The organism is Hymenobacter canadensis, from assembly GCF_027359925.1.
Lineage (GTDB): Bacteria > Bacteroidota > Bacteroidia > Cytophagales > Hymenobacteraceae > Hymenobacter > Hymenobacter canadensis.
In genome coordinates this window covers 2,414,335-2,645,020 of the sequence record NZ_CP114767.1, presented here as the reverse complement: position 1 = coordinate 2,645,020, position 230,686 = coordinate 2,414,335, and the positions used below count along the sequence as shown (strand labels likewise).

Annotated in this window: 192 protein-coding genes and 3 tRNA genes (2 of these 195 running past the window's edge); 101 read left to right on the top strand and 94 right to left on the bottom strand. The window is 61.5% G+C overall.

The features are described from left to right. The 3 genes from O3303_RS11295 to O3303_RS11285 form a co-directional block, all read right to left on the bottom strand. Window positions 1-2,690, bottom strand: partial view of a DUF2723 domain-containing protein gene (locus O3303_RS11295; protein WP_269558523.1) — the 5' portion only. 310 nt of this gene lie to the left of the window's left edge; only the first 2,690 of its 3,000 coding nucleotides appear in the window; it begins with the start codon at window positions 2,688-2,690; its stop codon lies beyond the left edge, outside the window. 216 nt (window positions 2,691-2,906) lie between these two features. Continuing rightward, window positions 2,907-3,557: a T9SS type A sorting domain-containing protein gene (locus O3303_RS11290; protein WP_269558522.1), complete on the bottom strand. Its 651-nt coding sequence runs from the start codon at window positions 3,555-3,557 to the stop codon at window positions 2,907-2,909. 290 nt (window positions 3,558-3,847) lie between these two features. Then, window positions 3,848-4,612 carry a biotin--[acetyl-CoA-carboxylase] ligase gene (locus tag O3303_RS11285; RefSeq protein ID WP_269558521.1) on the bottom strand — a complete coding sequence of 255 codons (765 nt, stop codon included), beginning with the start codon at window positions 4,610-4,612 and terminating at the stop codon, window positions 3,848-3,850. Between the two features lie 42 nt (window positions 4,613-4,654). On the opposite strand from O3303_RS11285, the gene rsfS reads away from it, so the two are divergent. Together rsfS and ftsH are read left to right on the top strand one after the other, a co-directional pair. Then, window positions 4,655-5,044 carry a ribosome silencing factor gene (rsfS, locus tag O3303_RS11280; protein ID WP_269558520.1) on the top strand — a complete coding sequence of 130 codons (390 nt, stop codon included), beginning with the start codon at window positions 4,655-4,657 and terminating at the stop codon, window positions 5,042-5,044. A gap of 90 nt (window positions 5,045-5,134) precedes the next feature. After that, the gene (gene ftsH, locus O3303_RS11275; RefSeq protein WP_269558519.1) at window positions 5,135-7,255 is read left to right on the top strand and encodes an ATP-dependent zinc metalloprotease FtsH; all 2,121 of its coding nucleotides are present in this window, start codon (window positions 5,135-5,137) and stop codon (window positions 7,253-7,255) included. Window positions 7,256-7,556: 301 nt separating this feature from the next. Here the strand turns inward: ftsH and O3303_RS11270 are convergent, their stop codons facing one another. Continuing rightward, window positions 7,557-8,897, bottom strand: coding sequence for a tol-pal system protein YbgF (locus tag O3303_RS11270; protein ID WP_269558518.1), 1,341 nt, complete (start codon window positions 8,895-8,897; stop codon window positions 7,557-7,559). Window positions 8,898-9,306: 409 nt separating this feature from the next. Between O3303_RS11270 and O3303_RS11265 the strand changes: the two genes are divergently transcribed. The 5 genes from O3303_RS11265 to O3303_RS11245 all read left to right on the top strand — a co-directional run bounded on the left by O3303_RS11265 (window position 9,307) and on the right by O3303_RS11245 (window position 15,813). Beyond that, a complete protein-coding gene (locus O3303_RS11265) occupies window positions 9,307-9,972 on the top strand; it encodes a LutC/YkgG family protein (RefSeq protein WP_269558517.1) in 666 nt (221 codons plus the stop codon). Then, a complete protein-coding gene (locus O3303_RS11260; RefSeq protein WP_269558516.1) occupies window positions 9,938-10,729 on the top strand; it encodes a UDP-2,3-diacylglucosamine diphosphatase in 792 nt (263 codons plus the stop codon). Before O3303_RS11265 ends, O3303_RS11260 begins: the two co-directional genes overlap by 35 nt. Before the next feature lie 154 nt (window positions 10,730-10,883). Then, entirely contained in the window at window positions 10,884-11,702 is an 819-nt protein-coding gene (locus O3303_RS11255; RefSeq protein WP_269558515.1) for an NHL repeat-containing protein, read from the top strand. 133 nt (window positions 11,703-11,835) lie between these two features. Beyond that, window positions 11,836-12,999, top strand: coding sequence for a zinc-dependent alcohol dehydrogenase (locus O3303_RS11250; RefSeq protein ID WP_269558513.1), 1,164 nt, complete (start codon window positions 11,836-11,838; stop codon window positions 12,997-12,999). Window positions 13,000-13,230: 231 nt separating this feature from the next. Beyond that, complete coding sequence (locus O3303_RS11245; RefSeq protein ID WP_269558512.1) at window positions 13,231-15,813, top strand: S8 family serine peptidase; 2,583 nt, start codon at window positions 13,231-13,233, stop codon at window positions 15,811-15,813. 324 nt (window positions 15,814-16,137) lie between these two features. On the opposite strand, the gene O3303_RS11240 is transcribed toward O3303_RS11245, so the two are convergent. Next, window positions 16,138-16,944, bottom strand: a complete 807-nt coding sequence (locus O3303_RS11240) for a M57 family metalloprotease (protein ID WP_269558511.1) — start codon at window positions 16,942-16,944, stop codon at window positions 16,138-16,140. A gap of 333 nt (window positions 16,945-17,277) precedes the next feature. Here O3303_RS11240 and O3303_RS11235 point away from each other — a divergent pair, with 333 nt between their 5' ends. Together O3303_RS11235 and O3303_RS11230 are read left to right on the top strand one after the other, a co-directional pair. Next, window positions 17,278-18,996, top strand: coding sequence for a PSP1 domain-containing protein (locus tag O3303_RS11235; RefSeq protein ID WP_269558510.1), 1,719 nt, complete (start codon window positions 17,278-17,280; stop codon window positions 18,994-18,996). Between the two features lie 17 nt (window positions 18,997-19,013). Then, window positions 19,014-19,502: a gliding motility lipoprotein GldH gene (locus O3303_RS11230; protein WP_269558509.1), complete on the top strand. Its 489-nt coding sequence runs from the start codon at window positions 19,014-19,016 to the stop codon at window positions 19,500-19,502. Between the two features lie 151 nt (window positions 19,503-19,653). On the opposite strand, the gene O3303_RS11225 is transcribed toward O3303_RS11230, so the two are convergent. Continuing rightward, the gene (locus O3303_RS11225; RefSeq protein ID WP_269558508.1) at window positions 19,654-19,854 is read right to left on the bottom strand and encodes a cold-shock protein; all 201 of its coding nucleotides are present in this window, start codon (window positions 19,852-19,854) and stop codon (window positions 19,654-19,656) included. A gap of 249 nt (window positions 19,855-20,103) precedes the next feature. Here O3303_RS11225 and O3303_RS11220 point away from each other — a divergent pair, with 249 nt between their 5' ends. Next, the gene (locus O3303_RS11220) at window positions 20,104-21,000 is read left to right on the top strand and encodes a hypothetical protein (RefSeq protein WP_269558507.1); all 897 of its coding nucleotides are present in this window, start codon (window positions 20,104-20,106) and stop codon (window positions 20,998-21,000) included. A gap of 76 nt (window positions 21,001-21,076) precedes the next feature. Here the strand turns inward: O3303_RS11220 and O3303_RS11215 are convergent, their stop codons facing one another. The 3 genes from O3303_RS11215 to O3303_RS11205 form a co-directional block, all read right to left on the bottom strand. Continuing rightward, window positions 21,077-21,946, bottom strand: coding sequence for a hypothetical protein (locus O3303_RS11215; RefSeq protein WP_269558506.1), 870 nt, complete (start codon window positions 21,944-21,946; stop codon window positions 21,077-21,079). 84 nt (window positions 21,947-22,030) lie between these two features. Further along, complete coding sequence (locus O3303_RS11210) at window positions 22,031-23,110, bottom strand: ComEA family DNA-binding protein (protein WP_269558505.1); 1,080 nt, start codon at window positions 23,108-23,110, stop codon at window positions 22,031-22,033. 105 nt (window positions 23,111-23,215) lie between these two features. After that, window positions 23,216-24,175, bottom strand: coding sequence for a hypothetical protein (locus O3303_RS11205; RefSeq protein WP_269558504.1), 960 nt, complete (start codon window positions 24,173-24,175; stop codon window positions 23,216-23,218). 124 nt (window positions 24,176-24,299) lie between these two features. Here O3303_RS11205 and O3303_RS11200 point away from each other — a divergent pair, with 124 nt between their 5' ends. Further along, window positions 24,300-24,881 carry a DinB family protein gene (locus O3303_RS11200; RefSeq protein ID WP_269558503.1) on the top strand — a complete coding sequence of 194 codons (582 nt, stop codon included), beginning with the start codon at window positions 24,300-24,302 and terminating at the stop codon, window positions 24,879-24,881. Between the two features lie 89 nt (window positions 24,882-24,970). Here the strand turns inward: O3303_RS11200 and O3303_RS11195 are convergent, their stop codons facing one another. Beyond that, window positions 24,971-25,678 carry a porin family protein gene (locus O3303_RS11195; protein ID WP_269558502.1) on the bottom strand — a complete coding sequence of 236 codons (708 nt, stop codon included), beginning with the start codon at window positions 25,676-25,678 and terminating at the stop codon, window positions 24,971-24,973. Window positions 25,679-25,867: 189 nt separating this feature from the next. On the opposite strand from O3303_RS11195, the gene O3303_RS11190 reads away from it, so the two are divergent. Next, a complete protein-coding gene (locus tag O3303_RS11190) occupies window positions 25,868-32,146 on the top strand; it encodes an alpha-2-macroglobulin family protein (RefSeq protein ID WP_269558501.1) in 6,279 nt (2,092 codons plus the stop codon). 170 nt (window positions 32,147-32,316) lie between these two features. Then, window positions 32,317-32,751 (top strand): hypothetical protein, encoded by a 435-nt coding sequence (locus O3303_RS11185; protein ID WP_269558500.1) that lies wholly within the window; start codon window positions 32,317-32,319, stop codon window positions 32,749-32,751. 109 nt (window positions 32,752-32,860) lie between these two features. Here O3303_RS11185 and O3303_RS11180 read toward each other — a convergent pair whose 3' ends face one another. From O3303_RS11180 to O3303_RS11165, 4 genes are all read right to left on the bottom strand, one after another. Beyond that, the gene (locus tag O3303_RS11180) at window positions 32,861-33,727 is read right to left on the bottom strand and encodes a hypothetical protein (RefSeq protein WP_269558499.1); all 867 of its coding nucleotides are present in this window, start codon (window positions 33,725-33,727) and stop codon (window positions 32,861-32,863) included. Window positions 33,728-33,772: 45 nt separating this feature from the next. Next, on the bottom strand, window positions 33,773-34,099 hold the full coding sequence (locus tag O3303_RS11175; RefSeq protein ID WP_044016326.1) for a 2Fe-2S iron-sulfur cluster-binding protein: 327 nt from the start codon (window positions 34,097-34,099) through the stop codon (window positions 33,773-33,775). A gap of 106 nt (window positions 34,100-34,205) precedes the next feature. Beyond that, complete coding sequence (locus O3303_RS11170; protein WP_269558498.1) at window positions 34,206-35,219, bottom strand: NAD(P)/FAD-dependent oxidoreductase; 1,014 nt, start codon at window positions 35,217-35,219, stop codon at window positions 34,206-34,208. A 156-nt stretch (window positions 35,220-35,375) separates the two neighbouring features. Next, window positions 35,376-35,786, bottom strand: a complete 411-nt coding sequence (locus tag O3303_RS11165) for a hypothetical protein (RefSeq protein WP_269558497.1) — start codon at window positions 35,784-35,786, stop codon at window positions 35,376-35,378. 233 nt (window positions 35,787-36,019) lie between these two features. On the opposite strand from O3303_RS11165, the gene O3303_RS11160 reads away from it, so the two are divergent. Beyond that, window positions 36,020-36,457 carry a hypothetical protein gene (locus O3303_RS11160; protein ID WP_269558496.1) on the top strand — a complete coding sequence of 146 codons (438 nt, stop codon included), beginning with the start codon at window positions 36,020-36,022 and terminating at the stop codon, window positions 36,455-36,457. Window positions 36,458-36,495: 38 nt separating this feature from the next. Here O3303_RS11160 and O3303_RS11155 read toward each other — a convergent pair whose 3' ends face one another. From O3303_RS11155 to O3303_RS11140, 4 genes are all read right to left on the bottom strand, one after another. Then, window positions 36,496-36,894: a hypothetical protein gene (locus O3303_RS11155; protein WP_269558495.1), complete on the bottom strand. Its 399-nt coding sequence runs from the start codon at window positions 36,892-36,894 to the stop codon at window positions 36,496-36,498. A 273-nt stretch (window positions 36,895-37,167) separates the two neighbouring features. Next, window positions 37,168-37,241, bottom strand: a tRNA-Arg gene (locus O3303_RS11150). A gap of 142 nt (window positions 37,242-37,383) precedes the next feature. Then, window positions 37,384-38,094 (bottom strand): TVP38/TMEM64 family protein, encoded by a 711-nt coding sequence (locus tag O3303_RS11145; protein ID WP_269558494.1) that lies wholly within the window; start codon window positions 38,092-38,094, stop codon window positions 37,384-37,386. Between the two features lie 97 nt (window positions 38,095-38,191). Then, window positions 38,192-39,085, bottom strand: coding sequence for a DUF2167 domain-containing protein (locus tag O3303_RS11140; RefSeq protein WP_269558493.1), 894 nt, complete (start codon window positions 39,083-39,085; stop codon window positions 38,192-38,194). Window positions 39,086-39,285: 200 nt separating this feature from the next. On the opposite strand from O3303_RS11140, the gene O3303_RS11135 reads away from it, so the two are divergent. From O3303_RS11135 to O3303_RS11125, 3 genes are all read left to right on the top strand, one after another. Beyond that, complete coding sequence (locus O3303_RS11135; protein ID WP_269558492.1) at window positions 39,286-40,425, top strand: cystathionine gamma-synthase; 1,140 nt, start codon at window positions 39,286-39,288, stop codon at window positions 40,423-40,425. Window positions 40,426-40,590: 165 nt separating this feature from the next. Next, complete coding sequence (locus tag O3303_RS11130; protein WP_269558491.1) at window positions 40,591-41,301, top strand: SGNH/GDSL hydrolase family protein; 711 nt, start codon at window positions 40,591-40,593, stop codon at window positions 41,299-41,301. A 426-nt stretch (window positions 41,302-41,727) separates the two neighbouring features. Further along, the gene (locus tag O3303_RS11125) at window positions 41,728-44,508 is read left to right on the top strand and encodes a TonB-dependent receptor (RefSeq protein WP_269558490.1); all 2,781 of its coding nucleotides are present in this window, start codon (window positions 41,728-41,730) and stop codon (window positions 44,506-44,508) included. 66 nt (window positions 44,509-44,574) lie between these two features. Here O3303_RS11125 and O3303_RS11120 read toward each other — a convergent pair whose 3' ends face one another. The 5 genes from O3303_RS11120 to O3303_RS11100 form a co-directional block, all read right to left on the bottom strand. Then, window positions 44,575-46,803: an efflux RND transporter permease subunit gene (locus tag O3303_RS11120; RefSeq protein ID WP_269558489.1), complete on the bottom strand. Its 2,229-nt coding sequence runs from the start codon at window positions 46,801-46,803 to the stop codon at window positions 44,575-44,577. A gap of 127 nt (window positions 46,804-46,930) precedes the next feature. Next, window positions 46,931-47,998 carry a hypothetical protein gene (locus tag O3303_RS11115; RefSeq protein ID WP_269558488.1) on the bottom strand — a complete coding sequence of 356 codons (1,068 nt, stop codon included), beginning with the start codon at window positions 47,996-47,998 and terminating at the stop codon, window positions 46,931-46,933. A gap of 28 nt (window positions 47,999-48,026) precedes the next feature. Next, window positions 48,027-50,570 (bottom strand): PEP/pyruvate-binding domain-containing protein, encoded by a 2,544-nt coding sequence (locus O3303_RS11110; RefSeq protein WP_269558487.1) that lies wholly within the window; start codon window positions 50,568-50,570, stop codon window positions 48,027-48,029. 108 nt (window positions 50,571-50,678) lie between these two features. Further along, on the bottom strand, window positions 50,679-51,581 hold the full coding sequence (locus O3303_RS11105) for a UbiA prenyltransferase family protein (RefSeq protein WP_269558486.1): 903 nt from the start codon (window positions 51,579-51,581) through the stop codon (window positions 50,679-50,681). 48 nt (window positions 51,582-51,629) lie between these two features. Continuing rightward, window positions 51,630-51,947 (bottom strand): hypothetical protein, encoded by a 318-nt coding sequence (locus O3303_RS11100; protein WP_269558485.1) that lies wholly within the window; start codon window positions 51,945-51,947, stop codon window positions 51,630-51,632. 123 nt (window positions 51,948-52,070) lie between these two features. Between O3303_RS11100 and O3303_RS11095 the strand changes: the two genes are divergently transcribed. Further along, a complete protein-coding gene (locus tag O3303_RS11095) occupies window positions 52,071-52,877 on the top strand; it encodes an IS5 family transposase (protein ID WP_269558484.1) in 807 nt (268 codons plus the stop codon). Here the strand turns inward: O3303_RS11095 and O3303_RS11090 are convergent. The 5 genes from O3303_RS11090 to O3303_RS11070 form a co-directional block, all read right to left on the bottom strand. Beyond that, window positions 52,867-53,685, bottom strand: coding sequence for an aminoglycoside phosphotransferase family protein (locus O3303_RS11090; protein WP_269558483.1), 819 nt, complete (start codon window positions 53,683-53,685; stop codon window positions 52,867-52,869). The two genes, O3303_RS11095 and O3303_RS11090, sit on opposite strands and share 11 nt — an antisense overlap. Beyond that, window positions 53,678-54,823: a DUF3419 family protein gene (locus tag O3303_RS11085; RefSeq protein WP_269558482.1), complete on the bottom strand. Its 1,146-nt coding sequence runs from the start codon at window positions 54,821-54,823 to the stop codon at window positions 53,678-53,680. Before O3303_RS11085 ends, O3303_RS11090 begins: the two co-directional genes overlap by 8 nt. Before the next feature lie 2 nt (window positions 54,824-54,825). Beyond that, a complete protein-coding gene (locus O3303_RS11080; RefSeq protein ID WP_269558481.1) occupies window positions 54,826-56,361 on the bottom strand; it encodes a class I adenylate-forming enzyme family protein in 1,536 nt (511 codons plus the stop codon). A 393-nt stretch (window positions 56,362-56,754) separates the two neighbouring features. Then, window positions 56,755-58,296 (bottom strand): hypothetical protein, encoded by a 1,542-nt coding sequence (locus tag O3303_RS11075; RefSeq protein ID WP_269558480.1) that lies wholly within the window; start codon window positions 58,294-58,296, stop codon window positions 56,755-56,757. 104 nt (window positions 58,297-58,400) lie between these two features. Then, window positions 58,401-59,420 (bottom strand): OmpA family protein, encoded by a 1,020-nt coding sequence (locus O3303_RS11070; RefSeq protein ID WP_269558479.1) that lies wholly within the window; start codon window positions 59,418-59,420, stop codon window positions 58,401-58,403. Between the two features lie 170 nt (window positions 59,421-59,590). Between O3303_RS11070 and O3303_RS11065 the strand changes: the two genes are divergently transcribed. From O3303_RS11065 to O3303_RS11055, 3 genes are all read left to right on the top strand, one after another. Beyond that, a complete protein-coding gene (locus tag O3303_RS11065; protein ID WP_269558478.1) occupies window positions 59,591-60,643 on the top strand; it encodes a class I fructose-bisphosphate aldolase in 1,053 nt (350 codons plus the stop codon). A gap of 144 nt (window positions 60,644-60,787) precedes the next feature. Further along, the gene (gene accD, locus O3303_RS11060) at window positions 60,788-61,681 is read left to right on the top strand and encodes an acetyl-CoA carboxylase, carboxyltransferase subunit beta (protein WP_269558477.1); all 894 of its coding nucleotides are present in this window, start codon (window positions 60,788-60,790) and stop codon (window positions 61,679-61,681) included. A 241-nt stretch (window positions 61,682-61,922) separates the two neighbouring features. Further along, a complete protein-coding gene (locus tag O3303_RS11055) occupies window positions 61,923-62,624 on the top strand; it encodes a YiaD family glycine zipper/OmpA-like lipoprotein (RefSeq protein ID WP_491546671.1) in 702 nt (233 codons plus the stop codon). Window positions 62,625-62,741: 117 nt separating this feature from the next. Here the strand turns inward: O3303_RS11055 and O3303_RS11050 are convergent, their stop codons facing one another. Beyond that, window positions 62,742-62,915 (bottom strand): hypothetical protein, encoded by a 174-nt coding sequence (locus O3303_RS11050; protein ID WP_269558475.1) that lies wholly within the window; start codon window positions 62,913-62,915, stop codon window positions 62,742-62,744. A gap of 319 nt (window positions 62,916-63,234) precedes the next feature. On the opposite strand from O3303_RS11050, the gene O3303_RS11045 reads away from it, so the two are divergent. After that, window positions 63,235-63,546 carry a phosphoribosylpyrophosphate synthetase gene (locus tag O3303_RS11045; RefSeq protein WP_269558474.1) on the top strand — a complete coding sequence of 104 codons (312 nt, stop codon included), beginning with the start codon at window positions 63,235-63,237 and terminating at the stop codon, window positions 63,544-63,546. A gap of 44 nt (window positions 63,547-63,590) precedes the next feature. Continuing rightward, window positions 63,591-66,146 (top strand): cation-translocating P-type ATPase, encoded by a 2,556-nt coding sequence (locus O3303_RS11040; protein ID WP_269558473.1) that lies wholly within the window; start codon window positions 63,591-63,593, stop codon window positions 66,144-66,146. On the opposite strand, the gene O3303_RS11035 is transcribed toward O3303_RS11040, so the two are convergent. Further along, complete coding sequence (locus tag O3303_RS11035; protein ID WP_350356580.1) at window positions 66,103-66,327, bottom strand: DUF6920 family protein; 225 nt, start codon at window positions 66,325-66,327, stop codon at window positions 66,103-66,105. The two genes, O3303_RS11040 and O3303_RS11035, sit on opposite strands and share 44 nt — an antisense overlap. Before the next feature lie 206 nt (window positions 66,328-66,533). Between O3303_RS11035 and gpmA the strand changes: the two genes are divergently transcribed. Further along, window positions 66,534-67,223 carry a 2,3-diphosphoglycerate-dependent phosphoglycerate mutase gene (gene gpmA, locus O3303_RS11030; protein ID WP_269558471.1) on the top strand — a complete coding sequence of 230 codons (690 nt, stop codon included), beginning with the start codon at window positions 66,534-66,536 and terminating at the stop codon, window positions 67,221-67,223. A gap of 152 nt (window positions 67,224-67,375) precedes the next feature. Here the strand turns inward: gpmA and O3303_RS11025 are convergent, their stop codons facing one another. Next, on the bottom strand, window positions 67,376-68,293 hold the full coding sequence (locus O3303_RS11025) for a bestrophin family protein (RefSeq protein ID WP_269558470.1): 918 nt from the start codon (window positions 68,291-68,293) through the stop codon (window positions 67,376-67,378). A gap of 266 nt (window positions 68,294-68,559) precedes the next feature. Between O3303_RS11025 and O3303_RS11020 the strand changes: the two genes are divergently transcribed. The 5 genes from O3303_RS11020 to O3303_RS11000 all read left to right on the top strand — a co-directional run bounded on the left by O3303_RS11020 (window position 68,560) and on the right by O3303_RS11000 (window position 72,900). Next, window positions 68,560-68,865 carry a YtxH domain-containing protein gene (locus O3303_RS11020; protein WP_269558469.1) on the top strand — a complete coding sequence of 102 codons (306 nt, stop codon included), beginning with the start codon at window positions 68,560-68,562 and terminating at the stop codon, window positions 68,863-68,865. A gap of 664 nt (window positions 68,866-69,529) precedes the next feature. Next, window positions 69,530-70,243: a YiaD family glycine zipper/OmpA-like lipoprotein gene (locus O3303_RS11015; protein ID WP_269558468.1), complete on the top strand. Its 714-nt coding sequence runs from the start codon at window positions 69,530-69,532 to the stop codon at window positions 70,241-70,243. 158 nt (window positions 70,244-70,401) lie between these two features. Beyond that, window positions 70,402-71,169 carry an endonuclease III domain-containing protein gene (locus O3303_RS11010; RefSeq protein ID WP_269558467.1) on the top strand — a complete coding sequence of 256 codons (768 nt, stop codon included), beginning with the start codon at window positions 70,402-70,404 and terminating at the stop codon, window positions 71,167-71,169. 108 nt (window positions 71,170-71,277) lie between these two features. Then, window positions 71,278-72,258 carry a radical SAM protein gene (locus O3303_RS11005; protein ID WP_269558466.1) on the top strand — a complete coding sequence of 327 codons (981 nt, stop codon included), beginning with the start codon at window positions 71,278-71,280 and terminating at the stop codon, window positions 72,256-72,258. Between the two features lie 117 nt (window positions 72,259-72,375). Further along, entirely contained in the window at window positions 72,376-72,900 is a 525-nt protein-coding gene (locus O3303_RS11000) for a gamma carbonic anhydrase family protein (protein WP_269558465.1), read from the top strand. A 100-nt stretch (window positions 72,901-73,000) separates the two neighbouring features. Here the strand turns inward: O3303_RS11000 and O3303_RS10995 are convergent, their stop codons facing one another. Beyond that, on the bottom strand, window positions 73,001-74,299 hold the full coding sequence (locus O3303_RS10995) for a hemolysin family protein (protein WP_269558464.1): 1,299 nt from the start codon (window positions 74,297-74,299) through the stop codon (window positions 73,001-73,003). Window positions 74,300-74,535: 236 nt separating this feature from the next. Between O3303_RS10995 and O3303_RS10990 the strand changes: the two genes are divergently transcribed. The 3 genes from O3303_RS10990 to O3303_RS10980 all read left to right on the top strand — a co-directional run bounded on the left by O3303_RS10990 (window position 74,536) and on the right by O3303_RS10980 (window position 79,028). Further along, a complete protein-coding gene (locus O3303_RS10990; protein WP_269558463.1) occupies window positions 74,536-76,737 on the top strand; it encodes a protein-disulfide reductase DsbD family protein in 2,202 nt (733 codons plus the stop codon). Window positions 76,738-76,862: 125 nt separating this feature from the next. After that, window positions 76,863-78,017, top strand: a complete 1,155-nt coding sequence (locus O3303_RS10985) for an isoaspartyl peptidase/L-asparaginase family protein (RefSeq protein WP_269558462.1) — start codon at window positions 76,863-76,865, stop codon at window positions 78,015-78,017. Between the two features lie 546 nt (window positions 78,018-78,563). Further along, window positions 78,564-79,028, top strand: a complete 465-nt coding sequence (locus O3303_RS10980; RefSeq protein ID WP_044016376.1) for an Lrp/AsnC ligand binding domain-containing protein — start codon at window positions 78,564-78,566, stop codon at window positions 79,026-79,028. Window positions 79,029-79,103: 75 nt separating this feature from the next. On the opposite strand, the gene O3303_RS10975 is transcribed toward O3303_RS10980, so the two are convergent. Beyond that, a complete protein-coding gene (locus O3303_RS10975; protein WP_269558461.1) occupies window positions 79,104-79,427 on the bottom strand; it encodes a hypothetical protein in 324 nt (107 codons plus the stop codon). A gap of 152 nt (window positions 79,428-79,579) precedes the next feature. On the opposite strand from O3303_RS10975, the gene O3303_RS10970 reads away from it, so the two are divergent. Further along, complete coding sequence (locus O3303_RS10970) at window positions 79,580-80,545, top strand: energy transducer TonB (protein WP_269558460.1); 966 nt, start codon at window positions 79,580-79,582, stop codon at window positions 80,543-80,545. A gap of 72 nt (window positions 80,546-80,617) precedes the next feature. Continuing rightward, window positions 80,618-80,932, top strand: a complete 315-nt coding sequence (locus tag O3303_RS10965; RefSeq protein ID WP_269558459.1) for a hypothetical protein — start codon at window positions 80,618-80,620, stop codon at window positions 80,930-80,932. A gap of 93 nt (window positions 80,933-81,025) precedes the next feature. Here the strand turns inward: O3303_RS10965 and trxA are convergent, their stop codons facing one another. The 3 genes from trxA to O3303_RS10950 form a co-directional block, all read right to left on the bottom strand. Then, complete coding sequence (gene trxA, locus O3303_RS10960) at window positions 81,026-81,355, bottom strand: thioredoxin (protein WP_044016382.1); 330 nt, start codon at window positions 81,353-81,355, stop codon at window positions 81,026-81,028. 195 nt (window positions 81,356-81,550) lie between these two features. Further along, entirely contained in the window at window positions 81,551-81,940 is a 390-nt protein-coding gene (locus O3303_RS10955; RefSeq protein WP_269558458.1) for a hypothetical protein, read from the bottom strand. Between the two features lie 70 nt (window positions 81,941-82,010). Then, a complete protein-coding gene (locus O3303_RS10950) occupies window positions 82,011-82,931 on the bottom strand; it encodes a TIGR01777 family oxidoreductase (RefSeq protein ID WP_269558457.1) in 921 nt (306 codons plus the stop codon). Between the two features lie 52 nt (window positions 82,932-82,983). Here O3303_RS10950 and O3303_RS21960 point away from each other — a divergent pair, with 52 nt between their 5' ends. Continuing rightward, on the top strand, window positions 82,984-83,301 hold the full coding sequence (locus O3303_RS21960; RefSeq protein WP_350356579.1) for a transposase: 318 nt from the start codon (window positions 82,984-82,986) through the stop codon (window positions 83,299-83,301). Continuing rightward, a complete protein-coding gene (locus O3303_RS10945) occupies window positions 83,298-83,759 on the top strand; it encodes a transposase (RefSeq protein WP_269558456.1) in 462 nt (153 codons plus the stop codon). The genes O3303_RS21960 and O3303_RS10945 overlap by 4 nt, the downstream gene beginning before the upstream one ends. Before the next feature lie 120 nt (window positions 83,760-83,879). Here the strand turns inward: O3303_RS10945 and O3303_RS10940 are convergent, their stop codons facing one another. The 3 genes from O3303_RS10940 to dnaE all read right to left on the bottom strand — a co-directional run bounded on the left by O3303_RS10940 (window position 83,880) and on the right by dnaE (window position 88,884). Then, a complete protein-coding gene (locus O3303_RS10940) occupies window positions 83,880-84,395 on the bottom strand; it encodes a GbsR/MarR family transcriptional regulator (protein WP_269558455.1) in 516 nt (171 codons plus the stop codon). A gap of 54 nt (window positions 84,396-84,449) precedes the next feature. Continuing rightward, complete coding sequence (locus tag O3303_RS10935; RefSeq protein WP_269558454.1) at window positions 84,450-84,938, bottom strand: hypothetical protein; 489 nt, start codon at window positions 84,936-84,938, stop codon at window positions 84,450-84,452. 262 nt (window positions 84,939-85,200) lie between these two features. Then, complete coding sequence (dnaE, locus tag O3303_RS10930) at window positions 85,201-88,884, bottom strand: DNA polymerase III subunit alpha (protein ID WP_269558453.1); 3,684 nt, start codon at window positions 88,882-88,884, stop codon at window positions 85,201-85,203. 414 nt (window positions 88,885-89,298) lie between these two features. On the opposite strand from dnaE, the gene O3303_RS10925 reads away from it, so the two are divergent. Then, window positions 89,299-90,375: a fatty acid desaturase family protein gene (locus O3303_RS10925; RefSeq protein WP_269558452.1), complete on the top strand. Its 1,077-nt coding sequence runs from the start codon at window positions 89,299-89,301 to the stop codon at window positions 90,373-90,375. A gap of 98 nt (window positions 90,376-90,473) precedes the next feature. Here O3303_RS10925 and O3303_RS10920 read toward each other — a convergent pair whose 3' ends face one another. The 7 genes from O3303_RS10920 to O3303_RS10890 all read right to left on the bottom strand — a co-directional run bounded on the left by O3303_RS10920 (window position 90,474) and on the right by O3303_RS10890 (window position 100,986). Next, entirely contained in the window at window positions 90,474-91,319 is an 846-nt protein-coding gene (locus O3303_RS10920) for a LysM peptidoglycan-binding domain-containing protein (protein WP_269558451.1), read from the bottom strand. Between the two features lie 98 nt (window positions 91,320-91,417). Next, window positions 91,418-93,664: a LysM peptidoglycan-binding domain-containing protein gene (locus O3303_RS10915; protein WP_269558450.1), complete on the bottom strand. Its 2,247-nt coding sequence runs from the start codon at window positions 93,662-93,664 to the stop codon at window positions 91,418-91,420. Window positions 93,665-93,932: 268 nt separating this feature from the next. Beyond that, window positions 93,933-96,872, bottom strand: coding sequence for a TonB-dependent receptor (locus O3303_RS10910; RefSeq protein WP_269558449.1), 2,940 nt, complete (start codon window positions 96,870-96,872; stop codon window positions 93,933-93,935). A 94-nt stretch (window positions 96,873-96,966) separates the two neighbouring features. Beyond that, complete coding sequence (locus tag O3303_RS10905; RefSeq protein WP_269558448.1) at window positions 96,967-97,608, bottom strand: O-methyltransferase; 642 nt, start codon at window positions 97,606-97,608, stop codon at window positions 96,967-96,969. 7 nt (window positions 97,609-97,615) lie between these two features. Then, window positions 97,616-98,503, bottom strand: a complete 888-nt coding sequence (locus O3303_RS10900; RefSeq protein WP_269558447.1) for a YDG/SRA domain-containing protein — start codon at window positions 98,501-98,503, stop codon at window positions 97,616-97,618. A gap of 4 nt (window positions 98,504-98,507) precedes the next feature. Next, window positions 98,508-99,740 carry a M16 family metallopeptidase gene (locus O3303_RS10895; protein ID WP_269558446.1) on the bottom strand — a complete coding sequence of 411 codons (1,233 nt, stop codon included), beginning with the start codon at window positions 99,738-99,740 and terminating at the stop codon, window positions 98,508-98,510. A gap of 217 nt (window positions 99,741-99,957) precedes the next feature. Further along, complete coding sequence (locus O3303_RS10890; RefSeq protein ID WP_269558445.1) at window positions 99,958-100,986, bottom strand: glycosyltransferase family 9 protein; 1,029 nt, start codon at window positions 100,984-100,986, stop codon at window positions 99,958-99,960. Window positions 100,987-101,160: 174 nt separating this feature from the next. Here O3303_RS10890 and O3303_RS10885 point away from each other — a divergent pair, with 174 nt between their 5' ends. The 3 genes from O3303_RS10885 to O3303_RS10875 all read left to right on the top strand — a co-directional run bounded on the left by O3303_RS10885 (window position 101,161) and on the right by O3303_RS10875 (window position 106,112). After that, window positions 101,161-102,456 (top strand): aminopeptidase P N-terminal domain-containing protein, encoded by a 1,296-nt coding sequence (locus O3303_RS10885; protein WP_269558444.1) that lies wholly within the window; start codon window positions 101,161-101,163, stop codon window positions 102,454-102,456. Between the two features lie 324 nt (window positions 102,457-102,780). Next, the gene (locus tag O3303_RS10880; protein ID WP_269558443.1) at window positions 102,781-104,250 is read left to right on the top strand and encodes an OmpA family protein; all 1,470 of its coding nucleotides are present in this window, start codon (window positions 102,781-102,783) and stop codon (window positions 104,248-104,250) included. 275 nt (window positions 104,251-104,525) lie between these two features. Continuing rightward, a complete protein-coding gene (locus O3303_RS10875) occupies window positions 104,526-106,112 on the top strand; it encodes an OmpA family protein (RefSeq protein WP_269558442.1) in 1,587 nt (528 codons plus the stop codon). A 488-nt stretch (window positions 106,113-106,600) separates the two neighbouring features. Here O3303_RS10875 and O3303_RS10870 read toward each other — a convergent pair whose 3' ends face one another. The 5 genes from O3303_RS10870 to O3303_RS10850 all read right to left on the bottom strand — a co-directional run bounded on the left by O3303_RS10870 (window position 106,601) and on the right by O3303_RS10850 (window position 110,423). After that, a complete protein-coding gene (locus O3303_RS10870; protein ID WP_269558441.1) occupies window positions 106,601-107,146 on the bottom strand; it encodes a DUF4252 domain-containing protein in 546 nt (181 codons plus the stop codon). A 219-nt stretch (window positions 107,147-107,365) separates the two neighbouring features. After that, on the bottom strand, window positions 107,366-108,940 hold the full coding sequence (locus O3303_RS10865; RefSeq protein WP_269558440.1) for a hypothetical protein: 1,575 nt from the start codon (window positions 108,938-108,940) through the stop codon (window positions 107,366-107,368). A 104-nt stretch (window positions 108,941-109,044) separates the two neighbouring features. Continuing rightward, window positions 109,045-109,452 (bottom strand): EVE domain-containing protein, encoded by a 408-nt coding sequence (locus O3303_RS10860; protein WP_269558439.1) that lies wholly within the window; start codon window positions 109,450-109,452, stop codon window positions 109,045-109,047. Between the two features lie 115 nt (window positions 109,453-109,567). Beyond that, window positions 109,568-109,960, bottom strand: coding sequence for a hypothetical protein (locus O3303_RS10855; protein WP_269558438.1), 393 nt, complete (start codon window positions 109,958-109,960; stop codon window positions 109,568-109,570). A 67-nt stretch (window positions 109,961-110,027) separates the two neighbouring features. Next, complete coding sequence (locus tag O3303_RS10850) at window positions 110,028-110,423, bottom strand: hypothetical protein (RefSeq protein ID WP_269558437.1); 396 nt, start codon at window positions 110,421-110,423, stop codon at window positions 110,028-110,030. A gap of 149 nt (window positions 110,424-110,572) precedes the next feature. On the opposite strand from O3303_RS10850, the gene O3303_RS10845 reads away from it, so the two are divergent. The 3 genes from O3303_RS10845 (at window position 110,573) to O3303_RS10835 (ending at window position 114,064) form a co-directional block, all read left to right on the top strand. Then, the gene (locus tag O3303_RS10845) at window positions 110,573-112,327 is read left to right on the top strand and encodes a DNA polymerase/3'-5' exonuclease PolX (RefSeq protein WP_269558436.1); all 1,755 of its coding nucleotides are present in this window, start codon (window positions 110,573-110,575) and stop codon (window positions 112,325-112,327) included. 165 nt (window positions 112,328-112,492) lie between these two features. Then, on the top strand, window positions 112,493-113,560 hold the full coding sequence (locus tag O3303_RS10840; protein WP_269558435.1) for a glycosyltransferase family 9 protein: 1,068 nt from the start codon (window positions 112,493-112,495) through the stop codon (window positions 113,558-113,560). A gap of 54 nt (window positions 113,561-113,614) precedes the next feature. After that, window positions 113,615-114,064: an OsmC family protein gene (locus O3303_RS10835; RefSeq protein WP_269558434.1), complete on the top strand. Its 450-nt coding sequence runs from the start codon at window positions 113,615-113,617 to the stop codon at window positions 114,062-114,064. Window positions 114,065-114,173: 109 nt separating this feature from the next. Here O3303_RS10835 and serS read toward each other — a convergent pair whose 3' ends face one another. Next, window positions 114,174-115,448: a serine--tRNA ligase gene (gene serS, locus O3303_RS10830; protein WP_269558433.1), complete on the bottom strand. Its 1,275-nt coding sequence runs from the start codon at window positions 115,446-115,448 to the stop codon at window positions 114,174-114,176. Window positions 115,449-115,941: 493 nt separating this feature from the next. On the opposite strand from serS, the gene rho reads away from it, so the two are divergent. Together rho and O3303_RS10820 are read left to right on the top strand one after the other, a co-directional pair. Beyond that, a complete protein-coding gene (gene rho / locus O3303_RS10825; protein WP_269558432.1) occupies window positions 115,942-118,113 on the top strand; it encodes a transcription termination factor Rho in 2,172 nt (723 codons plus the stop codon). Window positions 118,114-118,281: 168 nt separating this feature from the next. Further along, complete coding sequence (locus tag O3303_RS10820; RefSeq protein WP_269558431.1) at window positions 118,282-118,941, top strand: DsbA family protein; 660 nt, start codon at window positions 118,282-118,284, stop codon at window positions 118,939-118,941. A gap of 83 nt (window positions 118,942-119,024) precedes the next feature. Here O3303_RS10820 and O3303_RS10815 read toward each other — a convergent pair whose 3' ends face one another. From O3303_RS10815 to O3303_RS10795, 5 genes are all read right to left on the bottom strand, one after another. Next, a complete protein-coding gene (locus O3303_RS10815; RefSeq protein WP_269558430.1) occupies window positions 119,025-119,627 on the bottom strand; it encodes a hypothetical protein in 603 nt (200 codons plus the stop codon). Between the two features lie 83 nt (window positions 119,628-119,710). Beyond that, window positions 119,711-120,583, bottom strand: coding sequence for a UbiA family prenyltransferase (locus O3303_RS10810; protein WP_269558429.1), 873 nt, complete (start codon window positions 120,581-120,583; stop codon window positions 119,711-119,713). Between the two features lie 128 nt (window positions 120,584-120,711). After that, a complete protein-coding gene (locus O3303_RS10805) occupies window positions 120,712-121,500 on the bottom strand; it encodes a class I SAM-dependent methyltransferase (protein WP_269558428.1) in 789 nt (262 codons plus the stop codon). Beyond that, window positions 121,475-121,975, bottom strand: a complete 501-nt coding sequence (locus tag O3303_RS10800) for a hypothetical protein (RefSeq protein WP_269558427.1) — start codon at window positions 121,973-121,975, stop codon at window positions 121,475-121,477. Before O3303_RS10800 ends, O3303_RS10805 begins: the two co-directional genes overlap by 26 nt. Window positions 121,976-122,127: 152 nt before the next feature. Further along, on the bottom strand, window positions 122,128-122,640 hold the full coding sequence (locus O3303_RS10795) for a hypothetical protein (RefSeq protein WP_269558426.1): 513 nt from the start codon (window positions 122,638-122,640) through the stop codon (window positions 122,128-122,130). Window positions 122,641-122,714: 74 nt separating this feature from the next. Here O3303_RS10795 and O3303_RS10790 point away from each other — a divergent pair, with 74 nt between their 5' ends. The 7 genes from O3303_RS10790 to O3303_RS10760 all read left to right on the top strand — a co-directional run bounded on the left by O3303_RS10790 (window position 122,715) and on the right by O3303_RS10760 (window position 129,427). Then, complete coding sequence (locus O3303_RS10790; RefSeq protein WP_269558425.1) at window positions 122,715-123,353, top strand: hypothetical protein; 639 nt, start codon at window positions 122,715-122,717, stop codon at window positions 123,351-123,353. Window positions 123,354-123,446: 93 nt separating this feature from the next. Then, entirely contained in the window at window positions 123,447-123,740 is a 294-nt protein-coding gene (locus O3303_RS10785; RefSeq protein ID WP_269558424.1) for a winged helix-turn-helix domain-containing protein, read from the top strand. A gap of 130 nt (window positions 123,741-123,870) precedes the next feature. Further along, window positions 123,871-125,481 (top strand): DUF4153 domain-containing protein, encoded by a 1,611-nt coding sequence (locus O3303_RS10780; protein WP_269558423.1) that lies wholly within the window; start codon window positions 123,871-123,873, stop codon window positions 125,479-125,481. A 37-nt stretch (window positions 125,482-125,518) separates the two neighbouring features. Then, entirely contained in the window at window positions 125,519-125,758 is a 240-nt protein-coding gene (locus O3303_RS10775) for a hypothetical protein (RefSeq protein ID WP_269558422.1), read from the top strand. A gap of 24 nt (window positions 125,759-125,782) precedes the next feature. After that, window positions 125,783-126,184 carry a hypothetical protein gene (locus O3303_RS10770; RefSeq protein WP_269558421.1) on the top strand — a complete coding sequence of 134 codons (402 nt, stop codon included), beginning with the start codon at window positions 125,783-125,785 and terminating at the stop codon, window positions 126,182-126,184. A 372-nt stretch (window positions 126,185-126,556) separates the two neighbouring features. Beyond that, the gene (locus O3303_RS10765) at window positions 126,557-126,889 is read left to right on the top strand and encodes a hypothetical protein (protein WP_269558420.1); all 333 of its coding nucleotides are present in this window, start codon (window positions 126,557-126,559) and stop codon (window positions 126,887-126,889) included. Between the two features lie 153 nt (window positions 126,890-127,042). Then, window positions 127,043-129,427 carry a transglycosylase domain-containing protein gene (locus O3303_RS10760; protein ID WP_269558419.1) on the top strand — a complete coding sequence of 795 codons (2,385 nt, stop codon included), beginning with the start codon at window positions 127,043-127,045 and terminating at the stop codon, window positions 129,425-129,427. A gap of 435 nt (window positions 129,428-129,862) precedes the next feature. Here O3303_RS10760 and O3303_RS10755 read toward each other — a convergent pair whose 3' ends face one another. The 3 genes from O3303_RS10755 to O3303_RS10745 form a co-directional block, all read right to left on the bottom strand. Beyond that, window positions 129,863-130,777: a TIGR01777 family oxidoreductase gene (locus O3303_RS10755; RefSeq protein ID WP_269558418.1), complete on the bottom strand. Its 915-nt coding sequence runs from the start codon at window positions 130,775-130,777 to the stop codon at window positions 129,863-129,865. A gap of 134 nt (window positions 130,778-130,911) precedes the next feature. Further along, a complete protein-coding gene (folE, locus tag O3303_RS10750) occupies window positions 130,912-131,586 on the bottom strand; it encodes a GTP cyclohydrolase I FolE (RefSeq protein ID WP_269558417.1) in 675 nt (224 codons plus the stop codon). Beyond that, window positions 131,579-131,986, bottom strand: a complete 408-nt coding sequence (locus tag O3303_RS10745) for a 6-pyruvoyl trahydropterin synthase family protein (RefSeq protein WP_269558416.1) — start codon at window positions 131,984-131,986, stop codon at window positions 131,579-131,581. Before O3303_RS10745 ends, folE begins: the two co-directional genes overlap by 8 nt. A gap of 257 nt (window positions 131,987-132,243) precedes the next feature. Here O3303_RS10745 and O3303_RS10740 point away from each other — a divergent pair, with 257 nt between their 5' ends. Then, window positions 132,244-132,951: a hypothetical protein gene (locus O3303_RS10740; protein ID WP_269558415.1), complete on the top strand. Its 708-nt coding sequence runs from the start codon at window positions 132,244-132,246 to the stop codon at window positions 132,949-132,951. A gap of 244 nt (window positions 132,952-133,195) precedes the next feature. Here O3303_RS10740 and O3303_RS10735 read toward each other — a convergent pair whose 3' ends face one another. Then, window positions 133,196-133,789: an inorganic diphosphatase gene (locus tag O3303_RS10735; protein ID WP_269558414.1), complete on the bottom strand. Its 594-nt coding sequence runs from the start codon at window positions 133,787-133,789 to the stop codon at window positions 133,196-133,198. 10 nt (window positions 133,790-133,799) lie between these two features. Continuing rightward, window positions 133,800-136,802, bottom strand: a complete 3,003-nt coding sequence (locus O3303_RS10730; RefSeq protein ID WP_269558413.1) for a M1 family metallopeptidase — start codon at window positions 136,800-136,802, stop codon at window positions 133,800-133,802. A gap of 158 nt (window positions 136,803-136,960) precedes the next feature. Here O3303_RS10730 and O3303_RS10725 point away from each other — a divergent pair, with 158 nt between their 5' ends. Continuing rightward, window positions 136,961-137,347, top strand: coding sequence for a hypothetical protein (locus tag O3303_RS10725; protein WP_269558412.1), 387 nt, complete (start codon window positions 136,961-136,963; stop codon window positions 137,345-137,347). A 151-nt stretch (window positions 137,348-137,498) separates the two neighbouring features. On the opposite strand, the gene rplS is transcribed toward O3303_RS10725, so the two are convergent. The 8 genes from rplS to O3303_RS10685 form a co-directional block, all read right to left on the bottom strand. Beyond that, on the bottom strand, window positions 137,499-137,873 hold the full coding sequence (rplS, locus tag O3303_RS10720) for a 50S ribosomal protein L19 (protein ID WP_269558411.1): 375 nt from the start codon (window positions 137,871-137,873) through the stop codon (window positions 137,499-137,501). Between the two features lie 172 nt (window positions 137,874-138,045). Next, window positions 138,046-138,723, bottom strand: coding sequence for a tRNA (guanosine(37)-N1)-methyltransferase TrmD (trmD, locus tag O3303_RS10715; RefSeq protein ID WP_269558410.1), 678 nt, complete (start codon window positions 138,721-138,723; stop codon window positions 138,046-138,048). A gap of 11 nt (window positions 138,724-138,734) precedes the next feature. Then, complete coding sequence (gene rimM, locus O3303_RS10710) at window positions 138,735-139,316, bottom strand: ribosome maturation factor RimM (RefSeq protein ID WP_269558409.1); 582 nt, start codon at window positions 139,314-139,316, stop codon at window positions 138,735-138,737. 112 nt (window positions 139,317-139,428) lie between these two features. Beyond that, a complete protein-coding gene (locus O3303_RS10705; RefSeq protein ID WP_187313830.1) occupies window positions 139,429-139,971 on the bottom strand; it encodes a 30S ribosomal protein S16 in 543 nt (180 codons plus the stop codon). A gap of 193 nt (window positions 139,972-140,164) precedes the next feature. Beyond that, a complete protein-coding gene (locus O3303_RS10700) occupies window positions 140,165-140,920 on the bottom strand; it encodes an acyl-CoA desaturase (RefSeq protein ID WP_269558408.1) in 756 nt (251 codons plus the stop codon). 268 nt (window positions 140,921-141,188) lie between these two features. Continuing rightward, the gene (locus tag O3303_RS10695; protein ID WP_269558407.1) at window positions 141,189-141,896 is read right to left on the bottom strand and encodes an RluA family pseudouridine synthase; all 708 of its coding nucleotides are present in this window, start codon (window positions 141,894-141,896) and stop codon (window positions 141,189-141,191) included. 117 nt (window positions 141,897-142,013) lie between these two features. Next, the gene (panB, locus tag O3303_RS10690) at window positions 142,014-142,829 is read right to left on the bottom strand and encodes a 3-methyl-2-oxobutanoate hydroxymethyltransferase (protein WP_044016464.1); all 816 of its coding nucleotides are present in this window, start codon (window positions 142,827-142,829) and stop codon (window positions 142,014-142,016) included. Window positions 142,830-143,101: 272 nt separating this feature from the next. Beyond that, a complete protein-coding gene (locus O3303_RS10685; RefSeq protein ID WP_269558406.1) occupies window positions 143,102-145,927 on the bottom strand; it encodes a putative LPS assembly protein LptD in 2,826 nt (941 codons plus the stop codon). A gap of 256 nt (window positions 145,928-146,183) precedes the next feature. Here O3303_RS10685 and O3303_RS10680 point away from each other — a divergent pair, with 256 nt between their 5' ends. The 10 genes from O3303_RS10680 (at window position 146,184) to O3303_RS10635 (ending at window position 156,402) form a co-directional block, all read left to right on the top strand. After that, window positions 146,184-146,909: an N-acetylmuramoyl-L-alanine amidase family protein gene (locus O3303_RS10680; protein ID WP_269558405.1), complete on the top strand. Its 726-nt coding sequence runs from the start codon at window positions 146,184-146,186 to the stop codon at window positions 146,907-146,909. Between the two features lie 58 nt (window positions 146,910-146,967). Further along, on the top strand, window positions 146,968-147,972 hold the full coding sequence (locus tag O3303_RS10675; RefSeq protein WP_269558404.1) for an MlaD family protein: 1,005 nt from the start codon (window positions 146,968-146,970) through the stop codon (window positions 147,970-147,972). A 202-nt stretch (window positions 147,973-148,174) separates the two neighbouring features. Beyond that, entirely contained in the window at window positions 148,175-149,803 is a 1,629-nt protein-coding gene (locus tag O3303_RS10670) for an acyl-CoA carboxylase subunit beta (protein WP_269558403.1), read from the top strand. Between the two features lie 35 nt (window positions 149,804-149,838). Further along, window positions 149,839-150,375, top strand: a complete 537-nt coding sequence (locus tag O3303_RS10665) for a hypothetical protein (RefSeq protein ID WP_269558402.1) — start codon at window positions 149,839-149,841, stop codon at window positions 150,373-150,375. Between the two features lie 190 nt (window positions 150,376-150,565). After that, the gene (locus O3303_RS10660) at window positions 150,566-151,066 is read left to right on the top strand and encodes a hypothetical protein (RefSeq protein WP_269558401.1); all 501 of its coding nucleotides are present in this window, start codon (window positions 150,566-150,568) and stop codon (window positions 151,064-151,066) included. Window positions 151,067-151,253: 187 nt separating this feature from the next. After that, the gene (locus O3303_RS10655; protein ID WP_269558400.1) at window positions 151,254-151,817 is read left to right on the top strand and encodes a hypothetical protein; all 564 of its coding nucleotides are present in this window, start codon (window positions 151,254-151,256) and stop codon (window positions 151,815-151,817) included. A gap of 138 nt (window positions 151,818-151,955) precedes the next feature. Further along, window positions 151,956-152,816: a DUF5694 domain-containing protein gene (locus O3303_RS10650; protein ID WP_269558399.1), complete on the top strand. Its 861-nt coding sequence runs from the start codon at window positions 151,956-151,958 to the stop codon at window positions 152,814-152,816. 56 nt (window positions 152,817-152,872) lie between these two features. Continuing rightward, on the top strand, window positions 152,873-153,445 hold the full coding sequence (locus O3303_RS10645) for a DUF1572 domain-containing protein (protein WP_269558398.1): 573 nt from the start codon (window positions 152,873-152,875) through the stop codon (window positions 153,443-153,445). 88 nt (window positions 153,446-153,533) lie between these two features. Beyond that, window positions 153,534-155,261, top strand: a complete 1,728-nt coding sequence (gene poxB, locus O3303_RS10640) for a ubiquinone-dependent pyruvate dehydrogenase (RefSeq protein ID WP_269558397.1) — start codon at window positions 153,534-153,536, stop codon at window positions 155,259-155,261. 268 nt (window positions 155,262-155,529) lie between these two features. Continuing rightward, window positions 155,530-156,402: a transglutaminase-like domain-containing protein gene (locus O3303_RS10635; RefSeq protein ID WP_269561900.1), complete on the top strand. Its 873-nt coding sequence runs from the start codon at window positions 155,530-155,532 to the stop codon at window positions 156,400-156,402. Window positions 156,403-156,573: 171 nt separating this feature from the next. Here O3303_RS10635 and O3303_RS10630 read toward each other — a convergent pair whose 3' ends face one another. Both O3303_RS10630 and O3303_RS10625 read right to left on the bottom strand, forming a co-directional pair. Continuing rightward, window positions 156,574-157,182, bottom strand: a complete 609-nt coding sequence (locus O3303_RS10630; RefSeq protein ID WP_269558396.1) for a redoxin domain-containing protein — start codon at window positions 157,180-157,182, stop codon at window positions 156,574-156,576. A 102-nt stretch (window positions 157,183-157,284) separates the two neighbouring features. Further along, the gene (locus O3303_RS10625; protein WP_269558395.1) at window positions 157,285-157,929 is read right to left on the bottom strand and encodes a 4'-phosphopantetheinyl transferase superfamily protein; all 645 of its coding nucleotides are present in this window, start codon (window positions 157,927-157,929) and stop codon (window positions 157,285-157,287) included. Window positions 157,930-158,097: 168 nt separating this feature from the next. Between O3303_RS10625 and O3303_RS10620 the strand changes: the two genes are divergently transcribed. From O3303_RS10620 to O3303_RS10590, 7 genes are all read left to right on the top strand, one after another. Next, complete coding sequence (locus O3303_RS10620; protein ID WP_269558394.1) at window positions 158,098-159,036, top strand: WD40 repeat domain-containing protein; 939 nt, start codon at window positions 158,098-158,100, stop codon at window positions 159,034-159,036. A 146-nt stretch (window positions 159,037-159,182) separates the two neighbouring features. After that, the gene (locus O3303_RS10615; RefSeq protein ID WP_269558393.1) at window positions 159,183-160,181 is read left to right on the top strand and encodes a DivIVA domain-containing protein; all 999 of its coding nucleotides are present in this window, start codon (window positions 159,183-159,185) and stop codon (window positions 160,179-160,181) included. 209 nt (window positions 160,182-160,390) lie between these two features. Further along, window positions 160,391-160,765: a dihydroneopterin aldolase gene (gene folB / locus O3303_RS10610; RefSeq protein WP_269558392.1), complete on the top strand. Its 375-nt coding sequence runs from the start codon at window positions 160,391-160,393 to the stop codon at window positions 160,763-160,765. Window positions 160,766-160,950: 185 nt separating this feature from the next. Beyond that, window positions 160,951-161,373, top strand: coding sequence for a BlaI/MecI/CopY family transcriptional regulator (locus tag O3303_RS10605; RefSeq protein ID WP_269558391.1), 423 nt, complete (start codon window positions 160,951-160,953; stop codon window positions 161,371-161,373). Further along, a complete protein-coding gene (locus tag O3303_RS10600) occupies window positions 161,360-163,954 on the top strand; it encodes a M56 family metallopeptidase (RefSeq protein ID WP_269558390.1) in 2,595 nt (864 codons plus the stop codon). Before O3303_RS10605 ends, O3303_RS10600 begins: the two co-directional genes overlap by 14 nt. A gap of 268 nt (window positions 163,955-164,222) precedes the next feature. Then, entirely contained in the window at window positions 164,223-166,853 is a 2,631-nt protein-coding gene (locus O3303_RS10595) for a DUF5916 domain-containing protein (RefSeq protein WP_269558389.1), read from the top strand. A gap of 189 nt (window positions 166,854-167,042) precedes the next feature. Continuing rightward, window positions 167,043-168,500 carry an alpha/beta hydrolase-fold protein gene (locus O3303_RS10590; protein WP_269558388.1) on the top strand — a complete coding sequence of 486 codons (1,458 nt, stop codon included), beginning with the start codon at window positions 167,043-167,045 and terminating at the stop codon, window positions 168,498-168,500. 184 nt (window positions 168,501-168,684) lie between these two features. Here O3303_RS10590 and meaB read toward each other — a convergent pair whose 3' ends face one another. Continuing rightward, entirely contained in the window at window positions 168,685-169,662 is a 978-nt protein-coding gene (gene meaB / locus O3303_RS10585) for a methylmalonyl Co-A mutase-associated GTPase MeaB (protein WP_269558387.1), read from the bottom strand. Window positions 169,663-169,776: 114 nt separating this feature from the next. Here meaB and O3303_RS10580 point away from each other — a divergent pair, with 114 nt between their 5' ends. After that, window positions 169,777-171,174, top strand: coding sequence for a DUF5723 family protein (locus O3303_RS10580; RefSeq protein WP_269558386.1), 1,398 nt, complete (start codon window positions 169,777-169,779; stop codon window positions 171,172-171,174). Between the two features lie 110 nt (window positions 171,175-171,284). On the opposite strand, the gene O3303_RS10575 is transcribed toward O3303_RS10580, so the two are convergent. The 4 genes from O3303_RS10575 to O3303_RS10560 form a co-directional block, all read right to left on the bottom strand. Beyond that, window positions 171,285-172,382 (bottom strand): TolB family protein, encoded by a 1,098-nt coding sequence (locus tag O3303_RS10575; RefSeq protein ID WP_269558385.1) that lies wholly within the window; start codon window positions 172,380-172,382, stop codon window positions 171,285-171,287. A 291-nt stretch (window positions 172,383-172,673) separates the two neighbouring features. Next, window positions 172,674-173,216, bottom strand: coding sequence for an NUDIX hydrolase (locus O3303_RS10570; protein ID WP_269558384.1), 543 nt, complete (start codon window positions 173,214-173,216; stop codon window positions 172,674-172,676). Between the two features lie 91 nt (window positions 173,217-173,307). After that, entirely contained in the window at window positions 173,308-174,099 is a 792-nt protein-coding gene (locus O3303_RS10565; RefSeq protein ID WP_269558383.1) for a M57 family metalloprotease, read from the bottom strand. Between the two features lie 120 nt (window positions 174,100-174,219). After that, entirely contained in the window at window positions 174,220-174,969 is a 750-nt protein-coding gene (locus tag O3303_RS10560) for a L,D-transpeptidase family protein (protein WP_269558382.1), read from the bottom strand. Window positions 174,970-175,118: 149 nt separating this feature from the next. On the opposite strand from O3303_RS10560, the gene O3303_RS10555 reads away from it, so the two are divergent. From O3303_RS10555 to O3303_RS10540, 4 genes are all read left to right on the top strand, one after another. Further along, the gene (locus O3303_RS10555) at window positions 175,119-176,084 is read left to right on the top strand and encodes an alpha/beta hydrolase (RefSeq protein WP_269558381.1); all 966 of its coding nucleotides are present in this window, start codon (window positions 175,119-175,121) and stop codon (window positions 176,082-176,084) included. A 198-nt stretch (window positions 176,085-176,282) separates the two neighbouring features. After that, complete coding sequence (locus tag O3303_RS10550) at window positions 176,283-176,729, top strand: DUF4174 domain-containing protein (RefSeq protein ID WP_269558380.1); 447 nt, start codon at window positions 176,283-176,285, stop codon at window positions 176,727-176,729. A gap of 152 nt (window positions 176,730-176,881) precedes the next feature. Continuing rightward, on the top strand, window positions 176,882-177,541 hold the full coding sequence (locus tag O3303_RS10545; RefSeq protein WP_269558379.1) for a DUF2461 domain-containing protein: 660 nt from the start codon (window positions 176,882-176,884) through the stop codon (window positions 177,539-177,541). Window positions 177,542-177,617: 76 nt separating this feature from the next. After that, the gene (locus O3303_RS10540) at window positions 177,618-178,784 is read left to right on the top strand and encodes an NAD(P)/FAD-dependent oxidoreductase (protein ID WP_269558378.1); all 1,167 of its coding nucleotides are present in this window, start codon (window positions 177,618-177,620) and stop codon (window positions 178,782-178,784) included. 163 nt (window positions 178,785-178,947) lie between these two features. On the opposite strand, the gene O3303_RS10535 is transcribed toward O3303_RS10540, so the two are convergent. Further along, window positions 178,948-179,715, bottom strand: a complete 768-nt coding sequence (locus O3303_RS10535; protein ID WP_269558377.1) for a DUF2490 domain-containing protein — start codon at window positions 179,713-179,715, stop codon at window positions 178,948-178,950. A gap of 139 nt (window positions 179,716-179,854) precedes the next feature. Between O3303_RS10535 and O3303_RS10530 the strand changes: the two genes are divergently transcribed. The 3 genes from O3303_RS10530 to O3303_RS10520 all read left to right on the top strand — a co-directional run bounded on the left by O3303_RS10530 (window position 179,855) and on the right by O3303_RS10520 (window position 181,780). Beyond that, window positions 179,855-180,595 (top strand): J domain-containing protein, encoded by a 741-nt coding sequence (locus tag O3303_RS10530; protein ID WP_269558376.1) that lies wholly within the window; start codon window positions 179,855-179,857, stop codon window positions 180,593-180,595. A gap of 126 nt (window positions 180,596-180,721) precedes the next feature. Further along, a complete protein-coding gene (locus O3303_RS10525; RefSeq protein ID WP_269558375.1) occupies window positions 180,722-181,210 on the top strand; it encodes an ankyrin repeat domain-containing protein in 489 nt (162 codons plus the stop codon). Window positions 181,211-181,381: 171 nt separating this feature from the next. Further along, a complete protein-coding gene (locus O3303_RS10520; protein ID WP_269558374.1) occupies window positions 181,382-181,780 on the top strand; it encodes a DoxX family protein in 399 nt (132 codons plus the stop codon). A gap of 145 nt (window positions 181,781-181,925) precedes the next feature. Here O3303_RS10520 and O3303_RS10515 read toward each other — a convergent pair whose 3' ends face one another. The 4 genes from O3303_RS10515 to O3303_RS10500 form a co-directional block, all read right to left on the bottom strand. Next, entirely contained in the window at window positions 181,926-182,363 is a 438-nt protein-coding gene (locus O3303_RS10515) for a hypothetical protein (protein ID WP_269558373.1), read from the bottom strand. A gap of 29 nt (window positions 182,364-182,392) precedes the next feature. Next, the gene (locus tag O3303_RS10510; protein ID WP_269558372.1) at window positions 182,393-183,673 is read right to left on the bottom strand and encodes a hypothetical protein; all 1,281 of its coding nucleotides are present in this window, start codon (window positions 183,671-183,673) and stop codon (window positions 182,393-182,395) included. Window positions 183,674-183,722: 49 nt separating this feature from the next. Continuing rightward, window positions 183,723-185,843 (bottom strand): methylmalonyl-CoA mutase, encoded by a 2,121-nt coding sequence (scpA, locus tag O3303_RS10505; protein ID WP_269558371.1) that lies wholly within the window; start codon window positions 185,841-185,843, stop codon window positions 183,723-183,725. A 148-nt stretch (window positions 185,844-185,991) separates the two neighbouring features. Further along, window positions 185,992-187,773: a methylmalonyl-CoA mutase family protein gene (locus O3303_RS10500; RefSeq protein ID WP_269558370.1), complete on the bottom strand. Its 1,782-nt coding sequence runs from the start codon at window positions 187,771-187,773 to the stop codon at window positions 185,992-185,994. Window positions 187,774-187,955: 182 nt separating this feature from the next. Between O3303_RS10500 and O3303_RS10495 the strand changes: the two genes are divergently transcribed. From O3303_RS10495 to dnaA, 3 genes are all read left to right on the top strand, one after another. Further along, complete coding sequence (locus O3303_RS10495; RefSeq protein WP_269558369.1) at window positions 187,956-188,723, top strand: 5'-nucleotidase C-terminal domain-containing protein; 768 nt, start codon at window positions 187,956-187,958, stop codon at window positions 188,721-188,723. A gap of 117 nt (window positions 188,724-188,840) precedes the next feature. Next, window positions 188,841-189,770, top strand: a complete 930-nt coding sequence (locus O3303_RS10490) for a bifunctional metallophosphatase/5'-nucleotidase (RefSeq protein ID WP_269558368.1) — start codon at window positions 188,841-188,843, stop codon at window positions 189,768-189,770. Window positions 189,771-189,924: 154 nt separating this feature from the next. After that, entirely contained in the window at window positions 189,925-191,421 is a 1,497-nt protein-coding gene (dnaA, locus tag O3303_RS10485; protein WP_269558367.1) for a chromosomal replication initiator protein DnaA, read from the top strand. Window positions 191,422-191,490: 69 nt separating this feature from the next. Here the strand turns inward: dnaA and O3303_RS10480 are convergent, their stop codons facing one another. Both O3303_RS10480 and O3303_RS10475 read right to left on the bottom strand, forming a co-directional pair. Further along, on the bottom strand, window positions 191,491-191,979 hold the full coding sequence (locus O3303_RS10480; protein WP_269558366.1) for a hypothetical protein: 489 nt from the start codon (window positions 191,977-191,979) through the stop codon (window positions 191,491-191,493). A 141-nt stretch (window positions 191,980-192,120) separates the two neighbouring features. Further along, a complete protein-coding gene (locus O3303_RS10475; protein WP_269558365.1) occupies window positions 192,121-192,549 on the bottom strand; it encodes an OsmC family peroxiredoxin in 429 nt (142 codons plus the stop codon). Window positions 192,550-192,659: 110 nt separating this feature from the next. On the opposite strand from O3303_RS10475, the gene O3303_RS10470 reads away from it, so the two are divergent. From O3303_RS10470 to O3303_RS10430, 9 genes are all read left to right on the top strand, one after another. Next, window positions 192,660-193,202: a hypothetical protein gene (locus O3303_RS10470; protein ID WP_269558364.1), complete on the top strand. Its 543-nt coding sequence runs from the start codon at window positions 192,660-192,662 to the stop codon at window positions 193,200-193,202. Between the two features lie 39 nt (window positions 193,203-193,241). Then, window positions 193,242-194,738, top strand: coding sequence for a GH3 auxin-responsive promoter family protein (locus O3303_RS10465; RefSeq protein ID WP_269558363.1), 1,497 nt, complete (start codon window positions 193,242-193,244; stop codon window positions 194,736-194,738). Window positions 194,739-194,767: 29 nt separating this feature from the next. After that, complete coding sequence (locus tag O3303_RS10460; RefSeq protein ID WP_269558362.1) at window positions 194,768-195,214, top strand: hypothetical protein; 447 nt, start codon at window positions 194,768-194,770, stop codon at window positions 195,212-195,214. 18 nt (window positions 195,215-195,232) lie between these two features. Then, window positions 195,233-195,712 carry a DUF7684 family protein gene (locus O3303_RS10455; protein ID WP_269558361.1) on the top strand — a complete coding sequence of 160 codons (480 nt, stop codon included), beginning with the start codon at window positions 195,233-195,235 and terminating at the stop codon, window positions 195,710-195,712. 188 nt (window positions 195,713-195,900) lie between these two features. Continuing rightward, window positions 195,901-196,140, top strand: a complete 240-nt coding sequence (locus O3303_RS10450; protein WP_269558360.1) for a hypothetical protein — start codon at window positions 195,901-195,903, stop codon at window positions 196,138-196,140. 45 nt (window positions 196,141-196,185) lie between these two features. Further along, window positions 196,186-196,638, top strand: a complete 453-nt coding sequence (locus tag O3303_RS10445; protein WP_269558359.1) for a 3-oxoacyl-ACP synthase — start codon at window positions 196,186-196,188, stop codon at window positions 196,636-196,638. Between the two features lie 51 nt (window positions 196,639-196,689). Beyond that, window positions 196,690-198,048, top strand: a complete 1,359-nt coding sequence (locus O3303_RS10440) for a hypothetical protein (protein ID WP_269558358.1) — start codon at window positions 196,690-196,692, stop codon at window positions 198,046-198,048. A 30-nt stretch (window positions 198,049-198,078) separates the two neighbouring features. Then, window positions 198,079-198,149 (top strand) — tRNA-OTHER (locus O3303_RS10435). Between the two features lie 9 nt (window positions 198,150-198,158). After that, a tRNA-Glu gene (locus O3303_RS10430) sits at window positions 198,159-198,234 on the top strand. Between the two features lie 25 nt (window positions 198,235-198,259). On the opposite strand, the gene O3303_RS10425 is transcribed toward O3303_RS10430, so the two are convergent. Beyond that, window positions 198,260-198,739 carry a hypothetical protein gene (locus O3303_RS10425; protein WP_269558357.1) on the bottom strand — a complete coding sequence of 160 codons (480 nt, stop codon included), beginning with the start codon at window positions 198,737-198,739 and terminating at the stop codon, window positions 198,260-198,262. 174 nt (window positions 198,740-198,913) lie between these two features. Here O3303_RS10425 and O3303_RS10420 point away from each other — a divergent pair, with 174 nt between their 5' ends. The 3 genes from O3303_RS10420 (at window position 198,914) to O3303_RS10410 (ending at window position 202,250) form a co-directional block, all read left to right on the top strand. After that, window positions 198,914-200,086: a 1-deoxy-D-xylulose-5-phosphate reductoisomerase gene (locus tag O3303_RS10420; protein ID WP_269558356.1), complete on the top strand. Its 1,173-nt coding sequence runs from the start codon at window positions 198,914-198,916 to the stop codon at window positions 200,084-200,086. Between the two features lie 131 nt (window positions 200,087-200,217). Then, complete coding sequence (gene rseP, locus O3303_RS10415) at window positions 200,218-201,564, top strand: RIP metalloprotease RseP (protein ID WP_269558355.1); 1,347 nt, start codon at window positions 200,218-200,220, stop codon at window positions 201,562-201,564. A 179-nt stretch (window positions 201,565-201,743) separates the two neighbouring features. Continuing rightward, the gene (locus O3303_RS10410) at window positions 201,744-202,250 is read left to right on the top strand and encodes a cupin domain-containing protein (RefSeq protein ID WP_269561899.1); all 507 of its coding nucleotides are present in this window, start codon (window positions 201,744-201,746) and stop codon (window positions 202,248-202,250) included. A gap of 142 nt (window positions 202,251-202,392) precedes the next feature. Here O3303_RS10410 and O3303_RS10405 read toward each other — a convergent pair whose 3' ends face one another. Continuing rightward, complete coding sequence (locus O3303_RS10405; protein ID WP_269558354.1) at window positions 202,393-204,129, bottom strand: phosphoglucose isomerase-related protein; 1,737 nt, start codon at window positions 204,127-204,129, stop codon at window positions 202,393-202,395. A 232-nt stretch (window positions 204,130-204,361) separates the two neighbouring features. Between O3303_RS10405 and O3303_RS10400 the strand changes: the two genes are divergently transcribed. Then, complete coding sequence (locus O3303_RS10400; protein ID WP_269558353.1) at window positions 204,362-204,862, top strand: DUF6702 family protein; 501 nt, start codon at window positions 204,362-204,364, stop codon at window positions 204,860-204,862. Window positions 204,863-205,115: 253 nt separating this feature from the next. On the opposite strand, the gene O3303_RS10395 is transcribed toward O3303_RS10400, so the two are convergent. Beyond that, on the bottom strand, window positions 205,116-207,107 hold the full coding sequence (locus tag O3303_RS10395) for an OmpA family protein (protein WP_269558352.1): 1,992 nt from the start codon (window positions 207,105-207,107) through the stop codon (window positions 205,116-205,118). A gap of 262 nt (window positions 207,108-207,369) precedes the next feature. On the opposite strand from O3303_RS10395, the gene lon reads away from it, so the two are divergent. The 4 genes from lon (at window position 207,370) to O3303_RS10375 (ending at window position 213,539) form a co-directional block, all read left to right on the top strand. Continuing rightward, entirely contained in the window at window positions 207,370-209,871 is a 2,502-nt protein-coding gene (gene lon, locus O3303_RS10390) for an endopeptidase La (protein ID WP_269558351.1), read from the top strand. Between the two features lie 211 nt (window positions 209,872-210,082). Next, the gene (gene porQ, locus O3303_RS10385; RefSeq protein ID WP_269558350.1) at window positions 210,083-211,120 is read left to right on the top strand and encodes a type IX secretion system protein PorQ; all 1,038 of its coding nucleotides are present in this window, start codon (window positions 210,083-210,085) and stop codon (window positions 211,118-211,120) included. A 109-nt stretch (window positions 211,121-211,229) separates the two neighbouring features. Further along, on the top strand, window positions 211,230-212,639 hold the full coding sequence (gene hslU / locus O3303_RS10380; RefSeq protein ID WP_269558349.1) for an ATP-dependent protease ATPase subunit HslU: 1,410 nt from the start codon (window positions 211,230-211,232) through the stop codon (window positions 212,637-212,639). A 165-nt stretch (window positions 212,640-212,804) separates the two neighbouring features. Further along, on the top strand, window positions 212,805-213,539 hold the full coding sequence (locus O3303_RS10375; RefSeq protein ID WP_269558348.1) for an SDR family NAD(P)-dependent oxidoreductase: 735 nt from the start codon (window positions 212,805-212,807) through the stop codon (window positions 213,537-213,539). A 65-nt stretch (window positions 213,540-213,604) separates the two neighbouring features. Here the strand turns inward: O3303_RS10375 and O3303_RS10370 are convergent, their stop codons facing one another. From O3303_RS10370 to O3303_RS10350, 5 genes are all read right to left on the bottom strand, one after another. After that, entirely contained in the window at window positions 213,605-214,228 is a 624-nt protein-coding gene (locus O3303_RS10370; RefSeq protein ID WP_269558347.1) for a hypothetical protein, read from the bottom strand. A 36-nt stretch (window positions 214,229-214,264) separates the two neighbouring features. After that, complete coding sequence (locus tag O3303_RS10365; protein ID WP_269558346.1) at window positions 214,265-215,800, bottom strand: SusD/RagB family nutrient-binding outer membrane lipoprotein; 1,536 nt, start codon at window positions 215,798-215,800, stop codon at window positions 214,265-214,267. 20 nt (window positions 215,801-215,820) lie between these two features. Then, window positions 215,821-218,997: a SusC/RagA family TonB-linked outer membrane protein gene (locus tag O3303_RS10360; protein ID WP_269558345.1), complete on the bottom strand. Its 3,177-nt coding sequence runs from the start codon at window positions 218,995-218,997 to the stop codon at window positions 215,821-215,823. A 404-nt stretch (window positions 218,998-219,401) separates the two neighbouring features. Next, a complete protein-coding gene (locus tag O3303_RS10355) occupies window positions 219,402-220,784 on the bottom strand; it encodes a SusD/RagB family nutrient-binding outer membrane lipoprotein (RefSeq protein WP_269558344.1) in 1,383 nt (460 codons plus the stop codon). 29 nt (window positions 220,785-220,813) lie between these two features. Further along, window positions 220,814-224,074 carry a SusC/RagA family TonB-linked outer membrane protein gene (locus tag O3303_RS10350; RefSeq protein WP_269558343.1) on the bottom strand — a complete coding sequence of 1,087 codons (3,261 nt, stop codon included), beginning with the start codon at window positions 224,072-224,074 and terminating at the stop codon, window positions 220,814-220,816. A gap of 329 nt (window positions 224,075-224,403) precedes the next feature. On the opposite strand from O3303_RS10350, the gene O3303_RS10345 reads away from it, so the two are divergent. After that, entirely contained in the window at window positions 224,404-227,391 is a 2,988-nt protein-coding gene (locus O3303_RS10345) for a SusC/RagA family TonB-linked outer membrane protein (protein WP_269558342.1), read from the top strand. Between the two features lie 47 nt (window positions 227,392-227,438). After that, window positions 227,439-228,869, top strand: coding sequence for a RagB/SusD family nutrient uptake outer membrane protein (locus O3303_RS10340; protein WP_269558341.1), 1,431 nt, complete (start codon window positions 227,439-227,441; stop codon window positions 228,867-228,869). 118 nt (window positions 228,870-228,987) lie between these two features. Here O3303_RS10340 and prfB read toward each other — a convergent pair. Both prfB and O3303_RS10330 read right to left on the bottom strand, forming a co-directional pair. Further along, window positions 228,988-230,065, bottom strand: a protein-coding gene (prfB, locus tag O3303_RS10335; protein WP_434086398.1) for a peptide chain release factor 2 whose coding sequence is annotated in 2 segments (ribosomal slippage) — window positions 228,988-230,013 and window positions 230,015-230,065 — 1,077 coding nt in all. Because the reading frame shifts where the segments join, the coding sequence is not laid out codon by codon here. Between the two features lie 116 nt (window positions 230,066-230,181). After that, window positions 230,182-230,686: the end of a branched-chain amino acid aminotransferase gene (locus tag O3303_RS10330; protein ID WP_269558339.1), read on the bottom strand. 560 nt of this gene lie beyond the right edge of the window; only the last 505 of its 1,065 coding nucleotides appear in the window; the start codon falls outside the window, past its right edge; its stop codon occupies window positions 230,182-230,184.

The window sequence follows — 230,686 nt, the reverse complement described above, 5'->3', positions numbered from 1 at the left end:
ACTTCCTTGGCTTTGGCCTTGTTGCCGTCGGCGAGGTAGGCATTGGCCAGGCGCGCGAACTTGTCGCGGTAGTTGGCTGGGAAGCGCAGGTGGTTTTCGTCGTAGAAAATGCCGGGCTTGTTGAGGTTGCGGAAGGCGAACTTCTTCATCATGTTCTCAAACATGAGGTCCTTCTGCACGTAGCCTTCGTCCTGGCTGCGGGGCTCGTAATTCGGGTCTTTCAGCGGCAGCACGCGGTAGGCCATGCCTTCGAGCTGGAAGTAGGGCTGCAGATTCATGAAATCGGAGCCGGCGACGGTGCTGGAGAAGTAGATGGGGCGCTTCCAGTTGTTGGTGGCCAGCATGTCCAGAATCACCAGGTTTTTCTTCTCGATGGCACCCTTGCCCATGTCCCACTCCATGCGGCTCACGAGCTGCTTGCGGCGGTCGGCCGGCACCAGGCCCAGCTTTTCCACCGCCGCCGTATCCACGTCGAGGTAGAATTTGCGGGTCGGGAACGACATCATGGACGGTGCACCTTCGCCGTAGGAAACCTTCAGCAAGTCACTGTTCTGCTTCACCAGATCCACGAACTGCTTGAGGTTCACTTCCTGCACGGCTGGGTTTTCGGCGTAGGGCAGGTAGTCGTTGGTGCCTTGCTTGTAGCGGTCGGCGGGCATGGAAATCGGCAGCGGCTGCGACTCGTAGGCGCGGCGGCGCATCTGCTCGATGTACCAGTCGGTGTTGAGGTAACTGAGCACGGCCACCCGTACGTCGGTGCGCACACCCTCCACTTCCTGGGCGTACCAGAGCGGGAAGGTGTCGTTGTCGCCGTTGGTGAATACAATGGCGTTCGGCTGCAACGAGTTGAGCAGGTTTTTGGCCGAGTCCACGGAGTTGTAGCGGTCCGAGCGGTCGTGGTCGTTCCAGCCCTGCGCCACCAGAATGGCCGGGGCCAGCAAGCCGATGGCGCTGGCGGCAATGGCGCGGGCGGTATCGGCCTGCAGCACTTTGCGCAGTAGCTCAGCAATGCCCAGCACGCTCAGGCCAATCCAGATGGCGAAGGCGTAGGTAGCGCCCGTGAAGGTGTAGTCCCGCTCGCGGGGCTCGATGGGCGGCTGGTTGAGGTACACCACAATGGCCAGGCCCGTAAACACGAACAGCAAGCCCACGATGAACGCGTTGCGCGAGTCGCGGCGCGCCTGGAAAAACAGGCCAATCAGGCCCAGAATCAGCGGAATGGCGAAGAAATTATTGCGGGCCGGGCTATCAGCCACGCGCTCCGGTAGGCCGGCTTTGCTGGCGTTCCAAGGCCACAGGCCGCCCGATTGCTGAATGTCGCTTTCGCGGCCCACGTAGTTCCACAGGAAGTAGCGCCAGAACTGGTGACCCATCTGGTAGCGGAACAGGAACGAGAGGTTCTGGCCCATGGTCGGCTTCACGCCTTCCCGCACATCCACCCATTTCTGGTAGTTGTAGAGGTGTTCAGGCTGCGGGCTGTAGATGCGCGGCAGCAGCATTTTGTCGGCATCATCATACACGATGTTCTGGCGCTTTTCCGCCACCACGTACTTGTCGCCTTCGCGCACGTAGCGCGGGGCGCCGTCCTCGTAGCGGATCGGGCGGGCATTGAACTGCGGGCCGTAGAGCAGCGGCCGGTCGCCGTACTGCTCGCGCTTGAGGTAGCTCACGAAGCTGAGCACTTCCTCGGGGTTGTTTTCGTTGATGGTAGGGTGGTAGCTGCTGCGGATCGGGATGATGAGGTAGCTGGTGTAGCCAATCAGGATGAACACCAGGCTCAGCATGGCCGTGTTGACGAGGCGGCTACGCTTGCTGAACGAGTAGCGGAAGCCAAACCACAGCAACCCGATGAACAGCACCAGAAAAATAACGATGCCTGAGTTGAAAGGCAGGCCTGCCGAATTCACGAAGAACACCTCGAAGCTGCCAGCCAGCGTGGGCAGACCCGGAATGATGCCGGCCAGAATCAGGCCCACAATCACGAGGCTCACGACCAGCGTAACCACGCCGCCTATGGTAGTAGGGTTGTCGGTGCGGCGGTAGTAGTAGATGAAAGCCAGTGCCGGCACGGCCAGCAGGTTCAGCAAGTGAACCCCGATGCTGAGGCCGATAACGTAGGCAATCAGAATCAGCCATTTGTCGGAATCGGCCTCGTGGGCGCGGTTTTCCCATTTCAGCATAATCCAGACCACCGCCGCCGTGCACAACGACGACATGGCGTACACCTCGCCTTCCACGGCATTAAACCAGAACGAGTCGGAGAAGGCAAAGCTCAGTGCACCTACCGCGCCGGCACCCAGAATCAGCAGCGTCTGGCCCGAAGTAGGCTCCGGCGTGCCAGGCACCGTGTGGCCTGCCACCGGACGGTGCAGCACCAGCTTCTTGGCCAGCATCGTGATGCTCCAAAACAGAAACAGCACCGTAAACGAGCTGCTCAGCGCCGACAGCGCATTCACCAGCACAGACACCTTCGTGACGTCGCCGAACGAAAACAGCGAGAAGATGCGGCCCAGCAGCAGGAACGTGGGCGCCCCGGGAGGGTGGGGCACCAGCAGCTTGTAGGAGCAGGCAATGAACTCGCCACAGTCCCAGAACGAGGCCGTGGGTTCGAGCGTGAGCAGATAGGTGAGGGTGGCAATGGCAAAAACCAGCCAGCCCACTACGTCATTCAGGCTTTTGTAGGAACGCATACGTCTTGGGGTAGGACGGGGCAAGCCCCGTCCGCCGGGCATGACCCGATGGGATTAAAGTGATGCAGAAAGTAGAGAATGCCAAAAGTAGAGAATTAATCCGGCCGCGCCGCACCCGCCCAAACGCCCGAAAGCGCGGCTGGCGTGCAAAGCGCACAAAAAAAAGCGGCCCGAACAGTGGGCCGCTTTCTTCGAAAAGAAACAAAAGGAATCAGGTTAGTTCTGCAGCACCAGCCGCTTGGTGGCCACCACTTTGTCGTGGAGCAGCAGGCTGTAGACGTACATGCCAGCGGGCAGATCGGACAGGTTCAGGGGCATGCCGTTGGTGGCCGCTTCGGGGCGCAGGGTAAACGTGCGCACTTCCCGCCCGATGATGTTGCTCAGGCGCAGCTTGTACTCGGCACCAGGTTTCTGGTTCACCGTCAGCATCACCATGCCCTTGCTGGGGTTGGGGTAGAGGCTGAGGCCAATGGCGGCTGCTTTCGAGTCGAGAGTAGCCAGCGGCGCATTACTCACCGTAATGCTGCCCACCATACCCTGCCAAGGCCCACCGGGTGTCGCCTGGAAGGCGTGCGGCTGGCAGTGGTAGGTGATGGTACCCAGCGCCGTGAACGGCCCGCGCGTGGCCGGAGCATTGGCCGATACATTGAAAGCAGCAAACGACACGCCGTCATCGGCCACCGAAGGATGGAAGCCCGATACCCACTCCCAGCGTACCTGGTCGCCGGGGCGGATGGTGACGTTCTGGGGCGAGAAGACGTTGGAGCCGTCGGCGCCGCCGACCTGCACCACCACCGTGGCCGCGTAGCCCGTGAGCGAGGCCAGCAGCAAGCCCACCATCCCAAAAAAACGCGTAGATATTTTCATGATTCGTGAAAGTCAGGGAACGGCACCCGAAAGCGGGCTATTCCAAATATAGGGTTTTTGCACTTAAAAGCGGCCGGGCTGCAGGAGGCCGGGGCCAGCGCTGCCGCCAGTAAATCAAGCACCATGCCTAATTGCCGGCCGCGCTCCAGAAGCACAGATGCCAATTGGAGGCAAACGGTTGCGTTGGGTTTAACGCCTGCCGAACTACTTGGGTAAATACGCGGATGGGCTGCCTGATGATCAATAAAATACGGGCATTTGCCGCTCCGCCGCCCTGGCCGGCTGAGCTGTCAGAGCAGATACCGGATTTCTTTCAGGTCGAAGTGCCGGAGCTGGTCCTGCACCTGCAGCGCTAGGCGGCCGGCATCGTCGACGCCCACAATCTCGCCAGTGATTTGCTGGCCGCCTACTTCAAAGGAATGCGGCTCCTGGTAGCGGTACAGCACGTGCAGGTAATCATAGCGGAGGGCGGCAATGCGGCCGGCGCGCAGCTGCAGGTAGCGCCGCTCCAGGCACTCCAGCAGCCGCGAGGCCAGCGGGGCCAGGGCATAGGCGCGCCCGGTCAGCAGCGCCAGCGACGTGGCCGTGGGCACCCCAAATTCCTGCTGGTTGACATTCAGCCCGATTCCTACCACACTATGCTGAATCATTGTGCCGTTGAGCGTGTTTTCAATCAGGATGCCGCCAAACTTCTGGTTGCCGTACAGCAGGTCGTTGGGCCATTTCACCCGCAACAAATTGCCAAACCCCAGTAGCGTGCATGCCCAGTCGTGCACGGCTAGGGCCACGGCCTGGCTGAGCAGGAATTGGTCCTGAGCGGCCAGAAAGGCAGGCCGCCACACTACCGAAAGCGTCAGGTTCTCGCCGGGCTTAGCCTCCCAGGTGTTGCCCCGCTGACCCTTTCCGGCAGTCTGTTTGTCGGTAATAACCACGCAGCCGTCGGTGGCGCGGTTTTCGCCAAGCAAATGCTGTGCTTCGCTGTTTGTGGAGGCACATTCGGGCAGCCAGTGCACCTGGCGGCCCGTGAAGAGAGTATGCGGGGAAAGAGGCTCCACTTGATTTTCGTACTTTGTGACGTTCAAACCTAACAATACCCCATGAAAAGTACCCTGGTTCGACAGGATTCGGACAAGTTGGCAGATGTAGTCGTGCGCGGCATGCAGGAGAAAAAGGCGCTTGACGTCGTTGTGCTCAATCTCAAAGAACTTAAAAACGCCGTAGCGGATTATTTTATCATCTGCTCGGCTTCCTCAGATACTCAAATCGAAGCCATTGCGCGCTCGGTGGAAGAAGAAGTGGAAAAACTCACTGGCCAGAATCCCTGGCAGACGGAAGGGCGCACCAACCGCGAGTGGGTGCTGCTCGACTACGTCGACGTGGTAGTGCACGTGTTCCTGCGCGACCGGCGCCAGTTCTACGCGCTGGAAGAGCTCTGGGGCGACGCCGAAATTCGGTACGTGGAGGAAGAAACGGTGCCGGCCCGGTAAGGTAAAAGCCGGCGGGCTGCGTCTGCTTCCGGGAACAAACGTTCGGGTGGGGTGTTCCGCCTTTGTTTTGTGCTTTAGCTAACCTTATTCATGTCTGATAACACGCCCAAAAAGAAAAAGCCCATGCTGCCCACGCCTGCTCCCAAACCCGGGATGCAGCTGTGGCTGCTGGCGGGGTTGGTGCTGTTTCTGTGCGCCTGGTTGTTTTTCAACCAAAGCGGCAGCACGGTAGAAATCAACCAGCAAAAATTCGAGCAGATGTACGCCGCCGGCGACGTGCGCGACGTGAAGCTGCTCACGGACCGCCGCATGGTGGAGGTGGCGCTGCGCAACGAAGCCATCAAGTCGGGCCGCTACAACCAGCTGCTCAGCCGCCGCGGCCCGCTCACCCTCGACACCAGCCCGCAGTTCGGGTTCCAGGTGGTCGACGGCAAAACCTTCAAGGAGGACTTCGAGAAGCTGCAGGCCAACGTGCCGCTGGAAAAGCGCATCGGCCTGAGCTTCGATACGCGCACCGGCTACGGCGACCTGATTACCACTTGGGGCTTCACCATTCTGCTGTTCGTGGGCTTCTGGTTCCTGATGCGCCGCATGAGCGGTGGGGCAGGGGCCGGCGGCCAGATCTTCAACATCGGCAAAAGCCGCGCTGCCCTCTTTGATGGCGGCGACAAGGTGAAAATCACGTTCAAGGACGTGGCCGGTCTGGAAGAAGCCAAAGAGGAAGTACAGGAGATTGTGGAGTTCCTCAAGAACCCCAGCAAGTTCACCGTCCTTGGTGGTAAGATTCCGAAAGGTGCCTTGCTGGTAGGTCCTCCCGGTACCGGCAAAACCCTGCTCGCCAAGGCCGTAGCCGGCGAAGCCGACGTGCCGTTCTTCTCACTGTCGGGATCCGACTTCGTGGAGATGTTCGTGGGCGTGGGCGCGGCCCGGGTTCGGGACCTGTTCAAGCAGGCCAAAGCCAAGGCGCCCTGCATCATCTTCATTGATGAGATTGACGCCATCGGCCGCAGCCGCAGCCGCGGCAACGTGCCCGGCGGCAACGACGAGCGCGAAAACACGCTCAACTCGCTGCTGGTGGAGATGGACGGCTTCGGTACCGACTCCGGGGTTATTATCCTGGCCGCTACCAACCGCCCTGATACGCTGGACTCGGCCCTGCTGCGTCCCGGTCGCTTCGACCGCCAGATCAGCATCGACAAGCCCGACATCAACGGTCGTACCGAGATTTTCCAAGTGCATTTGAAGCCGATTACGCTCGGCCCGGACGTGGAAGCCCGTAAGCTGGCGGCCATGACGCCCGGTTTCGCCGGTGCTGAAATTGCCAACGTCTGCAACGAAGCCGCCCTGATTGCCGCCCGCCGCGACAAGAAGATGGTAACCATGCAGGACTTCACCGATGCCGTGGACCGCGTAATCGGGGGCCTGGAGAAGAAAAACAAGATCATCAGCCCCGACGAGAAGCGCATTGTGGCTTACCACGAGGCCGGCCACGCCATTGCGGGCTGGTTCCTGGAGCACGCCGACCCGTTGGTAAAAGTGAGCATCGTGCCCCGAGGGGTGGCGGCGCTGGGCTACGCGCAGTATCTGCCGCGCGAGCAGTTCCTCTACAACACCGAGCAGCTCACTGACGAAATGTGCATGACCCTGGGTGGTCGGGCTGCCGAGGACATCGTGTTCGGTAAGATTTCGACCGGTGCTCTTTCCGACCTGGAGCGCATCACCAAGATGGCTTATTCCATCGTGACGATGTACGGCATGAACGCCAAGCTGGGCAACATTTCCTTCTACGACTCGAAAGGGCAGAATGAGTACGGTTTCTCGAAGCCCTACTCGGAAGCTACTTCGCAGATGATTGACGAGGAAGTGCGCACCATCATCGAAAACGCCTACATCCGGACCAAGGAGCTGCTCACCGAACGCCGGCACGAGCTGGAAGTGGTGGCCAAGGAGCTGCTGGAGAAGGAAGTGCTGTTGCAGGATGATCTGGAGCGCCTTGTGGGCAAACGCCCGCACGGTGTGCAAACCAACTACCAGGCCCACATGGCCGGCACCGACCGCTCGGAAACCCTGAGCGAGCGGAAGCAGGAGCACCCCGGCGTGCCCCTCAGCAACGACCTGCCCGACCTGAACCTGCCCGGCGTTGACGCCGACCGCCCCGGTTCCACTGGCGCCACCTCTGAGCCTAGCGGCTCGGCCGTAACGCCGATGTAAGGCGCCCTGCGCTAATCAAAACAAAGAAGCCAGCCCCAACGGGCTGGCTTCTTTGTTTTAGGTCGTGGCTGCACCGATGATGTTCGGCCATCGCCTGTGCTTTAGCAGAGCGGGGCATTAGCCGGTAGCGCAACTCTTTACTTCGGGTTTTGCCGCCAGGGCTAGGCCTGCTCAATTTCGCCGGAAGCCAACGATTCCCGTTCCGTTGTTGCCTCCAGCCTTATCCGACGAGGCACGGAGCAGATGCTTCGCGCTACTGGCAAACAGAAGGAGGCCAAGGAAGCCCAGACTGCCGCCGGAGTTACTGGCGGAACTTGCCTTTGCCTTCCTGCGACGCCTGCGGTTTAGCGTTGGCCTTAGGCTGACGCTCGAGACCCGCCGAATACTCTGTGCTCTGGCGCATGCCGGAGTTAGCTTTCAGGTTGCGGCGGGTCTTCAGGTACTCACGGGCTTCGGTATAGATGTCCGATTTGCGCTCGGCTTTTTCCATCACTACCTGATAGTAGCGGCGGGCAGCGGCCACGTTGTGCTCTTCATCGGCAATGCGTGCCAAGTTGTAGTTGGCGTGCACGTAGTAGCCGGGTCCCATCTGGTCGGTTACTTCCGAAAAAACGATGCAGCGCTGGAAATACTCCTTGGCCTTGGATTTGTTTTTGTACTTGGTAAAGTTCAGCCAGCCCAGGTAATAGGTGGCGTAGCGGCCGGCAAATCCCTCGTAGCCCGGCATGCCGCGGTTGAGCTTGTCCAGAATATCGAGGCTGACCTGCTCGCACTTGCGGAACTCGCCGTTGTTGAAGCTGAGCATGGCATAGCACCGCTCGAAGTAGCCGTTGTCGGGGTAAGCAGTGTTGAGCTGGCGCGCTACCTGCAGCGCTGCTGCTGGGTTGTTTTCTTTTTCGCTGCTTAAAATCTTGAGCAGAAAATACTTGGATTCCGGGCCGGTATAGAAGCCATTAGCCGCTACGTTGCGAATCTGCTGCAGCCCCAGCTGGCGGTTGCCTTTCGGAAACAGCAGCAGAATAGGCCGCAGCCACGGGTGCTCATCCGCAATCCAGGCGGCGTAGTAGTTGAACAAGCCCTGGCCCAGCAGAAACTCCGGGCTCAGGCCGTTGGCTTCCTTGCTGCGCTCCAGATAGTCGAGGGCGCGCTTGCTGCTGACGGTGGCTTTGCGCAGGTTGTGGCGCTCAGCGTTCAGGCGGGCATCGAAGCCGTAGGCGGCCGCCAGGAAAAAGCAGGCCTCGTAGTTTTTATTATCCAGCTCATATAGCCGCTCACCCTTGGTGATGGCCGTATCCATGTACGCGAAGAACAGCTTGTCGTGCAGCGGGTTGGTGGCGTTGCTGGGCATAATCTTCCACCACTGGCTCAGCCCCAGCAGGAAATAGGGCATGGGGTGCTGCGGGTAGCGGCGGCGCAGGGAGCGAAACTGCTTCTCGGCCTGGTCGTGCTTGGAGTTGTAGAGGTTCGTGACGGCACCATCCAGCTCGGTCTGAATGTCCTTGTCGAGCAGCAGCCAGCCTTTGGTATCAACAGCAGCCGGCGCCACGTCAATGTTTTCCAGCGAAATATTGCGCATGCCGTCTACCAGAGCGCTATCCGGCGTCTGGCCCGAGGCACGCAGCCCCAGTAGGATGAAAGCCATTAGCAGACCAACGCCCCGCCAAGAGCGAGCGAAGCCCGGTGTACTAGACAATACCTGTATAAAATAGTAATTTTTATCCATAGACCGAGATGGTGAAAGGCAAAATTAAGTCTATTTGGCTGGTTTTAGGTGTCCTAAGGGTTAAGAAATATAGGATATAATTCAGTGACAAGAAAATGGGACACTGCAGATAATAAGTACATTAAAGTGAAATGTCGCTGAAACCCTATCTGATACTATTCCAATACCTTGAAATTGTCGGTGAGTGCCGGATGAATTGATCTGAAGGCTGCCACGCGCTATTCGGCTGGTCCCAAAATGGTCCGCCAAATGAGTCCTCTTATTGGGCCATTTGGGCGAAAAATATTCACGAGGCCGCTGGTCCGGGCGGGCCTGTTATCTTTGGGCTATGCCCGAATCGTCCCGCGACATTGTTCTGCGCCGCATCCGTGAAGCGCTTCGGCAGCCCACGCCGCCCAAGCCCGCGCCCGACTTCACGGCCCCGCTGCACCCGGTGGCGGCCGACGACCTGGCCATTGCCTTTGCCGAGAGCTTCGTGCGCGTGGGCGGGCAGCTGTATTTCTGCGAGTCGGAAGAGCATTTCTACGACCAGCTTTTCGCCTACAAAAAGGAGAAAGAACTCGACAACCTCTACGTGTGGGAGCCGGAGCTGAAGAAGCTGCTGCACGCGGGCGGCCTCGTGTTCCGGCAGGACGAAACCGACTTCCTGGCTCACGCCGATGCGGGCCTGACCACCTGTGAGGCCCTGATTGCCCGCACGGGCAGCGTGCTGGTGAGTGCCGCCACCGGCAGCGGCCGCCGCCTCAGCATCTATCCCGATCAGCACCTAGTGTTTGCGCGCACCTCCCAGGTCGTGGCCGACATCGGCGACGCGCTGCAGCGCCTACAGGCCCACTACGGCCCCGACCATCTGCCGTCGATGATTTCGCTCACGACCGGCCCCAGCCGCACGGCTGATATTGAAAAGACCCTTGTGCTCGGTGCCCACGGCCCGCGCAGCCTCGCCCTGTTTTTGCTGGATGACGAACCCGACCCCGCCACCCCGCCTGCCTGATCTGCCGCTGCCGCCCGGCCGCCGCATCTATTTTGCTTCCGATTTCCATCTTGGTGCCCCCGATGCCGCCAGCTCGCTGGAGCGGGAGCGGCGAATTGTGCGCTGGCTGGATGAAGTGGCCAAAGACGCCGCTGCCATCTACCTGCTCGGCGACATCTTCGACTTCTGGTTTGAATACCGGCACGCCATTCCGCGGGGCTTTATCCGGCTGCAGGGCAAGCTGGCCGAGCTGACCGATGCCGGGCTGCCCATCATCTTCTTCACCGGCAACCACGATATGTGGATGTTCGACTACTTTACTAAGGAGTTGGGCATTCCGATTCTGCGGCATGCGGTGAGCCAGCAGATTGGTGGGCGCGAGTTCCACATCGGGCACGGCGACGGCCTGGGCCCCAAGGACTACACCTATAAGATGCTGAAGCGCGTGTTTGCTTCGCCGATGTCGCAGTGGCTGTTTGCGCGCCTGCACCCCAATCTGGGCATCGGTATTGCCAACCGCTGGAGTCGCCGCAGCCGCATTCAGAACGCCGCCGCCGATGCGCAGTATTTCGGCGAGGACGAGTGGCTGCTGGTGTATTGCCGGGAGCTGGAAAAGCGTTTCCACCACGACTATTACGTGTTCGGCCACCGCCACCTGCCGCTCGACGTACAGGTTGCACCCGGCAGCCGCTACCTCAACCTCGGCGAGTGGGTCAATTATTGCTCCTATGGCGTCTATGATGGTACGGACCTGGCATTGCAGCATTTCGAGAAGTAAGAAGCTAGAAGTGAGAAATGAGATGGGAGAAGTGAGAAGTGCAACGGCTAGGGCACAGCGTTGGCTTCGTATAGCCATTATCTTCTCAGTTCTTAGTTCTCAGTGCTCACTTCTAAGCCAAGCTCAGACCACGGCCCCCACGCCGGCCTCGGTGGTGCCGCCCGGCAAGCCGGCGCCAGCCGCTGCCGCCCCGGCCGCAACCCAGGCGCTTGCCGCCGGTACCGGCGCTTGGCAGCTGGTGCGCACCATTGCGCTGCCCCAGCCCGGCGTGGCGTCGCTGGACCGCCGCGGTAACCTATACGTGGCTGACTCGCGCGACAATATCCACCAGTACGGCCCCGACGGGCAGGCCCTGAACGTGTATTCGCCGCCCCAGCCTGGCCACGTGGCCCAGCTGGAAGCCTGGAATACCACCAAGATTCTGGTGTTCTACGACGACCGCCAACAGCTGCTGCTGCTGGATAGGTTCGCGGCGCCGCTGGGCGAATTCAACCTGCTGGACCTGCTCGACGGCACCGCCCGGGCCGCCACCCTGGCCCCCGACGACCGGCTCTGGCTGCTCAACGAGTCGGACCTGACGCTGCGGCAATTCGATGCCGCCACTCGGCGCTTCACCGTGTCCACGCCCCTCGACCTGCTGATTGGCCGCTCTCGGCCCGATTTCCGGTTTCTGCGCGAATACCAGAACAACCTCTACCTGGTAGACCGGGTGAATGGCATCTACGTGTTCGACAACCTGGGCAACTACCGTAAAAAGCTGCCTTTCCCGGGCCTCAGCACCGTGGGCTTCCGCGCCGATGAGCTGTATTTTCTGGCCGATGGCGCCGTGCAGCTGTTCCAGCTCTATACGCTGGCGCAGCGTACGGTGCCCCTGCCTGCCGGCGTGCCCGTGGCAGAAGTGCGCCAGGTGCTGCTGGGCGAGAACTATGCCTACCTGTTCACGCAGGCGGGCCTGCAGGTGTACAAGCTGTAGGGTAGGAGCGGCCGGAACCGTCTCGGCCGGCGAAGCCGAGCCATAACTCTAGCAGAGGTAGGCCGTTAGGAATAAAGTAGGGCCGCGCAGGCTGCGTGGCTCCTGTTTTTCTTCCTCCCATACTCCGCCGCTTATGAAAGCTCTCGTGTATCATGGAATGAAGGACGTCCGCGTAGACACCGTGGATGATCCGAAGATTGAAGACGCCCGCGACGCCATTATCCGGGTGACCAGCACGGCCATCTGCGGCTCCGACCTGCACATCTACAACGGGAGCATTCCGCAGCCTCGGCCCATGGTGCTGGGCCACGAGTTCATGGGCATCGTGGAGGAAGTTGGGAAGGGAGTCGGCGGCAAAATCAAGGTCGGCGACCGGGTGGTGGTGCCGTTTCCGATTGCCTGCGGCACCTGCTACTTCTGCAACCACGAGCTGCCCGGCCACTGCGAAAACTCCAACCCCGACCACTACGGCCCCGAAGGCGGCCTGCTGACCGAGAAAGGCGGCGCCCTGTTCGGCTACACCGACCTCTACGGCGGCTACAATGGCGGCCAGGCCGAGTACGTGCGCGTACCCTACGCCGACTACGGCCCCCGCGTCATCCCCGATTCGCTGACCGACGAGCAGGCCCTGTTCCTGACCGACATCTTCCCGACCGGCTACTCCGGCATCGACTGGGCCGACGTGAAGGGTGGCGAGTTTGTGGCCATTTTCGGGGCCGGGCCGGTGGGCATCATGGCCGCCAAGTCGGCGTGGCTGCGCGGGGCCGGCCGGGTCGTCATCGTCGATACCCAGCAGTACCGGCTGGATCTGGCGAAGAAATCGGCCCAGGCCGAAACCATTCTCTGGGACAACGCCAAAGACGTCATCGAGCAGATCCGGGCCATGAGCGAGGGCCGCGGCGCCGATGTGTGCGTGGAATGCGTGGGCTTCGAGCCCGACCGCGACCTGCTGGACCGCGCCAAGGCCGTGCTCAACCTGGAAAAAGGCTCGCCCAAAGTGCTGGAGGCCTGCATGAGCGCCGTGCGCCGGGGCGGCACCGTGACGGTGCTGGGCGTGTACGCCACGCCGTTCGACAATTTTCCCATTGGCCAGTTTTTCGACAAAGGCATCACCCTGCGCGGCGGTCAGGCGCCGGCCCAGAAGCACATCGACAAGCTGCTGCAGTATGTGATAGAGGGCAAAGTGGTGCTCGACGACATCATCTCGCACCGCCTGCCGCTGTCGGAGGCTGCCCACGGTTACGATATTTTCCGCAACAAAAAGGATAACTGCACCAAAGTGGTGCTCAAGCCCTAGACCTGGCCGCTTCTGCAAAAGAGCCTACCCGTTGGTAGGCTCTTTTTTTTGGGCTAACCGGCCGTTGAACCGACGGTTTCGGCGTGCTGTTACACCAGCCGGACTGGCAGATTTCTGCCTACATTTGGATAGAACGACGCTGGTTGTTCTTTACCGTCCTGTTTGCTCTGCCACAACCATTTCTCCGTTATGTCTGCTGCTCTTTTTCGCCGAATCAGGTTCCGTTTATTCATGGGAATACTGGCGGCCGGAGCAGGCCTGAGCACCGGGCAGGCCCAGCAGCAAAATCGGCCCGACGGCCGGCTGGCGCCCGGCCTCGCCGAAGCCCGCGCCCCGCGCCTGCTGCGCGTGAGCGTAACCGATGCTGCTGCGTTCCGGGAGTGGCTGGCGCGCACGTACCCGGCCGCCACCGTGCAGCCCGAGCCGCGCCAGCCCCGGCTGCTGCGCGTGCGCGGCGTGGCCGCCCCCGCGCTGGCCGCCTGCCCCTGGGTGAGCTTCGTGCAGGCCGCCGACCGGGAGGCCCGGCCCGAGCGGCTGGTCAACGGAACCGACTTCACGGCCAATAAGGTCACGGCCGTGCACGCCCGCTACCCCCAGCTTACCGGGCAGGGCCTCACGGTTTCGGTGAAGGAAGCCCCCCTCGACCTCAACGACCTCGACTTCCGGGGCCGCCTCGTAAACCCCGATCCGCAGGCCGCGCTGCTGAACTCGCACGCCACCACCATGGCCACCCTGATTGCGGGCGGCGGCAACTCCGGCCCCAACGGCAAAGGCGCCGCCTGGCAGGCCCGCATTGCCCAGTCCAGCTACGCCAACCTGCTGCCCGACGACGGCCCCGGCCTGGCAGCGCAGGGCGTGTCGGTGCAGAACCACTCCTATGGGGTGAGCGTGGAGAATTTCTACGGCCAGGAGGCCCGCGCCTACGACGAGCAGGCCGCGCAGTATCCCACGCTGCTGCACGTCTTCTCGGCCGGCAACTCCGGTAACCGGCCCGCGCCGGCCGGCCCCTACGCCGGGCTGGCGGCCACCGCCAACCTCACCGGGGAATTCAAAAACGCCAAAAACACCCTGAGCGTGGGCGCTACCGATGCCCTAGGCCAGGTGGCCCCGCTCAGCTCCCGCGGCCCCGCCGCCGACGGCCGCGTGAAGCCCGAACTGGTGGCCTTCGGCGAGGGCGGCAGCTCCGATGCGGCGGCGCTGGTGTCGGGCGTGAGCTTGCTGGCCCAGCACGCGCACCGGCAACGCAGCGGCGTGCTACCCTCGGCGGCGCTGCTGCGGGCCGTGCTGCTGAACACGGCCGATGATACCGGTCGGCCCAACGTCGATTTTGTGGCCGGTTACGGCCAAGTAGACGCCCTGGGCGCCGTGCAGACCATGCTCGACGGCCGGTTTCGGGGCGGCAGCGTGGCGGCCGGGCAGGAGCAGGTATTCACGCTGACGGTGCCGGCCGGCGTGCATCGGCTCAAGGCCACCCTGTGCTGGACCGACCCCGCCGCCGCCGCCAACGCCGCCACCCCGCTGCTCAACGACCTAGACCTGACCTTGGTGCGCCCCACCGACGGCCAGCGCTGGCTGCCCTGGACGCTCAGCGCCTATCCGCACCCCGATTCGCTGGCCCGCCCTGCCCGCCGCCGCCCCAATCACCGCGACAATGCCGAGCAAATCACCCTCGACCTGCCCGCCGCCGGCACCTATGAGCTGCGCGTGCGGGGCTACCAGCTAACGCAGGGCCCCCAGGCCTACAGCCTGGCCTTCGAGCTGGAATCGGGGTTGACGTGGGTGCACCCGACTTCGGCCCGCAACCTGCGGGCGGCAGAGACGGCGCTGCTGCGCTGGCAGTGGGCCGGGCCAGCCACTACCGCCCGGCTGGAGTTTCAGCCGGCGGGCCAGACCGCCTGGAGTTTGGTGAGTAACGCAGATCTGGCCCCGCAGACGCTGCGCTGGACCACCCCCACCACGCCCACGCTGGGCCGGCTGCGGCTGCAGTCGGGCTCAGAAACGGTGGAGTCGGACACGTTTTTTGTGGCCGCGCCTCCAACTCTGCAGGTGCTCTATAGCTGCCCCGAGGAAACCCGGCTGGCTTGGAGCCGCGTGCCCGGCGCCACCCAGTATCAGCTGTACCGCCTCGGCGCCACCCACCTCGAGCCCTACCGCCTGCTCACGGATACCACCCTGACGCTGCCGCCCGCCGAGGCCGCCGCCCGCTACTTCGCCGTGGCGCCCCGCGTTGGCGGCCGGCTGCGCGAGCAAAGCCTGACCGTGGATGCCGGGCCCACCAACAACGGCTGCTACATCCGCTCGTTTCTGCCGGTGCAGCCTGTGGCTGACACCGTGCGCTTCCGGCTGCTGCTGAGCAGCACCTACCAGCTGCGGCAGGTGGCCCTGGAGCGCCGCGCCCCCGATGGCAGCTTCGGCCCGGTGCAAACCATCAGCCCCGTGCCCGGCCTCACGCTGCTCCTGACCGACCCCCGCCCCGCGCCCGGGCGCGCCGAATACCGGGCCCGGCTGGAGCTCGACAACGGCCGCGTGTACTACAGCGCGGTGGAAGCCGCCTTCTTCCTGCGCGCCCCAGCCGATGTGCTGGTGTACCCGGTGCCGGTGACGGCCGGCGAGCCACTCACCATCGTCGGGCCCCGCGACCAGGCTCTGCGCATCCGGCTGTTCGACCTGACCGGCCGCCTGCGCCTCGACCTGACCACCGAAAACACCGCCCAGCAGACCCTCGATACCCGGGGCTTGGAGCCAGGTACGTTCCTGCTACGCATCGGCGCCCCGGGCGGCCGCGAGGTTACGCGCCGCATTGTGGTGCTGTAGCTGCCGCCCTTGGCACACGCCGGGGGCGGCACCGGTCTTGGTACGCGCCGGAGCAGGAGGGCCGCCTTGACAACGGGTGTGCCTGTGGGGGAGCTTGTTGGGTAGTAGGCAACAGGGGAGGAGAGAAATGGACGCCAGCCGGCATATCCGGCCAACACCTGCCGTGTCAATGCCCGCCCGTGAGGTGCAGCCGGGCACCACGCAGGCCTACGGGAGCCGTGGGCTGAGGCCGCGCCGCCTGGCAGAAGTCTGCGAACAGAAAAAGGCCCCGGCTCTTTGCAGAACCGGGGCCTTATCTGTCAGGCTATGCCTGAAGCGGGACGATTAGTACACGTAGTTGAGGGCGGTTACGTCGTTCGAGTTAAACGGACGGTTTACGCCGTTGCCTACGCAGGCCAGCATCCACGAGCTTGGATCGGCGCCCGAGGGCGTGCCGGGGATGAGGACAGCGCCCACGGTGCTGGCGCCTTCGTTGGCAGTGGAGCCGCCGCAGCTATACGCACGGTTGAAGTAGTCGGTGTGGCGGAAGCCGATAGCGTGCCCGATTTCGTGCGCCATGATGGTGGCGATGTAGTTCACGTTGGAGCTGTTGATAGCCGTAGGCGACAGTTTGAAGCCAGGCGCGGGGTTGCCGCCCGAAGGGAAGCCACCCGACTGGCCCAGTACGCCGGGGCCCAGGTTGGCCGACGTGATTGGCAGGTTGGCCGTGCCCGAGGTGATGCGCACGAAGCGCAGGCGCAGGTTCTGGGCGTTGTAGCGACGGATGGCTTCGTCAGCGGCCGACACATAAGCCGACGGGAAGGTACCCACCAGGCGCACGGTGAGGGTGCGGGGCAGGCCGGTCACCAGGTTGGTGGTGCGGTACTGCTCGTCTTCGCCTACGCGCATGAGCTGGCTCTGCGGGCCGCTGGCCAGCACTTCGTTGGTCAGCAGGATGTCGCCTTCCACTACCACGCCTTCTTCCACTTTGCGGGCATCCGAAGTACCAAAGCCGAGGGTCCGGATCTGGCCGATAGTTTCTTCGGAGAGTTCATTTTTGGCAAGTACCTCCTGCTTCTTTTCGCACGAAGAAAGCGACATGGCGGCGCCGAGCATCAGGGCCAGAGGAGTCAGTAAACGGGGTGCTTTCATGAAAATGGTTGGGTTGGTTGTGGGAGTGAAAGAACGAATTGCGCTGAAAACTTACGAACTTATTGCTGATATCACAAAATATGTTTGATATGATTGACAGAATTATACACATAGGGGCTTTTTATTATTCTTTCCGTGATGCCCAAAAAGCTGACTTTCCGTGCGTTGCTGAAGGAATGATGAAGATTGGGGCGGAATAGGTATTTTATCATTCTGGTTGCGCTGCAGGCCGTACCGTCTCATTGGTTTTGCCCTATCAATGTTAGGCCCGGCGGCGGCCGGCGTGGCGGGCCTCACAACGGGCACGGCCTTCCGTAGCCGATTTCTGTATCTTTGTCTGAAACCGACTTTCCGCAGCGCGGTGCGCTGCTTCACTATATAGATACCTCACCAGTGGCCTGTTCTACTTGCTCATCCGGCTCATCCGGTGGAGGCTGCTCTACCAATTCTGCCTCGGGCTGCGGCTCGAAAGGCAGCTGTAGCAGCGGCTGTACGCGTCTCAATGTCTTCGACTGGCTCCAGGATTTAGATACCCCCAGTGACTTCAAGGGCTTCGACCTAGTCGAAATCCGCTTTAAAGGCGGCCGAAAGGACTTCTACCGCAACGCCAGCCACCTGCCCCTCATCACCGGCGACGCCGTGGTGATTGAGGCCGGCGGCAGCGGCTGGCACCTGGGCCACGTCTCGCTCAAGGGCGAGCTGGTGCGCCTGCAGATGAAAAAGAAAAAGGTGCCCACCGACTCCAAGGACATCCGCAATATCCTGCGGGTGGCTACCGAGCAGGACGTGGAGCGCTGGGAGGCCGTGCGTGACCTGGAAACCGGCACTATGTTCCGGGCCCGTACCGTGGTGGACGAGCTGCGCCTGAAAATGAAGCTTTCCGACGTAGAGTATCAGGCCGACCGCACCCGCGCCACGTTCTTCTACTCGGCCGAGGACCGGGTGGATTTCCGCGACCTGATCAAGCGCCTCGCCGACGAGTTTCGGGTGCGCGTGGAGATGCGCCAGATTTCGCTGCGCCACGAGGCCGGCCGCCTGGGCGGCATCGGCGTGTGTGGCCGCGAGCTGTGCTGCTCCACCTGGCTCACCGACTTCAAAAGCGTGAGCACCACCGCGGCCCGCTACCAGAACCTGAGCCTCAACCCGGCCAAGCTTTCGGGCCAGTGTGGCCGCCTCAAGTGCTGCCTCAACTACGAGCTCGATACCTACCTCGACGCCCTCAAGGACATTCCGCAGGTGCAGCGCCCGCTCATCACCACCAAAGGCGAATACGTACTGCAGAAAACCGACATCTTCCGCCGCAAAATGTGGTTTGCCGTGCGCGGCGACAACAACTGGGTGGTGCTGACCACCGACCGGGTGCGTGAGGTGCAGGAGATGAATAAGCGGGGCGAAGTGGTAGATACGCTGCTGGTAGCCCTGCGCGAAGAAGAAAAAGAACCCGACGTTACGGCCATCGTGGAAGGCTCTTTGGAGCGCCTCGATGACAAGATAAAAGCCGGCAAGCGCCTGAAGCGCCCCAAGAAAAAGGGACGCGCCGATGCTCCTGCCGAGGAGCAGCGCCCGGCTGCCGCCATGCCACGCGCCGGTGGCCGCCCACGTCCTGCTGCCACGGCTACTCCCTCCACCCCCGATGCTGACGGCCTGGCCGCCACGCCGACGGCCGAGGGTGGTGCCGAGGAAACGCGCCGCCCACGCGGCGCCGCTGCCCGGCCCCTCAACCGCCGCAACAACCGCAACCGTTCCGGCAATAGCGCTGAAGGGGGCACCCGCGACGAAAGCGGCCGGGGCGAAGGCCGCCGTAACCCAACCGACGGCAGCGCCCCCGAGCCCCGCCAGGGCCGAAGCGGCAGTGAGCGGCGTGGTGGCCGCGGCAGCTCTGCCGCCGGCGAAGCCGGCACCCGCCCAACGCCGCCGGAAGGCAGTGCCGGCGGCGCTGAGCGACCCGCCCGTGAAGGCCGCGAGGGCCGCGAAGGAGGCCGGGGCCGCCGTGGTGGCCGCCGGGGCGAAAGCAGCGGCTCCGCGGCTCCCACTCCTCCCAGTGCTTCCTGAATCAGTAGTTGATGTCTATGCTCAAGCTATTTCGTTTGTTGCCGCTGCTGGGCCTGGCCACCGCACTGACCGCCTGCGACCAGAGTCAGCTCTATGAAAAGAATGTCGATTTTTCGGGCTACACCTGGTCGGTGAAGCAAAAGCCAGCCTTTACGTTCGATATTGCCGACACCACGCAGCGCTACGACGTGTACTTCAACGTGCGCAACGCCTCGGCCTACGGCTACTACAACCTGTACCTGAAGCACACGCTGACCGGGCCCGATGGCAAGCCCGTGTCGCAGCTGCTGCACCAGATGTTTCTGATGGATCCGCAAACCGGCGAGCCGCGCGGCCAGGGCACCGGCGACATCTACGACCACCAGTTTCTGGCGCTGCCCAACCAGCGGTTTCGGCAGACTGGCACCTACAAGTTGGTGTTGGAGCAGTACATGCGCCAGGATCAGCTGCCGGGCCTCATGGCTGTGGGCGTGCGTGTAGCCCAGGCTACCTCGCGCAAGCCCTAGCGGAAGTGCTGAAAAAGCAGCGCCGCCGCATCTGCTCGGAATGAGCGGATGCGGCGGCGCTTTTTTATGCGCGGTATGCGCCAGGGTTTAAGGCAAGAAGCTCCGGCCGTTGGGCCGGAGCTTCTTTAGAGTAGCCGAAGGAAGGCGCGTATTACACGGCTGCAATGCGCTCTACCCGTACGGCGTTCAGGCCTTTTTTGCCTTCAATTACCTCGAAGGAAACCCGGTCATTTTCCCGGATTTCGTGAATCAGACCTGTTTGATGCACGAAAATATCCTGCTCGTTTTCGTCCTGGATGATAAAACCGAAGCCCTTCGATTCGTTGAAGAACTTCACTTTGCCCGTTTTCATAGAAGAACCTGCTTGTAGTGGAAGTGTGGAAAAGACGCCGGTAAATCTAATAGCTATTTCCAATAATCAGGCATGCAAGGCCCACCGGCCTCTGCCAGGGCGGCTGCCAGGTGCGGGTTGTGGCGCCGCAAAACGCATTTGGCCGGAACAGCACCGCCGCCTGCCTGCCCGCACGAACAATGCGGGAAATGAGCCCGTATAGCCGGATAGCTGCCGCGCCTATTCCCGCCAAAAACGGTAGCCACTCCCATGGAAAACGACGAAAAAACACCGCATAACGCCACGCCGGATTCGGCCGCGCCCGCCGCTGCCGATAACAGCAATTCCGTGGTCGGGAGCGAAGCCAGCCGCGCCGACCTGAGCAGCACGCAGGCCAGCTTCCAGGACCCCGACCGGCTCGAAAACCAGCAGAGCAGCCCCGAGCGGGGCGAGTTTGGGCCCCACGGCCACCTCGGGCATACGCATGGCGGCTACGGCAACCAGGCGCGCAACCTTACGCCGGAGCCCGCCCGCGAAGCCGCCCCACCCTCCGACACCACCGCCCACCACGACGGCTACCAGGTGCCGCAAGGCAACGGCGACAACGGCCTGGGCATGGGCAGCCCCACCAGCCAGCAGAACGACAACGGCTCGGAGGTGAGCAACAGCGAAGGCTACAGCGCCGACTATGGCAACACCTCGGGTGGCAGCCCGCTGCCGGCTGAGCCTCAGGCGGCCGCTGGCACCACCCGCAACCAGCACGAAGACGACCATTCTTCGCGCGGCGGCTACGACAACCAGGGCCACTCCGACGACAGCAACTACCGCCAGCCGGCACCCGGGGCGGCCGCCGCTTCGGCGGGGGAGGCCAGCGCCGAGGACGAAGCCGGCCGGCCGGCTGCCATTCCTGAAGAAGCCAACGCTGGCGCCGGCAGCAGCTACAGCGGCAGCACCCAGGACGGCCACGGCTCGCGCGGCGGCTCCTACAACGACGAGTACGACGCCGCCAACGACAACAGCCAAACCGGCTCGCCCGCCCGCGGCGACTACGACAGCCAGGACCAGAGCCAAAACTACGGGCAGCAAAGTCGCCAGGAAAACCGCCCGGCTGGCGAAAAGGATACCGACCATGGCGCCACCCCCAAGCGTACCGGCACCCAGGAATAAGACGTAATCAGCTACCTCGACATCACGCAAAACGGCCCGCTACCTCAGGTAGTGGGCCGTTTTGCGTGATGTGGGGCTACCTGGCTTTGCGGGTGGCGCGGTAGAGTCGGCCTTTCTCGTTGCTGACCATGAAGTCGGTGTTGTTGATGAATGCCAGCGCTTCGGCCTGGCCGGTGGTGGGTAGCGCAAGGCAGGATTTGGGGCCATCGAAGAGGCGGTGGCCGGGCTGGCGTTCCAGCAGATACACGTGGCCGTAGCCGAGCAGCGCCACCGTGTGCCCATCGGGGCTGATGTCGGCGGCCGTAATCCAGGTGCTGATGCGCAGGCTGTCGAGCAGGGTGGCTACGTGGGAGCCGGGGCGGGCCGGAACCGAATACAGCTTCGTGTAGTGGCCTTTGCCGCGGTTTTTGGTGAACAGATAAAGGCTGTCCTGGTGATAGTAGAACGCCTCACAGTCGAAGTTGCGGGCAGTTTTGCGCGGTGGAAATTCCTGCTGGTCGGGGTAGCGGAACCCGATGGTGTCTATCTGGCTGAATTTGGGGCCGCTGAGGCGGTAGATGGCCAGGTTGCGGCGCTTGTTCTGGTTGTTGCCGAAGTCGCCGATGTAGAGGCGGCCAGCGTCGTCGCGGGCCAGATCCTCCCAGTCGATATTGGTGAGCGGGGCCAGGTTCAGGGTTTGCAGCACGTCGCCCTGGGGCGTAATGCGGAACAGCGACTGCGCGCTGCCGCCGTCGCCGTGGGTCCACAGATCTTCCTGCACACCGGCCAGCGCGAAGCCCGAGCTTTCCTTCACCAGCTGCTGGCGCAGGCGGCCCGTCTGCTCCACCTTGTAGAGCTTGTTGATCTTAACAAACTTCCCCCGCCCATCCTGCGAGCCGCAGCCGCATACCACCGACTGCAAAAAAACGAGAATAGGAAACAGCTTGTCGCGCAGCAGAAACAGCATGAAACAGAAGAAAGGTTAGCCTTTTAACTCCCGGCAGGTCCGGAGGGTTGGGCCCGCAAAGCTACTGCGCCGGCCGGGGCCGCCTCACTTAATCAGCAGATAAGGCAGCAGCCGGTCGTAAGTGGCCTCGTCGAGGATGCGGATCTGGCGCAGGTCGGCGGGCTGCCGGAACGGGCCGTGCTGCTGGCGGAAGGCCACCACCACCCGGGCCAGGCGCTTGCCCACGTAGGGGTGGCTTTGCAGCACTTCAAACGGCGCATTGTTGATATCCACACCTTCCGGCGCGAAGCCGGGCCGCACAAACGTGTACTTGCGCAGGCTGTCCACCAGGTCGGGTGCGTCGCGCAGGCTGTAGAGCTCCGCCAGCTGGCCGGCCTCGCGGAAGCCCCCCAGCCGCTGCCGGTACTCCACCACCCGCGCCGAAAGCCCCCGCCCGATGCCCCGGATCTGCATCAGCTGCGTGGTATCGGCCGTGTTCAGGTCGAAGGGCTGCAGGTTGCGGGGCTTGCGGGGGTAGGCACTGGCTGAGGCCGGGCCAGCGCTGTTCGCACCGAAGCGGCGGCCGGCCGGGTCGGTGGCCCGGTCGGGGTAGGGGCGGCTGGCGTAGGCGCGCGGCTCGCGCGGCGGCAGGGCCTCAGGCAGTTGAATGTAGGGCGCGAGGCGGGCGTAGGTGGTGTCAGACAGGCCGTAGGCGCGCCGGAGCTGCTCTTTGGCCCGAAAGCCACCCACGGCGTCGCGGTATTTCACCAGCCGCTCGCCCAGCCAGGCGGGCAGGCCCCGCGCCTGCCAGTCGAGGCTGGAAAACCGGTTGGGGTCAAAAGGAGCCAGAGCCACCTGCGGCACGCGCGGCCGGCGCGGATACGTGCGGCGTGGGTAGCGGCTGCCGTTGCCCGCATACGCCGGCCGGGGCTGGCGTTTGGCGGCCAGCTCGGCAGCCCATTGGTCAAGCTGGCGCTGGTCGGCGGCGGGGTCGTAGGCGGGCAGGTGCGGCCGTAGCAGCACGGGCGCCAGCAATAGCCCCAGCAACAGCGTCAGGAGCACCGCAAAGCCGGTGGTTTCGCGGCGCGAAAACCCAAAGTAGCGCCGCCGTGCCGCCCGAAACCGCGCCCGAAAACCGGAGCTGGGCGCCTGGGCTTTAGTGGGTGGGGGAGGAGGCAGCGGCATAAGTAGTCAGCATAGGATATCGGTAGCAAATGATAAGCGCCAAGCAATATAGGGCGTGCAGTATCTAACCTCCAAGCAATGCCGGCGGGCTCCACGAGCAGCCGCTTACTTCCTGATTTTTACGTCCACGTCGTAGCGGTAGCGCGGCGGCCCACCCAGCGGAATGGCGAAAAACGGCAGCGCCACGTCGTACTGATCGGTGACGTAGAATACCAGGTCGTTGCCTTCCTTGGTGAGCGAGGTCAGGCGCATGTCCAGCGAGAGGCCGTGCTCTTTGCTGCTGATGGGGTGCTGGCTGCGGGCCCAGATGTTGTCCTGGCTGACGCTGGCCGGGTGACCGTTTTTGGCCACGCTGAAGATCTTGATGCTCACGTCGCCGTCGAGGTCGAAGTTGCTTTGCGTGATGCTCACCACCCGGTCGTTGACGTAGGGATAGAGGTGCGTGATAGCGCGGCGCGTGGGCACCAGCCGGAAGGCATACTGGTAGGTGAAGGCGTTGCCGCCTTCCACGGCCACATTCTGGGTGGGGCTGGTGCTGAAAAAGTAGCGGTAGAGGTTGCCGTCGTCGCCGGCTTTGCCCTGCGCAATCACCTTGAACACGTAGCCATCAAACTCCGGCACGTACTCGCCCTCCAGCGGGTTGAGCGGCCCGAACGTGTACCACTTGCCGTCGTATTTCGCGTTGGCCCCGAATTTCACCTGCTTGAGCAGCGTGCCGGAGCGGAAGTTGCCGCCGGGTTTGGGCTTGCGGGCGTCGGGGGCGGAGTGGGTGCCGGGGCCGCCGTAGAGGCTGAACTCGGTGGTGGTGTTCCAGTTAAAGCGCTTTTCGTCGAGCTGGCCGCCGCAGTCGGGGTCGAAGACCCGGATGTACACCGGCTGGCGGTTTTGCTTGGGCACCAGGAAAAAGAAGGTCTGGGTGAAGTCGTCGTCGCCCCAGCTGGGGTCGGCCTGGGCCCCAAATGTGACGAGGGAAGCAATATTTTCGCCGGGGCTGGGCACTGCCTGAGCCCAGGCCGAAAACCCGGAGATAGTCAGGAAAAAGACGCTAAATAGAAAACGATACATGTAGACAAGGTATCAGAAAATGGTGTGAATCTTCTATAATGCAGGCTGCGTAATTGCCGATGCCACCCGCGGCCCGTATCATTACGCGCCGTTCTGCCGCTCCCTATCCTGTTTGCACCCCGTCATGAGTCAGACCACCACCCGCACCTCCGAATTCTTCGATGGCCTGACTGCCGAGCTGACCGCCCTGCGCGACGTGACGCAGCAGCGCTTCCGGCCCCTGACCAACGACCAGCTGAACCGCCGCCCCTCGCCCGACACCTGGAGCGTGGGCCAGTGCCTGGAGCATCTCAACATCATCGGGGGCTTCTATTTGCCCAGCATCACGCGCAAGCTCAAGCAGGCGCAGGAGCGCGGCAGCACCCCCGCCGAAACCGTGAAGCACGGCTACATTGGTCAGAAACTGACGGCGGCCATGAAGGTGTCTCCTAAGGATAAACCCCTGAAAACGCCCCAGCAATATGCGCCCAGCGGCTCGCGGCTGCCGCGTACGGTGGTGGAAGTGTTCGGCCGCCAGCTGGATGAATTGCTGAACCTGCTGGAGCAGGCGCGCCGCGTGAATGCCAACGCCGTGCGCATCCCCAACCCCATTATTCCGCTGCTCTGGCCCCGCCTCACCGACGTGCTGGAAATGCTGGTGGTCCACATCCGGCGCCACGTAGCGCAGGCCGAGCGGGTGCTGCAGGGCCAAGGCGTGGTGGCCTGAATGTCTCACAACCAAAGCGGGAAAGTATATCATAAAAGAAGAGCTGCTGGTGCACCCGGCAGCTTTTCTTTGTGGCTATGTAATGCCGGTTACTTCGCCCCAAAAAAATAGGTCAAACCAAGTTGTAGGTTGCGGTTGCGGATTTTGTTCTTGGGCTCGTCGTTGTTCTGGTCGTTGGGGACAATGTTGCTGATACCCATGGCGTAGCCGAGCTGCGCCTGCATTGGGCCAACCTTGTAGCCCACGCCAAATGTGGCGCCCAGGTCGAAGCGGCGGTAATAGGCTTTTGTATTACCGTTACCGGCTTGGTCAGCGAATTCTACGTCGTATTTACCTTCGAAAATATCGTTGAGGCCGCCAGTAGAGAACGTGCCTTTTTCTTTGCCCTTGCCACTCAGTGCCAGCCCCAAGTATGGTCCAGCAAATACTTGTAAGCCTGTGGCTCCGTTAGTGGTATACACCACATTCAGGGGTACTTCCAGATAGTTGAGGCGTAGTTCTTCCTGATGAGTCGAGAACCTGTTGGGGCTGGAATCTTCCAAATCAACCCGGTAGCCTTTTTGGCTGTAGAGCAACGCCGGCTGGAAGGCAAGATTGCCGAAGCCAATGTTGGCCGCTACGCCAGCCTGCGCGCCGAGGCGCATCTGCGAGTTGAGAACATACGACGACTGAGTGTGGTAGCTGAAATCGGCGAAATTAGCCCCGATGCGCGGGCCAAAGCTGATTTGTGCCTCAGCGGCGGGAGCCGCCAGTGCTACAGTTGCTAAACCCAGTATGGTAGTGAATAAGGCCTTCATAAGAGAGGGTAATAGGAGTAAGTGAACCTGTGCGGTTGGATTCGGCGCGAATATAGACTGATTTGCAAAACACCTTTATTCTGACGTTGGAGGTGGCATTCTACATCATTCTGCTAGGGTAGATATGGAATCGGGCCCGGGTCGGCATCTGGATTTTACCAACTTGCCTTTCCTCGTCGTTTCCATCCTATGCGTTCTTTCCTCTTTAGTTTGCTGGCCCTGCTGATGCTGCTCCCTGGCTCCTCCCAAAACCCGCCGGCGGGTGCCGGCCCCGGCACCCCCGCCGCCTGGAAAAAAATCGACCAGCTGCTGGCCAAAGACCAGACCGCCTCGGCCGACAAGCTGGTAGAGGTCATTTACCAGCAGGCCCGCCAGCGCCAGGACACGCCCGAGTACCTGCGCGCCCTGCTCTATAAGCTGCGCCTGCTGGAGCAAAAAGAGGAGGAAGCCGACGAAAAGGCCATTGCGCTGGTAGAGGCCGACCTGAAAACGGCGCGGTTTCCGGCCCGGCCCATCCTGCACAGCCTGCTGGCCCAGCTCTACTCCAACTATTACCAGGAGCACCGCTACCAGCTCTACGACCGGACCCGCGCCGCCGCGCCCGACCCCGCCGACCAGAGTGCCAACGATCTGCGCACCTGGGATGCCGCCCGCCTGGGCAGCGCCGTGCTGCAACACTACCGCGCCTCCCTGCTCGATGAGCCCCAGCGCCAGCAGCAGCTGAAGCTGGCGGCCCTGGGCTACGCCGTGACGGGTGGCGACGCCGAAAGCCGCGCCCTCACGCCCACGCTCTACGACCTGCTGGCCCGCCGCGCCATCGAGGGCCTCGGCAACGACGAGTTCTACGTGACCCGGCCCGCCGAGCAGTTCGAGCTGACCAATCCGGCCCTGTTCGGCTCCGCTGCCGAGTTTGCCCAGCTAAAGCTGACCGCGCCATTGGCCGACTCGCTGAACGGGCAGCTGCAGGTGCTGCGGGTGCTGCAGCAGCTCACCGCCTTCCGCCTCCGCGAGGCCGCCACCAACCCCGCCGCCCTGGCCGATGTGGACCTGGCCCGCCTGCGCTTCGTGCGCGAGCACGCCGCCCTGCCCGACGAAGACGCCCTGTACCGCGCCGCCCTGCTGCGCGCCATCGACACCTACAAGGCCTTGCCGATTGCCAGCCGGTTTATGTTCGAGCAAGCCAACAGCCTGCGCGAAACCGACCCCACCCAGGCGCGGACGCTGGCTCTGGCCGCCGAAAAAGCCTGGCCGAAGTCGCAGGGCGCCCAGCAGGCCCGCAACCTGCGGCTGGAAATCGAGGCCGTGGAGCTGCGCTTCACCACCGAAGAAGTCGTGCTGCCCGGCCAGCCCTGGCTGCTGAAGCTGAACGTGCGCAACGTGCCGAAGCTGTACGCCACAGCCTACCGCATCAGCGCGGCCCGGCAGCTGCGGGAGCTGGAAAAGCCCACCCGCTACGACGAAGACCGTTTTCAGAAGCGTTACGCCCGCGTGCTGGCCGGCAAGCCCGCCGCCGCCTGGGTACTGGAGCTGCCTGGCCCCGCCGACTACCACGACCATACCGTGCAGCACGCCGGCCCGGCGCTGCCGCTGGGCCACTACCTCATTGTGCTGAGCACCGCCGAGGATGCCCCCACCAAGGAAAAGGCCGGCGTGGCTACCGCCTACGCCGAGCTGAGCGTGAGCGAGCTGAGCGAGTTGCGCCGCAACGCCCCCGCCCAGGAAGGCCCCGAGGTGCTGGTGCTGCACCGCCAGACCGGTGCTCCCCAAGCCGGCGTGCAGGTGCTGCCCTTTTTTCAATATTATGACCAGAAGGCGGGCCAATACAAGCAGCGGCGCGGCTCCGCGCAGGCCACCACCGCCGAGGGCCTGACCCAAATTGTGCTGGGCACCGCCACCGGCCAGAACACCCAGCTCCGCGCCCTGCTGCTCACCCAAGGCCGCGACTCGCTGCTGACCACGCAAAACGGCTACTACGGTCCGCGCCGGGGCGCGCGGGAGCTGGAGCAGCCCCAGCGCCGCACCTTCCTCTACACCGACCGCGCCATCTACCGGCCCGGCCAGACGCTGTACTTCAAAGGTATCTTCACCGAAACCCGCGCCGGCAAGTCGCAGCTGCTGACCAAGCAGGCCGTGTCGGTGCGCCTCGTGGACGTGAACGGCCAGACCGTGCAGACGCTGCCCTTCACCACCTCCGAATTCGGCTCCTTCCACGGCTCCTTGATGCTGCCTACGGGCCTGCTCAACGGCGAAATGAGCTTGCAGACCGATGCCGGCAACGTCAGCTTTGCCGTCGAGGACTACAAGCGGCCCACGTTCCAGGTGACGTTTGAGCCGGTGGCGGGCACGCCCGTGCTGGGCCAATCCGTGACGGTGCGCGGTAAGGCCACCGCCTACGCCGGTCAGCCCATCGATGGCGCCACGGTGCAGTACCGGGTGGTGCGGCGCACGTTCTGGCCCTTCTTCGGCCGCGGCTTCTACGGCGGCGACCAGCCCGAGCTGGAAATCCTCAGCGGCACCACCCGGACCGACTCGGCCGGCGGCTTCGTCGTGACGTTTGTGGCGAAAGGGGAAGCCGCGGCCGGCTCCGGCAAGCGCGGCAACTGGGGGCCCGGCTACGCGTTTGAGGTGACGGCCGATGTGACCGACGCAGCCGGCGAAACCCGCACTGGCCAGCAAAGCGTGAGCCTAAGTACCAGCGCCCTCACGCTCCGCCTGGACGTGCCCGAGCAGCTCAACCGCGAGCAGCTGCCGCCGTTGCAGCTCCTGAGCACCAACGCGGCCGGCGAGCCGCGCCCGGCCCGGGGCACGTTGCGCCTGTTCCGCCTCGCGCCGCCCGCCCGCGCCCTGCGCCCCCGCGCCTGGGACCGGCCCGAGCGCGAAGCCCTAAGCCGCGAAGAGTTCCAGCGCCGCTTCCCGCTAGACGCCTATGCCCGCGAAGACAACGACAGCACCTGGGCCCGCACCCTCGTGCTCACCCAGGACTTCGACACCGACAAAACGCCCCTGCTGCCCAACCTGCGCGCCGCGCTGGCCACCCAGGAGCCCGGCCGCTACCTGCTGGAAGCCACCGCGCCAGCCGCCACCGAGCCGGAGGTGAAAGCCGAGCAGCGCTTCACGCTCTTTTCGGCCACCGCCGCCACGCTGCCCCTGCCCACCTTCGACTGGTTTGTGGCCCTGCAGGACAGCGTGCTGCCCGGCCAGCCGGCCCGCTTCCTGGTGGGCAGCAGCGTCGCCGGGGCGCGGGTGCTGCTGGAAGTGGAAGCCAAGGGCGAAACCCTGCGCCACGAGTGGCTCACGCTGACCGCCAACGAGCAGCGCGTGGTGGAAATCCCGACCACCGTCGCCCTCGACGGCGCGCAGCTGCACCTGCACCTCACGCAAATCCGCGACAACCGCCTCTACCACCACACGGCCACCGTGCAGGTAGCCACGCCGCACGCGCCGCTGGCCCTCAGCATTGCCACCTTCCGCGACAAGCTGCAGCCCGGCCAACAGGAAACCTGGCGCGTCACCATCCGCCAAGCCAACGGCCAGCCCGCCGCGGCCGAGATGCTGGCCTCGCTCTACGACAAGTCGCTGGACGTTTTCCGGCCGCACTCCTTCGCGGAGCCGGAGTTTGCCCGGCCATACTATCCCGCCGTGCTGGCCTGGAACGGCCGGTTTGGCACGGAAGAATCCACGGAGCTGTTTGATGGCAATCCCGTGGCCGGGCCGGTCTGGAGCCTCGTCTACCCGCACCTCAATATGTGGGGCTTTATGGGCGAGGATGTGGTTTCTGATAAAGCAATTCCTCTGAATGGTCGGGAAGGAGGAGTGGGCAATGCGCCTATGGAAGACCGTGTTGAAGCTGCTGCAATGGCGGCTCCATCAGCCTCTCGGATGATGAAGATGACGGTGCCAATACTTAAGAAGGATGGGGAAGCACGAGAGTACGCTGATACTGTAGCCGGTGCTTCAGGCAGTGCTTCTAAATCCACCGCCCAACCCGACCTCAGCAACGTGCAGGCCCGCACCGACTTCCGCGAAACGGCTTTGTGGGCGCCGGCCGTGCGCACCAACGCCCAGGGCGAAACCGTGCTGGAGTTCCAGATGCCCGAGGCCGTAACCCGCTGGCAGCTGCTCACCCTGGCCCACGACCAGCAGCTGCACTCGGGTATGCTGCAGCGCGAGCTGGTGACCCAGAAAAGCCTGCAGGTGACGCCCAACGCCCCGCGCTTCTTCCGCGAAGGCGACCAGCTCACCTTCTCCGCCAAGCTCAGCAACCTCACCGATGCGCCCATCAGCGGCAGCACCCAGCTGCTGCTGCTCGACGCGCGCACCCAGCAGCCCATTGAGGCGAACGTGCTGCAAAGCCCCGCCCAGCTAGCGTTCAATCTGCCCGCCCGCCAAAGCCAGGCCGTGAGCTGGAGCCTCACCATCCCCGAAACCGCCGAAGGCCAGCTGCCCATCGAAGCCATAACCTACAAGGTGGTGGCCAAAGGCGAGTTGTCAGTTGTCGGTTCTCAGTTGTCAGGAACAGATAAGAAAGCGCAGAAAAAGGCCCGCCGCCAGAACAAACAGACAACTGACAACCAACAACTAACAACCATCGAAGACGGCGAGCAGAACACGCTGCCGGTGCTGCCCAACCGTCTGCTGGTCACGGAAAGCCTGCCGCTGCCCATCGTGGGGCCGGCCACCCGGGAGTTTGAGCTGCAGAAGCTGACCAGCACCACCTCGGCCACCCGGCGCAACTACTCGCTCACGCTGGAAATGACTGAAAACCCGGCCTGGTACGCCGTGCAGGCGCTGCCTTACCTGATGGAGTACCCCTACGAGTGCTCCGAGCAGGTGTTCAGCCGCCTCTACGCCAACCTGCTGGCCACCAAAATCCTGCAAAGCAATCCGCGCTTCAAGGCTATGCTGGCCGAGTGGCAGCGCGCCGCCCAGAGCGGGGATAAAGCCGCCCTCACCAGTAAGCTCGACCAGAATCCGGAGCTGAAGGCCCTGCTGCTGCAGGAAACGCCCTGGGTGCGCGACGCGCAAAGCGAAACCGAGCGGATGCGCCGCCTCACGGAGCTGTTCGACGAGCCCCGCCTGCAGGCCGAAACTGCCCGTGCCCTCATCAAGTTGGCCGCCATGCAGCAGCCCAACGGGGCGTTTCCGTGGTTTGAGAAGATGCCCGCTGACCGCTACATCACCCAGCTCATCGTGGCTGGGTTCGGCAAGCTGCGCAAGCTCGGCGCCTTGGATGCCAGCCAGGACGAGCGCGCCGCCCCCATTCTGCGCCAGGCCCTGGCCTACCTCGATGGCGAGCTGCAGCGCGATTACGCCGACCTGCGCAAGCAGAAGGGCGTGAATCTGAAACAAGACCACCTTTCCGACCTGCAGATTCAGGCGCTATATGCCCGCAGCTTCTGGGCTGCGCCGGCCGTAGCCAAGGCCACGCAGCCTGCGCTGGCCTACTACCAGCAGCAGGCCGCCGCCTTCTGGCCCGCCCGCACCCGCTACCTGCAGGCCCAGATGGCCCTGGCCCTGCACCGCCAAAAGCAACCCGCTGCTCCCCGCGAAATCATGACGGCCCTCACCGAAAACGCCCTGCACTCGCCCGAGCTGGGCATGCACTGGAAGGAAGTGCGCGGTGGCTACTACTGGCGCGAGGCCCCCACCGAAACCCAGGCCACCCTCATCGAGGCCTTCGACGAAGTACAGAACGACCAGAAATTCGTGGATGAAATGAAGCTGTGGCTGCTCAAGCAGAAGCAGACCCAGAGCTGGCCCAGCACCCGCGCCACCGCCGATGCCTGCTACGCTCTGCTGCTGCGCGGCTCCGACTGGCTGCAGCCCACCCAGCCCCTGCGCGTGACGGTAGGAGGGAAGCCCGTGACGCCCCCCACCCAGCAGGCCGGCACTGGCTACTACAAAGTCAGCTGGTCCGCCGCCGAAATCAAGCCCGGGCAGGGCCGCGTATCGGTGCAGAAAACCGATGCCGGCGTGGCCTGGGGCGCGCTCTACTGGCAGTATTTCGAGCAGCTGGACAAGATAACGCCCGCCGCCACCGGCCTGCAGCTGGAGCGCCAGCTCTACCGCGAGCAGCGCACCGCCGGCGGCCCGGTGCTGGAGCGCCTCACCACCGCCAGCCCTCTGCGTGTGGGCGACGTGCTGGTGGTGCGCCTAGTGCTGCGCGCCGACCGTGACCTGGAATACGTGCATCTCAAGGACCAGCGCGCCGCCGGCCTGGAGCTCATCGGCCAGACCTCCGGCTACCGCTACCAGAGCGGCCTGGGCTACTACGAGAGCCCCCGCGACGCCGCCACCAACTTCTTCATCGGCTTCTTCCCCAAAGGCACCCACACCTTCGAATACCGGCTGCGGGCGGCGCAGGCCGGCAACTTCTCGGGTGGCCTGAGCCAGCTGCAGTGCCTCTACGCACCGGAGTTCACCACCCACTCGGCTGGCACGCGCGTGCAGATTGCGGGGCAGCCGTAGCGACCATAGCAGCCGGCCGCTATATAGTGACGGCCGGTAGCTTTTTTGCCGGTGAAAGTGCGACCCAGCCCGGCCAAAAGGGCTTTCTGCCAGGTTGGTACGATGGTGGCTTTGGATTTTATGGCCGGGGTGTGGTAATTTTGGGGTTCCGTTAAGCCCCTGTTGGAACAATGAAGCGACTGATTGTGATGGTAACCGGCCTGCTGCTCAGCAGCACCGCCGTAATGGCCCAAGGCGAAAAGAAAACCACTTCTGTAACTCCCACCGCGCTGCCTGGCGAAGAGAAACTGACTCCCCAGGAGCGGGCCGAGCGCGACTTCCTGATGCCCGCCCGCCGCAAGCAGGATGCCGTTCTGAAAGCCGCCGCCCGCGAAGAAGCCGCCGCCCAGCCAGCCATCGAGGTTTCGGCCTATCATGCTGAGGCCGCCCCGGAACTCAAAGCGCCGGAGGCAGCGCCCAAAGCCACTGCCCCGGCCGCCGCCCCCCGGCACGTAGCCTCGCGCAGCCGCCACCGCACTTCCAGCAGCAAGAAGAAAGTAGTGCATAAGTCGTCGGCCAGCGGCAAGCGCAAGACGGCCACCAAAAGCAGCCGCTCCCGCCGCTAGTTTTGCCAGATAGTAGTTCAATAAAGAAGGGCGTGCCCACCGAGGTGGTGGGCACGCCCTTTTTTTGTGCCGCTACAGGGCCACCAGATCCGACTTGGGCAAACCAGCCTCACTCGGTTTCCGGCGCGGTGTCCGGGTCGGTTTCGTCGGGGTCGAGGCTGTAGCGCGGGGTGGGGTTGCGGCGGGTGGCACCGGCCAGATACCCCAGGCGCAGGCCGTAGCCCAGCTGCACCGTAGCATAGGAGCCGCGGCTGACGATAGCCAGGCTGCCCTGCTGCACGATGCCGTTGTCATCAATATATTCCAGCTTGGTGGAGTTGATTTCTTCGAGCGGGCCCAGGCCCCGCTGGTAGGTTGCCGTGAGCAGTAGCATATGGCGCAACCCCAGCTCGTAGCGCAACAGCGCCTCCACGCCGGCCATGGCGGTTCCGCGCCGTTCGGTTTCGCGCACCAGCACCAGTGGAATGCCGGGTTGCGGCAGCTGAGTAGCGTCGATGTACCAGAGTGGGCCTTCATAGGAGGAGGAGCGCCATCCATCTAGCCACGCGTAGGAACCAGTTAGGGCCATATCCAGCCCGAAGCGCGGCCCCGGTCTCCATATATCATAGATGCGCAAGCTTAGCCCTGACTGATGCACCGTGTTATTCCCGCCGCCGGATCTGAAGCCGGTGCTGCGGGTGCCGTACCGCACACTTTGGGGCAGCCCTGTAACGCGCTGCTCAAAGCCCACCCCCAGCCGTGCATTCAGCGGCATTACCAAGCGCAGCGCGGCTCCGGTATTGAAGCGGCCTACCGTCCGGAACTGTCTGGTCAGGTTCTGCCGCTCCATGGCGGGGTGTGTCAGGGAAGCTCCCCCACTAATGTTCAGCTCTGTTTCGCGCTGCGCCAAGGCGCTGCCGCTGGAACTGAGCAATAAAAAACCGCAGCCCAGCAGGCCGCGGTACAGGATATCACGAGTAAAAGTAGTTGTAGCCATCAGCAGCCTAACGCCGCCGGCCGGCCGCAAATTGCGGCTGGCAGCCTAGGTATTCTGGGGCATCAGGCGCAGCACTAGGCCGTCGAGGCGCTCGGTGAGGCGGATCTGGCAGGAGAGGCGGCTGCCCTGGCTCATCACCGGCAGGCTTTCCAGCATGGCCAGCTCGTCGTCGGAGGGCTCGTCGAGGGCCGGGCCGGCCAGCACCTCAATGTGGCAGGTGCCGCACAGCGCCATGCCGCCGCAGGTAGCCTGAATGTCGTAGCCGCTGGCCTTGAGCAGCTCCATAAGGCTCAGGCCCATGTCGGTGGGGCCGCTTACTTCGGTGCGCTGGCCGGGCGCTTCCTCCACGTATACGCGTACGTCTTCGGTCATAGTATTATTAGAAGTGAGACTTTTAGAAGTGAGAAGTGAGACGATGTTCTGGTGCTCTTGCCGTTGAACATCGTCTCACTTCTCACTTCTAAAGGTCTTAGGTCTCTTACAAGGTAGGTACGCCGTTTACGGTAGTGTACTTGAGGGTGTATTTTTTATCGGGGAAGATGTGCTTGAACGCGCCCTGGCACATGAGGGCCGCTTCGTGGAAGCCGCACAGAATCAGCTTCAGCTTGCCCGGATACGTGTTGATGTCGCCGATGGCGAAGATGCCGGGCTCCGAGGTGGAGTAGTCCAGCGTGTTCACCTTCACGGCATTGTCTTCCAGGTCCAGGCCCCAGTCCTCAATCGGGCCGAGCTTGGGCGTGAGGCCGAACAGCGGAATGAACGAGTCGACGGGCAGTTCGGTGGCGGTGCCGTCGTTGGCCGTGATGGTCACGGAATGCAGCTGGCCGTTACCGTGTACGTGCGTCACGTTGCTGCTCAGCACCAGGTTCACCTTGCCAGCCTCGTGCAGGGCTTTCACTTTCTCGGCCGAGTCGGCTGCGCCGCGGAAGGTGGTGCCCCGGTGCACCAGCGTCACTTCCTTGGCTAGGTTAGCCAGGAAAATAGTCCAGTCGAGGGCCGAGTCACCACCGCCGGCAATGACGAGGCGCTGGTCGCGGAAGGTTTCGGGGTCGCGCACCATGTAGTACACGCCCTTGCCCTGCTCGAAGCTGTCGAGCTGCTCGATGGCGGGCTTGCGGGGCTCAAACGAGCCCAGGCCGCCGGCAATGGCAATGGCTTTGCAGTTGATTTCGGTGCCGTCGATGGTGGTCACCACAAACGAGCCGTCGTCCAGCTTGCGGTAGCCTTCCACCCGTTCGCCCAGCGTGAAGGTGGGGTGAAACGGCTCAATCTGGCGCATCAGGTTGTTGACCAGGTCGCCGGCCAGAATATCCGGGAAGCCCGGAATGTCGTAGATGGGCTTCTTGGGATAAATCTCGGACAGCTGCCCACCCACCTGGGGCAGGGCGTCTACTACATGGCAGCGCAGCTTCAGCAGCCCGGCCTCAAACACAGCAAACAGCCCCACCGGGCCGGCCCCGATGATGCAGATATCGGTGGAAATAGAATTCATCAGTGAAGGGTGAGTTCAAACAAATGGCCAACAGGGCCCTGGGCACAACAGCCAACCAGGCCAAAACGTTGGCGCGGCCTGACAATACCGCCGCAAAGATAGGCACCCGGCTCCAACCCGCGCTTTCGCCGCGGCACTTTCGCCCCGGGCCAGGCATCAGGACGTTGGCCGGGCCCAAAACTGCTGCAGAAAGGCCTCGGCTTCCTGTAGGTTGGTGAACAGCTGGGTGGGGATGGCCGCTGACTGTGCCCGCACCTGCTCCATAAACTTGGGCCCGCTGGGCGAGGCCGGGTGCACCTCTACCATCAGGCCCACGCCGTGGTCCCAGAGCAGCTGCCGCACCTGCCGGAACAGCGGCAGCAGCTGCGGGTTGGGCCCCAGGGTGCGCCGCAGGTCCGACAGCACCGTGAAACCGGGCTGCACCCGCTGAAGCGCCCGCCCGATATCGGCCAGGTAGTACGGCAGCTCCGTGGCCAGCGTCATTTCTTCCAGGCGCTCATAGTGGATGTGGTTGCCGGCCGCATGCAGGTAAATCCGGTACTGGGGGCGGTAAGCAATAAGGTCCATAAATGGCGTCTGAGCTACGGAATAACGACAATTGGCGGAGAAGATAGAGCCGGCGGGCGCCGTAAATATCGGGGTTGTCCCGGGCCCGCAACGGTAGGAACTGTTCTGCTATGGGCTGTGGCGGGTCTAAAATACACAAGCTCCGCAAACATTGTTTGCGGAGCTTGCAATGGAAGCAATAATGCTGGGCAGGCCGTATCTTAGGGCACTTGTTATCGGCAACCAGGCCCCGTATGCATTCAGACGCCCAACATCCTCAGCGGGCCACAGCCGCTGGCCCGGACAGCAAAAGAAAAGTGGCCTCGGCCATACTGCGCCGGCGTCGGCGGCGGCTGGAAGGCACCGTAGTGGCCACGGCCACCAAGCTGCTGCCGCTCTTGGAGCTGCTTGATGCCATCAAGCCGCATGCCGCCAGCGAGTCGGTGTTCCGGACGCGGCGTCGGAAAATCAATGCGCAGCTGGCCTTGGCCTACGCGCAGCTCCGGCAGGAGCGGCCCAAGCGGGAAACGCTGGTGCTGGCCTTCCAGACGATAGGCGAGCTGGTGCGCGAAGAAGCGCACGACATCAGCAAAGACGAGTTAAAGGAAGCGGCTCGGGAGTTCGTGCTGGCGACGCTCAAAAATGCGCCCGCCATCATCAATGCGGCCCATCAGGCCAAGCTGCTCTCGTAGGCGTGGCGCGGCAGGAGCCGCCGCGGGCAGCAGGGCAGCTACGCCTGCCGGGTACTGTACTCATGGAGCTGGCTGAACTCGTGAAAATTGGCGTTATTCTGCCAGTAGGCACGGCATTCCGTGCGCAGATCCTTCAGAAACCCTTCCTGGCGGCGCAGGTCGCGCCACTCGCCCAGGCCTAGGTGCTCGCAGAGCTTGTAAAAGGTGTCGCCCTGGCCTTTGTGGCCCGCTACGGTTACCAGGCAGCTCAGAATAGGCCGTCCAGCCGCGTATTCAGCCTCCGAAATTTCGGCCAGCACTTCTTTCAGGCGTTTTTTCTCGTGGGGGTTGTCGAGGTTGAAACCCAGATCGGCTTCCTGTACAAGGTTCAGGTAGCTGGTGGTGCCTACCTGCTGTCGGGCGAAGAGGATGAGGTGTTTTCTAATTCGATCCAGCATGTTGGTTGGTAAGGGTTCGGACAAAAATGTAAAAGGAGCGATGCTGCTTTTACAGGCAGTTAGTGCCGAAATTCCAAAACCTTGCCAATCTGGCCCGCTAAAATTTTAACTTCTGATAGTGAACTATTTACCGGGTTGCAAATCAAGAAATAACCCCTTTTAAGGTGCTGTAGGCTACTTGATAGGTGCTGTTGTTAGCCGAAAAGTGTCCACAGCTTCCGATAAAAAAAAGATAAAAAAAAGCCCCTCAGCAAATAGCTGAGGGGCTTTTCGTGGTCGTGTAAGGAGTCGAACCTTAAACCTTCTGATTCGTAGTCAGATGCTCTATCCAATTGAGCTACACAACCATTTTTACCGTTTGGCGGATCGTTTATCCGTTTTGGTTGTGCAAAGATAGCAGGGAAAATTCCGGCGGTGCAAGCCGGGGCCCGCATTTAGCCTGGTTTTTTTTGCGAAATACTGCAAGATGCTGAATTTCAGCGGAATTTTTTACTCGATTTTCGTGCCTTGCTGCAAAGCCCGCTGCATGGCGCGGTTGAAGAGGTAATACAGGCCAAACAGCGAAATGGCCACCAGCACCACCACCATTACTTTGCCGGTATTGCCGGTGCCCGGGTCGCGGAGCAGCAGCATAATATCCTGGGCCTTGGTGCCGAGCCAGTAGAAAAACAGGCTTCGCGGCAGCATCCCCACGATGGAAGCCAGCAGAAACCGGCGCCGGTCGACGCCCATCACGGCCAGAATGAACGTCATCAGGGCAAACGGCGTGACGGGGGAGATGCGCAGCAGAAACACCAGCTTCCAGCTGTCGGTCTTCATCTCGCGCATCACAGCGGCGGCTTTGGGAAAGCGCTGCAGAAACGCCAGCATCTTGCCGTGGTCGAGGCTGGAGGCTACCTGGTAGCCGGTGAGAGCCGCCAGCGTATAGGCGATGAGCATGCCGGGGAAGCCTGCCCAGCCGAAATAAAACCCGGTGATGAGCACCGCCAGCGTGGTGTGCAGTAGCGAAAACGCCATGGCCACCCCGATAACCACGAAGTAGAGCAGTGCCTGCAGCAGCGTGGGGTGCTGCAGTAGCTCCTGGTTGCGGTAGAGAATAAAGCCCAGCGACGAGCTGCCCACAAACGGCAGGCCCGCCAGCAGCACCATGGAAAGGAAAGTAGAGGCGTTTTTTTGAAAAAGCTCCCGGAGAAAAGCCATATGCTGCAGGTAAAAACAAACGGGCCGGCGTGAAGGCGCCGGCCCGAAGGTAGAACGTAAGAAAGCGGCAGAAGGCTACATGGCGCAGCCGGCCCGCCTACTCGTCGGCGGAACTGCCGCCCCCGAAGAACCGGCGGATGGTGGCCCAGCCGCCGGCCACCACCGCAATAATTACCTTCCAGAACTTGGCTACCAGGGCAAAGGCGCCCACTTTGGCCAGCACCTTGCCCGCCACCAGTCCGCCGATACCGTAGGCCGCCACTTCATCTATCTTGGGGTCGAAATCGGCGTATTGCTGGCCTTTGGCAAACTCCACGCTTTTGATTACCTGCGGGATGCTGCGGCGGATTTCCGGCAGCTGGCCCATGTCGCCGATGGCGTTGAGGTTGAGCACGCCTTTGCGGCCGAGCACGCGCACGTTGTAGTTGAGCGTGTTGTAGTCAGTGCCGGCAAAGCGCAGTTCCTTGGCCCAGTGCAGCACGTTGAGCTTGGCATCGTAGAATGGTTTGGAGGCCCAGCCCATGAGCATGATGCGGCCGAAGCCGGCTTCCTCACGCTCGGCGTTGCTTTCCTCGGTTGCCTCCTTCATGTCCTCGAGCAGGTCGTCGTAGTCGATTTCGACGGCGTCCTTATCTTCCACGTAGCCGGAGGGGTCGTACTCGACGGCGAAGGCCCAGTTGTTTTCATCGAGCGGGCCGCGGTCGGCCGGAAACAGCATGCCCAGCGACTCGCCGTTGGGGTTGCCCCAGAGCTTGGTCAGCACGTACTCGCTCTGCTTGGCATCGAGGTAGCGGAAGCCGGCGGGCACCGTAAGGGCGCCCAGGTCGTCGGGCAGCGTGATTCGGCCGGTCTGGTAGCGTAGCGTGGCCTGCACCGAGTCGATGTAGTGCTGCTCACTATCGATGGAGTCGGCGGCGGGTGGGGTGGGGGCGGCCAGAGCGGCAGCGGCGGGCAGGCCCAGCAGGGCCCATAGGAGTAGGAGTGTTTTCAAGCGGATAAAAAAAGTGTGAATAGAATTTTGCCAACAAGATAGAAACCCACCCGGAGGATTCAGCAGCAGGAGCAAGCAAAATTCTGATTTCCAGGGTTCGACTCTCAGCCAGCCGGCCGCGGGCGAACCGGCCAATGCTAGCGGCACATAGTTACCTTTGCAGCCCCAACCCCAGTTCCCCAGAACCCTAGTCCTACCAGATGAAATTCGGAACCAAAGCCATCCATGCCGGCGTGCACCCGGACCCCACCACCGGGGCCATCATGACGCCCATCTACCAGACCTCGACCTATGTGCAAAGCTCGCCCGGCGACCACAAAGGCTACGAGTACTCGCGCACGCACAATCCTACCCGCACCCAGCTCCAGGACGCGCTGGCGGCGCTGGAAAACGGCCAGCACGGCCTGGCCTTCGCCTCAGGCATGGCCGCCATCGACTGCATCATCAAACTGCTGCAGCCCGGCGACGAGGTTATCAGCACCAACGACCTGTACGGCGGCTCCTACCGCATTTTCACCAAGGTTTTCGCCAACTACGGCATCAAGTTCCACTTCGTGCCGATGCACGACATGGCGGCCGTGGAAGAGAAAGTGACGGCCAACACCAAGCTGATCTGGGTGGAAACGCCCACCAACCCGCTGCTCAATGTTATCGACATTGAAGCCGCCGCCGCTGTGGCGAAAAAGGCCGGCGCGCTGCTGGTAGTGGACAATACCTTCTCGACGCCTTATCTGCAGACGCCGCTGGATTTGGGCGCTGACATGGTGATGCACTCGCTGACCAAGTACATGGGCGGCCACTCCGACGTGGTGATGGGCGCCGTGATTGTGAAGGACGACGAGCTGCACGAGCGGCTGCGTTTCCTGCAGAACGCCTGCGGCGGCACGCCCGGCCCCCAGGACTGCTTCCTGGTGCTGCGCGGCCTCAAAACCTTGCACCTGCGCATGCAGCGCCACTGCGAAAACGGCCGCGCCGTGGCCGAATACCTCAAGAGCCACCCCAAAGTGGAAAAAGTGTTCTGGCCGGGCTTCGCGGAGCACCCCAACCACGCCGTGGCCGCTAAGCAGATGCGCGACTTCGGCGGCATGATTTCCTTCGTGCTCAAAGGCGACCGTAAGGAAGACGCCGTGGCCGTGCTGGAGAAGTTTGAGCTGTTTTCGCTGGCCGAAAGCCTGGGCGGCGTGGAAAGCCTCTCGGGCCACCCCGCCACCATGACGCACGCCAGTATCCCGGCCGAAGAGCGCCGCAAGGCCGGCCTTTCCGACTCGCTGATCCGCCTGAGCGTGGGCATCGAGGATGTGGAAGATTTGATTGCGGATCTGAAGCAGGCCATCGGCTAAAACGAGCGGCCGGTGACCGGCGCAACTCGGCCCCGGCCCCGATAATCCCAATGAAAGCGCCGCCCGATGGCTAATCGGGCGGCGCTTTTTTGTGCGTAGCGTCCGGGCGAAATCTGGCGGCGCGGTAGGGCCGTACGTTGGCCTCACTTATTCGCGCCGCTGCTTATGTTTCGTCTTTTTGCGCTGGTTTCGGTTTGGCTGCTCACGCTGGGCTGCGGGCCCGATGCCCCGGTACCGGTCCCGCTGCCGCCGGCTGCAACGCCCGCTCCGGCCCCGGTGGGCACCCGGCGCTTTCTGGCCCTCGGCGACTCCTATACCATCGGGCAGGGCGTGCCGGCCGCCGACCGCTGGGGCGTGCAACTGGCCTGGCTGGCTCAGGCCGAGGGCTTGCGCAAGCCCGACATCATTGCCCGCACCGGCTGGACCACCGAGCAGCTCCGCGAGGCCATTGTGGCCGCCAACCCGCCGGCGTCCTATGAGCTGGTGTCGCTAATGATTGGGGTGAACAACCAGTTTCAGGGGTTGCCGCTGGCGGAGTACCGCAACGACTTTCGGGAGCTGCTGCACATGGCCATCCGGCTGGCAGGCGGGCGGCCCGGGCGCGTGCTGGTGCTGTCCATTCCCGATTGGGGCCAGTCGCGGGTGGGCCGCAGCCATGCGCAGGCCAGCATCAGCCAGGAAATAAACCAGTTCAACGCTGCCGCCCGGCAGGAGTGCACGGCGGCCGGCGTGGCCTTCCTCGACATCACCGACCTGACGCGCACCACCGGCTACGACCCCGCCCAGTTCGCGCCCGACGGCCTGCACTATTCCGGCCTGCACATGCAGCAGTGGGCCATTCGGGCGTTGCCGGTAGTGCGTCGTCTGGTGCAGTAAGCCGTGGCCGGTTTCGGCCGGAATCGGGCGGGGTGCCCGAAAGGTTTTCTTGCCTTCCGCGAAACATTCCGCGCCGTATTCGGTACTGCAGGAGTTGCCTTGGCGCGCCGTTATGCGCCGGCACCCTGATTTTCTGTTTGCCTGCCTGATGTACTTGCTCAACCTGCCCGCTTTCTCCCCGATGCCGATTTGCTGGCCTGCTTCCGCAGGTGTGGTTGCGGGGTGCTGTTGCTGTTGTTGAGGCTGCGCCGGCCCGCGTCAACCGCCTGCGCGGTAGTGCGTACATAGAGCTGCGCTGATATTCTTTCTTTTTCCGGATTGTGCTGAACGGACCCCGCCGCGGGCGGTGCGTCGGATGTGTGAACGGTGCGGCCGCCCCGCAGGGCGCGGCCGGCCCCTGGCTTGTTTTCCTTTTTTCTTTCTGACATGAATAATCTATCCGCAACGCGGCTGGGCCTGGTCACGGCTTTGTCGGTGGCCAGTTACGCCGCCTTTGCTCAAACCGTGCCCGTGACGGGCCGCGTAACCAGCAGCACCGGCCAGGGCCAGCCCGGCGTGACCGTGCTGGAACAGGGCACCAGCAACGGCACCAGCACCGACGCCGACGGCCGCTACCGCCTGAGCGTGCCGCCCGGCGCCACGCTGGTTGTGTCGGCTATTGGCTCCGTCACGCAGCAGGTGGCCCTCAACGGCCGCACCTCCGTGGACGTGCGCCTCGCCGACAACCAGACCGCCCTCAACGAAGTGGTAGTAACCGGCTCGCGCGCCACCGAGGGTCGCTCTAATATCCTGACGACGGCCCCGGTGGACGTCATTTCGGCCCGCGAAATCAAGGCCTACGCCCAGACCGACGTCACGCAGATCCTGACGTATATCGCGCCTTCGTTCCAGAGCACGCGCCAGACCGTCACCGATGGCACCGACTTCGTGGACCCCGCCTCCCTGCGCGGCCTCGGGCCCGACCAGGTGCTGGTGCTTGTGAACGGCAAGCGGCGGCACAGCTCGGCGCTGGTGAACATCAACGGCACGCCCGGCCGCGGCTCGGTGGGCACCGATATGAACGTTATTCCGCCGGCCGCCATCAAGCGCATTGAGGTGCTGCGCGACGGCGCGGCGGCCCAGTACGGCTCCGACGCCATTGCTGGCGTCATCAACATCCAGCTCAAAGACGACACCACCGGCGTGAACGTGAGCAGCACCGCCGGCCAGACCACCGAGAGCGACGGGCAGCTGTTTCAGGCCGACGCCAACGCCGGTTTCGGGCTGAACAAGCGCGGTTTCGTGAACGTGAGCGGGCAGTTCAGCAACCGCAGCTACTTCGACCGCAGCGGCACCGACACGGCCCCGCTCATCTACCGCGGCACCAACACCGGCAACTACCCCGGCGGCCTCACCAACGACCAGAAGCTAGCCCTCAAAGCCCAGGACGATGCGCTGGTGGCCCAGAACGGCTTCAACCGCCGCAACATCCGGGTGGGCGCCTCCGACACGCGCACCTACGGCGGCTTCCTGAACGCGGCCTACACCTTGTTGCCGGCCCAGGAACTGGAAGCCTACGTGGCTGGCGGCCTCACGCGCCGCACCGGCCGCGGCGGTGCCCTCTACCGCCTGCCCACCCAAACCACCCAAATCGACCTGGGCCTCTACCCGAACGGCTACCTGCCGTTCATCAACAGCACCGTGGATGACGCCTCGCTGATTACGGGCGTGCGGGGCCGGGTGCTGGGTTTCCAGGCCGACCTGAGCAACACCTACGGCCGCAACAGCCTGCGCTACGACATCAGCAACACGCTCAACGCCTCGCTGCCGCTGGGTACCAGCCCCACCGAGTTTTACGCCGGCGAGCTGCTGTTTCAGCAGAACACCGTGAACCTGGGCTTCTCGCGCAAATTTCTGGATATGCCTGTGCTGAGCACCCTCAATGTGGCCTTCGGGGGCGAATTCCGGGTGGATAACTTCCAGATTGAGGCCGGCGAGCTGGGCTCGTATGCCAACGGCATCAACGAGCAGGGCCGCATCATCACGCCGGCCTCGGGCAACACGCCGGCTACCTACGCGGCGGCGGGCTCGCAGGGCTTTGCCGGCTACCGCCCGCAGGACGCCACCGACCGTTCGCGCACCAACGTGGCCGGCTACCTCGACCTGGAAAGCGACATCACCGAAAAGCTGCTGGTGAGCGTGGCCGGCCGCGCCGAGCGCTATTCCGATTTCGGGGGCAACGTGAGCGGCAAGCTGGCCGCCCGCTATAGCATCTTGCCCGACGTGGCGGTGCGCGGCGCCATCAGCAACGGCTTCCGGGCGCCTTCGCTGCAGCAGCGCTACTTCACCAACTCCAGCACCCAGTTCAACAGCGGCGAGCTGCGCGAAGTGCTGACCACCAACAACGACAGCCCGCTCACGCGTGCCTTCGGGATTGGCTCTTTGAAGCAGGAGAAATCCACGAACTACAGCCTGGGCCTGACGGCGCGGGTGCTGCGCACCATCACGCTCACCGTGGATGCCTACCAGATTGACATCCGGGACCGAATCGTGCTCAGCAGCCAGTACAACCGCGGCAACGCGGCCGTGGCCCAGATTCTGGGCACGTTGCCGGTGCAGGGCATCCAGTTCTTCGCCAACGCCGTGAACACCCGCACCCGCGGCCTCGACGTGGTAGCCAACGAGCGCCTGACCCTGGGCACCGAAAGCCGCCTGACCCTGACGGCGGCGGCCAACTTCAACGCCACCACGGTACGCAGCTTCAACAGCTCCAGCTTCATCGATGCCAACCCCACGCTGCAAAACACGCTCTTCGACCGGGCCCAGCGGGCACGCCTCGAAAACGGCCAGCCGCGCAGCAAAATCAACCTGAGTGCCGACTACGGCTACAAAATCTTCAGTGCCAACCTGCGCACTGTGCGCTTCGGTGAGGTGCAGACCAAGGACGCCAACCCCGACCGCGCCTTCATCGACCAGACGTTTTCGGCCAAATGGATTACCGATTTCGTGCTCAGCGCCCAGGTGTTGAAAAACGTGGGCCTGAGCGTGGGCGTCAACAACCTGTTCGACGTGTACCCCGACCGTCTCTACCAGGACCCCAACAACAACCCGCAAAGCCTGGCCTACTCCACCCTCGACGCCACCAACCGGGGCCGGTTCCTGTACAGCTCCAACCAGTTCGGCTACAGCGGCGCCTTCTACTTCGGCCGCCTCAACCTGACGCTCTAGCCGGCTGCCGGCAGGCCTGACAGGTTCTGCGCCTGAGTATCCCGCGACCCGGAAAAAGCCTCGTGCTTATTCCGGGTCGTATTTTTTCAGGACCAGCGGGAAGATGACCAGCTCGCCGTAGAAGGCGCCGGCCACGGCAATGGCCGTGAGCGAGCCAAACAGCTGCACGGTTTTCAGCGAGCCCAGCGTCATGACGGCGTAGCCCAGAAACAGCACCACGCTGGTCAGCACGATGGTGGGGCCGACGTGCGCAATGGTGGTGAGGCGGGCCTGGGCGGGCGTGAAGCCGTGGCGGCGGTGCTGCTGGTAGCTGTACACGAAATGAATGGTGTCATCGACGCACAGACTGAGCACGATGGAAGCAATGCTGGCCGTGGCCGTGTCGAGCGGGATGCCCAGCCAGCCCATGGCCCCCAGCAGCACCAGCACCGGAAACAGGTTGGGCACCACCGTGAGCAGCGCCAGCCGGAAGCTGCGGATAAACGCCCACGTCAGCCCAAACACTAGCAGAAACGACAGCAGCAGGCTGTTGGTCTGCGACTCGGTGACGTAGGCCACGATATTGGCATAGAGCGGCTGGTAACCGGCGGGCCGCACCGTGGCCACCAGCCCCAGCGTGGCCTGCGCAATCTGCAGCAGTGTATCCACCTTGGCTGTAAGCTGCCGCGCCGACAGCATCCGGCCCGAAATCGTGATGCGCCCGGTGCCGGAAGGCGTGTGCACGAACTGCGCCAGCAACGCCGGAAACTCCAGCGTTAGCTGCCGCTCCACGGCGTGCAAAGCGCCCTGGCTGGCCCGCAGGCGGCTAGCTTTGCTAACAGCCTGGGCTTCCAGGCCCGCCTGGTACAGCGTGTGAAACCCCGTTACCTGGCCCACGCCGGGCAGCTGGCGCACGGAGTCGGCGAAGGCGAAAGTGGCCTGCACCACGGCTACGTCCGACAGGGTGTAGCCGGGGCGGGGCTCCACCAGCAGTTCCAGCGGCATGTAGGGGCCCCAGCTGGCTTCAATGGCCTCGTGGTCCGTGACGACGCGGTGAGTGGCGGGCAGGTAGCCGAGCGTGTAGGTGTCGGAGCGGAGGCGGGGCAGTCCGGCGGCCAGCGCCAGCGTGAGCAGCACGGAAAGCGTGGCGAAAAAGCGCGGCCGGGCCAGCAGATACTGGTAGAACGCCACCATGCGGTTGGCGGCTGAGTGCGTGGCGGCGGCGGTGCGGGCCGGGGCTTTGGCCAGCGGCAGCAGCAGTACGCCCAGCACAAACGTGAACACCAGACACAGCGTAATGCCCAGCGCCGCAAACACCCCGAAGTTGCGCAGAATGGCCATCGGACACGACAGCAGTGCCAGAAACCCGGCCACGGTGGTGAGCATGGTGAAAAGGCAGGGCGCAAACACGTTGCGCAAAGCCTGCAGCGCATCGTGGCGGGCGGGGCTGGTATCTGTGCGCAGGCGGTTGCGCTCGTTGATGACGTGCATGGAATCCATGATGCCGAGCAGAATCAGCACGATGGGCAGCAGCACGGTCATTAGGTTCACGCGGTAGCCCAGCGCCCCGTACACCCCAAACGTGACGTAGGTGGCCAGCCCCACGATGCCCAGCGTGTATGCCAGCAGCAGCAGGTTGCGGTAGATGAGCAGCAGCACCCCAAACATCAGCAGATAGCCCAGCCCCAGAAACAGCCCGAAATCGTGCTGCGACAGCGCATTGAGGCCCGCGTACACGATGCCAACGCCGCCCAGGTGCGCCTGCTCCGGCCGGAAGTGCTGGTCTACCACCCGCTGCACTTGCGTCAGAATCTCGCCGCGCCGGTCATCGAAATCGGGCATTTGCCGCAGCCGGATGATAAAGCGCGCTGTGCGATAATCGTCGGAAAACAGGCTCTGGCGCAGCGTGGGCAGCGGCTGCAGCGCCTGCCGTACTTCGGCGGCCGTGGTGCCGGGCGCCTGCAGCGGCCGCGAGGAGCCGGCCAGGCCCCGGCCGGGCAGCCGGGTGTTGCCGGGCCCGTTCACGCCCGCCACGGCGGGCAGGGCTTCCAGCTCGCGGGTGAGGCCCCGGAAGGCGGCCAGATACGTGGGCGAAAGTACCGGCTGCGCATCTTGCACAGTCAGAATCACCACTTCGTCGTTGCCGAAGCGCCGCTGAAAGGCGTGGTATTCGCGCAAAGCCGGGTCGCCGGACAGAAACCAGGTCGAAAGGCTGTTGTCAACTACCATGGCGGCCTTCACGCCAGGCCACAGCGCCACGCAGGCTGCCACAATCAGCAGCAGGAGCAGGTAGCGGAGTTTGTATAGATACAGCATAGGGAAGGAATAGAGGATCTGTCATTCCGACGCAGGAGGAATCTCACCTGAGTGGTAATTCTGTTGCCCTATTCAGTCCCCTAGCGAGATTCCTCCTGCGTCGGACAGAACCGCGTTACGGGCAAGCTCACGTCAGCGGCAGCTCATACAGCGCGTAATGGGCGGTTTCGGCGGGTAGGCCGTCGGTGAAGTGCAGGGAGAAGTTGTCGGAGCGCATCAGGCAGAAGATGGCCTCGTCATACAGCTCGCGGAAGGCCAGCATACCGTAGGCGCCTAGGTAGCTCATCAGTTGCTGGTTGCGGAAATCGGGGTGCACGCCGATGGTTTTGGCCAGCAGGGTTTTGCGCGGCAGGCGCGGGTAGTCGCGCTGAAAATCGGGCGGCTCGGAACCCAGCTGCAAAGGAGCGTAGTTGGGGTGGCACAAACTGAGCGCCACCAGGCGGCCGTGCGCTTTTTCGCGCAGCAGCACCGACGTATGGGGGCACAGCCGGGCGGCATACCCGGCGTTGTAGAGCTGCCGGAACTGGCTTTCCGGAATGGGCTGGTAGGCCGGGTTGGCGCTGAATACCTGGTGCACCAGCTCAAACAGCGCGGCCTCGTGCTCCGGCCAGGTCTCCGGCGTGAGCGGCAGAAACTCGTAGGGCAGGCTCCGGACGGCTGCCAGCAGCGCGGCTTTGTCCTGGTACACGGCCGGCACCGTGGCGGGCGCAATCAGGCGGCTCTCGAAGGTGAGTACGGGCGCAAAGCCCAGTTGCTCCAGCAGGCCGGGATAGTAGGCGGGGTTGACCGGCTCCCGGTCGAACTGCTGCCAGGAAGGCGCGCTGCCCAGGCGCAGGCGGTAGGGGTGGTAGGTGCTGAAGTTGAGCGGGCCCTGCAGGTGGGTGTAGCCGCGCTGCCGCGCCGCCTGCTGCAGCTGCGCGAAGGCGGCCTCGTTCAGGGCCACGTCGTCCACGGTTTCCCAGAACCCGAAATAGGCGGTGCGGCCGCTTTCCGGGAAAATGCCCGCCAGCCGCAGCTGCGCGTGGTCGGTGAACAGCACGATGTCGTTGCGCTCCAGCTCCTGCCGGAACAGCTGCCGCACTGCTGCCGCGTCTTCCAGGGGCTGGTAGGGCAGCGCCACGTACAGCGGGTCGACAATCTGAAAGAACGAATCCGGCAAAGTGCCCTCAAAGGGTAGCTGGTGAATGGGGCTCATAGGAGGGGAATAGAGCGTAAAGTAGGCGTTAGGCCACCACCTCAATCCGGCCGGTTTCGCCGTTGAGGCGCACGTGCTGGCCGGTGCGGAGGCGCTGCGTAACGTGCGGCACGTTGATGATGGTGGGGATGCCCAGCTCGCGCAGTAGAATCACGGAGTGCGACAACGACGAGCCTTTCTCGATGATGACGCCCCGGCACATCGGGAACAGGGCCGCCCAGCCGGGGTCGGTGCGCAGGGCACACACGATTTTGCCGCTCACGTTCAGGTCGCCGCCGGGGTCGGTGATGACGATTACCTCGCCCTCGGCCACGCCGGGGTAGCAGCCGGTACCGGCTATAGCGCCTGCGGGCAGGGGCGGGGCGGCGGCGGGCCGGGCCGGCACCGTCACGCGGGCCGGCACGTCTTCCTGGGCATACTGCCGGAACTCGCGGCGGCGCTCGGCTACCAGCGGCAGCAGCGGCGCGGTGCTGTCGGCCAGGGCGGCCAGTAGCTCCGGCTCTGTCAGCCAGAACACGTCTTCCGGAGAAGCCAGCTGGCCGCGCTCCGTGAGCTGGGTGCCCATGGCGCGGTAGAGCGCCCGGTACATGCCAAACAGCCGGGTGCGCTCCAGCCGTAGCGCCTCGCGGTACCGGATGGCCTGCTGCAGCTGGTTGAGGCCGCGCTGCAGCCGCCACCGAAACCAGCGGCTGCGGCCTGCCATCTTACTGGCCAGCTCCTGCCGGGCCTGCTGCTGCAGGGGGCTGTTGGCCTCGGCTTCCGGGGCGGGAGGCGCCAGCAGGAAGTTGCGCAGATACTGGTAGAAAACGGCGGGCTCTACGCGCATAGTGGCCGTTTCCAGCTTCAGCTCGCCCACCGTCCGGTCGCCGTATTGCCCGATGAACTCCTCCACGGCCTGATGAAAATCCGGCGCCAGCCGGGCCATCTGGGCGTGCAGGTTGGGCGGGGCGGCCAGCACTAGCTCGCGTAATTCTACCTGGGGCCACGCGGCGCGGGCCAGGGCCTGCAGCCGGCGCGTGGGCTGGGTGCTGGCCACCTGCTGGTCGCCGGATAGGTAGCGGCTCAGAAACTCGTCGGGCTGCGCGATGCCGGCCCGCTGCAAACCCCGGTTCACGCGGCCGTTGGTGGTCATCACGAAGAAGTCGTTGATGATGGGCGTGGTCCAGTTCTGCAGCAGCTGCGCATCCAGCAGGTCTTTTTGCTGCCGCAGCTCCGTGCCGCTGAGCGTGGCCAGCGGCAGGGCGTAGAACCGCTGGTAGTGCGCCCGAAAGTGCGCGTGGAAGGCCGGCACCCGCTTCTTTAGCTGCCCAAAGGCTCGCAGCAGCCGCAGCAGGTTCAGGCCCAGGCCTGGCAGCAGCCGGAGCGTGGCGCCCAGCGTCTTGCGCTGGCTCACCACGAAATCCACGGGCTCTTCCAGGCCCATCATGCGCTCCATGTCGGCCTTGTTCTGGCGGAAGGAGGGCAGTAGTTGCAGGCCACGGTACCAGTTGTTGATGTTGTAGTAGATGCGCCCCTTCACCAGCCCCAGCAGCTGAGTGACGGTGCTTTCGTGGGCCTGAATGCGGGCCGGCGGCAGCCCCAGCACGTGCATGGTCTGGCGGTACACGGTGGCGTAGGCGCGCTGCGCAAAGCTGAACGTGAGCGGCGTGGTGACCCCGCAGTAGCTTTCCTGAATGTTGGAGTTATCGTAGACGACGACCTCCGGAATGGGCTGGGTGATGGGCCGCGCCTGCACCAGCCACGGCTGGCCGGCTTCCACCACAAACTCCAGATCCTGGGGCTGGCCGAACTGCTGCTCCAGCTGCGTGGCGGCAGCATATAGCGCCGCCAGCTGGGCATCGGTGAGGCAGGCGGCATGCTGCTGGCCGGCCGGCACGGCGGTTTGCCGGAGCCCATCAGCGCCGGCAGCGCACTGAAACTGGGTTTCCTTGGCGGCCAGCTGGGTGTGGCGCAAGGTGCCGGTAAGCTTGTCGAGGTAGAACTCGTCGGGCTGCAGCTGCCCGCCCACCAAACCCTCACCAAAGCCCCAGACGGCGTGCATGGCCATTTCCTGCGGATACTCCGGAAACGTGGAAAACACCACGCCGCTTACTTCGGCGGCCAGCTGCCGCTGAATAATGACGGCCGGCCGCGCCGCCAGCGGTAGCTGCTTCTGGCGGCGGTAGGCCAAAGCCCGCTCGGAGTAGGCGCTGGCCGCGCACTGCCCCACCGCCGCCCACACCGCCGCCTCCGACGTCAGGTTCAGAAACGAATCCATAAGCCCCGCAAACGAGGCTCCCGCGCCGTCCTCATCGGCCACCGAGGAGCGCACTACCACCGGTTGCGCCGGAAACCCCCAGCCGGCCAGCACCTGCCGGATGGCCTGCTGGTCGGCGGCGGGCAGCTGGAACGCCTGCAGCAGCTGCCGCTGCTGCGCCGCATCCGGCGCGGCCAGCAGCAGCGTATCAAAGGTTTCGGCGGGCAGCACCAGAAACTCCGGCACGCGCATGCCCGCTGCCTGCAGCCGGAACAGCCCGCGCGCCTTGTGGCCGATGGTGTGCTGAGCAGGCGGCGTGGAACCGTGAAGAATCATGGGGGTTGAGGGAAGGTGTAGAGACGCGTATTCGCGTCTTAGCGCGTGCTGATGTTGTTACAATGTGTGTTCCTGTCGGCTCGGACGACGAGACGCGAATACGCGTCTCTACAGCAGAACTATGCCGATGATGGCCAGGTAGCTGGTCAGCATAAACCCCGATACCAGCAGCTCGGCGGTGCGCAGCAGCTTCTCCCGGGGCCGAACTGCGGCTTGGCCGTAGACCAGCAGCGCCAACCCAAACAGCCCCGCCAGCAGCCCAAACGCCCAGCCGCCGGCCTGCAGCTGCCGCAGCAGCACGCCTTGCACCGCAGTGCCGCCCAGCAGCACCAGCAGCACCGCCGCAATGGCCCCGCGGTAGCCCAGCGTGCGCGAGTAGGAGTCAATGCCGGGACGCTCGGCGGCGGGAGCGTGGGTTTTGCGGGCCAGCTCGAACGCAAAGCCGCCCAGCAAACTCAGGGCCGCCAGCAGCCAGAACCGCGGCGGCGTGGCCCCATCGGGCTGAAACAGCTGGTACGCCTGCCACAGCCAGTACACGACGAGCGGCATAATCAGCATGTGGCTGAAGGCGTACAGCACCAGCCGGCGCTTCAGAAACTCACTTACGCCAAACTCGTAGCGCATCAGCACACTGTAGCCCAGCGCCAGCGCCCAGCCGCCCAGCGCCGCCCGCCCCATCTGCGCCGACCACGCCAGCTCGCCCGCCGCGCCCAGCCACGCCAGCCACTGCAGCTGCGGCAGCGTCACGAGGCCCCGCTGCAGCACGCGCTGCGGGTGGTTGATGGCGTCGGCGGCGTAGTCCTTGAGCTCATCGAACACCCGCAGGCGAAAGAAAAAGGAGATGGTAGCCAGCATTCCGCCCGCCTCCAGCCACCGGAACCGGCCCGGCCCCTGGCCTACCGCATCCAGCGTTGCCACGGCCCATACCGTCAGGAACAGAATGGCAAACAGGCCCATGTTGACGGGTGGAAACCGTTGATTCAGATACGCGGCCAGGTGGCGGATATTCATTGGAAGAGTGGAGCGGGAAGAAGGAGTGGGCGGCTCTTGTTGCGGCGCCTAAGCAGTGTGTGAGGCAATAGCGGCAGCTGCGGTATTTTTAGCGGGCACCGTCTGGGCCAGCGTATCGAAGAAGCTCTCGACCACGCGGGGCAGGAAGGGGTAGGGGCCCACGGAATGCGCCATCAGGTACATGCCCAGGCGGTGCAAACCGAAGTCGAGGGCGGCGTAGTGGGTTTCCCGGCGGAAGGCAGCCGGGTCGGGGTAGCGGCCGGTGAGGGCGTGCAGGATGTGGCGGTAGTGCTCCAGATAGGCGGGGCGCAGGTGGTAGCGGTCGGCCTCGAGCACGAAGCAGAGCAGCTCCACGGCATCGTACACCGGCACGTGGTAAGTGGCCAGCTCCCAGTCGTAGGCGCAGAGCTGCAGGCTGGCCCCGGCGCCCCGGAAGCAGGTGTTGCGCGGGTTTAGAGCCTGTTATGCACTGGTAGCGTAATTTGGGGTATGGCACAGCAAAGCGGATACCCCAGCGACGTATCGGATACAGAATGGATGTTTGTAGCACCCTATTTGGCCCTGGTGCGGGAAGAGGCGCCGCAACGCGAGCATGCGCTGCGCGATGTGTTCAACGCCCTGCGTTACCTGGTCAAAACTGGCTGCGGCTGGCGTTACCTGCCCCACGACTTGCCGCCCTGGGCCGCCGTGTATCAACAATGGGCCCGATGGCGGGATAACCGCTGTTTTGAGCACATGATGGCCGATTTGCGCGAACTGGCACGGGTGCTGGCCGGCCGCGAGGCCGAGCCCACGGCCGTGATTCTGGACTCGCGCACGGTGCAGAGCACACCCGAAAGCGGGGCCCGCGCCGGTTACGACGGGGCCAAGCGGCGCAAGGGCAGCAAGGTGCACGTGGCCGTCGACACGCTGGGCCACCTGCTGGCCGCCGTCGTCACGCCGGCCAACGAATCCGACCGCGGGCAGGTGGAGGCGCTCTGCCAGCGAGTGCAGCAGGTCACGGGCCAAAAGGTACAGGTGGCGTATGTGGATCAGGGCTACACGGGCGAGGCAGCCGAATACGCCGCTGCCGTGCACGATATTGACTTACGGGTTATTGCCAAGCCAGCCGGACAAACCGGCTTTGTGCTGTTGCCCCGCCGCTGGGTCGTCGAGCGCAGCTTCGGCTGGGCCGCTCGCTTCCGACGCTTGGCCCGCGACTACGAACGCCTGGCCCTGACCATGCAACAGTTTCATTTCCTGGCCTTCGCGACACTCTTGCTGGCAAAAGGCGTTTTTCGCGCCACTAGTCCATAACAGGCTCTAGGTCGTTGTGGATGAGCGTGCGCGGCCGCGCATCCAGCCAGGCCTTGCGCTGCGGAATCTGTTGGATGGCGGCCTGCAGCTGCGCCGTGCGCTGGGCCCCGAACAGCTTCGGAAAGCGGGGCGCGGCGTTGTGGAGCAGCGCTGTCCAGAGTGGGGCCAGTTCCTGCATGTAGGGGCCGGTGGGCACGTCGGGCCAGGCGGGCGCGGCGAAGCCGGGCGGCAGCAGGTGGCGGGCGTGCCAGGCGGCCACCTGCGTTAGCGCCGTCCGGATGTGGTGGTCGGTCCAGGCGGCGGGCGTCTGCACCGAGTTGAGCAGCGTCACGTCTTCCAGATACTCCATCAGCACGCAGTAGAGGCCGGTTTGCTCGTCGGCGTGCGTACCCCAGATGCGTGGCATCAGGCCGGGCGCGGCGTGCTCATACACGGCCAGCTCGCGCTGGTGGGTGTGCTGAAAGCCGGTGCGCTCGGCAAAGGTTGGGTACACCGCAGCCAACTCGCCGCCGCACAAGCCGGCCAGCCCGGCCAGCATGCCCGATATTTCGGCGCCGTGGGGCTTCACCTTGAGCACCAGATGATGCGTCTGCGGCCGGCCGGCTTCTTCCAGCGTCACGGCCAGCCCGAAGTGCCCGATGGGGCGGGCGCTCTGGCCCGCCGTGAGCGTCACCAGAATGCTGGCGGAGTTGTCGAGCGGCAGCGGCTCCACGGCCAGTACTTTGCAGGAGGAGTTCGGGGTGTGGGCGCGCAGCATTTCTTCCAGAAACGCCGGGCTCACCAGATCGAGGGTGGCAGAATCAGGCACAGTTGGCGAGGAAAGCAGGCGTGGAAGAAGCGGCGGCGCAGATCTGGCGCGAGTCAAGCACGCGTACATTGCGGAAGTAGAAGCAGGCTTCCTGCTGCGACAACCGCTCTGAAACCGCCGTGGCTACTGGCAGCGGCGCGGCGCCCGGGGCAATGTCGGCGCCCTGGTCGAGCAGGAGGTTCCAGTACACCACCCGCAGCGGCCGGCTGTCCGCAAACAGGGCCTGGGTGGTCCGCTGGAACTCGGCCGGACTGGTATACTCGAAGATGTTGGACAGGCTGGCTTTGGTGATGTGCCGGCCCGCCGCGCTGCGCAGGTAGTCCACGGCCTCGCCTGCCGCCAGCGTGAGCTTGGGCAGCTGCCGGCGCAGCAGCGCGTGGTGGCGGCGCTGGTAGCAGGGCGGCAGAATGGCGCAGGGCAGGTTCTCGGGCCCGAAGAAGAAGAACCGCAGAAAGAAATTGTCGCGCATCAGCTCGGTGCGCAGCGTGTCGCGCAGGCGGCTGTAAAAGGCCTCGCCACCCGACTCGGCCGCGTACCGAAACAGGCGCGGGTCGCGGCCCTTGCTCAGGTTGGCCTCATCGAAATACGCCATGAACTGCGCCGCAAACTCCGACCCCGCCAGCTCGGCCTCAAAATAAGCGGCCTGCTCGGCCACCGTATCAAACTCCAGCAGCTGCCGCAGGTGGGCCTGCAGAGTAGGAGTCAGCGTCGGCAGAAAGCCCGTGACGTAGCTCTCCAATCGCCCCGCCGTGAGAATACCGGCCGGCTGACTCTGGAAAAATGCTGCCCAATACGCCTGCTCGGCGGCTGGCAGCGTAGGCGCTACCGTTTGCCAGGCTGCCGCCACCGCCGCCGGTCCGGCCAGCCCCAGCAGACCGCGCAGCACGGCGTGCTCGTGGTACTGGATGATGTGCAGCTTCAGGCGCAGCAGCTGCAGCTGCACCGGGTTCAGGTCGATGGCCGTGACGTGGCGCGGGTTGCGGAGCAGGGCATTGAGCACGTTGCAGCCTGCCGAGGCTATTACCAGCACGTGGTCGGTGGGCTGAATGGTAAGGGCGCCGTAGAGCGTGCGGCTGTCTTCCCACACCAGCGAGTAGCGCAGGCGGTCCAGCGCCACATTGTAGAACTCGGATTCCATAACTAGCGAAGCTGAGAGTAGAGAATTTTGGAATGATGACGCGCGTCCACGGGCAGCATAGTCCGAAAATGGATGGCTAGCACCGGCACCCCTGGGAATTGTTCGGCCAGCAGCCGGGCTACGCTTGCGGGCGGCACTGTGCCCTGCACGAATACCGTGAAGCCGGCGGCATCGGCGCGGGCGGCGGCGCGCTCCACGCCGGGCAGGTGGTAGAGCAGGTGCTCCAATTGGTAGTGCTGCACGCCGTGGTGCAGTTGTTCGTTGCCCTGGCGGCCGGTGAGGTAAAGCTGGCCGTCGGCCACGTAGCCGTAGTCGCCGGTGCGCAGCCACTCGCCGGGCGTAGCGGCTACGTGCGCGCCCCGCACCCACAGCTCGCCCACTGGCTGGCCCGGCGTGGCGCGGCCCTGCAGCACGCCCAGCAACTCAAACCGCCATTCCAGCCCGCTCTGAATAGTACCCACGCAGTAGCCGGCCAGCGGGTTGGGCACGTCGTCGGTCACCTGCCGCACGGCAATGGGCTCGGCCTCTGATGAGCCGTAGATGACGTGCACCGCCGCCTGCCCGAACGCCTGCCGGAGCTGCTGCGCCAGCGGTTCCGGTACCGGCGAGCCGCCCACGCCCACGGCCACCACGTCGGGCAGCGCGACCGGCTGCCGTTGCAGGTGGGCCAGCAGGGCGGCAAAGTAGGCCACGTTGCCGGTCAGGGTCTGCACCCGCTCATCCTGAAGCTGGGCCACCAGCCGGGCCGGGCTGAGCTGACGGAGGTCGTGCCAGGGCACGGCGGGCAGCACGCTCACCACGCCCGCCGCCAGGTTGTGCAGCAGCACGTTCGGAAACAGCGGGAAGTCCCGCTGCCCCTGCCACGGCGGAAACGCAGCCTTGATGGCTGCGTGCTGTGCCTGCAGCACCGCGTGGCTGCGCCGGATGGCCTTGGGGCGCCCCGTAGAGCCGGAGCTATGCGACACCAGCGCCGGCTGCTGCGCCGGCACCGGGCAGGCTTCCCAGCCATCAATAGCAGCTCCCAGCGGCCCGGCCTCTGCCGCTATCAGCTGCACGCCGAGGAGCCCAGCAACCAGCCGGAGCAGCTGGCGGGGCGCAGTTGCAGTCAGCACTACCCCAATGCTCAGGCGGCGCGTCAGGTGCAGCAGCTGCCAGCCGGAGGCCCCGGCGGGTGGCAGCACCGGCACGGCCCCCAATGCCTGCACCGCCAGCAAACCCGCTATCAGCTCCACGCTCACGGGTACTGCCAGCAGCACGGGGTGGCCGGGCTGCACGCCCGCCGTCAGCAGCTGTTGCCGGTGGGCCGCAATGCGCTGCAGCAGGTCGTGGCCGGTGTGCCGGCTGGTGCTGCCATCGGGAGCGGGCCACACCAGGCACGGCTGGGCTGGATGGTGCCGCAGCTGCGCCAGAATGAGGCTGGCGTAGTTGGTGCCGGGGCTTGTCGGCGCCGGCACTGCCGGGCGGCGGTGGGTACTGGCGACTGGGCCGGCGGCAATGCCCAGCATGGAAGAAGCGGAAATGTAGGCGAGTGGCTGCATGAGGTTGGAAAGGTGCTGTGCTGCTCACACATTGCCTAACCAGCCTTTTTGTATTTTAGACTTTGTGATAAGTTGATATTGAGATGTCAATGTGTTGTTGTTCAGAATGATAAATATATTATTAATCGACTTTATACTGTGCGCTTATGACGATAAAAAACAGTGTTTTCCTGCTGAATAGCCTAGATCATAGCAGATTCACGAACGGGGTAGAGAGGCGTATTTGCGTCGTGTCGTTGAACATCCGGCCCCGCGCCATTCAGACAACGACGAGCCGCAGCTGGGCATATCTACCCCATTCATGAAACCACTGTAACCAGCCTCTTCTGGCAAAGAAAAAGGCAGCTCCAAGATGGAGCTGCCTTGCAGGAAAAGATTGACGCACCGGCCAAGCTACTGGCGCAGCAACCGGAACACCGCCTCGCCCGAAGCCGGCCGGGCAAAGTAGGCGCCGGCGGGCACATCGGCGGCCGGGCTCCAGGCCACGGTGCCGTCGGGGCGGCTGTGCAGCGTGGCCACCAGCCGGCCCAGACCATCAGTGATGTGGATGGCCTGCACGCCGGGCGTGGGCAGCCGGAACTGCACCTGGCTGCGGAACGGCATCGGGTATGCAGCCAGCACCTGCGCCCGGGCGCCGGCCGTGGCCAGGGCGCGCGCCGGCAGCACGAAATTGATGGTCCGCACTTCCGAGCCACTGGTCGGGCAGTTGTTGTCGGCCACCGACACCGTGAAGCTGTAGCGGCCTGCTGGCAGCGTGGCCGGCACTTGCCAGCTAAGCACGGCCTGGCTGGCGCCTTGCAGCTGGAAAGAAGCCCCGGGAATAACGGCGGCCACGTCGCTGCTGATCTGCACGGTCTGGCCCGCGTCGGGGTCGGTGGCTGTGAGCGTCAGCGCAATCTGCTGGCCGCGCTGCACCACAATCGGCTGGTCGATAGGCTGGCTGGTGCCGGCAATCTGCAGGCCCGTGAAGCCGGGGTTACGGTTGCCGTTCGCATCAAATACCGAGTACACCACGTCGCGCATGACGCCGCCGATGCGCGTCCAGGAACCGTTCAGGCGCCGGTACTCGTCCACCTGTACGGCCACGGTATTGAGGCCGCGCGCCGCTACGGGCGTGGTTAGTAGGTCGCCGTTGGCCGCGTTCAGCTCAAACTGCGGCACTGCCACTCCGTTAATAGACCGAAAGGAAAGCAACGGGAACCCTGCCGTGAACTGCCCGGCCGGGTACGTCGCCGTCTGTCCGTTGATAGGGTCCTGGAATTGCCCGCTGCTGTAGCTGGCGTAAGAAATGGCATTGCCACAACCCTGTTCTGTTATGGTGCTGGCCAGCGGCTGTACGGAGCGGTACACCAGCGAGTCGCCGTCGGGCTCGAAGGTGCTGAAGCTGTAGCGGTACGGCTGGCTGCCGCACACGTAGGGCATCGTAAACGATGTGAAGCGCGGCGAGTTGTTGGTCAGGCCGCTGGAGTTGTCCAGATAGGCCGTGATATAGAATCCTTGGTCACCAATGTTATTCAGGTTCAGCATACCGCCTGAACGTAGCTCCTCGATAACCTTGAGCGTCCATTGGCCCGGCGGCAGCGTTACCGTGGCTTCATACTGGCTGATGTTATAGCTGCGCCCATTGACCGCACACCCCAATGACCGGCGCGTGAGCTGCATGCGGGATACCTGGAGTTGGAAGTTGCTGGTTGAAGTGCTGGCGCAGCCGTTCTGAGTGCCGGATAAGGAAATGGTCCTGGGGTCCGGAAACAGAGTGCCCGCATCGGCCGGATTGCTGTACAGCCGCGCCGTGATGCGGTACTGCGAAGCCGAGCCGGGAATGTAGCTGTAGTCAAGGTCGCCGCCCAGCACATGGCTGGCGTGGGCGCCAAGCGCGCCTGCCAGCAGTAAGACGCTAAGCAGTAAAAAGCGGATGCGGAAACGTGTGCGCATAACGAAGAGGGGATAAGGATGAAAAACAATAAAGGACAGCCGCTGACGGCTGCCCTTTGAAAGTAGTTGATAGAGTGGGGAATATAAAACGGTTCCGGAAGTATTTATTTCCCGCCCGTCGTTGTGGTTGAGGAGTTGGAGTCCAGAATCTTGAACAGCTCGTTGAGCTTGGGCGTCAGGATGATTTCGGTTCGGCGGTTGAGGGCCTTGTTCTGGGGCGAGTCGTTGGCGGCCACGGGCACGTACTGGCTGCGGCCCGAGGCCGTGACGCGCTGCGGCGGCACGCCGCCCGCGGCCAGCAACCGCGCAATTTCGGTGGCCCGCAGTACGCTCAAATCCCAGTTGTCCTGCATGGCGCCGGCGGCGCGGCTGAACGGCACGTTGTCGGTGTGGCCTTCCACCACCACGTTCACGTCGGGCTGCTGCTGCAGCACGGCGGCCAGCTGCTTGAGCGCCTCCTGGCCCTTGGGGTCCACCTTCGTCGAGCCCGACTTAAACAGCAGCTGCTCCGACAACGACACGTACACTTTGCCGTCCTTCATCTGCACCTGCAGGTCGGTGCCCTGGAAGCCACGCAGCGCATTCGTGACGCTGGCGCGCAGGTCGTTCACGGCCTTGTCTTTTTCGGCCAGGGCCTTTTGCAGCTCCGCCAGGCGGGCCTCGCGGGTTTTCAGGTCGGCGTTGAGCTTGTCTATATCGGCGCGGCTGCGGCGCAGGCCGGCGTCCAGCTCGCCCAGCTCGGCCTCGCGGCGGGCCAGGTCCTGGGCCACCTTGTTGTAGTCCGACGACTTGTTGGCCAGCTCCCGGTCGGAGTTCTTCAGCAGCTTGTCGTAGCTGTCGGTGAGCTGGGTGTAGAGCTGGCGGGTGCGGCGCAGGGCGTTGCCGGTCTGGGTGGAGTCGTCCTGGAGGCGTTTGGTTTGCAGGCGCATTTCGGCCAGCTCGTCGGTGGCCTTGCGCAGCTCCGCCACGGCTGTGCGCTGCTGGCGTTCGGCTTCCGTTTTGCCTTGTTCCGTGGAAGCCTGACGGGCTTTCAGGTCGTCGTATTTTTTGGAGGCCACGCAGCCGGGTAGGGCCAGGGCCGCCACCAAGGCCAGCGCCGGGAGCAGAGAAACAGAGTTGTTCACGAAATACACAGGTTGAAAAGCCAGATTCGGGCGGCCGGCCCCGCGGCCCGCTCCATCCCGCGGCAAGGTACTCAGGGGCTGCTGCATGTTGCAATGCCGCCCCGCAATCAACCGATTTTCAACCTATATTTGACGGCTGATTTCAGCGGCCCTTTCTTTCCCCTTCTGCCATGGCATCTGCTACTGCTTCCCTGAGCGCCGAAACCGAGGCGCTGCTTCAGCACGAGTGCAAAACCATCCGCAAAGACCTACTGCATCAGCCCGGCCCCGACTTTCTCGACCGCTGCTTTGTGCCCGGCAACCGCACGCCGCAGGTGCTGCGCAGCCTGGGCCAGCTGTATAACCATGGGCGGCTGGGCGGCACCGGCTACCTCAGCATCCTGCCCGTCGACCAGGGCATCGAGCATACGGCCGGCTCCGCTTTCGGCCCCAACCCGATGTACTTCGACCCCGAAAACATCATCCGGCTGGCCGTGGAAGGGGGCTGCAATGCCGTAGCCACCACCTTTGGCACGTTCGGGACGGTGGCCCGCAAGTATGCCCACAAAATCCCGTTTCTGGTTAAAATCAACCACAACGAGCTGCTCACCTACCCCAATAAGTTCGACCAGATTATGTTCGGCTCGGTGAAGGAGGCCTGGAACCTGGGCGCCGCGGCGGTGGGAGCTACCATCTATTTTGGCTCTGAGGAGTCGGGCCGGCAGCTGCAGGAGGTGAGCCAGGCCTTTGAGCTGGCCCACGAGCTGGGCATGGCCACGGTGCTGTGGTGCTACACCCGCAACAACGCCTTCAAAACGGCTGATAAAGACTTCCACGTTTCGGCCGACCTCACGGGCCAGGCCAACCACCTCGGCGTGACCATTCAGGCCGACATCATCAAGCAGAAGCTGCCCGAAAACAACGGCGGCTTCAGCACTCTCAAGTTCGGCAAGACCTTCCCGGCCATGTACGACCAGCTGGCCTCCGACAACCCCATCGACCTGACCCGCTACCAGGTAGCCAACTGCTACATGGGCCGCATCGGCCTCATCAACTCCGGCGGCGAAAGCAAAGGCGCCACCGACCAGGCCGACGCCGTGCGCACGGCCATCATCAACAAGCGCGCCGGCGGGCAGGGCCTGATTTCGGGCCGCAAAGCCTTTCAGCGGCCTTTTGCCGAAGGCGTACAGCTCCTCAACGCCATCCAGGACGTATACCTGGACCCGGCCATCACGCTGGCGTAGATTTGAATTGAAAATTGAGAATTAAGAATTAAAAATTTCGTTCGTAATGTGCTTTTCAGTAGTTGGAAGACAGTTTGCGTTGGTTTTTTGATTGACTTAATTCCCAATTCTTAATTCTTAATTCTCAATTTTTAATTAAGTAAAATGTCTTGGTTTAAGCGCGTAGAAAAAGGCATCGTCACGCCGACGGAGCAGAAAAAGGAGACGCCGGACGGGCTGTGGTATAAGTGCCCCGAGTGCAAGACCGTGGCCACGATGGCCGAGCACAAGCGCCTGCTCTCCACCTGCGGCAACTGCAACCACCACGACCGGATTGATGCGGCCGAGTACTTCGATTTCCTCTTCGACGACGGGCAGTTTACGGAGCTGGATGCCGACATGCATTCCGGTGACCCGCTGCACTTCGTGGATACCAAAGCCTATCCGCAGCGCCTCGTAGCCACCGAAAAGGTGACCGGCCTGCGCGACGCCGTCCGGACGGCGCACGGCCTCTCCAACGGCCAGGGCCTGGTAGTGGCCGCCATGGACTTCCGCTTCATCGGCGGCTCCATGGGCTCGGTGGTAGGCGAGAAGATTGCCCGCGCCATCGACTATGCCCGCCAGCAGCGCCTGCCGTTCCTGATGATTTCGCGCTCCGGCGGGGCCCGCATGATGGAGGCCGGCTTCTCGCTGATGCAGATGGCCAAAACCTCGGCCAAGCTGGCGCTGCTTTCCGAAGCCGGCGTGCCCTACATCTCGCTGCTCACCGACCCAACTACCGGCGGCGTGACGGCCTCGTTCGCTATGCTCGGCGACTTTAATATTGCCGAGCCGGGCGCTCTCATCGGGTTTGCTGGGCCGCGCGTTATCAAGGAAACCATCGGCAAGGATCTGCCGAAAGGCTTCCAGAGCGCCGAATTTGTGCTGGAGCACGGCTTCCTCGACTTTATTGTTGACCGCAAGCAGCTGAAGCAGCAACTGTCTGATCTGCTGGGTATGCTGCGCCCCACGGAAGCCGCCGAACCGGTCAGTACCCGGCTGGGCCAGCGCGCCCGCTAACTTTCGGCACACTTGTTGGAAATGCCCGGCCGGTGCAGAGTAGCTGCGCCGGTCGGGCATTTTGCCGGATAGCTTTTTCAGCCTGAAGCACTGTACGATATAGATGAGAATCTATATTTAGCAAACATTTTGCCGGCAATTCCAGTAAAGCACGACCAACCTCACCTGATTTTTCTCACTCCCTACGTTCATTTCAATGAAAGCTCCTAATTCGCTGCTCTCGTTCTTCATGGCCCTGACTCTGCTGCTGGGCTCGTGCGCTGCCTCCCAAACCCGCAACCCCAACATTCCGGACGCACCTGATACCAACGGTACCGGGGTTCGCAAAACAGGCATGAGCAAAACCGCTAAAGGTGGCCTGCTGGGTGCCGGTGGTGGTGCCGTAGTAGGTGGCGTGCTCGGCCGCGTGATTGGCGGTAAAAACGGTACGGCTGCCGGTGCCATCATTGGCGCCGCAGTAGGTGGCACCGGTGGTGCTCTGATCGGCCGCAAAATGGACAAGCAGGCTGAAGACCTGCAGCGCGACATGCAGAACGCCAAAGTAGAGCGCGTGGGCGAAGGCATCAAAATCACCTTCGACTCGGGCATTCTCTTCGACACCAACAAGAGCGACCTGCGCGCTGCCTCAATGACCGAAATCCAGAAGATGGCCGCCATCCTGCAGAAATACCCCGACACCAACGTACTGGTAGAAGGCCACACCGATGCCTCGGGCTCGGATGCCATCAACCAGCCGCTGTCGGAGCGCCGGGCGCAGGCCGTAGCCAACTACACGGTTTCGCAGGGCGTTGATGCGGCCCGCGTAACCACCAAAGGCCTCGGCTCCTCGGACCCGCTTGCCGACAACACCACGGAAGCCGGCAAGCAGGCTAACCGTCGCGTAGAAATTGCCATCTATGCCAACGAAAAAATGAAGAAAGCCGCTGAGGCTGGCAAGCTGTAAGCAGTCAGGTTTAGTCAAAGAGAAAGGCCGCACGTATTGTGCGGCCTTTTTTTGTGCCTACTGAAGACGCTGGCCAGGTGTGTGGCGGCTGCACAACCCCGGAGGCAGCATGTGTGGTTAGCTGTTGCCCAGCGCCGGCAGCATCACCTTCAGCTCCACGGAGTAGAGGCGGCCGATGAGAGGCGCGGCGCGGCCCGACGCCGCAGTTGCCGGGCAGGCCCAATGCTGGGCCCTGCTGTTCGCCGGCTTCGTTCCGACACGCCCCGTAGTCGGCGACCTGACGGATATCATGCGTTGCGGGGATTCTCGTCATGGGGGAGGCGCCCGCGAACCGGGAGCTTTGTTGGAGACTGCCGCTAACCGGCTCCTGAAGCCATGAACGAGCATACCCGAAGCCCGCTGGCCGCCCTCAATGCCTGCGTGGCCGCCTGCCGCCGCTGCGCCTGACGGCGGATGACTTCTCCCGCCGCATCATTCATCCGAAAGCTCCCTGATTATGCCACACGCCCATCTGCTGACCCCGGCGCCTCCCGCCGAACCCATTGTCGACGCCGATATCACGGCCGCCGGCATTCACCGCTTCGGTTTGTTCACCTAAAATTCTCGCCTGATGCATACGCTAACGACCCTTTCTGAAACCTTGGAGCAGCTCAAAAAAGCCGGCTACACCGAGGATTTTAACCCGCACGGGCAGTACCTGGCCGGACAGCGCTCCGCCATTCAGCTCGCGCCCGATGAGTTTGTGGTTGATGCGCACTACCGCTTCGAAGGCCCCACCGACCCGGCCGACGAGGCCGTGCTCTACGCTATTTCCTCCGCCCGCTTCAACCTCAAAGGCACACTGGTGAACGGCTACGGCATGTACAGCGACGCCGCCACCGACACGATTCTGGCGGCCCTGCAAGCAAAAACGACCGGGTAGCGACCCGGCCGCCGCCTTTCCCGTCGTCCTTATTCTCCGCCCTCATGCCAACCAGTGCTTCTCTCAATCCCGGCCTGACCGATGATGCCGTAGCAGCTTCCCGCGCCGCGCACGGTGCCAACCAGCTCGCCGCCGTCCCTGGTTCGGGCTGGCTGGCCACGCTGAAGGAAGTGGTGCTGGAACCCATGTTTCTGCTGCTGCTGGCGGCCTGCACGGTGTATTTTGTCCTGGGCCGGGCCGAGGAAGCCATTACGCTGTTGGTGGCGCTGCTGGCCGTGGCGGGCATTTCGGTGTACCAGGCCATTCGCAGCAACCAGGCGCTGGGCGCCCTGCGCGAGTTGACCCAGCCCCGCGCCCAGGTGCGCCGCAACGGGGCGCTAGCCACCGTGCCCGTGGCCGAACTGGTGGTGGGCGACGCCGTGCTGGTGGCCGAAGGCAGCCGCCTGCCCGCCGACGGCACCGTGACCGAGTTGAACGACTTTTCGGTGGATGAGGCCATCCTGACCGGCGAGGCCGTGCCGGTGGCCAAGGCCGTGGGCGACGCCGTGGCCGGCGGCACCAGCGCCGTGGCGGGCAGCGCCTGGCTCACGCTCACGGCCGTGGGCGCACAAACCCGGCTGGGCCTCATCGGGAGTAGCATGGAGGGAATCGTTACCGAGAAAACCCCGCTGCAGGTGCAGGTGCGGCAGTTTGTGCTGCGCATGGCCTGGGTGGGGGCCGCCGCGTTTGCCCTGGTCTGGGGCGTGAACTACGCCAAGTCCGGCGACTGGGTGACGGCGCTGCTGTTCGGGCTCACGCTGGCCATGTCCATTCTGCCCGAGGAAATTCCGGTGGCTTTCAGCAGCTTCATGGCCCTGGGCGCGGCCCGCCTGAGCCGGCTGGGCGTGCTCACCAAACAGCCCCAGACCGTGGAAAGCCTGGGCTCGGCCACCGTCATCTGCACCGACAAAACCGGCACCCTCACCCAGGACGGTATGCGCGTACAGCAGCTCTACGACGAAGCCACCCAGACCCTGGTAGCGCTGCCCGGCCCGCTCGCCGCCACGGCCGCCGCCGTGCTGGCCTGCGCCCGCTACGCCAGCGAAACCGAACCCTTCGACCCCATGGAAAAGGCCATTGTGGAGGCCTTTGCCGCCGCCGATCCGGCCGGGGCCGCCGCGCCTGCCCCCATGCTGCACGAGTATCCGCTGGCCGGCACCCCGCCCATGATGACCCACGTGCGCCAGGTGCAGGGCGCGCCCCTGGTGGCCGGCAAGGGTGCGGTGGAGCACATTCTGGCCGTGTGCCACCTGGAACCGGCCGCCGCCGAGCGGGTGCGCCAGACCACCCACGAGCTGTCGGCGCAGGGCTGCCGGGTGCTGGGCGTGGCGCAGGGCGCGCCGGTGGCGGGCGGCTTTCCGGCAGCGCAGGACGACTTCCAGTGGACCTTTTTGGGGTTGATTGCGCTGGAAAATCCGCCCAAGGCCAACGCCGCCGAGGTGGTGCGCGCCTTCACCGAGGCCGGTATCCGGGTGAAGATGATTACCGGCGACTTTCCCGAAACGGCCCAGGCCATTGCCCGCCAGATTCAGCTGCCCGGGGCCGATACCTTGCTCACCGGCCAGCAGGTGATGGCGCTGGACGAGGCCGCCCTGCAAACCCAGGCCGCCGCCACGGCCGTTTTCGCCCGCATGTTTCCGGAGGCCAAGCTGAAGGTGGTGGAAGCCCTGAAGCGCGACGGCGAAGTGGTGGCCATGACCGGCGACGGCGTCAACGACGGCCCGGCCCTGAAGGCGGCCCACATCGGCGTGGCCATGGGCCGGCGCGGCACCGAGGTGGCCCGGCAGGCGGCTTCGCTGGTGCTCGTAAACGACGACCTGGCCGGCATGGTGACAGCCGTGGCCCAGGGCCGCCGCATCTACCAGAACTTCAAAAAGGCGGTGTTCTACATCGTTTCCATCCACATTCCCATTGTGCTCACGGTGGCCGTGCCGCTGCTGGCGGGCTGGAAATGGGAAAACCTGCTCACGCCCGTCCACATCATTTTCCTGGAGTTGGTGATGGGCCCGACCTGCTCCATTGCCTTCGAAAACGAGCCCGCCGAGGCCGGCCAGATGCAGCAGCCTCCGCGCCCGCTCAGCAGCACGTTTCTGGCCGGGGCCGAGTTGGGCCGCAGCCTGGTGCAGGGCCTGGGCATCACGGCGGCGGTGCTGGGCGTGTACTACGCGGCCTCGCGGCTGGGGCAGCCTGAAGCGGCCGTCCGCAGCCTGGTGTTCACTACGCTGGTGCTCAGTAACATCCTGCTCACGCTGGTCAACCGTTCCTTCACGCAGTCGGTGTGGCAGACGCTGCGCGTGCCCAACCGGGTGCTCTGGCTGATGCTGGGCCTTACGCTGGGGCTGCTGCTCATCACGCAGTTTGTGCCAGCGGCGCAGCGGCTGTTCGGCTTCGTGCCGGTGTCGGCGGCCGCGCTGGGCTGGTGCGCGCTGGCCGCGCTGGTGGGCGTGGGCTGGGTGGAAATCTACAAGGCCGTGCTGCGAAGCCGAATCGGCGGCCTTTCCCAGGGTGCGGCGGCCGTCAGAATGGCGGTAGCGGCGCGTAGTCCAGCTCCTGCACGCTGAAGCGGGCGTAGGGCTGCCGCTGCCCGTCTATCATCCAGCCTGCCTCTCCCACGGTAGGAATGAGCACGCCGTGCCGCGGCTGGTACTGCCGGAAGCGGCACACCCAGGGGCGTTGCGTGGTGGCAGTCATGGCGCGCAGAACCCCGCATTCTTCGATTTCATCCCGCTCGTTGAAGCGCACCAGCAGGCTAGCAGTCTGGCCAGCGTGCAGGTGATGCGGGCGGAGTGTGCGTCGAGGGTGGTCCAGGCAGCTCCCTGGCCGGCCGCGGTTTCGGTGCTGCTTTGGCGCTGCTGGCTGACCGGCGGGGCCGAGTCGGGCTTCGCGGCCGGAGCTCCGGGCCGGGCCCTCGCATATGCCACATACCTCAGACTTTTCCTCCCCATCGAATGCAAAAACTTGTGCTCTTACGCCACGGCCAGAGTGTATGGAATCAGGAAAACCGCTTCACCGGCTGGACCGACGTGGACCTCTCGGAGCAGGGCCGGCAGGAAGCAACCCACGCGGGCCAGCTGCTGCGCCAGCACGGCTACGGGTTCGATATCGGCTTTACGTCGGTGCTGAAGCGGGCCATCAAAACGCTGGATATTGCGCTGGAAGAAATGGACCTGCTCTGGATTCCGGTGCAGAAGTCGTGGCGGCTGAACGAGCGGTTCTACGGGGCGCTGCAGGGTCTCAACAAGGCGGAAACCAGCGCAAAATACGGCGCGGAGCAGGTGCTGCGCTGGCGGCGCGACCCGCACGAGCTGCCCCCCGCCCTCACCCGCGACGACCCGCGCTTCCCCGGCCACGAGGCCCGCTACCAGCACCTGACCGCCCGCGAGCTGCCCTTGACCGAAAACCTGCGCCAGACCATGGCCCGCGTGCTGCCCTTCTGGACCGAGCAGATTATGAGCGCCATCCGCAGCAACCAGCGGGTGCTGGTGTGCGCCCACGGCAACAGCCTGCGGGCCCTGGTGCAGTACATCGACCACCTCACCGACACCGAAGTGGCCGCCCTCAACATTCCGACCGGCGTGCCGCTAGTATACGAGCTCGACGATGACCTGAACCGCCTGCGCCACTACTACCTGGAGTGAGGTACAGGCCTGCGGTGCGGCTTGCTCCGTAGCCAGATCGTGCCGGTGGGCCAGCCGAACCAATACCAGCCCAAGCAGTGCCGGGAGCAGCGGATTGGGCCTGAAGCAGCGTATCGAAGCAGCTGAAAATGAGCAGGACGCGGGAAGCTTTATTACATCAGGTAAAAGGTCGTGGGGGGCGGCGGCACGGGCAGGGCGGGCTCATGCAGCAGTTGCCGCAGGTTGCTTTCGATGGTGCGGGCAATGGCCGTGACCGGCGTATCGGTGGGCTTGTTGCTGAACGGGTCCTGCAAGTAGCGTGCGGTGCGTTCCAGCAGAAAAAACGAGGACGCCGTGACCAGCAGCACCGGAATTTCCCACAGCCCGATGGCCTTCACAAGCCCCAGCGACAGGGTCATCAGAAACAGGTAGATGAAGTAGTACACCAGCAGGCGGTAGCTGACGGGAAACACCGTGGTTTTGATGCGCTCGGCCTGGCCCATGGCATCGGTCAGGCGCAGCAGGGTGGAGTCGAGCTGCACCTGCTGGTAGGCATTGAGGGCCCCCTCCTGGTACAGGTCGCGGAGCTGGGCGGCGTGCAGGGCCAGCAGGGCCAGCGGCTTGTGGGCCTCCGGCGTGAGCTGAGCCAGCTCCGGCGCGGCGAGGTAGGCCCGCAGGCCAGCGGCGGGATCCAGGCCGCGCAGGGCTTGGCCCAGGCTGTAGCACCAGGCCATCTGGCGGTAGGCCAAGGCCGTGAGCGGCGCGGGCAGCCCGGCCGGTGTCGGCTGCCGGTATGCCTCGGGCAGAAAGGTGCGCGCCTGCAGCACGAGCGTGCGCGAGTCGTTGACGATGCCGCCCCACAGCTTGCGCGCCTCCCACCACCGGTCGTACGACTGGGCGGTTTTGAAGGCCAGCAGCAGCGAAATCAGGCTGCCCAGGATGGTGGGCAGCTGCAGCGGAATCAGGGGCAGGTAGGCCCCCAGCACCAACTTCAGCAGGTGAAAGAAGATGGAAATGAGCAGCACCCGCAGCACATCGGCCTGAATATGCTTCAGGATATAGCGAACCGGAATGTGAGTGTCGAGCAGCATGGGCGGGAGAAGCAATAAATGGCCGACAGTTGGCAGGCGGCCGGCAGTGGGCCGGGGAAGCTGGCACCGGCAAGGCCGAATCCGGGGGGCGCCCCGGAAGCACCCGCCACGATGCAAAGGACCCGTCCGGCGGCGGCAGACGGTATGCGCAAAGTCAGGTGTCCGGCATGATTTTCATCACAGGGCCGGCCCAGCCTTCGCCGTAACCTTGTGTTGTTGCCGGTTTGCAGGCTTTGCGCCGGATCGTTGGTATTTCCCTTGTCATCATGGAAAACACACAAAGAACCCATCAGCCGCACCCTGTGCTGCTGGCTGCGCTGGTAGGCGCCGGGGCCGGAATGCTCGCCGGAGTGCTGCTGGCCCCTGGCTCCGGCACTGCGCTGCGCCAGAACGTGCAGAAGTCAGCCCATAAATACGCGCTGTTAGCCAGCGAGCAGGAGCAGGAAGTGCACCATCACCTCATGCAGCACGCCCACAAGCTGGAACGGGCCTATAAAAACCTGATAAGCAGCTGCCACGACCACCTACAGCTGTGGGGGCTACTGACACAGGACCCCCGCCGCCCCTACTAACCGCAGCAGGGTTCTGCTGCAACGCACGGCCGCAACAGCCGGCCACCCAGCGTGCCCGCTCCCGGAAAGCAGCTGACCCGCCCAGGCCGGTGCGGCCTTCCGGAGGCGGGCGCGCCGGATGGCCGGCCGTTGCGGCTGTAGCCGGTTTTTCGCACCCCTTCGAGGCCCGATACCTGGTGGCTAGTGGGAAACAGGGTGACGCACCGCCCCACCGTCTTGGCCGCCATCAGGAGTGGCATGTTGCGGGGGCTGGGGTAGCTCGGCCCCTGCTGACCCTGAAAAAGTGCGTCTGCTGACCGGGCGCAACTCCCGCAAACAGGCACACTATACTGCCGCCTTCAAAGGCTGAGGGCGTTTCGGCGGGTTTCGGAAAGCCGCAGTACCTGCGCTCCGCTGCCGGCAGCCGCCCTGCGCGGGTGTGGCTGTGGCTGCTGCATAAATTGGGGGTGGCTAAAGCCCAGGTGCTCAAGCGGGTTTGCCGTAATGCTAGTGGATGAAAAGTGCTTCTGATTGCTGGAAACGAAGTTTTTAGCAATTTTAACCGACATAGCGCGTTTTTGGCAAGGTGGTTGCAAATTGCCCGGCCAGAAGGCTGCTCGATGGCCGCTACGCTTTTTGTTCTTTCCTTCACCAACTCCGAAACCCCTTAACCTCTTTTTTACTCATGAAAAACCTTCGTTCACTTTTCGCTTTGATGATGGCCGTGCTGCTGTTTGGCACCAGCACGGTGCAGGCCCAGGACGCCGGCACAACTACCACCAAGAAGCCTTGGAGCAAAACTGCTAAAGGCGGCGTCATTGGCGGCCTGGGCGGCGCGGCCGGCGGTGCCATACTGGGCCGCGTAATCGGCGGTAAGTCGGGCACGGCCAAAGGCGCTATCATTGGCGCTGCCGTGGGCGGTGCCGGTGGCGTCCTGATCGGCCGCCGCATGGACAAGCAGGCTGCCGAGCTGAAAGCGGAAATGGCCGGCGCCAAAGTAGAGCGTGTGGGCGAAGGCATCAAAATCACCTTCGATTCGGGTTTGCTGTTCGCCAAAAACTCCTCGGCCCTGACCTCGGCTGCCCAGGCTAACATCCAGGACTTGGCCAAAACCCTCATCAAGTACGGCGACACCAACGTCATCGTGGAAGGCCACACCGACACCAGCGGTTCGGATGCCATCAACGACCCTTTGTCGCAGCGCCGGGCCCAGGCCGTGGCCAATTACACGCAGCAGCAGGGCGTAGATGCCTCGCGCTTCACGGTGTCGGGCTACGGCTCCAAGCAGCCCGTGGCTGACAACTCCACCGAAGCTGGCCGCATTGCCAACCGCCGCGTGGAAATTGCCATCTTCGCCAACGAGAAGCTGAAGAAGGCTGCCGAGAAAGGCACCATCTAAGCTGGCTGGATAGTCCGCTAAAGCAATAGTCTGAAAAACGGCAGCTTCCGCAAGGAGCTGCCGTTTTTTTGTGTCCGGCCGCCGGAGTTGCTGGCCATGAAGCAGGGGAGTTAGGCGTTGGGTGCAACCCCGGACTAAGCCGGCCGGTACAAGCAGGCATGCCCACCTCCGCCACTTACGCTTCGCCGGCCGCCGAAAAAACCTGGCAGGACCACCAGCTATTGAACGAGTTTTACCCGCCACTCTCGCTGGATACCCCACGCCGCGCGCCTATGCGGGAGCTGATTTCCACGGTGCTTTCGCACCGCACTACGCACGCCGATGAGGAGCTTGCCTACGACCGGATGCTGGCCGCCTTCGGCGACTGGGCCGGGGTGCTGGCGGCCCCCACCGCCGAGCTGGCCCACGCCATCCGCACCACCCGCTGGCCCGACACGCAGGCCCCCCGCATCCAGGAGATTCTGCGCCGGATCTGGGCGGAGCGGGGGGCGTTTGAGCTGGACTTCCTGGCCGACTGGCCCACGGAGAAAGGCATGGCGTGGCTGAACGATATGCCCGGCATCGGCCTGAAAACGGCTTCGCTGGTGCTGCTGTTCAACTTCGGCAAGCCCGTGCTGCCCGTGGATACGCACGTGCACCGCATTGCGCAGCGCGTGGGCATGATCGGGCCCAAAGCCTCCGCCGACAAAGCCCACCAGGTGCTGCTGGAGCAGCTGCCGAAGGATGCGCTGGTGCTGCTCAACTTCCATAAGCACAACTACTGGCATGGCCAGAAGGTCTGCTTCTTTACCCGGCCCGACTGCGCCCGTTGCCCGCTCAAAGGCTTCTGCAACTACTACCTGGAGCACCACGGCCCCGCCACACCGGAGGCCCTGGCCGCCACGCCCGCCCACTGGGACACCGCCTGGGGCGCGTTGCCGCACTAGGGCTTTGCGGTTTTCGGAGCTGGTTGTTCGTTCTTTGCAGGAAGTTTGCAACCGCAGCTGCCGCCCACCCAATCCTCCCACAAACTACCAACCCCGAAAAACGACGCTATGCGCTTAGTGAATCATCCGGTTCTGTGCAATTACTACGTCACGTACCGGTGCAATGCGCGCTGCTCGTTCTGCGACATCTGGGAGAAACCCTCGCCCTACATCACCCTGGACGACGTGGAGCGCAACCTGCGCGACCTGAAGCGCCTGGGCGTGTCGGTGGTGGATTTTACGGGCGGCGAGCCGCTACTGCACCGCCAGATTCACGAGTTTGTAGGCCTGGCCCACGACATGGGCTTCATCACCACGCTCACCACCAACTGCCTGCTCTACCCCAAATACGCCGAAAAGCTGCGCGGTAAAGTGGACATGCTGCACTTCTCGCTCGATTCGTCGGAGAAGGAAGTGCACGATAAAGGGCGCGGCGTGGCCTGCTATGACTTCGTGCTGGAAAGCATCCGCGTAGCCCGCGAGCTGGGCGAGCGGCCCGATATCCTGTTTACGGTGTTCCGCGAAAACCTGCACGAGCTGGAAGCTGTGTACCGCGACATTGCCCAGCCCAACGGCCTAGTGCTGATTCTGAACCCGGCCTTCGAGTACAACACCGTGGAAACCGGTGGGCAGCTGACGCCGGCCGAGCTGGACTACCTGTCGGCCTTTGGCCGGCGCAAGGGCGTGTACCTCAACGAAGCCTTTATTGCGCTCCGGCGCGACGGCGGCAACCACGTGGCCGCGCCCGTGTGCCGGGCGGCCAGCACCACGCTGGTTATTTCGCCCTCCAATGAGCTGGTGCTGCCCTGCTACCACCTCGGCGAGCAGAAATTTCCCATCAACGGCCAGCTCCACGACCTCTACCAATCACCTGAAGTGGGCCGCTTGGTGGCGCTGGAAGGCCGCCTGCCGCAGTGCGAGGGCTGCACCATCAACTGCTACATGCAGCCCAGCTTTGCCGTTGAAACCAGCAAGTATTTCTGGCAGGCGCTGCCCAGCACTCTGAAATACAACTGGACCAAAGGCACCTGGAAGCGGATGCTACAGTAACACCAAGCTCCAGCTTGGTGCGTCGTTGAACGATGTCGTTGCTGACTGCCACGCCGCCTCAACGACATCGTTCAACGATTCACCAGGCTGGAGCCTGGTGATACATGAGCTACCATTATGCCTGCCCTCATTCTGCCCGTCCAGGGCAAACACCCGCAAATTCCGGCCGACTGCTACGTGGCCGAAAATGCCACTATCGTCGGCGACGTGACGCTCGGCGCGCAATGCACGGTGTGGTTCAACGCCGTTATCCGCGGCGACGTCAACGCTATCCACATCGGCGATAAAACCAACGTGCAGGACGGCGCCGTGCTGCACTGCACCTACCAGAAAGCCGCTACCACCATCGGGGCGCGCGTGAGCATCGGGCACAAGGCCATCGTGCACGGCTGCACCGTGGAGGACGACGTGCTGATTGGCATGGGCGCCATTGTGATGGACCACGCCGTGGTAGGCGCGGGCTGCATTGTGGCCGCCGGGGCCGTAGTGCTGGAAAACACACAGTGCGAGCCGGGCTACCTCTACGCCGGCGTGCCCGCCCGCCGCATCAAGCCCGTAACCGAGGAGCAGCGCGCCAACATGCTCCGCACCGCCGACAACTATGTGCTGTACGCCAGCTGGTTTCAGCAGGAAAATTCCTGAGCCGGCCACAGAGTAAGCCGTTTCTGAACTCAAAAGGGCCTTCCGTTGGTAGCGGAAGGCCCTTTTTCAATTGTTACTTCAAGCAGATGCCGGACGCCGCCTACAGCGCCTGCAGCCCTTCGTCTTCCTGTTCTTCGCGCTCAGCTTCGGTGTTTACGCGCAATTGCACCAGCTCCACGGAGCGGCGGGAGCGTTTCAGCACCCGGAACTCGTAGTTGTCGAGCACGGCCACGTCGCCTACTTCCGGAATGTTGCCGTAGATGACGTTCAGCAGGCCGCCTACCGTTTCGTAGTCTTCGCCTTCGGGCAGCGGGAAGGGCAGGTACTCGTTGGCGTCGGAAATGGACGTGGAGGTGTTCACGCGGAATTCCACCGCCGATACGCGCTCCACAACCGGCACCTCGTTGTCGTATTCGTCCTGGATTTCGCCCACCAGCTCCTCCATGATGTCCTCAATGGTCACGATGCCCGACACGCCGCCGAACTCGTCTGACACGATGGCCATGTGCATGTGCTTGCGCTGGAACTGGCGCAGCAGGCGGTTAATTTTCTTGGTTTCGGGCACGAAGTAGGCCGGCCGCATGATCTTGGGCAGCTCCAGGGCCTCGTTGCGGCGGATGATTTGCAGCAGGTCCTTCACGTAAAGCACCCCTACGATGTTGTCTATATTGCCTTCGAACACCGGAATGCGCGAGTAGCCCTCGTTGTAGACCATTTCCAGGATGCCATCCTGGGGCGTGTTCACGTCGATGGCGGCCAGCTTGGTGCGGGGCACCATGATCTGCTTCACCATCCGGTCGTTGAACTCGAACACGTTTTCCAGCAGCTCATGCTCCGATTCCTGGATTTCCCCGCTCTGCTTGCTCTGGTCGAGCAGCAAACGCAGCTCTTCTGAGGTGTGCACTTCCGAGCCGTGGGTGGCATTGCCGCCAAACAAACCCGCCACCAGATTCGACAGCCGGTCGAGCACCCAGATCAGCGGGAACGTCATGAAGGCAAACGCCCGCAACGGAATGGCAATGGCCATGGACGTGGTTTCGGGCTTTTGGATAGCCAGCACCTTCGGCGCCTGCTCGCCCAGCACGATGTGCATGATGGTGATGAGCGTAAACGACGTGGCAATGGCAATCTGGTGGATCAGCGTGGGCGTGAGCGTCAGGCCCAACTGGTCGATGATGGCAACTACCACGGCGGCTACCACACTTTCGCCTACCCAACCCAGCGCCAGCGACGCCACCGTAATGCCCAGCTGCGTAGCCGAGAGGTAGTAGTTGAGGTCGTGGAGCATGCTCTGCACGAGCTTGGCCAGCCGGTTGCCGCTCTGCGCCTTGATGTCTATCTGAGAGGGGCGAACTTTAACGAAAGCGAATTCTGCCGCCACAAAAAATCCGTTCAGCAATACGAGCAGAACGGTAAGGAGTATGTTTAAGATCATAGATCCAGGGGTCGGGCTCACGCGGCCCAGCTCCTTTGGTATCACAAAAGTACGGGATTCCCGGCAAGCAGTTGGCTCGCGGGTAGGCTTTGTCTGGATTCATTGACACTTGCACGCTAAAAAACCCATAAACTCGCCCGGCTGTTAGGGTTTCTACCGACCTTTGCCGGTCTGCATTTCCGTTGTTTTTCATTCCGCTGATGTTCTTTCGAAATTATTTTCTGCTGCCGTTGCTGCTCGTGCTGAGCATGGCCGGCGGCGCTACTGCACAAATCCTGACGCCTACCAAGCTAAGCGTGGCCCTGAGCCAGCCCACGGCCAAAGTAGGGGAGGAGGTAGAACTCATCGTCAATGCCCGCATCGACGACAAGTGGCACCTCTACGCCACCGATTTCGACCCCGACCTGGGACCCACGGTGTTCACGTTCAGCTTCACCAAAAGCCCCGCCTACGAGCTGGTGGGCAAGCCAAAATCTATCAGCTCTAAAAAGAAGTACGACGACGTTTTCAAAGGCGACATCACCTACTTCGAGAAAACGGGCCAGATGCGCCAGCGCATCCGGCTGCTGCAGCCCGGCGCCCTCACGGTGCAGGCCAACGTGGAGTACCAGACCTGCACCGACATTGATGGCCGCTGCATTCCGGGCGAGGAAACCCTGAGCTTCGGCCCGCTGCCCGTCACGGGCGCGGCCATTGCCGCCACACCTGCTACGCCTGCGGCGGCCACTACGGCAGCCACCACCACGGCGGCAGCAACCACGCCAGCCGCCGGCGAGGCAGCTGCTGCCGAGGCTCCTGTGACTTCTGCCGATACCGCGGTTGTAGTAACAGACGCCGCCGCCACGCCTGCCACCTCTGACACCGCTACGGCCGCCGCCAGCGCGTCGGCCGTAGCCGCCGCCGCTACGCCCGCTGCCAATGCCGCCATTCCGGCCGATTCGGGGCTGCTTTCACTGGCTATTGTGGCGTTTCTGTCGGGGCTGAGCGGGCTGCTCACGCCGTGCGTGTTCCCGCTCATCCCCATGACAGTTTCCATCTTCACCAAAGGCTCGGCCAACCGGCGCCAGGGCATCCTGAAGGCGCTGTTCTACGGCTTCAGCATCATCTTCATCTACGTGGTGCTGGGGCTGCTGACCACCGTGCTGCTGGGGGCCGACGGCCTGAACCTGATCAGCACGCACTGGCTGCCCAACCTGATTTTCTTTGCCGTGTTCGTGGTCTTCGGCCTTTCCTTCCTGGGCTTGTTTGAAATCACCCTGCCCAACGGCATGGTCAATAAGATTGATGAGCAGGCCGACAAAGGCGGCTGGGCCGGGGTGTTCTTCATGGCCCTGACGCTGGTCGTGGTGTCGTTTAGCTGCACCGGACCCATCGTGGGTACTATCCTGGCCATGGCCGCCCACGGCGGCGGCATCCAGCCGGTAGTGGGCATGTTTGGCTTCTCGCTGGCCTTTGCGCTGCCATTTATGTTGTTTGCGCTGTTCCCGGCGTGGCTGAAAAGCCTGCCCAGCTCCGGCGGCTGGCTGAACACCGTGAAGGTGGTGCTGGGCTTCGTGGAGCTGATGCTGGCCCTCAAGTTCCTGAGCATGGCCGACCTGGCCTACCACTGGAACCTACTCCCCCGCGACCTGTATCTGGTACTCTGGATTACGCTCTCCGGCCTGCTGGGCCTGTATCTGCTGGGCCGCTTCAAACTCTCCCACGACTCCGACCTCTCGCACCTGAGCGTGGGGCGCCTGCTGATGGCGGTGCTGGCCTTTGGCTTTATGACATATCTGGTGCCGGGCCTGTTTGGGGCGCCGCTGCCGCTGCTGGCCGGCTACCTGCCCCCGCAGAGCCGCAACGACTTCTCCATAGCCTCTGGCGGCACTGCCGCTGCCACCTCGGCCACGCCCCTCAACGCCGCCTGCGAAGCCCCGCGCTACGAAGACTTCCTGGAGCTGCCCCACGGCCTGCGCGGCTACTTCGACTTGGCCCAGGCCCAGCGCTGCGCCAAGGCCCTGAACAAGCCGCTGTTCATCGACTTCACGGGCCATGCCTGCGTGAACTGCCGCAAGATGGAAGCCTCCGTCTGGAGCGACCCGCGGGTGCTCCAGCGCCTGCGCGACGATTTTGTGGTGGTGGCCCTCTACGTGGACGACAAGGCCGAGCTGCCCCAAAGCGAGTGGTACACCTCCACCTACGACAACAAGCAGAAAACCACGCTGGGTAAGAAAAACGCCGACCTGCAGCTGTCTGGCTTCAACGTAAACGCCCAGCCCTTCTACGTCCTCCTCGACCCCACCGCGCCCGCCGACCTAGCCCACACTCTGGCCGCCCCGGTGGCCTACGAGCCCAGCGCCGAGGCCTTCGTGAAGTTTCTGGATGCCGGCCTGGCCCGCTACCGCCAGCAGAATCCGTAGCGGCCTGCCCGGTTTAGGCCTGCCCCCCCGCCACCGATAAGCCCCGCCCCGACGAGAGTCCGGGGCGGGGCTTTATCTTACCGCCGCTTTTCGGTTTTATCGTCCCCTCCAACTTCCCTGTTGCTATGTCGCTTCGTACTCACCTGCTGGCCCTGTTGCTGGCCGCGCCCCTGATCCTGCCGCTGGCGGCACGGGCCCAATCTGCCGCCCCGATTGCGGCCCTCGCCCCCGATCCTTCGCGCATCACGCTCGTGATTCATGGCGGCGCTGGCACCATCACCCGCGCCAATATGACGTCGGAGAAGGAGCAGGCCTACAACGCCGCCCTCGACCAGGCCCTGCAGGCGGGCTACGCCGTGCTCAAGCGCGGCGGCACCTCAATGGATGCTGTGGAGGCCTCCGTGCGCGTGATGGAAGACTCGCCGTTGTTCAATGCCGGCAAAGGCGCCGTTTTCACCCACGAAGGCCGCAATGAGATGGACGCCGCCGTCATGAACGGCCAGAACCTGGCGGCCGGTGCCGTGGCGGGCGTCACGGTGCTGCGCAACCCCATCACGGCGGCCCGGGCCGTAATGGAGAAGTCGGAGCACGTGATGATGACCGGGCCGGGCGCCGAACAGTTCGCCCGCGAGAAGGGCCTGGCGATTGTCGATCCGTCTTACTTCTTCACCCAGGCCCGCTACGACCAGCTGCAGAAGGCGCTGGCCGAAGACCGCGCCGCCGGCACTCCCGACCAGCTCAACGCACCCACCAAGGCAGCGCCGGCCGCGGCGCCGGCCAAAGTGAAGATGAAAACCAAAGCCGGTAAGCCCACCAGCGCCGTCACGGATCCTGCCCAAGATGCCAGCCTGATTTTCACCGAAGGCAAAAAATATGGCACCGTAGGCGCCGTGGCCCTCGACCAATACGGCAACCTGGCCGCGGCCACCAGCACCGGCGGCATGACCAACAAGCGCTACGGCCGCGTCGGCGATGCGCCCATCATCGGCTGCGGCACCTACGCCGATAACCAGTCGTGCGCCGTATCGTGCACCGGTTGGGGCGAATACTTCATCCGGGCGACGGTGGCCCGGGATGTGGCCGCCCGCGTGGAATTCGGGCAGCAGCCCGTGGCCCAGGCCGCCCAGGCCACCATCGATAAAGTAGCCAAGCTCGGCGGCGACGGCGGTCTGATTGCGCTGGACCGCCAAGGCAATCTGGCCATGCCGTTCAATTCCGAGGGCATGTACCGTGGGTTTATCAAGGCTGACGGCAAAAGCCAGATCCAGATTTACAAGTAGCCAACCTTGTGCCGAAAGCCCGCAATAAATAAAAGGCCCGATTTGTGAGTTATAACACAAATCGGGCTTTTGTTTGGCAGCTTCGTGGTCTGGCCGCGCTTATTTTACGTTCTTTGCACCCGATTTGAACCAGTGTGGGTGAAAAGCTTCCGGAAATGGAATTGTAGTGAGGAGACAGGACAAAAAAAGGCGGCACCCACCCAGATGCCGCCTCTTGGAAAGGAACGCACCCACCCAGATACGTTCCATTTTTTCCTCCTCACATAATCCACCCAGTTGGCTGTAGAAGAAGGATTCGAACCTCCACGGTGTGGTTAGCCGGCCGCCGGACCAGTTTTTCCCGAATCACCACCCCCGAGAGAGGAGGGTATGTCTGCCAGTTTCATCATTCTACAATGGTCGTCTCACGCCGTTTGCGTAGGATTATGACAAATGTAGATGTTTGCCTTGAATTGTAAAATTTTTGTAGCGTTTTGACAAAAAATTTACAATATTTCTGAAAATCACCGTTTGCAATTTAAATATAGATAATCAAACACCTTCAAAATGGCTAAGAATTACGAACTTGACGACACCGACCGCAAGATTCTGGATTTGCTGATCCATGATGCGAAGATGCCCTATACCGAAATTGCCCGAAAGGTGCATGTTTCTGGTGGTACGGTACACGTGCGCATGGCCCGGCTGGAGGAGTTGGGCATTGTGAAAGGCGCCACTCTGGAGATTGACTACCAGAAACTGGGTTATGGTGTGGATGCCTTTCTGGGTATCTACCTCCTGAAAAGCTCAGTATATGCCAGCGTGGCAGCCCAGCTACGCGAAATTCCGGAAGTGGTCAGCATTCATTTCACCACCGGCGCGTATGGCATCTTCGCCCGCATCCGGTGCCGCGACACGCAGCACCTACGCGAAGTGCTACACGGGCAGATGCAGCTCATCGAAGGCATCGAACGCACCGAAACGCTGATTTCACTGGAAGAGTCGCTCAACCGTCCCATTCAGCTGCTGTAATACTTCGCCAGCACGCAAAAAGCCGTATTCTGCACCAGAGTACGGCTTTTTTGCGTGCTGGCTGGCTGGGCGGCTTCAGGGCCGGCCGGTGGTTTTAGTGGTAGTGGTTTTGTTGGCTTTGTAGCGCATATCGGCCGTGCCGTCTTTGCGGGTGGGGCCCGCCACGGTGGTGGTTTTGGCCATCTTATTTTCCTTGTACCGCATATCCGGCGAGCCATCGGTTTTGGTGCGGGCGGTGGTTGCTGTGCTGGCCTGGGTGGTGGTGCTGCGGGTAGCAGGCGTAGCCGGGCGGGCGGAGGTGGCTGGCGTGGCCTTTTGCGTGCGGGTGGCAGGGGCCTGGGCAAAGGCCGCCGGGGTCAGCAGACCCAGCAGCAGCAGGTAGGAAAGGAACCGGAACATAGGAAGAAAATAAGATGGAAAAGTAAGCCCCCGGACCATCCGTGGCGCCTGATAGGAATGTATGAATATTTTTGTGAACAATTCGTGAAGTACTTGGCTAACAGATTGCTGGATAGTATATTTCCTGAACTCACCTAGTTACTCTTGCTGCCATGAAAGCCTGCTTAACCATGTTGTGTGTGTGCTTGCTGGCCTGCGCGGGACCGGCCAAGGGGCAGAGTATGCCGGCCGTGTATCTTAACAGCCATGACGAGGCCACGGTGCCGGATAGCGCCACCCACTACCGGGTAATCGAACGCAAAAATGAGCTGCTGGGCACTTACGCCATGCGGGAATTCTCGCTGACGGGTACGCTGCTGTTGCGCGGCACGCTCAGCTCCATCGACCCGGTGGTGCGCACCGGTCTGCTGACCTGGTACCACCCCAACGGCGCCAAAGCCGCCCAGGTCCACTACCGCGCCGATGAGGCCGAGGGCGTGTATGTGGCGTGGTACGAGGATGGCCGGGTGCGCCAGCGCGGCGAGTACCTCAACGGCCAGCGTAGCGGCACTTGGATCAGCGTGCACCGCAATGGCCAGAAACGCTCCAAAGGCAGCTACGCCGCCGGCCGGGCTGTGGGCGAGTGGCGCCACTACTACGATACGGGCCAGCTGAGTGCGCTGGAGTTGCTCAGCCGCGACAAAGGGCCAGCGCTAGTGTTTTTCAACGAGGATGGCTCGCCGTACGTGGGCAAGCTGCAGAAGCGCGAGCTGCCGCGGTTTCCAGGCGGCGAAACGGCGCTGCTCAATTACGTGGCCCGCACCACCAACTACCCGCGCAATTCGCGGCGCAAAGGCATTACGGGCAAGGTCTACGTGAGCTACACCGTGGATGAGCAGGGCCGGGTGGGGCAGGTGCAGGTGGTGCAGGGCCTGTCGCCGGAAACCGACCAGGAGGCGCGGCGCGTGGTGGCCAGCCTGCCCGCGTTCCAGCCCGGCCGCGAGTACCACGTGCCCACCGCTATGACCTTCACGGTGCCCATTCACTTCTCGCCGAGCTTCTCGCTGTTCAACGGCTCGCGGCCGCCACAGGTGCCGCCCACGGAGGCGCGGGCCGCCCGCCCGGAGGAAATGTATTGAGCGGGCATTAAACCTGCTGCCGCCACGGCTTTCTAAAGGCGGTACGCACGTTTCACCCTCACTTTCCTGACCATGAAAATTTCCGCTTTCCTCTGTGGCGCTGCTCTGAGCCTGCTGGCTACCACCGCCTCCTTCGCCCAGACTGCCCGTCCGCGCACCAACGACCAAGCCCGCATCCGGCAGGGCGTGAAATCGGGGCAACTGACCCGTGCTGAGGCCGCCCGGGCCCAGGCTCAGCAGGCCGACGCCCGCCAGGCCCGCCAGGGTGCCCGCGCCGATGGCGTAGTAACACCCGACGAACGCCAGGGTATCCGCAAGGAAGAGCGCCAGGCCGACCGGGTGGTATATCGCCAGAAGAACGACGCCCAGACCCGGCCCCGCCGTTAAGGCGCCTCACGTTGGGCGTCTGGAACGCAAAAAGCCCGGACCTGCTGAGCAGATCCGGGCTTTTTGCGTTTGCCAAAAGACAAACAGGAACGCTTAGGCAGTTACCTGGGCGTCGAGTTTCTGGGCCAGTACGTGCTTTGGAACAGCACCTACCTGCTTGTCAACTACCTGGCCGTTCTTGAACACGAGCAGCGTAGGAATGCTGCGGATGCCAAACTTGGCCGACGTCTGCGGGTTGGCATCTACGTCAACTTTACCGATAATGACTTTGCCTTCATATTCGCCGGCCAGCTCTTCCACTACCGGGCCTACCATGCGGCAGGGGCCGCACCATTCGGCCCAGAAGTCCACCAGCACGGGCTTATCGGAGTTGATGATCTGATCGAAGTTAGCATCGGTAATTTCGATGGCTTTATGTCCCATGACGGAAGGGGGTTTGTGTGACGTTGAAAATTGCTTCTTACGATTCTTGGGTGCGCAAGGTAGCAGATTGCGTTTCAACAAGGCTGCGTCGGGAAAGTTCACTTCGGCTAATCGTGTGTATCGGCTGCCGAACATGGCATGGAGCCGGACAGCGGCGGCTGCGCAAAGCAAAGCGCCATCCGGCCCCGCCAGGGGCTATTTCTCGGGCTTATTCACCACGAAGTTCAGGGCGTTGCCATAATCCTGGGCGCGGCTGCGGAGCTTGTAGAATACATACAGATTGAAGAAGTGCATGCCGCCCAAAATCAAAATAATCGTCCCGATTTTGATGCTGAGCTCCTCCACGCTCTGCTGGTAGCTCCCGATTTCATCGGTGCTGCGCAGCGTGAGGGTGGCGTAGCCGATATTGATAAGGTAGAAGCCCGTGATGAGCAGCTTGTTCACGGAGTCGGCCAGGGGCTCGTTGCCGTGGAAGATATCGACCAGGAAAGTGCGGCCGTTGGTGAAGAGCGTGCGCGCTACCCACACCGTGAGCAGCACCGTGACGGGCAGATAAACTCCGTAAACCAGCAGATAATAGTTCATGACGTTGGGGGTTGGAAGGTGAAAAAATGAGGTGATGAGGTGAATGGTGATGGGGTGACAGGTCGAGCCGTTAGGGCAGTTGCGACAGCAGGTCGGTGAGGGCTTGTGCGCAGCTGCAATAGCGGAACCGGAAGCCGGCTTCCAGTAGCCGCTGGGGCACCACTTTGCGGCTTTTGAGGAGCAGCTCGGTTTCGGTGCGGAGCACGAAAGCGCCGATTTCGAGCAGCCAGCGGGGCTGCAGTAGGTGCCAGCGTGGGCGGTAGTGGGCCTCGAGCAGGGCCATGAGCGCCGCGTTGGGCAGCGGCTCCGGGGCGCACAGGTTGAAGGCGCCCGCCAGCGCCGGATGCGCTACCAGAAACTCCACGGCCCGGCAGAAGTCCTCGATGTGCAGCCAGCTTACCCACTGCTGCCCGTGGCCGTGCGGCGTGCTGAGGCCCCGGCGCGCCAGCCGGGCCAGCGTAGGCAGCGCCCCGCCGTCGGCACCCAGCACAATGGCCGTGCGCAGGGCCACGCGGCGAGTACGGGGCAAAGCGGCCAGGTTGAACTCGGCTTCCCACTGCTGAGCCACCATCTCCGAGAACCCGCGCCCGACCCGACCGCTGGCCTCCGTATTGGCCGGGGCTGGTCCGGCCGTGTCCTCGTAGATAGTGGCCGTAGAGGAATTCAGCCACAGGGCCGGTGGATTGCGGCAGGCCGCTATGGCTTCGCCCAGCACCCGGGTGCTGTCGGTGCGGCTGCGCACGATGGCGTAGCGGTTGACGGCGTGATAGCGGCAATCAACGGAGCGGCCGGCCAGGTTGAGCACTACCGCGGCACCTTCCAGGGCAGCAGCCCAGGGGCCGAGGGTGCGGCCGTCCCAGGCAAGGTCGTCGGGGTGGCGGGAGCGGCGGCTGAGCGCCCGGACCCGGTAGCCGGCCCGGGTGAAATAGTGCCGCAGGTGCTGGCCCAGAAAGCCCGTGCCGCCGGCCAGAATAAGAAGTGGGGGTTCCATAAAACACGCTTAGAAGCTGTTTAAGTTAATCAGCCGGGATTAGCTTTGCTTGATGCAGCAGAAGCGGTATAGTTCAGACTTGACAGAGCGTCAGTGGACGAAGCTAGCGCCCTTATTCGTGGTGCAGCGCACGAGTAAGTGGCCGCTGCGCGCGGTGGTGAATGGCATCTTTTACGTGCTCAAAAACGGTTGTGTGTGGCGCGACGTGCCGGCAGACTTCCCTCCCTGGCCTACAGTGTACTATTATTTCAGCAAGTGGACCGCCGATGGCACTTGGCAGCGAGTGAGTGGTTGTTTGACGCTTGAAGCCCGCGAGCGGGTAAAAAAAACGCCCAGCCCACGGCGGCTATCCTCGACAGTCAAAGCGTGAAGAACACGGCCACCAGCACCCGCCAAGTGGGCTACGACGCGGGCAAACGCATCAAGGGCCGCAAGCGCTTCTTTCTGGTCGACACACTGGGCAATCTGCTTACCTGCTGCGTAGTGGCAGCCCACTGCCACGATGGGGCCAGCGCCGCCCGCCTCTGGGACGCACTGGCGCTGGGCAGCGAGTTGCTTGACCGGCTGCAGACCGTGTTCGTGGACGGCGGCTTTGGCCGCCGCTTCCGCCAGCACTTGGCGGGCCGAGGCCTGCAGGCACAGGTGCCGATGGGCGTAGTGGCCGATAAAGGCCGCTTTTTTATCCACGCCAAGCGCTGGGTCGTGGAACGCAGCATTGCTTGGGCCGGTACCAACCGCCGTTTGGCCAAAGACTACGAACGAAAAACCCAGCACGCCAACGCCTGGCTATACTTAGCCAACATCCGACGACTCACCAAGCTAACTTAAACAGCTTCTTAGAAGGGAAGAAGAGAGAAACTTCGCCGGCAGATAAGTAATCGTGTATATCAAACTTTCAATAATTATTGAAATATAATAGCCAAAAAAAGGTTTATCGAAGTCCTACGGTCACGGCCGCATCAGCTTCATGAAGGTGCTCAGAAACCAGTTCTCATCGGCCTTGATGAGCGTGGAGGCGGCCCGGTCGGCGAAGCCGGCAAAGCCCTGAATGCTGCCAATCATGTGGGTGAAGGCCGCCACCTCTTCGGGCGTAGCGGTGGGGGAGGGCTCTACCTCGCTGATTTCGCCCAGCACGCGCATAATAGGCTGCAATTCACGCTTGCGGCGCTCCTGCAGAATCAGGGTGGCTACCCGGTGAATGTCCTTCTCGCCCGAGAAAAACTCGCGCCGCTCGCCGGGCCGCAGCTCCTTGCGCACGATGCCCCAGTCCATGAGGGCACGCACGTTCAGGTTCACGTTGCCCCGCGAAATCTGCAACTGCTCCATGATGTCCTCGGTGCTGAGCGCCCCCGCCGATATCAGCAGCAACGCGTGCACCTGCGCCATTGTGCGGCTCACGCCCCAGGCCGAGCCCAGAGTGCCCCAGCCTTCAATGAATCTGCGCTTGGCTTCGTCGAGTTGCATGGTTCAAATGTAGTGGAGTATTTCAAACTTTCAATAAAAATTGAAAGTTTATTTTCAACGGGCTATCCGGATGATATCCAGCACCGCACCAACTACACCTGCAAGGGCCACCACGAAGGCAAATAGCCCCAGTATTGTGCTCACCGGGAACAAGATCAGACCCAAGACTACGAATAAAGCGGCCCCAGCCAGCAGCAGTAGCAGATGGAACACGCCAAACACCACGCCGCCCTCCGCAGGCTGCCGCCGATGCTGCGCCTCAGCCCGCGGCGCCTGGTAGCGGCGGGATGAGTTGGCGCGGGCACTGGTAGCTTTTGCCCGTGGCATCACGGAGCGGGTGAGGGGCCGCAGCACCAGATCTGTGGCGGGGCGGGCGCGCAAACTGCGCTTGAACTCCGGAAGTGGAAGCGTGGATGAGGCCGGCCAAGCGGTGTCGGTGGTGACGGGCGTTTCAGCGGCCGCCTGATACTGGGTAGATGGCGGCAGTAACAGCCGCTGCTCTACGCGGCAACTGGCCAGGCTCCAACCCAAGCTAAAAAGCAATGTAATGGCTCGGGGAAAAAGTTGGGGCTTCATGTCCAGTGAAAAATTGTTAAGATCAGCCGGAATGCTACTTTGGCAACATCAGCACGCGAGATTCCTCGCGGTGCTTTGAATGACTTTCTGCTGCCTGGTCTGCGTAGCCGAGCACGCAGTAGCGCGAACTTTGTAGTTCGCGTCCCCGCGCCGTCAAAGTCATCTGAACGGCGCGGGGACGCGAACTACAAAGTTCGCGCTACAGTACTACAGCAACCCGCGAACTGCCCTAAATCAGCTGACAGGCGTCGATTTCCATTTCGCGCATTTTGCGGATGAACTCTTTGGGCTCGATGCGGTAGCGGCGGGAGTAGGTGTCCACGGCCAAGTGCTCGTGGGGTTCGGCGAACTTGATTTCGAGCTTTTTGGAGCCGGTGGCGCTTTCCACGGCTTCCATGAAGCGGTCCATGAAGGGCTCCGTGATGGTGCGCAAATCCAGTTGCACGCGCACGCCGTTGGCGAGCTTCTCGGCCACGTTGAACAGCGGCTCCATGGTCATGATCTTGAACTCGAACTGGTCGGAGTCGCGGAAGCGCTGGGCGTATTTGCCGCGGATGAACATGGGCGGCACCTGCTCCTTATCGTAGTTGCGGGGGTTGATGAGGGCCGAGAACTTGGAGTAGTCGTCGCGGAACAAAGCCAGGTTGAGGCTGCTCTCGTAGTCTTCCACGTTGAAGCTCACGAAGGGCTGGCCGGTCTTGGTAGTTTTGAACAGCACGTTGGAAATCAGGCCGGCCACGGTCACGTCGCGGTTTTTGTAGGTCTCAATCTTGTCGAGCCCGCAGGTGCAGTAGGAGTCGATTTCGAGCTTGAAGTCGTCCAGCGGGTGGCCGGAGAGGTAGAAACCCACGATTTCCTTTTCGCGGCGCAGCTTCTCGGTGGGGCTCCAGGGCTCCAGGTCCTGGATTTTGGGCATCGGGATGGCCATTTCGCCGCCCCCGCCGCCAAAAAGGCTCTGCTGGGCCGATTCCTTGGCGGCTTGGTGCTGCTGGCCCACCTTCATGGCCTTCTCGATGAGGTTCTGGTCGCCGGTGGGGGCTTCCAGGAACTGACGGCGGTGGTAGCGGTCAAACGAGTCGAAGGCGCCGGCCTGGGCCATGCTCTCGAAGGTTTTCTTGTTCACGGCCCGCAGGTTTATGCGGCGCGCAAAGTCAAAGATGTCGGCGTAGTGGCCGCCTTTCTCCCGCTCCTTCACGATTTCCTCCACGGCTGCCTCGCCCGAACCCTTCATGGCGGCCATGCCGAAGCGGATCTGACCCTGGGCGTTTACGTTGAACTTCAGGATGGATTCGTTGACATCGGGACCGAGCACGGCCACGCCCTGCTTGCGGGCTTCCTCAATGAAAAACGTCACCTTCTTGATGTCGCCCATGTTGTTGGTGAGTACGGCGGCCATGTACTCGGCGGGGTAGTGGGCCTTGAGGTAGCCGGTCTGGTAGGCCACTACCGAGTAGGCGGCGGAGTGGGAGCGGTTGAAGCCGTAGGCTGCAAATTTCTCCATCACGTCGAACACCTCGTTGGCCTTCTTGGCCTTGATGCCGTGCAGCTTCTCGGCGCCCTCGCAGAACTTCTCCCGCTCCAGGGCCATCTTCTTCATGTCCTTTTTCCCCATGGCCCGGCGCAGCAAATCGGCGCCGCCCAGGGAATAGCCGGCCAGAATCTGGGCCGTCTGCATGATCTGCTCCTGGTACACCATGATGCCCTGGGAGTAGTTCAGGATGGGCTCCAGCAGCTCGTGGGGGTAATCCACCTCCTCGCGGCCGTGCTTGCGGTTGATGAAGTTCGGGATGAACTGCATCGGGCCGGGCCGGTACAGGGCGTTCATGGCAATCAGGTCCTCGATGTTGGTGGGCTTGAGGTCTTTGAGGTACATGCGCATGCCCTCGCTCTCGAACTGGAACGTGCCGATGGTGTCGCCGCGCTGGTAGAGCTCGTAGGTCTTCTGGTCGTCAATCGGGATTTCGTCGATGTCGATTTTGACGCCGTGGTTGCGCTCAATCAGGTTGATGGCATCGACGATGATGGTCAGGGTTTTCAGGCCCAGAAAGTCCATCTTCAGCATCCCGGCACTCTCAATCACCTTGCCATCGAACTGCGTAATCAGCAGGTCCGAATCCTTGGAGGTGGAAACGGGAATGTACTTGGTGATGTCGTCGGGGGCGATGATGACGCCGGCGGCGTGGATGCCGGTATTGCGCACCGAGCCTTCCAGCTTGTGGGCCAGGCGCAGAATCTGGCCGCGCAGGTTGTCGGGGGCGTCGTCGCGGAGGATGTAATCCAGTTCGGGGTTTTCGGCGAAGGCCTTGGCTAAGGTTGTCCCAACTTGCTCGGGCACCATCTTCACCAGGTCGTTTGCAAGCTGCAACGGCAGCTCCATGGCCCGCGACACGTCTTTAATGGACGATTTGGCGGCCATCGTGCCGAAGGTGATGATCTGGGCCACCTGGGTTTTGCCGTACTTGTCCACCACATAGTCGATGACGCGCTGGCGGTTCACGTCGTCGAAGTCGATGTCGATATCGGGCATGGACACGCGCTCCGGGTTCAGGAACCGCTCGAACAGCAGGGAGTACTTAATCGGGTCGATGTTGGTGATGCCCACGCAGTAGGCCACCGCCGAGCCCGCCGCCGAGCCCCGGCCCGGCCCGATGGCTACGCCATTGTTGCGGCCGTGGTTGATGAAGTCCTGGGTGATGAGGAAGTAGCCGGCAAAGCCCATCGTCTCAATCACGCGCAGCTCGTAGTCGAGGCGCTCCTCGATTTCGGGGGTGCGGTCGGAGTAGCGGCGCTTCGGGCCTTCGAAAGCTCCCTTGTAGGTGAGGTGGCGCAAAAAGGCGTCGGCCGTCGGGTGCTCGGGGGGCAGGGGGAAGTTGGGGAGCAGAATGTCGCGCTGCAGCTTGGGCGGCGTGATTTTGTCCACGATTTCGTTGGTGTTGTCCACGCTCTCGGGCACGTCGGCGAACAGCGCGTTCATCTCGGCCTGGTTCTTAAAGTAGAACTGGTCGTTGGCGAAGCCGAAGCGGGCCCGGGGCTTGGGCGACTGCGCTTCCTCGTCGATGCGCTGGAGCTGGCGGCGGATGTGAGCATCCTGGCCGGCGAGGGGGCGCAGGTTGTCGAGGTGGTCGTAGTGAACTTTGTTGTCCTGGGAAATCAGGCGAAAATACTGCGTCTGGAAGTCGCCGACCGGGATGCTGTGCTCCTCGCCGGTGTTCACGCACAGCAGAATATCGTGGGGCGCGAAGTCAGTCTGCTCCACGTAGTGCGAGTCGTTGGTGCAGATAACCTTCACGTTGTACTTCTTCGCCAAACCCAGCAGCACCTGGTTCACGTCTTCCTGGCTTTTGCCGGTGCCGTCGAAGTTCATCAGCCCGTGGCGCTGAATCTCGATGTAGTAGTCGTCCTCGAACACGTCGAGCCACCACTTGAGCAGCTCCTCGGCCTTGGCCTCGCTCTGAAACAGGATGGCCTGCGGAATCTCGGCCCCGATGCAGCAGGAAGTGGCAATCAGGCCCTTGTGGTACTTGAGCAGCAGCTCCTTGTCAATGCGCGGGAATTTGCTGTACACGCCCTCGATGAAGCTCATCGAGCAGAGCTTGCTCAGGTTGTGGTAGCCGTCCTGGTCCTTGGCTAGCAGCAGCTGGTGGTAGCGCTTGTCCCGCTCGCCTTTCTCGCGGCTGAAGGCCTTTTTGTGGCGGTCTTCCACCATGTAGAACTCGCAGCCCACAATCGGCTTCACGTTGTACTTGTTGGCCTCGGCCACGAAGTTGAACGCCCCAAACATGTTGCCGTGGTCGGTGAGGGCCACGGCCGGCATGCCGTCGGCCTGGGCCTTCTTCATCAGGGCCGAAATGCTGGCCTGACCGTCGAGAAGCGAATATTGGGTGTGCGAGTGGAGGTGCGAGAAAACGGGCATGGCGGCGGAATTAAGAATTAGGAATTGAGAAGTAAGAATGTGCTGATCGGCAACATTCCTGCTTCGCAATTCGGCCTTCGGCAAGAGTAAAGTTACCCACGAATCAGCGGCCGGGAAAGGTTGCGCGGCAACGGATTTTGGCGTATCAACTGGGAAGGTAGAACGCCGGGCGGGCGGGTAGGCGGCGGGCCGGAGCTCATCTGTAGCAAACGCCTTATCTTGTGGGAGCGTGCGCAATTATTCTGCGGCGGTTGCGGTTAGGAGGCAGCCGGCTTCTTGCCGGCCCAATGAGGACCGGTGGCTAGCACCGGCCGGCCGTTAGCAGCCCGATATGCCGGATCGAAAAATCATAGAAGTACCCTGCTATTTATATTCCCTGTCTTCTGTGGCCGTGCATCCCGGCCAATATCACGCATGAAATATCTGACTCCTTCCACCGACCCGGCCTATGATCCGGCCGCTCCGGTTTCGCGCTCCGGTGCCTTTTTCCAGCAGTTTATTCAGGACAAGCGCGACCTGCCGTTTGTGTACCTGATTCTGGAAATCTCCCTCACAATTCTGCCGCTGATAGCGCTGCTCTATGTGCCGGGCCTCGACCGGGGCCTGTGGTGGGCGGTGTTTGCCGTGTTTCTGGGCCTGACCACGTTTTTCTTCAAGGGGCCTTTCGGGCTGATGCTGCACTGCACCAGCCACCGCATCCTGTTCAAAAAGAAGTATGGCTACCTCAATCACTACATTCCGTGGGTAATTGGGCCGTTTTTTGGGCAGACGCCGGAAACGTACTTCACCCACCACATGGGTATGCACCACCCCGAAAACAACCTGCCCGACGACGGCAGCTCTACCATGTATTACCAGCGCGACTCGCTGGCCAGCTTCGGCCGCTACCTCGCCGATTTCTTCGTGCTGGGCATTCCGAAGCTGGTGCAGTACCTGGGCCGCACCAACAAGCACACGTTCCGGACGCGGCTGCTGCGCGGCGAGGTGGTGTATCTGGTGGCCTGCGTGGTACTGGGCTTTGTGAACTTGCCCGCTACCATCGCCGTGCTGATTATGCCCGTGCTGGTCACGCGCACCATCATGATGCTGGGCAACTGGAGCCAGCACGCTTTCATTGATGCCGCCGACCCCGCCAACTGCTACACCAACAGCGTGACCTGCATCAACACCAAGTACAACCACAAGTGCTGGAATGACGGCTACCACATCAGCCACCACCTCAAGCCGGCGCTACACTGGAGCGAGCATCCGGCGCACTTCCGCAAAAACGTGGCCCACTACGCCCAGAACAAGGCCATCGTGTTCGATGGGATTCACTTCCTGCACATTTTTGCCTACCTCATGACGCGCCGCTACGATTTGCTGGCCAGGAACTTCGTGAACCTGGAAAACCAGTTCAGCTCCGAGGCTGAGGTGGTGGCTCTGCTCAGAAGTCGCACGCGGCGGATTGCGCGTGTGCCTCAGGCAGTGCCGGAGCTGGCAATGGCGTAGGCCATAGCCGCCCGCAAATCCCACGCGCAAAGCAAAAGGCCGCCCGATAAGGCGGCCTTTTGCTTTGTGTAGTAGTGCAGGAGGTGGTCTGGAGCTGCCTATTCGGGCGTCTGGATGGTAAGGACTTCCCCGATTTTCACGCTGTTATCAGGCTTGTCGTTCCAGCTCTGCAGCTGGGCCGGCTTCACGCCATACTGGCGGGCAATGGCGAAAAGGGTTTCGCCTTTGGTGACGGTGTGGTGCCGCACGCCTTTGGAGGCATCGGGTTTGGCAGGCGCCGGCTTTGCCAGGGTGATGGGAGCTGCCAGCGGCCTGGCAGGAGCCGCGGCCAGGGAGTTGCCGGGCATTGTGGCGGGCGCGGTTGCGGAAGCTGGTTTGCCAGTAATAGCCAGCGCTTTTGGCGCTGATGCCGCCACCATTGCCTTTTCGGGAGTAGTGGTGGCTGGTGCTTTGGCGACGCTGCCGGCCGTGGGTTTGGCCCCGGCTGGTCTGGTCCCCAGGAAGCCCGTGGCAGCCAGCCGGTCGGCGGCGGCTTTGAGGCCGGGGCTGCGGGCGGTACGGGTGTTGAAGTCCTTATACTGGGGACTGCGCAGCAGGGTCTGCAGCTCAATTTGCCAGGGCTGCTGGCGCAGGCGCTGGGCCAGTAGCTGCTGCTGCTCGCGGGGCAGGCTGGCCGTGTAGGTGCTCAGGCGCTGATTGTAGGCCGGAATCTGGAGCAGGGCGGTTTCCACGAGCTGAGTGGCGCGGGCATCGTCGGCCTCGTAGTAAATGGCGCGCAGCTGCCGCACGCTGGCCTGCACCAGCCCCGACATCACCCGCACCGAATCTTCGGACAAGGCCACGCCGGGAGCCGGGGCGGCCGGGGTAGTTTGCTGGACCTGCGCGGCCAACGAAATCGGCAGCAACAGGCTGCTGAAGGTTAAAATTCGGGAAAGAAAACGCATCAGGGGAAAGAGAATAAAGGAATTCAGAAAGGGAAATAAATGCAGTAGCGGTACACCTGGTCAGGCAGGTCAGACCGCGCGGCACACTAAACGGCCCACTACTTGGCCGGCTGCACCAGCAGCACTTCGCCGGGCTTCACGTTGAAATCGGCCTTGTTGTTCCACTCCATAATCTGCTTGATGGTAACGCCGTATTTGCGCGAAATGGCATACATCGACTCGCCACCGGCTACCGTGTGGCGTACCATAGCCACGGCCGGAGTGGCGGTAGTGGTCGGCGCGGCTATTGAGGTGGCCGGTGTGCCCGCCGTCACGCGCAGCACCTGGCCCAGCCGCAACGACGGGCTCTGGGGCAGGTTGTTCCAGACAATCAGGTCGGCGGGCCGCAGGCCGTAGCGGCGCGCCACGGAGTAGAGCGTTTCCTTGGGCTGCACCGTGTGCAGGCCGCTGGCGGGCACCGGCTCTACCGGACCGGCGGCAGCGGGCAGCGTGGGCGGCAGCGGCCGGGGAGTAGCGGCCGGCTTGGGGGGCGCCTGCATTGCTGCCGGCGCAGCGGTGGCGGCTGGTTTGGGGGCTGGCTTCGGCGCGGCTACTGGGGCGGCAGGCTCGTCATCGGTAGCGGGCTCGTCGCCGATGGGGGTGGAGGCGGGGAGGGGCTTGCGGGCCGGCGGCGTGGCCGCTACGGGACGCGGGGCGGCCGGAGCGGCCGGTGCTGGGGCTGGCGCTTGCACTGGCTTCGGGGTCGGGATTGAGGCCGGGGCTGCCACGGGAGCTGGTCTCGGGGCCGGAACGGGGGCCACAACAGGCGGCGCGGCGGGCATCGTACCCAGCTCGTTCAGGTTTTCGGTGGTGGCGTCGGTGGCGGAATCAGGTTGCGTGACTGCGCCGGAAGGAGTTGGAGTGTCGTCGCCTTCGGTGGCGTCTTCCAGCTCCCGCATAGTGCTGGCCGTGTTGCCGCGGTAAGGCTCTGTTTCGTCGATGCGGCGCTTCTTCACAGCCGGCTTTTCCGGCGCCGGAGCGGACGGAGCCTCCTTGGGCGCTGGGGCTACCGAAGGGCGTTCAAAGGCCGCCAGCGCCTTTTCGTTTTTGCTGTCGGCGTACTCGATGGCGACGTCTTTGGGCCGGGTATGCTTCAGCCACAGAATGCGGCCGGGGCGCAGCTCCTCATTACGCGGCATGCGGTTCTTCGCCCAGATGGCCTTGGCCCGGATGCCGTACTTCTGCGACACCGTGGCCACGCTCTCGCCGGGCTGCGCTACGTGGTATTCCACCTCGCTTTTGTCGCGCTTCTTCTGCACGAAGTAAGGCTGGCCCACCACAATGTTGTCGAAGGCAAACAGGTCGTTGAACTGCATGAATTTACGCACCTTAAGCCCGGCGCGCTTGGCCATGCTTTCCTTGGTTTCGCCGGGCAGCGCCACCAGCGCCCGGATGCCGTTCACGCGCACGTAGTCGGCGTTCTGCGGGTCGGGTTTGGGCTGATTGAGCAGCTGGCCGGCGGTGGCGCTTTTCTGCTGGGCGGCCAGGGCCGTTTGCTGAATCGGGTCGGTGATGGGCACCAGCATCGTGTAGATGCGGTCCGTGGGCACGGTGGGCGTCAGCAGCCAGCGGTTGTGGCGGGCGGTTTCGGCGGGGTCAGTTTGCAGGCTCTGGGCAATGCCGGCCATGGATAGGCCGGGTGGCGCCGGAAACTCCTGCAGCTGCAACTGCGGCTTGGGGTTGTGCCCCACGGCGGGCTCGTAGGCCAGCTTGTGAGCCAGCATCGTCAGCACGTAGGCGTGGGTTTGCTCGGAAATCGGCATTTCCGTGGCGTCGAAGTCGGTGGGAAGGGTGTAGGGCTTCACGCCGCCCGAGCCCAGGTTGTAGCTGAGCAGGGCGTTCAGCCAGTTGTGCAGGGCGTTGTTGTTGCGCTTGAGGTACTTGGCGGCGGCCTTGCTGGACGCCACAATGTGCTTGCGCTCATCCACCACGTCGTTCATCACCACGCCAAAGTCGGCGGCGGTTTCGCGCTTGAACTGCCAGTAGCCCACCGCATCGTGGATGCTCTGGGCATCACCCTGCAGGCCGCTTTCCTGGATAACCAGAAAGCGGAAATCCAGCGGAAGGGCTTCTTCCTGAAACACCCGCTCGATGAGAGGAAAGTAGGCATCAGCCAGGTTCACGCGGGCCTGAAACGAGGCTGGATGGCTGCGCAGGGCGTCGACCTTCTGCTGCACGGCGCGGCGGCCGCCCTCGGTGAGGCGCAGGTGCAGGCCGGCAAAATCGAAGGTGGCCGGAACGGATACGCTTTGGGCGGCCGCCAGCAGCGGCAGCCAGCAAAGCAGCACGAGTACAATTCTTTTCATGACAGGCAACAAGCGCAGCTCTGGCTTCGCGACTTGTGCTCACCAGACTCCGACGTGTACAAAGTAGAAGAAAAAAACGCGGGAATCGGCACAAATAGCCCTGCTATACTGCATTAAGCCCAAGTCGATCCGCAAACCTGCCGGCGCTTTTACCTCTGAAAAGATTGGGTTGCACGCTGCCCGGAATTCAATTCCGGCCCGCTCCGGCCCAAACTCCCGGAAATGCAAAAAGCGCCGGCTTGGCCGACGCTTTTTCTACTAAATCAGACTACATGCCGCCACCAGGAGGCGGGCCGCCGGGCTGCCCGAAGCCGCCTGGGCCGCGCCGTCCGCCGGGGGCGTCGCCGCCTGGTAGGGCATCGGCGGGGCCGGCGCCGGCAAAGCTGCGGATGTTGTAAGTGAACATCAACATGAGGTAGCGCTGCAGGATGTTGGTTTGCACGTCCTCGGTGTAAGCGGCCGTGTTGTTGACCTGGATGCTGTTGTTCTGGCCCAGCAAATCAAAGGCGTAGAGCTTGATTTCAGCCTGCTGCTTCTGGCCCAGCTTCTTGCCCACTGAGCCGTTCCAGAGCACAAAGTTCTGGTTGAAGCCCGCCGACAAGCCCTGGTTGAGCTGGTGCGTCACGTCGGACTGCACCGTCACGCCCTTCACGATAATCCAGGAAAAGCGCAGGCTGGTGTTCTGCCGGAAGTACTGCCGGTCTACCTGGCCGAGCAGCGAGTTGCGCACGTAGCTCTGGCTGGAGTTCGAGGACAGCGTGAAGTCCAGCTCGGGGCTGATGTTGCTGCTCAGCACCGCACCCAGCCCAAAGGAAGGCGTACGGCTGTAATTCAGCTCGCTGAACACCAAACCCGGAGTCTGCGAGTAGGTGGCGTTGGCGTTCAGGTTAAGGTTGGACTTCACGAAGCTCAGCGGCAGGCTGTAGTTCAGGAAGGAGCGGAGCGTGTACTGCTGATCGACGTTGACGGGCCGCGTGAGCTGGCCGCCTACCGGGATGACAATACCGCCCTCCGTCACGGGCGAGGTACCGGCGTAGATGGTGTTGTTGGTGATGTAGTTATTAGTGTAGGAACCGCCAATCAGCGCAAAAAACGAGGTGGACTTCTCTGGCACCGCAGAGGAATACCGCAGAAACAGGTTGTGGCGGTACTCCTGGCGCAGGTCGGGGTTGCCGGTGGTGAGCTGCAGTGGGTTGGCGTTGTTCACCACTTCCTGCAGCTGACTGATGCTGGGGGCATTGGTGTTGGTGCGGTAGTTGAGCCGCAGGTTTTGCTGCTTCGAGAAGTTGTAGCGCACCGAGGCGTTGGGCAGCACGTTCAGGAAGCTACGTTCCGTGAGAGCCACGCGCGGAAACTCCTGGTCGGAGCGCAGCTGGGCGTTCTGCACGGCCGTGCCCACGGTCCACTGGAAGTCCTTGTTCTGGTAGCGGTACGTCAGCTCGCCCGAGTTGGTGAGGTAGCGGCTCTGGAATACGCTGCTGAGCGTGTCGTTGAGCAGGGAAAAGGCCTGCTCGCCCGGCGAGAAATCAAAGGTGCGCTTGTCCGACTCGTTGGGCGTGTACGACACGCGGTACTCGGCCTGCAGCTGGCTGAACTGGCTGAGGGGCTCGGTGTAGTTGACGTTGCCGGTCCAGGCCCAGCCTTGCTGCGTCAGCTCCGAAAACTGGTTGAGCAGCGTGGTGCGCCCGCCCACCGCCGAGGTCGACGACAGCAGGTTGTTGTCGCCGGCCTTGTCGTTATACGTCGTGTTCAGCCCCACCGAAACCGTGCGGCCGCGCTTGGCAAAACGGTGCCGGTACTGCAGCTGGTTGGCCGCCGTGATGCCCGTCAGGGCCGAGCGGTAGGTGCTGGTGTTGGCGCCCTGCGTTTCGCCGGCCACGTCGCCGGTGCTCAGGAACGTGCGCCCGTCGAGGCCGCTGTTGCCGGTGTTGCGTTGCACCGAGAGGCTGGGCCGCCAGATCAGCGAGTTCACCGAATCGAACTTGTGCTCCAGCCGCAGGTTGAAGCGGTTGTTGATGTTGCGGCTCGTATTCTGAGACAGTTCGTTGTAGCGCAGATCGTCCTGGGAGCCCTGCGGGGCCACGTAGCGACGCAGCAGGTTGGTGCGGGCCGCGTTGTCGCTGAGGTTAAAGAAGTAGCTGCCCTGCACGTCGGTTTTGGTGCCCCAGGTATCGGAGTAGTTCAGGCCCAAGGCGTGCGTTTTGCTGATGCCGCCCTGCTGGTTCACCAAGAAGTCGCCGGAGTTATTGCCGCTGCCCTGGCCTCCGCCGCCGGGCCGCCCGCCCTGGCCACCCCCGCGGCCACCCCGCGCCCCGCCACCCCCGCCCGACGAGGTACCCACCACGCCCAGCAAGTCTTCGGTGCCGAAGTTCTGCTCGTTCACGTTGTTGCTCTGGGCCACCACGCTCAACCGCTGCTTGCCCTTGAACTGGTTGAGGTTGCCGCTGAGCCGGTACCGGTCATCCTGGGGGCCGTAGCCGGCCAGCACCCGCCCAAACTTGCCGTTGCGAAACTGCGGCTTGGTGATGATGTTGATGGTTTTCTGCTGATTGCCGTCGTCGAAGCCCGTGAACTGGCTCTGGTCGGAGGCGCGGTCATACACCTGAATCTTGTCGATGACCTCGGCCGGAATGTTCTTGAGCACGGCGTCGGGGTCGTTGCCGAAAAACTCCTTGCCATCCACCAGCACCCGCTGCACCTGCTCACCCTGCGCCTGCACCTTGCCGCTGGTCGGGTCCACGGTCACGCCGGGCATCTTGGTGATGAGGTCCTGGGCGCTGGCGTCGGGGTTGGTCTTGAACGAGCCGGCGTTGAACTGGGCGGTGTCGCCTTTCTGAATGGCGGCTGCCGCTTTGCCCACCACTTCCACGCCCTTCAGGGCCACGCCCCCGGTGGCCAGCGCCAGATTGCCGAGCGCCAGCGGCTGCCCGCTCAGCGTCAGCTGCCGCTGCAGCGTCTGGTAGCCCAGAAACGAAATCGTGAGCTGGTAGCGGCCGTTGGGCAGACCGGTTATCGTGAAGTTGCCGTCGGCATCAGCCGCTGCCCCATTCTTCACCGAGTCGGCCGACAGGCCCCGCACCAATACATTGGCCCCAATTAGTGGCGCCTGGTCGGTGCCATCTACAATACGGCCACTGAGTGAGGATTGGGCGTGTGCCGCCAGCGTGGCGGTCAGCAGTACTATAACGGCAAGAAAGTGTCTGAGCATTAGCGAAAAGTCGGCGGAGAGATACGTCACCAGGAGCAATAGACGCAAATGCGCCTGCCGCGTTTACTCTTCGCCGAAAAAAGCCCGCCGCCTGCTACCGTTTCCGCACGAGCAGCAGGCCGTCGCGCAGGGGCAGAAACACGTTTTCCACCCGCTCATCGGCCTGCACCTTGTCGTTGAAGGCCCGCACGGCGTGGGTGTCCTTGTCGGAGGGCTTCACCACGTAGGAGTCCACCACCTTGCCTCCCCACAGCACGTTGTCGATGAGCAGGAACCCGCCTGGCCGCACCTGCGGCAGCACCAGCTCGTAGTAAGCGTCGTTGTTGATTTTGTCGGCGTCGATGAACACCAAATCCCAGGTTTCGGCCAGCGTCGGCACCACGTCGGCGGCCCGCCCGATGTGCAGGTGCAGGCGCTCAGTAAGGCCGGCCTCGGCCACGTAGCGCCGGATGCGGCTTTCCAGCTCGGGGTTGAACTCCACGGTGTGCAGCGCGCCATCAGGCGCCAGCCCTTCGGCCAGGCACAGGGCCGCGTAGCCCGTGAAAGTACCCAGTTCCAGTACCCGCCGCGGCCGCACCATGTGGCTGATCATGCTCAGCAGCCGGCCCTGCGCGTGCCCACTCAGCATGCGCGGCATCAGCGTCTGCACGTGGGTTTCGCGGTTGAGGCGCGCCAAGAGCGGCGGCTCAGGTGTGGTGTGCTGGTCGGCGTAGCGGAAAAAGTCTTCGGAATTCATGCGGCAATCAGGCAAAAAGCGAAGCCGGCGGCAGGGGCTGATAGATGCGCCGCCGGTGGTAGAGCAAGTGCTCCGGATGAGGATGATGACTGGGTGCTACCGTCAGCTGCCCAGGCTGGCCTAGCAGGCGAAAATCGTCCTGAATGGCCCAGGCGCCCCGGTCGAAGGTGACATGGTGGTTGGGGCAAAGACAGAGCAGGTTGCTGACTTTGTCGGGGCCGTGGTGTGTCCCACCCAGCGGCCGGATGTGGGCGGCTTCGGAATAGGCGCCGCCGGGCACGGGCAGCCGCGTACTGCACACCTGGCACCGAAAATCATAGAGCTGCTTTATGGCGTGCATCACGCCTGTGTCACGCACAAGCTGCTGCACCAGTGTCTGGCGCCGCCGGGGCAGGGCATATGGGGCTTCCGGTTCCTGCACCTGGGTCGTGGCAGGGGCTGCTGGCTGCGGCAACTGCTCTAGCCGAAACCGCCAGATACGGTGCCCCGACCGGCCCACTTCCTGGCTGAACTGCGTGACATAATACAGCCCGGCGTATTGATAAAATGCTAGGCTGCCTTCCTGCACTTTGCGAATCACGCGCACCGGTGTTTGCTGCGCAAAGCTCAAGCTCAACGCCAGATTGCCGCCCGTCAACTGTTGGTCAGCCACTTGGCGTCCGTCCTGGTTGCCACCTTCGCCGGTATACAGAATCGCGCTGCCCAGGTCCAGATCATCCTCGTAGCCACCAGAGAGTACAATGGCTTCGGCAGGATGCCCTTTCAGCCGGGAAATTCCTTTGTACAAGTCCCGATGCAAACCCGCCGCTTTTACCTCGACCCGATTGAGAAACTCATGTCCTGCCGAAATTTCCGGCACGTTCCCAAGCCTGACCGGAGTTGGATGCTGCGCCATCTGCTTACTCCGGCACGTACTGCAGCACGCTCAGGTTTTCGTCGGTGAGCACCTCGTTGGCCATTTCCAGTAGCTCGGAAGCCGTGATGGCGCGCACCCGGTCGAAGATTTCGTTGATGGACTCCACGCGGCCCAGGTCGAGGGTGCTTTTGGCCAGCAGCTGCATCATACCGCCGTTGCTTTCCTCGGCCATGGCCATCTGACCCATCAGCTGCTCTTTGGTGGTGTGCAGCTGCGCCGTGCCCAGCGCCTGCTCGCGTAGCCGCTTCAACTCCTTCTGCACCAACGACACGGTGCGGTTCACCTGCTTCTTCTCGGTGCCGAAGTAGATGCCGAACAGGCCCGTATCGGTGTAGGGCGAGTAGGTGGAGTCGATGGTGTACACCAGGCCGTACTTTTCGCGCACCGCCAGGTTGAGGCGTGAGTTCATGCCGGGGCCGCCCAGCAGGTTGTTGAGCAGGAAAAACGGAATCCGGCGCGGGTCTTCGATGGCGTAGGCGGGCCCCCCGATCAGGCAGTGGGCCTGCGTGATGGGCTTGCGCTCCAGCTGGTTGACGCGCTGGTAGCCGCTGAACGGCGTGCGGGGCCGCGCGCCCAGCTGCGCCGGCAGCGGTGCCAGGTACTTATCGGCCAGGCGCTTCACTTCCGAGAAGGGCAGGTTGCTGACGGTGCTGAACACCAGCCGGTCGGTGCGCACGTTTTCCGTGAGAAACTGCCGGAAATCGGCCTGCTGGAAGCTGCTGACACTTTCGCGGGTGCCTAGGATATTGTGGCCCAACGCGTGCTTGGCGAATACCACGTCGTCGAAGTCGTCGATGATGGCGTCTTCGGGGGCGTCCTGGTACATGCTCATTTCCTCCAGAATCACGCCGCGCTCCTTCTCAATCTCCTTTTCTGGAAACACCGAGTTGAACGTCAGGTCGGTCAGCAGCTCGAAGGCCCGCTCGAAGTGCGTGCTGAGCAGGGAGGCGTAGAAGCAGATTTTCTCCTTGGTGGTGTAGGCGTTCAGCTCGCCGCCCACGGTTTCGAGGCGGTTGAGGATGTGGAAGCTTTTGCGCTTCTCGGTGCCTTTGAAGGCCATATGCTCCCAGAAGTGCGCCAGCCCTTGCTGGGCCGGCTTCTCGTCGCGGGAGCCAATGTCGAGCAGAAAGCCCAAGTGCGCTATTTTGGTGTGTACTACTTGCTTATGCAAAACCCGGATGCCATTCGGCAACTCGTAGAGGTCGTAATCAGACATTGCGTAGGGGCTTGGGGTAGGGGGCGCCGGATGCGGAATAGTGTGCCCCGGCCCCATATAACCACGCCGGGGCGTAGCTGGTTGCAAAGGTACGACGCCGCGCAGGCTGTACCGTCATGCCAAGGCGCCGGCGAAGCGTTTGGCGTGCTGCTGTCGGAATTACCACTCCGGCGTCAGCACGCGAGATGCTTCGGCTGCGCCTCTGCATGACGTTCTTTTACCCCATTACCGCCTGCTCCGCCTCGGCCAGAGCCGCCAGTAGCTGCCGGGTTTCGATGCCGTAGGCGCATTGGAAGTGGCCCAGCGGGCACTTGGCGTAGCCGTGCAGGCCGCAGGGGCGGCAGTCCAGGTCGCCCTCGATTTCCACCACCCGCGAAAACGGACTGAGCGGCCCAAACCCGAAAAACGGCACCGTAGAGCAATACACGGCGCAGGTAGGCGCGCCCACCGCCGAGCACAGGTGCATGGGAGCCGAGTCGTTGACGTAGTTGAGCACGGCCCCGCGCATAAGGGCCGCCGAGGCCAGCAAGCTCAGCTTGCCGGCCAGGTTCAGCGTTTTCTCGCGGCCGCTGGCTGCCAGCAGGGCCTCGCAGGCTGCCACGTCGGGCGGGCCGCCGAGCAGGTACACCGTGTAGTGGGCCGGCAGGGCCGCCAGCAGCTTCAGCCATTGCTCCTGTGGAAACTGCTTGGTAAACCACACCGACGTGGGCGCAATGCACAGGTAAGGGCCCGCGGCGGCATACGGCGCGGCGGCGGCTTCATCGGCGGCGGTGGGGTAGAGGCGCGGGGCCGGGATGGGGCCGTCGTAGGCGGGGTCGAGCAGGTGCAGGTTGCGCGACACCTCGTGCACCCCGGCCCCGATGATGTGCGGCACGGCCCGCGTGAAGCCCCGCGCCAGCGGGTTCTTGTCGAAGCCAATCCGCTCCGGCGCGCCGGAAAAAGCCGTCAGGAAACCGGTGGAGGCGAAGCGCTGCAGCGTGATGACGCGGCCGTAGCCCGCCGCCCGAATCTGCTGCTGCAGGCGCCACAGGCCGCGGTACTTGTCCTGCTTTTTGTCCCATACCAACACCTGCCGCACGTGCGGATGCTGCTGCACCAAGCCCTCGTTGCCTTTGCGCACCAGAAAATCGACGGGCGTAGCGGGCTCGGTGCGGTGCAGGTGCTCCAGCAGCGCCGTGGCCAGAATCACGTCGCCGATGAAGGCAGTTTGGATGAGCAGCAGGGGCCGGGAGGAAACTTCGGGCATCAGGGCAGCAGGCAGGCAAAGGAGAGAAGCGGGGTACAATAATACGTAACTGCGGGCCGCTCTGGATCAAAAAAGTCCTAACAGGCTGGCAAAACCAGCTCCCGGCATTCTCCTAACTTGCAGCCGGCGCGCCCCGGCCGCGTCCTTCTGTCTTCACCACCCAAGCCCCGCCCCATGCGCTACGGTTCCATTGCCCCCGAGCTGTTCACCGAAAACCGCCGCCGCTTCCGCGAGCTGCTGCCGCCGGCCTCGCTGGCCATTTTCCACTCCAACGACGTGCTGCCGACCAACGCCGACGGCACCATGGCTTTCCGCCAGAACAACGACCTGTTCTACCTCAGCGGCGTTGATCAGGAGGAAAGCATCCTCGTTATCTTCCCCGATGCGGTGCTGCCGCAATACCGCGAAATCCTGTTTCTGAAGGAAACCTCCGAGCATATTCTGGTGTGGGAAGGCTACAAGCTCACCAAGGAGCAGGCCCGCGCGCAAACCGGCGTGCGCACCATCATGTGGCTCGACTCCTTTAAGAGCGTGCTGCCGGCCCTCATGAACGAGGCCGAAAACGTGTACCTCAACTCCAATGAGCACATCCGGGCCACGGTGGACGTGCAAACCCGCGACGCCCGCTTCGGCAAGGAGCTGCGCGAGGCCTACCCGCTGCACCAGTACCGCCGCGCCGCCCGCCTGCTGCACCAGCTGCGCGCCATCAAGAGCCCCGAGGAAATCCGGCTGATGCAAAAGGCCGCCGACATCACCGGTGACGCCTTCCGCCGCCTGCTGGGCTTCGTGAAGCCCGGCGTGATGGAGTATGAGATTGAAGCCGAAATCTTCCACGAGTTTCTGCGCCAGGGCTCGCGCGGGCCGGCCTACGGCAGTATCATCGCCTCGGGCGCCAACGCCTGCATCCTGCACTACGTCAGCAACGACCGGGAATGCAAAGACGGCGACGTCATGCTGCTCGACTTCGGGGCCGAATACGCCAACTACGCCGCCGACCTCTCGCGCAGCATCCCCATCAACGGCCAGTTCACCAAGCGCCAGCGCGACGTGTACGAGGCCGTGCTGCGGGTGATGAAGTTTGCCACCAGCCGCCTGGTGCCCGGCGGTAATATTGAGGAGTACCACGCCGCCGTGGGCCAGTTTATGGAGCAGCAGCTGATCGAGCTGGACTTGTTGAACGCCGCCGACGTGAAGAACCAGGACCCCGCCGCGCCGCTCTACAAGAAGTATTTCATGCACGGCACCAGCCACTACCTCGGCCTCGACGTGCACGACGTGGGCTTCAAGTACCGCACCTTTGAGCCGGGCATGGTATACACCTGCGAGCCGGGCATCTACATTCGCGAGGAAGGCCTCGGTATCCGCCTCGAAAACGACATTCTCATCACCAAAACCGGCAACGACGACCTGATGAAGAATATCCCGCTGGAAGTGGCCGACATCGAGCGCCTGATGGCCGCCGCCCGGTAGCCATACTACCAAACCTGCTGTATCCCGAAAAGCCGCCTGCTGAAATCAGGCGGCTTTTTGTTGTACTATGACAGGAAGTTGGTACCCGCTGGCAAGGGCCCCGCCGGGGCAGGGCGGCGGCGCGGTTGGCCGTGAAAATCAGGCACTGAGGGCGCCGGTTTGCGTCCTCCCAACCCGGAATTGTGCCGGAGCCACCCCCGGCCAATCCGGCTCGGATAGCAACTTTCCGGGCCGGCTGTAGGTATAGCACTCTATTCCTGAGGGGTGCCGGGCGGTGAAGCCGGGCCTTTTTCGGGGCGATTCTGTTCACCAAAAGCTTTGGCTATGAGAAACCTACTAACTCCCTGCGTGGCGCTGGGACTTACCCTGCTGGCGGCCGCACCCCGCGCACAGGCCCAGACTGCCGACCGCAAAACGGCCATCAGCCTCTACGGTAGCGCCTACCAGTACAAGGGCAATTTCGGCTCCAACTTCTGGAAGTGGTCCGACAACAACTACGGCCCCGGCATCACCTTCAGCCGCTACCTCACGCCCGGCCTCGATCTGGGGTTGAGCGGTGCGTACGTGGAGCTGAAAAGCACGCCTGAGCAAAGCGCCACCCGCTTCAATTCCAACTTCAGCACCAACGTGGTGAACGTGAACCTGGCCCTCAAGCTGAAGCTGAATAACGGCTGGGCGCTGAAGGAAGACGCTTTCATCCAGCCCTACCTGCTGGCGGCGCCCGGCTGGGCCTTCACCAGCCGCGAGGGTACTTTCAACGGCCAGCGCACGGATGAGGACAAGAGCTACTTCGACCTGTTCGGGGCCGCTGGTATCAACTTCCGCCTTTCCGAAGCAGTAGGCCTGTTCGTGCAGACCGGCCAACACGTACCGCTGAAAGCCAACATTGATGGCGACCCGGTGCGCGACAACGATGCCTGGGATGACCGTTACCTGCAGCACACCGTGGGCCTTACCGTGGCCCTGGGCAAAGCCAAGGACGAGGATATGGACGGCGTGCCCGACCGCAAAGACAAATGCCCCTCTACGCCTTCGGGCGTGGCTGTAGATGCCAACGGCTGCCCGCTTGACGGCGACGGCGACGGTGTGGCTGATTACCAGGACAAGTGTCCCACTGAGAAAGGCACCGCCGCCCTCGAAGGCTGCCCCGACCGTGACAACGACGGCGTGCGTGACTCCGAAGACGACTGCCCAGACGAAGCTGGTACGGCTGCCCTCCGTGGTTGCCCGGATGCTGACGGCGACGGTGTAGCCGACAAAAACGACAAGTGCCCCGGCACCCCGGCTGGCACCCAGGTAGATGCCAACGGCTGCCCGCTGGTGCTTGACGCCGACAACGACGGCGTGAAAGACGACGTGGACAAGTGCCCTGACACCCCGGCCGGTTCGCGGGTAGATGCCAATGGCTGCCCCATGACCATCGACCCAGCTGTGAAGGCGCTGGAGAAGCCGGTTCGCTTCAACACCAATAGCACGGTTATCACTACGGCTTCGTACCCCACGCTGAACAAGATGGTGCAGGCCCTCAAGGACCACCCCGAGTACAGCCTGCGCGTAGTGGGCCACGCCGATAGCCGTGGTACCGACGAGTACAACCAGGGCCTCTCGGAGCGCCGCGCTGGTTCGGTGAAGCGCTACTTCACCGGCAAGCAGCTCGATCCTGCACGCATCGTGACGGAAGGCCGCGGTGAAAGCCAGCCATCGTCGCCCAACACGTCGTCGAAGAATATGAGCCAGAACCGCCGCGTAGAATTCAACTTCGAGTTCTTCGTGCCCGGCACGCCGCAGCCATAATACTGGCAGCGTACCAACAAGCCAAAGCGGCGGACCCGGTGGGTTCGCCGCTTTTGTGTGTAGAGGGCTATATAATTAAGGCGGATCTGAAACATAATAGAGAATGTATATATCAATAAAAGCCTGTAGGACAAGGGGTAAAACAGGTCAAGGCGAAATAGAATCTTGATTAAGCACAACCTTGGGCCGGCAGGAAAAGTATAGCACCCTAATTCGCGGCTAACTGGCAATGCACACTGCCGGTGACGTTGCGATACCACCACACTTTTCTCATCATGAAAAAACTTCTTACCACCAGCGTCGCACTGGGCATGTCGCTACTGGCGGCGGCGCCCAGCGTACTTGCTCAAACCGCAGACCAGCGAACGGCTATCAGCCTGTCGGCCAACACGCTTCAGTACAAAGGCAACTTCGGCTCGCAGTACTGGAACAACGAGAACAACTGGAAACTGGGCGGCGGCATCTCCTTCAGCCGTTACCTGACTTCCGGCCTCGATCTGGGTTTGCACCTCAACTATGGCAAGGTGAATTATGATGCCGTAGCTGGCGCGCCGCAGTTCGGCAGCTTCTTCGAGGCTAACATCGTAAACGCCAACCTGGGCCTCAAACTGAAGCTCAACAACGGCTGGGCGCTGAAGGAAAACGCCTTCATCCAGCCTTACCTGCTGATTGCGCCCGGTGCTGCTTTTGTTAGCTCCGACGGGGTTATCAACCGCAATGGTGTTTCGCGCGCTTTCGATGGCAGCGACACGTATTTTGACGTGCACGGTGCCGCCGGTATTACGTTCCGCCTGAGCGAGTCGGTTGGCTTGTTCGTGCAGACGGGCCAGCACATTCCGCTGAGCGCCAACATCGACCAGGACCCCGTGCGCGACGACAACAGCTTCGACGACCGGTACCTGCAGCACTCGGCCGGCCTCACCATTGCCCTCGGCAAAAAGGCTGACGAAGACAACGATGGCGTTTCGGACCGCAAAGACAAATGCCCCGGCACCCCCGCTGGTGTAGCAGTAGACGCCAACGGCTGCCCGCTTGACGGCGACGGCGACGGTGTTCCGGATTACCAGGATAAGTGCCCCACCGAAAAAGGCTTGGCGGCCCTCGAAGGTTGCCCCGACCGTGACGGTGACGGCGTGCGCGACGGCGACGACAAGTGCCCCGATACCCCCGGCAAAGCCGAGCTGCAGGGCTGCCCCGACGCTGACGGCGACGGTGTAACCGATGCCAGCGACAAGTGCCCCAACACCCCAGCCGGTGTGGCAGTAGACGCCACCGGTTGCCCACTCGACAAAGACGGCGACGGTGTTCCGGATTACCAGGACCGCTGCCCGAACCGTCCAGGTCCGGCTTCCAACAAAGGCTGCCCTGAGATGAAGGTAGAAGAGAAGAAGAAGCTGCAGGAAGCCACGAAGTTCATCCAGTTCGACTTCGACAAGGCTACGCTGAAGCCTATCTCTTTCCCAACGCTCAACGGCCTGGTGCAGATCCTCAACGACTACCCAGACTACAGCCTCGGTATCTCGGCTCACGCCGATAACAAAGGCGACGACAACTACAACCTGCGTCTGTCGGATGAGCGTGCTGCTTCGGCCCGTACGTATATGCTGAGCAAAGGCATTGCTGCTGACCGTATCGTATCGCACGGCTATGGCGAAACCAAGCCGATTGCCGACAACGCTACAGAAGCCGGTCGCGCCATGAACCGCCGCGTAGAGTTCGATGTGTACCTGCCCGGTGACCCGAACCCTGCTGAAACCAAGTACGGTATGGCCCCCGAGATTCCTGCTGCCGCTCCGAAGGCTGCGCCTAAGGCCCCGGTGAAAAAGGCTCCGGCCCGTAAGCCAGCCCCCCGCCGCAAGTAATCGAGCGACACGCAACCCAACCAACTGCCAAAAGCGGCCAGCTCCCTGAGCTGGCCGCTTTTTTTGTGCCTGTACTTTAGTGGCAGGGCGTTGCTTGTGGTAATCATGTTGCTACTCTACTCTATCAGACCGCAGGCAGGGAGCTAATGCGGTGCCAGCAGCGCCGGGATAGCACATGCCGTGAGCCGTATTTCTCCTGAATAAGGCCAGTGCAAAGGCCGTTGCAATCCGTAGCAAAGCTGCTTCGATCAGGCATGTGCTCCTCCCTAGTCGATGCACCAGAGCAGAGACACATAGGTGCGTTTCATAGCTTATTCAAGTTGCTGAGAAGCCGCGTGGCGGCGACAGGTTTACTGGTAAACCTGTCGCCGCCACGCGGCTTCTCAGCAATTCGCTTTGCCATAACTAGAGCATCGATATTCGCCTGTAAAACAAAAAGGCTGCCTCATAGGAGGCAGCCTTTTTCTATGAAGCGTAAGTCAGCGCCTTTACTTACTCATATCAGCCACGTTGGGCAGGATCTTGAGAAGCTGGTCGAGCTGCTCACGCGTGAAGTTGCCGCCGATGGACATCAGTAGGAACGAGTCGGGCGCGCCCGAAACGCTGCTGGTGGTTACTACTTCCGTCACCCGGTCGCCCTGCATGCGGGTAGAATAGCGCATGTTGCCGCCGGTGGTGGTCAGGGGCGTGTACCGCTCGTTGGCCAGCAAGCCGTTCACTTCCTGCACCAGGCCGTCGGCTACCAGTTTCTGGGCGCTATTGCTGGTGGGGGCGAAGGTGAGCACCTTGAAGCTGCGTACCGATGATAGAGCCTGCGTCAGGTCGGAGCCGCCGCCGAGGCTGCCCAGGCGGCCCAGCAGCAGCCGGGTGGTGAGGCCCGCCGACCAGTCGGTGGCCTTGAAGCCGGAGCGGGTTTCATACTTGTTGAAAAATTCGGCTACCGTGCGGGCCGGGCGTTCGGGGCCGGCGGCGCGGCAGCCGGCCAACAGCAACAAAGCCACCAGCGGCAGCCACAGAAATGCGCGTTTTGTCATAAAAGCGGAAAGGGAAAAGTGAGAGAAAATGGAATGCTGGCTGCACATTTTAACACGTACAGATGCCCGCGTACAAGTTTCAGAAAGCACGTGGCCTGAATGCCTGTACCGTTGTGCAGGTTGCGCCTTAAACGGTAATTCTGCCCGCAGGGCTGCCTGTTGCCGTACAATTCCGCTCCCAAGCTATGGGACAGCAGCCTGGCACTGCACTGGCGCAAGCTATTCGAAGCTGACCGTGTTCAGGAAAAATACGTCCCGGTCGGGGCCGCGCTCAGCCCGCACGTGCTGAAAGCCATAAGCCAGCAGGCGGTTGCCATACCAGGTCAGCAAGCCTTCCTGCGTGGTGTTGGTAGCTTTCTCCCGTGCCGAGGGCAGGGCTGAGGTCGTCAGGTTCACGCTCAGGTCGTTGGGGGAAGGCGCGGCCCGGTCAATTACCTTGTAATAGATCTTGTCGTTTTGCAGGTAAGAAGCGGCCAGGCGGCCATCGGGCAGCTTGCGCAGGCGCACGGTTTCGGTGAGGTCGCGCAGCTCCACGTTCTTCATCACCAGCGTGTTGTCCCAGAGTAGGTTGCCGCGCTTGTCGAAGCCGCAGATCAGGGCGTGCGTGACGCGGTAGCCGTCGAAGTTGCGGTTGCCGCTGGCCCAACTGGCCCGATCGTAGGCTGAGTAGTAATAAGGGTTGTAGACTAGGCTGGGGCTGTAGGAATTGTATCGGTAGTGCGGAAAGTAGATTTCCGCCACCATTACGTAGCCGTCCTCGAACGGCACCAAATCGTGCATGAGGGTGCGGTAGCGCAGGCGTAGTACCCGGTCGGCGGCGCGCATTTTCTCGCTCCGCTGCCGCAGCCGGCTGGCCCGGTTGGGGCTCATGAAATCGAAGAAGTGCTTGAGGTTGGCGAAATCATAGAACCGCAACGAGCGGCGCGAGCCCGACGGCGTAACACCCGCCGTGAGGTCGGCTGCAAACAGGCCCTGCGAGTATCGGGGGTCGCGCAGGGTATAGGTGCCGGCCAGCAGGCGCCCCTCCGCCGAGTCGGTAGCCGGGCTGATCTGGGCCGAAATCAGGCCCCGCTCGCTCTCGGCCTGCACAAACTCCGAGGTCAGCAGCGTGCCGCCTGCCGAGAGGTGCTTGAGCTGCAGCCGGTTTTTGAAGCCGTTGCTCTGGCTGAGCACAAACTCGGCCCGCTGCGCCGCCGAATCGGCCAGAAACGACAGCTGGGCCGGCAGAGGCTCGTACACCGACGGCAGAAACTGGTGCTTACCGGTAGCCAGATCCAGTAGCAGAATGGTCAGGTGATTGTCTACCAGCACCGTCACGAACAGGTTGCCGGCCAGCGCTTTCAGGTCGTAGATGTCGCGGGTGAGCTTGGTGTCGAACTGCACGGTGCGCACCCGGCCGGTGCTGCCATCCACGGCGGCCACCATCAAGCGGTGCTCCACATAGCTGGACTGAAACAGGGCGTAGGCGGTGGTGCCTTCGGCGCAGAAGCGCTGAAACTGGAACTCGCCCGCCAAATCCAGCTTGTTCTTCCAAACGGGCTGCAGGCGGTGGTTGTACTTTTGTAGCTGGTAGGTGTCGTTGCGAATGCCGGGCTCGTCCTGCTTCACCAGTAGCAGCACGCTGCTGTCCTGCAGGATGGGCTGCACTTCCACCTCGGCCGAGTATTCCTGCAATTCTAGCTCCAAGCGGCCGTTTTGGGCGGGAGTGTAGGGCGCGGGCGGGGCCGGCTGCGCCCCGACGGAGTTGGCGGCAAGCAGCCAGATACTGAGCAGAAGGGAGGAGAGGTGCTTCATGGCCGGGACCGGCTGCCTGGGAAAAGCCGGGGAGTAGGGAAGATACGCGACCGGCAGCGCAAAGTCACGCCTAGCCCGCAAAAATGCGGCCGCGTATCAGCATGCTAAGCGCCCAGCTCCAGAATCGTGTCGAATTCGGCGGCTTTGAGCGGCATCACCGACAGGCGCGACTGGCGTAGAAGCCCGATCTGGCTGAGGCGCTCATCCTGCTTGATGCGGACCAACGACACCGGCTGGGCCAGCGGCTGCTGCGGCTGCAGGTGCACGGCTACCCAGGGGCTGCCGGCTTCGGCCGTGGCATCGGGGGCGGCCGGGGTGGCTACCTGGGCCACGCCCACCACCTGCTTGTCGCTCACGCTGTGGTAGTACAGCACAAGGTCGCCGGGCTGCATCTGCTGCAGAAAGTTGCGGGCTTGGTAGTTGCGTACGCCCGTCCAGTCGGTGCCGCCGTCGCGCACAAACGTGTCCCAGGAGTAGGCTTCGGGTTCCGATTTTACGAGCCAGTAGTTCAAGACGCAGAAAAAATAAATGGTGAGGTTGCTGTTTCGGGCCGCAAGTTGGGCAGCCGCAACAGTAACCTCACCATTTTTTATCCGGTTGTTTTGCCGGGCCCGGTAGCCAGCGCGGCTAGTTTTCCCGGGCGCGCAGCGTTTCGGCGTCCAGCAGCTCCAGCGTGAGCAGGAAGGACGGCTGGCCATTGCGGAGGCTGACGCGGTACTTACCGGCGCCTTCGGCCTGCCAAGTGCCGGGAATGTCCAGCGGGCCATCGGCTGGGCCTTGGGTGTGGCGCACAAACGTGCCGTCGGTTTCCAGGCGGAAGCCGTCGATGCCCATGCCGGCTTTCGGCTCGAAGGTGCCCGGGAGCTTGTAGGTCAGCAGGCCTTTTTCTTCGGGCAGGTGGGCATAAAACCAGTCTTTACCCGCTATACCGGCCGGCACCCCGGCATCAGCGCGGTCCTGGCAGCCGCCCAGAACCAGCAGCAACAGCAAAACGAGCGGGGCAAACAACAAACAGCGCATAGAGAGAGGGAAAGTAGGAGAGTATGGTGCCTAAAAGCAGAGCAGCTGCCAGAATCGTGCCGGGCGCTTATTTTTCCAGGCGCCGCACTTTCAGCATCTCATTGTCGAGCGACACAATTTCCAGGCGGTAATCGGGGTCTTTCTTGTCGTCGAGGGAGATGAGCAAAGTCTGGTCGTTTTCGGCTTTCCAGGTGCCTTTGCGGCCTTCCAGCCCGTCGGTGGGGGCAATGTCGAACTGCGTGAACAGGCCGTTTTGCTCGAAAGCGAAGCCCGTGCGGCCGCGCGAGGGCGGAAACGCGTAGGTGTTGGGCCGGTACACGCGCACGTCGCCCTGGTCTTCCTCGTGGGCGTGCAGCCAGGTGTGCTCCAGCTTGCGGAGGGGCGAAGGAGCCTTGGTGCCGGGCTGGCAGGTGGCGGCCAGCAGCAGGACGCTCAGCGCGGCCAGAATTGTGAACAGACGCATAAGGGGCAGAGAGGGAGTGGAAGTGACTGGTTTGCAAGCCGGGGCGGGCACCGCTTTATACGTCGCCGCCCGGCAACGAATGTAAAGAAATCGGGCGGGCCCGGGTGCGCATACCGCAAACTACCCGGCACAAACTACCTTTGTTTGCTATGGATAACCGCGCCCTGATTCGTGCTTTTCGCCTGACCGCCCAGCTCATGGAGCTGCACGAGGAAAATCCGTTCAAGATCCGGGCCTACGAAGGCACGGCTAACGCCCTGGAGCAGCTGACGGTGCCCGTAGCCGACCTTGACCGCACAGGCTTGCCCGACCGCACCGGCCTGAGCAAAACCGCCGCTGCTAAAGTGGCCGAAATGCTCGATACCGGCTCGTTTGAGGAGCTGACCCGCCTGCTGGCCGCCACCCCGCCCGGCGTGGTGGAGCTGCTGAAGATTAAAGGCATCGGGCCCAAGAAAATCCGCACCCTGTGGAAGGAGCTGGGCATTGAAGGCGCCGAGCAGCTGCGCGAAGCCGCGCAGAACGACGAGGTCAGCAAGCTCAAGGGCTTCGGCCAGAAAACCCAGCAGGGCATCCTCGAAGCCCTCGACTTCACCGACCAGAGCCGCGGCAAGCTGCTCTATCCGCAGGCCGAAGAGCTGGCCCTCGACCTGCTGGCCCGCCTGCAGGCCACCGCCGACATAACCGAAGCCGCCGTGGCCGGCGAAGTGCGCCGCCGCCTCGAAACCGTGGAAACCGTGGGGCTGGTAGCGGCCACCGCTGATCCGGCCGCCGCCCACGCCACCCTTAATTCCCTCGATGGCCTCACGCCGGACCCGCGCCGCAGCGGCCCGTTTGCCTGGCGCGGCACGGCCACGGCCTCGGGCGTGAAGGTGGAAGTGTTGCTGGTGGCGCCGGCCGCCTTCACCAACCAGCTGCTGCTGAGCACCGCCGCCGAAAGTCATCTGAGCGAAGCGCTGAGCCCGGAGCTGCTGCCCGGCCAGCCGGCCACGCTACGCCAGTGGCTGAAGCGGGAACAGTTCGCCACCGAACCCGCCCTCTACGAACGCGCCGGCCTGCAATACGTGGAGCCCGAGCTGCGCGAAGGCCTCGGCGAGCTGGCCTTGGCCCGCGAAAACAGGCTGCCCACGCTGCTGGAAGACGCCGACCTGCGCGGCTCGCTGCACAACCACAGCACCTACTCCGACGGCAGCCACAGCCTGCGCGAAATGGCCACTTTCCTGCGCGACCAGGGCTACGAGTACCTTGGCATCTGCGACCATTCGCAGGCGGCGCACTACGCCAATGGCCTGCCGCCGGAGCGCGTGCGCCAGCAGCACCGCGAAATCGACGAATTGAATCAGGAGTTGGCGCCGTTCCGCATCTTCAAGGGCATCGAGTCGGATATTCTCTCCGATGGCTCTTTGGACTACCCACCCACGGTGCTGGAAACCTTTGATTTCATCGTGGCCTCGGTGCACTCCAACCTGAAGATGGACGAGCGCAAAGCAACCACGCGGGTGCTGCGGGCCATCGAAAACCCCTACACCACCATGCTGGGCCACCCCACGGGCCGGCTGCTGCTGCGCCGCGAAGGCTACCCGCTCGACCACAAAGCCGTCATCGACGCCTGCGCCAAGCACAACGTCATCATCGAAATCAACGCCAACCCCTACCGCCTCGACCTGGACTGGCGCTGGGTGCGCTACGCGCTGGACCAGGGCGTGCAGCTCAGCATCAACCCCGATGCGCACCACACCAACGGCTACGCCGATATGCGCTACGGCGTGTTCATGGGCCGCAAGGGCGGCCTGACCAAGGACATGACCTTCAACGCCAAGTCGGCCGCGGAAGCCGCCGAGTATTTTGCCAAGCGCAAAGCCGGCATCAAGCCCCCGCTGGAGTTCAAGGATTCGTTGTTTGGGTAGCCTCACCCCTAGCCCCCTCTCCTATGGGAGAGGGGGAACTAGCTGTAGAGAGTAGCTTCTAATTCATTTTATTATTTCCTCTGCACCAGTGCCTTCTAGTTTTCAAAATTAGAAGCTAGTTCCCCCTCTCCCATAGGAGAGGAGGCTAGGGGGTGAGGCCACCGTATGAAAATCCTGATTCTGCGCTTTTCTTCCATCGGCGACATTGTGCTGACCACGCCCGTTATCCGGGCGGTGAAGCAGCAGGTGCCGGGGGCCGTGGTGCACTTCTGCACCAAGCCCGGCTACCGCGGCCTCGTGGAAAGCAACCCTTATGTGGACAAGGTGCACTGCCTCACCGGCTCGCTCACGGAGCTGGTGGCGGAGCTGAAGGCCGAGCGGTTTGATTTCGTAGTAGACCTGCACCACAACCTGCGCACCACGCTGCTCAAGGCCCGGCTGGGCGTGCGCTCGGCCAGCTTCGATAAGCTGAACTGGCGCAAGTGGCTGCTCGTGAACCTGAAGCTGCACACCATGCCGCGCGTGCACATCGTGGACCGCTACCTGGCCGCCGCGGCCTCGCTCGGCGTGAAGAACGACGGCCGGGGGCTGGACTACTTCATCCCGGAAGCCGACGAAGTGGACATTGCCCAGGCGCTGCCGCCGGTGTTCGGGCGCGGCTACGTGGCGTTTGCCATCGGGGCGCAGCACGCCACCAAGCGGCTGCCCGTGGAGCGCATCATCGAACTGTGCGGCCTGCTGCGCCGCCCGGTAGTGCTACTGGGCGGCCCCGAAGACGAAACCACTGGCCACGTCGTGGAGCTGGCCTTCGACGCAGGCGCTGCTGTTTCGCCCGCGCCCACGCCGCTCATCCCCGACAGCCCGTACTACTTCCCCAGGCAGCCAGCCTACACCAATCCCCAGTCCACCGTTATCTACAACGCCTGCGGCAAGTTCAGCCTCAACCAGTCGGCCTCGCTGGTGCGGCAGGCCAGCCTGGTGGTCAGCCACGACACTGGCCTGATGCACATTGCAGCGGCTTTCCGGAAGGAGATTTTCAGCGTGTGGGGCAACACCGTGCCCGAGTTCGGCATGTATCCTTACCGCACCGAGTTCCGGGTGCTGGAAGTGCCCAATCTGAGCTGCCGGCCCTGCTCGAAAATCGGCTACGAAAAGTGCCCCCAGGGCCACTTCCGCTGCATGCGCGACATCCAGTTCAACCTGGAACTGCCTCCAGCTCAGGACGGGCGCTAAAGTCAAAGCCAGGCGAAATGCGTACTTTCTGCCTCCGCTAACCCATCCTGCCCCATGTCTGATACGCCCGATAAATCCGTGCTGGTAACCGTGGGGCCCGAGGCCCTGCTGGCCGATGTGCAGGCCGGCCGCCATACCTACTTCGTAGACGAGCCTGTGGCAGTCGGCGGCCAAGACCGCGGCCCCACGCCCTACGACCTGCTGCTGTCAGCGCTGGGTGCCTGCACGGCCATCACGCTGCGCCTCTACGCCACCCAGAAAAAGTGGCCACTCGAAGGCATCGAGGTGCGCCTGCGCCACCAGCGCGTGCACGCCGACGACTGCGAAAAGTGCGAGCAGCCCGGCGAAATGCTGGAACAGGTAGAAAAGGAGCTACGCCTGCTGGGCCCGCTCTCCGATGAGCAGCGCCAGCGCCTGCACGTCATCTCGCAGAAATGCCCAGTGCAGAAAAGCCTCATGCGCGGCCTGCATATCGTGACGGTGCTGGCCGAGCCTACGGCATAGCCAACGATGCCTGCCTGAGCCGGTCTGCCGCTATGTGGCAGCCTCGCCACGCAAAACGGCCCGGACAACGCAGGTTGTCCGGGCCGTTTTTATTGAAATTCAGCTTCTATTACCCGATTTTCTCGAAGCCGCAGTAGCTGTGCAGCACCTTGGGCAACAGGATGCCGTCTTCGGTCTGGTTGTTTTCGAGCAGGGCGGCCACGATGCGGGGCAGCGCCAGCGCCGAGCCATTGAGCGTGTGCAACAGCTGGGTTTTGTTGCCTTCGCCGCGGTAGCGCAGCCTGAGGCGGTTGGCTTGGTAGGTTTCAAAGTTCGAGGCCGAGCTGACCTCCAGCCAGCGGCCCTGCGCGGCGCTCCACACCTCCAGGTCGTAGGTGAGGGCCGAGGTGAAACCCATGTCGCCGCCGCAGAGGCGCAGGATGCGGTAGGGCAGCTCCAGCTTCTGCAGCAGCCCTTCGATGTGGGCTACCATGCCGTCGAGGGCGGCGTAGCTGTTCTCGGGCTGCGTGATCTGCACAATTTCCACCTTGTCGAACTGGTGCAGGCGGTTGAGGCCGCGCACGTCGGCGCCCCAGCTGCCGGCCTCGCGGCGGAAGCAGGGCGTGTAGCCGGTGTTGCGGATGGGTAGCTGCTCCACCGGCACAATCTCGTCGCGGTAGAGGTTGGTAATCGGCACCTCCGAGGTCGGAATCAGGTAGAGGTTGTCCTTGGCATCGTGGTACATCTGGCCCTCCTTGTCGGGGAGCTGGCCGGTGCCGTAGCCGCTGGCCTCGTTCACCAGAATCGGGGGCTGCACCTCGTCGTAGCCGGCGTCGCGGGCTTCATCCAGGAAAAAGTTGATGAGGGCCCGCTGCAAACGGGCGCCCTGGCGCTTGTACACCGGGAAGCCCGCGCCGGCAATCTTGTTGCCCAGCTCGAAGTCGATGATGTCGTACTTCTTGATCAAATCCCAGTGGGGGAGGGCATCGGCGGGCAGCTCGGGCTTCTGGCCGCCTTCGCGCACCACCTCGTTGTCCTGGGCGGCGCGGCCTTCGGGCACGCTGCTGTGGGGCAGGTTGGGGAGTTTATAGAGCGTCTGCTGGAGGGCGTCTTCCACCTGCGTCAGCTCGTCGTCGGCGGCTTTGGTATGCTGTTTCAGCTCAGCCGTGCGCGCCTTCAGGGTTTCGGCCCCGGCTTTATCGCCGGCTTTCATCAGCCCCCCGATCTGGCGGGCCAGCTCGTTGGCCTCGGCCTGCGCCGAGTCGCGGGTGGTCTGAAGCTCCTTGCGGCGCTGGTCCAGCGTCAGAATAGCCTGCACGTCGGCTTCGGCCGTTTTGTAGTGCTTTTTAGCCAGCCCGGCCAGTACGGCCTCGGTGTGCTCTCTCAGGACGGAAACTTGTAGCATAAGGGGCAGAAAACGCGGAAGAGGATGCTGCAAAAGTAGCCGAATGATTCCGCAGATTCTAGGTCCCGGCTATATTCGGTGGGCGCGGTCGGCCGGAGTTGGCTGAACCTAATGGGGCAAAGTGCCGTTCCAAGGCCAGCGCTAACCCCGTGTTTTGCCGGGCTAACCATGTAGGCTGCAGCTAAAAGCGTTGCTGCAAGCGGCTGGTGGCACGAATTCCGCAAAATATAGTCGAGGGTTTGGCAGTTCGGTGGGTTTGCGCTAACATTGCGTTAACAAGTCGGCTGCTGATGCCGGACCCGTCGTTGCTTTTTATAACGTCCGGTCCGTGGGTATTTTCCAGCGCCACCGCCTACTACCATCCCCCTCCGTTCCTTTTCGAACAACCCCCGTGCTGAATGCCGCGCCTGCGGCTCCCGGGCATTGCCTAAGTCTGAGGTAATGTCCCGCTGTTGGATGGGCCCCGCCAGAATTTTCTTCCCTCATTGCCTCTATGTATACTATTGAAGAGTTGAAAGACCGTCTTCTTTCCGAGTTGAAAGAAATTGCGGAAGAGCTCAACGTTGGCAACTTTAAGAAGCTCAGCAAGCAGGATCTGATTTATAAGATTCTCGATCAGCAGGCCATCCTGCCCGCCGACAAGCTGCCCGTAAAAGTGAAACCGGCCGCCAAAGCCCGCCCCGCTGCCCCGGAAGCCCCTGCGACTGCTGCCGCCGTAGCCGAAACGCCAGCTCCGGCCGCCACCGCGGCCGCCCGGCCCGCTGCTACCCGCAGCCGCGCCGCCAAAGCGCCGGCCGTTGCCGCTGCCAGCCCCGAAGCCGCTCCCGTGGCTCCTGAGCCCGCCGCCGCTGCGGCCGAAACTGCCGAAACGGCAGCCGCCGCGCCTGCGGCAGAGCCAGTAGCCGAGCGCCCCGTGAAAGCCTACCAGCGCCCTGAGCGCCGCTCCCGCGAATCGGCGGGCCGCAATGGCCAGGTTGTGGATGCCAGCCAATCGGATGTGGCCCCGGTGGCGGTGGCCCCAGCTGTTGCTGACGTTGCCTTCAGTGAAGTGGCTGCTGTACCGGTTGTAGCAGAAGCGCCGGCCGCTGTGGCGGTGGCCGAGGTTGCTCCGGACGTAGCCGTTGCCCCGGCCCCGCGCATCTTCCGCCCCGAGCGGGCCGATGGCGTGGCGCGCCCCCTGCGCGACCAGCCCCGCGAACGGGAGCAGATCCGCGACGGCCGCGAGCTGCGCAACGGCAGCAGCGACGTAGCCCGCATTGCCGACGCCCCCCGCGAATTCCGCAACGACGTAGCCGGCCGCCCCGACCGCGACCAGCGCGACCCGGGCCGCGCCCTACGCGACTCCAGCCGCGCCGACCGCCTGGACCGTGACGTGCAGCGCTCGGAGCGGGGCGACGCCGCCCGCAGCGACGGTGCCGGCCGCCCCGACCGGGAGCAGCGCCGCGAAGAGCGGTACGCCGCCCGGGAGCAGCAGCGCCAGCAGCGGCAGGAAGGCCGTCAGGAAGGTGCAGCCACCGCGCCGCAACAGCAGCGCCAGCGCAACGATTTTGATATTGTGGTGCCCGGTGAAGGTACCTTGGAAATGATGCCCGACGGCGGCTACGGCTTCCTGCGCAGCCCATTCTACAACTACCTTTCCTCGCCCGACGACATTTACGTGGCGCCGCAGCAGGTGAAACTGTTCAGCCTGAAAGCCGGCGACACGGTGAAATGCACCATCCGGCCGCCGCGCGAAGGCGAGAAGTACTACGCGCTGGTCGACGTGGAAACCATCAACGGCCGGGCCGTGGAAGATGCCCGTGACCGGGTGCCGTTCAGCAGCCTCACGCCGCTGTTTGCCGAGGAGCGCCTCAAGCTCTCCACCAAATCCACGCAGTACAGCACCCGCATTCTGGACCTGTTTGCCCCCATTGGCAAAGGCCAGCGGGGCCTGATCGTGGCCCAGCCCAAAACCGGTAAAACGGTGCTGCTGCAGGAAATCGCCAACGCCATCAGCGAAAACCACCCCGAGGTGTACCTGATGATCCTGCTCATCGACGAGCGGCCGGAAGAAGTAACGGACATGGCGCGCTCGGTGAAAGCCGAGGTGCTCAGCTCCACCTTCGACGAAACGGCCGACCGCCACGTGAAAATCGCCAGCATTGCCCTCGACAAAGCCAAGCGCCTCGTGGAGTGCGGCCATGACGTGGTGATTCTGCTCGACTCAATTACGCGTCTGGCCCGGGCCTACAACACGGTGCAGCCGGCTTCCGGCAAGATCCTGTCGGGTGGTGTGGATGCCAACGCCCTGCACAAGCCCAAGCGCTTCTTCGGTGCGGCCCGCAACGTGGAAAACGGTGGCTCGCTCACCATCATTGCCACGGCCCTCATTGAAACCGGCTCGAAGATGGATGAAGTAATCTTTGAGGAATTCAAAGGCACCGGTAACATGGAGTTGCAGCTGGACCGCAAGCTGGCCAACAAGCGCATCTTCCCGGCCATCGATGTGCCGGCTTCCGGCACCCGCCGCGAAGACCTGCTCATGAGCCGCGAGGAGCTGAGCCGCATCTGGGTGCTGCGCAAGTTCATGGCCGACATGACGCCCGCCGAGGCCATGGAATTCCTGAAGGACCGCATGAAAGGCACCAAGGACAACAGCGAATTCCTGCTGGCCATGAACGGCTAGAGAGGGTTTTCATGCAAGAAGAACGTCATGCTGAGCTTGCCGAAGCATCTCTACCGCAGTAGTAATCAACATTACTTTGGCGGTAGAGATGCTTCGGCAAGCTCAGCATGACGTTCTTTTTTGTTTGTTCTTGTTTTATCTGTTACACCAACTAAACTATCTACCCGCATGCCCCCCATTCAACCAACCCTTGAACTTCCCGAACTGCTCTACCTCTTCGACCCGCTGTGCGGCTGGTGCTACGGCATGAGCCCTGTGATTCAGCGGGTGCGGCAGGAGTTTGCGGGGCGTGTGGAGGTGTCGGTGCTGTGTGGCGGCATGGTGATGGGCGAGCAGGTAGGGCCCATCCGTGACGACTGGGACTACATCAGCGGGGCGCTGGCGCAGGTGGAGCGCGTGACGGGCGTGCAGTTCGGGGAGGCGTTTCGGGCCGTGGGCGCCGAGGGCAGCCGCGTGCAGGACTCGGCGCCTCCGAGTTGGGCCATCAGCGCCTTTCGCCATTTCAACCAGCCTGATACTGCCAACTTTGCCCATGATGTTCAGGTCGCCTACTTCCGCGACGGCGCTGACCTCAACGAGCCCAAAACCTACCTGCCCCTGGCCACTGCCTACGGCCTTGATGGCGCGGAGTTTCTGCGCCAGCTGGCTCTGCCCGAAACGGCGCAGGCCACCCAGCAGGAGTTTGCGGCCGTGGCCAAAATCGGGGTGCAGGGCTTCCCGACCACCATTCTGCGGGTCGGCAACCAAGGCTACGTGCTGGCCCGCGGCTACCAGCCCTACGAAACGTTTGCCGACGGCCTGACCCAGGCGCTGGAGCAGGCCGGATAAACTGTCATTCCGAGTGCAGCGAGGAATCTGAGTTATGCTTCCAAGGAGTGGGCTCAGATTCCTCGCTGCGCTCGGAATGACAGCTAACTACCGAGGCCGGGCAACTGCACTACCTGTTTGGTGCCGGGTGCATAGGCAATACGGCGGCGGTCTTCCTTGCCTACCAGGTACACAAAGCCCACGGCATCGGGGCGCTTCTGCAATTCGGTCCAGGTGGGACGGTCGGCGCCGCCGGACTGGTAGGCGTCTTTGGTAGTGAGAGCCGGCTGGCGGAAGTTTTTGTCGGCGAAAAATTCGTCCATGCGGCGGCGCACGTAGGCTTCACGCTCAGCCAGCGTAACGGTCGGCGTCTTCACCTCATACACCATACTGGCCTCCAGGTCGGCAGACGTGAGCATTTCGCGGAAGATAACCTGGCCGCTGGCGTCGGTGATGGTGAACGTAATCTGGCCGGTTAGCACGTCTTTGCCGCGCAACGTCAGCTTGAACTCGTCGGGGGAGGCCGGGGCGGAGAAAACGTGGCGGCGGCGCACCGTTTTGAGGGTGTCGGCCTGCGGATCGGCGGTGCTGGCCCGGGCCGTGTCCATGGGTTCTAGGCGGGCCGTGGGGTCGACGGCCGGGGAGGTGGTGGCCGACTGGCCGGCGTCGGGCGTGGAGCAGGCGGCCAGCAGACCGAGAACAGGCAAAAACAGCGCAATTCGCATAGCAGAAAGTCTGAGGTGAATCAGGGCTGCATACGCGGTTGGGGAGTGGTCCGTTCAGAAAACCGCTACCAGAGCAGCATCAGGATAAAGGCGGCACTCATGCACAGCGACGACACTTGGTTCATGCGCATGGTGTGCTCGAAGTCGGCGGCGGCGGGGTTTTGCCACACGGCCCGGGCCCAGCTGCCAAACAGCAGCACCACCGGCCCGGTGGCCACCAGAAATACCAACAGGTGGCGCGTTTCCTGCCGTACCCACAGTGCGTGGGCCAAGACGGCCGCCCCGGCCAGCAGCCCACCGGCCGCAAACACAAACGTGCCCCGGATGCCCAGCCGCAAGCTGAGCGTCCAGTCGCCGCGGCGGGCGTCTTCCTGGTGCTGGTACACCTGCGTGAGCGGGTAGGAGCCGCATAGAAACAGGCTGCTCACCAGCGCCAGCAGCAGGTTGGTAGGCTCGGTGAGCTGCGCATAGCCAGCGCCGGCGCCCACCTGCGTCATCAGAAAGGTGTAGGCCCCCTGGAACACCACCACCACGGCCGTGCTCAGCAGCGGGTACTTTTTCAGCCGGATGCCTTCGTAGCTGTAGGCCTTCGAAACCAGCAGATATACCACCACCAGCACCCCAAACCACGGGCTGAGCAGCACGCCGCCCAGCACCGCCAGCGCATCGAAGGCGTACACCAGGTGCAGCAGCTCTTCCGATACTTTGGGTGGACTCTTCAGGCCGCCGATGCTGCCTTCGTCCCGGTCGTAATAGGAGTTGTAGCCGTTGGAGGCAGGGTAGGCCAGCAGGTGCAGCACCACAAACACGCCCGCCGCTCGCCACACGCTGAACGGCTCCCGCAACGCGCTCAGCCCAAACCAGAACACCGGCATCAGGTACACCGAAAACGGAATCCGGAGCAGCGGCAGCGCTTTTTTGTAATTAGTAATTAGCAATTAGGAATGAGGAATTGGGGGATGAAGCCCGGTTTATGGGCAAAGCAGACCAAGCAACCGGTTGGAATTTGCTAACGCCCTGCCTCGTGCCAAAGAAGCTCCAATTACTCATTACTAATTATCAATTACTAATTCTCAGCCGGTACACCAATCAGATACGTGACCTGCGGGCCCCACCAGTGGCGCACTTTGCCGGCCGTCCACCGGAACCTGCCCTGCGGATCGGCGCGGTGGGCCAGGGCCAGCAACTGGGCGGGCGGGTACATGCGCAGGATGGACACGGTGCCGTCCCAGAGGGTGAACAGGGGGATAAGCGGCAGCCCATAGGTGAGCAACAGGCGGCTCAGCCGGAACGGCCGGATGAAGGGCGTAATCAGCAGCTGCGCCACGGGCAATACCGTCCAGGCCAGTAGAATTTCCAGCCAGTGCTTGCCGGCGCCTTCGAAGACGCCAACGCCGGCGCCCTGCCGGACGGCATCGGCCAGCAGCGCCTCGGCCAGCGGCGGCGGGAAATGGTGGAAGGCCGAAAATACGGTGCGAAACCCCGGCAGCCCGGGCGGCACGGCGGTGGCATCAACGGCGGCGGGGGCGTAGGAGAGGCCCGGGGTGCGGGCCGCCAGCAGCTGCCAGGCCGCCGGCTGCGGGTATAGGTCGGTGAGGGTGACCTGGGCCGTGGGCAGGCCGGTGGATTGCAGGGTGCGCAGCACGCCTTCGGTGCCGCCGCCGGCCCCGGCGCATAGCTCCAGCAGCTGGGTCTGGTGGGTGGCGCGCAGGGCGTCGCGCAGCAGCGGCACGATGGGCTGGTAGGTGCGCAGCGTGGAAATCATGAAGCGCAGGTAGTCCATCATGCCGGCCCGCACTACCCGCGGAAACCAGGGCAGGTCTTCGAACTCAAATAACTGAAGGCGTAATTTCACGCCGGAACATACGCAGAACCGCGTTAGCCTGGGCCCGCGCCCAGCGCAGCCACAGCTGGCGGCTGGTGCGGTGCTGGCCTTCGGGGCTGTAGAGCCAGAAAACGGTAGCCCACGCGGCCACCAGATACGGGGCCGTCATCTCCAGCAAGCTCCCCGACGACAGGAACGGCAGCAGCAGCACCAGCAGCTGGTGGGCCAGCACAAAGAACAGCGTGACGCCCAGCGCGGCAATGGAGCGGCGCGACCAGTTGGGCTGCAGCCGGCTCAGCAGCGCCAGAAATGGCACCGCCAGCGGCACCAGCGGCGCCGTGACGATAATGGCCAGCATACCCGCCAGCAGGGCAATGGAAGCATCTTCGAGGCGGCCGAAAGCCAGGATAGCACCCAGCAGCAGGGTGCCGCCCAGGTTGCTCATAAACCACAAAATCAAGGCACGATAAACGGTAGAGGAGATGAGGGAAGTAGAAGAGCTCATACAGGAAACGGTGAAGTGGTAGTCAATTGCCAGCGCCTATCTGGCCCGGATGCTGCATACCTACGCACTGTAAAAAGCCCCCAGATTCCCAGAAAACGGACTTGTTTGGGAAATCAGGAACCCAATTTGAGCTGCGTATTCCGGTCGATTCTCTATTTGGGCCGGCTGGCCGCTGCCGGCCGCGTCACCCACCAAGCCGCCGCCCCCGACGACAGCAGCCACGGCAAACTCAGGCCGAAGAAAGCCAGGATGGTAGCCCATAGATGATGAAGCGGCATGACCTGAAGCAGCTGTGGATCAATGACACTGATCAGCAGTTCCCATAGCACCCAGCATAACAGCACGAATCCTTCAAATACCTGCGCGGTGCGCAGCAATAAGCGTGTCGGGGAAGTGGTGCTGCTGAATACACGCCGCATAAACGGCCGCCGTACCAGCGCCCCCAGCAACGCCGGAACTCCCAGAAACAGTAGGGTGCCCAGCACGCCCAGGGTTAGGTTCCCGCCAACGTAACGCAGAATGGAAATCAGGCCCTCAGAAGCGGATATCTTTTTTTCGACCCATACCAGCAGCCACCCCACCACCCCGGCCCATACCAGCCCCATGCCCCACCACCACGAAAGCCACATATGGTGGCGCGCCAGCGCCCGAGAATCTGTCTGCATAAAAATAAGTTGGAGCGCTAAGTTGCAAAGAAGCCGGACTTTGCTGTGCTTTGCAATACAAAGTGCTTTTAGCTATGATGAAGCCCGCCGTAGATCCGTTAGCCCAACTCACCGAGATTCGCGCCATCATGGAGCGCTCGTCGCGCTTTATCTCACTTAGTGGCCTGAGTGGGGTGGGGGCCGGCGTGGTAGCCCTGGCCGGGGCCGGAGCGGGGCACTGGTTTCTGCGCCGCGAATACGGCGAAACCGGTTATCTGCGCCTGCTGGAAAGCACCACGGCCGAGCGGCTGCTGGTGCTGCCATACCTGGTGGGGCTGGCCGCCGCCATGATTGGGGCGGCGCTGCTGGTGGCCACGTTCTTTACCTTGCGCCGCGCCCGGCAGGCAGGATTGCCGCTGTGGAACTCGCTGGGGCGGCGGCTGGCCCTCAGCCTGGCTATTCCGTTGGTGGCGGGCGGGCTGTTTTGCCTGGCGCTGTTTGTGCGCGGCGCCGTGAGCCTAGTGGTGCCGGGGCTGCTGCTGTTCTACGGGCTGGCTTTGCTTAACGCCAGCAAGTACACGCTCGATGAAATTCGCTGGCTGGGACTCACGCAGATAGCGCTGGGGCTGCTGGCCGTGTTGCTGCCCGGAGCCGGATTGCTGTTCTTTGCCCTGGGTTTCGGCCTGGGCCACATCGGCTACGGCCTGCTCATGTACAACCGCTACGAACGGTAAATGAGTTGTCGGTTGTCAGTTGCTGGTTGTTAGTCGTAAGCAAGCCTGATAACCAACAACTGACAACTACCAACCAACAACTGACAACCATCCTTGAAACACGTCATCCACACGCTCAATAAAGCCTTTGACCACCGCGTGCGGCTGGGTGTGATGGCCGTGCTGATGGCCAACGACGTGGTAAGCTTCAACGACCTCAAGGAAACCCTGGAGCTGACCGACGGCAACCTGGCCAGCCACGTGGCGGCGCTGGAGAAGGCGGGCTACGTGCAGGTCAGCAAGCAGTTTGTGGGCAAGAAGCCCAATACCACCTACACCGCCTCCGCCGATGGCAAAACGGCCTTTCAGGAGCATCTGGCGGCGCTGGAAAAACTGTTGCGGGGGTAACGGCTCTTTTTTTGTCTTTAAACTTTGAAATACAAAGTTCTTTTAAATAATCAGGATGCGGCAGCAACTGCCCGCTAATCAGCCGCGGCTGCATCAACTGGCCTGCTTTTTCACTTCACCCACTTTTTCCATGAATTCCTCGCTGCCTGTTTCTGCCGCCGATTTTGCTGGCCTCGCGCCGGCTCCGCGCCTCACGCTCAGTACCCTGCAAAAAGTGGCGCTGCCGGTGGGTGCCATCCTCTTTGACCTGCTGTTCTGGCACGAGCGGGCCGGCCTGAATATGTTGCTCTACACGCTGCTGATGGTGGGCGTGACGGTGGCCGGCCTGCCCCGGCACGCACCGCAATGGCGCTCCGGCGGGTTTCGGCTGGCGCTGGCGGGCACGCTGCTGAGCGCGGCCATGGTGGCCTGGTACGGCTCGGGGGCGGCGCTACTGGCCTGCGTGGCGTCGTTGGCGGTGTGGCTGGGCTTCGTGAACCAGCCCCACCTGCGGCTGGTGGCCTACGCGCTGGCTACGGCGCTGGTCAGCGCCTGGCAGGTGGTGCCGCGGCTGCTGACGCTGCTGCGCCTGCCCGGCGACCTGGGCAGCCGCTTCGGCCGTAGCTGGTACTACGGGCGGCTGCTGGGCGTGCCGTTGCTGGCGCTGGGGGTGTTTCACGTGCTGTTCCTGATTGCCAATCCGCGCTACGAGGCGGTGGCCAGCCAGGTGCTCGACTGGGCAGGGGAGTGGCTGGCGGCGCTGTTCGCCAACTTTTCGGTGCCGCACCTGCTGTTTTTCGGGCTGGGTTTGCTGCTGACCGGGGCCGCGCTGGTGCTGGTGCCGGTGCATTACTTCGCCGATTCGGAGTCGCGCTTCGGCGAGTTTGTGAGGCGGCAGCGCAACCGGGTGGCTTCGTTCGGGGTGCGCCAGCCCGATTTCCGGGAGCAGCGTTTTCGCGCCCTCGACCTGCGCAAGGAATACCTGGTGGCGCTCAGTTTGCTGGTGCTCGTGAACGTGCTGCTGCTGGCCGTCAACGCCATCGACATCAATTGGCTGTGGTTTGGCTTCGAGCCGGCTCCCGGATTCGACCTCACGCAGTTTGTGCACGAAGGCACCTACGTGCTCATTCTGAGCATTCTGGTGGCCATGGGCATTGTGCTGTGGTTTTTCCGCCGCAACCTGAACTTCTACCGGCCCGGCCTGCGGGTGCTGCGCAGCCTGGCCACGGTGTGGGTGCTGCAGAATGCGGTGCTAGCCGTGTCGGTAGGCTTGCGCAACTACTACTACATCCTGCACACGGGCCTAGCCTACAAGCGCATCGGGGTGTACGGATTTCTGCTGCTGACCTTTTTCGGGCTGGCCACGGTGCTGCTCAAGATCTGGCAGCGGCGCTCGGCCTACTCGCTGGTGCGCCTCAATGCGCTGGCCGCCTATCTGCTGCTGCTAGGCTTTGCAGTCGGCAACTGGGAAATCTGGATTGCGCGCTACAACCTGCGCCCCCAGCTCCAGACCCTCGACTACGGCTTCCTGCTGGACATGCCCGACCGGGTGCTGCCCGAGCTGGCCGCCCATGAAGACGTGCTCACCCGCCGCCACCTCGTGCACGAAGCCTACAATGGCACCTGGGAGAAGCTGGAGCCGCTGGATGCCCAGCGCCGTCTACGCCAGCGGCTGCAGGAATTCCGCGCCCTGCAGGAAGCCCGCCACTGGCCCAGCTACACCGTTGCCGACTGGCAGGCCTACCAGACCATCAGCCAGTAAAACCCACGAATCCACCACCCCATAAACCCACCATACCATGTTGCTGCAATTCTCCCTTACCGTCGTCGCCCTGCTGATTTGTGTCGGTGCCGTAGCGGCGCTGGCCGGTCTGCTGGCCTGGCAGGAGCGCGCCGCCGACCCCGATTCGCGCCGCCTGCGCCTAGTGCGGGCCGTGCTGCCCGCCACCAGCGTGCTGCTGCTCCTGCTGCTGGGTGCGGTGTTTTCCCTGATGATGCTCTGGTCGCCGCAAGGGGCGGCGGCGCTGGCGGCGCTGTAGTTTTCACGTTTTGCTTTCGTTGATATGATGTCTCTTCGCTCTTCTTTTTCTGCGTCTGAAGCAAAGCCGTTAGGCCGGTGGCTCGCGCTGACCCAGCAGCTTAAGGATTTGCTGTCGATGGCGCTACTTGGCTTTGCACTGCTTTTTGGAGTACTGGTAGGCATTGCCATTCCGGGTCTGGTGCTGTTTTTCGTGCGCTGGCGGCTGTTGGGCACTACCACCAGCCACGCCACGCGCAACACTATCTGGCTGCTGACTCTGTTGCATGAGTTAGTATGGGCGGCTGTTTTCTTGTCTGAAAGCGGCGCATCGGAAATGGGCGATACTACCAGCCTGGGATACAGTTACGCGCTGGGTGTGGTAGTGAGCATATGCGGCCTAGCCGCCACCATTACCACCAAAACTGACGTTCCCGATGCAGCTTGACCGTCGCTACCAGCCGCCCGCTCCACCTTCCGCCGGCCGCGCCCTGAGCGTGCTGATTGCCGTGTGCGCCGTGCTGTGGGTATGGCTGATGCTACCGTGGTGGCTGGCCGGAACGGACGAATGGAACAAGCAGCAATGGCTGTGGGAAGCTCTGTATAGTCTGTGGTCGAGCGTGTTGCTGTCATTCATTAGCAGTCTCGCCGTTTTCTATTGGGCTATTAAACCACTTTGGCAGCCTGATATAAAGGGCACAGAAGGCGCTACGCGGCTCATTGTGCTATGGCTGTGTCTGTCATTTCAAGCCGTACTGCTTTTGATCTGGCTGTGCATTTTGGCTATAACTCTCGATAACTCTGTTTGGCCAAGTAGTGTATGAACTCCCTGCAACTCTTCGCCGCCCGCGCCTTGAGGCAGCTACCCACCACCCTATGGTGGGTAATGAGCCTGTTCGCAGGGGCCATCTTCAGCATCCAGCTGGAAAAAGAGCTTTTCCCGAATACTCCGGCCGCAGTGCGAGTGGCGTATGTAGTCTGGAAGATAGGTCTGGTGCTGGTTCCCTTCCTGACGATGCTGTGGCTATGGCGCATCACCCTGCTGATAGAGCATCCTGGCTGGCGGCTGGTGTGGTGTATTGGGTCCGGCGTAGCCACAGTGGTCATGGCAGGACTGGCCTTGATGTTGGTGGTGATACTGCTGCTGGCCTGAGCGGAAGGAGATTGGCCGCCGGCCGCACAGCCCGCTAAGCGCGGGGCAGCCATGATGTTTGGTGCTTTTCGCACGGCTGGGGCCGTACCTATCTGGTATATTTGTGGTTCCTTTGGCTGCTGCTCCGCCAGCCTGCCGCCCTAATTACCCCGCATGTCCGCTCCGCAAGCCCCGAAGACAAACTCCACTCCCCGGCCGCGCCGGCCCTGGTCGAACCGCCTGTCGCGGGCCGCTTGGGCCGTTTTTGTGGTGGGCGTGGGCTTTTTCCTGCTCTATCCCATCCTGGTTAGCATGAACTTCCTGTTCCTCTTCGGCAAGTCGCCGAGCCTGGAGGAACTGGAAGACCCCAAGGTGGAGCAGCCGTCCGAAATTTACACCGCCGACGGCGTGCTCATCGGCAAGTACTTCCGCGAAAACCGCGTGCCGGTGCCGCTGAGCAAGATGTCGCCGCTGCTGATAAAGGCCTTGGTAGCCACCGAAGACGTGCGTTACTACGAGCATTCCGGCATCGACCTGACGGCGCTGGCTCGCGCCGCGTCGGGCGTTGTGACGGGCAACAAGAGCGGCGGCGGCTCCACCATCACCCAGCAGCTGGCCAAAAATCTCTACAATACCCGCCGCGGCGAAACCCGGGGCGGTCTGGGCTACATTCCGGTGGTGAGCACGCTGGTCAGCAAAACCAAGGAGTGGCTGACGGCCGTGGAGCTGGAGCGGCGCTACACCAAGGAGGAAATTCTGCGGATGTACTTCAACACTGTGGAATACGGCTCCAAGGCCTACGGCATCAAGGTGGCTGCCAAAACCTTCTACAGCACTTCGCCCGACAGCCTCACCGCCGACCAGGCCGCCATGCTGGTGGGCATGCTCAACAACCCTACCGCCTACAATCCGCGCTTCCACCCCGAGGCGGCCCGCAAGCGCCGCAACCTGGTGCTTACGCGCATGGGCCAGGCCGGCATGCTGCCCGCCGCTGAAGTAGCCGCGCTGCAGCAGCAGCCCATCGCCCTGAAATATCAGGTGGAAAGGCACATCGACGGTCCGCCCACCTACTTCCGCGGCGCCGTGAGCCAGTTCGTGAATGAGTGGTGCGAGAAGAACGGCTACGACATGTACCGCGACGGCCTCAAGATCTACACCACCATCGACTCGCGCATGCAGCAGTACGCCGAGGAATCGGTGCAGGACCGCATGAAGCGGCTGCAGCAGCAGTTCGACCGGTTCTGGAAAAACCGCGACTCCAACCCCTGGGTGGACGAGGAAGGCAATGAGATTCCCGGCTTCATCGAAACCCAGATGAAGCGCACCGAGCAGTATAAGGAGCTGGCCGCCCGCTACAAAGGCCGCCCCGATCTGCTAGAACAGGCCCTCAACGCCAAGCACCCCACCAAAGTATTCACCTGGAAAGGCGACGGCGACACCACGCTGCTGCTCTCTCCCCTCGATTCGCTGGCCTACTACAAGCACTTCCTGCACGCCGGCATGATGAGCATGGACCCCTTCACCGGCCAGATCAAGGCCTGGGTGGGCGGCCTCGACTACGAATTTTTCCAGTACGACCACGTGAAGCAGGGCAAGCGCCAGGCCGGCTCCACCTTCAAGCCCTTCGTCTACCTCACGGCCCTCGACAATGGCTACGCGCCCTGCGACCGGATCCGCGACGAGCGGGTGACCATCAACTACGTAGAGAACGGGAAGGATATGGAGTGGAAGCCCGACAACGTGACCCGCGAGTACACCGGCATCAACATGACGTTGCGCCACGCCATGGCCCGTTCCGTCAATTCCATCACGGCGCAGCTCACGGAGCGCGTGGGCTGGGAAAACGTAGCCAAATACGCGCACAAAGTGGGTATCAAGAGCCCGCTGCTGTCAGTGCCCAGCATCGGCCTGGGCTCGGGCGGCGACGTGAGCGTGTATGAGATGGTGAATGCCTACAGCACCTTCGTCAACCAGGGCTTCCAGAGCGAGCCGATGATTGTGACTCGCATCGAGGACCGTAACGGCAACGTGATAAAGCAGTTCGACCCCCGGCAGAAGCGTGCCATTCCGTCGGAAACGGCGTGGCTGATGCTCTACATGCTACGCGGCGGCATGGACGAGCCCGGCGGCACCTCGCAGGCCCTGTGGGAGTACGAGCTGTGGAAGAAAGACAACCAGATTGGAGGTAAAACCGGTACCACCTCCAACTACTCCGACGGCTGGTACATGGGCGTCAGCAAAGACCTCGTGACCGGCGTATGGGTGGGCGGCGAAGACCGCAGCATCCACTTCCAGAACTCGCAGCAGGGCGAAGGTGGCCGCACGGCGCTGCCCATCTTCGGCAAGTACATGGAGAAAATCTACGAAGATGAGGACCTAGGCATCACCATGGGCCCCTTCCCGAAATACCAAGGCAAAATCTCCCGCAAGTACATCTGCGTGAGCGAATCGGAGCCGCGCCGCCGCCGTGAGGAAGCCGTGGACACCATTGTGGCCGACAACCTGCTGGAGCAGCTCAACAACGCTGAAACCCCGCTGGCTGTGCCGGACAGCCTGTAGCCTTCCGCTTTACATGGAACCAGGGTTGCCGCGCACCAAATCTCCCTGGTGGTTGTACACCAACACTTCCACCCATCCGAGTTTGCCGGCAGACGTTTCAATTGAGTCAAGCGTTGTGTTGGAAACAACAGACAAGCACTTCACCTGTAAATATCCAGGGTAACAAGGGACTTGCTGAACCTGCATCCGGTCCTTATACGTCTGGTTTAGACGCTCAACGTAGGTCTTATGTTTGCCCGATAGCTCACCGCATATCTCTTTTGTAAGAGCGTCACAAGCAGATAGCGAAGCTGCCAGGAGCAGAGCACCGATTATTCTCATGCCGGAAGAAAATCTGTCTGGCGCTTACATTTCGGCACATACCAGAGCTATAGGTTACCTGAGATATGCCTTGGCAGGCAACGACAAAAGCATATCACTGAGCTGTGAAACTGCTTAACCCTCGCCGTAAAACGATTCCAGCGCGGGCTTCAGGTTCGGATATTCAAACGTGAAGCCCTGGCGCAGCACCTTCTCGGCACTTACGCGCTGCGAGGCCAGCACGATTTCGCTCATCTCGCCCATCATCAGGTTCAGGGCAAACTCCGGCACTTTGGGCAGCACCAGCGGGCGGTGCAGCACGTCGGCCAGGGTTTTGGTAAACTCCTCGTTCGTGACCGGGTGCGGTGCCACGGCGTTGTAGGTGCCTTCCCACTTGGGCTCCTCCAGCATCTGGATAATCAGGCGGCAGAGGTCGTCGAGGTGAATCCAGGACATAAACTGCTTGCCCGAGCCCAGCGGCGCGCCGGCCATCAGCTTCACGGTGCGGGCCAGCGGCACCAGCGCGCCGCCCTCGGGGCTGAGCACGATGCCGATGCGGCTGATAACGGTCCGAATCCCTAGTTTCTCCACGTCCTGCGCGGCCAACTCCCACTGCCGCGACACGTCGGCCAGGAAGTCGTCGGCGGAAGCGGCGGGCGTTTCCTCGTTCACCACCCGGTCGGCGCTGTCGCCATAGATGCCGATAGCCGAAGCCGACACGAAGGCCCGGACGTGGTGGCCAGGCTTAGCCAGCTCGCGGGCCAGCAGCGCCGTGCCGCCCAGGCGGCTGGTCATGATGTCGCGCTTGCGCTCATCGGTCCACTTGCCGTCTGACACGCTAGAGCCGGCCAGGTTCACCACATAGTCGGCGTAGGGAATGGCGGCCTCGTCGATGGTGCCGGCGCGCGGGTCCCAGCGGAAGCTGCGGTAGTGGCTGTTGGCGGTCTGCCGGCTGAGCAGCGCTACTTCGTAGCCGGCATCAATGAGCATCTCGGCAAGGCGGGTACCGATCATGCCGGTACCGCCGCTGATGAGAACTTTTCGGGACATTTTCGGGAGTTTCTGGTGCGTATACCGTTTTTCTGGATATTGGCTGCGCTGCTGGCCAACGGGTTGCGGTGTCTGCTACCAGACGCCGCAACGAGTTCGTCAAAACTAGAGACAAGTAAGCAGAAACCCGGAACTCATTTACCGAGCAGGCGGAGAAATTCGGCCCGCAGCGTGGCATCTTCGGCAAACGCCCCGCTGTACTCGGCCGTGATGGTCGAGCTGCTGGTGTCGTTTACGCCGCGGCTCATCACGCACAGGTGGTCGGCCTCGATGAGCACGGCCACGTTGTCGGTGTGCAGGGTCTGCTTGAGCTCCTCGGCAATCTGGCGCGTGAGTCGCTCCTGCACCTGCGGGCGGCGGGCATAGTACTGCACCACCCGGTTGAGCTTGCTGAGGCCTACCACGTTGTCGCCGGGCAGGTACGCCACGTGCGCCTTGCCGATGATGGGCACGAAGTGATGCTCGCAGCACGAAAACAGCGTGATGTCGCGCTCCAGCAGCAGCTGCGAGTACTGGTAGCGGTTCTCAAACAGCCGCACCTCAGGGCGGTGCTCGGGGTTGAGGCCCCGGAACCACTCCTGCACGTACATTTTGGCCACCCGGCGCGGCGTGCCGGCCAGGCTGTCGTCGGTCAGGTCGAGGCCTAGCAGCAGCATGATTTCACGGAAGTGCTCCGTGATACCAGAAATCTTTTCGTCGTCGCTCAGCGCGAATGCATCGGGGCGGAGGGGGGTATGCAAATTGGTGGGCAGGTGCGCGTCGGTGGTGAGGCGGAGGTCGCCGTCCGGCGCGGGCACAGAATTAGCCATGGTATTCTACAAAGTTGCGTTCGGTCTCATACAGCGTGACCGAGAGGGAGAGCCGGGACTCAATGTGGGTCCGCAGCCGGTTCCAGATGACTACGGCCATGTTCTCGGCAGTAGGATTCAGGTGACGGAATTCTTCGGTGTCGAGGTTGAGGTTCCGGTGATCAAAGGTATCCAGAATCTCGCGCTTGATGAGGTCACTCAGGCGCTTCATATCGTACACGTAGCCCGTATCTGGGTCTATTTCGCCGGTCAGGCGCACAATCAGCTCGTAATTGTGGCCATGGTAGCTGGGGTTGTTGCATTTGCCGAACACCTGCTGGTTTTGCTCCGGGCTCCAAGCCGGATTGTGCAGACGGTGGGCAGCGTTGAAATGTTCTTTGCGGCAGACGGTTACGGACATAGTTGGGCAAACCGGGAAGAATTGCTTTTGTTCAGCATACGCATCAGCCAATATATCAGACGGGCAGCGAATAGCCTTAACAAATAGTATTTTTAGTAGTTAAACAGTATTCAATATAACCTATTTAATAAAAGTGTATTCCAGCCGAAAAAAAGCTTAGAGCCCATAGGCAGATGAAATAGCAGTGGTTAAATTTGGTGAGCCGGAATAGGAAAACCGGACATAATTGAGAATCCCCTCTTAACTACCTCATACACATGAAAAAAGGCGTACTCCTCTCTCTGCTGATGTTAGTGCTGTCGGTGACTGGCTACGCGCAGAAATCCCCCGTCGATGAGACGGATATGGCCATCAAAGGCATTCCGCGCAAAGGCCAACGGGTTACGATTCAGCTGGATAGCAAGCGGGTTGATGATTCCTGGAAAAAGCAGCTCGACACGCAGTTCGGCAGCAAAGTGAAAGCCGATAAGGGCGTTTACTCCATGGACGGTGTCGTGATTGAAGACGTCTCCAAAACCCCCATCCGCGTAATCAGCAAGGTGGATGCCACGCCAACCGGCACGTCGGTATGGTGGTCTATCGACCTGGGCAACGCCTACCTGGGCAAGGATGCCACGCCCGTGCAGTGGAAATCGGCCGAGAAATACCTCAAGGATTTCGCCCGCATGTTGTACCGCGAAGACTTGGCCGTACAGGTAGCCGAAGCCGAACGCTCGCTCGTGTCGTCGCAGAACAACCACATGGCGGTTATCCAGAAGTCGGATGCCATCAAGAAGGACATTGAAAAGAACAAGCTGCGCAAGTCGGAAATCCAGCAGCAGCTGGCCCAGAACGCCGCTGAATTGCTGCAGTACAACAACCTGATCGACCTGAACCTGAAAGAGCAGGAAGCTGCCCGCGCCGACATTGTGAACATGCGCGTAGCGCTGGAAGCCGTGAAGGAGCGCATGACCAAAATCGAGTAATCACTGATTCTCGCTGATGGAGGTGATTTCGCTGATTTTTTAGTTCGTGAAATCACCAACGAAAACAAAAAGCCGCCCCTGCAGGGCGGCTTTTTTTGTGGTGTGCTGCCTGGAGTTGTAGTGTGCTGCCTGGAGTTGCCTGAGTACTATCATCCGGTCAGGTTTCGAGCGTGGTAACAGCGCCACGCAGTTACCAGTCAAAAAAAATCAGCGAAATCACTTCCATCAGCGCAAATCAGCGATTCTAGTTCATGGCCTGGCGCACCTGCTGCTCGGCGGCTTTCTCATCTTTCCAGCTCACGATGCGCACTTCGCCCGGCCGGCCCTGGTGCTGAAACCACTGCCGCAGCACCTCCCGGGCCCCGGGGTAGCGCGAAGTCAGGTCCTGCCAGCTGACCACGGCCGGCAGAATCTGCTGGCTGGGCCGGGCCGGCACGGCCAGCACGATGGGGCGCATGAGGCCGTTGTCGTCGAGTGTGACGAGGCCGATGGGCAGCACCTCCAGCACGGTGCCGGCCGGCTGCGCTTCGCAGAGCACCAGCGCCGCCAGGGGCCGGGCCGAAGGTGCATTGGTGAACGTGCCCGGGATGAAGCCGCTGTTGCCGGGACAGGGCAGAAACTCCACCACGTGGTCGAGGCCGGCGCGGCGCTCGGGCACGAACTGGTGCTGGGTGGCGTCGTAGCGCTGGGCGCGGTTGGTGCCGGCGGGCATTTCCACCACCACCTGCAGCAGCTTGCGCTCCTGCGAGAAGGTCGGCAGGTCGTCGGGGCGGGTCTGGCAGCCGGTGAGCGGCGCGGCGGCCAGCGCGGTGAGGGTCAGCAAAGCGGAAAGGCGCATACGCTAGCGGTTACTGGGCCAGCTGCTCGTCCAGCAGCCGGAAGGGGCTGAGCTGGTCGAGGCGCAGCACAAAGCGGAGCTGGTTGGTGAGGGCGCGGCGGCTGCCGGGCAGGCCGTTTTCGTACTGCGAGCCGGCCAGCGGCAGGTAGAAGCTCAGCAGCTTGTTGAACAGCGGCAACGACAGGCCGGCATCGTAGTAGGCCCGCTGCGGGCTGCGGCCGGCGGCTACGCGGTTCTGCTCCTTGGTCATGCCGAAGTCAGCAAACACCCCGAACGGCGTCACGGGCAGATCGGCCTGAAGATTGAGGGTAGTAAGCCAGCGGCTGCTGCTGGCGGGCAGATAGGCCTTGAAAGCGCCGTCGCGGCCATCAAACTGGTGCTGTTGGGCGGCCAGGCTGGGCGAAATCTGCTGCCGGTCCAGGAAGACAGTCTGGCGGCGGTAGTCGGGGCTGCCGCTCAGCCCGATGACGAAAGGCGTGTCGTTGGCCTTGTTGAGGAAGGCCCCGCCGAACACGCGCACCGAAAAGGTCTTTTTGGGCGAGTAGTAACGCAGGTAGCTGGCCTCGGCCCGCAGCAGCGCCGCATCGGCGCGCACGTTGTCGTTGGCCAGGTCGGGGGTGAGGTAGTTGAACTCGGCGTGGGCATCCCAGCGGTAGAGGGCGTTGCCGGCCCGGAAACCGTACTCCAGCGACTGAATGCTGCTGGTGGTGCCGGCGTCCTGGTTTTCAATGGCCGTATTCGCCAGCTTCACGGTGTGCTGCGGCGCGTTGAAGGCCGAGTGCGGGAACGACAGCGTCAGGCTGGGTTCCACCTTCTGGTAGCGCTCAAAACGCTGAAACTGCACGCCCACTACGGCCCGGCGCGTAATGCGCTCCGGCAGAATATTGAGGTTCAGCATCCCGATGCCGTTCAGCTCCTTCTGGTTGAAGCTGTACATGGGCATGACCAGGTAGCTGAACTTCTTGACGTTGAGCAGACTGTTGTAGAAAGCCGCGCCCAGCATAAACTTATCCGACGTGTTGGCCCCCACCACCGGCAGCCAGTTGATGGCGGCCTGATCCCAGCGCTCGGGGCTGAGCAGGGGCCGCAGCCGGATGCGCTCCAGCGCCCGGAACGAGCCGGTGGTGCGCAGGTGGTCGTCGCGGCGGTTAAGCTGGGGCGTGAGGTAGTCGGGGTCGACCACTAGGCTGGCCACGTTTTCGTCGCGGAAGCGCAGCACAGCATCGTCCGACTCATCGGTGCGGGCGAAGGGCTTGGTCCACTGGGTTTCCAGCACCCGGCCGTTGGCGTCGAGGCTGGCTACCGGAAACGGAAACGGCGCCGGCGAGTCGTTGCGGATCAGCACCTTGCGCTGGCCCTTCTCCAGCTTCGACTTCGACAGCACGGCGTTGTAGCGGTTCTGGCCGTTGAGCATGTCATTGAAGAACCAGCCGAGCTTCTGGCCCGCCACTTCCTCGAACACGGCCTGCATATCCTCGGGGTAGGGGTGGCGGAACTGCCAGCGGGTGTAGTATGCCTGCATGGCCTCATCGAACTTCACCTGGCCCAGGTAGCCCGCCAGGTACTGCAGCAGCGAGGCCGTTTTGCCGTACACGATGATGCCGTAGTTGAGCTTGCCGTAGTCGGCGGAGGCGAAGTTGGTGACGGGCTGATCGAGGCTGCGGCTGGCTACGGCTTGGTACGGAATGTAGTTGAGGGCGGCTTCGGGCAGGCCGTCGAGAGTAAGGGCAGCGGCCCCGGCGCCTTTGGTGGGCAAACCCAGCAGGCCGCCGGCCTGCTCGCCGTTGCGGGACGCCACGCGGTTTTCCACGTAGGAGTTCACGCCCTCGTCCATCCAGGCAAAGTCCCGCTCGTTGGTGCCCAGGATGCCATAGAACCAGTTGTGGCCCACCTCGTGCACAATGGCCGAGGGTTGCGTGACGGTCACCATCGGGTACTCCATGCCCGAGCCGGCGCTTAGGGCGCCATCTACGGCTGTAGCGGCGCTATACGGGTACTCGCCCACCCAGCGCGAGTAGTACACCACCGCCGAATCCACGTCCTGCAGGCCTTTCACCCACTTCTCCGCCTCCTTGTTGGTGAACATCACCCACGTATCCACCACGCGGCCCGAGGGCAGCGTCACGGCGCTTTTCCGCACGTTGAAGCGCTTGTCGGCAAACCAGGCGAAGTCGTGGACCCTGTCCTGCACGTAGCGCAGGGTTTTGGTTTCGGCCACCGAAACCGGGAACGTCAGGTCGGGCTCGGCTTTCATGGACTGAGGAGGCGTGCTGGAATTTCCGTTTATAGGAAGCTCTACTGCTGCCAGCTGGCGCAGGCGCTGCTGCTCCTCGGGGTTCTGGAGTACGCCCGTGGCGCCTACTGTGTAGTTGGCCGGCAGCGTGATGCGCACGTCAAACGAGCCGAACTCCGAATAGAATTCGCCCTGGTCGAGGTAGGGCATGACGTGCCAGCCGCGCCGGTCGTACACGGCCGGCTTGGGGTACCATTGCGTAATCTGGTAGCTCTGCTCGACGTGGCCGAAGCGTGAGAAAGAATCGGGAATCTTCACCCGAAACGGCGTGCTGATGGTGGCGCTGGCCCCGGGCGCCAGCCGTTGCGGCAGCAGCAACTTGGCCATGTCGGGGTTCTCAGGGTCCAGCTCCAGCTTGGCCGGCTGGCCGTTCACCTGGAAGTCGAGCTGATCGATGTAGCCGCGCTGCTCTGGGGTGGCGAAGTGAAACTTGCGGCTGCCGTTGCGTAGCTGCTGCCGGGCGAAGGCCGTGTTGTCGTCGCGGTAGGCATTCGGCCACAGATGAAACCAGATGAAGGGCAGCGCGTCGGGCGAGTTGTTGGTGTACACCAGCTCCTCGCGGCCTGTCAGCTGGTGCTGCTTGTCATCGAGCGTGACGTCGATGGAGTAGCTGACCTGCTGCTGCCAGTAGGCGGCCGCGCTTCGGGCCGGTGCCGAGGGCTGCGCCGCAGCGCAAAGGGGCAGGAGCAACAGGCTACAGCCAACCAGAAATTTTTTCATACAAAGCAGCAACAGGCGAAACGACAAACAGGAAACGAAAGTAAGGGTCTGCTGCGTATTGCGGCCCGGCCGTGGCATAACCTTTCCTTAACCCCTTGCGTTTGTTGGCCCATATGTTTCACCCTGCCGCCTAGTGCCGGCAGCCAAATTTCTCCGACATGTCATTCCATAAGCAGCCCAAAGACGACACCCAGCACCAGAACCACCTCGACGGCGCCGTAAAAATCCTCGGCAGCGACCTGCAGGAAGAAGCGGATCGTTCCGGCATCGACAACCACTTCCAGCGCTGGATTGAAGATCTGAAGGATGTCAACAACCCTGAGCTGCACCAGATTGTAGTAGACCTGCAGGACCTGAAGGCCCACTTCAACGGTGGCGGCATCGACAAGGACCTGGTAGGCAAGCTGCTGGCCCGCCTCGGCACCAACACCACCAAATCGGCCGTATTCGCCGAAAACCCCAACACTGCCGAGCGCGTGACCAAGCTGGGCGACGCCCTGACCGCTGCTGCCAAGCAGATGTCGGGTGCGCAGTCGGCCGAGTAGGTTCAGGCTAAGCATAGATTAAAAAAGAGGCGCTTCCGCAGGGAAGCGCCTCTTTTTTTGTGGGCCAATGCAAATGGCTGGCCGCAAAAAGACAACGGCCGGCTTCCCGCGAGGAAAGCCGGCCGTTGCCGTATTGAGTAAGCTGTAAAGCTTAAGCAGCCGCAACCACCGTGCGACGCTTCTCTTTGATACGAGCTGCTTTGCCCGACAGGCCACGCAGGTAGAACAGACGGGCACGACGTACTTTACCGCGACGGATTACTTCCACTTTGTCGATGTTAGGCGACAGCAGTGGGAAGATACGCTCGGTACCAATCTGGTTGGAGATCTTACGAACGGTGAAGGTTTCGCCGTTGGAGTTGCTGTTTTTGCGCTGGATTACAACGCCCTGGAACTGCTGTACGCGCTCCTTGTTGCCTTCGCGAATCTTAACGTGAACGTTAACGGTGTCGCCGGCAGCAAAGGCGGGGAAGCTGGCGCGGCGCTCCTGGGATTCCTGCTGAATAAAATCGAGTAGTACGCTCATGGCTGAAAAAACTTTGAAGGACGGCCGCGCCGTCTGGGGTTTCGGGTAAAGAGGTGCAAATATAGCCCTCTGTTTTTAGGATTGCAAGCTGAAATATTGAATGGGTAAATAGCTGAATGCTTGGCCGTTCACGGGGCAGGCAACTGAGCAGCTAATTCACAATTCAATTCAGCTAGCCATTTAGTAAGTCCGGGCGGCGGAGCTGGGTTCTTTCCAGCGCCTGGTCGTGCCGCCAGACGTCAATTTTGGGGGTGTTGCCGGAGAGCAGGATTTCCGGAACCGGCAGCCCGCGCCATTCCGCCGGGCGGGTGTACACGGGCGGGGCCAGCAGGTTGTCCTGAAACGAGTCGCTGAGGGCTGATTCCTCGTTGCCCAGCACACCGGGCAATAGCCGAACCACCGCATCCACGAGCACCGCCGCCCCCATCTCACCCCCGCTCAGCACGTAGTCGCCGATGCTGATTTCGTGGGTGATATAGGCTTGCCGGATCCGTTCATCAACCCCTTTGTAGTGCCCGCACAGCAGCAGCAAGTTGCCCGCCAAGGAAAGGCGGTTGGCCAGAGGCTGCCGCAGGGTTTCCCCGTCGGGCGTCAAGTAGATGATGGCATCGTAGCTGCGTTCGGCCAGCAAAGCGTCGAAGCAGGCCGCAATGGGCTCTACCCGCAACACCATGCCGGCGCCACCGCCAAACACATAGTCGTCGATCTGGCCGTGCTTGTTGATGGCATAGCGGCGCAGATCATGCAGCTTAATTTCGACCAGCCCTTTATCCTGCGCGCGTTTCACGATGGAGTGCGCGAAGGGGCTGATCAGCAAATCCGGCTGACACGTGACGATGTCGATGCGCATGATGGCCGGAACTAGGCTTCTTCGGTTTCGTCGGGCTCGTCCTGCTCGCGCGAGGAAGGCTGCAGATACACGTCCAACAGCCCATCGGGCAGCGTTACGTGCAGCGTCTTGGTAGCTTGGTCGGCGTGCGACACCAACTCGTCCACCACCGGAATCAGCACTTCCTGGCCCTTATAGCGCATGGCCAGCACGTCCTGCTGAGGCAGTTCGTAGAAGGTTTCCACGGTGCCCAACTGCCCTAGTTTCTCGTCGAGCACCGTGTAGCCGATGACGTCGTGAAAGTAGAACTGGTCGGCGGCCAGCGCCGGCAGCTCTTGCAGAGAACGGTAGAGCTTGGCGTTGCGCAGGGGCTCGGCTTCCTCAATCCGGTCGATACCTTTGAGCTTGAGCAAGGCCCGCTCATTGGACTGCGGCTGCAGCTTTTCCACATCATACGACACCAGCTTGCCGGGTGCCGTGGGCATCTCCAGCAACACCGATTTCAGCTTGCGGTACTCCTGCGGGTCGTCTACGTCGAGAAAGGCCATCACAAACCCTTTCAGGCCGTGTGGCTTCCCGATGGAGCCAAGCTGATAATAGTCGTCAAGTGTCATAATCGGAGGATAAGGGCTGTAAGTGATTAGGTGATTACGTGATAAACTGCTCCGGCCGGATGGGCCACCGCACTTTGCCACATAATCACCTAACTACTTATTCACCAGAAAACTAAGCGCCGGCTTCGTCCGTGGTTTCGGCCGTAGCCTCTGCCTCGGTGGTTTCGCCTTCAGCAGCCGGAGCTTCCGTTGGGGCGGGCGTGTTTTTCTTGCGGATAGCCTCAGCGCGGGCTTCCTTCACCTTCGATTCGGCAGCCAGAGCGCTCTTGCGAGCTTCTTCCTTGGCCGTACCGATAGTGGTGCGCTTGCCTTCGATTTTAGCGTCTTTCTGCTCTTTCCAGTCGGCGTAGCGCTGGTCGGCTACGTCCTGCGCAATGGCGCCTTTGATAACACCCAGCTGCAGGTGCTTGCGGTACAGTACGCCGCGGTAAGAGAGCATAGCCCGTACCGTGTCGGTAGGCTGGGCACCTTTCATGATCCAGTCAAACGCCTTCTCGCCATCGAAGTTGATGGAAGCGGGGTTGGTGTTTGGATCGTAGGTACCGATTTTCTCGATGAAACGGCCATCACGCGGAGCGCGCGAATCGGCAACAACGATGTCGAACTGAGCGGCCTTTTTGCGGCCACGACGGGCGAGGCGGATTTTAACTGCCATAAACCGGGTTGGTTAAGCGACGCAACTCGTGCGTCTGGTTGAAAATGAGGTGCAAAGGTAGGTACATATTAGGCGGATTGAAAGCATTCCGCAGATTGGCTGTGTGCTGAAACCTTAATCAGGCGCCGAATAGCAAAAAAAAGGCTGTTGCCGGACAGCAACAGCCTTTTTGGGGCAAACAAAATATCGGTTATTAGGCGGCCACGGGCAGCGGCTGCTGCCATTTCCGCTTCACCTTCACGATGCGGGCCTTATCGAGCAGCCAGATAACGGAGTAGGTGGGGTCCAGCTCCCACTTCTTCACGCCGAAGTTCACGCGCATCGGCAGCTTGTGGTGGTTGTTCTGGAACAGCTCGCCAAAAGCCAGGAAGTCGAAGGGCAGCGTGTTGCGCGACTTGTCGTGGTTGTCGAAGTTCTGGTAGCCGTATTTGTGGCCGCCCCAGTTTACGATGGCACCGTGGATGGGACCCATCAGGAAGTGAACCGGCAGCAACAGATACTGCCACCAGGCCGTTGCGAAGTTGATATAGAATAGGACGTAAACCGTGCCCCAGCCCAGGCGGGAATACACGGTGCCCCCGAACTTGTCCAGCCATTTCCACTCCGGCGTGTCGCCTTCGAAGCGCTTGGCGGCGTCGTGGGTGTCCAGCACTACTTCGTTGTAAATCACCTTAGTCTTCCACATCATCGAAAAGGCATTCGAGGAGAAGTGCGGCGAGTGGGGGTCCATTTCGGTGTCGGAGTAGGCGTGGTGCATGCGGTGCAGCAGCGCGTACGCCCGTGGCGACAGGAATGATGAGCCCTGGCAGATGTAGGTGAACAGGAAGAAGAACTTCTCCCAGAACTTATTCATCGTAAACATCTTGTGCGCCGCATAGCGGTGCAGGTAGAATGTCTGCGTGAACAGCGACAAATAGTAGTGGGCAACAAAGAAAACGAGGATTGCCATGGGCTGAAATGGATTAGAAGCAGTGCATGAACGGCTGCGGGATCAGTGCGAAAAGCACGAATGGCGCTCAATAGTTCAGAAGCCGTTTTACAAAACTACGGCCACACTTGCCTCTAGCGCAATTTTGCTATATAAAAGGCCAAAATGTTGTTGGATTGATATTGATCAGAAGTAAGACTACAAGAAGTGAGAGGTGAGACTTTCGTTCCGTTAGCCCGCTTGGGTTACAGAACGAAAGTCTCACCTCTCACTTCTTACAATCTCACCTCTAATAATAAGCCTGCGCGGCTTCCCAGTGCGGCATGTCGGGCAGGGGCGCTACCAGCACCATGTTTTCCTTCGTGACGGGGTGCTGCAGTTCCAGCTGGCGGGCGTGCAGGGCGATGCTCACGTCGGGCAGCGGGGCAATGAAGCCGTACTTCACGTCGCCGACGATGGGGGTGCCCAGGCCGGAGCTTAGCTGCACCCGAATCTGGTGTGGGCGGCCCGTGATGGGGTTCACCTGCATCAGCCAGCGGTTGCCGGCCTGCCCCAGCACCTGGTAGTCCAGCTCCGATTTCAGGCCCTGGCCGTGGCGCTCGGGGTAGGCCTTGGTGGTGTTGCGGATGGGGTCCTTGACGAGCCAGTGCGTGAGGTGGCCGCTGAGCGGGTTGGGGCACATGCCGGTCAGGGCCCAGTAAGTCTTGCGCATCTTGTTGTCGCGGAACATTTCGTTCAGGCGACTCAGGGCTTTACTGGTTTTGGCCATCACCACAATGCCGCTCACGGGTCTGTCGATGCGGTGCGCCACGCCGATGAAAGCGGCGCCGGGCTTCTTGTACTTAAAGCGCAGGTATTCCTCGGCCTTAGCCGACAGGGGCTCGTCGCCGGTGGCGTCGCCCTGCACGAGCAGGCCGGCAGGCTTGTTGATGACGAGCAGATGGTTGTCTTCGAACAGAATTTCCTTCTGTTCCGACCACAGATTCGGACGATTCACTCTGAGGAAAAAGTAAGGCTGTCATTCCGAGCGGAGCGAGGAATCTGGCTCCTATAGTAGCAAACAGGCTACTTCAGATTCCTCGCTCCGCTCGGAATGACAGTCAGGATAATTGATTTAGTACGCTTCTTCCTGGGTGGGGAAGTCGCGGCTTTTTACGTCCTGGATGTAGCGCTGCACGGCTTCGTGCATGATGTCGCCCAGGTCGGCGTAGCGGCGCAGGAAGCGCGGCTTGAACTCTTTGGTGATGCCCAACATGTCGTGCACTACCAGCACCTGCCCGTCTACGTCGGGGCCGGCCCCGATGCCGATGACCGGAATGGTGAGCTTTTCGGCTACCTGCTTGGCCAGCGACGATGGGATTTTCTCCAGCACCAGGGCAAAGCACCCTATTTCTTCGAGCAGCAAAGCATCTTCGATGAGCTTCTGCGCCTCGGCTTCCTCTTTGGCCCGCACGGTGTAGGTGCCAAATTTATAAATACTTTGGGGAGTGAGCCCTAGGTGGCCCATCACGGGAATACCGGCCGTGAGGATGCGGGTGATGCTGTCCTTGATTTCGGCGCCGCCTTCCAGCTTGATGCCGTGCCCGCCTGATTCCTTCATGATACGGATGGCCGACTGCAGCGCCACCGACGAATTGCCCTGGTAGGAGCCAAACGGCATATCCACCACTACAAAGGCGCGCTTCACGGCGCGCACCACGCTTTGGGCGTGGTAAATCATCTGGTCGAGGGTGATGGGCAGCGTGGTTTCGTGGCCGGCCATGACGTTGGAGGCCGAGTCGCCGACGAGCAGCACGTCGATGCCGGCGCCGTCGAGGATAGTGGCCATGGAGAAATCGTAGGCCGTGAGCATGGAAATCTTCTCCCCGCGCTGCTTCATGGCCAGCAGCTGATGGGTGGTCACGAGCTTGACTTCTTTGTGCTGAGACATGGTTGGGTGGTTGTTAGGGGCGAAGGGAGGGCAAATGGGAAACCGTGGGCCGCAGCCGCAGGTCAAAGCTGCGGATTTTTCAGAAATAAGCCGGCCAAACGCAGCTTGTGTGCGAGACTTGGAGCGGTTCTCGGGTTGTATGCGGATGTAGAGACGCAATATTTTGCGTCTCGTCGTTGGACAGCGTGCGTGAGCATCGTCCGACGATTTTGTTCAACGACGAGACGCAAAATATTGCGTCTCTACATCCATATACAACCCTGGCCCCAATCCTAGTAATTCAGGAACGTGCGGTTGCGGTTCAGCTTCAGATCCTGCAGCAGCGACGACTTGGCGGCGATGGTCACGAAGTAGCCCTGGCCGTAGCCGCTAAACGGGCGCCAGTTGGCCGTAATCTGCCAGCAGTGTAGGTCGCGGAAGATGTCCAGCGAGGTGAAGGCCGGCGTCTTGTTGATGAAGTCGTAGTTGGTGGTGTAGCCCACGCGGGTGTTGTTGGTGAGCTTCACGGAGCCGCTCAGGTTGAGGGCGGCCGTGGTGAAGGCGCGGGTGCGCACGTAGGTGCCGCGCGAAGGCCGCACGCCCGGATCGACGTAGAGGATGGAGAAGCCGGTGGTCATTTCCCAGGGCAGCTCGAAGTCTACGTAGTCCTCGTAGGGGTTGATGGGGTTGGGGTTGCCGAGCGAGGGGTCATTCACGGGCGCCACGGCGCGCGGGATGTTGCTTTTCTTGTTCGGGTTCTGGGCCGGGTTGAACTGGTAGTTCATCTGCAGCGAAGCCGACGTGAGGCGCGCCAAGCGGCGGCTCTGCTGATCGAAGAGGTACTTGTTGATGGTGCGTCCGGCCGTGTCGCGCTGGTAAGGATCAAGGGAAGCAGTAATGTTGATGCTGAGCTTTTTGGCAACCTGGGTTCGGAACGTGGCGCTGACCGGTAACAAACGCAGAGAGTCGGCCAGGAAATTGTAGCCGGTGCTGAAGTCGAGGCCGTCAATAAGGCTGACCTTGTTGAAGGGCGTGGTGCCGGTGGTGTCGTTCTTGTTGCGCACCTTCATTTCCACGGCGTTCTGCAGCGAGAAACTCACCTGGCTTTGCCGCTGGCCGGCAGGTGTGGCGTACAGAAAGCCTTCGTAGCGCGAGAAAATGCGCGAATCGACCAGGCGGCCCTGCGCGTCAAGGCTGGTGCCCAGCGGCAGGTTGAGGTTCTGCCGATAGTCGGGGTTGGCCTTGGGCGCATACTGGTAGCTGATGTTGGGCGTGACCTTGTGGCGAATTGCCTGGATCTTGCGGGTGCCCTTGCGCACCAGCGTCCCGTAGAAGTTGGTGCCCAGGTTGAAGCCACCCGAAACCGTGTAGAGCCGATTGAAGCCGGTGGTTGTATCTATGCGAATTGCCTGGGCCGTTTCGTTAAAGGAGTAGTCCAAGCTCTTGAAAAACCACACCTCGTTGTAGCTGATGGCCGGGCTGACGTTAATGTGTTTGAGGAAGTTGTAGCTGCCCAGCTGAATCTGAAAATCGTGGCGTAGGCCGGTCTGGGAGTTGCGCAGCAGCGTCGCAATGTTATCGAGCCGGATGGGGATGACGCTGCCGGTGCTGGTGCCACCCAGCAGTGGCACGCCCGATAGCTGCCGCGCCGCCTGGGTATTCGTAATTTGATTCCGGCCCGTGAGCGAGTAGGAAAAGGAAAGCTGCTCGTAGAATCGGTCGCGCGGTGAAAGGCCCAGCCACTGATACGGGTACTGGCGCGCCACCTGCACGGTGGCGTCGGGTAGCACGAAGCTCATTTCGCCGGTCTGCGTGTTTTGGGTCTGGCTCAGGTTCAGCGAGTAGTTGATGGGCGCGTTGCGCAGCTGCTTGCTGTAGCTGACAGTAGAGGAGAAGGCCGGCGTCAGGAAGCGGCGCGGCTCGAACGAGTTCTGCTGGTTGTACTGGGAGCTGCCAGCCTCAACACTGGCCGAAAAACGACCCCCACCTGGGCGCGGGGCTGGGGCGTGGCGCCATCTTATCCAGATGGTCTGCGGCTTACGAGGGGGGAATACAGCGCCGGATGCCGTAACGCCATCTTCCTGCAATATTCGTTCGGCCGGCTGCGAAGCAAAAGCAAAGCTCAACAACCCGTCGTAGCGGTAGCGCTTGATGTACTGCATTTCGGCCATGCCGCGCCAGCCGCCGAACTGCTGGCCCGCACCCGAGTAAATATCACCGGTGAAACGCACGCCAATGTTGTCGTTGGCGGCCCAGTAGTAGCCGCCGTTGCGCAGGAAAAAGCCCCGGTCCGTGGACTGCCCGAAGGTGGGGATGATCAGGCCCGAAGCGCGGGTGGAGCTAGGCGAGGGGAAGTAGCCGAACGGCAGCCCCAGCGGCGTCGGGATACCGCCAATCACCAGGTTGAAAGGCCCGGTAATGACTTTCTGGCCCGGAATCACCTTCATCTTACTGGCATTGATGTAAAAGTGCGGGTCTTCCAGGTTGCAGGTGGTGTAGCGCCCGTTGCGGCCGTAGATTTCGTTGAACTGGTTTTTCTTGATGGTTTCGGCGTGCAGGTAGCCTTCGCCCTGTTGGGTTACGGCATCGGCAATCTTACCCTTCTTGCTCTTGAAATTGTAGTTGATGCGGCCGGCCTGGTAGGTTTCGGCGCCGTTCTTGAACACGGGGCGGCCGCGGGTTTTGCCCAGTGAATCTTGGGTGCCTTCGGCCGTGAGCAGGTTGTTGCTGTAGTCTACGGTAATGCGGTTGGCCTTCAGGTCCATCTCGCCGTAGTTCACGCTGGCGGCGTCATACAGGATGGCCTTTTTCTCGCCCACCACAAACCGGATGGAGTCTTTGGCGGCATATTTCACCGTGGTTTCCACGCCGCCTTTGCGGGCGCCGGCTGCCACGTTCAGCGAATCGGGGGAAGAGCCGCGGCGTACCAGGCCGCTGGTATCGGCGGCGGTGCCGGAGCGGGGGCGCTGCAAACCCGAGCGGGCGGTGTCGGCGCGCAGGATCTGGGCGGGGCGGCGCACGTCGGCGGGCACCGAGGTAGCCTGCTGCTGGCGGGGGGTAGGCGCCTGTGCCTGGGCCGTGAAATTCAATAGCCCGAGTGCCGCCAGCAGGCACAACATAGCTGGCCCGGTAGCCCGTAGGCTCCGCAGAATAAATCCGCGCATAAAAATAATCGTATCGGTCGGCAAGGGCTCGGGTACGGCCACGTAGTTTTATTCGTTTATTTTGTGGCGGTTTGCAAAGGTAGCGCGTCGCTGCTCTTCACTAACGAAGTCTGTGCGGAATATTGTCACGTTGTGTTTGCTGGGGTTACTCTGTTTTTCAGGTGCTCCGGCGGCGGTAGCGCCGGAAGGCCCGGCCCCACGTCCTGTTGTTTTGGGTAAGCCGCAGGGCTACCGCCTGCGTACCGTGGTGCTCGATGCCGGCCACGGCGGCAAAGACCGGGGCTGCGCGGGCGTGAAAGCCCGCGAGGCCGACGTGGCCCTGAAAATCATTCTGGCCCTGGGCCGGCAGATAGAGGATTCTATGCCGGGCGTAAAGGTTGTATACACCCGCAAAACCGACGTGTTTGTGGAGCTGGCCGACCGCGCTGGCATTGCCAACAAGCACAATGCCGACCTGTTTATCTCGGTACATTGCAACGCGGCAGCGCCTGGCGCTTTCGGCACCGAAGTATGGACCATGGGCCCGCACAAAACCGATGCCAACCTGTCGGTGGCCAAGCGCGAAAACGCCGTAATTCTGCAGGAAGACAATTACAAGGAGCGCTACAACGGCTTCGACCCGACCTCGCCGCAGAGCCACATTCTGTTTTCGCTCTACCAAAGCGCCCACATCGTCAACAGCATCCGGTTTGCCCAGCGTGTGGATAAGCAGTTCCGCACCACCGTGAAACGGCCTTCGCGCGGGGTGAAGCAGGCTGGGTTTCTGGTGCTCTGGAAATCCACGATGCCGGCGGTGCTCATCGAATCGGGCTTCCTGACCAACCGGCAGGAAGAAGTGTACCTGAACGATAAGACAAATCAGTCGTATATGGCCTCGGGTATCTTCAGGGCCTTCCGCGACTATAAGAATGAGCTGGAGGCCATGAATGGAGAATAGCCCGCCCGGCCGCGCCTTGTAGCGGCCTTCTCTCGCCTCTCACTAACCCTTGACCCCCGTGTCGAAAGAAATCAAAGTAGCCCTGTTGGGCATCGTGGCCCTGGTAGCACTGTACCTGGGCTTTAATTTTTTGAAGGGCAGCAACCTGCTTTCCTCTGACCACACTTACTTCGCCCAGTACGACAACGTGGACGGCCTCACGATAGGCAACCCCGTGATTCTGAACGGCGTGAAAGTGGGGCAGGTAAAGGAAATGCGCCTGATGCCGGAGGAAGGCAACAAGGTGCGCGTGGCCGTGGAGCTGCAGAAAGACGTGGTGGTCGGCGACTCGACGGTGGCCAGCCTGAGCGGCTCGCTGCTGGGCTCGAAAACCATTACCCTGTTTCTGGGCCGCAACTCTAAAGTCTACGAAGGTGGTGAGGAGCTGAAATCCTACACCGTGGCCAGCATCACCGACGCCTTCCAGGCCAAGGCGCTGCCGGTGCTCGGCACCGTCGACTCGACGCTGACCAAGGTGAACGGTTTCCTGAGCAAGGAAGCGAAAGTGAGCCTGCAGGCCACGCTGCTCAACGCCCAGGGTAGTACCGAAGCCCTGAAAAACCTGCTGATCATGAATCAGCGCAACATCAACGAAATTACCACCAACATGGCCCGCCTGACCTCGGAGCTGAATAAAACCAGCACCAAGTTCGACCGGATTGCCAGCAACTTTTCCACCCTCAGCGACTCGCTGAAAAATGCTCCGGTAGGCCCGGCCATGCGCAAGCTCAACGCCACCATGACCGAAGCCCAGGGCACCATGACCACGCTCAACCGCTCGCTGTCGGACCAGAAAGGCTCGTTGGGTAAGCTCATGAACGACACCACGCTCTACAACAACCTCAACGCCACGGCCGCCAGCACCAACACGCTGCTCACCGATTTCCAGGCCAACCCCAAGCGCTACGTTCATTTCTCGGTGTTCGGTGGCGGCAAGGACAAGACCAAGAAGGAAGTAGAAACCACGACCGTGAAGCCCAACGGCACCGTGACCGAAACCGAATCCAAAACGACCATCAAGTAGGTATCTGCCGCAAACGGCAATCCTCTTACCTTTGAATCCGCCCCGCGAGGGGCGGATTTTTTTGTTCTGCATTCTCCTGTTATCCTGAGCTTGCGAAGGACCTTATCACAGCTGAACGAAACGTCTGGTAGCAATTCAGGCGTGATAAGGTCCTTCGCAAGCTCAGAATGACAGAACAAGCCACCCCACCCATTCCCACCCCATGAACCTCGAATTCAACAGAAACGAAGACAACAGCAAGCAGCTCAACTTTCAGCTTTCCCAGCGCCTGAAAAAAGTAGCCCTCGGCGGCGGCGAGAAGCGCATTGAAGCGCATAAGGCCAAGGGCAAGCTCACGGCCCGGGAGCGAATCGAGTATTTGCTCGACAAGGACTCGGAAACCGTGGAAATCGGGGCGTTTGCGGGCGAGGGAATGTATAAGGAGGAGGGTGGCTGCCCCGGCGGCGGCGTGGTGGTGGTCATTGGCTGGGTGCAGGGCCGGCAGTGCGTGGTAGTCGCCAACGACGCCACGGTGAAGGCAGGGGCCTGGTTCCCGATTACGGCCAAGAAAAACCTGCGGGCCCAGGAAATTAGCATCGAAAACAAGCTGCCGATTATTTATCTGGTTGACTCAGCGGGCGTGTACCTGCCGATGCAGGACGAAATCTTCCCCGATAAGGAGCACTTCGGCCGCATCTTCCGCAACAACGCCGTGATGAGCAGCATGGGCATCGTGCAGCTGGCCGCCATCATGGGCCCGTGCGTAGCCGGCGGCGCCTATCTGCCGATTATGAGCGACGAGGCCATGATTGTGGACGGCACCGGCTCGGTGTTCCTGGCGGGCTCCTACCTGGTGAAGTCGGCCATCGGCGAGTCCATCGACAACGAAACGCTGGGCGGCGCCACTACGCACTCCGAAATTTCGGGCGTGACGGACTACAAGTTTGCCACCGACGAGGAGTGCCTGGAGCACATTCGCAACATCTTCGATAAATTGGGCGGCCACGCTACCGCCGGCTTCTCCCGCAAAACGCCCGCCGCGCCCAAGGAAAACCCAGCCGAAATCCTGGGTTTGCTACCCGCCGACCGCGCCAAGCCCTACGACATGATGGACATCATCCGGCGGCTAGTCGATGATTCGGAGTTCGAGCCCTACAAGGACCTCTACGGCCAGACGCTGCTCTGCGGCCTCGCCCGCATCGACGGCTGGGCCGTGGGCATCGTGGCCAACCAGCGTAAAATCGTGAAGACCAAGAAGGGCGCCATGCAGATGGGCGGCGTCATCTACTCCGACTCGGCCGACAAGGCGGCGCGCTTCATCATGAACTGCAACCAGAAGCGCATTCCGCTGGTGTTCCTGCACGACGTGTCGGGCTTCATGGTGGGCTCGCAGAGTGAGCACGGCGGCATCATCAAGGACGGCGCCAAGATGGTGAATGCCATGGCCAACTCCGTAGTGCCCAAGTTCTCGGTGGTGATTGGCAACAGCTACGGCGCCGGCAACTACGCCATGTGCGGCAAAGCCTACGACCCGCGCCTCATTGTGGCCTGGCCCACGGCCCAGCTGGCCGTAATGAGCGGTGCCGCCGCCGCCAACACGCTCCTACAGATTCAGGTAGCGTCCTTGAAAGCCAAAGGCGAAGTCATCACGCCCGAAGCCGAGAAGGAGCTGCTGGACCGCATCAAAGCCCGCTACGACGAGCAGCTCTCGCCCTATTACGCCGCCGCCCGCCTCTGGGTGGATGCCATCATCGATCCGCTGGAAACCCGCAAAGTCATTTCCCAAGGCATATCCATGGCGAATCATGCCCCGATTGAAAAGGCGTACAACGTGGGCGTGATTCAGGTGTGATTAGAAATTTATTACTCTATTGAATAATTAAAAAAATGCAAAAACTGTTCAATTTCATTGTTTGTCTGTTTGCTCTTTTCCTGCTTTCGGCCGCAACTGCTGGAATAGAATTAGAGGAGAAAATTTTGCTTGATAAAAAAGTGTCACTGAAAATCCCAAAAGGGTTCGAGGTAATGCAGGAGGAAATGCTGAAGGCGAAATACCCGGCCGAGCGGCGTCCTACGTTGGTCTACACCAATGCTTCAGGAGGAATCAATGTCGCCCTGAATATAACTGCCAATAAGGCCAGCCAGGAGTTGATGCCTGCCTATCAGGAAAATTTCCGTCAGACGTTCACGAAGCTTTATCCATCTGCTAAAGGAATGCAAAGCGGAGTGGAGGAAGTAAATGGTCGGAAAGTGGGATTTATCGAATTGGTGACCCCGGCCGTCGACACCGAGATTTACAATCTGATTTTCTTCACGGACGTAGATGGCCAGCTTTTGCTGTGCACGTTCAACTGTACGGTGAAGGACCAGGTAGCCTGGCAGCCGACAGCAAAGGAAATAATGGCTTCTCTGAAGAAGTTGTAATTACATTCGGCCCGCCAGTTTCACTCGAAGCGGCGGGCCGTTTTTCTTTCTAAAAAGATGAGAAATTATCTGGCTCCTTTCCGTTTTCAACGGAGTTGATAATCCATTGCCGCAACTTCATTCTTCGAGGTATTTGTACAATCAAACACGCGCCCATTGAAAGGGCGTACAAAGTGAGCGTGGTTCAGGTGTGATGCACGAATTAATCAATACACTGCTACAAAAATTAAAGCCAATGAAATGGCCGAAGAAATTGCCGATTGAACGTTGGGAAGAAGAGGACTCTTATACTTACTATTTGGGTAGCACCGCTGATGGTAAGCTCTTCTGGGCCTATAGCATATTTGTATATTCCGCTGGCTACATAATTAAGAATGATTGGAAGGAACATCGGCACGAATATGCGCTGCTGCATTTATTTGACAAGCAGGGCCGCTACCTGAGTACAAGCCATTGGAATGCTGGTACATCAAACCAAGGCAATGATGTTCTTGTTGAAGCTAAATTGGCGCAGTGGATTGCCGAATTGCAACCCGTGCGCTATCATGATATTAAAGTCGAATTGTTCAGTACAGTTATAGATGGCTACTTATTTGGTCTGATTCCAGATGAAGAACTAGAGATAATAAACCTAAAACCCGGTTCTGCAATTTCATTTGAGGCTCCTTGGGATGGGGAATATTATACCTAGTGCATGTAGGCCGGCTGTAACGGCTCGGGCAAAAGCACTGCCGCGTATGCGCTGCTACCGGGGCTGCTGGACTGCCGTTGCGTTTTGGCTTTTCCTTCGTGATTTTGATTGATTTATAACATTCTTCAGGGCCCGGTTTACCGCAGTGGTGCAGACGGACAGGTCAGGAATTATTAGAGAGTGTGATATGACAGAGCCTGTAAGCTTGTTGTTGCGCGCTGAACCACCCCGCTGGGTGAAGGCCGTGCATTACACGGGGATTTTTCTACTGGGCTCGTTTGCTATGGTGGCCTTTGGAGCCCGGGTGATGGGCGAGCGGGCCGCTACCACCGCCACCCGCGGCTTGCTTGGCCCATTGCAGGTGTTGCTGTGGGCAACGGGCGCAGCGGCGGCCGCCTGGATATTGGTTGTGGCGCTGCTCTACCTGTTGAAAGCTGCACGGGTAATTCGGTGGGGGCCGCGGCAGGCGCCGGGCACCATCCAACTAAGCCAGGACTTGGTGTTGCTGGCCGACCAGATCATTGCGGTCCGGGACCTGAAGAGCATTGTCGTGACGTCGGACCAGTATGCCGGCGCGGTGCGGGGGCGTGGCGTGAGCTCGGGCGCCGGCAAGATTGTGCTCACCTACAAGGGAACGGCGCGGGAAGCGGCGTTTCCGGTCGTGATTCAGTCGGCCCAGGAGCTGCAGCTGCTGCGGCACCTGTCGGCGTACTGGCGAAGTCAGCAGGTAACGGCCTTTATCATGGATTGAGGCCGGCCGTTGCGGCCATCTGCCATCCGGCTCGGCTGCTTATACTGACGGCCGGAAAATTATCTATCTATGTGGTATAATCACTGGATCCGGCCTGTTTTGGCCGCTACCTGTATGCTCAGTCTATCTATTCGCGCTATGAAAACCCCTATACTGTTCCCGCTGGCGCTGGCACTCAGCGCCACCAGCTTCGCCCAGTCGGCCCCGCCCACCGAGGTGATGATTGTCGGCTCCGACCACCTGAGCCAAATCTACCGCAAAGACAGCCCCAACACCGATGTTCTTACGTCACCGGGGCAGCGCGACGCCGCCCGCTTCGTGGCGGCTTTGGCCAAATACCGGCCCGATATGGTGGTGGTGGAACGCCTGCCCGAGGAGCAGCCCCGCCTCGACAGCCTCTACGCGCTGTACCGGCAGGATAAGCTGGACCTGACCACGCTGCCCGATGGCCGGAGCGAAGTGTTTCAGCTGGCGTTCCGGCTGGGCCGGCAGTTGCAGCTGCCCCGGATTTACTGCGTGAATGCGCCGGGCGGCACGTCGCAGGGGATTTTGCATACCGGTCAGAACATTGCGCTGTACCAGAACGCCGGCAAGGAGCTCAGCAAAGTAGCGGGCGAGAAGAAAGCCGCGCTGCAAAACGGCCAGCTTTCCCTGCACGACTATCTGGTGGCGCTCAACCAGCCGGCGCTGTACAATCTGGTGTACCGGCTACGCTACATCACGCCGGCGCGGGTGACGAACGGGCGCTTCACCAACCCCGATGCTATGGTGGACACAGCCTTCGTCAACCCGAAGTACATTGGGGCCGAGCTGATATCGGTGTTTAAGAACCGCGACTACAAAATCTACTCCAACGTGGTGGTGCAGGCCATGCAGGCCCGCCCGAAGCGGATACTGGCCCTGTTTGGGGCGGCGCATATCGGCTCCCTGAACAGCATTTTCGCCGAAGACCCCGAGTACCGGGTGGTGACGTCCAACAGGTATCTGGGCAGAAAGTAGCGCGCATAGGGTAGAGGCCTATTTGCGTCTCGTCGTTGAACAAGTTTTATCAGCTCATGGATACCGACTACCTCACCAGCGCCCGCAAGCAGTTCGAATACTACAAGCTGCTCGGCGACCAGACGTTTGCCCAGCTGCCCGATGAGGCCCTGTTCTGGCAGCCCAACGCCGAAAGCAACAGCGTAGCCACCATCGTGAAGCACCTGTGGGGCAATATGCTGTCCCGCTGGACCGACTTTATGACCACCGACGGTGAGAAGCCCTGGCGGCAGCGCGAAGCCGAGTTCGACAACGACTTGGGCACCCGGGCCGAGGTGCTGGCGCGCTGGGAAGCGGGCTGGAGCTGCCTGCTGGCGGCCCTCGACTCGCTCACGCCCGATAACTGGCACCAGCCGGTGTACATCCGCAACCAGGGGCACACCGTCACGGAGGCCATCAACCGGCAGCTGGCGCACTACCCGTACCACGTGGGGCAAATCGTGTTCATCGGGAAGCTGGTGCGGGCGGGGCAGTGGCAGTCGTTGTCGATTCCGCGCGGCACCTCGGCTACCTACAACGCCGAGAAGTTTGCGCAGGAGCCCCACCGGGCGCATTTCACCGATGAGTACCTGGGCCGCAAGCCCGCATAAGCCGGTTCCGCAACCGGTGGCTTGTGGGCGGTGGCCCGGCTCGTTCGCGGAATCTGCCGTATAGCCTTCGAACCCAATTCTGAAGACTATGGCAAAGAAAACCGTCTCTGAAATACTGGTGGATACCCTGCTGGCCGCCGGCGTGACCCGTGTGTATGGCGTGGTGGGTGACTCGCTCAACGGCATCACCGAAGAAATCCGCAAGCGCGACGGCATCGAGTGGATACACGTCCGCAACGAGGAAGCCGGCGCGTTTGCGGCTGGTGCCGAGGCTCACCTCACGGGTGCGCTGGCCGTGTGCGCTGGCAGCTGCGGCCCCGGCAATACCCACCTGCTCAACGGCCTCTACGACTGCCACCGCAGCCGCGTGCCGGTGCTGGCCATTGCCGCCCAGATTCCGAGCGCGGAAATAGGCAGCCAGTATTTCCAGGAAACCCACCCCGAAAATACGTTCAAGGAGTGTAGCGCCTATTGTGAGCTGATTGCCCACCCCGACCAGGCCGTGCGCTGCATCGAAATCGGGATTCAGACGGCCCTCACGCAGCGTGGCGTGGCCGTGCTAGTGATTCCCGGCGACATCAGCCACGAGAAAACGGAAGCTCCGGCGCCGCGCCTGCCCGTACTGCGCAACCGGGCCCGGCTGGTACCTGATCTGGAAGACCTGCGCGCCGCCGCCGATTTGCTTAACACCTGCAGCCGCGTCACCATTATGGCCGGGGCTGGCTGCGCCGAAGCCCACGCCGAGCTGCTGCAAACTGCCGAAGCCCTGGGCGCGCCGGTAGTGCATGCGTTGCGCGGCAAGGAATACGTGGAGCCCAACAACGCCTACGACGTGGGCATGAGCGGCCTGCTGGGCTTCACCTCCGGCTACCACGCCCTCATGGACGCTGATGCGCTGCTCCTGCTCGGTACCGACTTCCCGTACCAGCAGTTTCTGCCCCAGGACGCCCGCACTGTGCAGATTGATTTGCGCGGCGAGCATATCGGGCGGCGGGCGCGGGTAGAAGTGGGGTTGGTGGGCGACGTGGCGGCTACGCTGCAGACCTTGCTGCCGCTGCTCAACCACAAGCGCGACCGGGACCACCTGACAACGGCCCAGGAAAACTACCGCGCGGCCCGCCAGGACCTCGACGACCTGGCCACCGGCGAGGCCGGCGACACCAGTCTGCACCCGCAGTACGTGGCCCGCCTGCTCAACGAGCAGGCCGCTGAAGACGCCATTTTCACCTGCGACGTAGGCACGCCTACCATCTGGGCGGCGCGCTACCTGCGCTTCAACGGCCGGCGGCGGCTGATCGGCTCCTTCAACCACGGCAGCATGGCCAACGCCATGCCGCAGGCGCTGGGCGCGCAGCTCACGTACCCCGGCCGGCAGGTGATTGCGCTGGCCGGCGACGGAGGCTTTGCTATGCTGATGGGGGAGCTGCTGACGCTGAAACAGCTGAAAACGCCGGTCAAAATCGTCATCTTCAACAACAATAGCCTGGGCTTTGTGGAGCTGGAAATGAAGGCGGCCGGCATTCTGGAATACGGCACCGAGCTGGAAAACCCCAACTTCGCGGCCCTGGCCGAAGCCGCCGGCGTGCGCGGCATCCGCGTTTCGGACCCCGCCGAGTTGCCCGCCGCCATTGCCGCCATGCTGGCTCACCCCGGCCCCGTGATTCTGGATGCCGTGGTGAAGCGCGCCGAGCTTTCCATGCCGCCTACCATCGAAGCGGCCCAGGTGAAAGGCTTCAGCCTCTACACGCTCAAGGCCATCATGAGCGGCCGCGGCGACGAAATATTGGAGCTGGCCAAAACCAATCTGTTCCGGTAACTGCTGTGATTCGCGTAGCGGCGGCGGCCCTGTTGGCAGGGCTGCCGCCGCTACGTTGCCATGCCGCTACTGCGCAACCTGGGTGGAGCGAGTAGGCAGCTCCTTTTGGTACGCTGGACCGGACTTACCCCCTAAAACTGCTGCCGCTGAACAAAACGGCCTATGCCGGCTGTTATTTCCGGATAGCCACGTGCGGCACTCCCGTGCCGGATGTGTTTCTTTGCCCTTTCTGACTTCTGCTGCCCCGCTGCCGCTGCTCTGCTGCTCCATGACCAACAAAGAAATCAAAGCCCTTATCTCCCTGCTCGACGATCCGGAAATTGCCCCGCAGATTCAGGAGAAAATTCAGAGCCTGGGCGAAACCATTATTCCATTTCTGGAAGAAAGCTGGGAAGAAACCCTCGACTCGCAGCAGCAGCAGCGCCTCGAAGATTTGATTCATCACCTGCAGTTTGAGGGCCTGCAGCAGCGCCTGCGCGTGTGGCGCGACTCAGGCGGCGAAAACCTGCTGGAAGGCATGTGGCTGCTGAACAGCTACCAGTACCCGGATGCCGACCTGCAAAGCCTCAACAAGGCTATTGAGCAGTTGCGCTTCGAGGTCTGGACTTTGTTGCGGCCAGATATGCTGCCTACCGAGCAGGTACAGGCGCTCAACCACGTGCTGTTTCGGGTGCATAAGTTTGCGGCCAACACCCAGAACTTCCACTCGCCGGCCAACTCCATGCTGCACCGGGTGCTGGAAACCCGGCGCGGCAATCCCCTCACGCTGTGCGTGATTTATCTGCTGGTGGCCCAGCGCCTGGAGCTGCCCGTGTTCGGCGTGAACCTGCCCAACCTGTTCGTGCTCACCTTCCGGCCCGAAAGCCCTATCATCGAGTCGTTCTACATCAACTGCTACAACCGCGGCCTGATCCTGACGCGCACCGATATCGAGCACTATATCGTGCAGCTCAACCTCACGTCCAACAATATTTTCTACGAGCCCTGCTCGCACCTCGATATTGTGCGGCGGGCCCTGCGCAACCTGCAGCTCAGCTTCGAGAAGCTGCAGGAGCCAGCCAAAGCCACTGAAGTGGCCCAGCTGCTTACCATCCTCACCGACGAGCCCAAGGCTCCGCACGACACTCCCGAGGAAGAATAGCGTCATTGCGAGCAGTGCGAAGCATTTCTTCCTAATCGAGGCTCTGAGCAACCCTTACAGCAAAGCCCTCCGGCAGTAGTGCGCTACACTACTGTCGGAGGGCTTGTTGCTTAGGGGCATTTTTAGCTGGGCGGAGGAAGGATTACTTCGCGCTGCCCGCAATGATAGCGGCTAGTTGCGCTTGATCAGGCAGCCGGCGCCGCGCTTGTCGGCTACGCCCACGGGACGGCCGGCCAGCAGGTTGGTGAGGGCCTGCTGCACGTAGCGCTCCTGCACGTCGCTTTCCACCAGCGGGTTGTCGTCGATGGCCCCTTTGTAGCGCACCGCAAACCCGTCGCCGACGGGCTGCAGCACCACCACTTCCGGGGTTTTGGTGGCACCCAGCAGGGAGCTTACCTTCTGGCCTTCGTCGGTGAGCAGCGGCAGGTCGGCGGTGGCTTTGACTTTGAGCTTTTCGGCCTCGGAGAGGTCGGCGCTGGCTTCGAGGTTGATGGGCGCGTTGATGAACAGGAACTGCACGCCCCGGCCGCTAAACTGCGTGTTTAGGGCCGCAAGCCGGTTCTGGTAGAGCTTGGAGTAGGCGCAGTTCGGGTTGAGGAACACCACCACCACGGCCTTGCTGCCGGCGTAGCTTTTCAGGGCTACTTCGGTGTTGGTGGCGCTTCGCAAACTAAAGTCGCTGACGGTGCGCCCGCCCTGGGCCCGGGCTACCCCAACAGCCGCAACCGTGCAGAACAGGAGCGTGGCGGCAGCCAGGATGGAAATTCGGCGAATGGACATGAGAGAGAGTAACTGAGTAAAGGAGTAGCTGAGTAAGGGCAACTGAACAGGGGAGTGGCGACTGTGCAATTAGATAAATTACTCAGCTACTCCTTTACTCAGTTACTCCACGCAGTAAGTTAGTACGTAATCGGGAGCGGGGCGCTGGTAGTGGATCTGGTGTTGGCTGCGGGAGTTTTCGAGGAGCAGGTGTCCCGTCAACACACCTGCCTCCCGCAGCCTGAACGGGTCGAGCAACAATTGCTCCTTGAACACCAGGCCCCGGCGGCTATGCAGCTTATAGAGTGTTTCTTTGGCACTCCAGTACACACTGTGCTTAGCGGCGTCGCTGCCGGCGTCGGCCCGTTCGGCTTCCGATAGAAACCGCGGCGCCAACTTCAGGGCTTTGGGACGTTCCAGTTCAATATCTATGCCAACTGCGGCATTGCGCGCCACCACCGCCGCCACCCACTCGCCGGAGTGCGACAACGACACGCCCCAGGCGGGCAGTTCGGCGAAGTACGGCCGGCCGTTGGCGTCGTTGTGCAGGGTGGCCGGGGCGTCGGTGAGTTCGCGCAGCAGCTGGTGGGCCAGCACCCGGCCCGCCAGCCACTGCCGGGCCCGGTCTTCGTGGCGGCCCTGCGGGAAGCGGGCCGTGTAGTGCAGCGGCTGCGGCAGCAGCGGCCAGAGCGCCTCGAGCGGCTCGGTGAGCTGCCACAAGCCCAGCAGCGCCTGGCCGGATATAGGGGTGAGGGAGTGAAGCGGCATAGATGTATGGGCGTGTTGCGTAAAGATACGGTCATCCTGAGCGGAGCGAAGGACCTTATCACGGCTAGATTACCATTGCACGATGTCGTGCTAACGTAGTAAGGTCCTTCGCTGCGCTCAGGATGACAGCTCAGGATGACCGTATCTTTGTGCTCCTTCCTTCCGCTTATGCCGTTTCTCCACCGTCCGCAGGCCCACAAGCTCACGGCCCTCACCGGCCACCTCGACTGCGTTTACACCTTGGCCGGCACCCCCGGCTCCGACACGTTCTACTCGGCCGGCGCCGATGGCCTGGTGGCCGCCTGGCACGCCGCCGAGGATGCGCAGGACGGCGAGCTGGTGGCGAAGGTGGAAAACTCGGTGTACACCCTGCTGCACCTGCCTAAGCTGGATCTGCTACTCATCGGCCACAATTTCCAGGGCGTGCAGGGCATCAGCCTGAGTGAGAAAAAGGTGGTGTTTGCCACGGCTCTGCCCCCGGCCGCCATCTTCGATATGGTGTATTCCGAGGCTCGGCAGCGGCTGTACGTGGCCCTCGGCGACGGCACGCTGGCCGTGCTGCGCGCCCCCGACTGGCGCGTGGAAACCCTACTCCGGCTCTCCGACAAAAGCCTGCGCTGCCTGGCCCTGCACGAGGAGCGGGGCGAGCTGGCCGTGGGCGGCTCCGACTGGCAGCTGCGCCTGCTCGACGCCGACTCGCTGGCCGTGCGGCGGCAGTGGGAGGGCGGTACCAACTCCATCTTCACGGCCGCCTACTCACCTGATGGCCGTTACCTGCTCACGGCCGGCCGCGACGCCCACCTGCGCCGCTGGGACCTAGCCGCCGACTGCACCGAGCAGCTCAGCATCGTGGCCCACCTGTTCACCATCAACCACCTCGCCTTCAGCCCCGACGGCTCCCTGCTGGCCACCTGCAGCATGGACAAAAGCATCAAGCTCTGGGACGCCGAAACGCTGCAGCTGCTGCGCGTGCTGGACAAAGCGCGGCACGCCGGGCACGGCACCTCGGTCAACAAGTTGTTTTGGCCGGGAAGGCAGAATAGGCTAGTTTCGTGTAGCGACGACCGCAGCCTGGCCGTTTGGCAGCTGACAATGAGCAATGATTGATAAGCGTTGGCTTGGTTGTTCTGGCTTGCTTCCTGCCTGAATTCTGCTGATTGGTCGTTGTGTTCCTATTCCCGGCGGCTTCCCTTAACGGCCGCCCCAGAGCAACCTGCTGATTGCTCATTATCCACTGTTAACGGCTCCTTGAAATGAAGATAACGGCCCTCGATATCCGTCAGAAAACCTTTGAAAAAGCCTTCCGGGGCCTTGATAAGGACGAAGTGCAGGCGTTTCTGCTCACCCTTTCGCAGCAGTGGGAGCGGATGGGCGACGAAAACCGCGAGCTGCGCGTGAAGCTCGACCACGCCACCCAGGACGTGAGCAAGATGCGCGAGGTGGAAACCAGCCTCTACCGCACCCTCAAAACGGCCGAAGACACCGGCAACAGCATCACCGAGCAGGCCCAGCGCGACGCCGAGCTGCGCATCCGGGAAGCCCAGCTGAAAGCCGAGCAGCTGCTGGCAGATGCCCGCCAGAAAGCCCGTCTGCTGGTGGAAGACGCCTATCAGCAGGCCGAGAAAACGGTGGCCGAGATGCAGAAGGAAGTGAGCGGCTTGGGCCAGGAGTGCCAGCGCCTCGAAACCCAGCTCGACAGCCTCGTGCGCGACCTGCACCACTTGGCCTCCGATGCGCTGGACAAGGTGGAAAAAGCCAAGGCCCGGCCTAAAGCCAGCACGGCGGCCATCCTTTCGCGGGCAGCCAGCGTAAAAGTGACCCGGACCTCGTCCGATTCACCTGAAAACCCTGCCCCAATGTTCGTTTCCACTGCTTCTACTTCGTCGGCCGCGGCCGTGGCCGGCGGTTCGGCCGCTTCGTTTGGCGGCTCGGCCCCGGCTTTTCCGGCGGCCCGCCCCACCGCCCAGCCCGGCGCCTACAACCCCAAGCCTGGCCAGCAGCCAGACCCCGGCCAGCCGGAAAAGCCCGAGCAGCCCAGCCAGCCCAACCAGCCCGAGCCCGAAATTGAGCGTCCCGGCTCCCCGGTGCCCGGTGCCCCCAACCCCGATGTGCAGCCCGACGTGCGGCCCGGCCGCACCGAGCAGCCGGAGATTCCGCAGCCGGTCCAGCCCATGCACCCCGGCCAGAACGACCAGCCCGTGATGCAAGCCGCGGCCGTGACGGCCGAGAAATCGTTTTTCGACGAAATCTAGAACGCTCCTGCAGAATCACTGATTTTGCAGAGTAGTCGGATTTCACGGATTTTGTAGCCGACCTTGCGCAGCCTTTCCTTCGGGAGAGGCTGCGTTTTTTTTAGCCGGCTTCAGCGGCGCGCTGGTTGGCAGCATTCGGCAGCAACGCTGCCTCGGCAGGCGCCTTTTTGGAGCACACGGCACACATTCACCCTCTCAACTTATACCACATGGGCCAGATTGCACTGGAAGGCATGGAGTTTTTCGCGTTTCACGGCTACTACGATGAGGAGCAGAAAATCGGCAACAAGTACGGCGTCGACCTCTACATCCGCACCGACCTGCACGCCGCCGGCGCTTCCGACAAGCTCCACGAAACCGTGAACTATGAGGTGCTCTACCGCGTGGTGGCCGAGGAAATGCGGGCCCCGGCGCGCCTGCTGGAGCACGTCGGCCACCGCGTGCTGGACCGGATTCTTCTGGAGTTCCCGCACGTGCGCTCTGTGAAAGTGAGCGTATCGAAGTTCAACCCACCACTGGGCGGCATCTGCCACCGGGCCCGCGTCACGCTCACGCGCCGCCGCGGCGAGCCGCATGGCCGGTAGCATGCGGGTAAAGCAACTGTCTTGATAATAGCGAATTGTGAATGAAAAAGCCGGCTGCAGTAGCCGGCTTTTTGCTTGAAGAAAGGTTATTACGAAAAAAATCGTAGATTAAGTTTGTATCTACGACATCATTCGTATATGTTTGAAGTACGAATGATATCGTAGAACCTCAAACGCCTGTACCCATGAGCGAAAAACCCATTCCAAAGCCCACCGATTCGGAGCTGGAGATACTGCAGGTGCTGTGGCAGCACGGCCCCAGCACGGTCCGGTTCGTGAACGACCAGCTAAGCCAGAAGCGCGAGGTTGGTTATACCACTACGCTCAAAATCCTGCAGCTCATGCTCGATAAGGTGTTGGTGCTGCGCGAAGACGATAGCAAAACTCACGTCTACCGCGCCGCTGTGCGCGAGGAGGAAACCCAGGGCCTGCTCCTCGACCGGTTCGTGGATGCCGCCTTTGGGGGCTCGGCCATGAAGCTGGTGATGCAGGCCCTCGGCACGCACTCCACCTCTTCCGACGAGCTGGCCCAGATCCGGGGGCTGCTTAATGAGATTGAACAACAGCGTCGTTCCACCTCCAACGATAAATCCGATGAGCCTGCTTGAACAATTTGGGTCGCCGGCGCTGATGCGCGCCTTGGGCTGGACGCTGCTGCACTCGTTGTGGCAGGGCGCATTGGTGGCCCTGGCCGCCGCCGCGCTGCTGATGCTGCTGCACCGCCACGCTGCCGCGCTGCGCTACCGGGTGGCCGCCGCCGCCCTGCTCACGCTGCTGCTGCTGAGCGGCATCACGCTGGGCTACTACTACAGCACGTTCCGCGCCGCCCCGGCTACGGAGGCGCCGTACACCGCCAGCCCGCCGGCCGACGAGCTGCCGGGCATGGCCGCGGCCGGCCTGAGCGCTGATGAAGCTGCCGTAGCTTCTGAAACTGGAGAAACTGCCGCGCCAGCTCCCAACCGGCTGCGCCAGCTGCTGACCACGGGCCAGCTCTACCTGGAGCGCAACATGCCGATAGTGGTGGTGGCCTGGCTGCTGGGCATGCTGGCCATGACACTGCGGTTTCTGAGCGGCCTGGCCTACGTGCAGCGGCTGCGGCGCTACCGGGTGGCCGCGCTGCCCGCCGAGTGGCAAACCCGCCTCGATGCGCTGGTGGCCCGCACGGCCCTGCGGCAGCCGGTGCGCATTCTGGCCTCGGGCCTGGTGCCCGGGCCGCTGGTGGTGGGCTGGCTGAAACCAGTGATTCTGCTGCCCATGAGTGCCGCTTCGGGCATGTCGGGGGCTGAGCTGGAGGCTATTCTGGCCCACGAGCTGGCCCACGTGCTGCGCCGCGACTACCTGTTCAATTTGCTGCAGTCGGTGGCCGAAATCCTGTTCTTCTACCATCCGGCCGTGTGGTTCCTGTCGAACTGCCTGCGCACCGAGCGCGAAAACTGCTGCGACGACATGGCCACCGAGCTCTGCGGCGATTCGCTGGTATTGGCCCAGGCCCTGGCCTCACTGGCTACGCTGCAGCATACGCCGGCTCCTTCGGCTTTCACGCCGCGCCTGGCTATGGCGGCCGCCGGCCAGCCCGGCTCGCTGCTGGGGCGGGTGCGCCGCCTGGTACAGCACCGCGCTACGGCCCCCACGTTTTCCGATGGTTTCTGGGCGGCCTGCGTGGTGCTGCTGAGCGTGGGCGTGCTCACAACCAGCACCGTGCTGTCGTTGAGTGCTGCCTCGTTCAGTACAGCCGTGGTTGAATCGGGCGCGGAAGCGCTACGGGAGCAGTTTGCTGACGGCCAGGACGAAGAAGAAGCGGACACTCAGGATCAGGTGGAGGCCCAGGCTGAAGCGCTGGAGCAAGGCAGCCCCGACGAAAATCCGGAGGACAAGGCCCTGACGGTCAACTACCGCGGCAATGAGCTGCAGCCGGGCTCCGATGACACGGTGGTGGTGTATGGCCAGGCCAATTCCAAGCTGCTCACCAAATCCGGCCGGGCCCGCCTCAACGAAATCAAGGGCCTGACGGTAGTAGTGAAAAACGAAGAAGGCGCCATTTCAGAAGTGTACGTGGATGGCAAGAAGGTGCCGGCCAGCGAGCTGCCCGCCTACCAGCAGGCCATCGCCAAAACCCAGCAGACCAACCGCGGCAACACCCTCGCCGACCGCCGCCAAGCCACCCGGGAGCGGATGGCGCAGCTTTCGCAGCGCATGAGCAGCGCCGCGCTGGCGGGCCGCGCCCCCACCGATGCCGACGCCGAGGAGCTCTCGCGTTTGGCCATGGCTGAGGCCGGCGAAGCCATGCGCAGCCAGTCCTGGTCTAGCCAGCCCGATATGGAGCAACGCTTTGCCAGTGCCGAAAAAACGCTGAACGAGCAATTGCAGGATGCCCGCCTCAACGACGAGCAGCGGGAGGAAATCCGGGACGAGCTGCAGAACGTGCGGCAGGAAAAACAGCAGATGCTGGAGCAGATAGGGCGCGACCAGCAAGAGGCCCAGCGTGACGCCGCCCAACAGGCCCGCCAAGATGCAGCTCAGGCCCGCCGCGACGCCCAGCAGGCTCGCCTCGACGCCCAACAAGCCGTGCGCGACCAGGACCAGGCGCGCCGGGATGAAGACCAGGCCCGCCGCGACCAGGAGCAGGCCCGCCGCGACGCCGAAGATGAGCGCTGGCGCCAGGCGCTGGTGAGCGAGCTTAAGCGCGACGGCCTGATCCGGAACTCAGACACTTACAGCTTCTCGCTCAGCGCCACCAGCCTCACCGTGAACGGCAAAAAGCAGCCCGACGCCCTGCAGCAGAAGTACCGCAAGCTCTACGAAGACCGCACCGGCCGCAAGATCAGTGCTACGGGCTCCATCAATATCCAGCAGCAGAGCAACGTGAGCGGCAGCCGCTACAACCTGCCGGCCCCACCCCGCCCGCCCCGTGCGGCGGCTCCGGCAGTACCGGCTGTGCCTGCTGTACCTTCGGTGCCGGCAGCACCTGCGCCACCCCGCCTCGATTCCGACCAGCTTCGGGAAACGCTACGCAAGGATGGCTTGATCGAAAAAGACGCCAAAGGCTTTATGTTTCAGCTCAACAACAAGGGACTGGTGGTGAATGGCGAGCCGCAGCCGGCCGCTATGGCCGACAAATACCGCAAGCTGCTGGGGCACTCTAACAGCCAATCCAGTAACACCAATATCAATATTTCCGTGAGTGAATGAGGTGTGTCGGTGAGTTGGCTCCGGCCGTCGCTGCAACGGCGGCCGGGGCTGCTGCCCCGACTACTTTAAAACTTAATATATAGTTCAAGCAACGGTTCCCGAACGGGCCGCATCTATAGCCCAAACCAGCCCCAACTATTGTCAGGCTGGCTCCCGTTCCTATTTATGTGCGCGCCCTATGTGTCGCGCCGCGCCCCGTGCGTCGTCCCTTGATTTCCACCGTTTGATTCACTTCTCCTCCCGTCGATCTGTCGTGATGCGCATTCGTATGCCCTTTTTTCTCTTCCTGCTGAGCCTTTTGTGCATGGCCGGGAAGGTATCGGCCCAGCAGCAGCCGGCTCCGGCCGCTACGGCGGCCGCCACCACGCTGGCTCCCAAAAAGCAACTACAGGCCATCCGGATTACGGAAGCCATCAAGCTGGATGGCGTGCTGGATGAGGCCGTGTGGCAGCAGGCCCCGGTGGCCACGCAGTTCATCCAGAACCGCCCCAACCCCGGCCCGCCCGAAAAGCACCCCACCGAGGTGCGGATCCTCTACGACGATGCCAACCTCTACATCGGGGCGGTGATGCACGACGTCAGTGCCGACTCCATTCTGCGGGAACTGACTCCGCGCGACGAGTTCGGCAACACCGACTTCATCGGTATCTTCCTCGATACCTACCAAGACAAGCTCAACGGCTACGGCTTTTTCGTGACGACGGGCGGCGTGCAGATGGATGCCCGCTACTCGCCGGCGGGTGGCGAGGATTTCAACTGGAATGCCGTCTGGGACTCGCGCACCAGCATCCGGGGTACTGATTGGATTGCCGAGATGCGCATTCCGTACTCGGCCATCCGCTTCAGCAGCCTGCCCGAGCAGCAATGGGGGCTGAACTTCATGCGGCAGCGCAAAAAGGAAAACCAGGCCTTCTTCTGGAACGAGGTGAAGCCCGCCGTGGATGGCTTCGTGAACCAGTGGGGCACGATGACCGGCGTGCGCGACGTGAAGCCGCCGCTGCGCCTCTCGCTCACGCCCTATATTTCCAGCTACGTCAACCACAACCCGCTCAGTGAAAATGGCGCCCGCCCTACCACCACGAGCTTCAACGGCGGCGCCGACATCAAGTGGGGCATCAACGAAAGCTTCACCCTAGACGCCACGCTCGTGCCCGACTTCGGGCAGGTGCAGAGCGACAACCAGGTGCTGAACCTCTCGCCCTTCGAGGTGCAGTTCAACGAAAACCGCCAGTTCTTCACCGAAGGCACCGAGCTGTTCAACAAGGGCAACCTGTTCTACTCGCGGCGCGTGGGTGCTACGCCCGTCGGGTTCTATGATGCCGAAGGACAACTGCGCGCAGGTACAAGGGATGCGGAAGGCAAGCGCCAGCCGGGGGAGGAGCTGATTACGAATCCGGGCGAAACCCGCCTGCTAAATGCCACCAAAATTTCGGGTCGTACCAGCAAAGGCTTGGGCGTGGGCGTGTTCAATGCCATTTCCAACGACGTGTACGCCGTGGCGCGCGACAGCGCCAGCGGTGCTAAACGCAACATCCTGACGCAGCCGCTGAGCAACTACAGCATTCTGGTGCTCGACCAGAGCCTGAAAAACAACTCCTACGTTTCGCTCATCAACACCAACGTCACGCGGGCGGGCAGCACCTACGACGCCAACGTAACTGCCGGCCTGTTTCGGCTGGCCAACAAGAAGAATTCCTACGCCGTGACGGGCCAAGTGAACTACTCGCGGCGGCGCGGCAACGTCTTCGGTTCCGACACGGTGCAGATCGACAACCGCGACGGGTACAAGTACAACCTCGACGTGAGCAAGATCAGCGGCAACTTCACCTACGGCGTCTCGCACGGCATCGAATCGGACACCTACGACCACAACGACCTGGGCATTCTGTTCGGCAACAACGCCATTACGCAGGGCGTGTACGGCAACTACAACATCTACAAGCCCTTCTGGAAGGTGAACCGGCTGAACACCTATTTCGGCGTCGACCACAAGATGCTTTACCGGCCCACCAGCTTCCAGCGGGTGAATTTCTATAGCGGCCTGAACACCACGTTCACCAAGAGCTTCCTGAGCATGGGCCTCAACCTCAACGTGGACCCACGCAACCGCGACTATTTCGAGCCGCGCAAAAGCAAGCTGGGCGAATACTACGTGCTGGTGCCGGGCAGCGTGAACGTGGGCGGCTACATTTCCTCGGATTACCGCAAGAAGCTGGCCCTCGACGTGAACGTGGGGCTGCGCACCTACGCCCGCGACGAGCGGCTGCCGGAGCGCCCCCGCCGCATGGGCTACGGCCTGACCGTTTCGCCGCGCTACCGCGTCAACAACAAGCTCAACTTCCGCTACGAAATCGACTGGAACCTGCGCCAGAACCAGATTGGCTATGTGAATGGGGGCCTCAGCAGCGAAGAGCCGCTCGACTCGGCCGTGATCCGGCAGCTTGGGGGCAACGTACCGCTGGGTTTGGCTCAGAAAGATGTGCTGCTGGGTCGTCGGCAGGTGGTCACGGTGTCCAACGTATTGTCGGTGGGCTACACGTTCACCAACCGCATGTCCCTGACGGTGCGCACGCGCCACTATACCAGCACCGTGCGCTACAACGATTTCGCCCAGCTTCGCCCCGGCGGCGAGGAAACGCCCGTAGACTACCGCCGCAACCGCGACAACACCTACAACGCCTTCAACATCGATGCCGTGTACTCGTGGTGGTTTGCGCCCGGCTCGCAGGTGAGTATCGTCTGGAAAAACGCCAGTACCAATGAGCTACAGGCCAATGAAGCCACGCCGCTCTACTTCGACAACCTGAGCAACACCATCAATACGCCGCACAACAACAACGTCAGCATCAAAATCCTGTACTACCTCGATTACCTGGCGCTGCGCCCTAAACGCGGGTAGCAAAACCGTCCTGACTGGCGGAAGCTTCTGGCCCCACTGGTGGCCTGGTCACTCGCCGCACTTTTCTTGCTTCTGGTAATTCCTCTCGGCAACGGCTGCAGCTGCTGCCTGGGAGTGGTATGTCCGGTCCCGGGCATGCTGCGGGCCACCAGTCCATCTCAACGGTTGCTAGCTGAGTTGAACAATTCTATGAGAATCTACGGCCTCGTCTTCCTGCTGCTGCTCCTGACGCGGTTTTCAGCACAAGCCCAGCAGTTTCGGGTTTCTTACACAGCGGCCGCCCATGCGGGGCCATTTACGGGCAATGTGCTGCTATTCTTGTCCAAGAAGAATGTGCAGCCCAAAGACCAGCCCGGCTGGCCGTGCTACCGGTTGGCGGTGCGCAATGTGAAGCCCGGCGAAACTATCGTCTTTTCCGATTCGGCGCTGTCGTATCCCACGCTGCTCTCGCGCCTGCCGCGCGGCGACTACTACGTGCAGGCCGTGTGGGATTTGAACCTCGGCGGGCGGATAATCGGGCAAAGCACCGGCAACCCCTACAGCGCAGCCCGCAAGGTTTCGCTGCAGGCTAACGATGAAATATTCACGCTGGACTGCAGTCAGGTGGTGCCGGCGCCGGTGTTCGTCGCCACCAGGTTCTGCAAGGAAATCAAGGCGCCGTCGGCGCTGCTCAGTCGGTTCCACCGCAAGCCTATGTCGTTGGATGGGGCCGTGATTTTGCCCGCCGACTACTATCGGCACCCGCAGCGGCGCTATCCGGTGCTGTTCACGGTGGGCGGCTTCGGCGCCGACTACCACCACTACTCGCGCTCCGAAAGCACCGACACGCTGCCGGCCACGCCCATCGATACCATTGCCTGCATCCGGGTGTATCTGGATGGGGCCAGCGCGCTGGGGCACACCGTGTACGCCAATAGCGCCAACAACGGCCCCGTCGGCGACGCCTTTGCCACCGAGTTTCTGCCGCTGCTCGACCGGCAGTACCGCACCAACGGCGGGCGCGTGCTGCGCGGCCACAGCAGCGGCGGCTACACGGTGGTGTATTTGATGACGCACTACCCGAAGCTGTTTGCCGGCGCCAACGCCAGCTCCCCCGACCCGGTGGATTTCCGAAACTTTATGCGGACCAATCTTTACCAGGACCTCGAAAGAGTGGAAATGGTGGATTCGCTGACTTATGGCGAGGTGCTGCCCGTCGCCGAGGCCTACGACCGGCCCAACATCGTGCACCGGCTGGAAGACATCATCTATCGGGGCGAGCAGGAGGTGTCGTTTGATGCGGTATTCGGTCCCAAAGGGCGCAACGGCCTGCCCAAGCCGCTGTTCAACTCCACCAACTCGCTGGACCGGCAGGTGTTCCGCCACTGGAAACGCTACGATCTGACGCAGTACGTGCGCCAGAACTGGCGCCGCCTCAAGCCCGACCTGAACGGCAAACTGCGTCTTGCCACCGGCAACCAAGATACCTACTTCCTGAACTTCTCCGTGATGCTCATGGAGCAGGAAATGAGGAAGCTGGGCGCCGACATGCCGTTTGCCTATTACCCCGGTGACCATTTTTCAGTCGTGACGGCGGAATACAAAAGGGCCGAAACCCAGTGGTTGAAAAAGACCTACCAGCAGTGGCTAGCCCAGCACCCGCAATAACGCCCGCTGTCGTCTTCAGATAATGGAAACGGCCCTGCTCACGTACCGCGAAGTTCCACTCCGCGGCACGTGAGCAAGGTAGCACCGGGAAGTCACGAAGCACCGTGCAGCCAGGAAGTGCTGGGAGGTCGCGAAGTAAAACTTCGCGGTACGTATGAGGGTGCTCAGGCCTAGCCAAGCTGCGTTACAGCCCTAGCAACTCTTCCGCGGCGCCGAAGGCGGACTTGCGGCCGTCCATCACCTGCTGCTGCACCTCGGCGAGGCGCTGGGCCACGTCGGGGCGCTGGTAGAAGCGGGTTTCCAGAGTTTCGCGGATGGTTTCGTGCAGCCAGTGCAGGTTCTGCTCCTGGCGGCGGCGCTGGAAGTAGCCGCTTTCCTGGGTTTGCTGCACGTAGCGCTGCACTACCTCCCACACCTCCGGCACGCCCTGCCCGGTCACGGCTGAGCTGGTTGTGACGACGGGGCTCCACTGGCTGGGCGCGAGCGGGTAGAGGTGCAGGGCGTTCTGGTACTCGGCGCGGGCGCGGCGGGCGGCCAGCTCGTTGCCGCCGTCGGCCTTGGTGATGGTCACGGCGTCTGCCATTTCCATGATGCCCTTTTTGATGCCCTGCAGCTCGTCGCCGGCGCCGGCCAGCATCAGCAGCAGGAAAAAGTCCACCATGCCGTGCACGGCGGTTTCGCTCTGGCCCACGCCCACGGTTTCCACGAAGATGACGTCGTGTCCGGCCGCTTCGCAGAGCACCAGCGCCTCGCGGGTGCTGCGCGTGACGCCGCCCAGGCTGCGGCCGGCCGGCGAAGGGCGGATGTACGCCTGCGGGTGCGCGGCCAGCTCGTTCATGCGGGTTTTGTCGCCGAGGATGCTGCCGCCGCCGCGCTGGCTGCTGGGGTCAACTGCCAATACCGCCAGGCGCTTGCCCTGCTCGCGCACCAGATGCAGGCCCAGGGCCTCGATAAACGTGCTTTTGCCCACGCCCGGCACGCCCGTAATGCCCACCCGCACCGACCGGCCGGCGTGGGGCAGCACCACGTCCAGCACCTGCTGGGCTAGGGCCTGGTCGGTGGGCAGGGTGCTTTCCACCAGCGTGATGGCCCGGCTGAGCATGACGCGGTTGCCGGAGAGGATGCCGTCGGCGTATTCGGAAACAGAGAAGCGCTTGGCCAAGGGAAAAATGTAGCGTAAGCTTTAGCTTGCGTCGTCGCCCGCCTGTGCGGGGCCTGTTTCGGGTTTCCCGACGGCTCACGGCGCAAGCTAAAGCTTACGCTACATTTTTCTGCCATGAAATTTTCCCGCTACCTGCTGGGGCCGCTGCTGACGCTGGCCGCCGCCGCGCCGCTGCACGCCCAGAACGAGCTCAGCAACTTCACGGCCACCGGCCGCGGCGGCGTCAGCACCACCTTCGCCACCGACTACCAGGCCATCGGCATCAACCCGGCCAACCTGGGCCGGGTGGGTGGCTCGCGCGTGGCTTTCACCATCGGCGAGGCCGGGGTGGGCGTCAGCTCCCAGTCGCTCACGCGGGACCAGCTGCGCAAGTTCGTCTACAACACCAACGACCCACTGACGCCCGCCGAAAAGCGCAGTCTGGCCCAGGCCTTCACCTCCGACAACGCCGCCAATCTCAACGCCGACATCACCACTGTGGGGCTGGCCGTGCAGCTGCCCGGCCTGGGCGGCATTGCCGTGAGCCACCGCCTGCGCACCGCCGGCCACGTCGGCCTCAACCAGAATGCCGCCGAGCTGCTGTTTCTGGGCCGTGATGCGCCTATCTACGCCAACGCCAGCGCCAGCAACATTCCGCTGGTGTCGGAGGCGCTGGCTGGCACCGACATGCAGTTTGCCGCCACCAGCGAGTTCAACGTGGCTTTCGGCCAGCGTCTGATTGATCTGCCGCTATTTCAGCTGTCGGCGGGGGCGGGCTACCGCTACATTCAGGGCATCGGGATTCTAGATGTGCGCGTGCAGCCCGGCAACCTGCAGGGCTACAGCTCATTGTCGCCGGTGTTCGATATCGACTACGGCAACCTGACCACCAACCCCAGCTTCAACTTCAAGGCCCGCACCAGCGGCCTGCAGCCGGTGGGCAAGGGCAACGGCTTTGATGTGGGCGTGGCGGCCGAGGTGGGCAAGTCGCTGCGCCTGGGTTTGGCCGTGACGGACCTGGGCAGCATGACCTGGGACGGCAACCTGCTCACGGCCAACGACCAGAAGCTCAAGCGGCTGAATTCGGCGGGTATCGGCAGCTATAACTTCATCAAAGAAGCCACCGAAATCTTCGCCTCCGGCACCGACAGCCTGTTTCAGTACCAGACCGGGCTGGAGCGCAAGGCCAGCCTGCCCGCCAAGCTGCGCGCCGGCGCCGGCTTCCGCGTCAGCGAGTTCTTCGAAACCGGCCTTGATGTGACCTTGCCGCTCAACGACGTAGCCGGCAACCTCACCTCGCCTTTCATCGGCGTGGGCGTCGACTACAAGCCGCTGAGCTGGCTGCGCCTGAGCAGCGGCGTAACGGGCGGCGCCGGCTACGGCCTGAGTTTGCCGCTGGGCTTCACCATTGCCACCTCGGTCTACGAGGCCGGCCTCAGCACCCGCGACGTGGTGGGTTTGCTGACTTCCGAAAACCCGTATATATCTGTGGCTACAGGGTTTCTGCGGTTTAAATTCGGGAAGATTCAGTAGGCTGGAAAAGAAGAGAGAACGTCATGCAGAGCGGAGCGAAGCATCTCGCCAGTGTGGTAGAATCACTACACTGGCGAGATGCTTCGCTCCGCTCTGCATGACGTTCTTTCTTACTTGCCGGGCTCCGTGATGAAGTTGGGCAGGCCCAGCTTGCTGCGGCGGCCGCCCAGTTTCAGGCCGTCGTCCACGTACTTGGCGGCGTCGGAGTTGGGGTTCTGGATGATGCCCAGGAACTGGTTGTCTTCGCGGGCCACATAGATGTTGCCGTCGGGGGCGCGCTGCAGGGAGCCCACTTTGCGGTTCGAGGATTTGCCGATGACCGTGGCTTTGCCGGTTTTCAGGTCGAACTGGAAGATCTGGGCCTGGCCGCCGCCTTCGCCGTTGCTGGAGCCGTAGAGCTTGCTGCCATCGGGCGAAAACTCCACGCCGTAGGCTTCGGGGTAGGGCGCGAAGGCCTTCACGTTCTTCACCAAGCCGGTGCTGCGGTCAAAGTCGAATATCTCGTATTTGTTGGCCTCGCGCCACAGAGCCACGGCCAGCTTGCGGCCGTCGGGCGAGAACTTCATGGCGCCAATGGCGTTGCGGCCGGGGCCGGCGTGCATGCTGCCCACGTTGCTCATGATGGGCTTGCTCTGCACCCCGTCGGCCGTCACCAGGAAGCTCACGAAGGCGCTGGAATTCCAGCGGTGGGCCACAATCCAGACGTCGCGGCCGTTGGCGTGGCGCACGGCGGCCAGCTTCTCAGCCACTGGCGTGATGAGAAGGGCGTTGGAGCGGGGCACGTCGCCGAGGCCGTTTTCGCGGGTCATGTCGACGGTGGAGTAGCGCAGACCGTTGGGGCCGCCCTGGGCGCCCGCTGTAAACACGTAGAACACGTTGCCGGAGCCGGGGTCGGGTACGATGAGGGCGCTCTGGGTGCTGGAGTTGGAGCCCATCAGCTTGCGGCCGTTGGGCATCACCTGGTGCTGGCGGTTGAATACGAACTCGCCGTTGGTGTAGAACAGCAGCTGGCCCTGGGCGTTGGTGGCCACCGCCGACCCCTCATAGGTAGTCATTTTACTGGTTATCAGCGGGGTAGGGGCGCCGCCATCGGCCGGGAACGTGAGGCCGGCCTGCTGGCCAAACAGCCAGATGGACTGTTCGCGCTGGGCCTGCGCCGTGCTTGCGCACAGCAGCGCCAGTACCGGCAAAAGCAGAAGACGTTTCATGGAAGTCGTGGTAATCGTCATAGGAACCAGTAAAACGCAATTTCGTGCCAAAGTGATGAGAGGAAAGTAAGAACGTCATTCCGAGCGGAGCGAGGAATCTCGCCAGTGTGGAAACTAAAGGAAGTGTGCTCACCATATACTACATCTGGCTCCCACTTTCCTTTTTCCTTCTCGGAGAGGGGGCCGGGGGGGGGAGGCGCACGTCAGCACGCGAGATTCCTCGCGCTGCTCGGAATGACGTTCTTACCTATCACCTCATAACCTCATAACCCCATCACTTCAAACCAAAAATCAAATGTCCCATTCGCCGGCAAGCAGGCGGGGGAGAAGGGGCTGCAGGATGCGGTAGCTGGCCCCCCAGAGCGGTACGGGGCTGTTTACGCGGTAGAAGGGGACGCGGTGGGGGGCGGGCCAGCCGGCCAGCTGCCACGTTTCCTCGGCGTGGTTGGCAGCATCGGCCAGGTGCAGTAGCGGAATCTCCAGCACTTCCTCTACCTCGCGGGGCTGCCACTGCCAGGTTTCGGGCCGTTGGATGCGGCCCAGAAACGGCGCAATGCGGAAGCCGGTAGGCACGGAAATGGGGGGCAGCTCCGCCAGAACTTCTATGTCTGCGGCCGGCAGGCCGACTTCTTCCTCAGCCTCGCGCAAAGCTGTTGCCAGCAGGGAGGCATCAGTGGGCTCGGGCTTGCCGCCCGGAAAGGCCAGCTGCCCGCCGTGCACGCCGAAGCTACTGCGGCGCACCATCACGAGCTGCAACTGGCCGGCGTCGTCGCGGAAAACAGGCACCAGTACGGCGGAATCACGCAGAATCTTTGGAATCGGAAAATCAGGCATAACGCAACAGCGCCGACGCGGGCAAGTCCGCGTCGGCGCTGGCAAGGTACGGCCCCGCGCTGGCTTGGGGCAACGCGGGTGCTACAGCCATTTAGTAAATGTAGCCGAGGGCCGTGCGGTCATTGGCGTTGAACGGGCGGTTCTGGCCACTGCCGATGCAGGCCAGCATCCACGAATTCGGGTCGGCGGCGGATGGCGTACCGGGTATCAGAACGGCGCCCACGGTGCTGGCTCCCTCGTTGGAGGTGGCGCCGCCGCAGCTGTAGCTCCGGTCCATGTAGTCGGTGTGGCGGAAGCCGATGCAATGGCCGATTTCGTGGGCCAGGATGGTGGCAATGTAGGTGGTGGGGTTGGCCGTGCCAATGGACCGCGAGTTAACCTTCACCTGATTGAATGGCTCGCCGGCACTGGTGGGGAAGCCCGCTGAAGCCAAGTAGCTGCCACTGGCGCGTACAATGCTTATGTTGCCGCCCGCACTGACCCGCGAAAAGGTGATGCGCAGGTTTTCGGCGTTGAACCGGCGTACTACTTCGTCGATTGCTGTGATGTAGGCGCTTGGCAGCTGGCTGGAAACGCTGATGGTGATGGTGCGCGTGCCGCTGACGGTATTAGTGGTGCGATACTGCTCATCCTGGCCCACACGTAGCAGCTGCACGGCCGCTTGGTTGCTCAAGTCAGCCGGCGACAGCAGAATATCACCTTCCACTACGTAGTTGCCGTCTTCGTCGCGCTGCACGTTTTCAGCACTAAAACCGAGCTGGCGGATTTGCGTCAGCGCATCGGCGCTGATGTCCTGCGCTTGGTTTACGGCGGCCTCTTTGTCGGAGCAGCCGCTCAGCAGCACGGCCGTGGCCAGTGCGGTCAGAAACAGGGGGGCTTTCATACGGTAGAGTTGGGTTGGTTGTGGAACAATGCGAGTAATATAAACAATTATTGATACAGCAGAACACTAGGGTATTATAGCTTGGGTAAGTGGGCTTTCGGGCGGCGAGCCGGCCAGGCGCTAGTGCACCACGTAGGTGCCCTGTTCGTTCACACTGACCTGCGGCAGCTGGTGCGAATCCTCGAAATGCTGATAGCCGGACACCAGATTTTGCCAGAAAGCCAGGTGCGGGCTGCCCACGCGCCGCGCCAGATTTTCGGCCGTCATGTCAAACGGAAAAATGTGCACGGCAATAGCGGTCTGGCCGGCGGCGCGGGCCTCCACCGCCAGCACGTACAGCTCTCGAATGCCGGCATCGGTGATGGGCAGGCAGCCGATGGTGACGTCGGAGCCGTGCAGGAAAATGTCGCCGCCGGGGTCGGGGCCGGCGTGGCGGCGGTCGGCGGCGTTGGGGTAGTCGAGGCCCAGCGACAGGTGGTACTCGCTGTCGGGGTTGAACCGGTCGATGTGGTAGAAGCCCTCTGGAATCTGCCGGTCGCCGGACCGGCGCTTGGGGCCCAGCGTGCCCGAGGTGCCGGCCAGCCGGTAGGTGCGCAGCAGCACAAACTGGCCCGCGTTCTGCTCGCGGCCCCACACTTCCACCCGGCGGCCCACTTTAAAGGCCCGCACAAACAGCTCCAGCCGCTCGGGCCGGATGCCGTTGCGGCGCAGCAGCTGGTGCACGCTGGTCTGGTGGAGGTGGTAGGCCGCCCGCACCCGCTCGAAACGGAGCTGCTGCTGGCGGAAAGCCGGATCGGGGGAGAGGGCCGTGGATGCCGGGGCACACAGCGTCAGCAGCAAAGCCGCAGCCAGCAGGGCAAGTAAGCGCATAGAATACTGGGAAAAAAAGGGAGAGCCTGAAGGGCAGAGCAGGCGTTGGAACGCTGGGCGGATAGGTGGTAGTATCGGGGTTAGAATATATAGAGCCAGCGAGGCGCAGCGCTATTAGCCGGCCTGGCCAGGATTTGCGTACTGCCGGCATGGCTCCTACTCTTCCTTCCGGCTCCTACGCCCCCGATCCGCTGGGCCCCGATTTCGAGCAGCGCCGCCTGCCGCAGCCGCCCGACTACGAAGGGCCCGTGCAGGCAGTGCTGGTGCGCGCCACGGCCGCGCCCGCCACGGGCCGGGCGGTGCTCTACGTGCACGGCTTCAACGACTACTTCTTCCAGACCGAAATGGCCGCCCAGTACACCGCGCACGGCTACCGCTTCTATGCCCTCGATCTGCGCAAATACGGCCGGGCCATCCTGCCGCACCAGCACCCCAACAACGTGCGCAGCCTCACCGAATACTTCGCCGACCTCGATGCCGCCCTGGCCGTGGTGCGCACCGAGGGCGGGCAGCAGCTGGTGCTTAGCGGCCACTCTACGGGCGGGCTGATTGTGGCCCTTTATGCGGCCGCGCACCCCAACGCCGGGTTTACGGCGCTGGTGCTCAATAGCCCGTTTCTGGAGCTGCACCAGGCTCGCATCAAGCAACTGGGCGTGCCGCTGCTTACGGCGCTGGGGCGCGTGTGGCCCAACCTGCGCGTGCCGGCCGGCCTCTCCGATAGCTACGGCCAGAGCCTGCACCGCGCCTACCGCGGCCACTGGGACTACAACCTGGCCTGGAAGCCCAACCACGTGTTCGGGGTGAATGCAGGCTGGCTGCGGGCCATACGGCAGGGGCACGCGCAGGTGCGGGCCGGGCTGGGCATTGCCACGCCAGTGCTGGTGCTGCACGCCAGCCGCACCGCCGTCGGCCGGCAGTGGTCCGATGACTTCCAGCGCGCTGACATCGTGCTCAATGTGGCGCACATCCGGCAGTTGGCGCCTCGGCTGGGTTCCCACGTCACGGTGCGCGAAGTTCCCGACGGCATCCACGACCTGTTTCTCTCGGGGCCGGTGGCGCGGGAGCAGGCTTACCAAGCCGTGTTTGCGTGGCTGGCGCAGGTGCTGCCGGCGTAAAGTGAGAGGCGGTAAGCTGTCTGGCTACTTTTCACCGGAACGTCATGCTGAGCGCAGCCGAAGCATCTCTACCGCAGTGCTAATCAAAGAAGCCCGCCAAATGTAGAGCCGCTTCAGCCTGACGGCTTGCCCAATGCCAGACCAGCGCCTCTGTCTGCTTCCATGAAACATGTGCCAGCGCTAACAGCTTCTAGCTTTATGCGCCCTGCTTTTGTGTATATCGGCCTGCTGGCTGCTTTCCTGATATATCCCGTGTCCATTCCGGCCCAAACGGCTCCCAAACCAACTTCCGTGGCTGCCCTGGTGAAAGCTAGCCGCTGGCAGCAGCGTGTGCTGCTGCTCTACGCGCCCACCGCCACCGACCCTGCGCTGCTCCGGCAGCAGAAGCTGCTGCGCACCGTGGCCCCCGAGCTGGAGGCCCGCCAGCTGATAGTGCGGGAGTTGTTGGGCAGTGCGCTGCCGGCCGCCGACGCGCGCTACCTCACGCAGCAGCTGGGTATGGCGCCGGGAGGCTTTGCCGTGGTACTGATTGGGAAAGATGGCGGGGTGAAGAAGCGCGCCACACAGCCTCTGACGCCCGCCAGCCTGTTTGCCACCATCGACGCCATGCCCATGCGCCAGCAGGAAATGCGCCGACAACCGTAGCTTCGGCGCCTGAATCTTTGGGCCTCTACCACGATGTAGAGACGCATAATTGCGTCTCATCGTTGAACAACAGCCCGTCTTATGGCGCGAACAATGAGACGCAACCAGGCGTCTGAACACCAAGCCCACGGCCTCTCAACCTTTCCGAAATAATGAACACCACGCAGCTATTTGCCTTCCTCACGGAGCTGGCCCGTCACAACGACCGGGATTGGTTTCAATCCCATAAACCCACCTACGAGCAGTTGCGGCGCGAATTTGAAGCGGCCGTGACCGGCTGGTTGCGCGAGCTGACGGTTTCCGACCCGCGCTTGGCCGGGCTGGAGCCCAAGAAGACCCTGTTCCGCATCTACCGCGACGTGCGCTTTTCCAAAAACAAAGACCCGTTCAAGACGCACTTCAGTGCCTATTTCTCGGAAGGCGGCAAGGCCGGCACCGGGCCGGGCTACTACGTGCAGCTGGGCCCCCAGGGCCAGACCATGCTGGCGGGGGGCATCTACGTGCCCGAAAAAGACCAGCTAACCCGCATCCGGCAGGAAATCGACTACAACGGGCCGGTGCTGCACCAGCTGCTGGAGGCGCCGGAGTTCCGGCGTTACTTCCCCGGCCTCGGCGGCGAGAAGCTGAAAAAAGCGCCGGCCGGCTACCCCGCCGACCATTCTGATGTGGAGCTGCTCAAGCACAAAAGCTTTGTGGTGAGCCACCACATTCCCGATGCTACCGTGCATCAGCTCGACCTGGATACCTACGTGCCCGCCGTTTTCCGGGCCATGCAGCCGTTCTGCGAGTTTCTGCGCGAAGCCGTGGAGTAGCGCCAAGCAGCCGGACGGCCGGCGCAAAATGCGTGGCCGTCCGTCCGGCACGAGCGGCTGGCGCTTACCTTCGCGTGTGCTCAGCTCGTTTACGCATGATGTGGTGATTGTGGGCGCCGGTCCGGCCGGGGCGGCGTGCGCGCTGGCGCTGCGCCACAGCGGCCTGCGCGTAGCGTTGCTGGACAAGGCCCGTTTCCCGCGCGATAAAGTCTGCGGCGACGCTATTCCCGGGCCCACGCTGCGCCACCTCAGCCGCCTCGATGCCACCTACGGCCCCGAGCTGCACGCCCTGCTGGCCCCGCACCGCACCGACACCCGTTACAGCCGCCTGCTGGCCCCCGGCGGCCGCAGCCTGCGCATCCGCTGGCACAACCCCGCCTTCAACTGCGCCCGCCTGCCCTTCGACGATGCCATGCTGACGCTGGTGCGCCGCCACACCGCTACCGAAATCCTGGAAAACTGTGCCATCCGGCGTGTTGTGCCCGATGAAACTGGCGTAACGATTCAACTGGCCGAGGCCGGCCGGGAGCCGCTGCGGGCGGCGCTGGTTATCGGCTGCGACGGGGCCAATTCCGTGGTGGCCCGCCAAGTGGGCGCCGCCGCGCAGCTCGACCGCGCCCACCACTGCGCCGCCGTGCGGGCCTACTATCAGGGCGTGGCCGATGCGCCCGCCGATACGTCGGATTTCTACTTCCTGCGCGAGTTCGGGGCGGGCTACTGCTGGGTGTTTCCGGTGGGCGGCGGGCGCTACAACGTGGGCCTAGGCGTGCTGTCGGAGGAAGTGGCGGCGCGCCGGCTTGATCTGAAGGCCGAGCTGCGGCAGCTGCTGGCCACCCATCCGCACCTGGCCCCGCGCTTTGCCGGCGCCGAGCTGCTAACGCCCATTACCGGCTTCGGGCTGCCGCTGGGCGGCTCCGGGCGGCCCGTGCACGGCCCCCGCTGGCTGCTCTGCGGCGACGCCGCCGCCCTCATCGACCCGCTGCAGGGCCACGGCATCGACAAAGCCGTGCACAGCGGCATCCTGGCCGCCGGGCAGGTGCAGCGCTGCTTTCAGGCCAACCGCTTCGACGAAGATTTCCTGAGCGAGTACGCCCGGCAGGTAGAGCAGCAGATCGGGCGGGAGCTGACGCGCCGCTACCGCCTGATGCAGCTGCTGTCCGGCAAGGCCTGGCTGGTAGACCTGGCGGTGCGGGCCGCCGCCTGGCCCTGGCTGCAGCGCCGCCTCGTGCGGCTGGTAGGGTAGGAGCCTCTTTGTCTGGCTTATTAAAGAATGCTGGTAGGCAGTGGTTTCGTGCGTGCGCAGCCGGGGCAGTAGCGCGAACTTTGTAGTTCGCGCCCCCGCGCCGTATCAACTGCCCTAACGGCGCGGGGACGCGAACTACAAAGTTCGCGCTACTGTGCGCCGCTTACTCGTCTTTCTGCTTCCGGAAATCGGGGTTGAAGTTGAGGCTTAGCTGCAGGGCGCGGTTGTGCTCGAACACCACGCCGTCGTCGTGCTGCACAATCTGGTTGAGGTAGCTGGCTTCAACACTCAGCGCCTCCGTGAACTGGTAGCCCAAGCCTGCGTAGATGCGGTTCTGGTTGAAAACCTGCGCCACGCCGGGCCCATACGCCAGAAATACCTCGTCGGAAGCCAGCGCGTAGAGCGTATTCGGTTCAATGGTGGGCTTGGTGAGCGGAAACTGCAGCTGCAGGCGGTAGCGCGAGCGGTAGTTGCGTGGCGCGTAGGCGGTTTCGCCGGGGTTGCGCAGCCAGCGGAAATCCTGGATGTAGCGGTGCGTGAGCTGCAGCCGCCCGATTTCGTCCTGCAAATCGGCGCGCAGGTAGAAGCGCCGCTCGTGGGTGCGGCCGGCGTCGGGGAAGTCGCCGTAGGGCAGCGAGAGCAGGTACACGTAGCCGGGCGTGAGCGTGAGGTTTTTGGTGGCGTGGTAGTTCAGCCCCAGCCGGTAGAAATACTGCTGCGGGTCGCGCAGGCCGTTGGTGCGGCGCAACTGAAACTCGGTATGCAGGCCCCAGCGTTTGGTCAGGCGGGCATCACTGAACCAGCCCAGCCAGACGTTGTGGTTGCGGTCCTGGATGGTGCCGGTGGGTTCTGGCTGGGCCTGGGCGGCGGCGGGCCGCAGCAGGCCGCCCGCCAGCAGTGAGCAAGCGAAAAGGATAAATGAGGTGCGCATGCGTAGCCTAACGTACTTCCGGCCGACTGGATGCCGCTGCCATTGCTTTACTATAAGCCAAAGCCGTCGGCTGCTTCCATTTTCAGCTGGAAAATACGTACTTCGGCAGGTTGGCCGTTACGCTATTCTACCGCTGGTTATGCAGAATTACTACCGAATCCTGGGCGTGCCTCCGACGGCACCGGCGGCGGAGCTGGAGCGTGCCTACCGCGCCCTGCACGCCCGCCTGAGCAAGCGCGCCGCCCGCGACCCGGCCCTGAATGAGCAGCTCACGGAAGCCCACGGCGGCCTGCAGATTCTGCTGGACCCGCGCCGCCGCTGGGCCTACGACCAGCTGCTGGCCCAGCAGCCCGCGCCGCCCCTGGCTGGCTACCGGGCCCTGATCCGCCGCTACGCACCCGCAGCCCGCTGGCTGAATCTGGCGCTGCTGGCCTTCTGCGCCCTGCTGGCCCTGGATTTCGCCTTGCCTCTGCACGAGCTGCCCGGCGAGCTAGTGCTGCGGCGCACACTGGTTTCGGTGAGCGTGTCGGCGGCCAATCCGCAGGTGGCCTACGATGTCCGCACGCCGCTCACCAAGTTCCGGCTGGCCAGCAGCATTGCGCCCCGCGCCCGCGAGGGCCAGTTCCTGACCGTGTGGCGCACGCCGCTGCTGGGCGTGGTGCGGCGCGTCAGCTCGCCGTCGTCGGCGGAAGGAGCGGCCCCGTTTGAGCCCTACGGAACCGGGGTGTATGGCGGGGCGCTGGCGGCACTGCCGGTCGTGCTGCTGCTCACGGCGGCGCTGGGCGCGTGGCCGGGCCGCTCGGCCGAAGTACGCGTGAACACCGCCGTAGCCGGGAGTCTGCTCTGGCTGCTCACAGTGGTGGTGATGTGGCTTTTTTGAGTGGGAGGGAGGCTGAGTTGAGACGCCGGCGGGCGCAGGTCGGTAACGAGAAGCCCGAATAAGCGTACTGCCTTCTGACTTTCTGTATCTCCCCTTTACATCTCACCAGTTCACGTTTCCTTCCGAATGGCTGATTCTCCTGCCTCTGCTTCCGAAAACCTGTTGTTCGACGCTGCCCGCCGTGGCGACTTGACCGCGCTGCAGCAGCTGCTGGCCGAGGGCGTTGACGTCAATGCCCGCAACGACCGGGGCTTCTCGGCCCTGGTGCTGGCCGCCTACGACAACCACTCCGACGCCGTAAGCCTGCTGCTCGAAGCCGGTGCCGACCCCAACCTGCAGGACGCCAGCGGCAACACCGCCCTGATGGGCGTGGCCTTCAAGGGCTACACCGACATTGCGGGCCTGCTCATCGGGCGCGGCGCCGAGCTCAACGCCCGCAACGGCACCGCCAGCACGGCGCTCATGTACGCTGTTATGTTCGGCCGCAACGACATGGCAACCATGCTGCTGGAAGCCGGCGCCGACGCCACCCTGCGCGACGGGCGCGGCCTATCCGCCCGCGACCTGGCCGGGCAGCACAACAACAGCCAGGCCCTGGAGCTGCTGCCGGAATAAGCGGTCAGCAGCCAAGAACGTCGTTCCGGGCGAAGCTGGGGAATCTCGTCAGTGGGGCAAGCAACTGCACCACAACATCAGCACGCGAGATTCCCCGGCTTCGCCCGGAACGACGTTCTATATGGTTCCTTCATCACTTCACCTCTTCCTTACCTCGTCACTTACACTATCATGAACGACACCGTTTCCCGTTTCGCGCCTCATGCGTTTGCCATCCTGCGCATTGTAGTGGGCCTGTTGTTTGCCATGCACGGCAGCCAGAAGCTGCTCGGTTTTCCCGGCGACAAGCCACCCGTAGAGCTGGCCTCGATGATGGGACTGGCGGGCATTAGTGAGCTGGCCGGCGGCTTGCTGATGGCCTTTGGGCTGCTCACGCGCATTGCCGCTTTCCTGAGCAGCGGCACGATGGCCGTGGCCTACTTCATGGCCCACGCCAGCCAGCACCCGCTGCCCATCATCAACCAGGGCGAGCTGGCCGTGGTCTACTGCTTCGTGTTCCTCTACATCTGGGCGCACGGCCCCGGCATCTGGAGCCTCGACGGCCTGCTGCGCCGCAACCGCACGGTGTAGCTACTCTGTCTGCCACCGCCTAAGCACAACGCCCCGATCTGCACAGATCGGGGCGTTGTGCTTAGGCGGTGGCGCGAAGAACGTATTGTCGGAGGCCTCGGCCTCGGAAACGAAACCGACCCGCTGGTGGGCGGGCCGGGGCGCATTACTGAATGCTCGAAACGTCGAAGGTGGCCTGTTGCGCCACAAAACCCGGCAGCTGCGTGCGGCGCAGCAGGGTGGCCAGTGGCGGGGGCAGCTCGGCCACCGTGAGCGGCTGCAGCGGCCGGGCCACGAGGTGGTAGCGTGGGTCGTGGTGGTCGTGGAGGTTGGTTTTGGCGAAGGAGAACAGGCCGCGGCGGGCGTAGCGGGCGGCGCCGGGGTAGCCGCCATCGGCCGCGTCGGTAGCGGCCTGCGCCCCGCCCGCCGCCGGCTCCGGCAGCGTCAGGAAATACTGGTGCAGCTCCAGCAGCGCCGCCTCGTCCGCCGCCACCGTCCCCGGCAGCATCCCGCCACCGGATGCTACGTGCAGGATATGCCCGGCCTCGTCGGTGGCGAAGTAGTCAATGTCGGCGTCGAGTTGGTCTTCGGGTGAGATGTGCATGTATTTGTATGAAGCTATTTGATATTCTATTAACTAATAGAGTTTGTGTCATTGTCTATGTCATCTATTGAACGTTTCATTGATATTTCGTCTTGAGTATTTTTTAATAAGAAAGTAGCTTCGTTTATTTTTATTTCAAGATCTTCTGCCATTATTAATCCGTTTGCTAAGGCTTGGGAAGCTTTGAGTATTAAGTCAAACTCTTTGGTTGCGTTTTCTATTCTTTTTGACCTTAATTCTTCTCTCTTTATCTCTAAATCTATTTCTCTGTGTTCTATTGATTGTTTTTCGCTCGGAATAAGATTGGTCTTTTTATTTATGTCAATTATCTCTGCTTCTATTTTGGATTTTTCTGTATTCAACTTGGCAATATTTGCTGCTTTATCTTCCACTAGCTTAGCCTCGGCAATATTGACTCCTCTTTCTAGTATTTCTTTGACTCTTTCTTTGGCCCATATATCCTTTATGAATACTTTTATTTTAGCCCATCTGCTTCCCATTCCCCATTCTGTAAGCTCTAATTCTACATCTTCTATCTGGCCTAACGCAATGCTTATACTCCATAGAACAAATGATATGTTGGCAGGATTTGTTGTTTTATTAAATTTTATTTCGATATTCCATTCAAAATCTTTTGTTTTATATTTTTGATTTTTAGGTTGATTGATATTTTTATTTATATCATAATTTTTATGAATTAATATATCGTCATCACTTTTTATAACCCAATTAATTACATGTTTTAAGTTGTCTTGGGAAGTGTCTTTCCAAAAATTCTCAATTTCTCTAATGAATTGATGGCTGTATGTATTGATTATCATTTCATTTGCTATATTATTAATGCTAAACTCATTTATGTGAAAGGTAATGTCCTCGCTTAAGGAATTGTTTTTAGATGGGTATACTACATTTAAATTAATAGAATTTAAGTTAGATAATGACGAGAATTTTCTTTCTCTATCTTCCTCATCTTTGACTTTAATTAATTGAATTGATAAATCGTTTAGTGCTGTTAATTGCTTTCTGAATGAAACTATAAAGCCGTTGCTTGGGTTTGATTTACTGAGAAGTACATAATAAATATTTAGTACATTTATTATCTTATTCGATATGTGTGTTGTTCGTTCGTTATTTATTTCTGATAGATTTTGATATGTTTTTTCAAGTTCTATTAACGAATCTAAGAGATAATTAGAATCCTGTTTATTGTCTTCGTTCTCTAGTCCAAATCTCTCGAAAAGAGATGCTAGTTTGTCAAAAACATCACTTCCCTTGTCAACCTCGATGTTAAATTGTGATCCTTCTGTCATTTGAAAATGAATTTAAAAAATTAAAATATTTATCGATTATTCTCGAATATCACTCCCCCAGCTTTTCCAGAATTTCCTGCGCCGCTATGGCAATGACGGTGCCGGGGCCATAGACGCCGGCCACGCCGGCGTTGTAGAGGAAGTCGTAATCCTGGGCCGGGATGACGCCACCGGCAATGACGAGGATATCGTCGCGGCCGAGCTGCTTGAGGTCGTGGAGCAGCTGCGGAATCAGGGTTTTGTGGCCGGCGGCGAGGCTGCTCACGCCCACCACGTGCACGTCGTTTTCGGCCGCCTGGCGGGCTACTTCGTCGGGGGTTTGGAAGAGGGGGGCAATGTCCACATCGAAGCCCACGTCGGCGAATGAAGTGGCAATGATTTTGGCGCCCCGGTCGTGGCCGTCCTGGCCCATTTTGGCCACCATCATGCGCGGGCGACGCCCTTCCTTCACGGCAAAGGCATCGGCGGCGGCGCGGGCCTTGGCAAACTCCTCGTCGTAGTCCATCTCAGCCGAATACACGCCCGAAATGGCGCGAATGGTGGCCTGGTGGCGGCCGTACACTTTCTCCAAAGCATCGGAAATCTCGCCCAGTGTGGCGCGGTGGCGGGCAGCCACCACGGCCAGGGCCAGCAGGTTGTCGGCGCCGGTGCGGGCCGATTCCGTGAGGGCCTCTAGGGCGGCCTGCACGGCGGCCTGGTCGCGGGTGGCGCGGATGGTTTTCAGGCGCGCAATCTGCGACTCGCGCACGGCGTCGTTGTCGATGTCGAGCACGTCGAGCTGCTGCTCCTCGCTGGGGCGGTACTTGTTCACGCCCACAATGATTTCCTTGCCCGAGTCGATGCGGGCCTGCTTACGGGCCGCGGCTTCCTCGATGCGCATCTTGGGCAGGCCGGTTTCAATGGCCTTGGCCATGCCGCCCAGCTCTTCCACTTCCTGCATCAGCGCCCAGGCCTTGTTGGCCAGCTCGTGCGTCAGGGTTTCCACGTAGTAGGAGCCGCCCCAGGGGTCTACCACGCGCGTGATGTCGGTTTCGTGCTGGAGGTAGAGCTGGGTGTTGCGGGCAATGCGGGCCGAGAAGTCGGTGGGCAGGGCAATGGCCTCGTCGAGGGCGTTGGTGTGCAGGCTCTGGGTGCCGCCTAGGGCCGCGGCCAGGGCTTCCACGGCGGTGCGGGCCACGTTGTTGAACGGGTCCTGCTCGGTGAGCGAGTAGCCCGAGGTCTGGCAGTGGGTGCGCAGGGCCAGGCTCTTGGGGTTCTGGGGCTCGAACTGCCGGAGCAGCTTGGCCCACAGCATCCGGCCGGCGCGCAGCTTGGCAATTTCCATGAAGTGGTTCATGCCAATGGCCCAGAAAAAGCTCAGGCGGGGCGCAAACTGGTCGATGGTCATGCCCGCGGCCAGGCCGGCGCGCACGTACTCCAGGCCGTCGGCCAGGGTGTAGGCCAGCTCGATGTCGGCGGTGGCGCCAGCTTCCTGCATGTGGTAGCCCGAGATGCTGATGCTGTTGAACTTGGGCATGTGCCGCGCCGTGTAGGCGAAGATGTCGGCAATGATGCGCATGCTCGGCAGGGGCGGGTAGATGTAGGTGTTGCGCACCATGAACTCCTTCAGAATGTCGTTCTGGATGGTGCCCGCCAGCTTTTCCGGCCCCACGCCCTGCTCCTCAGCCGCCACAATGTAGAAGGCCAGCACCGGCAGCACGGCCCCGTTCATGGTCATGCTCACCGACATCTGGTCCAGCGGAATCTGGTCGAACAGAATCTTCATGTCCTCCACCGAGTCGATGGCCACGCCGGCCTTGCCCACGTCGCCCACCACCCGCGGGTGGTCGGAGTCGTAGCCGCGGTGCGTCGCCAGGTCGAAGGCCACGCTCAGGCCCTTCTGGCCGCCGGCCAGGTTGCGGCGGTAGAAGGCGTTGCTTTCCTCGGCCGTGCTGAAGCCCGCGTACTGCCGGATGGTCCAGGGATTCTGTACGTACATGCTGGCGTACGGCCCGCGCAGAAACGGCGCCTGCCCCGCCCCAAACCCGAGGTGGTCGAGGTGCTGCACGTCGTGGGCGGTGTAGTGGCTTTTGAGCTGGATGCCCTCTGGGGTGAGCGTAGCGGCGTCAGCGGCCGGAGTAGCCGGCAGCGGCGCGTCGTTATAGGCTATTTGCGAGAAGTCGGGTTTCATCTGGGATTGGGACGGTGGGTGCTATCTGTCATCCTGAGCGGAGCGAAGGAACTTATCACGTTGGCACGAGACGTAACAACTATGGTCGTTCGAGTGGCATAAGGTCCTTCGCTCCGCTCAGGATGACAGGGACCTGTGACCTAAAAACCTATTTTTTCCCTTGCAGCCGCGCCAGCACGTCTTCGGTGCTGTAGCCCTGCACGGTGAACTCCTGGAATCCGAACACGCGCACGGCTTCCTGCAGGTTGGCCAGGTCGGCCGTGAGCAGGGCCGGGGGCACAAAAGGCACGTCGTTGGGCACGTTGAAGATGTAGCGCGACAGGCGCCCGAACTGCTCGGGCGTGGCGTACATCAGCGTGGCTTCTTCGGCCGAGGAAAACAGCACCGACAGCGTGCCCGCCGGGTGCGCCTCCCACAGCTCGGGCCGCTCGGAGGCTGGCAGCAGCCGCAGAAACGACTCCACAATCAGCTGATTGGTGTGCGCGCCCAGCAGCACCACAGCGGCGCGCTTCTTCTTTTTCTCGCGCCGCTCGAAGTGCAGGCTGGTGGCCAGCCGCAGCACCTCCGACGGGTACGTAGCGCGGGTAGAGTCGAATTCGGGGCTGCGCAACAGCTTCTTGGGGTTGAAACTGAATTTCTCCTTGGGATTCTGAAACCGGTTGGTGCCCACCACCACCTGCTCGCCGTTGGCGATGCGCTGGAACTGGCGCTGCGCCGCCTGGTGCAGCTCCTGCAGGGCCAGCGGCATGGCCGCGGGCAGGCCGCCGTCGGCTTCCAGCCGCTGAAACAGGGCCCAGGCCTCGCGGGCCAGCGTGTCGGTGAGGGTTTCGAGGTAATAGGAGCCGGCACCGGGGTCGGCCACGGTACCCAGGCCGGCTTCCTCGCGCAGCAGCACCGAGAGGTTGCGCGCCAGCCGGTCGGAAAACTCGTTGGGTGCCTCGTACAACGTATCGAAGGGGCGCACGCTGAGCACGTCGGCCCCACCCAGCACGGCACTCATGGCCTCGGTGGTCACGCGCAGCAGGTTGGTGTGGGAGTCGAGAGTGGTCTGGCTCCAGGAGGCGGTTGCGGCCAGAATCGGCACCTGGGCGGCCTCTGGCGGCAGGCCGTAGGCGTGGCAGAGCGTGCCCCACACCCGGCGCAGCGCCCGGAGCTTGGCCAGCTCGAAAAAGTAGTTGGGGCTGGTAGCGGTGTGCACCCGCAACGCCGCCGCCACTTCCGCCACGCTCAGCGTATCAGTAGGCAGCTGGCTGAGGTAGGTGGCAGCGGTGGCCAGCGCAAAGGCTACCTGCTGCGAGGCCGTGGCGCCGCGGTTGCCGTAGTAGGCCACGTCCAGCGTCAGGCCCCGGAAGTCGGGCATGCCTTTGGTGAGGTGCAGCACCTCGCGCAGCTCCCGCAGCTGGCCCGGCAGGTCGGGCAGGTGGTTGGTAATGGGGTCGAATTGCAGGAAGCCGCGCAGCAAAGGCGTACCGGTTTCCAGCAGCTGGCGCACCAGCGCGGCCGGGCCGGCCGTGAGCGTGTAGCCTATATAGGTGTCGGCCAGGGGGAGCTGCTCGTGCAGAAACTCCACGTCGAAAGCCGCAGCATCGGCCAGCACGAAGTGGGCACCCTCGGCCCCGCGGGCCAGCCCCTCGGCAGCCCGCCGGATGGCGGCGTGGCCGTTGTCGAGGGCTGGTACGGCGTAGGCGGGCACGTTGCGCCAGCGGTTGCCGACGGCGGCGCGTAGCTGTGGGGCCGGCTGCTCGGGCAGGGTGTCCAGGGCTTCGCGGTGATAGAAGGGCTCCAGCGTGAAGCCGTCGGGAGTGAGCCAGCGCAGGGTGGCCGGGTCGGCGCCCTTCAGGTCCCGCTCGATGCGGGCCTGCCAGGTGGCTGTCGTGACAGGTTCAAACTCCGAAAAGGTGACGGGCGCGAAATGCGGCGTATCGGACATAGCCAAAGGCACAGAGAAAGTGGGAAGGGAACAGGCGGGTTAAAGATACCGCATCAAGCCGGAAAGGCCGGGAAATAATGCGGGCCGGGGCGGCGCCCGATGGGCCGGCACCATCTTGGGTGGCACCGGCCGATTAGTCGGGCGGGCAGAGTACCTTTGCGGTCCGTTTCTTTCCTGACCTGATGCAACTCCTTCGTTCCCGGACGGCTGCGCTTAGCCTGCTGGCGGCTGTAGCTCTGTTTCCTGCCTGCCAGCGAGCCACCTACGTGGCCCGGCCCCAGCTGGCTCCCACCACGGCCCAGCCCGTAAGCAGCAGCCTGCCCGACGACGCCACGGCCGCCGCTACCATTGCGCCCTACCGCCAGCGCGTCACCGAGCAGATGACCGCCGTGCTGGGCACGGCCCCGGTGGCCATCACCAAAAACTCGGGTGAGTCGCCGCTGGCCAACTTCGTAGCGGATTTGCAGCGGATGCGCGCCGCCCGCGAAACCGGCCAGGCCATGGACCTGGGCGTGATGACCAACGGTGGCCTGCGCGCGCCGCTGCCGGCCGGCACCATCACCACCGGCTCGGTGTTCGAGCTGATGCCGTTCGAGAATGAGCTGGTGGTGCTGGACGCTCCCGGCGAAGTGGTGCAGCAGCTCTTTACGTATGCGGCCCGCGTGAAAATGGCCGTATCGGGCGCCACCTACACGGCCATGCCCGATGGCAAGCCCACCGATATCCGCATCGGCGGCCAGGCCTTCGACCCCGCTCAGGACCGCCTCTACACCATCGCCATCAGCGACTACTTGGCCGGTGGCGGCGACCAGCTTACGTTTTTCAAAGCCCTCAAGCCCCGCGGCACTGGCGTGCTGCTGCGCACCGCCATCATCGACCACATCCGGGACCTCACCAAAGCCGGCCAGCCGGTAGAGGCCAAAGCCGAAGGCCGCGTCAAGAGTAACTGAGTAATGGAGTAGCTGAGTAGTCGTACCGGCGGCCGAATGACCACCAGAACGACTACTCAGCTACTCACCTACTCAGTTACTCTCTACTCAGTTACTCATCTACTCAGTTACTCTCAAGTGAATCGTCGCGACTTTCTGAAAAATAGTGGCCTGGGAGCCGCCAGCCTGGGTTTGTTGGGGTTGAACAGCCTGCCGGCCGTGGCCGCCGACGCCAAAGCCGGCCGCCTGGTGATTCTGCACACCAACGATATGCACTCGCGCGTAGAGCCCTTCCCGGCCAACGCCTCGCAGTGGGCCGGCATGGGCGGCATGGCCCACCGGGCCGCGCTCATCAAGCAGATCCGGGGCCAGGAGCCCAACGTGCTGCTGCTGGATTCTGGCGATATCTGGCAGGGCACTCCCTATTTCAACTTCTTCCAGGGCGAAGTGGAGTACAAGCTCATGACCCAGATGGCCTACGACGCCAGCACTCTCGGCAACCACGACTTCGACAACGGCCTCGAAGGCCTGCAGAAGCAGCTGCCCAACGCCGGCTTCCCGTTCCTGATTGCCAACTACGACTTCTCCGACACAATTCTGGCCGGCAAGTTTCAGCCCTACAAGGTGTTCGAAAAAGCCGGCCACCGCATCGGGGTGTTCGGCATCGGCATTGAAATGGCCGGGCTGGTGGCCGACAAGAACTTCGGCGCCACCAAATACCTCGACCCGATTTCGGTAGCCAAGGATATGGTGGCCAAGCTGCGCGGCCCCGAAAAGTGCGACCTGGTTATCTGTCTCTCGCACCTGGGCTATAAGTACGAGTCGGCCAGGCTCGACGACTTCAAGCTGGCCGCCGGCGCCCCCGGCATCGACCTGATTCTGGGCGGGCACACCCACACCTTCCTGGAAAAGCCCGACGTGGTAGCCGGCCCCAACGGCCACCAGACCCTCATCAACCAAGTGGGCTGGTCGGGCATCAACCTCGGCCGCCTCGACTACACGTTTGAGCGCGGCACCCGCCGCCCGAGCGTTGCGGCGGCGGCTGTAGTGCCTATTCGGGCAGCCTGATAAAAGCCGGACAAATACAAGGGGTAAAACGGTTTTTTCTCTCCTGACTTTTCCACATTTTTGTCTCCCTTTGAAAAAAACGGGCCCTTCCGGGGCCCGTTCTCGCCTCTGCTATTCTGCCCAGACACCACCGAATTTCGTAACTAACTACTTGATGCTGAAGGATTGCCGTACAGTCTGGGCCAATTGCCTTCGCGTCATCAAAGCGAATATTGGTGAGCAGAGCTACCGAACGTGGTTCATGCCCATCATGCCGGTGCATCTGCAGAACAATGTGCTCATCATTCAGGTGCCGAGTACGTATTTCTACGAATTTCTGGAGGAGCACTACGTAGAGGAGCTGAAACGGGCCATCCACCAGGAGCTGGGCCCCGACGGGCGGTTGGAATACAGCATCGTGGTCGACCAGGGCAACAGCCAGAACCAGCCCCGCACCCTCAACCTGCCCACCGCCCGTAAAGCCGCCGGCCCCGCCGACGTGGCTACGCCGGCCGCGGCCCTGGCCAGCGGCCCCATGTCGTCGTCGGCGCGGCACGTGGCGGGCGCGGCGGCGGCGCCGGCCTCGTCGGCCACTATGCTGCGCAACCCGTTCGAGGCCAGCAAGGCCATCGACCGCAACTACCTGCACTCGCAGCTCAACGGCAGCTACACCTTCGAAAACTACATCGAGGGCGACTGCAACCGGTTGGCGCGCTCGGCGGGCCTCGCCGTGGCCAACAAGCCCGGCACCACCAGCTTCAACCCGCTGATGGTGTACGGCGGCGTGGGCCTGGGCAAAACCCACCTCGTGCAGGCCATCGGCAACCACATCAAAAGCTCCAACTCCGACAAGTTCGTGCTCTACGTGTCGGCCGAGAAGTTCACCAACCAGTTTATCGAGAGTTTGCGCGCCAATGCCGTGCAGGACTTCGCGAACTTCTACCTGCTGGTGGATATTCTGATTCTCGACGACGTGCAGTTTCTGTCGGGCAAGGACAAGACGCAGGAGATGTTCTTCCACATCTTCAACCACCTGCACCAGGCCGGCAAGCAAATTGTGATGACCTCGGACCGCCCCCCGCGCGACCTGGTAGGGCTGGAAGACCGGCTGCTGTCCCGCTTTAAGTGGGGCCTCACCGCCGACCTGCAAAGCCCCGACTTCGAGACGCGCATGGCCATCATCCAGAACAAAATGCAGCAGGATGGCATCGACATCCCGCCGCAGGTGGTGGAATACCTGGCGCACTCCGTGAACACCAACGTGCGCGAGTTGGAAGGCGTGCTGATTTCGCTGGTGGCCCAGAGCAGCCTCAACCGCCGCGAAATCGACCTGGAAATGGCCAAGCAGGCGCTACGCCACATCATCGAGGAAGTGGAGGCAGAGGTCAACATCGACTTCATCCAGAAAACCTGCGCCGAATATTTCAGCGTGCCGCTGGATTTGCTGAAAGCTAAAACCCGCAAAAAGGAAGTGGTGACGGCCCGGCAGGTGGCCATGTACTTCGCTAAGGAGCACACCAGCCACTCGCTCAAGAGCATCGGCCACCACTTCGGCGGCCGCGACCACAGTACCGTCATCCACTCGGTGCAGACCGTGTCGGATTTGATTGACTCCGACAAGAACTTCCGCAGCCAGATTGTGGAGCTGCGCAAGAAGTTTGCCGGCCGCTAAAGGCCTCCTGACCACAAAAAAAGGCCTCCCCAGCGGGAAGCCTTTTTTTATGCTGGCAGATAGTCGGCGTTACGCAACGGCCGGGCCTTCCACGAACGGAATCTGGTACTGAGCAGCGAAAGCGCGCAGCTGCTCCATGAGCAGACGCCGGCGCTTGCGGCCGCGCACTTCGCGCAAACTCAGGGCGTAGGTGCCGTCGTTGTGGGTGTGCACGCGCACTTGGCGCGGCACCAGCTCCAGCCGACTGATGTTCTCGGCTGCAATTACCTGCTTGGCGCGGAACAGGCCAGCCTTGTGCACGATGTAGCCGGGCGTGAACTCCAGGTAGCTCTGCGTGCCGAAAACCGGCGCATTATGCACCAGCACATAGCCCACGTAGATCAGGCTGAACACCAGAAACACGTAGTGCAGAAAGTGCAGATCGTTGAGGCCCTGGTCGGTGACGATGAGCGCCACGGTGTAGGCAATCCAGAGTGAGCCGATGAACAGTTGCCCCCAAAACGGGATGCGGGAAGTGTTGGCGGGCTGAAGCCGGATGCGGGTAGAAGTAGTGGGCATAAATCGGTGATGGTCGCAACAAAAAGCAAAGAAAGCGAAAAACCGGCAACGCACGCGGCGCAACCGGTTTTGCTAACGGGTTGTCAGTTGTGAGTTGTCGGCTGTCAGGGTTGTTCTTACTAGCAACTAACAACCGCCAACTTATTTCAGCGTGGCCGAGGCCAGCTCCATTTCGGGTACGGCTTTGAGCAGCTGTGAAATCGGGCAATGCTCTTTGGCATTCTCGGCCTGCTTTTGAAATTCTTCCTGCGTGATGCCTTCCACCTCGCCTTCGGTGGTAAGAACGATTTTCACCACTTTCGGGACGTCGCCGGAGGTGTCGAGCGTTACTTTCGACTCGGTGCGAATCTGCTTGACCTGAGCGCCGGCTTTGGTGAGCTGGCCGGTCAGGAACATGGTGTAGCAGCCGGCGTGGGCCGCGCCAATCAGTTCTTCGGGGTTGGTGCCTTTCTGGCCTTCAAAGCGCGCGCCTACCGAGTAAGGAGCCTTTACTACGCCGCTTTGCGTCGAAACTTCGCCGCTGCCTTTGATGTCGCCGTTCCAGACGGCATTGCCACGTTGGTTGATCATGGGAGTTGGGGTTCGTAAAACAGGAATATGGTTGAATATGCCTAGCATACTGCCAAGTCCTAACTGGGGTTTCTATATTCGTTTTCGTAGCCTGCAAACCCTTGGTAAGAATGCTGTCTTCTACTACAGATTCGCTTTCGTCCGCTCGTCCCAATAGTTGGATTATTGCTTTAGGCTGGACAGGATGCACGCTCTGGAGCATCGAATTACTGTCGAGTTACGCTAAAATTGAATTGGTTGATAGCGCAGAGATTCAAATTCTGTTTCACGTCCTGCAGATAGGTCTGGGCTGGTTATGGCCCATTGCGTTGATCTTGAATTTGCGCGCTTCGACGGTGTGGCCACCCCTACGGTATTTGCTAATGGGTGGTGCCGCTTTCCTGACTGTACCAGCCTTTTGCTATTCCCTGATGTACCTGGGGCTTTATTGGATTGGTCATCAGGCAATCTGGCAAGACGAGCAGATTCTATACAGGAACATAACTGACGCAGAAGTTCGCATAGCGGCACAGTCCCGGGATGATGGTTTTGCAACCGGTTATCCACAGCACCGAGTCGTTAAGCTCACACCTGTGTTAGGGCTATGGCAGCTTGCCGTACCTATAGATACGTCCCGCTTCAAGGAAAAAGGCTGGCAGAGAGTGGCGCAGTAGCGCATTACATTTACGGCCTTACTTTCCGCCTCTTACCACATGGGCCTGAAATCCACCCTGAGCCGGCCGCTGGCCGCCTACGTTGCCCGCCAGTATGCCCAGTGGCAGCAGGACCCTATCGGCACCCAGCAGCAGGTGCTGCGCGAACTGCTGGCGCAGGGCGCCCGCACCGCCTTCGGCCACGACCATGACCTGGCCACGGCCCGCACTGCCCAGGACCTGGCCGCCCGCGTGCCCGTGCGCGACTACGAGGCCCTGAAGCCGTATTTTGAGCGGGTGAAGGCCGGGGAGGCCGACGTGCTCTGGCCCGGCAAGCCACTGTACCTGGCCAAAACCTCGGGCACCACGTCCGGCGCCAAATACATTCCGCTCACCAAGGACAGTATCCCGAACCACATCAACGGGGCGCGGGATGCGCTGCTCCACTACGTGCACCGTACCGGGAAAAGCCGGTTTCTGGACGGCAAGCTGATGTTTCTGTCTGGCTCGCCGGAGCTGGAAACGGTGGGCGGCATTCACACGGGCCGGCTGTCGGGCATCGTGAACCACCACGTGCCAGCTTACCTGCGCCGCAACCAGCTGCCCAGCTACGCCACCAACGTCATCGAGGATTGGGAAACCAAGCTCGACCGGATTGTGGACGAAACCCTGTCCGAGCGCATGACGCTGATTTCGGGGATTCCGCCTTGGGTGCAGATGTACTTCGACCGGATTGTGCAGCGCACGGGCCGGCCGGTGGGGGAGGTATTCCCCGACTTCGACCTGTTCGTGTACGGCGGCGTCAACTTCGAACCTTACCGCAAAAAGCTGTTCGACACCATCGGCAGGCCCGTGGACAGCGTGGAGCTGTTTCCGGCTTCCGAGGGCTTTCTGGCCTTCCAGGACGAGCCCGGCAACCCCGGGCTGCTGCTGCTGCTGGACGCGGGCATCTTCTACGAGTTCATCCCGGCCGAGCGGTTCTTCGAGCCTAACCCGCCCCGCCTGACGCTGGCCGAAGTGGAGCTGGACCGCCAGTATGCGCTGGTGCTGAGCAGCAACGCCGGCCTCTGGGGCTACTCTATCGGCGACACGGTGCGTTTCGTGAGCAAGTACCCGTTTCGGGTGGTGGTGTCGGGCCGCATCAAGCACTTCCTGTCGGCTTTCGGCGAGCATGTTATCGGCGAAGAAGTGGAGCAGACCCTGCGCGAAGCCATGCGCCAGCATCCCGAGACGGAAGTAGTGGAGTTCACCGTCGCGCCCCGCGTCAGCGACGACCCTGCCGTGCCCTCCCGCCACGAGTGGCTGGTGGAATTTGCCCATCCTCCCCACAACCCTGCCGCCTTCGCTGCCACCCTCGACACGGGCCTGCGCCAGCGCAACACCTACTACGACGACCTGCTGGCCGGCCACATCCTGGCCCCACTGCTGCTCACGCCGCTGCCGGCCGGGGCCTTCCAGCGCTACATGAAAAGCCAGGGCAAACTCGGCGGCCAGAACAAAGTGCCCCGCCTGAGCAACGACCGGACGCTGGCGGAAGGGCTGCTGGGCGTTGGGTAAGGAAGCGTTTTTACATAGCATCCCTGGTAATGCGCCTCGCCTTCGACCTCGACAATACGCTCATCCGCAACAACTACCCGTTTCCGCTGGAGCAACCCCGCTGGCCGCTGCTGGCGCGTCTGCTGGGTGCGGAAGGACTGCGGCAAGGAGTAATGGAATTGGTGGCCTACTGTCGGGCGCAGGGGTGGGAAGTGTGGGTGTATACTACGTCTTACCGCAGCGTGTGGCATATCCGGCGGCTGTTCTGGCTGCACGGCATCCGGCTGGATGGTGTCGTCAATCAGCCGCGCCACAACCGGGAAGTGCGGGCCCAGTGTAGCAAGCACCCGCCCACGTTTGGCCTCGACCTGCTGGTAGATGATTCCGAAGGCGTGCGGCTGGAAGGCGAGCGGCACGGCTTTCGGGTGGTGGTAGTACAGCCCAAAGATATGCAGTGGACCACAGCAGTGAAGCGTATGATGCAGGAAGCAACGTAGGCTGCAGGAAGTAGACGCATGAAACTTATGGTACTCGGCTCTGTCAACAACCTGAGTGTTCAGTATGTGTCCACGGCTCATGAAGCCTGGGCTGCGCAGCTGCCGCACTCCAATTGGCTACTGCTGGCCATTGCGGACGAAGCCGCGCAAGTGCCGAATACGGCGCTGACTGTTTGTCTGCACCGGTCCCCAGCCGGCATTGGCTGCACCGGGCAGTGGGCGGCCACGCTGGAGGACGATTTCGATATGGAGATTGTGCTGCAGGCTTTGGAATGGGAAGAACAGCACCAGCTTCCGTTCGATTACGACTATGCGCCTGTAACTACTGCCGACCCCGATTTAGCCGAAGCCTTGTGGTATGCCGTTAACCTGGCCCCGAATATGGCGACGGAAGCAATTGATACGGTTGTATGTTTGGACTTCACCCGGCAGCAGGAAGCCCGGCTTCGGGATTTGCTGCCATTGCTGGCTACCGGTTGGCTACTGCCCGGCACCTGACGGGAATAAGCGCCAATATTCTATTGTGTTTACCGGGGGCAGATGTCTCTACAAATTAGGGTAAAGTGAAATTAAGCTCAATTATACCCTATGCTCTGGTTCCTTGCGGACTGGTAGCCGTATGGCTGCTGAGTCGAGCGAAGAGCAAACAAATCCTTCGAGAAGGGTTTCACACCTGGGCAGTGGTAGTGGACTACAAGAGCGAGTACGTTCGAGTGGCCGGAAGCTGGACTTGGCTGGAATATCCTCAGGTGGACTACATCACGAAGGAAGGCGGCTTGCAGCGTGCTCGTTTGAAATACGCTTCCAGCACGGGGCCGCTGCTCGACTTAGAGGAAGAGGTGGAAGTGGTTCTGCATGAGAATATTCTCTATTACAAACCCGTGCTCACCCAAAAATTTGGCGGCTTTCTCAAAAGTCTCTGCTAATGCAGTTGAGACGCCACCAACCATCAGATTTTTTGATTGCGCATCATGAACTCACTAAAACCCACCCTCCACTCCCTCTGCCTGGCCTACGTGCAGGAACGTATCGACGCCTGCCAGGCTGCCATCCAGGCGGCCCAGGAGTCGGCCAATTCCGAAACCAAGAGTAGCGCCGGCGATAAGTACGAAACCGGCCGCGCCATGGCCCAGAATGAGCGGGACCGAAACACCGTGCAGCTGCGGCAGGCCCAACAGCTTCAGGGCGAGCTGCAACGTATCCATCCCGACCTTTCCTGCGACACTGTGCGGCCTGGCGCCCTGGTACACACCAGCATGGGCATATTCTACCTCGGTATCAGCGCGGGCAAGTTCACCGTGGAGGGGAAGGACTACTTTGCCGTATCGGCCGCCGCACCGGTGGCAGCGGCGCTGGCCGGCAAGCGCGCCGGGGAGGCAGCTGCGTTCAACGGCAAGCCGGTCCGGATTGAGGAAATTCAGTGACATTCGGGTAATTATTTCGACAGCTCATTTACCTCTGGCCTATCCAATCCGATGAGTTTACAGGAACTACACACAACCTTAAGTCAGCGCCGGCGGCCGGAAGATGTTGCCGAGATGCTTCTGCCGCTTCTGGAGCATCAACTGGACCGTGGCCAGTTAGCTATACTACAACGGGCTGTCAACCATTCGCTGCGCCGGAGCTTTTGGCAACACACGGCCATGAGCCAGGTATTCCGGGCACCGGTAGGGGCCGAAAAGCAGGTGCGCAAAGCGGCCGAGTTATTCAAGACGGAAATAAACGAAGCCCTCCGCTATGCTGCCAGCTCGGAAGTGGAAGCGGTGTTGTGTCAGCTCAGTCCCTTGATCAGCAAGGAACCGGGACAGAATGATTACCTCAACCACCGCCTGGATCGTACTGGCCGGAAAGCGGCTGGCCTGGATATATCGAAAAGACAGTACAATAAGCTGTTTCGCAGCCTGCGCCACATCGAACACAAGCTGCAAAAAATGCAGGCGGAAGCGTATAAGGCGGAGATGGAGCAGTTAGCCAAACATGGGTTGGCGCACCAGATTTCCTACGAGGAGTTTGCACGGGATGAGGCCACTGCGGCGTTCATTGCCTACTACACAGCGCGCTGCAACCTGCGAAGCGAATTCACCATTTCGGGACAGCAACGCCCGTTTGACGAAGTGGCCGAAATGCTGTTGCAGCGGTGTTATGAGCCTGCGCGCAAGGGCTTGGCCCAGTGGCTGACGCCGGTACCGCCGGTTCCGAAAGCTACTACTAACTGGTGGGCCCTGGCCCAGGTGTATCCTGCTCCTGGCGTGCTGGCCCAGCTTTCTGCTGCCCGGCAAGGAGAATTGCTGGGCCAGTGGACAACCATTCTGCACAGCCTGGCAACGTACCTCAAGCAAGTATGGGAGGTAAATTCATTTGCTCGCCACACGATGGTAGTGAAGCGCGGAGACGACTCGTCTACCTGGAATGCCGCCGCCGGAGCCTGGAACAAGGCCCGCGACAACTGGATTAACCTGCTGTACGCCCTGGGAATGGAATTTGTGCTGGAGGCCATGTGCTTCGGCAAAGCACTGCGCCTGATGGCGGCTGATGTAGTGGCCTGGCACCACAGTGCCGGCCAGGGTCTCGACCCGAATACCCAGGTGTGGAATGCCCTGCCGCTGCCTTGGGAGGTACTGATAAACGAGGCAACTTGCACGGCAGCTGATATTACCACGGCCTGCCAGCGTGCCGGGCTCGATCCGTATAAGTCAGGGTGGTTGGCGCCCCGCCCGCACGGAGTGGTAGCGTTTCGGCCCACTCCAGAGCTGGTGCATGGCGTAAGCGTGGCAAACCCCTATCTTGCCACCATATTAAAGCGCCATCGGTATTTTTCCGGTAAGCCCATGTAACCGCCTGCGAAAGCATAAGCGGTAGTACTTGATGAGATAGTTCAGCGGCAGAACGCCCGGCTCTACCCGGGTGGACGTAGGTTCGAATCCTGCTCTCATCAATAGTTGTTTCTGATATAGCTCAGTGGTAGAGCGCCCGGCTCTCGGTCCGGGTGGACGCAGGTTCGAGCCCTGCTATCAGAACCAAATTTCCGGATTACCGGCCAGCCGCCTAAAGCCGCGGCAGCAGGCTCCCCAGGCCCCGGATATTGAGGCGTACAAAATTGCGGACCCGCTCAAATTTGGTGGCTGCTTCTTCCAGCTCCTCGTCCTTTTCCATGCGGCTGGGGCGGTGCGTGTCGAGCAGGGTGAAGATGGTGGCGGCCACGTCCATGTAGCCCAGAACCATCAGAAACAGCAGTTTCTTGTCGTCTTCGGCGTAGCTTTTCTGGCGCACGGCTTTCACCAGGCTGTCGAGCTGGCTGGTTTCATCCACGAACAGGTCGCGCAGAACGGCGCGCTGGTGCTGGTAGTCGAGCAGTTGCTGGGGTTCCAGGGCGGCGGCGGAGAACGGGAATTCGGTGGTGAAGGCGGTGGCCGCCCGAAATTGCTTTTCGGCGGCGTACACGGTGCTCATGTGTTTTTGCAGGCTGGCCCACAGGCCGGTGCGGGCTTTGTCGAAGGCAGCAGAAGCGGCGGCAGGTTCGTTCACGGGGAGTAGGCAAGTAGCTGAAAGGGCAAAGTACGCGGTTTTCGGGGCGGCAGGCCGGATTCCGGCTGAATGGTTCTGCCCGCACAGCCACGGCCGCCCACAACGCCCGCAATAGCGGCTCTTAACTGTGCGGGCTTGCACTACCTTTGCTTACCCCAGTATCCCGATTTTTCTATGCCCTCTGAATTCCCCAAACGCGTCAGTCTGCTGGGCTCCACCGGCTCCATCGGCACCCAGGCCCTCGACGTGGTGCGCGCCCAGCCCGGTCGGTTCCTCGTTTCGGCCCTGTCGGCGCAGTCCAACGCCGAACTGCTCATAGCGCAGGCGCGCGAGTTCCGGCCCGCCGCTGTGGTCATCGGCGACGAAGCCAAGTACCAGCAGGTGCGCGACGCCCTGGCCGGGCAGCCCGAAACCGAGGTGCTGGCCGGCGCGGCCGCCCTCACCGAAGTAGCCGCCCGCCCCGACACCGACGTGGTGCTCACGGCCATGGTGGGCTATGCCGGGCTGCTGCCCACAGTGGCCGCCATTCGGGCCGGCAAGGACATTGCGCTGGCCAACAAGGAAACGCTGGTGGTGGCCGGCCAGTTCATCACCGGGCTGGTGCAGGAGCACGGCGTGCGCCTGCTCCCCGTCGATTCCGAGCACTCCGCTATCTTTCAGTGCCTGGTAGGGGAGGAGCAGAACCCCATCGAGAAAATCATTCTCACGGCCTCGGGCGGGCCGTTTCGGGGCCGCAGCCGCGAGCAGCTGGCCCAGGTCACGAAGGCCCAGGCCCTCAAGCACCCTAACTGGGATATGGGCGCCAAAATCACCATCGACTCGGCTTCGCTCATGAACAAGGGCCTGGAGGTGATTGAGGCCAAGTGGCTGTTCGGGCTGCGCAACGAGCAGATTGAGGTGGTGGTGCATCCGCAAAGCATCATTCACTCGCTGGTGCAGTTCGAGGATGGCTCCCTGAAGGCCCAGCTGGGTGTGCCCGATATGAAGCTGCCCATTCAGTACGCGCTGGGCTACCCGCAGCGGCTGGCCAACCAGTTTCCGCGCTTCCATTTCCTGGACTATCCCCAACTCACTTTCGAGCCCGCCGACACAACGGCCTTCCGCAACCTGGCGCTGGCGTTTGGTGCCATGGAGCTTGGCGGCAATGCGCCTTGCGTGCTCAACGCCGCCAACGAAGTGGCCGTAGCGGCCTTTCTGCGCGATGAAGTGGGATTTCTGGAAATGTCGGACGTGGTGGAGGAGTGCCTGAGCCGGGTTTCGTACCTTGCCAATCCGTCGCTGGACGACTACGTGCTTACTGACAAGGAGGCACGTCGCGTTGCGCAGGAGTGTTTGGTACGAAAGTAGGGGGGGCAGGCTTTGCCTGGCTGCCGGTTCGCGTTATCAGGCATCTGACACTTTTCTTCTTGATTCAGCCGTTGCTATCTGGCAAGGGCAGGCGGGATACTTCCCGCTCCTACTTAAACTGATCTGTACCGTTGGAAATTCTCATCATGGCCGGGCAAATGCTGCTGGGCCTTTCCATTCTGGTTGGCTTGCACGAGTTCGGACACTTCGCAACCGCCAAATACTTTAAAATCCGGGTCGATAAGTTTTACATCTTCTTCGACTTCCTGTTTCCGCTGCCGAACGTGCTCAACTTCGCGCTGCTGAAAAAGAAAATCGGCGACACGGAATACGGCATCGGCTGGTTTCCGCTGGGCGGCTACGTGGCCATCCACGGCATGATCGACGAAACCCAGGACGCCGACAGCCTCGCCGCCGAGCCCCAGCCCAACGAGTTCCGGGCCAAGCCCGCCTGGCAGCGCCTGATTGTGATGTTGGGCGGCATCATCATGAACGTCATCACCGGCGTCCTCATCTTCACGCTGCTCACCTACTCGCAGGGCGATACGTACCTGCCGGCTTCCGAGGTGCGCTACGGCATCTTGCCCAGCAAGCTGGGCGAGGAAATGGGCTTCCGCTCCGGCGACAAAATCGTGAAAATCAACGGCCGGCCCTTCACCGAGTTCAATGAGGTATATAGCCCCGACGTGATGATGGGCTCCAACTCGTTCTACACCGTGGAGCGCCAGGGCCAGCTGGTTGACGTGCCCGTACCGGCCAACTTCCTGGACCGCCTCTCCGACCAGGGGCCAGAACGGTTTGTGATGCCCCGTAACCCGTTTGCAGTGGACCGCGTGAACTCCGGCAGCCCCGCCGCCGTGGGTGGCCTGCTCCCCAACGACCGGATCGTGCAGCTCGACACCAAGAAAGTGGAGTTCTTCCCCGAGTTTCAGAAGGATCTGCTGGCCCGCGCCGGCAAGCCCGTGAAGCTGACCGTGGAACGCGCCGGCGCCATGAAAACGCTGGACATTACCGTGGATGAGGAAGGCCACCTGGGCTTCTTCCCCAAGTCACTGCTCAAAGAATCGGTGCGCTACTACTCCTTCGGCGAGTCGGTGCCGGTAGGTGCCAAAAAGGCCTTTGGCGTCATCACCAACCAGATAACGGCGTTCGGCAAGATCTTCAAGGGCGAGGCTTCCTTCCGTAAGTCGGTGGGCGGCCCCTGGGAAATTGCCCAGCAGTATGGCCCCACCTGGGACTGGGTCTGGTTCTGGACCATGACCGGCATGCTCTCCATGGTGCTGGCCTTCATGAACCTGCTGCCCATCCCGGCCCTCGACGGCGGCCACGTGGTGTTCCTGCTCTACGAGATGGTAGCCGGCCGCAAGCCCTCCGATAAGTTCATGGAGAATGCCCAGAAGGTAGGCATGATGCTGTTGCTGACGCTCATGGCCTTCGTACTCATCATCAACCCCATCCTGAAGAAAATCGGGATTTAAGGCAGCTTCCTGACGCCCGGGCTCACGGCTGAAGCATACGCTATCAGCTATGTAGGGCGTTTTTGGTAAGCTGCGAGCCTTTTCCGGCGCCTGATGGTAGTTTGTCTTTGTGCAGGCTATTGTCAGGCGTTTTGCTTTCTTGCCGAACGTACCGCATCTATTTCTTCTCCCTTTTCCGGATGAGCACCCTCGACGAGCAAAAGACGCAGCTGTTTCAGCAAACCGAAAAGCAGCTGCAGCAGCAAGGTTTCACTATTGATATGCAGGACCGGGCCCGGCCATGGGGCGGCTTCTTTGTGATTGATGAAAATCAGGCCCAGCACTTCGCCGACGTATACTTCGATAACCTCTCCGTCGAAACGCTGCGCATTTCCGGCCGGCTGAGCCCCAAGATTCTGCTGGTGGCACCCGAGAGGCGCCTGTCGTGGCAGTACCACCACCGCCGCGCCGAAATCTGGCGCGTGGTGCAGGGGCCGGTGGGCGTAGTCACGAGCAGCACCGATGAGGAAGGCGCGCTACACACCTACCAGCCCGGCGACACCGTCACGCTACGCCAAGGCGAGCGGCACCGCCTAGTGGGCCTAAGCGGCTGGGGCGTGCTGGCTGAAATCTGGCAGCATACCGATGCTGCCCAACCTTCCGACGAAGACGACATCGTGCGCGTGCAGGACGACTTCGGCCGCTAGGATCACGGATTATCACGGATTTTAGCGGATTTCACGGATTTTGTGGACGGAGCTGGTTTGGTTTTCCACATCACCTGAAACAGAAAGAGGCTTGCCAAACGGCAAGCCTCTTTCTGTTTCAGGTGATGTACTGAAACCTATGTTACTCGGCGGGTAGGGCCGTGCGCAAAGCTTGTAGCAGCTTGGTTACGCCGGCTTCTTCGCCGGTGGTGCCGAGGTGCACGCGCAGGGTGCGGCGGTTGTAGTCGTGCAGGGCCTGCAGGTCGCCGGCGGCCTGGGCGTTCTGGAACGTGCCGAACGTGTACGGGCGGCCGGGCAGGGCCAGGTCCTGGGCGTGGTCGGTCGTGATTTGCAGGAACAGGCCGGTGTCTGGGCCGCCTTTGTGGTACTGGCCGGTGGAGTGGAGGAAGCGCGGGCCGTAGCCCGAAGCCGTGGCAATGTGCTTGCGCAGCTGCACCAGGGCGCGCAGCTCGTCCAGCTCAGCGTTCAGGGCGGGCGTTTCCATCAGGTAGGCCTGAATGCAGAGGTAGTCGCCGGCTTTGGTCTGGTCGAAGAAGGCGCGCAACACGTCGGCGGGGGTGGCGCCCGTTACGCTGGTATAGTAGGCCAGGCCGTCCTGCTCCAGCACCGGGGAGCTGGTCTGGGGCAGCGCGCCTTTTTCTACTACCACTTTCATCAGTTGGTCGGTGGCGGTTTTGGCGGCCTGCACGTTGGGCTGGTCGAAGGGGTTGAGCTGCAGCACGGCGCTGGCTACGGCCGTGGCCACCTCCCAGCGGAAGAACTCCTGGCCCAGGTCCAGCACATCATGGAGCAGGATGGTGATTACCGGATGGCCCGCGGCCTGCAGCGCGGCCACTTTCTGGCGGTTGTCGGCGTCCGGCTGGCCTTCGTAGCCCACGTACACAAACACACGGTCCTGGCCATATACCTCGGGGCCGTTGAGCGGGTCGCCGGCCAGGGGCAGGATGCCTTTGTCTTCCTTGCCGGTACTTTCAGCAATGAGCTGCTCCAGCCACAGGCCGAAGTCGGAGAGGCCGGCGGGCACCACCAGCGTGAGCTTGTCGCGGCCCTGCTGGGCCAGTACGCCCAGCGCCACGCCCAGCTCCAGGCTGGGGTTGTTGGCTACGTCGCCCTCGGAGCCGCTGGCCTGCATCATGCCAATGGCGCGCTCCAGCAGCGTTTTAATGTCGATGCCATACAGTGCCGCCGGCACCAGCCCGAAGTAGGAGAGGGCCGAGAAGCGGCCGCCCACTTCCGTGAAGTTCAGGAAAATGCGGCGGTAGCCCTCAGCGGTGGCCTGGGTCACGAACTTGGAGCCGGGGTCGGTGATGGCCACGAAGTTTTCGCCGGCTTTGTCGCCTTTCAGCTCTTTCAGGCGGGCGTAGAAGTAGTCGCCGAAGGCCAGGGGCTCGGCCGTGGTGCCCGATTTGCTGGCTACCACAAACAGGGTTTCGGCTAGTGGCACGGCGGCTTCAATCTCGCGCACCGAGCCGGGGTTGGTGGTGTCGAGCACGGACAGCGGAATGCCGTCGGCGCTTTGCTCGAAGGCTTGTTTGAACACGATGGGCGTCATGGTACTGCCGCCCATGCCCATTACCACCACATGCTTGAAGCCGGCGGCTTTTACCTCCCGGGCAAAGTCCTGGATTTCGCTCACCCGGGGCAGCATGGTTTCAGCTACGCGCAGCCAGCCCATGAAGCTGCGCAGGCTGTGCTGTGCGTCGGCGTCCTGCACCCACAGGTCGGCCTGCTTCTGCCAGAATCCCGCTGTGAAGTGCTTATCGTTGAATTCCTGCAGCTTGCTGTCGACAGCGGCCTGGTAGGAGCCAAGCTGCATGGTCTGGGCCGGAATAGAGGTAGTAGGAGTGTTGTGCGCCATATCGGGTCAGTTGGAATGTTGCGAGAAAGGGGCGCGTGGCGGCCCATCTTGGACGTATGCATACGTCCGGGCCAAAGCCGCGCCCGCCGCAAAGGTAGAGAAGCCCGTTACTTTTGCAGCCCCGCCCCCCGAAACCCGTCTGGTAGCCGCCGGCTGCCGCCCGGGCCTGCCTGCGCGCACTGCCGGCCCCGGCACGATTATCGCCCCGGCCGGGTTCCTGTCTTACTCTCCTATGATGTTCCGTAAATTTCTGTTGTTCTCGCTGCTGCTGCTGGCCTCGCTCACGGTGTGGGCGCACACCTACCACGCCAGCATCCTGGATGTGCGCTACAATCCGGCAAAGCAGCAGCTGGAAGTAGCCCTCAAAGTCTTCACCGACGACTTCGAGAAGGCCCTGTCGGTGGGGCAGCCCACGCCAATCAACCTCGACCAGACCCCCAAGCCGCTGGTGCTGCAGTTGACTACGGCGCTACTGCGCAAGTCGCTGGTATTTGGGGCCCGGCCCGGCGAAACGCTGCCGCTGCAGCTGCTGGGGCTGCAAAAGGAGCGGGATGCCCACTGGCTCTACTTCACCCTGAAAACCGCCCGGCCGCTCACCGGCTTCACGCTACGCAACACGCTGCTGCTAGACCAATTCCCCGACCAGATGAACATCGTGAACCTGGAATCCGGCGGCAAAAAGCAAAGCCAGCTGTTCCGCGACGGCGAGGAAACCCAGAAGTTCAGCTGGTAGCGGCATGTAGCATAGGCTTTAGCCTGCGCCCGCTGTCATTGCGAGCATGTGGCGCATCAAGCCAGTGTCGAAACAATCCTTCCTCTCGTGGCAGACACTTCCTTTACAGCAAAGCCCTCCGGCGTTAGGTGTGTAACCTAGTGCCGGAGGGCTTTCTGCTTAATTTACGCTTGGAGCACGGAGAGGAAGGATTGCTTCGTCGTACCTCCTAGCAATGACAGCCGGCACAGGCTGAAGCCTATGCTACAGTTGGCTACTTCCACTCACCGCCGCCATCGGCGGCGGGCTTCTTGCCTTCTTCGCCGTCGGGCCGGATGAGGCGGAACTCTACGCGGCGGTTGGTCTTGGCGTCTTCGTCGGTGATTTCCTCTTTCAGCGGCTTGGTGGAGCCGTAGCCGAAACTGTCGATGCGGTTGGGCTTGAGCTTGCCCTTGGTTTCGATGTAGCGCCGGATAGACTCCGCCCGCTCCTGCGAGAGCCGCTCATTGAAATCCGGGTCGCCCTTGGAGTCGGTGTGGCCCGTGATGCTGAGGCGGAACGTCGGGTGGTCGACCATGAACAGCGCAATCCGGTCGAGGATGGGCTGCATGGATGCCCGGATGTGCGACTTGTCCTGATCGAACTCGATGTTGCGGAAAATCAGCGGCAGGCCGTAGTCAATCGAATTGGTCATGAGCTTCATCACCGTGTCGCCGCGCAGCTCAAATTTCTTTTCCAGGCTAAAGAAATCGGGGCTCTGAATGATCATGACGTAGTGCGAGCCATCAATCAGGTCGAAGTCAAACGAGCCGTCGGGCCGCAGGTACTTGGCCGCCACCTCAATGCCGTTGTCGGTATCGACGATGGTGACGATGCCGCCCAGCGGCCTGCGGCTGACGGAGTCCATCAGCAGGCCCTCCACATGGGTGGTGGCCAGCGGCTGCGCCTCCATTGGCAGCGGAAACGAGAAGAGGTCCAGGTTTTTCATTTCCTTTTCCTCGGAGCGGGCGTAGTACAAGTTCTTCGACTCGCTGTCGATGGTGAAGTAGTACTCCGAGCCCTTGCCGTTCACCAGCGGCCCGATGTTGCGCGGCTCCTGCCAGCGGCCCTGCACCCGGTAGGTTTTGTAGATGTCGAAGTCGCCGTAGTTGAGCAGCTGCCCGCGTGAGCTGAAGTACAGTACGTTGTAGAGCGGGTGGAAAAAGGGGCTTACCTCGCTTTCCCGGGTGTTCACCACCGGCCCCATGTTCAGGGCCTTGGCCCACTGCCCGTTTTTGGTTTTGTAGGTGTACCAGATGTCCGAAAGCCCAAAGCCGCCCAGCCGGTCGGAGGCGAAATACAGGGTGTCTTCGCCGCGCGAAAGGGTAGGCTGCGAGTCCCAGGCGCCGGAATTTACCTGGGAGCCCAGGCTCTTGGGCACGCTCCACTGCCCGTCCTGGAACGTCGACGTGAACAGGTCGCAGTTGCCGTGGCAGCTGGGGCACTCGCACCGGGCGAAGTAGATGGTTTTGCCGTCTTTGGTGAAGCAGGCCGAGCCCTCGTTGTAGGGCGAGTTGATGGGCTTGGGCAGCGGCTCGGCGTCGGTCCACAGGTCGCCGTCCTTGCGCGACACGTACAGGTCCTCGTCAATCACCTGCTTGATGCCGCCGCGCACCTTGCGCTTCGACGAGAACAGCAGCATGCTGGCATCGGGGTTCAGCGTGGGGCCGTAGTCTTCCACCGTCGAGTTGATGGCGTCGCCCATGGTGGTGAGCACGCCTTTGGGCGGGCGGAAGGCCACGATGTTCTTGCGGTACTCCACCAGTTCGTAGTACACCTTCAGCGGCACGTAGAAATCAGCCGTTTTCTGCTCCAGCGAATCGTAGTAGAGCTGGATTTTCTTCACGTCCTGGCGGTGGTGCTTGAGGGCTAGGCGGTAGTAGGCCTTAGCGTGCTCCTGGTCACCTTCCTTTTCCCAGAGCTGAGCCATACGCCACAGCATCGGGGTGTTTTTGTAGAAATTCTCAATGCCGAACTTGCCCACGTATTCGCCCAGCAGTACGCGGGCTTGGCGCCACTGCCGGCGTTTTTCGGCCTTCTGAATGGCTTTAAGCTCTTTTTTGTTTTCGTAGAACGCTATTCGGTTGATGTTCGGAAACGTGGGGTTGGGGTCGGGGCGCGACCAGACCACGCGGGTGCGGGCATTGGCAATTTTCTGGGCCTGCGAGGCCAACGGCAGAACAGCCAGCCACAGCAGCAATAAAAAAGAACGGAACGAGCGGAACATAGCAGAATAAAACACCGAAGCCGGCCGGGAGCGGCGCGGAACGTCAAAAATAGGAATTTTCAGGTATACCCCGCTATATGCTGGCAGGCCTGCCGGAGTGGCCGGGCCGGGTGCCAGCGCGGCGCAGATGGCGGGCCCGCGGCGGGGTGGCACGGCGCTTGTCAAACCTGTATATTCGGTAGCAGGCGCGCTTTGGCCCGGGCTGACGGCCGCGGTGCTGTCATTCTGGCACCGCCTACCGCTTTTGTTTCGATCCGCGTATATGCCTTCTATTCCTGCTGCTTTTTCTTCGCCTTTCCTGCTGATGACCGACGACTCTTCTGATATCGTATCCATTGTAGCCGCCGACCCCGAACAGCCGCTCAACGGCCAGGAGTCGCCCGAAACGCTGCCGCTGCTGCCGGTGCGCAACACGGTGCTGTTTCCAGGGGTGGTGTTGCCCGTTACGGTTACGCGCAAGAAAAGCATCCGGCTGGTACGCAAGGCCTACCGGGGCAATAAGATCATCGGGGTGGTGGCGCAGAAAAACAACCAGCACGACGACCCCACGCTGGCCGACCTGTATCAGGTGGGCACCATGGCCAAAATCCTGAAGCTGCTGGTGCTGCCCGATGGCAACACCACCATCATCATCCAGGGCCAGTCGCGCTTCCAGATTGAGGAAGAGCTGCAAAGCACTCCCTACCTCACGGCCCGCGTCAGCTACGCCCCCGAAATCTTCCCCGACAAAGTGTCCAAGGAAGTAAAGGCGCTGGTGGCTTCGCTGAAGGACGCGGCCGCCAAAATGCTTAAGCTCAACCCCGAGATTCCGCAGGAAGCGCAGGTGGCCCTCGACAACATCGAGTCGCCTTCGTTTCTGACGCATTTCCTCAGTTCCAACATCAACGTGGAAGTGGGGCAGAAGCAGAAGCTGCTGGAAATAAACGACGGCGTGGAGCGCGGCACCATGCTGCTGGAGCTGATGCTGAAGGAAATCCAGCACCTCGAAATCAAGCACGAAATCCACACCAAGGTCCACACCGACATCGACCAGCAGCAGCGCGACTACTTCCTGCGGCAGCAGATAAAAGTGTTGCAGGACGAGCTGGGTGGCGGCGACAGCCCCGACCAGGAGCTCGACAAGTTCCGGCAGCGGGCCAAGCTCAAGCAGTGGCCCGAGGCCGTGGCCAAGCACTTTGCCAAGGAGCTGGATAAGCTGGGCCGCGTGAACCCGCAGGCCGCCGAGTATCCGCTGAGCGTGAACTATGTGGAGTTTCTGCTCGATTTGCCCTGGGCCGAGCAGACCAAGGACAACTTCAACCTGAAGCGCACCAAGAAAATCCTTGATGCCGACCACTACGGCATGGAAAAGGTGAAGGAGCGCATCATCGAGTACTTGGCCGTGCTCAAGCTGAAGCAGGACCTGAAAGCGCCCATCCTGTGCCTCTATGGCCCGCCCGGCGTGGGCAAAACCAGCCTGGGCCGCTCCATTGCCAAGGCCCTGGGCCGCAAATACGTGCGCATGAGCCTGGGCGGCGTCCGCGACGAAGCTGAAATCCGGGGGCACCGCAAAACCTACGTGGGCGCCATGCCCGGCCGCATCATCGCCCAGATCAAGAAAGCCGGCGCTTCCAACCCCGTCATCGTGCTCGACGAGATTGACAAGCTGGCCTCCGACTTCCGCGGCGACCCCAGCTCGGCACTGTTGGAAGTGCTGGATCCCGAGCAGAACTCCACCTTCACCGACAATTACCTGGAGGTGGAATACGACCTGAGTCGGGTGCTGTTCATTGCCACGGCCAACTCGCTGGAAACCATTCAGCCCGCCCTGCGCGACCGGATGGAAATCATCGACCTGACCGGCTACACGTTGGAAGAGAAAACCCAGATTGCCAAAAAGCACCTCTGGCCCAAGCTCCTCACCGACCACGGCCTCAGCACCAAAGACGTAGCCATCACCACGCCCGCCCTGTCGCGCGTGATAGACGACTACACCCGTGAGAGCGGCGTGCGCAGTCTGGAGCGCAAGCTGGGGGCCGTGGTGCGCAACATTGCCAAGAGCAAGGCCATGAAGGAGGAATTCCCGGCGGCGCTGGAGCCTAAGGACATCACCCGCATCCTCGGCGCGGCCACCTTCGACCGGGACCTGTACCAGGACAACGAAACCGCCGGCGTGGTCACGGGCCTCGCCTGGACCAGCGTGGGCGGCGACATTCTGTTCATTGAAAGCCTGCTGAGCCGGGGCCGGGGCAAGCTTACGCTCTCGGGCCAGCTCGGCGACGTGATGAAGGAGTCGGCCATTACGGCGCTCAGCTACCTGCGCAGCCGCGCCGACGAGCTGGGCATCGACTACCGCCTCTTCGACCAGTACGACCTGCACATTCACTTCCCTGAGGGCGCTGTGCCCAAGGACGGGCCGAGTGCTGGCATTGCCATTTTCACCAGCATTGCCTCAGTATTTACGCAGCGCAAAATCCGCAGCCACCTCGCCATGACCGGCGAAATCACGCTGCGGGGCAAAGTGCTGCCGGTGGGCGGCATCAAGGAGAAGATGCTGGCTGCCAAGCGCGCCGGCATCCGCGACATTATCCTGTGCCAGAAGAACCGCAAGGACATCGAGGAAATTCCTGCCGAGTACGTCAAGGACCTCACGATTCACTACGCCGACCGGGTAGACGACGTGCTGCGGGTGGCGTTGCTGGATGAGCTGGTGTCGCACCCGATGCCGCTGATTGTGCGCGACGAAGCGCCCGTAGCGCCGTCGCATAGCGTGGAGGTGCAGTAGTTACGGGCATGGAGCCGCGCCATTGGCGGCTGGCCGGCGGATGGGACGCAACGCTTGTTACCTGCGCCTCGCTTGCCGGCCGCTAATGTGCGCAAACTCCCATGCGGGGATACAATAAATGCGCTGTTTTGGCCGTCTTAGCCTCTGCAACTACCTGCTAAACGCCGTATCTTGGTACCCGATGATTGGACTGCTACACCGCCGTATACTAGTGCCCATATCCGTTGCCCTGGGGCTGGGCGCGTCACCCGCCGTGGCCCAGATCGGGGGGCAGCAGGCCTTCTCGTTTCTGAACCTGCCGCCGGGCGCCAAAACCGCCGCCCTGGGCGGCGTGAACGTATCCGTGCGCGACGCCGACCCGACGATGCTGCTCAGCAACCCCGCGCTGCTGAACGCCGAAATGGATGGCCGGCTGGCGCTATCGTTTGTCGATTATGTGGCCGACATCAAGCAAAGCACCCTGGCCTACGCTTTCAAGCCCAAGGAAGCAGATGCCGGGCAGCGGTGGGGCGCGACTCTGAGCTACCTCAACTACGGCGAGCTGATCATGCGCGACCCGGCCGGTAATGCGCTGGGAACATTTTCGGTGAACGAGTACGCCGCCGGCCTTACGTATGCCTATGTGCAGGGCCCGTTCACGCTGGCTGGTACCGGCAAGCTGGCGGTATCGGGCATCGGCGGTAACCACTCGGTAGCGCTGCTGGCCGATGTGGGTGCCGTCTTTAAGCACCCCGAGAAAGACTTTACAGTGGGACTAGCCGTGAAAAACGCCGGCTACCAGCTCAGGCCCTACGCCGGCGCCGGCCGCGAGCCAATGCCGCTGGACGTGCAGCTGGGCGCCTCCATCAAGCCCGAGCACATGCCGCTGCGGTTTTCCATCACGGCCCACAACCTGCAGCGCCTCGACATTGTGTACCTCGACCCCAACCAGCGCGGCCAGCTGGATGAAAACGGCGAGGAAATCAAGAAAAAGAAAAGCCTCGGCGACAAAGTAGCGCGGCACTTCGCAGTAGGCGGCGAACTACTGCTGGGCAAAAACCTGAACCTGCGCCTGGGCTACAACCACCTGCAGCGCCGCGAGCTACGGCTGGACAACGCCGCCGGAGGCGCCGGCATCTCCTTTGGCGTCATGCTGCGCATCAGCCAGTTTCAGCTCGACTACACCCGCGCCGGCCTGCACGCCAGCGGGGCCGCCAATTACTTCACCGTCGCCCGCAACCTAAACACGCTGTTCGTCAAGAATCAATAGCCGCCTATTTATTGCAGCGGGCAGTAAAGCCGGAACGCAGTGGTTTGCATCACAAACAATTCCGGTAAAGCGGCGGTATTCCCGCTACGTTTATTCCCCGACCTCTTTTATGCTCGATTCCCAGACCTTCCTTACCCCGTCGCAGATAGTTGCCGAGCTGGATAAGTACATCATCGGCCAGCACGAGGCCAAGCGCCACGTAGCCATTGCGCTGCGCAACCGCTGGCGCCGCCTGCACGCCCCGCTGGATATGCAGCGCGAAATCGTGCCCAATAACATCCTCATGATTGGCTCGACGGGCGTCGGTAAAACTGAAATTGCCCGCCGCCTGGCCGCCATTGCCGATGCACCTTTTACCAAAGTGGAAGCCAGCAAATTCACGGAAGTAGGCTACGTCGGCCGCGATGTGGAAAGCATGGTGCGCGACCTGGTGGAGCAATCAGTGAACCAGGTGAAGCAGCGCCGCAAAGAAGAAGTGAAAGTGCAGGCCGCGCAGGCCGTGGAAGACCTGATTCTGGACGCCCTTATCCCGTCGGTTAATGGCGGGAGCAGCAAGTCGTCGGTAGGCTTCGGCGGCAGCCACGACGGTAGCGCCATGCCTGAGTCGGATTACGAGCTGAATGAGCGCACCCGCGACAAGTTCCGCGAGAAAATCCGCAGCGGCGAGCTCGACGACCGTAAAATCGACATCAAGGTGCAGCAGGGCGGCGCTCCCGGCATTGGCGTGCTAGGCGGCGCTCCCGGCATGGATGAGGCCTCGATGGCCGGCCTGCAGGACATGCTGGGCTCGATGATGCCCAAGAAAACCCGCAAGCGCAAAGTCACGATTGCCGAAGCCCGCAAGATTCTGCTCGATGAAGAAGCGGCCAAGCTCATCGACATGGATGAGGTGAAGGACGAAGCCATCCGCAACGCCGAAAACGCCGGCATTATCTTCATCGACGAAATCGACAAGGTAGCCAGCCGCAGCGGCAAAGGCGGCGGTGGCCCCGACGTCAGCCGTGAAGGCGTGCAGCGCGACCTGCTGCCCATCGTGGAGGGCTCGGCCGTGAGCACCAAGTATGGCATCATCAACACCGACCACATCCTGTTCATTGCCGCCGGCGCCTTCCACGTCGCCAAGCCTTCCGACCTGATTCCGGAACTGCAAGGCCGCTTCCCCATTCGTGTGGAGCTGCAGAGCCTTACCAAAGACGACTTCTTCCGGATTCTTAAAGACCCCAAGAACGCCCTCACCAAGCAGTATGAAGCCCTACTGCAGGCCGAGGACGTCGTGCTGACCTTCGAGGATGCCGCCTTGGAGCAGCTCGCCGAAATTGCCTTCAACGTCAACGCTGAAGTCGAGAATATCGGGGCGCGCCGCCTGCATACGGTGATGAGCCGCCTGCTCAATGACATCCTGTTCGACGTGCCGGACCGCATCGGCCCCAACGCCCGCATCCTCATCACCCGCGACCTGGTGAACGAACGCCTGCAGGATATGGCCGGCAACCGCGACCTGAGTCAGTATATTCTGTGATGACCTTCTGTAGCAAGCCAGAGAAAACAGTCGGCTGGGAAGAGTAGTGTTCCTGCAAACAAAAAGAAGCGGCCACCGGCCGCTTCTTTTTGTTTAGAGTCGTATTTCCTTTACCTGTCACCTGTCACCTGTCACCTGTCACCTGTCACCTGTCACCTGTCACCTATGCACTACTACATTATCACCGGAGCTAGCCGCGGCTTAGGAAAGGCACTGGCCGACGAGCTGCTGCAGCAACCGGACAACATGGTAACAGGCGTATCGCGCCATGCCACTATCCGGCATGAGCGCTACCGCCATCAGCCGCTGGACCTGTCGGACATGCTGGCCGTGCAAAACAACTTGTTTAAAGTATTCCCGCCGTGCCCGGATGCGGCCAGCATCACGCTCATTAATAATGCGGGCGTGCTGGGCGAGGTGAAGTATATGGGCGAACTGCCGAACGAGCACTTCGAGTTTGTGTTTGACGTGAACGTCATTGCGCTAGCCATGCTCATGAACACGTTTCTGGCCACTTACCAGCAGCAGACCACTATTCCACGCACCATTCTCAATATCAGCAGCGGCGCCGCCCAGCGCCCCGTGGATGGCTGGGCAGCCTACTGCGCCTCCAAAGCCGCCCTCGACTCCCTTTCGGCAGTGGCGCAAAAGGAGCAGGATCTGCGCGGTACTGGCATCCGCATCCGCAGCCTGGCCCCCGGGGTATTGGATACCGCCATGCAGGAGCACATCCGCACCGCTACGCAGGAGCAGTTCAGCGAGGCTGAGCGGTTTGCGGAACTCAAGCACAGTGGAGAACTGGTAACACCAACTAAAGCAGCCAGCCAGATCATTAGCTGGCTGCAGCATCCGCCTACAACCGAGGGGACAATTGTGGTGCGCTTGACAGATATCTGCTAGAGCCAAAAAAGAGAAGCACTCCTGACCATCGGTCAGGAGTGCTTCTCTTTTTTGGCTTAAATAGCTTAGTCTATTATCCGAACCCGCACGGGCATCGGAACAATCGTTCGGCCATCCTCCAGCGTCAAGCGGAAATAATATTGAATTTCGGTTGGGATGGTGGTAGCACTGGGAAGCGGCAGCGCGCTAGGAGATACAACAACCGGCGGAGTGCCGGTGGTTCTGAGTGGACCATAAGCGGCACCATTACGAGTGCGGTACGGCAAGTAGTCCGTGGTCAGATTGGTCGTAAACGTAATCTGATTAGTACCATTACCCGGGATTGGCCGCAGCACAAAAGGTGAGGCGGCAGTGCCAGCACCTGTAGTGTTGTAGGCCGTACCAACAGCAGTATTGTTCAGGTTGCCCAAGTTATTGGTACCGGAAATACCGGTGGCAACCTTGGTGATTTCCCGGATCACACCGCTACCTGCGGGAATCTCCATGGTGATAACCACATTGTTGCTGGTAGCCAGGGTGGTGGTTACAGTCGCGAACCGCTCGAAATAGGTAGCGTTCGTTACAGTCACCGGGATGTCAGCTACGCTGTCCTGAGTAGGGCCTAGGTTATCGCCGAAGTCTTTCTCGCAGGAAAAAGAGACAAACGCTAGAAACGCCAAAGCGCAGTATTGAATTATATTTTTTTTCATGGGGAGCAAGAAAAGAAGTGAAACCTGGTTCAGCAATTACGGAACATCCCACCATACAGGGACTACAGTACCCGGAAGCACAGCCGGTGCATTGTTGGAGTTGCCGGAAGTCTCGGAAGCAGGATACACAAAGCGCTTAGGAATTATAGTTGGATCATCACCTTGAGGGTTGAGTACCAGCGCCAGTTTAGGATATCCAGTGCGGCGGTAGTCATTGAAGGCTTCATATCCGTTACCTACCATGGAAATCCACTTCTGGGTCATGATCTGGTTAAGCTGAGTGGCCTGTGAGCCGCTCAGAATAGCAATGGAAGGATTGGCGGCGAAGTAAGCATCTACTTGCGCAGTGGTCAGGCCGGCTTTCGTCATAGAAGCTCTGATAGCATCCTGATACAGCATCTGCACAGTGCTACCCCCGGTAGAAGTCCCCAGCATCAGAGCCGACTCTGCCATGATAAACAGACGCTGTGAATTGGTGATCAGCCGAATAGGTGCTTCACCCGCGTTACCGGTGATGTATACATTGTACTTCGAACGGTTAATTGCGAGAGCAGGAGCCGCAACGTTGTTGCCATTCTGGAAACCGAAGAACGTACCCAGATTGGAGGTAACTGTTGCACCGGGCACTGTATTGGGCACTGTGTTGAAGTAGATAGGCAAGCGCGGATCATTCTTGAGCCGCATGCTGTCGAGCAAACGCTGGCTCAGTGTTATATCGAACGGACGCTGCCCTGGTGTGCTACCGACTACGTTCACCCCATTGAAATCGTAAATAGGGTTGCGGTTGCCTACACTTCCACCAAACGGTACTTGGAAGTCATCCTCATTTCTGCTGATGAAGTTGTTGCTGGCAATGACTTCGTTGATAATGGTTCTGGCCAGTGCTGGCTCACGCCGGCTGATAGTGTTGGCGAACTTCAATCTGAGCGTATTGCCCAAACGGCGCCATTTGCTCAGATCACCACGGTAGATGGGGTCATCAGTGACAGATGGCAACAAGACGTTCGTAGTCTGGCTCAAGTCAGCTATGCCTTCCTTTACCAATTCATCGAGGCTTTGAATGCCATCGGCTCCTTTGTATATGTCCTCCTGCCGATCAAAACGGGGCTGAAGTCTGGCCAAGCCACCCAAAGCCTGAGAGTAAGGAATGTCTCCCCACAAGTCGGTCGTCACGGCAAAATTATACGCCTTCAGGAGCTTACCGATGCCGGCGTAAGCTGGGCTGCTCGACCGATTAGCAGCTTCGATCAGCTCTTGGGCATTCTGCAGTGCGCCTGGGTACAGTTCTCCTTGCCACTGGTTGTCAAGACCTCCGCGGATATTGTACACGTCCTGCCCGGCGGCTTGGTTGGCAGTGCCGGCTACGTGCTGTACCAGCAAAGAAGTGATACGATTGATTTCGTTACCGTTTGCAAAAGCCGTGGTGATGGCCGTGCTGGTCAGCAAAACGGAGGGTGGCGCGGTAGCAGCGTTGTTAGGATTATTGTTGACATCCAAAAAATTGTCGCAGCTGCTGCTGGCAAAAGCTACCGTGCCGGCCAACGCCAGCGTAGCTAATTTATAGTATTTCATGAGGTGCGTTGAAAGTCTTGTTACAGAGTGAAGCGCAAGTTGATGCCGTAGTTGCGGGCGTTAGGCGAACCTTGCAGTTCCAGGCCACGAATGTTACCGGCACCCTGCGTGTTTACCTCCGGGTCGAAGGGAGCATTAGGGGCGTAGTAGAACAGGTTACGACCGGAGAGCGAAATGCTGGCCTGACCGAAAGGAGTCCGCTCCAACATTGCCTTTGGAAGGCTATAGCCCAGCGTGACTTCCCGCAGACGATACGCTGTAGCATCGTACACGTTCAGGTCGCTCTGCAAGCCGAAGCTGCCCCAGTAAGATTGCGCGTCCACCTGAATATCGTTAGGACGGTAGGTTGGCCGGCCATCCGCGTTGACGCCTGTCTGGATAACACCGGGAATTACTCGTGGGGCTTCCCGGTTTTCGCCGGTTTTCTCAAATGAGCCATTGCCTCTGAACGTCGCCGCAGTAAACGACATTACGTCGCCGCCATATACGGCATCTACCAAGAACGAAGCAGTCAAGCCTTTAAAGCTCAAACGGTTGTTGATGCCGCCCTGCCATTCTGGGTTCGGATCGGAGATAACTTGGTTAGGAATCTCTGGGTTGAAGAGGCCAGTGTTGGGGTTGATAATATAGCGACCAAAGAACTCGCTGTTCTCATCCGTTACCCGTGGCTTCTTGTTGCCCCGGATTACTCCGTAAGCTTGCCCTACCACAAAAGAGGGGATGGTGCCAGTGAAAGCAGCTCCTTCAATAGCCGATTCCGTAACTCCTTCCGAAATAGCTTTTACCGTGTTGCGGATGCGGGTGAAGTTGACGTCAACGTCCCACCGGAAAGCATCACTTTTGACTGGCGTGATGTTTACCAGTGCCTCAATCCCCTTGTTATCAACCCGTCCTACGTTTGCCAGCCGGGTAGTGAAACCGCTGGAGGGAGCCGTAGATACTGGTAGAATCTGGTTTTCGCTGACCGTATTGAAATACGTCACATCAAACGTAATCCGGTTGTTGAAGAAACCCAGATTCGTGCCTACCTCATACGAGTTGGTAAACTCAGGAGTCAACGCGTTACCACCTCCCAAACGGTTGGAGATGTCAAAGCCAGCGTAGGTGGTATTGTTGATATTAAACGGGAACGTGATGCTGGCTACGTTGTTGCCTTGCGTAGCCACAACATAGTTGGTAATCAGCTGATACGGGTTAGCGTCGCGCCCTACACGGGCTACGTTACCACGGATTTTGCCGTACGAGAAGATGTCGTTGGAGATCTTGAAGGCGTCAGTGAATACAAAACCAACCGTCGCCGACGGATAGAAGAAGGTGTTGTTTGCCTCCGGAAGCGTAGACGACTGATCGGCGCGTCCTGTTAATTCCAAGAACAAGTAATCGTTGTACGACAGCGACAACTGGCCGTAGTAGCCAAGCAGGCTCCGCTTAGACGTAAACTCGCTGGTACCGTTGGAGAAGATACGGGCGTTCGAGATGTTGTAGAAGTTCGGCAACACCAGGTCATCGCCCTGCGCAAACACCTCCTGCAAGCGACGCTGGTTGATATTCTGGCCGAGTAACAGGTTGGCATTGAAGCCTTCCGTCAGGATGTTGTCTTTCTTCAACGTTACCAGCAGGTCGCCATTGATTTCAGTACGATACAGACTCTGGTCAATAACTTGGCCAGCAGCTGCCCGCAACGAGCCGACATCGTATATCTGCTTACGACGGTCGGTGTATGTGTCCAGACCTGCGCGGTAAGCCACGTTCAGCCAAGGCGCAATTTCGTAGCTCAGGTTGGCCACGTTGATGAAGCGCGTCACACTGGATGTCGCAGTATTGCGCTCCAAGCTCCAGCGCGGGTTTTCCTGCGCGGCCGTGATAAATACACTCCGACCAGTTGCATTAATGTAAGGCAGTCCTTGCAAGTCGTAGCTGCGTGGCACCACGTTCAGGCGTCCGAATGCGGAGCCGCCGTTACCTTGCTGCGGACCTTGCTGCTCCGTCTGAATGAAGTTGACCGAACCACCCGCCCGAAGCTTGTTAAGTAGCTTGGTATTGCCGGCGAGCTGCACACTGGTGCGATTCAGCTTCGAGAAATCTGTGATACCCTGCTGATTAGTGTTGTTGATATTCAACGACACGTTCTGGTCAGCATTACCGCCAGCGATGTTCACCCCATTCTGCAGGATGCGTCCCGTTTTGTAGAAGTCGCTGATGTTGTTTTCGTACGCACGGTAGTCCTGTACGCTGCCATCTGCATTAAGCAAACCGTTGAAGATGGTCGGCGTGGTACCGAAGCGTGGGCCCCAGGAGTTTGTGGTTCCTGAATTTATGTCTCCATTGGCAAGCACGTTGGTGCCGCCGTTGCCTTGGCCATAGTTGTTCTGTAAGTCAATCAGACCGTAAGCGCGCTGCACCGAAAAGCCTGACGTAACCGTTACTTCAAGCTTCTTGTTGACGTTGCGGCCACTCTTGGTAGTAATGATGATAGCACCAGAGGATGCCCGTGACCCGTAAAGAGCTGCTGCTGCGGGACCTTTCAGAATGTTGATGCTCTCCACATTTTCCGGGTCAATATCCAAGGCACGGTTGCCCTGCTGAGAGCCGAATAGTGTGCTCGAAGTACGGTCCAGATCATTGCTGATTGGAATACCATCTACGACGAACAAAGGCTGGTTGCTGTTGCCCAGCGACGTTATGCCCCGGATGTTGATGTTGCTGGAGGCACCCGGCATGCCGCTGGCAGTAGTGATGTTCACCCCTGCTACTTTGCCCTGCAATGTGCTCAGCACGTTTGGCTCGGATTTCTGTGAAATCTGAGTTGCCTTAATCTCTTGAGTAGCATAGCCCAAGGACCTGGTGTCACGCTCAATACCGAGGGCAGTCACAACTACTTCGCTCAGTTGCTTGGAGTCAGTAGCCAAACCAACATTGATTTGATCTTCTGCACCAATGGCACGCTCAATGGTGATATAGCCAATCGAGCTAATAACCAACGTAGCGCCTGTAGTAGGTACGTTGTTCAGCGAGTAGGTACCATCGGAGTTGGTGGAGATGCCATTGGTGGTGCCCTTTACCAATACTGTCACACCTGGCAGACCTTCACCGGTCTGGCGGTCAGTTACCCGACCGGAAATACTCCGGTTCTGGGCCGATACCTCCTGAAAAGCGGAGGCCATGAGCAAAGTGCTCACGAGTAAGGTTTTTTGCATGAGGAGTGTGTAAGAAAAAAGTGAACGTGAGTGCTTGATAAAAAGAGGGCCAAGGCTCGAGTATTCTAACCGCCGTACCAACCCTCGAAGTCCGAATTTACAACTGGATTACCAATTCCAAAATAAAGAGAGAATATTCGCTGCTTAAAAGAGAATATTTACTTTTTAATATTCATAGTAAATATAATAAAATAAATCACAAATATGATTTTAAAGATAGATGGTCTTAGTCTACTCAATAGTGAAGTAAGCATCTAAAGAATTTAGGACAAGTGGTATAACAAGATCAGGCATTGTGAGGCTTCTTTCACAAAAAAGGAGTTCTAGTCTAATGGACCAGAACTCCTTGAGTGTTTTGTTGAAGACGCTAGACTTAGTTCAGGTCTGGTGCGCCAATCAATTTATTACTGATTTACTGTAGTTTTTGAGAACAAATCCGGCAGTGGGTTTGGCGTATTGACATTGGAGTTCACCTCGGACTGCGAATACAGGAACCGTTGTGGAAATGCGGGAGTAGGAGCTCCCGGCAACTGCCGCTTGTTGGGCAGCCCAATAGCATTATTTGTGCGCCGCAGGTCATTGAAAGGCTCTATTTGCCCAATAAAACTTACGTATCGTTCAGTCAAAATCTCATTGAGCATGTTGGCTGCTGTGGCTCCACCCGGAATATCTGCTAGCGTATAAGCATCATAACGGCCGCCGGGGTACTTGGTGCTCAATGCCGAGCGATGGGCATTAAGCGCTGTGAGGGCACTTGCCAGATTGCCTGCGCGGGCGTACGCTTCTGCCAGGATCAACTGGTTTTCGGAATACGTAAGGATGGGAAAATCCTCTGCCGGATCTGCAAAGCCTGAGTTGGCCAACAGTTGGTAGTCATCCAGATTGCCAGCTGTGCTGGACGCATTAAAGAAAAAGTTGAAACGCGCCGACTCATCTGTTTTGGTGTTGTTGCGGTTCCTGTTACCGGGCCGCGCCGGATCCAGCAGGCGAGCAGCATATGAGTCAGTTCCAGTCAGGTAGCTTACCCGCTGAGAGTTGAACTGGTAATAGAAGTTTTCGGCCCCATCCGACTCTTTGTGTGGCACTATCCAATCGTTGGCCGGTGCGCTTATCCCGTTGAGGGCTGCTTGGCGTGCCAGATCATACTGTTTGGTATGCAGGTAATAGCGCGCCTTGAGCGTATAGGCTGCTGCAACCCACTTCGTCGCGTTGCCTTGGTAAAATAGGTCACGTGGCGCACCGCCCGTTGTGTTGATTTTAGCAATAGCCTCGTCTAGCTCTTGTTGCAGTGCCACATATACCTGCGCCTGCGGGTCGTATACGGGGTTTGGGAAGTTGAGCCGGTCATTTACTTGGCTGAAAGGAATATCACCAAAAAGGCTGGTAGCCGTGCCTAAGGTATGGGCCTCTAAAACCTGCAGAATTCCTGACAGGCGAGGGTTCTGCTCCTGTAGCGCCCGGGCTGCCGCAATACGGCTCTGCGTGGCCACATCTACATACATTGTAGACCACATGTTATCGAAATTGCCAGCCGTGACATCGTAGCGGTTAATGCTCGTGTATTGCTGGTTGGCACCGGTAAACTGGGCCGTCCACATCGAGGAGATACGGGCGGCTTCGCCTTCGTGAATAACGGCGTCAGCTAGCTCAATGCCTTGTAGCATATTCTGCGCATCGGCTGATGGCGGTTGGTTTGGATCGACGTCCAAATCGTCCACGAAGTCTTGGCAAGAGCCTAACGACAGGCCCAGAAACAATAAGAAGGTATGGTTGAATTTTATTTTCATGACAACGAAATGCAGGAGGAAAGCAAACACTAGTAGGTAAGACGCAGGCTAACCAGGAAGGAGCGGGTGCCAGGGTTGTTGAAATACTCCAAGCCCCGGCCAGCGCTCTGGCCGGTAAGGTTGGTTTCCGGATCTACGCCTTTGAATTCCTTGGTCCAGAGAACCAGGTTGCGGCCTGTCAGCGTGAACTCAACATTGCTAAGCTTAGTGAATTTGCGGAAGCCTTCTGAGTTCAGAGTGTAACCCAGCGTCAATTCACGCAGGCGCATCCATGTAGCATCTTGGATAAACTGCTCGCTCAGGTTGCCGAAGCCACCACCTGTGTTGCGGTACCAGGCTTCGTTGAGTGCAACTGGCCCAGCTCCAAAATTTCCAACGCTCCCACGGAAGGTCACAGAACCATCGGTGTTGGTGTTAGGGGTATTTGCGTAGAAGGCGGCAGCAGTGGCCCCGCTAAATACGCGGGTGCTGCGTGCTTCTTCTGCCGTTAGCGTGGTTTGTACATCCGTGAATTTGGACACCCCAAAATTTCGCAGGATGCTCTCGGTGCCAGCCCAGATGTCGCCACCCTGTTGCCGTTCTACAAGTGCATACAAGCGTAGGCCTTTGTAGCTCAGGGAAGTGTTCAGGCCCGAGCGCCAATCTGGGTTTGGATCTCCGATAACACCTTCTGTTGCTGCCGCCACAGGAAAGCCGTTATCACCTACCCGAATATTGCCGGCATCATCCCGGTCATATCGTCCACCCCAGAGGGCGCTGAAGGGATACCCTTCTACAACCCGGGCAGAAGTGCCGACGAAGCCAGCCAGAAATAGTGACTCAGCCCCTGCTACACTCAGCACTTTGTTGCGGTTGCGGGTCCAGTTGCCGCCTACATTCCAAGTGAAATCTCCCAGTTTCAGAATATCTGCATTCAAGTCAATTTCGATGCCCTTGTTACGGATCTGAGCAGCGTTGGCCCACTCAGAGGTATAGCCAGAGGAAGGTGGCGTTGGCCGCGTGATAATAACATCGGAGTTAAGATTGCGGTAATATGTAGCACCCAGCGTAATCCGGTCCTGCAGGAAGCGCAGATCAATACCGCCTTCCAACTCGTCCTTCCGCTCAGGCTTTAGCTGAGAATTGCCACGGACTGATGTACGGGAGAAAGAACCATCGTATGAAGCAGGGTTAGCTACTACGCCGTAGCTGTCGCCACTGCCCGCAGTTGAATAAGTGTCGCGCACTATATATAGTGGCGGCTCCAGGCCAACGCGGCCGTATGCAGCCCGAAACTTACCGAAGCTGAGTATAGAGTTGTCAGCGAGAAAAGGCAGCTTGGAAAACTGCCAGGCCAAGTCAACTGAGGGGTAGAAGAAGAGGCTACGAGTGTCGGGACCAAACGTGGAGGAGTTCTCCAGGCGGCCACTGGCATTCAAAAACAGCTGCTCGTTGTAGACAAGGTTGATGGTGCTATAGGCGGCAGAGTTGCGTCTTTTTGTCTCATAATCAAAGGATTGTGTGTTGGCCAGCGACGCATTGCCGAAGAAGCTCAGGTCCCTCACATCCAGGATGAAGCGGCCGTAAGTAGCGCCGTAGTTGTAGTCGGTGCGCTGGTTGAAGTTGGTACCTACCAGCAACGTGCCGCTCAGCTTCTCGCTGAAAGTATGCGAGGCCCGTGCGAAAACATCACTATTGAGTTGGGTTTCCGTATAGTTTTCCTCGGTAGCCGACCCCAGTCCATCATTTTCGGCAGAGTTAATCGGGTAGAGGTCACGCCGATTTTCGGAATAGAAGTCGGCCCCAAAGCGGGCCGTAATGCTCAGCCAGGGTAGCGGATCCAAGCCAATTTCAGAGGAGCCGATGAAACGGTCAACCACGTTAGGGTTTTTCTGCTCCTGAATAGTCCAGAGGGCATTGTTGTAGCCCGGGTTCTGGCGCTGTCCGATTTGGTTGCGGTAAGAGCGTTGCCGGTTAACGCCTACTTCCGTCGGGCTGAAATACGTGCCGATATAATCAGACTGGTCAAAGTCGGGCGATGTGCGCAGCAGGCCTAAATAGAGGCCGGAAGTGTTGGAGCCTTGCTGAATCCGGTTGGATGTTACCCGGCTATACGTAGAAGTTCCGGCCAGCCGAACCACCTTATTGAAGCGCTTCTCCGCATTGATGCGCGCAGTAGAGCGATGATAGTCGGAGTTGTAGCGGATGATACCTTTCTGATTCAGATCTGACAGGCTCACGAATATGTTGCTTTCGCGGTTGCCGGCGCTCAGGCTCAGGTTGTTTTCAAGGAAGCTGCCCGTGTGGAAGACGCCATCAAAGTTTTTCTGCAAGTAGTTTTCCCGGCTGTTTTTGCGAACGATGGGATAGTATACGTTCCCATTTGGAGCCACAAAGTAGCTAGGCGAGTTACGGTTTACATCATCAGGCGCACCACTGCGACTGGCAATTCTGTCACCCCAGGTGTAGCCCGCATCAATCTGCCCGGAGTTAACGGTAGTAGCATTGCCGTTGCTGCCTTGGCCATACGTGTCCTGCAGATCGTGCTTGTAAGAAACCCGGTCAATGGAATACGTAGCGCCGTACGTAACACTGAGCTTGCCGGCATCGGTGCTGCCCCGCTTGGTGGTAATGACAATAACGCCATTGGAGGCTCTTGAGCCCCAAAGTGCGGCCGCAGCTGCTCCTTTCAGGACCTGTACTGAAGCAATATCATTGGGGTTGATGTCATTGAGGCGCGACTGCTGGGCCACGCCGGCTGTGGAGGTGCCTTGCGAGCCAACTCCTGAAGAGGTGTTGTATACCGGCACCCCGTCGATGACAATCAATGGCTGCGTTTCGCCATAGATGGTGTTTTGCCCCCGGATCTGGATGTAGGCACCCGCGCCAGGGTCACCGTTGGCCCGTGTGATGGACAGGCCGGAAGATTTGCCCGATAAACCCGTAATAACACTCGTTTCGCCAGACTGAGTGACGGCCGCCCCGCTTACACGCGAAGTAGCGGTGCCAAGCTCATCCTTATTTTCTTTGATACCCAGCGCCGAAACAACCACTTCGCTCAGCTGCTTGGCGTCCGTTTCCAGACTAACATTAACAGTGCCACCACTAACGGAACGCTCTACCGTCGTGTAGCCTACAAAGCTGAATGATAAGGTACTAGAAGATGCTGGTACTTCCAGCGAAAAGCGGCCCTCAGCATTCGTTGAAGTACCAATATTAGTGCCCTTAGCCAGAACTGTTACCCCCGGCAATCCCTGTCCATTCGTCTGGTCGGTAACCTGGCCAGAAATAGTTCTGACCTGTGCTTCCACATGCTGCAGGGTAACGGAAGTGAGGAGAGTAACTAGTAGTAAATGTCTCTTCATGTGAGCGGGAAAAATGAGAAAATGAAAAACAGGGTGGAAAATAATGAAAATATGTACAGCGAGTAGTAGACAAGTTGAAAAGGAGATATTTTAAATTTATTCTATTGAATATGCGCTTGTCAGGGGCATATGAATAATTCCTGTTCACAAACTTTGCAATCTTCGCAATGCAAAAAATCACGCGCGCGGGCTACGCCCATTGAGGTTTTTTCGCTACGTTTGGCCCAAACCTTTCACATACCTCAAATTTCACTCACCCAAACTCACTCACCTACATGCGTAAACTTCTCCTAAGTGCGCTGATGGTGTCGCCAGTCCTGATGCAGCAGGCAGCGGCCCAGAATCGCAGCATTTCCGGCCGAGTCACTGACTCAGCTACCGGGCAGGGATTGCCTGGTGTAACCGTTCTCGTGAAGGGAACTACGGTAGGAGCTTCTACCAATGCCGATGGATCATATTCGCTGAATGTGCCGGCTACGGCCACTACGCTCAGCTTTAGCTTTATTGGCTACGCTACAATTGATAAGCCGATTGGAGACGCATCCAGCATCAACGCTGATCTGTCTGCCTCTGCTCGTGACCTTGGTGAAGTTGTTGTAACGGGTCTGGGTACGAGCGTGGCTCGTGCTAACCTCGCTAACAACGTTGCTACCATTTCCGGTGCTGAACTGATTGGCCGTACGCGTCCATCCACAGTAGATGGTGCCATGTATGGCAAACTATCAGGTGCCGTTATCTCGCAGAACAGCGGTGCTCCTGGTGGAGGCTTCTCGGTTCAGCTGCGTGGTCCATCGTCCATCAATGGCTCGTCGGAACCACTGTACATCGTTGATGGTGTATATGCCAACAACAACTCGTACGACTCTGGCCGGGCTGCCGGACCTTTTAGCAACGCAGGCGGCGGCCGTCAGGATGGTGCCACTAACCGTCTGTCTGACCTTAACCCAGATGATATTGAGAACATCGAAGTACTGAAAGGTTCTTCCGCTGCCGCCATCTACGGTCAGCGCGCTAACGCTGGTGTAATCATTATCACCACTAAAAAAGGCAAGATTGGTCAGACCAAGATCAGTGTTCGTCAGGACTTCGGTGTTACCACGATTCTACGCAAATTCGGCAAATCTGATTTTACCGACGCGAAGATCGATCAGGTTTTCGGTGGTGATGCTGACGAAAAAGCGGCATTGGCGGCAGCAAACGCTTCCGGCAAAATCTACGACTACGAAGACGAACTGTTCGGTAACACCGGTTTCCTCTCGAACACCAGCGTAAACGTGTCTGGCGGTGGCGAGCGGGTGCGCTTCTTCGTGTCGGGCTCTCGCACGGACGAAGGTGCTATCCAGAAGAAGCTGGGCTTCCAGCGCAATAGCGTTCGGGCCAACGTAAGCACGGATATCACGAAGAACTGGGATTTCAGCCTGAACTCGAACTATGTTAATTCGAGCAACCAGCGCGGCTTCTCAAACAATGCCAACACGGACGCCACGGTTCCTTACCTGGTAGCCGTTACCCCAAGCTACGCCGACCTGTTCCCTGTTAACGGGGTATATCCACGCAACCCATACGCTGGTGAAAACCCGCTGGCTCTGCGTGACCGGGGTATAAACAACGAGAAGACCAACCGCTTCCTGCAGTCGTTCACCTCGAACCTCTACTTCTTCCGCAACGACAACAGCACGCTCCGTCTGGCCGCTTCGGGTGGTGTAGACTTCGCGCTGACGGATGCCGAACTGTACCTGCCCGAAGATCTGCAGTCGCAGTCTGGCTTGGCTAACCCAGGTGCCTCGCGTTACTCTAAGAACAAGCAGCTCAACACCAACCTGCAGGCTTTGTTGATCCACACGTTGCAAGTCAGCAAACTGGGCTTCACTACCTCGCTGGGTACTACGCGCTTCTCGCAGGACCTGAACGTTGACTTTGTACAAGGTGAGGGCTTGCAGCCAAAGCTGAAGAACCCAGCACGAGCCAACCGCCAGACCCTGTCGCAGGCTTTCCAGTCCAGCGTCGACTTGGGTTACTCTGCTCAGGAGGAAATCAACTTCAATGACCAGATTGTAGGTACTGTTGGCTTGCGTGCTGACCAGAGCAATCTGAACGCTGACCCTAGCAAGCTCTACTTCTTCCCGCATGCCTCGCTGGCCTTGAACGTTGCTAACTTCGATTTCTGGCCTGCCAAGGATCAAGTAAACCAATTCAAGCTGCGCGCTGCTTACGGCGAAACGGGTGGTGTGCCTCAGTTCGGTTCCTACTTTACTCCGCTTAACTCGGTGGTAATTGACACCCGTCTGGGTCTGCGGAACTCTACTACTATCGGTAACGATCGAGTTTCTCCTGAGCGTGCTGCTGAGCTCGAAGGAGGTGTGGATCTTGCCTTCTTGAACAACAAGCTCACGCTTGAGGCTACTGTCTATCGCAAGAAAGTAACCGACCTGCTGTTCACTTATACTTTGGCTCCTTCTACAGGTGTCCTCAATGTGTCAGCCTTCCCAGTTGGCGACCTTGTCAACAAAGGTATTGAACTTGGCTTGGGCGTTCTGGCAGTTGATCAGCCAAATTTCCGTTATCACCAACAGACTCAGTTCTGGTTTAACCGTTCGGAGGTAACCCGTCTGATTGTGCCAACGCAATCAGCAGGGCCGGGTTTCGCTTCGCTATATGGTCAGAACTTCCTGAAGCTGGGCGAGTCGCCAACGCGCTGGTTCGGTAACCCGCTTGTGGATGGTATTCCAACCGCTTACCAGGAGTCGCAGCCTAAGTACCAGGTAACGTTCGCCAATGATTTTACTTTTCTGAAGAAAATCGACTTCTCCTTCCTGATTCATGTTAAGCAGGGTGGCTATAACAGCACGCTTACCCAGAATGCCTACGACCAGGGAGGTACCTCGCCAGACTACAGCGACCCATACACCTACACGGACGAAGATGGCAACGTAGTAAACAGTACGTTGGGTTATGAGCGCTTCAACGGCCCGCTGTCGGGGCAATCGTCCAACTACATTCAGGACGCTAGCTACATGAAACTGCGTGAAGTTTCGCTGTACTATACCTTCAGCAAAGATCAGTTGGGTGCTACGCTTGGCAAATCGGTACAGCGCATCAAAGTTGGGGTATCAGGTAATAACCTGTTGGTGGTGACTCCTTACAAAGGAGGCTTCGATCCAGAGGTGTCTAACTTCGGTAGCCGTCCAGTTGGTGGCAACCAGGATCTGTACTCTTTCCCAAGCGCACGTCGGATGTTCCTGCACTTGAACTTTGACTTCTAAGCGGCTGTTTTTCAAGCGCTTTTCATCCCAACATTCGACTTGTCATCATGAATAAAATGTTTATTAAAGCACTGCTAATGGGCGGTGTAATGGCTACCGTTTCCGGGTGTGGCTATTTTGATGTGGAGAAGCTGGAAGATCCTAACCAGCCTACTCTCGTCTCTGTACTGAACAATGCCACCAAACAACAATTGGACTATTTGGCAGCCGGTACTTTCTCGGACATGCGTACCAACGTGGACGGTATCGTATGGTACCACCAGATTACGGGAGCAATAGGCCGGGAGGTATATGTGCTGGCTGGTTCTGATGCCAGATATGCAACCAACCTTCTCGGTATTGGTACCGCTGGTTTCGACAACAATAACTTCCTGAGCGGCCGTTATTTCACCACTTACTCTTCTTCGCGCCGTACGGCTCGTATTCTAGCTGCCTCAGCCCAGAATACACAGTCCATCACTGCGGAGCAGCGCAATGGCTATCTGGGTTTGGCCAAGACGGCAGAGGCCTATGCTATGCTAGTGCTGTCGGATATGCAGTATGAGAATGGCTTGCGTATTGACGTTACTGATGAGCAGCGTCCAGGTAAAATTCGTCCTTATGACGAAGTATTAACCGCCATCAAAACGCTGCTTGACGGCGGTGCTGCTGACCTTGCTGCTGCAGGTACTGAGTTGCCTTTTATCGCTCCCAATGGCTTTGCTACCGGATTGGCTGGTGGAGCCTATAACACGAGTGCTGGTTTCCTGAAATTCAACCGTGCGTTGGCTGCTCGTTTGGCCATTCGCCGGGCTTCGCGCACTGGTGGCAATTACAATGAAGTGCTGACTGCTCTGGCTGGCAGCTTCATTAACGATGCTGGTGCTTTGACCATCGGTCCGCGCTTCAACTACGGTGGTACGTCGCCAGACGTAATTAACCCTCTCTTTCAGGCTCGTAACTTCACTGGCTCGGTTGTAACGGTTGCGCACCCTTCTTTCCGTCGTGACATTCGGGCCACGGACACGCGTATCAGCAAAATTGCTGCTCGCACGGGTCCGCTCTCACCACCTCGCCAGGGCTTTACCAGCTCGGATGACGTAGTACTTTATCCTACGAACACGTCGCCAATTCCAGTTATCAAAAAAGAGGAACTGGTACTGCTGTCGGCTGAAGCTCACCTGCGCACCGGCGCTATTGCTACGGCTGTAACGGAAGTGAATTCAGTTGGTACCGCTTATAGCGCGTCACGCCCAACTCCTCTCACAGCAGCGTCTCCAGTAGCTGACATTCTGGATGAAATCCTGTACCAGCGTCGCTATTCGTTGTTCTTTGAAGGACAGCGCTGGGTTGACCTGCGTCGTCTGGATCAGTTTTCTCGTCTGAATGCTCCTGGTTCTACCTTGCCAGAGGTATCCAGCACTGGTTTGCAGACTACTATTGTACGTCAGCTGCCTATCCCGTTTGCTGAAATTGCGTGGGACAACGCTAATCCATAAACCGTCATCTGACGGCTAGTACAAGAAAGGGCAGCCACATTGGCTGCCCTTTTTTTATGCGTTATCCGAGATAGGGTCTTGCAATAGGAGGCTAAGATGTCAGAAATATCCTTTGATCTTAGTTCGCCATCAAATAGCCGCGGATGTATTCGTCTAAGTCGCCATCCAGCACGTTCTGCACGTCGGTGCGCTCGATGCCGGTGCGCAGGTCCTTGATGAGCTTGTAGGGATGGAGCACGTAGTTGCGAATCTGCGAGCCAAAATCGATGCGCTTCTTGCCGGCTTCCACTACGTCGCGGGCAGCATTGCGCTTGTCCATTTCGATTTGGTAGAGGCGCGACTTGAGCATGCGCAGGGCATGCTCTTTATTCATGAGCTGGCTCCGCTCGATCTGCACGGCGATGATGATGCCGGAGGGCGCGTGCGTGAGGCGCACGGCAGTTTCTACCTTGTTCACGTTCTGTCCACCGGCACCACCTGCCCGAAACGTGTCCCAGCTGATATCGGCGGGGTTTATTTCGATTTTGATGGTGTCGTCAATCACCGGGTAGGCGAAGATGGAGGCAAAGGATGTGTGCCGCCGGCCGCTGCTGTCGAAGGGCGACATGCGCACGAGGCGATGGACACCAATCTCGCTTTTGAGGTAGCCGTAGGCGAAGGGGCCGTCGATTTCCAGCGAAGCCGACTTGATGCCGGCGCCCTCGCCGGGCTGGTAGCTGAGTTGGCGCACCGTGAAGCCGTGCTTTTCGCCCCACATGATGTACATGCGCATGAGCATCTCGGCCCAATCCTGGCTTTCGGTGCCGCCGGCGCCGGGGTTGATGTCGATGACGGCGGAAAGCTGATCTTCTTCATCGGAAAGCATGCGCTTGAACTCCAACTGCTCGACAGACTTCTGCGCGGCGGTGAACTCCTGCGCCATTTCGGCTTCCGTGGCTTCTCCTTCGCGGTAGAAGTCATAGAGTACCTCCACGTTGCTGACGGATTGCTCCACGGCCTCGTAATCATCGGTCCAGACTTTCACGGACTTGATGTCGCGCAGGATGGATTCTGCCTTTTTGGAATCCTCCCAGAAGTCGGGGGCGGCGGCCTGGGCCTCAGTGGCTAGGACTTGGGTTTTGCGGTTATCGTAGTCAAAGATACCTCCTCAGGGCCTCGGCGCGGCCCTTCAATTCCTTTACCTGGTCGTGGGTCATTGGAAAGGTTAAATGGTGAGAGTTGAATGCGTAAAGGTCTGTAAAATTAAACGGCCAGCCTCTGGTAGGAAGCTGGCCGTTTGAAGCAGGAATGGTTTCTGCAAAAAGCTGCTGAGTTACACGGCTACCATCCAGCCGTGCGTATCGGCAGCCTGGCCGGTCCGGATAGCTTGCAGGGCATCACTGACGCGCAGTGAGAAGGCATCGGCAGCGGGCTTGGGCAGTTCGTGGTCGTGGCCTTGGTAGCCGATTACGGCGATAGGGGCAATGGTGGCGGCGGTGCCTACCCCGAAGGCTTCCTCCAGCTTGCCGTCTGCCAGCGCCTGCATCACCTCTACCGCAGACACTTTACGCTCTTCTACCTGCATCCCCCAGTCGCGGGCCAGCTGCAGCACGCTGCGGCGCGTGATGCCGTCGAGGATGGAGCTGCTCAGGGCCGGGGTCACCAGCTTGCCATCGATGACGAAGATGGCGTTCATGGTGCCCGATTCCTCTACGTAGCGGTGCTCGGAGGCATCGGTCCAGATAAGCTGGTTGTAGCCTTCCTGCTGGGCAAGCTTGGTGGGATACATAGCCGCGCCGTAGTTGCCGGCATTCTTGGCGAAGCCTGCGCCACCTTCG

Excerpts from the sequence above, each read along its gene's own strand:
- O3303_RS10575 (WP_269558385.1), bottom strand. The coding sequence starts at position 172,382 with ATGAAACGTCTTCTGCTTTTGCCGGTACTGGCGCTGCTGTGCGCAAGC.
- O3303_RS10340 (WP_269558341.1), top strand. The coding sequence starts at position 227,439 with ATGAATAAAATGTTTATTAAAGCACTGCTAATGGGCGGTGTAATGGCT.
- O3303_RS11195 (WP_269558502.1), bottom strand. The coding sequence starts at position 25,678 with ATGAAGGCCTTATTCACTACCATACTGGGTTTAGCAACTGTAGCACTG.
- O3303_RS11095 (WP_269558484.1), top strand. The coding sequence starts at position 52,071 with ATGGCACAGCAAAGCGGATACCCCAGCGACGTATCGGATACAGAATGG.
- O3303_RS10655 (WP_269558400.1), top strand. The coding sequence starts at position 151,254 with ATGACAGAGCCTGTAAGCTTGTTGTTGCGCGCTGAACCACCCCGCTGG.
- O3303_RS10955 (WP_269558458.1), bottom strand. The coding sequence starts at position 81,940 with ATGAACTATTATCTGCTGGTTTACGGAGTTTATCTGCCCGTCACGGTG.
- O3303_RS11220 (WP_269558507.1), top strand. The coding sequence starts at position 20,104 with ATGGAAAACGACGAAAAAACACCGCATAACGCCACGCCGGATTCGGCC.
- folB (WP_269558392.1), top strand. The coding sequence starts at position 160,391 with ATGGGCCAGATTGCACTGGAAGGCATGGAGTTTTTCGCGTTTCACGGC.
- O3303_RS10840 (WP_269558435.1), top strand. The coding sequence starts at position 112,493 with ATGAAAATCCTGATTCTGCGCTTTTCTTCCATCGGCGACATTGTGCTG.
- O3303_RS10440 (WP_269558358.1), top strand. The coding sequence starts at position 196,690 with ATGAGTTTACAGGAACTACACACAACCTTAAGTCAGCGCCGGCGGCCG.
- O3303_RS10980 (WP_044016376.1), top strand. The coding sequence starts at position 78,564 with ATGGCTAAGAATTACGAACTTGACGACACCGACCGCAAGATTCTGGAT.
- O3303_RS11105 (WP_269558486.1), bottom strand. The coding sequence starts at position 51,581 with ATGAATATCCGCCACCTGGCCGCGTATCTGAATCAACGGTTTCCACCC.
- O3303_RS10910 (WP_269558449.1), bottom strand. The coding sequence starts at position 96,872 with ATGCTCAGACACTTTCTTGCCGTTATAGTACTGCTGACCGCCACGCTG.
- O3303_RS10345 (WP_269558342.1), top strand. The coding sequence starts at position 224,404 with ATGCGTAAACTTCTCCTAAGTGCGCTGATGGTGTCGCCAGTCCTGATG.
- O3303_RS11025 (WP_269558470.1), bottom strand. The coding sequence starts at position 68,293 with ATGCTGCTCGACACTCACATTCCGGTTCGCTATATCCTGAAGCATATT.
- O3303_RS10890 (WP_269558445.1), bottom strand. The coding sequence starts at position 100,986 with ATGCCCGAAGTTTCCTCCCGGCCCCTGCTGCTCATCCAAACTGCCTTC.
- O3303_RS21960 (WP_350356579.1), top strand. The coding sequence starts at position 82,984 with ATGCAGCAGAAGCGGTATAGTTCAGACTTGACAGAGCGTCAGTGGACG.
- O3303_RS10900 (WP_269558447.1), bottom strand. The coding sequence starts at position 98,503 with ATGGCGCAGCATCCAACTCCGGTCAGGCTTGGGAACGTGCCGGAAATT.
- O3303_RS10775 (WP_269558422.1), top strand. The coding sequence starts at position 125,519 with ATGTTGCTGCAATTCTCCCTTACCGTCGTCGCCCTGCTGATTTGTGTC.
- trmD (WP_269558410.1), bottom strand. The coding sequence starts at position 138,723 with ATGCGCATCGACATCGTCACGTGTCAGCCGGATTTGCTGATCAGCCCC.
- O3303_RS11180 (WP_269558499.1), bottom strand. The coding sequence starts at position 33,727 with ATGGCTACAACTACTTTTACTCGTGATATCCTGTACCGCGGCCTGCTG.
- O3303_RS10395 (WP_269558352.1), bottom strand. The coding sequence starts at position 207,107 with ATGTTCCGCTCGTTCCGTTCTTTTTTATTGCTGCTGTGGCTGGCTGTT.
- poxB (WP_269558397.1), top strand. The coding sequence starts at position 153,534 with ATGGCAAAGAAAACCGTCTCTGAAATACTGGTGGATACCCTGCTGGCC.
- O3303_RS11190 (WP_269558501.1), top strand. The coding sequence starts at position 25,868 with ATGCGTTCTTTCCTCTTTAGTTTGCTGGCCCTGCTGATGCTGCTCCCT.
- O3303_RS10605 (WP_269558391.1), top strand. The coding sequence starts at position 160,951 with ATGAGCGAAAAACCCATTCCAAAGCCCACCGATTCGGAGCTGGAGATA.
- O3303_RS10870 (WP_269558441.1), bottom strand. The coding sequence starts at position 107,146 with ATGACAAAACGCGCATTTCTGTGGCTGCCGCTGGTGGCTTTGTTGCTG.
- O3303_RS10480 (WP_269558366.1), bottom strand. The coding sequence starts at position 191,979 with ATGCCCACTACTTCTACCCGCATCCGGCTTCAGCCCGCCAACACTTCC.
- O3303_RS10355 (WP_269558344.1), bottom strand. The coding sequence starts at position 220,784 with ATGAAAATAAAATTCAACCATACCTTCTTATTGTTTCTGGGCCTGTCG.
- O3303_RS11210 (WP_269558505.1), bottom strand. The coding sequence starts at position 23,110 with ATGCCGCTGCCTCCTCCCCCACCCACTAAAGCCCAGGCGCCCAGCTCC.
- O3303_RS10865 (WP_269558440.1), bottom strand. The coding sequence starts at position 108,940 with ATGAAGCACCTCTCCTCCCTTCTGCTCAGTATCTGGCTGCTTGCCGCC.
- O3303_RS11200 (WP_269558503.1), top strand. The coding sequence starts at position 24,300 with ATGAGTCAGACCACCACCCGCACCTCCGAATTCTTCGATGGCCTGACT.
- serS (WP_269558433.1), bottom strand. The coding sequence starts at position 115,448 with ATGCTACAAGTTTCCGTCCTGAGAGAGCACACCGAGGCCGTACTGGCC.
- O3303_RS11165 (WP_269558497.1), bottom strand. The coding sequence starts at position 35,786 with ATGGACCTTATTGCTTACCGCCCCCAGTACCGGATTTACCTGCATGCG.
- O3303_RS11050 (WP_269558475.1), bottom strand. The coding sequence starts at position 62,915 with ATGATATCCGTCAGGTCGCCGACTACGGGGCGTGTCGGAACGAAGCCG.
- O3303_RS10520 (WP_269558374.1), top strand. The coding sequence starts at position 181,382 with ATGAACGACACCGTTTCCCGTTTCGCGCCTCATGCGTTTGCCATCCTG.
- O3303_RS10845 (WP_269558436.1), top strand. The coding sequence starts at position 110,573 with ATGGATAACCGCGCCCTGATTCGTGCTTTTCGCCTGACCGCCCAGCTC.
- O3303_RS10725 (WP_269558412.1), top strand. The coding sequence starts at position 136,961 with ATGTCATTCCATAAGCAGCCCAAAGACGACACCCAGCACCAGAACCAC.
- O3303_RS11225 (WP_269558508.1), bottom strand. The coding sequence starts at position 19,854 with ATGAAAACGGGCAAAGTGAAGTTCTTCAACGAATCGAAGGGCTTCGGT.
- O3303_RS10375 (WP_269558348.1), top strand. The coding sequence starts at position 212,805 with ATGCACTACTACATTATCACCGGAGCTAGCCGCGGCTTAGGAAAGGCA.
- O3303_RS10925 (WP_269558452.1), top strand. The coding sequence starts at position 89,299 with ATGAAATATCTGACTCCTTCCACCGACCCGGCCTATGATCCGGCCGCT.
- O3303_RS11015 (WP_269558468.1), top strand. The coding sequence starts at position 69,530 with ATGAAAAACCTTCGTTCACTTTTCGCTTTGATGATGGCCGTGCTGCTG.
- lon (WP_269558351.1), top strand. The coding sequence starts at position 207,370 with ATGCCTTCTATTCCTGCTGCTTTTTCTTCGCCTTTCCTGCTGATGACC.
- ftsH (WP_269558519.1), top strand. The coding sequence starts at position 5,135 with ATGTCTGATAACACGCCCAAAAAGAAAAAGCCCATGCTGCCCACGCCT.
- O3303_RS11245 (WP_269558512.1), top strand. The coding sequence starts at position 13,231 with ATGGGAATACTGGCGGCCGGAGCAGGCCTGAGCACCGGGCAGGCCCAG.
- O3303_RS10500 (WP_269558370.1), bottom strand. The coding sequence starts at position 187,773 with ATGTCCGATACGCCGCATTTCGCGCCCGTCACCTTTTCGGAGTTTGAA.
- scpA (WP_269558371.1), bottom strand. The coding sequence starts at position 185,843 with ATGAAACCCGACTTCTCGCAAATAGCCTATAACGACGCGCCGCTGCCG.
- O3303_RS10790 (WP_269558425.1), top strand. The coding sequence starts at position 122,715 with ATGATGAAGCCCGCCGTAGATCCGTTAGCCCAACTCACCGAGATTCGC.
- O3303_RS10560 (WP_269558382.1), bottom strand. The coding sequence starts at position 174,969 with ATGCGCTTACTTGCCCTGCTGGCTGCGGCTTTGCTGCTGACGCTGTGT.
- O3303_RS10365 (WP_269558346.1), bottom strand. The coding sequence starts at position 215,800 with ATGAAATACTATAAATTAGCTACGCTGGCGTTGGCCGGCACGGTAGCT.
- O3303_RS11250 (WP_269558513.1), top strand. The coding sequence starts at position 11,836 with ATGAAAGCTCTCGTGTATCATGGAATGAAGGACGTCCGCGTAGACACC.
- O3303_RS10975 (WP_269558461.1), bottom strand. The coding sequence starts at position 79,427 with ATGTTCCGGTTCCTTTCCTACCTGCTGCTGCTGGGTCTGCTGACCCCG.
- O3303_RS10705 (WP_187313830.1), bottom strand. The coding sequence starts at position 139,971 with ATGGCAGTTAAAATCCGCCTCGCCCGTCGTGGCCGCAAAAAGGCCGCT.
- O3303_RS10645 (WP_269558398.1), top strand. The coding sequence starts at position 152,873 with ATGGATACCGACTACCTCACCAGCGCCCGCAAGCAGTTCGAATACTAC.
- O3303_RS10765 (WP_269558420.1), top strand. The coding sequence starts at position 126,557 with ATGAACTCCCTGCAACTCTTCGCCGCCCGCGCCTTGAGGCAGCTACCC.
- folE (WP_269558417.1), bottom strand. The coding sequence starts at position 131,586 with ATGGCTAATTCTGTGCCCGCGCCGGACGGCGACCTCCGCCTCACCACC.
- O3303_RS10470 (WP_269558364.1), top strand. The coding sequence starts at position 192,660 with ATGCTGTCTTCTACTACAGATTCGCTTTCGTCCGCTCGTCCCAATAGT.
- O3303_RS10965 (WP_269558459.1), top strand. The coding sequence starts at position 80,618 with ATGAAAATTTCCGCTTTCCTCTGTGGCGCTGCTCTGAGCCTGCTGGCT.
- O3303_RS10405 (WP_269558354.1), bottom strand. The coding sequence starts at position 204,129 with ATGGCGCACAACACTCCTACTACCTCTATTCCGGCCCAGACCATGCAG.
- hslU (WP_269558349.1), top strand. The coding sequence starts at position 211,230 with ATGCTCGATTCCCAGACCTTCCTTACCCCGTCGCAGATAGTTGCCGAG.
- O3303_RS10855 (WP_269558438.1), bottom strand. The coding sequence starts at position 109,960 with ATGCGCTGTTTGTTGTTTGCCCCGCTCGTTTTGCTGTTGCTGCTGGTT.
- O3303_RS10990 (WP_269558463.1), top strand. The coding sequence starts at position 74,536 with ATGTTCTTTCGAAATTATTTTCTGCTGCCGTTGCTGCTCGTGCTGAGC.
- dnaE (WP_269558453.1), bottom strand. The coding sequence starts at position 88,884 with ATGCCCGTTTTCTCGCACCTCCACTCGCACACCCAATATTCGCTTCTC.
- O3303_RS11260 (WP_269558516.1), top strand. The coding sequence starts at position 9,938 with ATGACGAACCCGACCCCGCCACCCCGCCTGCCTGATCTGCCGCTGCCG.
- O3303_RS10420 (WP_269558356.1), top strand. The coding sequence starts at position 198,914 with ATGCCCTCTGAATTCCCCAAACGCGTCAGTCTGCTGGGCTCCACCGGC.
- O3303_RS10545 (WP_269558379.1), top strand. The coding sequence starts at position 176,882 with ATGAACACCACGCAGCTATTTGCCTTCCTCACGGAGCTGGCCCGTCAC.
- O3303_RS11075 (WP_269558480.1), bottom strand. The coding sequence starts at position 58,296 with ATGCGCACACGTTTCCGCATCCGCTTTTTACTGCTTAGCGTCTTACTG.
- O3303_RS11290 (WP_269558522.1), bottom strand. The coding sequence starts at position 3,557 with ATGAAAATATCTACGCGTTTTTTTGGGATGGTGGGCTTGCTGCTGGCC.
- O3303_RS10360 (WP_269558345.1), bottom strand. The coding sequence starts at position 218,997 with ATGCAAAAAACCTTACTCGTGAGCACTTTGCTCATGGCCTCCGCTTTT.
- O3303_RS11120 (WP_269558489.1), bottom strand. The coding sequence starts at position 46,803 with ATGCTGTATCTATACAAACTCCGCTACCTGCTCCTGCTGCTGATTGTG.
- O3303_RS10455 (WP_269558361.1), top strand. The coding sequence starts at position 195,233 with ATGAAACTTATGGTACTCGGCTCTGTCAACAACCTGAGTGTTCAGTAT.
- O3303_RS10465 (WP_269558363.1), top strand. The coding sequence starts at position 193,242 with ATGGGCCTGAAATCCACCCTGAGCCGGCCGCTGGCCGCCTACGTTGCC.
- O3303_RS10880 (WP_269558443.1), top strand. The coding sequence starts at position 102,781 with ATGAGAAACCTACTAACTCCCTGCGTGGCGCTGGGACTTACCCTGCTG.
- O3303_RS11270 (WP_269558518.1), bottom strand. The coding sequence starts at position 8,897 with ATGGCTTTCATCCTACTGGGGCTGCGTGCCTCGGGCCAGACGCCGGAT.
- rimM (WP_269558409.1), bottom strand. The coding sequence starts at position 139,316 with ATGACACTTGACGACTATTATCAGCTTGGCTCCATCGGGAAGCCACAC.
- O3303_RS10905 (WP_269558448.1), bottom strand. The coding sequence starts at position 97,608 with ATGAATTCCGAAGACTTTTTCCGCTACGCCGACCAGCACACCACACCT.
- O3303_RS10570 (WP_269558384.1), bottom strand. The coding sequence starts at position 173,216 with ATGCCTGATTTTCCGATTCCAAAGATTCTGCGTGATTCCGCCGTACTG.
- O3303_RS11160 (WP_269558496.1), top strand. The coding sequence starts at position 36,020 with ATGCATTCAGACGCCCAACATCCTCAGCGGGCCACAGCCGCTGGCCCG.
- O3303_RS10670 (WP_269558403.1), top strand. The coding sequence starts at position 148,175 with ATGAACCTCGAATTCAACAGAAACGAAGACAACAGCAAGCAGCTCAAC.
- O3303_RS10615 (WP_269558393.1), top strand. The coding sequence starts at position 159,183 with ATGAAGATAACGGCCCTCGATATCCGTCAGAAAACCTTTGAAAAAGCC.
- O3303_RS11010 (WP_269558467.1), top strand. The coding sequence starts at position 70,402 with ATGCCCACCTCCGCCACTTACGCTTCGCCGGCCGCCGAAAAAACCTGG.
- O3303_RS10850 (WP_269558437.1), bottom strand. The coding sequence starts at position 110,423 with ATGCGTCTGTTCACAATTCTGGCCGCGCTGAGCGTCCTGCTGCTGGCC.
- O3303_RS10685 (WP_269558406.1), bottom strand. The coding sequence starts at position 145,927 with ATGTTGTGCCTGCTGGCGGCACTCGGGCTATTGAATTTCACGGCCCAG.
- O3303_RS10895 (WP_269558446.1), bottom strand. The coding sequence starts at position 99,740 with ATGTCTGATTACGACCTCTACGAGTTGCCGAATGGCATCCGGGTTTTG.
- dnaA (WP_269558367.1), top strand. The coding sequence starts at position 189,925 with ATGCTGAAGGATTGCCGTACAGTCTGGGCCAATTGCCTTCGCGTCATC.
- O3303_RS10630 (WP_269558396.1), bottom strand. The coding sequence starts at position 157,182 with ATGTCCATTCGCCGAATTTCCATCCTGGCTGCCGCCACGCTCCTGTTC.
- O3303_RS11215 (WP_269558506.1), bottom strand. The coding sequence starts at position 21,946 with ATGCTGTTTCTGCTGCGCGACAAGCTGTTTCCTATTCTCGTTTTTTTG.
- O3303_RS10515 (WP_269558373.1), bottom strand. The coding sequence starts at position 182,363 with ATGCACATCTCACCCGAAGACCAACTCGACGCCGACATTGACTACTTC.
- O3303_RS10650 (WP_269558399.1), top strand. The coding sequence starts at position 151,956 with ATGAAAACCCCTATACTGTTCCCGCTGGCGCTGGCACTCAGCGCCACC.
- rplS (WP_269558411.1), bottom strand. The coding sequence starts at position 137,873 with ATGAGCGTACTACTCGATTTTATTCAGCAGGAATCCCAGGAGCGCCGC.
- O3303_RS10970 (WP_269558460.1), top strand. The coding sequence starts at position 79,580 with ATGAAAGCCTGCTTAACCATGTTGTGTGTGTGCTTGCTGGCCTGCGCG.
- O3303_RS10475 (WP_269558365.1), bottom strand. The coding sequence starts at position 192,549 with ATGATCAACCAACGTGGCAATGCCGTCTGGAACGGCGACATCAAAGGC.
- O3303_RS10875 (WP_269558442.1), top strand. The coding sequence starts at position 104,526 with ATGAAAAAACTTCTTACCACCAGCGTCGCACTGGGCATGTCGCTACTG.
- O3303_RS11065 (WP_269558478.1), top strand. The coding sequence starts at position 59,591 with ATGGCATCTGCTACTGCTTCCCTGAGCGCCGAAACCGAGGCGCTGCTT.
- O3303_RS11185 (WP_269558500.1), top strand. The coding sequence starts at position 32,317 with ATGAAGCGACTGATTGTGATGGTAACCGGCCTGCTGCTCAGCAGCACC.
- O3303_RS11080 (WP_269558481.1), bottom strand. The coding sequence starts at position 56,361 with ATGCAGCCACTCGCCTACATTTCCGCTTCTTCCATGCTGGGCATTGCC.
- gpmA (WP_269558471.1), top strand. The coding sequence starts at position 66,534 with ATGCAAAAACTTGTGCTCTTACGCCACGGCCAGAGTGTATGGAATCAG.
- O3303_RS10835 (WP_269558434.1), top strand. The coding sequence starts at position 113,615 with ATGTCTGATACGCCCGATAAATCCGTGCTGGTAACCGTGGGGCCCGAG.
- O3303_RS10885 (WP_269558444.1), top strand. The coding sequence starts at position 101,161 with ATGCGCTACGGTTCCATTGCCCCCGAGCTGTTCACCGAAAACCGCCGC.
- O3303_RS11020 (WP_269558469.1), top strand. The coding sequence starts at position 68,560 with ATGGAAAACACACAAAGAACCCATCAGCCGCACCCTGTGCTGCTGGCT.
- O3303_RS10985 (WP_269558462.1), top strand. The coding sequence starts at position 76,863 with ATGTCGCTTCGTACTCACCTGCTGGCCCTGTTGCTGGCCGCGCCCCTG.
- O3303_RS10745 (WP_269558416.1), bottom strand. The coding sequence starts at position 131,986 with ATGTCCGTAACCGTCTGCCGCAAAGAACATTTCAACGCTGCCCACCGT.
- panB (WP_044016464.1), bottom strand. The coding sequence starts at position 142,829 with ATGTCTCAGCACAAAGAAGTCAAGCTCGTGACCACCCATCAGCTGCTG.
- O3303_RS11145 (WP_269558494.1), bottom strand. The coding sequence starts at position 38,094 with ATGGCTTTTCTCCGGGAGCTTTTTCAAAAAAACGCCTCTACTTTCCTT.
- O3303_RS11000 (WP_269558465.1), top strand. The coding sequence starts at position 72,376 with ATGCCTGCCCTCATTCTGCCCGTCCAGGGCAAACACCCGCAAATTCCG.
- O3303_RS10620 (WP_269558394.1), top strand. The coding sequence starts at position 158,098 with ATGCCGTTTCTCCACCGTCCGCAGGCCCACAAGCTCACGGCCCTCACC.
- O3303_RS11170 (WP_269558498.1), bottom strand. The coding sequence starts at position 35,219 with ATGAATTCTATTTCCACCGATATCTGCATCATCGGGGCCGGCCCGGTG.
- rho (WP_269558432.1), top strand. The coding sequence starts at position 115,942 with ATGTATACTATTGAAGAGTTGAAAGACCGTCTTCTTTCCGAGTTGAAA.
- O3303_RS10580 (WP_269558386.1), top strand. The coding sequence starts at position 169,777 with ATGAAATTTTCCCGCTACCTGCTGGGGCCGCTGCTGACGCTGGCCGCC.
- O3303_RS10760 (WP_269558419.1), top strand. The coding sequence starts at position 127,043 with ATGTCCGCTCCGCAAGCCCCGAAGACAAACTCCACTCCCCGGCCGCGC.
- O3303_RS10755 (WP_269558418.1), bottom strand. The coding sequence starts at position 130,777 with ATGTCCCGAAAAGTTCTCATCAGCGGCGGTACCGGCATGATCGGTACC.
- O3303_RS11115 (WP_269558488.1), bottom strand. The coding sequence starts at position 47,998 with ATGAGCCCCATTCACCAGCTACCCTTTGAGGGCACTTTGCCGGATTCG.
- O3303_RS10820 (WP_269558431.1), top strand. The coding sequence starts at position 118,282 with ATGCCCCCCATTCAACCAACCCTTGAACTTCCCGAACTGCTCTACCTC.
- O3303_RS10510 (WP_269558372.1), bottom strand. The coding sequence starts at position 183,673 with ATGACAGAAGGATCACAATTTAACATCGAGGTTGACAAGGGAAGTGAT.
- O3303_RS10445 (WP_269558359.1), top strand. The coding sequence starts at position 196,186 with ATGAACTCACTAAAACCCACCCTCCACTCCCTCTGCCTGGCCTACGTG.
- O3303_RS10940 (WP_269558455.1), bottom strand. The coding sequence starts at position 84,395 with ATGCAACTCGACGAAGCCAAGCGCAGATTCATTGAAGGCTGGGGCACT.
- O3303_RS10525 (WP_269558375.1), top strand. The coding sequence starts at position 180,722 with ATGGCTGATTCTCCTGCCTCTGCTTCCGAAAACCTGTTGTTCGACGCT.
- O3303_RS10595 (WP_269558389.1), top strand. The coding sequence starts at position 164,223 with ATGCCCTTTTTTCTCTTCCTGCTGAGCCTTTTGTGCATGGCCGGGAAG.
- O3303_RS10530 (WP_269558376.1), top strand. The coding sequence starts at position 179,855 with ATGCAGAATTACTACCGAATCCTGGGCGTGCCTCCGACGGCACCGGCG.
- O3303_RS10735 (WP_269558414.1), bottom strand. The coding sequence starts at position 133,789 with ATGCGCCTTTCCGCTTTGCTGACCCTCACCGCGCTGGCCGCCGCGCCG.
- O3303_RS11205 (WP_269558504.1), bottom strand. The coding sequence starts at position 24,175 with ATGTATCGTTTTCTATTTAGCGTCTTTTTCCTGACTATCTCCGGGTTT.
- O3303_RS11130 (WP_269558491.1), top strand. The coding sequence starts at position 40,591 with ATGTTTCGTCTTTTTGCGCTGGTTTCGGTTTGGCTGCTCACGCTGGGC.
- rsfS (WP_269558520.1), top strand. The coding sequence starts at position 4,655 with ATGAAAAGTACCCTGGTTCGACAGGATTCGGACAAGTTGGCAGATGTA.
- O3303_RS10600 (WP_269558390.1), top strand. The coding sequence starts at position 161,360 with ATGAGCCTGCTTGAACAATTTGGGTCGCCGGCGCTGATGCGCGCCTTG.
- O3303_RS10920 (WP_269558451.1), bottom strand. The coding sequence starts at position 91,319 with ATGCGTTTTCTTTCCCGAATTTTAACCTTCAGCAGCCTGTTGCTGCCG.
- O3303_RS10800 (WP_269558427.1), bottom strand. The coding sequence starts at position 121,975 with ATGAGCTCTTCTACTTCCCTCATCTCCTCTACCGTTTATCGTGCCTTG.
- O3303_RS10795 (WP_269558426.1), bottom strand. The coding sequence starts at position 122,640 with ATGCAGACAGATTCTCGGGCGCTGGCGCGCCACCATATGTGGCTTTCG.
- O3303_RS10370 (WP_269558347.1), bottom strand. The coding sequence starts at position 214,228 with ATGAAAAAAAATATAATTCAATACTGCGCTTTGGCGTTTCTAGCGTTT.
- O3303_RS11085 (WP_269558482.1), bottom strand. The coding sequence starts at position 54,823 with ATGGAATCCGAGTTCTACAATGTGGCGCTGGACCGCCTGCGCTACTCG.
- O3303_RS11125 (WP_269558490.1), top strand. The coding sequence starts at position 41,728 with ATGAATAATCTATCCGCAACGCGGCTGGGCCTGGTCACGGCTTTGTCG.
- O3303_RS10740 (WP_269558415.1), top strand. The coding sequence starts at position 132,244 with ATGAAAAAAGGCGTACTCCTCTCTCTGCTGATGTTAGTGCTGTCGGTG.
- O3303_RS11135 (WP_269558492.1), top strand. The coding sequence starts at position 39,286 with ATGAAATTCGGAACCAAAGCCATCCATGCCGGCGTGCACCCGGACCCC.
- O3303_RS10950 (WP_269558457.1), bottom strand. The coding sequence starts at position 82,931 with ATGGAACCCCCACTTCTTATTCTGGCCGGCGGCACGGGCTTTCTGGGC.
- O3303_RS10730 (WP_269558413.1), bottom strand. The coding sequence starts at position 136,802 with ATGAAAAAATTTCTGGTTGGCTGTAGCCTGTTGCTCCTGCCCCTTTGC.
- trxA (WP_044016382.1), bottom strand. The coding sequence starts at position 81,355 with ATGGGACATAAAGCCATCGAAATTACCGATGCTAACTTCGATCAGATC.
- O3303_RS10590 (WP_269558388.1), top strand. The coding sequence starts at position 167,043 with ATGAGAATCTACGGCCTCGTCTTCCTGCTGCTGCTCCTGACGCGGTTT.
- O3303_RS11005 (WP_269558466.1), top strand. The coding sequence starts at position 71,278 with ATGCGCTTAGTGAATCATCCGGTTCTGTGCAATTACTACGTCACGTAC.
- O3303_RS11110 (WP_269558487.1), bottom strand. The coding sequence starts at position 50,570 with ATGATTCTTCACGGTTCCACGCCGCCTGCTCAGCACACCATCGGCCAC.
- O3303_RS10625 (WP_269558395.1), bottom strand. The coding sequence starts at position 157,929 with ATGCCGCTTCACTCCCTCACCCCTATATCCGGCCAGGCGCTGCTGGGC.
- O3303_RS10495 (WP_269558369.1), top strand. The coding sequence starts at position 187,956 with ATGCAACTCCTTCGTTCCCGGACGGCTGCGCTTAGCCTGCTGGCGGCT.
- O3303_RS10400 (WP_269558353.1), top strand. The coding sequence starts at position 204,362 with ATGATGTTCCGTAAATTTCTGTTGTTCTCGCTGCTGCTGCTGGCCTCG.
- accD (WP_269558477.1), top strand. The coding sequence starts at position 60,788 with ATGTCTTGGTTTAAGCGCGTAGAAAAAGGCATCGTCACGCCGACGGAG.
- O3303_RS10550 (WP_269558380.1), top strand. The coding sequence starts at position 176,283 with ATGCGCCCTGCTTTTGTGTATATCGGCCTGCTGGCTGCTTTCCTGATA.
- O3303_RS11240 (WP_269558511.1), bottom strand. The coding sequence starts at position 16,944 with ATGAAAGCACCCCGTTTACTGACTCCTCTGGCCCTGATGCTCGGCGCC.
- O3303_RS11040 (WP_269558473.1), top strand. The coding sequence starts at position 63,591 with ATGCCAACCAGTGCTTCTCTCAATCCCGGCCTGACCGATGATGCCGTA.
- O3303_RS10635 (WP_269561900.1), top strand. The coding sequence starts at position 155,530 with ATGACCAACAAAGAAATCAAAGCCCTTATCTCCCTGCTCGACGATCCG.
- O3303_RS10535 (WP_269558377.1), bottom strand. The coding sequence starts at position 179,715 with ATGCGCACCTCATTTATCCTTTTCGCTTGCTCACTGCTGGCGGGCGGC.
- O3303_RS10780 (WP_269558423.1), top strand. The coding sequence starts at position 123,871 with ATGAATTCCTCGCTGCCTGTTTCTGCCGCCGATTTTGCTGGCCTCGCG.
- O3303_RS10555 (WP_269558381.1), top strand. The coding sequence starts at position 175,119 with ATGGCTCCTACTCTTCCTTCCGGCTCCTACGCCCCCGATCCGCTGGGC.
- O3303_RS11230 (WP_269558509.1), top strand. The coding sequence starts at position 19,014 with ATGCTCAAGCTATTTCGTTTGTTGCCGCTGCTGGGCCTGGCCACCGCA.
- O3303_RS10665 (WP_269558402.1), top strand. The coding sequence starts at position 149,839 with ATGCAAAAACTGTTCAATTTCATTGTTTGTCTGTTTGCTCTTTTCCTG.
- O3303_RS10770 (WP_269558421.1), top strand. The coding sequence starts at position 125,783 with ATGATGTCTCTTCGCTCTTCTTTTTCTGCGTCTGAAGCAAAGCCGTTA.
- O3303_RS10915 (WP_269558450.1), bottom strand. The coding sequence starts at position 93,664 with ATGAAAAGAATTGTACTCGTGCTGCTTTGCTGGCTGCCGCTGCTGGCG.
- O3303_RS10565 (WP_269558383.1), bottom strand. The coding sequence starts at position 174,099 with ATGAAAGCCCCCCTGTTTCTGACCGCACTGGCCACGGCCGTGCTGCTG.
- O3303_RS10410 (WP_269561899.1), top strand. The coding sequence starts at position 201,744 with ATGAGCACCCTCGACGAGCAAAAGACGCAGCTGTTTCAGCAAACCGAA.
- O3303_RS11175 (WP_044016326.1), bottom strand. The coding sequence starts at position 34,099 with ATGACCGAAGACGTACGCGTATACGTGGAGGAAGCGCCCGGCCAGCGC.
- O3303_RS10460 (WP_269558362.1), top strand. The coding sequence starts at position 194,768 with ATGCGCCTCGCCTTCGACCTCGACAATACGCTCATCCGCAACAACTAC.
- O3303_RS10700 (WP_269558408.1), bottom strand. The coding sequence starts at position 140,920 with ATGGCAATCCTCGTTTTCTTTGTTGCCCACTACTATTTGTCGCTGTTC.
- O3303_RS11155 (WP_269558495.1), bottom strand. The coding sequence starts at position 36,894 with ATGCTGGATCGAATTAGAAAACACCTCATCCTCTTCGCCCGACAGCAG.
- O3303_RS11045 (WP_269558474.1), top strand. The coding sequence starts at position 63,235 with ATGCATACGCTAACGACCCTTTCTGAAACCTTGGAGCAGCTCAAAAAA.
- O3303_RS11265 (WP_269558517.1), top strand. The coding sequence starts at position 9,307 with ATGCCCGAATCGTCCCGCGACATTGTTCTGCGCCGCATCCGTGAAGCG.